Genomic DNA, 223,582 nt, shown 5'->3' on the forward strand with positions numbered 1-223,582 from the left:
TTGGCCATGGTGTGCCCGCCACCATCGACGGGGTCACCCTGGGGGCGGTCCCGCTGCTGCCCGCCGTGGGCGTCGTCGCGCTGGTAGCAACCCGAGTGCGCGCGGCTACCGAGCACCGCGTGAGCGTGCTGGACCTGTGGGCGCTGCTCGGGCTCACGCTCGCCATCCCGCTCGTGTGCTCCGCCATCGCGCTGTTCATGGTCGCGGATGCCTCGAAAGTCTACACCACCAGCGCCCCGCCCGCGTGGCAGGCCCTGAGCTACCCGCTCGCGCTGCACTTCATCGGATTCTGCTTCGGCCTGCGCACCGTGCTGTGGCGCGCGCTGGCGAAAAGAATCAGCGTCCCGCCAATGCTTATCGACGCCGCACTCACCGCCGCACACGCCACCCGCAACCTACTCGCCGCCGGTGGGGCAGTGTTCCTCATCCTGCTGGCGTTTAATTACCAGCGCGTCGGCGAGGCCATCGCGAGCTTCCCCAACCTCGGGGCCGTAGGTGGGATCTGGCTTCTGCTCGTCTGCCTGCTCTACCTGCCGAATGCGGCGATCGCCACACTCGCGGTGCTGCTCGGCGGCGCCTTCGAGTACGCGGGCGTGGCGACCTCCCTGTTCGCCACCGGCAATGTAGCGCTGCCGCCGCTGCCCGTGCTCGCCGCGGTGCCCGCGAGCGTGCCTGCCTGGGCGCCGGTGGCGATGGTGATTCCGGCGGCCGTGATCCTCGCGTCGCTGTGGAAGGTGCGCCCGAGTGCGGCCACCGCCGGCGCAATCGGGGCGTGGGCCGGCGTCTACGGGCTCGTCCTCGGCGCACTCGCCTCCGGTGTGGCGGGCGCGTACGGCATGGTTGGGCCGACCTACTGGATGCTCGGCGGGCTCATGTTCGCGTGGGTGGCCGTGATCGCGCTGTTGGTGTGGTGTGTGGCGTGGGTGCGGGAGCGTGGCGTCGAGAAGCATCCGGCCCCTGAAGCCACAAAGCCTGAGGGCGACTAAGCTATGGGCCGTGAGTAGCCAACCTTTGTCCGTCGTGGTGCTGGTTTCCGGCACCGGCAGCCTGCTCAAGGCGATTTTGGACGATACAGCAAGTCCCTACCGCGTCGACCTCGTCGTCGCGGATCAACTTTGCGCCGGTATCGAGCGCGCGAAAAACGCCGGGGTCAGCACCGCGGTTGTCCCGGTGGAAGCAGACCGCGCCGCCTGGGACGCGGAGCTTGCCCAGACGGTGGCGAAAACACGGCCGGATGTGGTGGTTTCCGCAGGCTTCATGCGGATTCTTGGGCCGGAGTTCCTCGCCAAGTTTGAGGGACACACCATCAACACTCACCCCTCCCTGCTGCCGGCGTTCCCGGGAGCGCACGCCGTGGATGATGCGCTGGATTACGGCGTAAAGGTCACCGGCTGCACGGTCCACTACGTGGACGCCGGAATGGATACCGGTGAAATCATCGCGCAGCGCGCGGTGCGCGTTGAGGAGGGCGACACGAAATCCACTCTGCACGAAAGAATCAAACAGGCCGAGCGCGAGCAGATTGTGGATCTGCTGCGTCGCGCCTCCATTTCCAACGGGAAGGTAGTCTTCAATGGGAATTCAGATTAAGCGCGCGCTGATCAGCGTCTACGACAAGACGGGCGTGGAGGACCTCGCCCGCGCGCTGGGTGAGGCCGGCGTGGAAATCGTCTCCACTGGCTCCACCGCAAAGCGCATCGCGGACGCCGGTGTGGCCGTGACCGAGGTCGCCGAGCTGACCGGCTTCCCCGAGGTGCTTGAGGGCCGCGTGAAGACCCTGCACCCGCGCGTGCACTCCGGCATCCTGGCGGACCTGCGCAAGGAAAGCCACGCGGAGCAGCTCAAGGAGCTGGGAATTGAGCCCTTCCAGCTGGTCGTGGTGAACCTGTACCCGTTTGAGGAGACCGTGGCCTCCGGCGCGGATTTCGACGCCTGCGTGGAGCAGATCGACATCGGCGGGCCGTCCATGGTGCGCGCCGCCGCGAAGAACCACCCGTCGGTGGCCGTAGTGACCAACCCCGCGCGCTACGCCGAGGTCATCGAGGCCGTCAAGGGCGACGGCTTCGAGCTGGAAGACCGCAAGCGCCTCGCCCTGGAGGCGTTTACCCACACCGCGCAGTACGACGCGGCGGTGTCCGGTTGGCTGGCTGAGCAGCTCGACGCAGATGGCGCTGCTGAGTCCACTGAAGGCGACGAGCTGCGCTACGGCGAGAACCCGCACCAGTCCGCCCGCCTGGTCAACGAGGGCTGGGGCATTGCGAATGCCACCCAGTTCGGCGGCAAGGAAATGAGCTACAACAACTACCAGGACGCCGACGCCGCTTGGCGCGCGGCCTGGGACCACGAGCGTGCCTGCGTGGCCATTATCAAGCACGCGAATCCGTGCGGCGTAGCTGTTTCCGATACCTCCATTGCTGATGCGCACGCGAAGGCGCACGCCTGCGACCCGGTCTCCGCCTACGGTGGCGTGGTCGCGGCCAACCGTGAGGTGACCGTAGCGATGGCCAAGCAGGTCCAGCCGATCTTCACCGAGGTCATCCTGGCCCCGTCGTATGAGGACGGCGCGATCGAGGTGCTCAAGGAGAAGAAGAACCTGCGCATCCTGCAGGTCGAGCCGAAGCAGCCGGGCGAGGAGCGTCGCCAGATCTCCGGCGGCTGGCTCGTTCAGGAGCGCGACTCCTACCAGGCTGAGGGCGACGCCGCTGCAAGCTGGAAGCTGGTCGCCGGCGAGGCCGCCGACGAGCAGACCCTGGCAGATCTGGAGTTCGCGTGGCGCAGCGTGCGTTGCGTGAAGTCGAATGCGATCCTGATTGCGGACAACGGGGCGTCGGTAGGCATCGGCATGGGCCAGGTCAACCGCGTCGACTCGGCCAAGTTGGCCGTCGACCGCGCGAACACCCTGGACGAGGGCAAGAACCGCACCAACGGTGCCGTGGCCGCTTCCGATGCGTTCTTCCCGTTCGCCGACGGCTTCCAGCTGCTCGCGGATTCCGGCGTGAAGGCCGTGGTGCAGCCGGGCGGCTCCATCCGTGATGAGGAGGTCATCGCCGCCGCGGAGGCAGCTGGCGTGACCATGTACCTCACCGGCACCCGCCACTTCGCGCACTAAATCGCCGCTTTTCGACGCCGCGTAGCCTGTTTCAAGGTCACGCGGCGTTTGCATAGGCGGCATGTGCTTTTCCTGCTACCATGCACGTGTCTTTGCAGTTTGTACTAAAGGAGCACGCCCGTGTCTTCCCAGCTCTCTTCCCAGCCCTGGGCCAAGCAGATCATCGCTGCGCTGACGGCCATGGGCATCGCCCTGCCTGTCGTCCCGCGCGTGGAGGAACTCCCCGTCATCGGGGATGCGTACGTGCAGGCGTACAACAACCTGCCCGCGAACGTGAAGCAGCAGGTGCCGCCGCAGCTGCGCCCCAAGCAGCCGGGGCAGGAGAAGAAGGCCCCGGCGAAACCGGCACCGGTCGCTCCGGATGCCCAGGCGAAGCTGCACCAGCTGGTCCAGGACGTGGTGGGCCGACACGGCGGGCGCGCGGCCATCTCCGTGGCGGGCGCGGGTAGGCAGATCACGGTGGGGGACAACCGGGCGGAGCCCGCCTTCTCCACGATGAAGGTGCCGCTGTCCATCGCGGCGCTGCGGCAGAACCCGGCCTTTGCTGGTGACGCGCGCCTGGCGATCACCGTCTCGGACAACCCGGCGGCGCACCGCATGTTCGCGCAGGTCCCGGCGTCTGCTTACGGCGGCGTGATCGCCGAGGCTGGCTCGAAGACGACCACGCCCGCGGGCTACGAGATGGGCACGCTGTGGACGACCGCGGACCAGGCACAGTTCGCCTCCGGCCTGCGCTGCGTGCGCGGCCACGAGCCCGTACTGGATTTGATGGGGCAGATCACCCGCGACCAGCGCTGGGGGCTGGGCCAGATCGGCGGTGCCCGCTTCAAGGGCGGCTGGAACGTTCACCAAGGCGGGTACCTCACGCGCCAGTTTGGTCTGATCCCGGGACCGAACGGCGACATTGCCGTTGCAATTACCACGTTCAGCAACGGTGGCTACGCCGAGAGTACGCAGATGCTCAACGAACTCGCACGCGGCATTGAGGGAATGCGCGGCGGTCTGCCAACCTCGCGCTGCTAACCTCTTCCGAGATCCGGACGAGGACAAGCGCGCTGACGAAGAGCGCGGAGGAAGGCGGTAGCGCGTGGTCGACCCCGAGGAACACCAGGGCGACGACCCGCCGACCGCTGAGCTTCCCGCACTCTCCCCTGAGAGCACCCTCGAGCAGGATGTGCTGTGGGACGACGATTCGGACGAGGAACGCCCTGCTCCAAGTGTTGGCGTCTGGGTCGTCGGAGGGATAGTTGCTCTCGCGGCCCTTGTGGTTGGCGTACTTCTCGCCGCCTCCGCCACGAGCCTTGCCAAAGGCGGGAAGACACCCGACCCCGTGACGAACACTGTCGTGGTGACGTCTACGCGGCTGACTGAAGTTACCACGACGCGAGTCGTGACAACGCAGCCACCAACCTCTTCAAACCCTGCGACAAAGAAGGCAGCGACGAAGACCACCACGAAGGGCGGATCGGTTTCGGCTAAAGCGACGACAACAAGCCCGAAAAAGACCCCGAAAAGGACCCCGAAAAGGACCCCGAAAAGGACCCCGAAAAGGACCACGACACCGACGACGGCGCGATAGCGTGCGCACAGCATTGCCGGAAAGTTTTTCGGTAATTGTCATGATGTGTCCAGGGTTTGGCTATGATCTACTCGTATCCATTTGCAGACATACCCCGAGGCAGTAGCTGACATCGAGGGGAAAGGCCGATAGTGAGTAGACAATACGGACAGGGTGCCCCCAACCCAGACACTGAGCAGTGGGCAGTCCCCGAAGCCGGAGGACAGCAGTTTCCTTCCCAGGGCTATCCGCCCCAGCAGCCCGTCTACGGACAGCCGGTCTACGCCCAGCCCTACCCGCAGCAGAGCGGTAACAAGGCATTGCCGTGGATCATTGGTGTGCTCGGCATTCTGCTCGCCACGGTCGTCGGCGTGGTGGCCTACCTGGGCGGCACGGGTGCCTTCCAGCGCTCGAGCGCACAGCAGGACCCCGTCGTGGTCACCGAGGTAGAGACCCAGACGCTCAAGCAGGAACCGGCTCAGCAGCAGGCCCCGGCACCCGCGGCGGAGCCAGTGTCGGCCCCGGCTGCGTCGCGCCAGGCGTATGGCCACTATGCGGCGGCGTCCAGCAATACTTCGGGTCCGTTCGCGGCGAACGTGTACAGCGCCTTCGTGGACGCCTACAACAGCACGGGTAGCCCGAACGTCACGGTCAACGTCTACAGTCCGGTCACCGGCTCCACCTACACCATGTCGTGCAGCGGCGGGGCCACGGTGTACTGCTACGGCGGCGACAACGCGCGTGTGAAGATTTGGTAGCGCATCGCACGCTCGGCGCGGTTGCTGCGGCGGCCCTGTGCCTGAGCGCCTGCGGGCCGAGCGAAGCACCTCCGACGGTGGTGGTGACCTCCACCGAGTTCGTCTCGCCGCCCGCCCAATCCGTTGAGCCCGCCCCAGCACCCGCGGATGTGCGCCCGCTTGTCGACGCCGCCGTGCAGGCCGCCTCACACCTCGGCACCGCCGGCGCAGCCGTCGGTGGGCCGGAAGGGATCGTGGTTGCAGGATTCACTGAACCCACCCCGGCCTGGTCGACGATCAAGGTGCCGATCGCGATCGCTGCCCTGCGCGCCGACCCGTCGCTGAGCCCGGACGCCGCAGCCGCGATCACCGCCTCGGACAACGACGCCGCCCAGCGCCTCTACACGGTCGCGGGCGAAGCCGGGACAAACGCGGTGCTAGCTGAACTCGGACTTGGAACCGGGGTGAATACGGCCCCGCTTCGCCCCGAGTTTTCCACCTACGGCCAAACGCCTCTGAGCGTGGCGGATGAGGCGACCATGGCTAACACCTTGGCATGCGTGTCCGGGGCAGGCGAGGTCCTCGGGCTGATGGGACAGGTCGACCCCGGGCAGTCCTACGGGCTCGGCACCCAGGGCGCGCTGTTCAAAGGCGGATGGGGCCCGGACGAGTCCGGGATGTACCAGGTACGCCAGTTCGGTCTGCTGCCGCGTGGCAACGGCACGTACGTCCCCGTGGCACTCACCGCGCTGCCTGCCGACGGAACCTACGAGACGGGCCAGCAGATGCTCTCCGCGATGGCACAAAACCTGGGGGAGCAGGCGGACGCCTTTGCGCCCGCCGCCTGCCAGCACTCCGGCGGCTAGGCCTGCTCCCCGGAGACTTTGGCCACCAGCTCGAGAGTGCGCTCACCGCGGCAGGAGGGCAGCTCCGCGTGCAGGACATCGAGCACGGCATCGGCGATCATGACGGAGGGGGCGGGTAACGCATCGTCGACAAGCGGGTAGGGCGCGGTGCCCGTGTTATCGCGCATCTCGATCGCGGCGAGCGTCATGTGGAAGGGCAAGTCAATGCGCGGGTCGTCATCGCCGACGATCTGCGCGGCTAAATCGCGGTAGATGCCCTCCAGCTTCGCGCGGTCCTCGTGGTACTCCTTGAATTCCTCCGAGTCCAGGGTGGGCAGCTGGTAGAGGCGACCAATGTTCCAATTCGAGGACAGAAGGATGCGTGTCTCCGCCGCGCACAGCGCCCACAGCTTCAGCGCGGGCGAAGCATCTGACTCCGCGAGGTCCGAGGCCAAGTCCAGCGCGGGCTGAATCGTGCCCTTGAGCAGCGTGAGGAAGATGTCGTTCTTCGAGGGGAAGTGGTAGTAGAGCGACGCCTGGCGGATGCCCACGGCCTCCGCGATCTGGTGGGTGGAGGTGGTGGAGAACCCGCGGCGGGTGAACAGCTCCGAGGAAGCGTCGAGAATCTCCTCGCGGGCGGTCTTCCCGCGGCGGCGGGGCCGGTTCTTGCGGGGGCGCCCTACGGTTCGCGTCATGCGCTGCTCCTCTCCATGTGCCTTACGTGCCTGACCAGTCTACTGCATGCTCAGCTTTCAATCGGTTGAAAGGTAGTTTTGCCTGTAGATGCGTTGGTGTACGGACGAAAAGCGCCCGCCCCGTACTCATCGTGAGCACGGGGCGGGCGCTTTTTAAGTCGAAAGACTCTACGCTGCTGTCAACCGTTGCTTAGCGAGTGGTGAACGGCAGGAGAGCCATCTCGCGCGCGTTCTTGACTGCGGTAGCAACCTGACGCTGCTGCTGCGGGGTCAAGCCGGTGACGCGGCGGGAACGGATCTTGTGACGATCCGAGATGAACAGACGCAGGGTCTCTACATCCTTGTAATCGACCGACTCAATGCCCTTGGCCTTGAGCGGGTTCTTCTTCGGGCGGCGGGACTGCTCCATGCGCGCCTTGCGGTGATTATTGCGCTTCATTGGTCAAATCCTCCTTACCACGAAGACTTACGAACGCCAGGCAGCTCACCACGGTGAGCCATCTCGCGCATACGGACACGGGACAGACCGAACTTGCGGAGGTAACCGCGCGGACGGCCGTCGTGGGAATCGCGGTTGCGCACGCGCGCGGGCGAAGCGTCACGCGGCTGACGGTTCAGCTCGAACTGTGCTTCCAGGCGATCCTCGTCCGAGGTCTCGGGGTTGCGGATGATTGCCTTGAGCTCGTTGCGACGCTCAGCGTAGCGAGCAACGATTTCCTTGCGCTTCTCGTTCTTAGCGATCTTGGACTTCTTCGCCATTGTTTATCGCTCCTCGCGGAATTCAACGTGCTTACGCACAACCGGGTCGTACTTCTTCAGCGTGATGCGATCCGGGTTGTTGCGCTTGTTCTTGCGGGTGACGTAGGTAAAACCGGTGCCCGCGGTGCTCTTCAGCTTGATGATCGGGCGAATATCGTTACGTGCCATTAGATCTTCTCACCTCGTGCGCGGATCTTTGCCACGACGGACTCGATGCCGTCACGGTCGATGATCTTCAGACCCTTGGTAGAAACGGTCAGAGTAATGGTACGGCCCTCGGAGGGCAGGTAGAACCGGCGCTTCTGCACGTTGGGGTTCCAACGGCGCGAGTGGCGGCGGTGCGAGTGCGAGACGGTCTTGCCGAACTGCGGCTTCCGTCCCGTGACCTGGCAATGTGCCGACATGGGTTGACTTCTTTCTCTTCTGCCGCCCACGCACTGATCACTTGTGAGGATGACGCCACTAACAAAGCGGTGTGAGGGTCCGCGAAAAGCGTCGAGTGCAATCGGTTGACGTAGGCGTAAACGTGTACTTCGACAACAGCGAGAGTCAACAATACATGTTTCGTGCCAAATCTCCTAATCTCAGGCGACCGCGCTTCCCAGCCACACGGCCAGCGGCACCAGCACGCACCCGAAGGCGATAAACACCCGCCACGGGATCTGTATCCCCGCGCGCTCCAGTTGGCTGTGCCACAGGAGTGTAGCCAGGGAAGCCCAGGGCGTAATCAGCGGCCCGAAGTTCACGCCGACGAGCAGCTGCATCGGCTCGTCGCCTTCCAAAAGCAAGTACGCAGGGAGGTTGTTCACCAGGTTGGCGGCAACCGTGCCCGAAAGTGCAGCGGGGGCGTTGATGTGCAGCGGAGGCAGCAGCGCTACGGCAGAAGAAATAGCGACGACGAGCGCCAGCGACTGCCACGGCACAAGCTCGCCCCGGTTCTCGACGCCCACCGCCAACGCCATCGCCACAGCCCCGACCACGCTGGTCGCCCAAAAGGGGATTGGCGTGAGTAGTGCGACGACAGTCAGCCCGAGAATCCACAGTGCAGCTCCTGGGCTGGGCGGGGCGCTCGGGGAGTGCTGCTGCTTTTCCGCACCAAAGATGAAGCGCGCAACGTAGGAAGCCGCGACCGCGACTGCGATGCCGACGAGTGCTGACCTCCAGGATGCAGCGACAAAGTCGTATGTGCCCGAGTAGTGCTTCAGCGCCAAAAGATTGGTCAGGTTGGAGACCGGGAGCAGCATTGAGCCAAGATTGGCGATCCACACCACCGACAGTGATAAGGCCACGACGCTCAGCCCGTTACGTCGCGCCACCGCTACGGCCAGGGGCGTGAGCATGATCGCTGTGGTGTCTAGGGAGAGGAAGATGGTGACGAAGACACACAGCACGAGAAAGGCGGGCCACACGAAGTGCGTGCGCTCGATCCACGCGGCGAGCGCCTCGAACACTCCCGCCTGTGCGGCGAGGTTGACCATGGCAGACATCGCAGCGGCAAAAACCAAAACGGGCAGCAGCCGCCCGGCCACTGACGTGGCGGCAGCGGTATCCGTCAGTGCCAGGGCGACAAACAGTACGACGGCCGCCGCGGGCCAAAATATAGAGGTAAGGCGCACGAGCAAAGAGTCTAGATCCCCAAAGCCTTGGCTAACCTCAAGGCGAGTACCGTGCGGTCGCGCGCTTCGAGTTTTCGGAGCAAGGCAGAAACGTGGTTTTTCACGGTGCCTTCAGCCAGGAAGAGTGCACCGGCGATCTCCTGGTTGCTCATTCCTCGAGCGACCTTCTCGGCGACGGAGCGCTCAGTCGGGGTCAAGATCGCCAGCTGTGGGTTCCCCGCAGCGTAGCGGGCGATACGAGGGTCGAGGACGAGGCCGCCCTGGGCGGTGGCGACGATGGCGTTTGCCAATTCTTCCGGGGACACATCTTTCAGGATGTAGCCGGACGCGTCAGCGTCGAGCAGGCTTGTTACCAAGTTTGCGTCGTCGAAAGTGGTGAGTACAAGGACGGGAACGTGTGGGCTGCAGGCGCGCACGACCCCGAGCCCGTCGGTTCCCGGCATTGCTGCGTCGGTGACCACCACGTCGACGTTATGGCGGCGGGCAAGCTCCAGCGCTTCCGCTCCGTCGGTAGTTGTGGCGGCAACTTCAACACGGTCGTCGGTGTCCAAGATGAGCCTGAGGCCGCGCAGGAGCATCTCGTGGTCGTCGATAAGTAGCGCGCGTGTGGTCATGATTTCTCCTTGAGGTGCAATTCGATGCGGAAACCTCCGTCAATGCCGCCGTGGGCGAGCGTATTGATTTCACCACCGAGGCCTGCAGCGCGTTCGCGAAGCGACGTGATGCCGAAAGCTTCCGGCCCAGTCGTGCCTATGCCGTTGTCCGTTACGGCCAGTGTTCGGTCATCAAGGACGATCTGTGCCTTCGTTGCGTGCGAATGGCGCAGCACATTGGTCAGTGCCTCTTGGCAAAAGTGCAGCATGAGCATTCGTTCTTCGGTGGAGTACTTCGCCTGTGGTGTGTGAACAGCGTGAGAAAACTCAACGTCCAAAGAAGTGGTGGCGAAAGACTCCGCCAGATGGGACAGTGCGGACTCGATGTCCTCATCAGGATGCGCGGCAGGTTTCATCGCGCGGACCGTCGCGCGCATCTCTTGTAGAGCCTCCGAGACGCTTGCGCGTGCATGCGCGATCTCACTATCACGCTTTTCCGCGTCGGGGATCCGGAGCGCGTAGTCGAGGCTCAGCCCGATGGTGGTGAGGCGGTGCCCGAGGGCGTCGTGAAGCGTGGCCGCGATCCTTTCACGCTCCTTCGCCACCGCCATGTCCTGCTGGTGCGCCTCGTACCAGCGCTGGCGGGAGACCGTGGAGGCAAGATTCAGGGCTGCCGCAGCTGCGGCAGCGCCGGCGAGCGTTTCAAGCGCGATCTTGCTTACCGGAGCTTGGACCTTGAGCTGCGCGAGAAAAGCAGCCGCGACGATCGCACCTGCGTAGACATACGCCGCCCGCTTGCCCAGACTCATGTGCACTGCCACGACTGCGCACCACAGCACAAGGATGCTGATCGGGTTATTCGCCGTGGCGAAGACGGCGAACGCGCACAGGGAAAAAGCCACCGCGGCAACTCTGTGCTCCGTCCTGCGCCACGCCACCCACGCCGCGACGGTGAGTAAGGCGACCGCCAGGAGAATTCCCTTACGCGCGAGCGCCGCTGACGTGAAGTTGATATACAGCAAGATGGCGAACACCAAGATGCTGTCCAAAAGGTAGAGGTGGACGCGGTTCATGGGGCCTAACCTACCGGCTGACACCCGTGACTCGGGTCATGGTTTTTGGTGACCGCATCCACTATTCACGCCCGCGTGCGCTCCATAAAGTCGTGCACCATGAACCCAAGAATTCCTGTTAACGCATTCGGTCTCTTGCTGCGCGCCCTTATCGCTATGGGCGTGCTCCTGGGCGCAAACTTCGCTCGGGTCCCGCTCGCCCCATACGTAGATGAGACACTCCTGTTCTGCCTCACACCCGTCCTGGTGGTCGCGTTCGTCGTCGTGTGGGTGCGCTACGTTGAGCGCTCCAGCATCAATTGGCGCGGGGCCTGGGGTCTTGTCGGCGGCACGCTCGTGGTGGCCGTGCCGATGCTCGTGGGGTGGGCAGTGCTCGCAGCGATCCTCGGACCCGGGCAAGTGGTGCAGGAGGCAGCCGAGGCCGGCGACTACCCGCTGGTCGCAATCATCGCTTGGATCCTTGTGCGCGCATACTTGCTGCAAGGTATCCCCGAGGAGCTGCTCTACCGCGGCTGGCTGTTCGATCTCACGCGGCACCGAGAAACTCTCACCATTGTCTGGACGACTGCCGCCTTCACGTTGATTCACCTGACTTCTTCCGGCGGGCAACAAAGCGCGCTGGACCACCTCGTCTACCTGGCGATGCCCTTCGGGATGTCCATCCTGGGCGCGGCGCTGGTCTACCGCTTTGGCAGCTTCTGGTGGGCTGCAGGCTCGCACGGCGGGATGCACCTCATGCTTGCGGTACTGAGCTTGGCCTATCCGATTGAGCTGGGCAACGTTGCGTGGGTCGTGCTCGGCCTGGCGCAGGCGTTGGCCGGGGTGCTGGTGCTCTGGCGTCGAAAAGCAAAAGCACGCGATTAGGAAAAAGAGCCTCGGGGAAGTATAATTCTGCAGGTTGTTCAGCAATCGCTGTGCACTTGACCATTTTCGCACCCAACTCAGGCACGATCCCTTGAGAAAAGGGAACCGACCTGAAGTTCAATCCTGAGGGAGACGAAGCATATGAAGAAGGATATTCACCCGGATTACCACCCGGTGATTTTCCAGGACGCGAACACGGGCCACAAGTTCCTGACGCGCTCCACCAAGACCTCCGACCGCACCGATACCTGGGAAGACGGCAACGAGTACCCGCTCATCGTCGTCGATGTGACCGCCGAGTCCCACCCGTTCTGGACCGGCGCACAGCGTCTCATGGACACCGCTGGCCGCGTTGAGAAGTTCAACCAGCGCTTCGGTGGCATGGCTCGCCGCAAGAAGAAGACCGCTAAGTAAGGCGTAGAAGGAGGAATTGAGAAATGGCTACACCGAAGTTTAAGAAGTCCCGCGCCAACACCCGTATGCGCCGTTCGCAGTGGAAGGCTGACAATGCCCAGCTGCAGGTTGTCAAGATCGACGGCCAGGAAGTGCGCATCCCGCGTCGTCTGGTCAAGGCTGCTCAGGCTGGCCTGATCGACGTCGAGCAGTTCTAGTGAGTGTTCGCGTTGTTGCTTAAGTAAGCACGCGAAAAGGCCGGATTCCGCTCTCGGGATCCGGCCTTTTGTGATGTTGTGTACGAGAAGATAACTGATAGGCCATAATAGATACATGAAAATTTTAGTGGCTGACGACGAGCAGGCCGTCCGCGATTCGCTCAAGCGCTCTCTCCGCTTCAACGGGTACGAGGTGTGCCTGGCCCAAGATGGGGAAGAGGCCTTGGACATGATCCGCACCGAGGAGCCGGATCTGACCATCCTCGACGTGATGATGCCCAAGCTCGACGGTCTCGGCGTGTGCCGTACGCTGCGCTCTTCCGGGTACGACCGGCCGGTGCTCATGCTCACCGCGCGCGACGGCGTCTCTGACAGGGTCGCCGGCCTAGACGCGGGCGCGGACGATTACCTGCCTAAGCCTTTTGCGCTCGAGGAGTTGCTCGCGCGAGTGCGCTCGCTGCTGCGTCGCGCCCGGGCGGACTCGATTGACGAGAATTCGCATGAGTCTTCGTCGTTGAAGTTCGAGGACCTCACGTTGAACCCGGAAACGCGCGATGTGACTCGCGGGACCCGGACGATTTCGCTCACCCGCACCGAGTTCGCGCTGCTGCACCTGCTGATGCAGAACCCGCGCCGCGTGCTGTCGCGTCAGACCATTCTGGAGGAGGTGTGGGGCTACGATTTCCCCACCTCGGGCAATGCGCTTGAGGTCTACATCGGCTACCTGCGCCGCAAGACCGAGGCTGCAGGCGAGGCCCGTCTGATCCACACCGTGCGTGGCGTCGGCTACGTGCTGCGGGAGACTGCCCCGTGATCCTGCGGCAATCCGCCGAGACCTTTCAGCGCGACCAGGACGCCTGGCAGCTTACTCCTGAGGAGATGCAGCCGACGCAGTTTAAGAATTCGCGCTTTCTAGGTCTCGGCCTTTCGTTGCGCCAACAGCTGGTGGTGCTCACCGGCGTGATGGTGGCTTTTGCGGTGCTGGTCACCGCGATGGTCAGTTATTGGGCTGCCACGACTGCGATTACTAACTCCATGGACAATGACTTGAGCTCGAAGGCTTATGCCATTGCCCGGGAGGCGGAGAAGAGTTCAGAGGCTGACCTCGAAGCGGAGATCGCGCAGTTCAAGAAGTACAACCCGGGGATCAAGGCCGCCGTCTCTCCGGCGGGCTCCAACAAGTACTTCGGCGACGCCGTCCCGGTCGGTGGTACCTTCCACTCGCAGAAGGAAGGCGAGCAGATTTCCACCCGCACCGCGGGCGGGGAGCGCATCTTGGTGCTGCGTTCGGAACGTGGAGCATCCGTTGCACTTGCCGAGCAGGTCGACCCCTCGAGGCGTCTGCAGGGCAGCTCCGGTGCGGCCCTGCTCGTGATCCTGGCCTTGGGGGCCGCGATGGCGTGGGCGGTGTCCACGATTGTGGCTGCGGCAGCACTCTACCCGCTGCGGCGGCTGCACCGCGCGGTGGATGAGGTCACTCGGACCGAGGAGCTGAAGCCACTGCCGGTGGAGGGCGATGACGAGCTGGCAAAGATCAGCCGTTCCTTCAACGAGATGATGCGTACCCTGCAGGATTCACGCACGCGTCAGACGCAGCTCGTTGCCGATGCGGGCCATGAGCTGAAGACTCCGCTGACGTCGATGCGCACGAACATCGAGCTGTTCATGATGATGTACAAATCCGGGCACCAGGACATGATCTCCCAGGAGGAGCGCGACAACCTCGAGCACGACGTGCTCGCGCAGATGGAGGAGATGTCCACGCTCATCGGCGACCTGGTTGACCTGGCGCGCGAGGACTCCCCGAACACCGAGTTTGTGGACCTGCGCTTGGACGCCATCTTGGAGGAAGCCCTGGACCGAGTGCGCCGCCGTCGTCCCGATGTGACCTTCCAGTTCCATGCGGACCCGTGGATCATGAAGGGCGACCACTTTGCCATGGGGCGCGCGCCGATCAACCTGATCGATAATGCCGCGAAGTGGTCACCGCAGGGCGGCACCGTGCGTATCTCCCTGAAGGCCGCGACCACCAAGGCTGTGCTGATCGTGGACGACTCCGGCCCGGGCATTGCCCCGCGTGAGCGCGACCGCGTCTTCGAGCGCTTCTACCGTGCCCCGGAGTCGCGCGCGATGCCGGGCTCCGGCCTGGGACTCGCGATTGTGAAGCAGGTGCTTGATCGCCACGGCGCGCAGATCTTCGTGGAAGAGTCCGACGACGGCGGCACGCGTATGCGCGTGGTCTTCCCGGGCCGCCGCCCTGAAGAGGGCGAGTAGGGCACTTCCCCCAGTGCATCGCACACAGGAAGTGCTCAGGAAGCGGTACGTTGGGTAGTGCCGTGCCTCAAGTCGGCGCGCAGAGCGGTCCCGCATAATGGAGCACATGACTTTTCCGGAGGAACCGCGCAACCCAGAAGGCGCGAACCACACCCAGCAGGCCGTTTACCACGTTGCGAACCCGCCGCACCAGGCGTCATCCGGGAAGCGCTTCGGCCCGGGTGCGATGATCGCCACGGCCCTGGTTGCGTCGCTGATCGCCGGCGGTGGGGCGGGGTATGTCGCCGGGAGCCGTGGGGCGGAGCAGTCGGGTGAGACCTACAATGCGCTCGAGGCACAGCCACCAGAGTCGGCAGAGTCGGCAAGCGAGCCTGAGGGCGAGAAACCGCAGGCACCGAAAGGCTCGGTGGAGGACGTGGCCGCACAGGTGCTTCCCGGGGTCGTCTCGATCATGGTGCAGACCCCGCGCGGGGGTGCGGAGGGCTCCGGTTCGATCATCTCCTCGGACGGCTATGTGCTGACGAACCACCACGTCATCGGGGACGCGCAGAGCCCGCAGGCGCGCATCCAGGTCACGCTGAATGACGGCACGCGGCACGACGCGACCTACGTGGCCAGCGACGTGAACACGGACGTCGGAGTGCTCAAGATTGAAAACGTGAGCAACCTGCCCACGATGAAGTTTGGCAACTCCGACCAGCTCGCCGTGGGCCAGGAGGTCGTCGCCGTCGGCTCGCCGCTTGGCCTGTCCGCGACGGTGACCAGCGGTATCGTCTCCGCCCTGAACCGCCCGGTGCGCGCGAGCCAGGGCGGCGGCGAAAGCTCGCTCATGGACGGCATCCAAACCGACGCGGCGATCAACCCGGGCAACTCCGGCGGTCCGCTGGTGGACATGCAGGGCAACCTCATCGGCATGAACTCGGTGATCGCCTCGCTGTCGGCGGGCTCCTACGGCGGGCAGCAGGGGGGTTCGATCGGCTTGGGCTTTGCCATTCCCTCGAATTTTGCCAAGCGCGTCGCCCAGCAGCTTATCGACGACGGCGTGGCCACCCAGCCCATGCTCGGGGTCAGAGTCAGCGCGCTTGACGACGGCACCGAGGGCGCCCGGGTCGCCGCCGTCGAACCCGGCAGCCCTGCGGAGCAGGCCGGACTGCACGCCGGTGACGTGATTGTGAAGCTCAACGACCGGCTCATCGACTCGGCAGATGCGCTGATCGCCGCGACGCGCTCGCACGACTTCGGCGAGACCGTCACCCTGCAGGTGGAGCGCCCGGGGGAGGAGGATCCCGTTTCCGTAGATGTGACGCTCAGTTCCGAGTAAGTTAAGGGCTACATCATGGGCAAAAATTCCGGCGCTTGCCGGTAAGGGACGTCGAGGAAGAAGGTTATGGCAGAGACAATGGGGACGACGGGGACCACGAAGACACTGGATGCGTTTGACGGCGCGGAACCGGACGAGACGTTCCTGCGCGCCGTGGAGCTCGAGCAGTCCACTCCGGCGCAGACCCGTGCGATCGTAGTGCTCGTGGGGGATCACCGCTACGAGTCGCCGGGGGACAATACCGACAAGATGGTCGCCGAGCTGCTGGGGGAGTACGGCTACCACGTTGATGGCGTCGTGCGGACCAAATCGAAGAAGTCGGAGATCCGCAAGGTGATCGAGACCGGCGTGGTCGGCGGCGTCGACCTGGTGCTCACGCTCGGCGGCACCGGCGTGGGCCCGCGCGATAAGACGCCGGAGGCCACCCGCACCGTGATTGACAAGATGGTGCCGGGCGTAGCGCAGGCCATCCGCTCCTCGGGGCAGTCCTGCGGCGCGGTGGATGCGGCGACCTCGCGCGGCATTTGCGGCGTCTCCGGCTCGACCGTGGTGGTGAACCTCGCACCGAGCCGCCAGGCCATCCGGGACGGCGTTGCCACGGTTGCCCCGCTGGTGGAGCACCTCATCGGCGAGCTCAACAGCTACACGGTGCAATAGGTATGGCACGGCAGCGCCGCAGGGTACGCCGCGTCGCGGACGTGGACTACGACCGCACCGCAGACGCGCCGACGGGCACCTTCGTGGGAGAGAGCAACGACTCGGACGGTCTGCGCGAGGTTGCGTTGGAAGAAGACGCGGAGCCGGAGCTGACCGGCCGGGCCTTCTACGAAAACGAACGCCCGCCGCACCACGGTGAGTAGGTGCGAGCGGGCGTTACGAGCAGCTGGAAAAGCTACTTGGTTTCTGGGCTCTCGCCGGTTGCCGGCGGGGTGGAGCTGCCAGCCTGCTGCGGGGTCTGGCCCGCGAGCATGTCGCGGATCTCGGTGAGCAGCTCGGTCTCGGTCGGTGCCGGGGTGTCCTCGGAGATACCGCGGTGACGCTTCTGCATCTCGTCGAGCTTGTTCATCGGAGCGACGATGAAGAAGTAGACCACTGCCGCGATGAGCAGGAAGTTGATGATCGCGGAGACCAGCATGCCCAGGTCGAGCGCGGTCTCGGGGCGGCCCGGGATAACCGGGATCTTCCAGCCTTCGCCGACTTCGGCGTCGCCGAAGATGTTCAGCAGCGGGGTGATGATCGCGTCAGAGAACGCGGTGACCACAGCGGTGAACGCGGCACCGATGACCACACCGACAGCCAGGTCGATGACGTTGCCGCGCAGAATAAAGTCGCGGAAGCCCTTGAGCATGGAAAACACTCCTTGTTTGAGTCATGGGGGAAAGTCACCATGGTGGCGAAGTTGCGCGATCATCCATGGCAAATGTCAAGAGTACGGAGTCTATGCCGAAGTTGCATCCGGAGTCAAAACCACCGCGAGCGGCTCGGTCAACGACGACGCCGCCACGGCCGCCGCCTGGGACTGGCGCAACAGCACCAGCACCGTATCTTTCCCGCCCGAATCCTCGTCGCTGACCGTGACTATGCGTCCGCCGGTGGCCACGGTGCGAGGCCCCTCGGTCACGATGTCTACCCGGGCACCGTGGTGCAGCATTGGCAGGATATCGGGCTCTGCCAAGGAGATCGGCACCATCGTAAAAGGCTCCCCGGTAGGAGCGTCGGCGACGAGGTCGCTGACCAGGTCGGGGCCGACCAGGCGCGTGGTGGTGACTACCTCACCGGCCGCGGCCGAGGCGGCCAAAATGTGGGAGTGTGCGAGTGCCTCCTCACTTAAGGCGTGGTCCGGAAGCACCTCTTCGGGCACGCGTCGCAGCGTGACGTCCTCCGGGCTTAAGCGAGTGCCGGCGGCCACATCGCGCGCAAAGACTACGGCGACCGGGTCGGTGTGTGTGGCGCGCACCAGTGCGCTGACGCAGGCGGCGGCAATAAGTAGGGCGGCGAGCACCCGCCGCAGCAGTACGGTGCGGCGATAGCCTGGGGTGCGCAGGCGCGTTGCAAGATCCATGCCTATTAGACGCAGCCGCCGCCCCCGCGGTTCCCATTGCCTGGCTACTTTCTTTCTGCCCACCACCAGCCAGACGGGGTGATCACCGCCTGAACGGCCACATCGTGTGCGTCGTGCGGCACGGCATCGACCACGTTGTCGTCGTAGACCACCGCGGCGGTGGGGGCGTCGGTGGCTGAAAGTGCCCGGTCGTAGTATCCGGCTCCCTTGCCCAGCCGCATGCCGCTGGCGTCCACACCCAAGGCAGGCACGATGAGTGCGCCGCAGGAGTCGAGTACGCGCGAGGTGTAGCGCGGCCCGGCAGGCTCGCTGATACCGAGCGCACCCGGTGCTGCGGGTGCGCCGTCCTGTACCGCCCACGCGAGTACGCCGTCGGGAAGCGAGAGTGGCACGAAGACCCGGCGGGCATGCGCGCGCAACATGTCCGCGAAGTTGGCCGCGCCGGGCTCGGTAGGCAGCGGGTTGTAGGCCGCGATGTTGGAATCCTCGGCGCCTATGTCGCGTAAAAACGACATGGTGTGTTCCGTGAGCGCGGCGTCGAGAAGTGCCTTGCGCTGCGGGTCATCGCGCAGTGCGCGGCGGGCCTGGGTGAGCTGCGCGCGCAGTGCCTGCTTTGCAGAGGAAGATCGCGGGGACATCGAGCGGGATCCTTTCGTGCTGGTGGTGTCTGTGAATGTCTGTGAAACGCCCGGGAAGTTTCGCGCGGGAGGGAGTCGGAACAAAATAGCAGTTTTGCGCGATGTAGGCTGGGTATTTATGCGGAATTCTAGCGAAACGACCGCCGCGTCGACCTCTGGCGCGGTCAAGACAGTTGTGGTGCCGGCGGCAGGTATGGGGACCCGCTTTTTGCCTGCGACGAAGACTGTGCCGAAGGAGCTTCTGCCCGTGGTGGACACTCCGGGCATTGAGCTGATTGCGGAGGAGGCCGCACAGCTGGGTGCGCAGCGCCTGGCCATTGTGGTTGCCCCGCAAAAAGAGGAGATCATGGCGCACTTCGGCGAGTTTTCCACCCTGCGCGAAACGCTTGCCGCCCGCGGTAAGGACGAGCAGGTGGAAAAGGTGGCGCGCGCCGCTGATCTGATCGACGCGATCTCGGTGACGCAGGACAAGCCGCTCGGCTTGGGGCATGCGGTTGGCTGCGCGGAGGTCGCTCTCGACGAGGACGAGGACGTCGTGGCCGTCATGCTGCCGGACGACCTGGTGCTGCCGGCCGGTGTGATGGAGAAGATGGTCAAGGTGCGCGAGCAGCTTGGCGGCTCGGTGTTGTGCGCTTTCAACGTCACTCCCGAAGAGGTCTTTAACTACGGTGTGTTCGACGTGGCCGAGGCAGATGCTGAGGTCGAGGGCATCGAGGTCAAGCGCGTGCTTGGCATGGTGGAAAAGCCCGCGGTGGAAGACGCCCCGTCGACGCTTGTTGCCACGGGCCGCTACTTGCTGGACCGGGCGATTTTCGACGCCCTGCGCAGGATCACACCGGGCAAGGGCGGCGAGCTGCAGCTGACCGATGCCATCGAGCTGATGATTACCGAGGGCCACCCGGTGCACGTGGTGGTCCACGACGGCAAGCGCCACGACCTGGGTAACCCGGGCGGCTACATTCCGGCGAACGTGGACTTCGGTCTGCGCAGCGAGAAGTACGGCCCGGCGCTCTACACCGCGCTGAAGCAGATTATCAGCGACTTTGAAGCAGAGAACCCCGATGTTGTCCGTTAACTCTTACTAGGATTGGTCGAATGCGCAGCGTTGAAGACCAGCGAGCAATGGTGGTTGACGCGGCGGTGACGCCTGAGCCGATCCGCGTCGGAATTCTAGATGCCCTTGGCCTGATGTGCGCCGAGGAGATCACCGCCACCGCACCGCTTCCCGGCTTTGCCCAGGCCGCCGTCGACGGCTATGCCGTCCGCGCGGTTGACGTGGGCGGTGCCGCTGGGCTGCGCGCTTCCCGCGACGCCAAAGACGAGGAAGTCCCCGCAGGCCGCGACCGCACTTTGCCCGTGGTTGGCGAGGTCGCGGCGGGCTCGCAGAAGCCGCTGCGCCTCCAGCCGCGCCAGGCAGTCCGTGTAGCTACCGGTGCGCCGTTGCCCACGCTTGCCGACGCCGTCCTGCCCCTCGAGTGGACCGACCGCGGCCGCAAGCGACTGACCCCAACCCGCACGGTGCACACCGGCGATTTCGTGCGGAAACCGGGCGCGGACATCCAGCCCGGCGACGTCGCCGTGCGCCAGGGCGCAGTACTCGGGCCCGCCCAGATCGGCCTGGTTGCCGCTGCGGGCCGCGAAAAAGTGCTGGTCTACCCCCGCCCGCGTGTGACCGTGATCAGCTTTGGTCTGGAACTCGTCGACGTGGACCGCACGCCCGGGCTGGGACAGGTCTATGACGTGGCCTCCTACGCCGTGGCCGCCGCCGCCGAAGAGGCCGGGGCGGACGTGGTGCGCGCCGGGCTGATCCAGGCGGAGCCGCGTCGGCTGCGCGAGACGATCGCCGGGCACGTCACCCGCTCAGAGATGGTCATCATCACCGGTGCCGTGGGCGGCTCCGGCGCGAACGTGGTGCAGGACGTGCTGCGCGAGATGGGCGAGATCGACACCCAGCGCGTGGCCATGCACCCGGGCTCGGTCCAGGGCTTCGGGCTGTTGGGCGAGGAGCGCACGCCGGTGTTCCTCCTGCCCGCGAATCCGGTCAGCGCGCTGGTGATCACGGAGACGATCGTCCGTCCCGCGGTCCGCCAGGCGCTCGGCAAGACGCAGGTGCAGCGCCGACTCATACAGGCGCGCTCGGTGCGCGCGATCGAGTCCATCCCGGGCCGCCGCGCCTTCATCCGCGCCCGCCTGATGCGCGATATTGAAACCGGCGAGTACCTGGTGGAATCGCTCGGCACGGCCGAGGGAGGAGCGGCCCACCTGCTGGCGGGCTTTGCAGAGGCCAACGCCATGATCTGCCTGCCGGAGGACGTCACCGACGTGCGCCCGGGCGACGTGGTGGACGTCGAGTTTTTGCAACAGCGCAGCTAACCAATGTCGCTGCTGTCCCTGTTCCGCGAGCCCACACCGGGCTGGCCCGAAGACACCCCCACGCTGCAGCTTGCCGACGGCACCACGCTCAAACTCCGCCCCCTGAAATCCAGCGACGGACGCGCCTGGCGCGAGACCCGCATCCTGGATGAGCAGTGGCTCAAACCAGTCGAGCCGACCGTCCCCGGGACGTGGGAGGAGGCGCACTCGGCCCAGGCCTGGCGCGCCAATTGGCTGAACCTGCGCAAGCTGGCGCTCGGCGGCGTGGTGATCCCGCTAGTCATCGAGGCCGACGGCCACTTCGCCGGACAAGTGACCCTGGGCAACATCCAGCACGGCGCGGTGGGGGAGTGCTGGATCGGTTACTGGGTCCACTCGCCGTTTATGGGGCGCGGGATCGCGACGGCGGCCTGTGCTTTGGGGACGGACCATGCGCTCGGCAGGGTGGGGCTGCACCGGGTGACGGCGACCTTTCTGCCGGACAACCCGGCGTCGAGAAGCGTGCTCGCGGCGAACGGCTACCGCGAGGAAGGCTACTTCCGCAAGAACCTGCACATCGACGGGCAATGGCGCGATCATCACTTCGTGGCGCTCAATGCCGAGGACTTTCCGCAGAGCGCGGTTGCGCGGCTGCGGGAGCAAGGACGCGTACGCTAAATTCTTCCGTCGGCACACGGCGTGCCTGGCGGTTGTGCGGGGCGGGCGCGGTTAGCGTTAGTGCAGTTTCTTATCTCCATCGCCGTCGTCTGTCGCGTTGAAAGGTGGCTTTGCCCATGGGCAGCCTGAGCTTGATCATCGTCCTCATCCTCGTCGTGTGGATCATCGTGCTTGCCCCGATGCTCTCGGGCAGCGTGAAAAAGATCCGCCGTTCCGGCGAAGGCTACGAGGAGACGCGCGTGCTGCACGAGGGCGGCACCGAACCCATGGTGTCGCGCCGTCGCCCGAAGCTCACCGCCGCCGATGTGCACCAGCACGCCGAGGCCGATGAGGACGTCGAGCTCGTCGAGGCCGAGGATGAGCAGGTGCTTATCGACGACGCGCCACCCCTGCGCACCATCTTCCGCAAAGATGTCGAGCCCGCCGAGGAGACCCCCATGGTGATCGACGCCGAGCCGGTTGAGGAGACTGAAGCGGCAGAGGATGCTGAAACGGCTGAAGACGCTGAGACTCAAGAGACGGCAGAGGGTGGCTCGACCCGCGTGGAGCTGGATGGTGAGGCTGATGAATCTGCTGAGTCTGTTGAAGACGATGCAGACTGGGAGGACCCTGAGGACGCTGACGATCAGCACTACGAGCTGCGTGAGGCCTACGAGTCCCCGGCCGATTTCGGCTACGTCGACGAGGATGCACCAAAGGTCGAGCGCGCGCAGGAGGATACACCCGAGCCGGCACCCGTAGGTGCGGACTCGCTCGAGCCGGACGACAGCGACATCGCCTTCGCCAAGACGCGCCGCGGCCGCGGTGGCTACGACCCGGAGCGCGAGCGCGCCGCGCGCGCGGAGCGTTTCCGTCGCCGTCAGCGCACCTTCCTTGGCCTGATCATCTTCTTCGTGGTCACCTTCGTCATCGCATTCGTCGCGGGTGGGTGGACCTGGATCCTGCCTGCGATCGCGGTCGGGCTCAATGCGTGGTTCTTCATCGCCGCTCGCGGTGCGGTGCGCAAGGAGCGTGCCCTGCACCAGCGCCGCGTACGTCAGCTGCGACGCGCACGCATGGGCGTGGACCTTGCCCAGCGCCCGCAGCCCGCGCCTGGCGAGCGTCGCCGCGTTGGCTCCGTCATCCTGGACATGGACGAAGAACACCCCGACTTCGAGACGCTCCCGGTCTACCGCCGCGAACAGGAACGCGACGAGTACTACGGCGATCCACGCGATTACACGCCGCGCGCGAGCTAACGTTGCAGGCCTCTCACCAGCGGATTTCACCAGCTGGTGAGGGAGGAGTAACGTTGCTTCCCAGCACGGGGCTATAGCTCAGTTGGTAGAGCGTCGCGTTCGCAATGCGAAGGTCAGGGGTTCGATTCCCCTTAGCTCCACTGGATACAAACCCCCAGGTCTCACGGCCTGGGGGTTTCTTCGTGTTCGTGCAGGTAGTGGGGGAACTGGTCTAAATGGAGCTAGCTCCGTTTAAGGAATCTGGTTTTGCGCGACCTGGTGTTTTGGCGGTGGCGTTGGGCCAAATGGAGCTAGCTCCGCTTAGAGCAACCGGGCTGTCGCTTTGTGGCTTCACTCGTAGACCACGTTTAGACCACGAGATCGTCTCGGGGGAAGGTTTATGACCAGCGATTCTGGAAATAATGACGCAGGTACGCGGTACGCTAAGTCGATGGCTGACATGACGCGTCATGGGAGCGAATCCGCCGTTAAGCAACGGTTACGCAACACGACGGGGCGACGAGGGGAAGTCCACTAATTGCAAAATAGCTTTCACCGGCGGCACCATTCGTCAAAGACGACGTGGTCAGCGGGTGCGTAATCCGATCGTGGACTGTTAAGCGGTAGTCTGGCTATCGGAGTTGGAGAAAAGTTGGCTGGAAGTCTAAGGGAGGTGCATCATGGCGGGGAATGGAAAACATGTTGCCGCGATGGTGCGCAGCCATGCCGCTGGCGATGACGAGAGTTTCTATTCAGTAGCACTTCAAGTAGCTGCGCGCGAGGCTAAAGCTGGCCATCACGTGCTTGCTCGCGATATCAAGAAGGCCGTCGACGCTTCCCGGGAACGCGCGCCGATTGGGAACGTCACGCCGCTTGCGCAGCCACGTGGGGAACTTGCTGAAATTGTGGAAGTGACCTATCCCGAAGTGCGACTTCGAGAGCTTGTGGCGCCTGCAGAACTTGATGCACAAATCAAACAAGTTCTTGCAGAGCAACGTCAGCGAAGGATACTGCTCGACCACGGTTTTGCTCCAGCCCACAGGTTGCTTCTGGAAGGCCCTCCCGGTACCGGAAAGACGATGACTGCAGCGGTACTCGCATCCGAACTCGCCGTCCCAATGTTTACAGTTAGGCTGGACAGCCTGCTGAGCAAGTTCATGGGGGAGACTGCTAGCAAGCTCCGTCTTGTGTTTGATGCTGTCGCGCAGCGACGTGCCGTGTACCTGTTTGACGAGTTCGATGCCCTCGGGGGCGATCGTTCTGGGAACGATGTTGGTGAAGCTCGCCGGATCCTTAACTCGTTTCTCGTTTTTCTAGAGGAAGCAAGTGCTGAATCCCTCGTACTTGCTGCTACAAACCACCGAGCGATCCTGGACAAAGCTCTCTTTCGGCGCTTCGATGCGGTTCTGACATATTCATTACCTGATGCGCGTCAGTCCATCGCAGTGATGAAAGCGCGACTTGGGACACTCGCGAGCGGCACCAGCATGGCGGGACTGGGCAACTACACAGCCGGTCTGAGCCATGCCGAGCTCGTCAAAGCTGCAGAGAGTGCTGCAAAGACGGTATTGATGCGCGGAGAAAAGACGGTCCAGCGAGAAGATCTCATCGCTGCTCTGGCGGCCCGCCGAAAGGCAAGCCTTGGCTGATATGAACCGCGGACTTGATCACCTCTATGTGCAGGGGCATGCGGTAGACGCAAACCTGAGTCGAAAGGGCGGGCCACAGAAATCCCGGGTTCGCGACGTTGACCGCCGCGCGCATGGTACCAGGTTGAGAGACGAAGCGGCTCGTGCGCTTGACAGGGCTGGCGAACATGAAGCGGGAACTCTGCCTAGTGATGAGGAACTGCGGGCAACTGGCACCGTCATCGTGCTTGAAGGAGAAGGATCTGCATACCCGCTGCAGAAAGATTCACTTAACGTCTATGTGGGAGGCAGAAAACGGAAACCAAAGTGGCTCTTGTTATCCGTGCGCGGCGGACAAGACGGGCAACCGGAAAAAGCGACTGTGTGGGTTTCGGACTCCTACCGTGCCCAGTTCTTGACGATATTTGAGGACTACCTCAATGATGAAAAGAACTCTCCGAAGGGCCTGCCGAAGCGTCAGACCCTCGTCGCGAATATCTCGCGTATCCGTGAGGCAGTCCTCGAGGATCTGTGGACTTCGGAGTCACAGCCGCAGAAGTCGGACTTTCAATGGTGGGAACTTTGGCTTGATGCCAGCAGTGAGCACCTCGCAGCCTGGGAACGATTCATTAGCGTGAGCGAGCTCGAAGTTCGCCAAGGCGGATTTCGTCTAGGCGACCGTCTCGTGGTTTGGGTCAAAGCCAAGTGGGAGCAACTGCAAGTACTCCCGTTTATGTCAGTTCCACTGGCTGAGATTCGTGAGCCACAATTCATCGATACGGTAGAGGATCTGAGCATTGATGAGCAGACTGAGTACGTTCAGGATCTTGCCTACCGCAACATCCGACCCCATAAAGTTGCACCATCGGTTTGTGTCCTCGACACAGGGGTTTTGCGTACCCACGTGCTTCTGAAGGATGCTTTAGACCCGACTGACCACCACTCAATTTTCGGCGGCTCGGGTACAGATGTTCACCCGAACGGTCACGGCACGGCGATGGCTGGTCTAGCACTGTTCGGGAACATCGATCCGTTGCTCATTGGGAAGAACACTGTTTCGCTTCGACACCGGTTGGAATCAGTTCGGATGTACTCCGGAAAAGGGGAGCGGCAGATCGGCCCCATCGACTACGGCACTGCCACGACTGATGCAGTCAATATCCCAGAGATCACCAACCCAGACGGTAAGAGGGCGTTTTGCCTGGCGCTGAGCACTAAGCCTGACTCTCCTGGGGAGCCAACACTTTGGTCTGCATCAGTCGACGCATTGGCAGCAGGTGTCGAAATTGGTCGTGAGGGGGATGAACTCCAGCTGTTGTCGACTCCAGAACATGACTCTTCTCGACTTTTCGTAGTTGCGGCAGGAAATGTGAGCAGTTGGGCAACTGACTACCGCACGAATTCCCAGAATTCTCCGATCCAGGACCCTGCGCAAGCGTGGAATGCCCTTACCGTTGGTGCGTACACCGAACTCACCCACGGCCCATCCCACCCGCAGTACGCGGGATGGAAGACCGTGGCTGCGTCAGGAGATATTTCACCGCATACGACAACCTCACTCCATTTTGATACGCACCGCTGGCCGGTTAAGCCGGATATCTGTATGGAAGGGGGCAACGTGCTGACAGATGGTGACAGAATGTTCGAGCCCAAGATACCGTCGCTTTCGCTGCGTACAACGGGACACCGCACCAACGTAGCATTGGTCTCAGCCAACGCCACGAGTGCTGCGACCGCACAAGCATCGCGTCTAGCAGCCCTAGCGATGGAGCGCTACCCCTCGTACTGGCCAGAAACAGTCCGTGGTCTCTTGCCTCATGTCGCAGAGTGGACGGATTCGATGCGGCAACAGCTCGATGCAGAAACCACGAAGAATGGCCGTCAGATGCTTCTTCGCCAGTTTGGGTGGGGCGTGCCATCGGAGGAGGCTGTGCTGAACTCGGCGCGCAGTGCCGTCACACTTGTCACCCAAGACACCTTCGTGCCGTTCAGCGGGAGCAAATATGCCATGCGGCAGTTTCGGCTCCACGAGTTGCCATGGCCGACCGACGTGCTCCAAAGCCTTGGGGAGGCAGAGGTGCGGCTGCGCATCACCTTGTCCTACTTCATTGAGCCCTCTGCTTCACGGCGAGGATGGAAAAGCAAGTATCAGTACGCATCCCACGGCCTGCGGTTTGACCTCCAGGGGAGGATGGAAAACCAAGCTGAGTTTATTCAGCGAGTGAATAGGAATGCGGGAAACGAAGAATCCGGCGCAAAGAGTAACGAGTCAGGCCGTTGGTTCCTAGGGGAGCGGGGACGGCACCGTGGTTCTCTGCACCAAGACGAGTGGATCGGCACGGGCGCTGAGCTCGCTCACTGTAACAACGTTGCGGTTTACCCCGTGGGTGGTTGGTGGAAAAGAACAGCCGCAAAGATCGCCGGGAACTACCCGTCCGGTATGCGCTTCTGATTTCGCTGAAAACTCAGGAACAAGAAGTGGATCTCTATACTCCGATCGCAGCCCAGCTCCAGATACCGGTTCCAACGACGATTACTACGTAGCCCCGCAGGCTCCCACGTTTGCCGCAAAGCGATACGTCGCCGTATCCTTGCACCGCTATTACCGGCCTGACAGGAGGACCCCGTGACCACTGATAAGCTTCGCCGCGCAGTCCTTGTCGTTGCGCTGCTGAACCTCGCCTACTTCTTCGTGGAGTTTATCGCCGCGCTGGCGATTGGGTCGGCGTCGCTTGCCGCGGATTCCGCCGACTTCCTCGAGGACACAGCGATTAATCTGCTCGTCTTCTTCGCGGTGGCGTGGCCTGCGCACCGCCGCCGGGTGGCCGGCAGCGTGCTTGCTGGGCTGATCCTCATTCCGACGGTCGCGGCGATCGTCATGGTGGTGACCAAGATCCTCAACCCTGTCCCGCCTTCGCCGGAGGGGCTGACCGGCGTGGCGCTGGGCGCGTTGGCAGTCAACCTCATTTGCGCGGTGATCCTGCTCAAGCTGCGTGACCAGGGATCCTCGCTGGCGAAGGGAGCGTGGCTGGCTGCGCGCAACGACGCGCTGGCGAACGTGCTCATCATCGTCGCGGGCCTGCTCACCTTCGTATGGCCGACTGCCTGGTTCGACATCGTGGTCGGGGCGATCATCGCCGCGATCAACCTTTCGGCGGCTAAGGAAGTGTGGGAGGAGTCCCGCGAGGAGCACGCCTCGGTGGAGGAGGCCTTCGAGGATATGGGCGAGTGCTAGTCGCCCCACACTCCGGATGCGCCGCGTCGCCAGGTGCCGACGAGGTTGGTATCCACGATGCCGACGGACTCCATGAGCGCGTACATGGTCACCGGGCCGACGAAGGTAAAGCCCCGCTTCTTCAGATCTCGTGCCAGTGCCTTCGATTCGGGCGAGAAAGTGGGCACTTCTTCTGCCGTGCGTGGACGCGGGGTGGCCTCGGGCTTGTATGACCAGATGAGTTCGCCGAGGTGCGTGCCCTCGTCGCGAAGCGCAACGGTCGCTTTCGCGTTCGTGATGGCGGCGTTGAGTTTTTGCCGGTTGCGGATCAGCGACGCGTTGTCCATCAGGTGATCAATCGATTCCATCGCGGCGACCTTGTCCGGATCGAACCCGAAGAAGGCCTCGCGGAAGGCCTCGCGCTTGGACAGAATGAGACGCCAGGACAGTCCGACTTGGAATCCTTCGAGGCAGAGGCGCTCGAAGAGCGACGCTTCGTCGAAAAGCGGCATGCCCCACTCGGTGTCATAGTAGGTGCGCAGCAGCGGGTCGGTGGCGGCCCAGGGTGGGCGCACCAGGCCGTCGTCGCAGGTGATGGGCAGGGACTTGGGTTCTTCGTAGAAATTGTTCATATATATTTGACTCAATTTATGGCGCTTCGGTTCCATCGGTAGGGTAATTGGCATGAACAGGCCCGCCGTTCGAGACTTCGCCCTCCTGCTGATGCGCCTGGTCGTTGGGGCAGTTTTCATCGCCCACGGCTACCAGCATTGGTTCGCCTCCGGTATGAGCGCAACCGCCCAGGAATTCGCCCGCTTTGGCGTGCCGCAGCCTACCTTAAGCGCCTACGTCGCTGGGACCGTGGAGCTTATCGGCGGCACTTTCCTGGTGATCGGCCTGCTCACTACGATCGCTGCGTCGTTGCTGCTCTTGCTCACTGTCGCAGCCACCTACTTTGTGCACCTGGGCAACGGTTTCTTCGTCGCCGACGGGGGCATGGAGTACACCTTGGTGCTTGCCGCGGCGCTGTTCTCGCTCGTGGTCTTCGGTACCGGCCGCGCGAGCTTGGATGGGGTGTTGACCCGTGATTAGCCACGAACAAGTCCAGGCCGCGCTCTCGGCGCGCATCGACGGCGAGGCACCGGGCCTCGAGGACTCGCTTATCGACGCCCACCTGGCCTCCTGCGCCGAGTGCACCGCTTTCTGGGAACGCTCGCTCGCGCTCTCGGAAAAGGTGCGATTCGCTGAGGTCGACGGCGGGATGGCCCCGCCGGGCGACCTGTCCAAAGTGATCCTGGCCGGGGTGGATGAGAAGTGGCGCAAGCTGGCGCAGCGTCGTCTGGTGACCCTGGCGATTGGGCGAATTATCCTCGTCATCGCCGCGCTCGTGTGGGCCTGGTGGGCGGTGCAACCACTGCTGGGCACTGATGCGTCGGATGGGCTGATGACCTCGACCGCGGCGGTGCGCTTCGGCGTGGCGCTCGCGCTTGGAGTCAGTGCGTGGCGGCCGCGGCAGATCCCCGGCGTGCTCCTCATCGTGGGCACGATGTTCACCTTTACCGCGGGCTTCGCGGTGCGCGACTGGGTCCTCTCCATCGGCGAGTTCGTCCCCAGCATCGTGTTTATCCCCCTGTTTACGCTGCTGGGACTGGTGTGGACCTGGGTGGCGGACCGCGGCATTGAGATCCGCCGCGCCTGGCACCTGCTCGACGCTAACCCGAGCTAGTGCGCTACTTCCAGCTGGGCAGCCACATCAGCGACTGGAAGTAGCCTTCCGGGATCATGTAGCCGTAGAAGATGGGCGAGAAGTAGAGGAAGTTGGCCACGACCAGCGCGAGGTAGGCAAGCACCGCCAGTTGGCCCGAGCGCAAGTCAGCCCCCGCTACTCGACGCACGAACGCGTTGCCGGTGGGCGCGCCCTTCTTCGCAATGTTGCCAAGCGCAAGTCCGAGCAGCACTGCGGTAAACGGCACCAGGGCGGTGGCGTAGAAGAAGTACATCTGGCGGTCAAAGGCAGCCAGCCAGGGCAGGAAACCGGCCATGAACGCCACGAGTGGCAGGATGACGCGGTAGTCGCGGCGGGTGACCCACACCCACGCAGCCCACAGCAGGACCGGGATGGTCAGCCACCAGATCGCGGGCGTGCCGAAGAGGTAGATCATCTCCCGGCACGTGTTGCCATTACCACAGCTCAAGTCGGTGTTGGAGTAGTAGAGGATCGGACGCGAGGCGACCAGCCAGGCCCAGGGCTTGGAATCCCACGGGTGGGAGTGGCCGGAAGACGAGGTCAGCGAGCCGTGGAACTCGAGAACCGAGAAGTGGTAGTAGAGCCATTCCGCTGCCGGCGAGGGCAGGGAGGTCAGCCACGGCCAATCAGAGTTCGCCACGGTGCCGTCTGCGACCGAGTGGCGGTACACCGAGGTCTCGGAGGCGAACCAGGCGCGCCAGGACCAGATGTACAGCAGCGCTGGAACCAGCACGATCGAAGCAAGCGCGGAGGGCACATCGCGCAGCAGTGCACCCGCCAGCGGCTTTTCCACGCCGTAGCGCTTGCGCAGCCACAGGTCCCAAAATGCCGAAAGCAGCCCATAAAACGCGATGTAGTACAGGCCCGACCACTTCACCCCAAGCGCCAGGCCGAGCAGCACGCCTGTGGCGAAGCGCCACCAGCGGAAACCGAGGCGTGGGCCGAGCGGGCCCGCGTCATCTAACTTGCCCGTGAGGTAGGCGTCGTGCCACCGCCTATGCACCTGCTGCATGTCGCCGGCCAGCGTCCAGGCCGCGGCCACGACGAAGAAGACCTGGAACATGTCGAGCATGCCGAATTTGGCGGCGACCAGCAGCACCCCGTCGAAAAGCGCAATGGTGCCCGCGAAGATACCGATGGTGGTGGACTGGCTCAGTCGGCGCGCAATGAGGAAGACAAGCACGATGGTCGCCGCCCCGAAAAGCGCGGTAAACAGGCGCCAGCCTAGTGGTGTGTAGCCGAAGAACTGCTCGCCCCACGCCAGCAGTTGTTTGCCCAGCGGCGGGTGCACGACCAGGCCGTAGCCTGGGTTGGACTCGATACCGCCGAGTACCGGGTTGATGTAATCGCGGACCATGTCCCAGGCCTGCGGCACGTAGTGCTTCTCATCAAAGACCGGCGTGCCCTCAGAGGTGGGCTGCGTCAGGCCGAGGAAGCGGGTAAAGAGCGCCAAGACCCCGATCACGCTCGCAGCGATCGTGTCGCGCCGGGCCCACGGCACCGTGTTTGGCGCGGCGGGTTCGGGGCGCTTTGGCCGCCAACGCTTCGCGGCAGGGGCTGGGGCAGCGGGGGACACTTGGGTACTCACGGACAAGGATCTTACTGTGTCGTGCGTATGCTTGAGGTTTATGGTTGCCTCGACAGATCTGCCCAAAGACGCGCTCCCCACTTCGGGCGTGGTGCTCGCCGCAACCCCGCTGGGCAACATCGGTGATGCCAGCCAGCGCCTGCGCGAGATGTTAGAGCGCGCCGAGGTGATCGCCGCGGAAGATACGCGGCGGACCCGGGCGCTGGCCACAGCCTTAGGGGTGAACCCGCGCGGAAAGTTCGTCTCCAATTTTGACCACAACGAGGCCGCGCGCACCGACTCGCTGCTGCGCGCGGCGCGCTCCGGGGTGGTGCTGGTGGTCACGGACGCTGGCATGCCGATCGTGTCCGATCCGGGCCTGAACCTGGTCGCCGCGGCGCACGACGCGGGCGTCCCCGTGGCTTGCCTGCCCGGACCGAGCGCGGTGACGACGGCGCTCGCCCTGTCAGGACTCAATGTCGGGCATTTTCTTTTCGACGGCTTCGCGCCCCGCAAACCTGGTGCCAAGGACACCTGGCTGCGCTCGCTGGTGGGACAAGAGCGCGCCATCTGTTTCTTCGAGTCGCCGCACCGCACGGCGGACACTCTGGCGCGGGCAGCAGAGATCCTGGGAGCGGATCGCCGGGCCGCCGTGTGCCGCGAACTGACCAAAACCTTTGAAGAGGTCAAGCGTGGCACGCTCTCCGAGCTGGCGCAGTGGGCCGAAGAAGGCGTGCGCGGTGAAGTCACCGTGGTGATTGAGGGGGGCCGCGCCGCGGTGGAGGAACCCGCTGACCTCGTCGGGGAAGTGCTTGCTCGGGTGGAGCAAGGCGAGCGGATGAAGGATGCGTGCAAGGCCGTCGCCAAGGCGCACGGAGTGAAAACCGGCGAGTTGTACGATGAGGTGCTTGCCTCTAGGAAGTAGGCCGCGCGCAGCCTGAATATATGCACACGCGCTGGGGAAATAGCGGGGGCCACCACACTTTTCCCAGAACACGGGGCTCGCCGCCGGTTCGTACTTGGACTTCATTTACGTTACCCTGCAAAAGTCATATGATTTTACCGCTAAAATTCAAGGAGTGATCAATGTCTCAGCGTGAGACTGGTCTGGATCCGCACGATCCAGACGCAGAGCCGCGGAGCGAAGATCCGCAGATTGGAAACGATTCCACAGCCCCCACGCCTTCGGCAGCTGGTGAGCTCGCCTCGCTGCTGGACGCTGATAGCTCGGGCGCGCGCGGCAACTACCTCGATCCGGAAGAACAGGTCGAGCGCAAGGCCGACGCGGCAGATGCTCCGGTGGACTGGGGCATCATTGCTCCCATCGCTGTGTTGGTCGTGGCCATGGTGGCCTGGGGCCTATTGGCCCCGGAGAACTTTTCCAATTTTGCTGACGTGGCCTTCGGCTGGGTCATTGACAACTTGGGCTGGGCCTTCGTGCTCGGCGGCACCATGTTTGTGCTCTTCGTCATCGTGATCGCCTGCTCCAAGTTCGGTGCCATCCGCCTGGGGACGGCCGATGAGCGGCCGGAGTTTAAGACAAGCTCTTGGATCGCCATGATGTTTGCCGCTGGTATGGGCATCGGTCTGATGTTCTACGGTGCCTCCGAGCCGCTGTCGATGTACCTTGACGGGGTTCCAGGTCACCAGCCACACGAGGTGGGTACCGGCATGGCGCAGACGATGTTCCACTGGACGCTCCACCCCTGGGCGGTCTACGCCATCATCGGCCTCGCAATCGCGTACTCCACGTTCCGGCTCGGCCGCAAGCAGCTGCTGTCGAGCGCGTTTATTCCGCTGATCGGCCAGAAGGCCGCAGACGGTGTACTGGGTAAGTTCATCGACGGTTTCGCTATCTTCGCCACCATCTTCGGCACGGCCTGCTCCCTGGGCCTTGGCGCACTGCAGATTAGTGCTGGCCTGGAAGCCTCCGGCTTTGTGGACAACCCCTCTGACACGCTGATCATCGGCATCGTCTCAGTACTGCTGCTCGCATTCCTTCTGTCGGCGATGTCTGGCGTGTCCAAGGGAATCCAGTGGCTGTCCAACTCCAACATGGTCGTGGCTGCGCTGCTGGCAATCTTCGTGTTCGTCTTCGGGCCGACCGTCGCTCAGCTCAACATGCTGCCGACGGCAGTGGGCACCTACCTGCAGAACTTCTTTGAGATGGCAGCCCGCACCGCCGAAAGCGCTGACGGCGAGGCAGGCGAGTTCCTGTCTGGCTGGACCATCTTCTACTGGGCCTGGTGGATCTCCTGGTCTCCGTTCGTGGGTACCTTCCTGGCGCGCATTTCCCGCGGCCGCACGATCCGCGAGTTCTGCCTCGGCGTCATGCTCGTCCCGGCTGGCCTGTCCACCGTGTGGTTCGCCATCTTCGGCGGCACCGCGATCAAGATGGAGCAGGAGGGCAACTCCATCTACGGCGAGGGCTCCTCGGAGGAGCAGCTGTTTAACCTGCTGCACAACCTGCCCGGTGGCGTCATCATGGGCGTGTTCGCTCTGATCCTGCTGGCCACCTTCTTCATCACCTCGGCGGACTCTGCCTCCACGGTGATGGCGTCGATGTCGCAGAACGGCAAGTCGGACGCGAAGCCGTGGCTCGCCGCGATGTGGGGCGTTGCCACCGCTGGTGTCGGCCTGACCCTGCTGATCTCGGGTGGCTCGGACGCGCTGAACTCGCTGCAGTCGGTGACCATTGTCGCCGCCACCCCGTTCTTGCTCATCCTGATCCTGCTGATGTTTGCGATCGTGAAGGATCTGTCCAACGACACGATCTACCTGGATCACAAGGAACAGGAGCGCTTCGCGCGCCAGCTGGCTATCGAGCGTCGTATGCACCGCGACCAGCGCGAGCTGGAGCAGAAGAAGGAGCAGGTCAAGCGAGTCCTTGGCGGTAAGCTGAACTAGCCTCTGCCCCCGAATACGAATCTCCCCAGCACCCTCGTGAAGAGGGGCTGGGGATTTTCTATGCCCGGATTCGCCGCCAGCTTGGGGTTGATTATGCTTAATTACCATGACTGCATCTGAGAACGTTCTTGTCTGCGTTGCCTGGCCTTACGCCAACGGTCCGCGCCACATTGGCCACGTCGCTGGCTTCGGTGTGCCCTCCGACGTGTTTGCCCGCTACCAGCGAATGTGCGGCAAGAACGTGCTCATGGTCTCCGGCACCGACGAGCACGGCACGCCGCTGCTGGTGCAGGCGGACAAGGAAGGCGTGAGCGTCAAGGAGCTCGCGGACCGCTACAACGCGCAGATCGTCGAGGACCTCGCCGGCCTGGGCCTGTCTTACGACCTCTTTACTCGCACCACCACCCGCAACCACTACGCGGTGGTCCAAGAGCTGTTCAAGGGGCTCTACGCCAACGGCTACATGCTCAAGGAGACCACGAAGGGCGCGATCTCCCCGTCGACGGGGCGTACCCTGCCGGACCGCTACATCGAGGGCACCTGCCCGATCTGTGGGGCCGACGGCGCGCGAGGCGACCAGTGCGACGACTGCGGCAACCAGCTTGACCCGGCAGACCTGATCAACCCGGTGTCCAAGATCAACGGCGAGACCCCGGAGTTTGTGGAGACCGAGCACTTCATGCTGGATCTGCCCGCGATGCACGACGCACTCGCGCAGTGGCTGGAAACCCGCAAGGAGTGGCGCCCCAACGTGTTGAAGTTCTCCCTGAACCTGCTGGAGGACATGCGTCCGCGCGCGATGACGCGCGACATCGACTGGGGTATTCCGATCCCGGTGGAGGATTGGCAGGACAACCCGTCGAAGAAGCTCTACGTCTGGTTCGACGCCGTCGTGGGCTATCTCTCTGCCTCCATCGAGTGGGCCGCGCACACCGGTGACCCGGATGCGTGGAAGACCTTCTGGCAGGACCCAGCCACCGAGGGCTACTACTTCATGGGCAAGGACAACATCACCTTCCACTCCCAGATCTGGCCGGCCGAGCTGCTCGGCTACGCGGGCAAGGGGACGAAGGGCGGCGAGACGCACGAGCTCGGTGAGCTGAACCTGCCCACCGAGGTGGTCTCCTCCGAGTTCCTCACGATGTCCGGTTCCAAGTTCTCCTCCTCTAAGGGCGTGGTCATCTACGTCAAGGACTTCCTCAAGGAGTTCGGCCCGGACCCGCTGCGCTACTTCATCGCGGTGGCCGGTCCTGAAAACAACGACACGGACTTCACCTGGGATGAGTTCGTCCGCCGCGTGAACAACGAGCTTGCGAACGGCTGGGGCAACCTGGTCAACCGCACCGTCTCGATGGCGCACAAGAACTTCGGTTCCGTGCCGACCCCAGGCGATCTCACTGATTCGGACCACCGCATCTTGGATCTGGCGGAGCAGACATTCGCCACCGCAGGCGAGGACCTGTCCAAGGCTCACTTCAAGGCTGCGATTACCAAGATCATGCACGTCGTCGGCGAGGCGAACGCGTACATCGCCGAGCAGGAGCCGTGGAAGCTGGCTAAGGATGACAGCCAGCGCGAGCGCCTGGCCACCGTGCTGTGGACCGCGCTGCAGGTGGTCTCCGACTGCAACGCGATGCTCACCCCGTTCCTCCCGCACATCGCGCAGCAGGTCCACGAGACCTTAGGGCGCACCGGCGTGTGGGCTGCCGCCCCGCGCATCGAGGAGGTCACGGACGACGCAGACTACGAGCTCGTCGGCACAGGCCTGCCGGAGAAGGGGCAGAAGTACCTGACCATTACCGGCGACTACACCGACCAGCAGGCTGTGTGGGGCCGCGTGGACATCGAGGCCGGCACCGAGCTTGCCAAGCCGAAGCCGCTGGTGGCCAAGCTCGACCCGGAGCTGGGCGAGACCGGCCCCGAGTGGGCACCTGTGCAGTAATCAATGCCTGAACAGCAATCGCTGGAATTTGGCGGACGCACACGCACGTGGGTCGAGGTCCCTGGCGAAGACACCGGCACGCTGATCCTGTTCCTGCACGGCTCTCGCCAATCCGGCAACGTCGCGCGCAATTTCACGGATCGCTCCTTCGAGTCGCTCGGCCACACCGTCCTCTACCCGGACGGAGTAGGTCGGCACTTCAACGACGCGCGCCGCGGTTTCCAGGAGTCGGCGCGCACACTCGACATCGATGACGTCGGCTTCCTCACCGAATTAGTTGCGCGGTACCCGCACGAGCGCGTCATCGGGTGTGGCTTCTCTAACGGCGGCCAGATGCTCATCCGCATGCTTCTCGACGCCCCGCGCACCCTGTCCGCCGCCGCACTCTTCGGTGCCTCCATGCCTACCGAGGACAACACCTTGCCGCCAAAGGGATCGTGGCACCCGACTCCGATTCTCTCCGTGCAGGGCACCGCCGACCCGCTCGTTCCGTACGAGGGCGGCATGGCCGGCATCGGTGGCAACAATCGTGGCATGACCCGCTCGGCGCACGACTCCGCCGAGTATTTCGCGAAACGTAATGGAGCACAGCTGCACAGCGAGACCCATCTGAGCGAGCACGTCACCCTAGACACCTGGGAGGGCGCCGCCCCGGTCCACCTGGTCACCATCGAGGGGTTTGGCCACATGGTGCCGTGCTCCAAGGAACTCGACCCGCGCTTGGGCCCGGGGACCCGCGAGGTGACGGGGGCGGGGCTCGTCGAGAAGCTCTTGCTCTAGCGCTTCAGGAACTGCTTGATGAAGGTGGTGAGCTTGCCCGGCTCCTCGTCCTCGAAGCGGGTGTCCACGATCACCAGGGGTGCAGCGTATTTCGGCTCGGCGTCGTCTACATTGCGGGCGACGACGAGGTCGGTGCCGTAGTCGTCGATAAGCAAGCGCCACGCAAAGCCGTGGTCGCGCACGAGCGCCGCACCGAGCGCGGTGCCGAAGATGCGGGCGGTCTCGCCGCGCGGGTAGCCGCGGCGCACGTCGGCGGGAAGCCCGAGGTAGTAGGCGAGGGTGTCCTCGAAGCTTTTTACTACCGCGTCGACGTCGCCGTTAATACCGCGGCCCGCGGCCTCGGCCAGGTCGCGGTCGAGCTGGGCGCGGGTCTGCGAGTCCAATTCTTTAAATGCCATAGGCTCTACTGTATGAGCAAAAAGAAGCCACGCCCCACACCAGTTCCTGCCGAGCGCATCGCCAAGCTTATCGACGCCCACACGCACCTCGCCTCCACCGGGGCCCGCACCCAAGCGGAAGTGGATGCGATCGTGAGCCGGGCACTCGATGCCGGCGTCGAGAGGATGTGCACCGTCGGCGATGGGCTGGAGGAAGCCGAGCTGGCACTGTCTGCTGCGCATATGAACGAGCGAGTTTTCGCCGCGTGCGCGATCCACCCGACCCGCGCACACGAGCTTGATGACGCCGCGCGAAAACGACTCACGCAGATGGCGGCAGATGAGCACTGTGTAGCGGTAGGGGAGACCGGCATTGATACCTACTGGCTGAAGCACGATGCAGAAAGAACCGCCCCACTTGAGGTGCAGGAGGAGGCGCTGCGCTTCCATATCGAGCTGGCGGTGGAAAGCGGCAAGACGCTGATGATCCACAACCGCGAGGGCGACGCGGAGCTGATGCGGATCCTGGCGGACGCGCCCGCCCCGCGCGAGGTGATCCTGCACTGCTTTTCGTCGCCAGTGGAGGTGGCGCGCGAGGCGATTGAGCGCGGCTACGTGTTGAGCTTCGCGGGCAATGTGACATTTAAGCGCAACGATGGGCTGCGCGAAGCCGCGAAGCTCGCCCCGGCCGGCCAGCTGCTCATTGAGACCGACGCGCCGTACATGACACCGGAGCCCTTCCGTGGCACAAGGAACGAACCAGCCCTGATCGGGCACACGGCGAAGGTCGTTGCAGAAGCGCGCGACATGCCGGTCGAGGCGCTCGCCGAGGAGGTCTCGGCGACCTTCGATCGCGTGTTTAATCTGTGACCAAAGTTGTGCCTGAGGTGCGGGAAGAGTCCTGTGGGCGCTCAAATGTGTGATGCGACACGCGCAATGGTCACAGTCTTGTAAACGCCGCGTTGTTACCGTATTGTTACCGCATTAGTACACGGTTGTATCTCGCAGAAAGAATCCTTTTTCGCTTATGTCCCGCAGCTCTTCCCGCACTCCCGCCGTCAAGCGCGTCGTCGCCAGCACCGTCGCCGGTGCGGCCATTGTTGGTAGCGCCACCGCCGCCGTCGCCGCCCAGAAAGACATCACCGTCGATGTCAACGGTGAAGCGAAAACCGTCTCCACCTTCTCCGGTGATGTGGACAAGGCGCTTCAAGCCGCGGGCGTTGAGGTCACGGACGCTGACCTGGTTTACCCGGCACCTGGCCAGAAGTTGGCCAACGGCGACACACTCACCGTGCGCACGGCCAAGCCGGTCGCTGTCGTCGTTGATGGCGTGGCGCAGGAGCTGACCTCTACCGCCGCCACCGTGGGCGACCTGCTGGACGAGGCCGGGATGGCAGCCAACGCCGCCACGGACATCGACCGCGACCAGCCTGTCACTGAAGGCCTCAACGTGGACGTGACGACCCCGAAGATCGTTTCCATCAACGACGGCGGCGCGGTGACTTACACCTCCGCAGCAGCGAAGACGGTGGGCGACCTGCTCACCGAGCGCGGGATCACCTTCGACTCCAATGATCGCCTCAACGTCCCGCTGGACGCGCAGGTGACCCCGAACATGCAGATCAACCTGGACCGCGTGGAGATCGTCAAGGACCGCGAGATCGTCGACGTGAAGGCCCCGGCCAAGTACATCGACGACCCGGAGATGGAAGAGGGCACCGAGGAGGTCCGCGAGGAGGGCGTGCTGGGCGAGAAGCAGGTCATCCGCCACACCGTGCTGGTCAACGGGCAGCCGGAGGACACTTTCGTCGCCTCCGCGCACGAGACGCGCGAGGCGAAGCCCGCTGTGATCGTCCGCGGTACGAAGAAGGCTGAAGGCAACACCGGTGCCGCGGCCCCGGCCGTGGCGAACGGCTCCGTGTGGGATTCGATCGCGCAGTGCGAGTCCGGCGGCGACTGGTCCATCAACACTGGCAACGGCTACCACGGCGGCCTGCAGTTCAACCCGGGCACCTGGGCTGCCTACGGCGGCACCGCCTACGCCCCGACCGCCGACCAGGCGACCCGCGAGCAGCAGATCGCCATCGCGGAGAAGACCCAGGCGGCGCAGGGCTGGGGCGCATGGCCTGCCTGCACTGCGAAGCTCGGCCTGCGCTAAGCGCTTATGGCTTCCTCCCAGCTGCTGGGCCCCGTCGAGATCCGCGCGCTCGCCGAGGAGCTCGATATCACGCCGACAAAGAAGCTCGGCCAGAACTTTGTGCACGACCCCAATACCGTCCGGCGGATCGTCGCCGCGGCCGAGCTCTCGCCCGAGGACACGGTGGTGGAGGTCGGCCCTGGTTTGGGCTCGCTGACCCTTGGGCTGCTCGAAGTAGCCTCCCAGGTCACCGCGCTGGAAATCGATCCGCGCTTGGCCCAGCGGCTGCCGCAAACTGTGCGCACGTACGCGCCCGAACATGTTTCCAAGCTCACCGTCACCAATATTGACGCGCTGACGGTGACGCCAGAAGACGTGGCGGTCGCGCCGACTGCGCTGGTAGCAAACCTGCCCTACAACGTCTCCGTGCCGGTGTTGCTCCACCTGCTCGAGCAGTTTCCCTCCATCCGCCGCGTGCTGGTTATGGTGCAAAAAGAGGTCGCCGACCGCCTGGCGGCCACACCCGGGTCAAAGATCTACGGCGTCCCGAGCGTCAAGGCCGCCTTCTACGGCGAGGTCTCGCGCGCGGGCACGATCGGCAAGCACGTCTTCTGGCCGGCCCCGAACATCGCCTCGGGCCTGGTGCGCATCGATGTCACCGCCGATGCCGCCCGCCGCGCCCAACGCGAGGCGGTCTTCCCGCTTATCGACGCCGCGTTTTCCCAGCGCCGCAAAACCTTAAGATCCACACTCGCCCAGGTCTACGGCACCCCACAGGCCGCCGAAGAAGCCTTGCGGGCAGTCGGCATCGACCCGGGCCTGCGCGGCGAAAAGCTCGCCGTTGACGATTTCCTCCGCCTGGGGGAACACGATGTCTGAGGTGCCTGAGCTGCCTGAGCCGCCCAAGAGCTTCCGTGCCTCCGCCCCCGGCAAGGTGAACCTGCACCTGGGAGTGGGCGAGGCCCGCGCGGACGGCTATCACGAGCTGGTGACCGTCTTCCAGGCCGTCGACCGGCGCGAGTATGTCACCCTGCACGTCGAAGACGGCCCGGCGGTGACCACCGGCAGCGTGGTGCGCGAGATGCACACCGAGTTCCTCGTCCAGCGCCCGGCCGAGGACATCGACACCCCGGCGAACCTCGCCTGGCGCGCGGTGGACGCGGTCGTCGATGAGTGCAGGCAGGTTGCACAAGCACTGCCTCCGGTGCGGATCGAGGTGGAAAAGCACGTCTTCGTCGCCGGCGGCATGGCGGGCGGTTCCGGTGATGCCGCGGCCGCCCTCGTTGCGGCGGCGCGCTACGTGGCCGCCTACGCGGGCGTGGAGCTGGACCGCGCACAACTCCACCGCCTCGGGGCCCAGCTCGGGGCCGACGTGCCTTTCTGCCTCCGTGGGGGCACCGCTCTCGGCACTGGCCGCGGCGACGAGCTGGTGGACATGCTCACCCGCGGCACCACGCACTGGGTATTTATCAACCCCAAGGTCGGTATTTCCACTGGAAAAGCCTTCGGGCTGTTGGACGACATGCGCCACAACGATCCGGCGCTCGTCCCGCACTTGAGCACCAACTCGCTGAGCCAGCAGCTCACCCGCGGAGACCAGGATGCCCTAGCCAAGAGTCTCCACAACGACCTGCAGGCAGCGGCGCTGCGGATGCAACCTCGTCTGCAGCAGGTGATAGGTGCAGCGGAAGAAACTCCTGGCGTGCTCCGCGCCATCATTTCGGGCTCGGGCCCAACAATCGCCGCGCTGTGTGCGGATGCAGACGCTGCCAATTCAGCAAGGGCCAGCTTGCGGGAGCGTTTCCCCGACTACGAGGTGGTGACCGCCGCCGGACCGTCGCCGGGCGCACAGTAGACTTGAGCCCCTATGGTGAACCTGATCAATCTGGAAAATGTGTCCAAAACCTGGGGCTTAAAAACGCTGCTGGACGGCGTCTCGCTCGGCGTCCAGTCGCACGACCGCATCGGCATCGTTGGCATCAACGGCGGTGGCAAAACCACGCTGCTCGAGGTGCTCACCGGCCTGGAGGAACCGGACGCGGGCCGTGTCTCCCACAATTCGGACCTGCGCATGGCGGTGGTCACCCAGCGCTTTGATCTGGATGAGACGCTGACGGTGGGCCAGGCGGTGGTGGAGCCGCTAGGGCTGCAGACGTACGAGTGGGCATCGAATGCCAAGGTGCGCGAGGTGCTGCAGGGCACCGGCGTTGCAGACCTCGGCCTGGACACCCAGGTGGGCAACCTCTCCGGTGGCGAGCGGCGCCGGGTCAATATCGCTGCGGCGCTGGTGCAAGATCTGGACCTGGTGGTGCTGGACGAGCCGACGAACCACCTGGACGTCGAGGGCGTCCAGTGGCTTGCCGAGCACCTGCTGGCGCGCAAGGTAGCAGTGGTGGTGGTCACCCACGACCGCTGGTTCTTGGACACAGTCGCCACGCTGACCTGGGAGGTTCACGACGGTACGGTGGACGTCTACGAGGGCGGCTACAACGACTGGACCTTCGCACGCGCCGAGCGTGCCCGCCAGGCGGATGCGATCGAGCAGCGCCGCCAGAACTTGGCGCGCAAGGAGCTCGCGTGGCTGCGTCGTGGCGCACCAGCCCGTACCTCCAAGCCGCGCTACCGCATCGAGGCCGCCGAGGCGCTGATCGCGGACGTGCCTGCCCCGCGCGACAAGGTCGAGCTCATGGCCTTTTCCAAGCAGCGCCAGGGCAAGGTCGTCGTGGAGCTGGAGGACGCCCGCATCGACGCGCCCGACGGCCGCACCCTGGTTGACCACCTCACCTGGCGACTGGCTCCAGGCGAGCGCATCGGTCTGGTGGGTGTGAACGGCTCCGGCAAGACCACGCTGCTGCGCGCGCTGGCCGGGGAGTACCCCTTGGCAGCAGGCAAGCGGATCGAGGGGCAGACCACGCGCATTGGCTGGTTGCGCCAGGAGCTCGACGACTTGGACCCCTCCCGCCGCGTGCTCGACGCGGTCGAGGACGTGGCCAACTACGTCCACATCGGCAACAAAGAAATCTCCGCCTCGCAGCTGGCCGAGCGCCTGGGCTTCAGCCCCAAGCGTCAGCGCACGCCCGTGAAGGATCTCTCCGGCGGGGAGCGTCGTCGCCTGCAGCTGACTCGCGTGCTGATGAGCGAGCCGAACGTGCTGCTTCTCGACGAGCCGACGAACGACCTCGACATTGACACCCTCCAGGAGCTGGAGAACCTGCTGGACACGTGGCCGGGCACCCTCGTGGTGATCTCGCACGATCGCTACCTCATCGAGCGCATCGCCGATACCACCTACGCCCTGTTCGGCGATGGGCAGCTGACTAACCTGCCGGGCGGCATCACCCAGTACCTTGAGCGTCGCGCCGCGACTGCCGAAGATACGGGCCCACTCGACTTGGGGGAAAAACCTGCCCAGCAAGCACCCACCGGCCTGAGCTCCCAGGAGGAGCGGGAGCTGCGCAAGAAGATGAAGGCGTTGGAGCGCAAGATCGGCAAGGCAGACGAGGAAATCGAGGCGGCGGAAGCTGAAATTGCCACCATGTCTTCCGCAGATTCACCAGACTTCGCTGCCATTGGAGAAAAGACGCAGGCGCTTGGCGCGCTGAAAGAGGAGCGCGACGAGCTGGAGATGCAGTGGCTGGAGCTCGGCGAGGAGCTCGAAGGCTAGTTAGATGGGCTCGCCATCGTTGATCTTGGCGATGAGCTCGTTGACGATCCGGCCCTGCTCTTCCAGGGAGGCCTGAAGGTAGTCGGAGGCCTCCTGGCGGCGATCGTCCAAGAGGAGCTCGACGAGGTGTTCATTCACGGAGATGAACTGGCGATTAAACGTCGGTGTGCGCTGCACGATCGGCAGGGTGGCGAGGCGGAGGAAGGCGTCGAGCTGGTCCATCGTGTCGCCGAGGGTCTTCGAGCCCATCGCGGAGAGTACGACGTGGTGGAAGGCCTGGTTGATCGCGGCGACGAGGTCGTCGTCGTCCTGGGCGATCGCCTCGCGGGCCTCTTCGTTGAGCTCGACCAGGCGATCCACGTCGAGGTGCTCACCCCAAAGCAGCGCCGCCGGTTCGATCGCGGCCCGAGCCCGGTACGTATCGGTGACGAATTCGGGGGAGGGGGTGGCGAGGAAGACACCGCGGTTGGGGATGCGCTCACACAGACCCTCGGAGGTGAGCATCGCGAATGCCTCGCGCAGGGTATTGCGAGAAACGCCAAAGCGCTCGGCCAGAGCTACTTCATTGAGCTTCTGGCCGGGCGAAAACTCGCCGCGCGAGATGGCGCGGCGGATTTCAGCAGCGACGTTTTGAGCAAGCATGGCATCCGTGTGTAGTGGGGAAACAAGGACAATATTGAGTTAGTGCTCTGGTGAACAAAAGGACGAGCAAAACTGTAAAGCACCATTCTAACGGCACTCGCGCCGCAGTCTTCACTTGCGCCCTGTCCGCCTCCCCAGCCTATCCCAGAATTGTTCAACAATTGGAATTGTGCCAACGTTTCCCGTGCTTCTCCTGCCGCTTTTGGGGAAAGTGTGACAGAATATAATTTATGAGAATGAACGGACATAATTTTCGCAAGGGTCGCGGGGTGCTTGCCGCGGCCACCGCACTGATGCTCGCGGGCACCGGCGTCGCGAGCGCGCAAGAGGGCTCCAGCGAACCAGCGCCGCTGGTCTCGCTCCAACTCGACACCTTGTCGTCCTCCAACACCTTTAAGGTGCCAACGGTGCCGCCGATCGAGGTGCCGAAGGAGGTGCGCGACGCGGCCGGGCGCGCTGGTATCGAGGTGCCAGAGCGCATCGTTGTCGATCCACGCACCAAGGACCAAGAGGCTTCGCGCGCCAAGGTTGATGCGCAGCTGGTGGCGGACTCCGAGGCGCAGCTGGCTCGGGAGGGGCACCACAAGGACGCGCGGGCCGAGAAGATTGCCGCCGAGTGGGCACAGCAGGCTGTCGACGGCAAGGCGAAGTTCAACGGTGACGTCGGCCGCGGCGTCACCCACACGGAAGAGGGGACCGGCCAGATCTACCGTTTGGACGATGCGGCCGCGCAGCAGCGCCTCGACTTCCTCAACCGCAAAAACTTGAGCACGACTCCGCACCCGAACCCGACCGGCTTCGGCGTAGCCATCGCACGCAGCGCGGACGGTAACACTGCATACCTGGTGGAGTACTTCCTGCGCTAGGGTGGGGCACATGATTCTCATTAACGTCCGTTTTGCACCCCTGCCCGAGTACGTCGAGAACTTCCGCGAGGTGGTCGCCGAGTTCACCGAGGCGAGCCGGGCGGAAGATGGCTGCCTCTTCTTCGACTGGTACCGCTCCACCGATAACCCGGACGAGTACCTGCTCATCGAGGCGTTCAAGGACGATGCTGCGGAGGCGCACGTGAACTCCCAGCACTTCAAGGACGCCCAGGAGCTCTTCCCCAAGGTGCTGAAAGAAACCCCGACGATCATCAACACGCTCATCGAGGGCAAGACCGAGTGGGACACGATGGCGGAGTTTCAGGTGCCCACCCAGGATTAACCTGTGTACACGCTTTGCTTACACGCATAAAGCCTGAGTACGGTGTAGTGTATGAGCGAAGAATTTACGGGGAAGAAGCCGCCGAAGCTTTCTAAGAAGGCCTACGAGAAGGAGCTTCTGCGGCTCCAGGCAGAGCTCGTCCAGATGCAGCAGTGGGTGGTGCGCACTGGCGCGCGCCTGGTGATCGTGATGGAGGGGCGCGACGCTGCCGGGAAGGGCTCCGCGATTAAGCGGATCACTCAGTACCTCAACCCGCGTACCTGCCGCATTGAGGCGCTGCCGAAGCCCACGGAGCGCGAGTCCGGTCAGTGGTACTTCCAGCGCTACGTTGAGCGCCTGCCCGCGGCCGGCGAGATCGTCATCTTCGACCGCTCCTGGTACAACCGCGCGGGCGTGGAGCGCGTGATGGGCTTCTGTACCTCGCAGGAGTACCGCCGTTTCCTCCACCAGGCGCCGATCTTCGAGCGCCTGCTCGTCGAGGATGGCATCATGCTGCGCAAGTACTGGTTCTCCGTCTCGGACGAGGAGCAGTACAAGCGCTTCCAGTCCCGCAAGGAAGACCCGCTGCGCCAGTGGAAGCTCTCGCCGATGGATCTGGAGTCCATCACCCGCTGGGAGGACTACTCGCGCGCGAAGGATGAGATGTTTGTCCACACGGACATCCCGTCGGCTCCCTGGTACACGGTCGAGAGCGAGGACAAGAAGCGCTCCCGCATCAACGTGATTTCCCACCTGCTGTCCACCGTGCCTTATGAGCACGTGGAGGTGGAGCTGCCGGAGATCCCGGAGCGCCCGGAGATCACGGATTACTCCCGCCCGCCGCGCGAGGAGTTCCGCTACGTTCCCGATGCCGCAGCTCAGCTGGAGGAGCGCCGCGTCGGGAAGAAAGCGAAGAAAAAGAAGAACAAGTAAGCTACGTGCGTGGGCGCCCGCGCGGGGTGGAGACCGTGGGCGCGTTGGGGATCCAAAATCTTAGCGGCGCGTCCGCGTTCTTACTGATACCGATGCGCGGACCCGCCACCCATTCGGGTTCAGCATCTCGCATCGTCAGCTCAACCGGCGTGCCGTTATCATCCAGGCCCAGCCCCAGGGCTTGCCCCAGGTTGCCGGGTCCGCGCGCCAAGTTTTCAAAGGGGATGGGCTTCCTCTCTGGGCGCTGCCGACGTTTTCGCGCGAGCGCCTCGCCCTCGATAATCTCGCCGCCGCGCATGAGGCAACCCTGCCCTTGGCCTTCCGGCGCGCACACTATGTTGCCGTTGAGGTGGATCCCGTAGGACAGGTAGACATACAGCGTGCCCCCAGGCCCAAACATCGCGGCGTTCCGCGCGGTTTTCCCCCGGTGCGTGTGCGCCGCCGGGTCGTTGTCGCCGGTGTAGGCCTCGACCTCGGTCAGCCGCACGGTTACCCCGCTATGCGTGATCAGGCAGCCCAAAAGCTGCGGCGCGACGATGTCAGCAGGCTGCGAGAAGTCAATCATTTGCCCGCCCACTGCGCTAGCTTTGCGACGGCCGCGTGCTCCCCATTCGTACCAATTACCTCATCCGCCACCTCTTTCAGGTCCGGGTGCGCGTTGCCCATCGCGACGGCATACCCTGCTGCCTCCAGCATGGAGTAGTCGTTGAGGTAGTCGCCGATCGCGGCGGTGTCTTCATGCGCGATCCCAAGCGTGTCGGCGAGCGCGAGCAGCGCCGCACCCTTCGACGCGGCGGGCGGCATGATGTCGAGCCAGTGCGTCGAGCTGACCAGCGCGTGCAGCTCGGGGGCAAGTTTTTCTACCCACGGCAGGCCGAGCGTCTCTGCGTCTCCGTCGACGAAGAGGGCGATTTTGACGATCGCGTTCAGCGGGGCGTCGAGAAGCGAGCGCACCTGAGTATTGGCCAGGTAGTACTTGTCCACCTCGCGCTGCACCTCGGGCGGGGTGCTTGCGCGCGTGTACGAGGTCTCGGGCGCGCACAGCACCGGGTGGGCAGAAAAGGGCGTGCGCTCGAGCGCTTCGACGATGCGGCGGGCGGTGGCCTCGGGGATCGTGGCGGTGGCGAGGACCTGGCCCTCGTGTTGTACGACTGCCCCGTTTTCCGCGATGAAGGTATCCGGTGCGTTGCGTGCGAACATGTCGCGCAGCGTGGCCAGCTGGCGGCCCGAGGCGGGCGCGACGGTGATGCCGGCCGCCTGAGCTGCTTCCAGCGTGGGCCAGAAGGAATCTGGGATCGCCCCCTCGGGGTTTAGTAGGGTGCCATCCATATCCAGGGCTACAAGACGTGGAGTACTCATTGGGCCAAGCCTACCCGTGAAAAATACTCGACCCCACCGATGTGATGTGCAACACTGGGGGACATGACTGCATTCTTGAACACATCTGTCCGCGGCACCACCGGTGTCATTACGCTCGACCGGCCAAAGGCCCTGAACTCGCTGAATGACGAGATGATTCACGGCATCTACACCACGCTCAAAGCCTGGGAACACGACGATGCGGTGACTCAGGTGGTAGTGCATTCGAGCGGGAAGCACTTTTGTTCCGGGGGCGACGTAAAGCTTGCGCGCGAAGGTGTACTTGCGGGTAAGGGGGAGGAGGTCAGCGCCTTCTTCGCCGAGGAGTACGAGATGAACAACTACATCGCGAACTACCCGAAGCCCTATATCGCGCTCGTTTCTGGAGTGAATATGGGCGGCGGGATGGGGATCTCGGCGTTGGGATCGCACATGTTTGTGCAGGAAGATGCGTTCGCCTCCATGCCGGAGATGAACATCGGCTACGTCACCGACGTGGGTCAGTCCTGGAAACTGCAGAATCTGCCCGGGAAGCCTTCCTTGGCGCTCGGCAAGTTCCTAGGTCTGACCGGCTACCGTCTGAATGCTGACGAGATGCTCGCGCTGGGGCTCGCCTCGCACAAGGTGGCAACGCTCGAGGGCCTGCTCGACCGGATCGTTGAGGAGGGCATTGGCGTGCTCGACGAGGTTGCGCTGCCCGCCGGGGAAAACAGCCTGGAGCAGTGGTACGAGCAGATCGAAGAAGTCTTTATCGGCTCGTGGGCCGACATTCAAGCGCGACTCGACGAGGCGGGGGAGTTTGGTGAGAAGGTGAAAGAGCTCACCGCCCAGGCTTCTCCCTCGGCGCTGGTGGCTGCAACCGAGCTCTTTGAGGCAAACGCTGCCCTCGACCTCGCCGGTTCGCTGGATAACGAGCGTGTGCTCGGCGAGCTCATGCGCCACGAGCCCGACTTCGCCGAGGGGGTGCGCGCCGTGCTGGTGGACAAGGACCAGAAGCCGAAGTTCGCGCCGCAACCTGACCCGGAGAAGTACCGTGCGGTGCTCCGCTAGAACAGGAACATCTCGACTGCGCGCACGATGGAGTCCCACAAGCCAATCACCGAGTAGCTGAGCTGATCGAGCGAAGCCTGCCAGGAGGTAGGGAGAAAAGCTGTGTTCGGGGTAAATAGGGCGTCGCGCAGATCCTGCGCCCCGGAGTGCATGTTGGCGTTCAATTGCGAGCTTAAATCCATGCCCGCCATGCTACGCCGACGTAACGGGGCCGGGGCGGGGGCGCGCGGGTGTAATTTCGGGTGCACGCGCGGCCTGAATGTTTGGGAAACGCGCTAAGCTAGGGTGCATATGGGCCCTCGGAATGCCCCCGAAAGGCACATTGCTTGTACACCCACGACCGTATTTGAGGACTACAGTGACACAATCGACTACCCCCGCCGCCGACTGGAACCACAAGCTCACCCTCGCGCAGGAGATGCTGCCGCTGATCAGCCAGCTGCACCGCGAGCACAACGCCGTGACCTCCATCTACGGTCGCCTGCTGCTGGGCGCGACCGACATCGACATTATTAAGGCGCACCGCTACGCGCGCCGCATCGTCGAGCGTGAGCTGCCGCTGGACGACACGCTGCCCATCCTCCAGGAACTGGTGAAGATGGACCTGGGCACCGCGTCCATCGACCTGGGCCGCCTGGCCAAGAACTACTCCCGTACCGAGGGCAAGGACCTGCGCGAGTTCCTCGAGGAGGAGCTGTCCGAGGTCGTCGGCACTTCCTCTGAGCTGCAGGCTCGCGACGTGGTGCTCTACGGTTTCGGCCGCATCGGTCGCCTCCTGGCCCGTATCCTCATCGCGCGCGAGGCGGCGTACGGCGGCGTGCGCCTGCGCGCGGTGGTCGTGCGCAAGAAGGGCGAGGACGACATCATCAAGCGTGCCTCGCTGCTGCGCCGCGACTCCGTCCACGGTCCTTTCGACGGCACCATCACCGTGGACAAGGAGAACGAAATCATCTGGGCCAACGGCACCCCGATCCAGATGATCTACGCCAACAGCCCGGCTGAGGTGGACTACACCTCCTACGGCATCAACGACGCCATTGTGGTGGACAACACCGGTGCCTGGCGCGACCGCGAAGGACTGTCCCAGCACCTCGAGTCCAAGGGCGTCGATCGCGTGCTGCTGACCGCGCCGGGTAAGGGAGACATCCCCAACATCGTCTACGGCATCAACGAGGACATGATCGGTGACGACAAGGTGCTGTCCGCAGCGTCCTGCACCACAAACGGCATCACCCCGGTGCTTAAGGTGATCAACGACCGCTACGGCGTGAAGCACGGTCACGTGGAGACCGTCCACGCCTACACCAACGACCAGAACCTGGCCGATAACTTCCACAAGGGCGACCGTCGCGGTCGCGCAGCCGGCCTGAACATGGTGCTCACCGAGACCGGTGCCGCAAAGGCCGTCTCCAAGGCGCTACCGGAATTCGAGGGCAAGCTGACCGGCAACGCGATCCGCGTGCCTACGCCGGACGTGTCCATGGCGGTGCTCAACCTGGATCTGGAGAAGGACGTGGAGAAGGAAGAGGTCAACAACTTCCTGCGCCGCGTGTCCACCGACTCCAACCTGCGCCAGCAGATTGATTACATCCAGTCGCCAGAGGTGGTCTCCACCGACCTGCTTGGCACCACCCACGCTTCCGTGGTGGACGGTCTGGCCACGATTGCGTCTGGCAACCACCTCGTGCTCTACGTCTGGTACGACAATGAGTACGGCTACTCCCACCAGGTGGTCCGCGTCGTCGAAGAGATCGCGGGCGTGCGCCCGACAATCTACCCGGAGCGCAAGGCACCGGAGAGCATCAAGTAGATCATGGTCCGCACTCGAGTTCTTGCCATCGCCGGCGTCTTCGCCCTTGCAGGCTGCGCCGCGCATGGCACGGATCTGGGTTTTCAGGCCGCCGTGGAGTCAGGCGAGGACTTCACCATCTCTGAGGTTGTTGGCCCGGACGTCGAGCGCGCCTACGTGTTCTGCCCGTACTCCAGCAAGGAGGAGGCAGAACAGCTTGGCTTCAACCCCGACGATGTGCCGGGGATCGACGATGACTACCAGGCCTGGGAGACAGCCTCGGGCATCGGCGTCATCTCCGCCAACAGGGCCGAGATCGAGTGGTTCGATCCGAGCGAAGTGGATGCGTGTGAACCCGGCTCGGGCCCTATCGAGGAAGTTGACCCGACCGCCACGGTGCACATTGACCGCGGCGACGTCACCGTGTTGCGCTTCGAATGACCTCGTCGTAGTAGGCAACCACCTGTTCTGAGGAAGCGCGCCACGTCCAGCGCTGGGCCTCGGCTCGGGCAGCCGAGGCCAGTTGGTCGCGGGCAGCCTCATCCCGCAGGAGGCGCACGATCTGGTCGGCCCAGGCTGCATCCGGAGCCGCGGGGTCGACGAGGATGCCGGTTTTGCCGTCGTCGATCACAAAGGGCAGGCCGCCCGCGTTAGCAGCCACGACAGGAACACCGGAGGCGAAGGACTCTAGTGCGGCGAAGCCGAGCGTTTCGGTCGTGGAGGGAAAGAGCAATACATCTCCGGAGGCATAGGCTGCGGCAAGCTCTGCGCCGGAAAGGTAGCCGGTAAACGTGGCCCAGTCGGGCGCCGCTTTCCGAAGAGCCTGGTACTGCGGGCCCTCGCCGACAAACGCGATGCGCGCGTCGGGGATGCGGGCGCGCACCTCCTCCATGATGGGGATGCAGCGCTCGACGGATTTTTCCGCAGAGATGCGGCCCACGAAGAGTACGAGCGGGTCGCCGCCGAGGCGCTCGCGCATCGAGTCCGATCGCGCCGCTGGGGTAAAACGTTCCGTGTCCACGGCTTTGGGCCAAAGTTTGACGTTGGGAATCTGGTACTCGGCCGCCTTATCCATCATGGGCCCGGAAGTGACCAGGTTGACCGCCGCGCGTCCGTGGAAGGTGCGCACCCCCCACTTCGCGATGGGTTTGACACAAGGGATGCCCAGCTTGACGCAGTATTCGGGCACGTCGGTGTGGAAGGACGCGATCACCGGATAGTGCCGCGCGACGACGAGCGTGGACCAGCCGGCGGTCCAAATGGGATTCACTGCGTGCACGATATCCGGGTCGAACTCGCGCAAGCAGCGCAACGTCTTCGGGCCCATCATGCCGTGCTTGACCTCGGGGTAGACCTTGAGATCCCGCGATGGGATGGACACGACCTCAAAGCCCGCGTACTCCGCTGGGGGATTGCCCGGGGCAAAGATGAGGACTTCGTGCCCCATCTTTGCCAGCTGGTCGAGGTGGCGAGTCACGCGCGTGACCACCCCGTCGATTTTAGGGAGAAAGACCTCGGTGAGGATGGCGATGCGCATTAGCGTTCGCCCGTGGGCACGCCTGCGGCCTGGTTCCGGGTCCACAGTGAGCGCGCCGGGATCTTGGTGCGGTCCGCGCGGTCGGCGTACTTGCGCGCAACGTCTTCGACCTCCGCAAGCAGGCCCTCGGCCAGCTTCGTCGGCTGCAGGCCCAGGCCGATGAAGGTGTCGTTCTTCACGTGGAGCTCGTTTTCGGCCGACTCCTTGCGCGGGTTGGGCACCATCTGCACCTCTGCACCGGAAATCTCACCAATGAGATGAGCCAGGTCGCGGACACGGTGTGTTTCGGTCATCTGGTTGAAGATCTTCACCCGGTCGCCCTTTGTCGGCGGGTTCTCCAGCGCGATCTGAATGCACTTGCACATGTCCTGGATGTGGATGAACGCGCGGGTCTGCCCGCCCGTGCCGTGCACGGTGAGCGGGTAGCCCACGGCCGCCTGCATGAGGAAGCGGTTGAGCACCGTGCCGTAGTCCCCGTCGTAGTCGAAGCGGTTGATCAGGCGCTCGTCGCGCTGCGTCTGCTCGGTGTGGGTGCCCCAGATGATGCCCTGGTGCAGGTCCGTGATGCGCAGCTCGTCGTTCTTTGCGTAGTAGGCGAACAGGTTCTGGTCGAGCACCTTCGTCATGTGGTACACGGAGCCCGGGTTGGTGGGGTAGAGGATCTCCTGCTCCACGGTGGTGCCCTCATCCGTGTGCACCGTGATGTCCAGGTAGCCCTCCGGGATCTTCATCCCGGCGGTGCCGTAGCCGTACACGCCCATGGTGCCGAGGTGGACGACGTGAACATCTAAGCCGGACCCCACGATTGCCACGAGCAGGTTGTGGGTGGCGTTGACATTGTTGTCCACCGTGTAGCGCTTCGTGCGAGGCGTCTTCATCGAGTACGGCGCGGCCCGCTGCTCGGCGAAGTGAATCACCGCATCGGGCTGATACGTGGTGATGAACTCGAGCAGACCTTCGTAGTCTTTGGCCACATCGATGTTGTGGAAGTCGATGGTTCGGCCGGTGACTTCTTTCCACGCGGCGATGCGCTCTTCGATTGAGACGATGGGCGTGAGGGGGGAAACGCCCAACTCCTCATCGATAGCGCGGCGGGAAAGGTTGTCTACTACCGCCACCTCGTGTCCGAGGTCGGACAGGTGCAGCGTTGCTGGCCAACCACAAAACCCATCTCCGCCGAGTACCGCAATCTTCACGTCGAGTAAACCTTTCCACGTTGGTGTTCTTGTGCGCTACGCGCTTTTGTTCACGATACCTAGCAATTGCCCGTTGTGCTGGCTATCTGCGCCTGAGGAAAAATACAGCGAGAAAGGAGAGACATTTTAGGGGTAAATATGCACGTGAATGCTTTGTGACGTGCGTTTTTTGCGCAGATGTAGTTCAATGGTGTGGTTAGTATTATTAAAAGAATATGAGAGTCTGGGAGTTTGCATGGTGCGTGGTTTCTGGAGCCGTTCTATCGCTATTGCCGCGATCGCAGTCTGTGCTGCTTCCGGGGTCACTGCGGTGCCCGCCGTACCGCTGACTGTCGCCCATGCTGCCGAGAAGTTTGACGTGAACGACGGCGACTTCAGCCTCACCGTATCCACGGGGAATTATCCGGCGACGGCGAAGGACTGGCGCGCTATCTTCCGGCTTTACGACGGCGACTACGAGCCGAAGACTTTCCGCTCCGTGCGACTTTATTTCTACGTTATTGGTGGTGACGGGAAGAATTTCCCGGCAGAGGATACCTATGCGGTCAAGCTCACCCACGGCACAACTGAGATCGAGGATTTCGGGGAAGTGACAGGCTACGGTCATATCGACGATACGGGCACTCGCTGGATGGATCTCACCTTCGATAAGGATGTGACGCTCAAAGACGGCCAAACGCTGATCGTGGACAAGAAGGGTGGGGCGGGCCGGCTCCCGGTGCGTGGATTTGGTTCGTCGCAAGGCGCAGGCGGCAAAGGCTTCATCGACCCGATCAATCCCAAATCTGTAAGCTTTAGCGGCAACGTCGCCGTCGATCGAGAAAACGGGAACTTCCCGGAGGGGCTTGAGGTTTCGCTTCTCGACGGTGCCGGTACCGTCACCGACACCACCACGACCAACAAGGACGGCACCTACACTTTCAGCAAGGTCGAGCCAGGTACGTACTCGCTCAAACTCGGCACTGTGCCGGGCTACCTTGCGCCCGAGCCCTTTACTGTTGAAGCCAAAGCGGGGGTTGCGGTCCCAGACAAGGACCTGATCCCGATTACTGTGACGGGCCGCGTGATTGGACCCGGCAATTCGCTGCTCGAAGGCGTCAAAGTTTCCATCGGAGAGGACATCGGAGAGGACACGGTAACCACAGACAGCGAGGGAAGGTACACCTTCACCGGGGTGCCGGCGGGCAGCGCAACGCTGAAGATTGCGGCGTCGGGAAAACACGACACCCGCAGCAAGACAAAGACCGTTGAGATCCACGAGCAGGAAGTCAACGATCTGGGGGATGCCAATGTGCACGCCCAGTTCGGCTCCATCACCGGCCAGGTGCTCGACAAGGCAGGTAACCCTGTCGCTGATGTCCCCGTCACCGTGACGATCGATGGCGGAAAAACCGACTCGACCACGACCGATAAGGATGGCCGTTACACGCTGGGCAACCTGCAGCCCGGTATCGCCGAAATCACCGTTAAAGAGACCGACCTGATGGAGGGCGAGGTGCGGCTGGGCGTCGACGTCCGCTCCGGCAAGGAGACCGTTGAGGATTTTTACCTCGACGCAAAGGAGCGCAAGGGCAGCGTGCGATTCCACGTTGTGGGGGAGGGCGATGAGTCCCTGCCCCACGCGGAGGCGCGCATCACCCCGGGAGAGAGCCTTGTTGCGGACGCCAACGGCGACTTCCCCGTCCAGGAACTGCTGGAGGGGGAGTACACGGTGCGTTTTAAAGCCAAGGGCTATGAGCCGAAAGAGACCAAGTTTTCGATCCGCATGGACGAGCTCACTGAGGTGAAGGAGACACTCGCTCCCATCCCTGTGCTCACCTTGGAGCCAAAGCCAACACCCACACCAACTGCCACACAGCCGACCTCGTCAACGCCAACCCCTACTCCAACACCAACGTCGGAACCAGCACCGACGCCAACGCCTAAAACAACTCCTCAACCGACCCCCAAATCAACGCCCAAGCCAACCCCTAAACCTGCCCCCAAGCCGGTGGTGAACTTCACGTGGGACGCCGTAACTGTGGCTCCGGGTGATGTCGTAAAAACACGACCGAAGGAAAACGTGGCTGCGGGGATCACTTTCGGTGAGCCGGTGGTGCAGCGATCCGGGTTGACCATCAAGGGAGCCGACTGGGTCACCGTTGATGCCGCTGGCACGGTGGTGATCGCGCCGCCCGAGGTCGTGACCCCGGGCGAGTACGTCGTTGAGGTGCCTAACTCCACTGCGGGGTCGGGCACGGTCGCGGTGACGGTGACGGAGCCTGCCTCCTTGGCTTCGTTGTACAAGGTGTCCTACGCGCCGCGTATCGTGCGGGCGGGTGGAAGCGCCGTGAGTGTGGCACCGATTGCGCGTCGTGGTGCCTACGATTGGCAGCCGCTTCCCGCAGGCACGAAGTTCAAGGTTAAAGGTACCTCCAATGCCACTGTTGACGTGGATGGCCGGGTGACGTTCAATGCGCCGCGCGGATCGAAGGTGGGGAAAATCCATACGGTCGATGTCCTCGTGACCTTTCCGGATGATTCCACGCAGACGGTGCGGGTTCCTTTCGAGGTCGCTGCGGCGTCCATGTCGCAGGTCACCGCGCCGCGTTACGAGACCGGGGTGCTCGTCGGGCCGGGGCAGAGTGCTGAAGTACAGATTGCCAACCCTGACTCTCTACCAGCGCACACGGAGTTCGCGCTTGCGCCGGGAGACCTCCAGGCCTGGTCCGCGTCTGTGGACGCAACAACAGGCACCCTGCGGATGACCGCGCCGACGGGGACAGCAAAGCCCGTGGTGGTAAAGGTCGAAGCGCGCTATCCCGACGGCTCTACGCGCACCATCGAGGCGTACGTGGGGGTCGCCGCAGCGAAGGCTCCGACGAAACGCGATGCGCCGGAGTTCCCGGTCTCCGTAGTCAACGTGGACACTACAGCAACGTCCGCCCCGACTGGCAGGGTGCCGGCGGGCACCGAATTTACGCTGGCTGATGATGCTGGTTTGCAGGTGAGCGTCGATAAGCGCACAGGCGAAGTGCGTGCGGAAATTCCCGACAATGCGCCGGTCGATGCTTCGTACACGGTGCAGGTCCGGGTGCACTACCCGGATGGGTCGGAAACGTTGATGCCCGTCACCGTGCTGACGAACTCGCAAGCGCGTGAGCAGGAGTCGGCCACCGCACCAACGGCACCGAAGGGGACGACCTACGGGCTCGCCGCGGACTTCTCCGCCCCGGGCTGGAAGATCGACATCAACCCGGCCACCGGTGAAATCACCGCGCGCGTGGATTCGCGCGTCGCTGAGCACGCCTCAATTGAGGTGCCGCGTGTGGTGACGTACCCGGACGGTTCGCAGCGCACGCAGCCGGTAACCCTCCATGCGAAGGACGCGGTCAAACCTGCACCCGCGCCGAAGACTTCCTCAACCGCGACGTGGCTGCCCATTGTGCTTGGGCTGCTCGCTGCACTCGGCGGCGCAGGCTATGCCGCCTTTGTTAACCAAGACCACATCCGCCAGCTGCTGTCTAAGTACGGCATCCGGATCTAAAAGGTAGAAGAAGATGCATTTCTCACTGAAAACCATTGCCATTGCCACCTGTGCGTCGCTCGCATTCGGCGCTGTGGTTGCCCCGCCAGCTGGCGCTTCTACCACGCAGTCTGAAATCACGGTGAGCGTGACCGGCGAGACTTCGCAGCCGACAGGGGAGCGGATCGACGCGGAGTTGCGCAAGGACTCTCGTTCCCGCTTCGCGTTCGTCCACCCGGCAGCGGCCGTGGGGCTGCACGAGTTCAATTTGCACACGGTAATCCGCACCGGTGGGTACCGCCTGCCGCCGTTCTGGGGTGCCAAGACAAAGACGCACACCGAAAGCGGCGCAGACGTGGTGGAGTTCAAGTTCACCGACCCGCGTACCGAGCTGGAGGTCACGCGCACGTTCCGTATCAAGGATGGCACCGTGCGCGCCACCGTGCAGGTGCGAAACGTGAGCAACGCCCCGGCCGACATCACGATTGACCTGGCAAACGAGTTCGTCCACCCCCGCGGGCTGCATGCAAAGGTCAATGCAAGCGGTGCCTTCGAGGTGGCTGCAGAATCCGAGGGCTACGAAACGACGGTTGCCTTTGCTGATCCCGCGAGCTCTGCCTCCATGGAGGACATGCGCGGGGAGATCGAGGTGGGCAAGACCGGGGTGCTGAGTGGCGATACCCCGCGCTTCCAGATGGCGCGTTGGGAAAACACCCTTGCCCCGGGCGAAGTGCTTGAAGGCGGAGTAGATATCGCCGCGACCGCGCAAGATTCCGCGATTGATACCGACGGCGACGGGCTGCGCGACGCGTGGGAAGTCAAGGGAGTGCGCCTGCCGGACGGAACGGAGCTGCCCATTCACCGCTGGGGAGCCGACCCTAAGCGCCCGGACCTGTTCTTGCAGTTGAACTGGATGGAGGCCGAGTGGGAGACGATGCAGTGCTCTCGCCAGCACACTTTCGCGCCAACGGCGCCGGAGTTTGCTCAGTTCGCTGGCTGCGCCACTGCGAATGTGAACTCGTACCGCCCCACGACCGCCACGCTGCGGGAGTTGGAGAAAGTGTTTGAAAAGAGGGGCATTTCGCTGCATATCGACGCCGGCGACTCGTACCAGTCCGAGTCGCTCGTGGGGCTTGATACGCCGCGTGGCGGCAAGACCGAGCCTTTTGAGAAGTACTACTTCGACAAAAAGACTCAGGGTGAACGGCTGCTCGAGGAGCGCGACCGCCTCCTCGGCGACCGCAAATCCGTCTTCCGCCTCGGCATCATCGGTGACCGCATGGCGGCGAACAACCGCTCTTCCGGCGTGGCGCTGGTGAGCGATTCGGCCTTCTATGTGTCGAACCACAAGGACATGACGACGCAGGAGCAGCTGCGCAACACGATCTTCCACGAGTTCGGCCACACCCTCGGGCTGGGGCACTCCGGCCCAATGGTCCCGGAGAACCCCCTGCGCGGGGATCTCTCGCTCCCGGACTACAAGTCGGTGATGAACTACCAGTACCAGTTCAGCCACTTCGACTACGCGGACGAGGACACCAAAACCAGGGTAAATGGCTGCCTGCAGTCCGGCGAGTGCGGTGTGCACGACGTGGTCATTCCCGCCGACTGGGCGAACCTCGATCTGCCCGGCTTCAACGTGGGCAAGGGCGACCTGACCACCGGCAGCGGCGAGATTGACGCAGACGAGCACCACGAAAAGGACCCGCGGCGGCTGGCAGCCAACGCGGCTGCGGAAAACTCGGGCCGCGCAGGGTTCTACATGGACACCACCCGCGACGGTGTCAACGGCATCGTGACTTCGCGTAACGACAATGCGTTGCAGGGCACGATCAGCAACCTGGGCGCGGACGTGGGGCGCTTTACCATCGAGGCAACCTACCCCGGTGGGCAGCGCCACAGCCAGGTCGTTGAGTTGCCGGCAATCGGGAAAGCGGGCGATGAGCAGGAGATCCGCATCCCAATCAAGAACGCGGCGAGCCTGACCGGCCCCGTCATGCCGGTGCACATCCAGATCACTAACCACAATGGCGAGCGCGTCTTCGCGGAGCGCTACGAGGTCTCCGTGCTGGACTACACCGCAGAAGAAGCGCGCCGGGTGCTCGACGAAGTGCTTGCCTCCGACGCGAGCCTTGAGGTCAAGCGTCTTGCCAAGTCGAAGCTCGACGGGATCGAGGACCCGTCAGCGGCGAAACCCGCAAACCAGCACACCAAACAGGGCGCGGACGGCACGCAGAAGGAGAAGCCTGCTGAGGGGGCCTCCACTGTGGCAATTGTGATTGCTGTGCTGCTTGCGCTTGGTGGTGTCGGCGCTGCTGGCCTGGGGTGGGCAATGAGCCAGGGCCTTATCTAGAGTGTGAGTAAAATCACAAAAAGGCGTATTTTCCGTGCGGCCCGTGAGGCGTACTTGTGTCCCGCTTAAGTGTGTGCCACATTACTTCGGCGGGCTGCATAGAGTTGCCGCGAGGAACCTGAGTGCGTGTTTGGCCTTGCCTGGCTGGTAGGGAAAGGTTTGCTCGGGATTCCTGAGAGGGTTGCGCCAAAATATATGAGGCGTCAACGTCTCTTCGGGCGGATAATGCCGTACTCGATGAATACTATGCGCTGAAGATGCAAAATAATCACCGTGACCAGTTGGTATACCACTGTCGACGACCAGTCTATATATTGTTCAACACCTTGTTTATCGTGGCATTTCCTGTACCTTTAAGTTTCAGTGAGCGCGGCCCCTCCCAGCATCAGAAGTGCATAAAACTTGAGGTGCGAGGTAAGCGGGCCGTGCATGATTTTTGACAGAAGAGAGGATGTGCCGCATGAAGAGGCTGGCAAGGGCGTGCACCGCGGCTGCGATGGGGGTTGCGTTGGTGCTCGGTGGGCAGCCAGTTGTTGCACATGCGGCAGCCCAGACTTCCAAGGTTGAGCTGGACGCTTCCCGTCAGGCTCAGTTGACCTACAAGGATGAGGATTCGGTTGCTGGGAAGTTTTCCAGCACGCTGTATACCGACATCATGGTTGAGGGGGCCCGCAGCATGGCTCCGGCAAACACAGTCGCCGAAGACACTGCCGTCGAGTACGACGATCCCGAGCGGCAGGTGCGTGTGAAGCGGGAGATCCGCACACGCGGCAACGTCGTGGACGTCGAAGTCACCGTCACAAACACGGGCGCGCAGGAGCGCTACCTTCAGGTCGACCTGACCAACTCCATCAATACGGACCGCGCGTTGACCGGTGCTTTTGCCGACGGTCGTTTTACCGTCGGCCCCGAGTTCGGCGGCTACGACACGGTGCTGGAGTTCCCCGGCGCACGCTACTCGGGCGTCGGCCCCTCGTTCAACGACACGACCGCTGCCCGCGAGCTCGGCAGCGTGGATAAGAACGGTGCCCAGTTCCAGCGCGGCCGCTGGTTCGATCAGGTCGGCCCGGGCGACTCGCTGCGCGCCCACGCAACCTTGACGTTTGAGACCCAGGAGTCCGCTAAGGACAGCGACCGCGACGGCCTCCCGGATCTGTGGGAAGAGCAGGGCGTCACGCTTGACGACGGCACGCGGTTGCCACTCAACGAGTGGGGTGCAGATCCGCACCGCCCCGACATCTTCCTGCAGATGAACTGGATGCGCTCCGAGTACGAGACCCTCGGCTGCTTCGAGAACCCAGGCAAGACCGAGTGCGCGGACGCAAAAACCACCAGCTACCGCCCCTCCCGCACAAGCTTCGATGAGCTCGTTGAGCGTTTCGCCGCACGCGATATCGCGCTGCACATCGACGCGGGCGAGTACTACTCCAACATCCCCAACTACGGCACGCGCCACGGCGGTGAAACCGAAAACTACGAGGAGTACTACTTCCGCTCCACCATCCCGGGCCTGCGCATGGTGAGCAACGTGAACCGCCTGCTGGGGCAGCGTTCCGCAGTGTTCCACTCGGGCGTGGTGGGCGACATGATGAACCCCAGCAACTACTCGGTCGGCGTCTCCCTGGTGGGCGACAACGGCTTTTACGTGGCCAAGCACGAGCGCATGACGAAGGAGAGCCAGCTCCGCAACACGATCATGCACGAACTCGGCCACAACCTGGGTCTGAACCACAACGGTGCGACGAAGTTCAAGGACCAGGTGCCGAAGTCGGACTACTTGCCGAACTACAAGTCGGTCATGAACTACCTGTACCAGTTCAGCTACTTCGACTACTCGGATGAGGAGGCCGTCTCCGGCGGCCCGCTGCCGCAGGAGTGCAACCGCGCTGGCGTGGACTGCTACACGGGCGACTACCGCATCCCCGCGGACTGGGACAACCTCACCATCAACTCGGCGCGCCTCGGCCGTCCCGTCGGCACCGCTGGCGCAGAGGCTGAGAAGGTGGACGTCCGCGCTTTGGAGAAGCTCGACCGGGAGATCGCGCAGGCGGAAAGCGAGAACGGCAACATCGACGTGGAGATCGTCGATGAAGGTGACCTCACCGCTGGAAAAGAAGGCACTGTCACCCTCGAGCTGCACAACCCGGGCCTGGATCTCGGCCGCTTCGACGTGATCGTCGGCGAGACCAAAACGCAGGTCGTGCTCGGCGGGGTGCGTACCGGCCACAACACCGCGACGGTGCGTGTCCCGGTCTCCCCGGAGACCCAGGGCAGCATGCCGCTGGACGTGATGGTCAGGAGCGAACGCGGGGTCACGGCTTTCGAGGACCGCCTCGCTGTCCCGGTGCGCGCTGGTGAGGCACCGGCGTCGACGGCGATGCAGGGCGCGGATCGTCGAAAAGCAACTCCCACGCCCCCGACGACAGCTGTGCAAGCGCCATCGGAGAAGCACCCGCAGCCAGAAAAGACAAGCTCAGCCGCTGCGATCGCCGTGCCGATCGTGCTGCTGCTCGCGCTCATCGGCGGAGCCGCCTTCGCCTGGGCCAACAACCTCATATAACCCACTCCTACCCACAAAAGGGGCCCTGAACATGCATTGGATGCCAAACCCTCTCGCGGCGGTGACGGTCGCCGCTGCCGTCGCTGTCGCCCCGGTCGCCGTGGCGCAAGAAACCGTGCAGCTCACGGTGAAGGTGCAACACCATGACGACCCCGTTGAGGCCGCGGAGGTCAAGATTGAAAAAATTGGTGACCCGACTGTGCAGTTCAGCGGCGTCACGGATTATGAAGGACTGGTTAAGTTCCAGGTTCCACCCGGCACGTACAGCTACCGGGTGGATGTGAAGGGGACGGGCAGCCAGCTCACCACCGTCGAGCTGACTCGGCCGAAGGATGTTGTTGCAAGGTTTACCAACGGTACAAAGCGCAACGTCGACTTTTCTTGGGCGGACATGAGCGTTGCGGCGGGGAGCCGCGCCGCGGTCAACCCGCAGATTACGGGTGACGGGCGAGAGGTGACCGTCGAGAAGATGGACGGCCCGGCCTGGGCCGAGGTGTTTGCCGACGGCACCATTGAGGTGATGCCGCCATTACGCACGGTGCCGGGGGACTATGAGATCGACGTCCGTACCTCCGCTGGCCAGGTGGAGAAGGTAAAGGTCCACGTCACCGGCCCGGAAACGCTCAAGGCGCTGCAGTACCCAGTGACCTCAGTGGAGCAGGGGCGGTCGGCGACGAGCGCCGTACCGATGGCGACTATCTCGCACCAGGGCAGGGACTTTTCCAGCCAGCCGGTGCCGGAGGGCGTGAAGTTCTCCACCGACGCGCCGAACGCGCAGGTAGATGCAGAGACAGGCCGCGTCACGTTGGACACCGCTGACCTGCAGCAGGAAGCGGGCGAGACCGTTCAGGTCCCGGTCGTTGCCACCATGCCGGGTGGGAAGAAGATCACTGCCCAGGCGGATTTCCACATCAACGCGCTGCCTTCCGCGAAGCGTTTCACCCCCGGCTGGGCACCGATTGAGGTAGCCCCGGGCGAGCACGCGGCGGTCAAGCAGACTGGCGAGCGCAACATGCCCAAGGACGCCGAGTACTGGTGGCTGCGCGCCGACAATACGAAGCTTGCCGGCTGGCGCGTCTCTATCGACCAGGTCGACGGTACGATTTCCGCGTCCCCGGATGAGGGCGCGCAGGAAACGGTGCTGTATGTTCGCGTGAGCTATTCGGATGGCTCCCAGGAGCAGGTGGCCGTGCCACTGAAGCTCACCGAGCCGACCGCACAGTCCGGCGAGACTCCTGGGGAAACACCACGAGCGCTGCCGCCGGGCAAGAAGACGGAAATCCTCGACGCACAGGCTTCTGAGGTCGAGATCATTGACAACGGCGGCGTGCGCCTTGACGTAGACAAAGCTACCGGCAAGGTAACTGCGACCGTTCCGGAGGACGCGATGCGCGGCGCGAGCTACGAGGTGGACCTGCGCGTCGATGGCAAGGACCAGAAGATCCGGCTGACGGCGGATGAAAAGCCGCAGCCGCCCGCCCCGCAACCCGCCTCGAGTGTGAAGGACGCCTGGTGGATTCCGCTGGTCATGGTAGTGATGGCCGCTGTCGGCGCAGGCGCACAGTGGATGTGGAGCCAGTTTGGAGGCTTAAAGTGAAGCGCGTGAGCGTAGTTGCCGCCCTCACCGCGGCGATGCTGATGGTGCCCGTGCCCGCTGTGGCGACGGTGAAAGACATGCCCTTCGGCGTGCACATGACGCCGGCCGCGGACGAGGAGGGCTTCGCCGTTGTCGACGTGTCGAAGGGGCGCACCACCACGTTTACCTTTGAGCACCCGTCCTCTGTCGCTGGGCTGATGTCCGGCAGCTTTGATGTGGCGATGCAGGTAGACGGCGCAAAGGTGCGGTACCTGCCCAGCGATACCTCTGTGAGCAAGAGTAAGCGCGGCGGCGCGGACGTGATCACCCTGGTGCACGAGGACAATACTCGGAAGGTAAAAGTCACCCGCGTGTTCACGGTGGAGAAGACCAAACTCACGGTCGACGTCACGCTGGAGAACTTGGCGGATGAGAAGCGCGAATTCGCCGTTGACTTCAACTCGCGCCTGATGAACTACGAGGCACACAAGGCTCGCTTTGCCGACGGCGCGTTTTTCCTCGCGCCTTCCGAGGGCGGCTACGAGACGACGCTGCTCTACCGCAACGCCACTGCCTCCGGGGCGGACACGGACCAGGACGAGACCACTGCTGCGGGCAAGGTTGGCCACGTGGGGGAGGGGTCCTCCTTCCAGCGCGGATCCTGGCAAAAGCAGGTCCCCGCGCAGGGTGCGCTTACCGCGTCGATGGAGATGGAGGTTGCCACCCAGGAATCTGCCGTGGACTCTGACCGCGACGGGCTGCCGGATGCGTGGGAGCGCGAAGGCTTCACCACTGCCGACGGCGAGCAGTTCCCCCTCCACCTGTGGGGTGCGGACCCGCAGCGCCCTGACCTGTTTTTGCAGTTGAACTGGTCGAAGTCGCAATGGGAGACGCTGGGTTGCGACCGCGACCAGCGCTACGGCGCGGATGCCGACGGCTTCAACGAATTCGCCGAGTGCGCCGTCGCTAACGCGAACGTGTACCGTCCCTCCCGCGGCGCGCTGATTCAGCTGGTCGAGCTCTTTGACAAGCGTGGCATCAACCTGCACATCGACGCCGGCGAGATGTACACCAACATCCCCAACTACGTTGATCGTTACGGCGGCGCGACCGAGGACTTCCAGGAGTTCTACTTCAAAAACGGCGACCACAACGCCCAGCTTGCCGCTGACCGTGATCGTCTCCTGGGCTCGCGCCAGCCCGTGTTTCGTGTGGGCATGATCGGTGACCGACTGGAGGCCAACGACTACTCCACGGGCATGGGCCTGGTCAGCGACTCGGTCTTCTACGTGGCGAAGCACGATTACCTCACCGGCCAGGACCAGCTCCGCAACACGATCTTGCACGAGTTCGGCCACAACCTGGGCCTGACCCATACTGGCGCGGCGCTGTCACCCACGCGCGTGGACACCGAGGACCTGCTGAAGAACTACGCCTCGGTGATGAATTACCTCTACCAGTTCTCCAAGTTCGACTACAGTACGGAGATCTCAAAGAGTGGCGGCGATGCGAAGCAGTGCGGCGAGTACACCTGCTACACCGGCCCGTACGCCGTGGCCCCAGACTGGGACAACCTCGACCTGGGCGGCAAGTTTATTGGCAAAGTTAAGGCAACCGCGGGCGCAGACGATAAGGTAGCCAGCCACAAGGACGTCACCGCCCGCGAGCTCGAGCTCGCGGCAGCGGAGGACAATGATGGTCAGGCGGGCTTCCGGCTTATCGACGCCGAAACCAACTCCATCATCACCTCCCGCACCGACAACACCGTCACGGCCGAGCTGCGCAACCTGGGCCTGGACCTGCACGACTACGACCTTTCCGTCACCTACCCGGGTGGCCAGTATTCCGAGCGGATCCGCGTGCCCGGCCAGCTGGCCTCCGATCCGTCGGTAAAGTTCGACATCCCGATCACGGGCGTCGCCGACTTGACGGGCGCAACCATGCCGCTGGAGGTCCGGATACACAACGTCCGCGGCGACGAAGTGTTCGCGGAGCGCTATGAGCTGTCCCTGCTGGACTACTCCAAGGACGAAGCAAGGCGCGTACGCGAGGAGATCCTGAACAACCCGAACGCCTCGCAGGAAGTGAAAGACCTCGCCGAGACCAAGTTGGGTGCGGAGCTTGGGCCAAAAGAAGAAACACCCCCGGCACCGCAGCAGGGCTCTTCCAATCTGAACATCATCTTGGCCGTCCTCGGCGCGATCGGCGGGATCGCGGCGTTGCTCGGCGGCGCCGCGTGGGCGTCGGGAATGTTCTAGCTAGAGCGAAATGTGCTGCCGACGTTAAGCTTGGTGGTAACACCAATTTGAGGAAAGGGAGAAGATCGTGACAACGGCAGCCACAGCACACGAGGAGAAGGAGGCGTCGAGAAGCAAGGTCAAGATCATCTCGTTCTTCCTTGCCTTTGTGGCGCTGGCGGCGGTGCTGCTCGTCCCAATTGAGGGGATCGAGTGGCAGGGGCAGATCGCGCTGGGGATGCTCGCGTTCGCCGTCATTATGTGGGTGACCGAGGCGGTGAGCTATCCGGTCAGCTCGGTGCTGATCATCTCGCTGATTTCCCTGCTGGTCGGCCTTTCACCTGATCCAGAGACCCCCGGGGAGGTCTTCGGTACCGGACCGGCGCTGAGCATGGCGCTTTCCGGTTTCTCCAGCGGCGCGGTGGCGCTCGTGGCCGCAGCGCTCGCGCTCGCGACCGCGATGCAGGCGACGGGTCTGCACCGACGCATCGCGCTTTACGTGCTCAAAATCGCAGGTGAAAAGACCTCGCGTATTGTCGCCGGCGCGATCATCATCTCCATCATCCTCGCCTTCTTCGTGCCCTCGGCGACCGCCCGCGCAGGTGCCGTCGTGCCGATTCTGTTGGGCATGGTCGCGGCCTTTGGTCTGGCCGTCGACTCGAAGCTATCTGCGCTGCTGGTGATTACTGCCGTGCAGGCCGTCTCCATCTGGAACGTCGGCATCAAAACCGCCGCGGCGCAGAACCTGGTGGCCATCGGGTTCATCGAAGACCAGATGGGGCAGACCGTGTCCTGGGGCCAGTGGTTTTTGTGGGCCGCGCCCTGGTCGGTGTTGATGTCGATTGCGTTGTACTTCATCATGCGCGCGGCGATTAAGCCTGAGGTGGATCACATTGAGGGTGGGCGCGCGCTCGTCGAGAAGCAGCTGGCAGAAATGGGGCCGATGACGGGCGCAGAAAAGCGACTGACCGCCATCGCCGTGGTGCTGCTTGGCTTCTGGGCGACCGAAGGCTTCCTGCATCCGATCAACTCCTCGACGATCACGGTTGCCGCGATCGCGCTGATGCTCCTGCCGGGCATTGGCGTCATGGACTTCAAATATGCGCAGGACAACATCAACTGGGGCACGCTCATCGTGTTTGCGGTGGGCATCTCCCTGGGCTCTTTCCTCCTGGAGACCGGGGCGGCAACCTGGCTTTCCGAGCAGACCTTCGGCGCGCTGGGGATCGCCTCCATGCCGATCTTGGCGACGATCGCGATCGTGTCGCTGTTCAACATCATCATCCACCTGGGATTTGCGTCGGCGACCTCGCTGGCTTCCGCGCTGATCCCGGTGTTCATCGCGCTCGCGGCAACGTTGGATGTGCCAAACGGCGGAATCGGGTTTGTGGTAATCCAGCAGTTTGTCATCTGCTTCGGGTTCCTGCTGCCAATCTCCGCGCCGCAGAACATGCTGGCTTACGGTACTGGCGCGTTCACGACTCGCCAGTTCCTGAAGACGGGCATCCCGCTGACCATCGCGGGTTACCTGCTGGTCTTGCTCCTTTCTGCCACATACTGGCAGTGGATCGGGCTACTCTAAATCACTCCAACACCAGCCCGAGGTGCAGCGAGGAAAACTCGTGCGCCCCGGGCCCATCGGGGGTTGTCGCAATTTCACGACGAGTCGCCTCCGTCACCGGGATCAACCACCCAAGGTTTGGGTCGAGCAGTGGGTCCGCTCGCTTCTCGACGGGCACGAACGTCACCGGCCGCGCACCCTCACACACCGCCTGCACGGGGCCGGGAGTCTCTTTGAGCACGCCAAGTAGCGCCGGGGTGGTGGTGAGGATGACCAGGACTTCGTCGGTATCCGGCGACAAGTTCGCAGTATGTACCTCGAGGCGGGGGACTTCCACGCGCTCGAACTGATCGGGGTACTCCACGAGCGGGGCGGTGTCGTCTCCAGTGAAGAGGGCACGGATGCGTTCTAAGAAAGCCATGGTGGAAGTCTATCCGGCCGTCGGTAGTGGCAGGTTCGCCTCGTCGATGCAGTAGTTGTCGGGGTTGTTCTCAAACTCGTAGTCCGGGAACGGGGGCTCCTCCTCGTCCGGTGCTTGCTGCGGCACCATCGTTTCGGGGTCGGGGTGGAACTGGAAGCGCATGCCGAACGCGTCTTCCAGTTCTGCAAGGGCGAGCTCACAGCTGACGACGTCACCGTCGCGGTCGTATTGATCCATGATCGCGTGCCCGCGGGCGTTGAATTCCGCCATCTTGGCCCGATTCTGTTTCACCGCCTCGAGGGAGGAAACCCAGCGGGGGTGCGGGGTGCCGAGTTGCTGGTCGAGGATGCCCTCGGACTCAGCGATCTCGTAGTGGCCGTCCTCGTAGAGCCAGATGATGTCACCGGTGGCCGGGTCGGGCACGTAGAATGCCTGCTTATCTGTCTTCACGTTGTGGTGTTTTTGGCAGAGGCAGTAGAGGTTGTCCACGCACGTTTCGCCGCCCTCGCCGAAGGGAATCCGGTGATCCAGCTGGCAGGTGTGCGCGGGCCGACTGCAGCCGGGATAGCAGCAAGTGCCGTCGCGGGCCTCCGCGAGTGCGCGCATCGCGGCGGTGGGGGTGTAGCTGTCGGTTTTCGCAGACGCTGCCGCCTCCAGGTCGACGGTGTGGGGCTGGACCTGCTCACACATCTCGTCGAAGGCGACCGTGGCTTCCGGATCCGTCCACCCGAAGCCGGGGATGAAGACGGGCTCGCCGGCGTTGCGGCCTTTGGGCGCGTAGACCTGGATGTTGGCCTTTGCGGCTGGGGAATATGTTCCGCTGAGCAGCCCAATGACCGCGTCGTGCAGGCTTAAGCTGTGCTCGCGTGCTGTTTCCTCCACGAACGCGCGCACCGCGGACAGCGTCGTCGTGTCGGTGGTGAGGAAGAGGACGCCCTTGCGCCGGCCTCCGAAGGATTCGTGCGTAAACTCCGCGCTGTTTTCGCGCTGCGCTTCGCGTTGTCGACGCCTGCGCGGCAGGTAGCTCAAGCCCGGATCGATACGGCGGATCTCCTCGCGCAGCTTGCGCGTAACTGCTGCGGGGTCCGGGAAAGGCTGGTTCGGTTTGGTCGGGGTAAAGAGGTCGGCAAGGTAGGCGTCGATGTCGGCGAGGAGCTCTTCGTCCGCCTCGGGACCGAGCTCGTCGATCTTGCGGTGGATCGCGCGCAGGTGGCCGAGCGAAAGCCGCGTGTGCTCGTCCTGCATCGCGCGGAGCTGGGGCAGATCTACGAGCCGGTTGTATGCCAAGATTCCGCCGCGGATGACGGTCTTTGCGTGCCCGGTTTGCTGGGCTAAGCGGTCGACGGCGAGGTCGAAGTCCTCGATGCAAGTGTCATCTTTACTAAACGGGCTAAACAGCGCATGCTCGGCTTTGCGCAGGGCGCGCCCGAGCATGCAATTGGCGTCGCCTGGTCTGTCGATTCGAAAGAAGGGTGTACAAGGGCGTTCGTTGTCTAAAGTGTTCATGCACCGCACTCTATAGACCCACCCGAACATGGGAACGAAAATTTCTCGAAAATTAGAACAGCATTTCGAATGTGGCCAGCAGAGCAGGTACTTTCCCCAATCCTCTGTTCGAATCACCCCAACACCTGCACGGGTTTTACCCAGGGGGCGATACCCTAGAAACTATGGAAGATGCCGAAAAGGGCCCCGAGATTGTCTCGCGCCGCATCGATTTCGTGCTGCCCTACGGCATTGGCGAGCTCGATGTCCCGCCTCCGCCGGACACCAAGCCGAATCCGCTCGACAAAAGTAATCGGCTCACTAAGGCGGGGTGGGTGCTGGTGGCCAAGCGTCTGGTCGCCGATTTTTCCAACGACGCGATGGTAGACCGCGGCGCGACCCTGACCTATTACACGGTGCTTTCGCTCGCACCGATGGTGGTCTCGACGTACGCGATCGCCACGCTGCTGCTGTCGCGTGACCCGGGCGCGGTCGACCAGCTCCTGGCCCAGCTGGTGCAGAACTACGTGCCGGAGGCATTGCGTGGTGAGGCGATGAATTTGCTGGAAGTGATTGTGGGTACGCCGTCGCAAAGCACTGTGGCCCTGACCGTGTCCCTGGTGCTTTCGCTGCTTGCGGCGTCGGCGTACGTGCGCAGTTTTTCGCGCAACGCCAACCTGGTTTATGGGCGCACTGAGGGGCGGCCGATGGTGGTGACGTGGGTGACGATGTGGCTGATCACACTGATGCTGGTCGTTGGTGCGGTGGGGATCCTACTGGGTACGCTTTTGACCGAGTCGATCGTGGAGACGGTGCTCGGGCCAATCGCGCGGCCGCTCGGGCTCGAAGGGGTGCTGGATTATCTGACCGGGAAGTTCCTGCCGGTGTGGGCCTACCTGCGCACGCCGGTGATTGCGCTGACCGCGATGATTCTGCTCTCACTGATGTACTACTTCAGTCCCAATGTGCGGCCGGGCAGGTTCCGGCTGCTCACCCTGGGATCCGCGGCCGCGCTGCTCGTCGGCTTCCTGCTCTGGTGGGGCTTTGGCGTCTACCTTTCCACGATCGGTGTGCGTAGTGCCTATGGAGCCTTCGGGACCGTGCTGGCAGTGCTCGCGCTGGTCTGGGTGATGAACATCGTGCTGCTCGAAGGGGTGAAGATTGACGCGGAAGTGCTCCGCGCGAAAGAGCTGCAGGTTGGCTACGACTCCGAGCGCACGATTCAGGCGCGCCCGCGTTCTAGTGAGGGGACGAAGTGGCGCCTGAAGGTGCAGCGTTGGATTGCGCGGAGTGAGCGGGAAGTCAAGAACGCTCGGCTCGATCTTCTAGGATAGGCCCATGCCAATCGAGCCAGTGCTTATCGACGCCCGCGATACCGCCCTCATCTTCGAAGGTGGGGGCACACGTAATTCCTATACCGCGCCAGTCGTGGAAAAACTCATCGCCAACAATGTGCAATTTGGCTGGGTGGGCGGCGTTTCCGCGGGGGCGAGCCACGCGTTGAACTTCGCCTCGCGGGATGCAGAGCGCTCGCACGCATCTTTCACCGATTTTGTCGGCAATCGCGAGTTCGGTGGGTGGCGCACCGTCGTGCGCGGCAAAGGGCTGCTCAACGGCGAGTTTATTTACGAGGGCTACGAGCAGAAGCTGCCCTTTGACCTCGAGACCTTTCTGCACACCGAGGAGCAGATCCACATCGAGGCGGTGCGCGCCGACACGGGCGAGACCGTCGCCTACAACCGCGAAGATCTGCGCACGATCGAGCAGATCAATATCGCCGCGCGGACCTCGTCCACCCTGCCGCTAGTGATGAAGATGCGCGAGGTCGACGGCGTGCCCTACGTCGACGGCGCGCTGGGGACCTCTGGCGGCATCCTCATCCAGGCGGCAAAAGACGCGGGCTTTCAAAGGTTTTTGGTGGTGCTCACCCGCCCGCGCGACTACGTCAAGCCGCCGGAGAAGCGGGAGCGTGCTTTGCGACGCATCCTGCGCCGCACCCCACGCGTGGTAGATGCCATGCTCGCGCGACCCGGCATCTACAACGAGGCGCTCGCCGAGGTGAAGCGGCAAGAGGCCGAGGGTAATGCCTATGTCTTCTACCCGGAGCAGATGGGCGTGGAATCCACGGAGATGCACGTGGCAAAGCTCAAGGCCAACTATGCTTCTGGCCAAGCGCAGGTCGAGCGCGAGTGGGAAGCAATCCGGGAATTCCTTAACGAGCGGCCTTAATCGCGCGGCCGAGTGCGGTGACGAAGAGCGCGAGCGCGATGGTGATGAAGATGTGGCCGAGGCCCGCGATGCCGGAGATCATGGCAGTGGGTTCCTCGCCCTTGACGGTGAGAATACCGTGCCAGACCATCATCGCGGTGGTGAGGATGACGCCGAGGTTGTAGAGCCAGAAGAAAGAAGTGAACAGCTTCTGGTTGCGTGAGATTTCAAAGACCTTCTCCAGTGCCAGGAAGATGAGGAACATGATGAATCCCAGCGTGAGCAGGTGGGTGTGGGTGACCCCGAGCTGGGTGAACTGGCCCTCGGGGAAGTCGTTGATCTTGGTGAACTCGCGGTAGAAAAGCCCGGCACCGAGGCCGAGGACGAGGTAGGCGATTGCTGCCCTGTAGAGGGAGGTCATGGTTGGCTCCTGATGTTGGCGACAGAGTGTTGCTAAGTGCACCTCCATTTGTACCAGAGAACGGTGCACTCAGCAGGAAGGGGAGTTTGGCCCTAGACTTTGGCGCATGATCGATGCGCGGGATGTGGCCCTGATTATCGAGGGCGGCGGGATGCGCAATTCCTACACCGCCCCCGCAATCGTCCACCTCATCGAACAAGTCAGGTTTGGCTGGGTCGGCGGGGTTTCTGCCGGGGCGGTCCACGCGCTGAACTACGCGTCGGCCGATCCGAATCGAGCGCGCGCCGCCTTCACCGAGCTGGCGGCGCATCCCCACTTCGGTGGCGTGCTCAAGTTCGCCAAAGGCAAGGGCTACTTCAACTCGGACTTCATCTACGGGCACGCCGAGAAGCTCCTGCCTTTCGATTTTGCCTCCTTCGCCGCCTCGCCCGCGCAGGTCCACGTCGAGGCGATGCGCGCGGACACCGGCGCCACGGTGAGCTGGGGGAGGGGCGATTTCCTGCAAGACCCGTCGCTGGTCAACAGCGCGGCGCGCGCCTCATCCACCGTGCCCAAAGTTATGCCGATCACGCTGATCGAGGGGGTGCCCTACGTCGACGGTGCCCTCGGGGCCTCAGGTGGCTTGCTTATCGACGCCGCGCGCCAGGCAGGCTTCACCCGCTTCCTCGTTTTAGCCACCCGCCCCCGCGACTACTGGAAGAAACCCTTGGTGCAGCCGACAGCCGTGCGCGGCATGTTCCGCCGCTACCCGGAAATCGGCGCGGCGCTGCACGAGCGTCCGGCGCGCTACAACTCCTCAAAGCGAGACATCCTCGCCGCGGAAAGTGCAGGTGATGCGCTCGTCTTCTTCCCGGACAACATGCAGGCCGAGTCCATTGAACGGCGCACGAGCCGACTCAGGCGCAACTACGTGGCGGGTAAGGAACAGTTCGAGCGCGAGTGGCCCGCGTGGGAGGAATTCCTCAGTTAATCCGCGATGAGCGGCTCGATTGTCAGGTCCGGGTTTTCCTTCTCCACGAAGGCGAGCTTCCACTTATCGCCGAACAGGGCGATGAGTTCGCCGTCGCTGCGGGTGAAGATCTCCACACCGCGCTGGCGGCCGAGCGCCTCAGCAGACTCCGCATCGGTACGACGCGCCACGGAGTAGGGGACGGGCTCGGTGACCGTCTCCACGTTGTATTCCACCTCCATACGGGCCTGCATGACCTCGAACTGCATGGGACCGACTGCGGCCATGATGGGGGCGGCGTCGCCGCGCAGGTCGTTGCGCAGGATCTGCACCACGCCCTCGGCGTCCAGCTGGTCGAGGGCTTTGCGGAACTGCTTGTACTTGCCCAGGGACTTGGCGCGGAGCGTGCGGAAGTGCTCGGGCGCGAACTGCGGCATCGGCGGGTACTGGATGGCCTTGCCGGTGTAAATCGTGTCGCCGGGGGCGAGCGAGCCGGCGTTGACCAGGCCGATGATGTCGCCCGGGTAGGCGGTTTCCACCGTGTCGCGGTTGCGGCCGAAGACCGTCAGTGCATACTTGGTGGAGAAGGTCCGGCCCGACTGGGCGTGGGTGACCTGCATGCCGCGGTCGAACTCGCCGGAGACCACGCGCATAAATGCGAGGGTGTCGCGGTGGTTGCGGTCCATGCCCGCTTGCACCTTGAACACCACGCCGGAAAACTCGCCGTCGATCTCGCGGTCCTGTTTTGGCTGGGGAGCGGGGGCGATTGCACACAGCGTGTCGAGGATCTGGTGGACGCCGAAGTTCAGCATCGCGGAGGCGAAGATGATCGGGGAGGTCACGCACTGCTCGAAGAGTTCCTGGTTGTGCAGCGCGCCGTCGGCAGCCAGCAGCTCGACCTCCTCGACGGCCGTGTCCCAGGCTTCGCCTTCCTTGCTCGAGGCATCGTCGGGTGAGTAATGCTCCTCCGGGGCGATAGTGGAGCCGCCAGCGGTGCGGATGAAGTGGACGTAGGTATCGGCCTCGCCCTCGTCGCTGATGTGGGCCAGCCCGCGGAAGTCGCCTGCCTCGCCGACGGGCCAGTACAGGGGAGTGGGCTGGAGGTCGATCTCGTTGACGATCTCGTCGACAAGCTCGAGGGGCTCACGGCCGACGCGGTCCCACTTGTTCACCACGGTGACAATCGGCAGCCCGCGGGCCTTGCAGACGCGGAAGAGTTTGAGGGTTTGGGGCTCGAGGCCCTTCGCGGCGTCGATAAGCATGACCGCTGCGTCCACGGCGGACAAGACGCGGTACGTATCTTCCGAGAAGTCGGCGTGGCCCGGGGTATCCACCAGGTTGATCACGTAGGGCTCGCCCTCGTGGCCGACGGGCGCGTACTCGAACTGCAGGGCAGAGGAGGCGATCGAAATGCCGCGGTCCTTTTCCATGTCCATCCAGTCGGAGACCGTGGACTTGCGGTTGCCCTTGCCGTGGACAGCGCCGGCCTCCGAGATGACGTGTGCGTGCAGCGCCAGCGCCTCGGTAAGCGTGGACTTACCGGCGTCGGGGTGGGCGATGACAGCGAAGGTGCGGCGGCGTGTGGCCTCGGAAGCGACAGAACTCATGCCGAAGAGTCTACGCGGTGGGAAAAAGGGGTCTATAGTTCGAGAGCGTGAAGCAGTTGCTTTGGCTCACTGCCTTCGGTTTTTCCTCATCATGGTCGGTACTGCCCTGTTCACCGCGACCTCGCGGAGTTCAACGTGCCGACGGCCGAGATCGAGCGGATGGTAATGCCCTAGGCATGTGCTGCGATGAAAGAGGTATGAAGCTTTTCAAGATTGCCATTGCCACGACAACTGCCGGTGCCATCACGATGGGTGCGCTGGCTCCGGCCGCGCCTGCGGACCCCGCAGCCCCGGCCGCCCCGGCCAACACTGACCGCGCGTACAGCGGCAGCGCCTGGGGGCTCTACAACTTCCTTGTCACCAACATCATCAACGGCGCCGACCAACTCAACGGCGGTGCCAACAAGAGCGGGACGGAAAAGGCTCCCGGTGTGATGCTGAGCTCCGCACCGTTCATCCTCCTGCTGTTCCCGCTGCAGCTCATCGCAGAGGCAGAAGTTCGCCTGCTGGACCAGCTCGGCTTCTAACCCCCGCGCGGTGCCGGCGCGGCCTCGGAAGCGACAGAACTCATGCCGAAGAGTCTACGCGGTGGGAAAAAGGGGTCTATAGTTCGAGAGCGTGAAGCAGTTGCTTTCGAGCCCAGCACGGCTCACTGCCTTCGGGTTTTTCTTCCTCATCATGGTGGGCACTGCCCTGCTGATGATGCCTTTTGCAGGCGGAGCCTCGCTGCTCTCGGCGCTGTTTACAGCTACCTCGGCAGTGTCGTTGACTGGTTTGGTCGTGGAAGATACGGCCACGTTCTATAGTCCCGCGGGCCAGGTCATCATCCTGGTGCTGATCCAGCTCGGTGGGCTGGGCATTATGTCGCTGGCCTCGCTGTCCGGTTACGTTCTGACCGGGCGTATCAGCTTTAAGGCGCGCAAGACCGGGGCGTACGAGGGGCGGCCGATTACGTCCGGGGGTATCAGGCGGACCCTCATCTTTACCTTCGCGTTTACCGCGGTGGTCGAGGCCACGATTGCGGTGCTCGTGGGCGCGCGGCTGATGCTGGGCTATGGGTATTCCTTCCCGCGTGCGGCGTGGGAGGGCATCTTCCACGCGATCTCCGCCTTCAACAACGCGGGATTTTCCACGCACAGCGATAACCTCGTTTCCTTTGCCGCAGACGCGTGGATCCTGCTGCCGCTGGCCGCCGCGCTGATTGGCGGTGGCCTTGGGTTTCCTGTCTGGGCGGAGCTGGTGCGCCGCAAAATCTCTATCACCGGGCGCATGACGCTGTGGGCGACGGGTCTTCTCTTACTCTTTGGCATGGTGTTCTTCGCCTGCGCGGAGTGGCGCGGGGTGCTGGGGCCGATGCCACTGGGGCAGAAGCTGCTTAACGCCTTCTTCGCATCTGCCTCGCCGCGCACGGCGGGGTTTAACGCCGTGGACTATGGGCAGGCCCACCCGATCACGCTCATGGGCACGGACATGCTCATGTTCCTGGGCGGAGGATCCGCGGGTACCGCAGGCGGGATCAAGGTGACCACGTTTTGTGTGCTGCTTGCGGCGATGGCGGCCGAGTTCCGTGGTCGTAAAAACACGACAATTGGGCACCGCAGCGTCCCGCACACGGTGACCCGCCAGGCACTCGCGTTGAGCGTCGCGGGCGTGGCCGTGGTTGTTGTCGGGGTGGCTACACTTCGAATTTTCGACCCACAGTTCACAGCGGACCAGGTCACCTTCGAGGTGATTTCTGCATTTGCCACCTCCGGATTATCCACAGGAATTACGGCGGACCTTTCAACAACGTCGAAGCTTGTGCTGTGCATGATCATGTACCTGGGCCGAGTTGGCCCAACCACTTTGGTGGCGGCGCTGGCGGCGCGGACCGTCGACAGGCGCTTCAGCTACCCCGAAGAAAGGCCCTTCATTGGCTAAGTTTTTCCGTTCTCGCGCAACGATTGATATCCCGCCAGTCGTGGTGATCGGCCTGGGCAGGTTTGGTACCGCGCTGTCGCACGAGCTGATGGACAACGGCGTCGAGGTGCTTGGCATCGACGTCGGCGACAAGGCGGTGCGCGAGCAGGTCGCTTACCTGACCGAAGCGCTGATTGCCGACGGCACCGACCCGGAGGCTTTGAAGCAGCTCGGGATCGAGGAGGTCGAGCGCGTCGTCGTGGCGATCGGCTCGCACCTGGAGGCCTCCATCCTGACCGCCTCCAACCTGGTGGAAATGGGGGTCAAAGACATCTGGGCGAAGGCGGACTCGGAGGCCCACGCGCGCATCCTCTCCCAGATCGGTGTGCACCACGTGGTGCGCCCGGAGCGCGACACTGGCCGGCGCGTGGCGCACCTGCTCAGCGGCGACTTCCAGGACTTCGCCGAGATCGCAGAGGGCTACGGCGTGACCAAGCTGAGCGCACCAGCCGCAGTGGTTGGAAAGCCTCTCGACCCTGCGGACGTGTGGAAAAACTACCGTGTGCAACTTGTTTCTGTACGGCAGGGACAGGGGCAGTGGGTGCCGCTTGAGGCGGGGGCTGAGCTGCGTCGCTCCGACCTCATCGTCGCGGCGGGAAGCCCGGCGGATTTGGAAAAGTTCTCGAGATGTTAGGATACGCTGTATACCCAATGTAGACACGTCAACAATGTCGGCGAGAAGGAGAAACTTATGAAAATCGGTGTCATCCTCGGCTCCATCCGCAAGGGCCGCGCAGGCGAGTCCGTGGCCAAGTGGGTCATGGACAACGCAGCAGGGCGTGAGGGCTACGAGTACGAGCTGCTCGACCTGGCGGACTTCCGCGTTCCGCTGCTGGAAGCGGAAATGATCCCCGGTGCCGCCAACAAGCAGTACGCGGACGAGGCCACCACCGCGTGGTCGGCCGCAGTGGACGCCTGCGACGGTTTCATATTCATCACCCCCGAGTACAACCACTCCGTGCCGGGTCCGATGAAGAACGCCTTTGATTCCTTGGGCAGCGAGTGGGCCGCAAAGCCGGTGGCCTTCGTTGGCTACGGTGCCGACGGTGCAGTCCGCGCGGTCGAGCACTGGCGCCAGATCGTGGCGAACTTCTCCATGTTCGGCGTGCGTAACCAGGTCGCGCTGTCGCTTTTCGACGACATCCCACAGCCGCGCGAGCAGAAGCACAAGGACCTCACCACGGTGCTCGGCGACATCGAGCAGGCGCTGGCCTAGCTCTTCGCGTGGATTTCGTTTTGCGCGGCAGCTAGACCGTCTGAGCAAACAAGCCGCGCGGCCTCGGCGGCTGTCTCGATCGCCTCATTTCCATCTAGGGGGCCGAGCACCCAGTCGGGGACAGCGAGTCCTTTCGGCGGGCGGCCGATGCCGACGCGCACGCGCACGTAGTCGCGCGTGCCCAGGTGCTCGGTGAGGGATTTGAGCCCGTTGTGGCCGTTCTCATTCCCGCCGAGCTTGATGCGCACCTTGCCCGCAGGCAGGTCGAGCTCGTCGTGAATGACCACGATGCGCTCGGGAGGTACGCCGAGCTGCTTTGCGAGAGGGGCCACGGCCTCGCCGGAGAGATTCATGAAGGTGGTGGGGCGGGCCCACGCGACGTCGCCAATGTGCTCCACCGTTGCTTTGATCCCGCGCACGGGGGCCAGGTTTTTGGCAGACTGGTCGACAGCGAGCGTGCCCACGTTGTGCTTCGTGGTCTCGTACTTGGGGCCGGGGTTGCCCAGTCCCACCACGAGCCACTCGGTAGCAGGGGGCGTGGGCCGGAAGCGCTTGAGAAAATCGAACACGAGGACAAGCATAACCATGGACCTTCCACGCATCGTCGCCGCACCAATGGCAGGCGGCCCGACCACACCAGAGCTCGTGAACGCAGTCAGCTTCGGCTTTTTGGCGCTGGGCACCTGCACCGTTGAGCAGGCCAGCACTTGGCTTAAAGCATGTGAGCCGCCCTTCGGTGTCAATCTCTTTATGCCGCAGCCAGAGCCATCGCTTATCGACGTCGAGATGGTCGCCGCCGAGCTCGGCGCTGAGGTCCCACAGGCCGATGTCACCAGCGGTTTTGAGGAAAAGTTTGAGCTGGTGGTTGAAGCGGCACCACCGATCGTGAGCACGACTTTCGGGCCGCTTCACCCCGAGCATGTGGAGCGGCTGCACTCGGTGGGCTCGGAGGTGTGGGTGACGGTCACCCGCATCGAGGACGCGCGGGAGGCAATAGGGGACCTCTGGAACGCCGACGGCCTGATCGTGCAGGGGCCCGAGGCGGGCGGACACCGCAGCACCTGGTCGCCGGCAGAGGTGCCGGACACGCTCTACCTGGACACCATCGTTGAGGAGGTCGCTGAGTTGGGCGTGCCCTTCATGGCTGCGGGCGGGGTTCGCGGGCCGGAGGACGTGGAGCGGCTTCTTGGCTTGGGCGCTGATGCTGTTGCTTGTGGCACTGCGTTCCTCTTAGCTGACGAGGCGGGCACGAGCCCGCAGAACCGTGAATTGCTGCGCACTGATCGGCGCACTGTGGTGAGCAGGGCTTTTTCTGGCAGGCCTGCGCGCGGGATCGAGAGTGAGTTGACCAAGCGCTACCGCGACATGCCGCCGATCTACCCCTATCTGCGCCCGATGACGCCGGACGCGGACTACTGCCTGGTGGGCAAAGACCGCGGCGAACTCATGGAGGCACCGGCCAAGGAAATTGAGGCCTACTTGGCCGGGTAGACGCGAGTCGTGTTCTCGATGGCGCCGAGGCCCTCAATCTCCACGCGCACCGTGTCGCCGTCGGCGAGGTAACGCTGGGGGTTCCTTGCGTGCCCCACGCCGTCGGGAGTGCCGGTGGCAATCACGTCGCCGGGCTCGAGCGGGTAGAGGTGCGAGATGAACTCGATGAGCTTCGCGGGCGAGAACACCAAGTCGTCCGTGGGGGCCTGCTGCATGACCTCGCCGCCCACGGTGGTGATGAGCACGGGGCCGGGCTGCCACTCGGTGTCCAACCAGGGGCCGAACCCGGCTGTCTTTTCGAGTGATTTCCCCTGGTGCCACTGCTTGGTGCGCTTTTGGATATGGCGCTGGGTGTAGTCGTTGATCACGGCGTATCCGGCGATGTGTTCATTTGCATCAACCTCGTTGACGTGGCGGGTGTACTTCCCAATCACCACGGCAAGCTCGCCCTCGAAATCGAGGGTGTCGGCGTTGAAGTCGGGGATCTCCGCGTCGTCGTAGGGGCCGATGAGTGCCTCGGGGAACTTGATGAACAGGGTGGGCACGTCGGGACGCTCGTGGCCCATCTCGTCGATGTGCTTGGCGTAGTTCAGGCCGACGCAGATAATCTTGCCCGGGCGGGGGATGACAGGGGCGAGCTGCTCGGGAGTGAACTCGACTTTTTCTCCCTCCTGCCACGCAGTACTGTCGCCTGCTTTAAGGAGGGCACCGACGTCCGGGTAGCCCGGGAAGGTGACGGCGGTGGTGTCGGATTCGAGGCGGGCGGCGACGGTGAGGTCGTGGCCGGGGACTCGCAGTGTGACTAAGCGCATGCCCTTAAACTTATACGGATTTCAACCAGAGATCCGCCGCGTCGGCGGCCGCGATTGTCAGATCAACCTGCTGACTGGCAGAAAAGGGCTTGAGCACGTAGTCGGCGGGAGCCATTCTTCCAGGCGGACGCCCGATCCCAATAGCGAGCTTGTGGTAGGGCTTGCCGCCCAAAGACTTGGTTACAGATTTTAGGCCGTTGTGGCCGTGGTCGCCGCCGCCCTTGCGGAGTTTGACCTGCCCCAAGTCAAGGTCGAGCTCGTCGTAGGCGACGAACACGTCCTCTGTTTGCACGCGGAAGTAGTCGGCGAGTGCCTTGACGGGGCCGCCGGAGACGTTCATAAAGGCGCGGGTGCGGGCAAGGATCACCTGGCGGTCGGGGAGGAGCCTGCCTGCGGCAAGCTCGGCGACCTCGGTATTCGTGCGCTTGTGCGCCGCGAGTTGGGCGGGCATGGGGGTGGCGCGGGAGCACAGCTCGTCGATAAGCGCGATGCCCGCATTGTGGCGGGTGCCTGCATACTTGGGGCCCGGGTTGCCCAGGCCGACAACTAGAACTGGAGAAGAAGACACGCCCTTAAGCATAAAGAAACGCCCACTGCGCGCGGCAGTGGGCGAGACTTTAAAGAAGGAATTACTCCTCGGAAGACTCCTCGGCGGACTCGGCACCGGCCTCGGCGCCGCCCTCCTCGGCCTCCTCGGCAGCCTCCTCGAGGTCCTCGTCAACCTGCTCGTAGGTGAAGTTGACCAGCAGGTCCTCCGGGTCGGAGAGCAGCTCTGCGCCCTCCGGCAGGGCAACGTCGCCAGCCAGGATCTGGTCGCCGATCTCCTTGCCCTCGATGGAGACCTCGAGCTCGTCCGGGATGCTCAGTGCGTCGATCTCGATCTCGATGAGGTCGTTCTCCACCAGGACCACAGCGTCCGGGTGAGCCTCGCCGGTGGTGACAACCGGAACCTCAACGTTGACCTTCTCGCCGCGCTTAATGCCCAGGACGTCGATGTGGTCGATGTCCAGGGTCAGGACGTTCTGATCGACGTGCTTGACCATGCACAGCAGCTTCTCGCCCTCGTACTCGAGCTCGAGAATGGCGTTGACACCCTCGTTGCGCACGATCGCGGAGATCTCGATGCGGTCGACGGAGAAGTGCACGTTGTCAATGCCAGCCTCGTAGAGGACGCCGGGGATACGGCCCTCGCGACGCAGGCGGCGAGAGGCACCCTTGCCAAACTCTTCGCGCTTCTCAACCGGGACCAGGATCGGGGTAACAGCCATGTGTGACTCCTTGTACTTGAATGGTTGGGCCACAGGAAAAGCCTGCGACCACTTGATCGGAACAGGTGCTCGTCGAGTGATCGCAGGCTTGAAAAGTCTGGATACATATCGCGTCGATAACGGCTTCTACAGCCCTCGCCGAGACCAGGTGAGTATATCCAATTCGGGGCATCTCATCCAAACCGCCGCCTGTGTTGCGCCGCGCTGGTAGACCAGAAGGTGATTACCTACGAAAAGGAGAAGGGACACGTTTTATGGATATCCAAGCAATCCTGGACCAGGTGGAGACCCGCCTGTACATCAACGGCGAGTGGCGCGATGGCGCAGAAGGGGAGACCTACGAGGTGCTCAACCCCGCCACGGAGGAGGTCATCGCTACGATGGCCTCCGGGACCCGCCAAGATTCCCTGGACGCGCTCGCCGCAGCCGACGAGGCGCAGAAGGTGTGGGCGCACACCGCGCCGCGCGAGCGCGCAGAGATCCTACGCAAGGGCTACGACCTGGTCAAGGAACGCAAGGAAGCGTTCGCAGCCATCATGACCACGGAGATGGGCAAGTCCTACACCGAGGCACTCGGCGAGGTGGACTACGGCGCCGACTACCTGCTGTGGTTCTCCGAGGAAGCCAACCACTTCTTCGGCCACACCAACCGCTACCCGGCCAAGGGCAACCGCATGGTCACCGTGCGCAAGCCGGTCGGGCCCTGCCTGCTGATCACGCCCTGGAACTTCCCGCTGTCCATGGCGACAAGGAAGATCGCACCGGCCCTGGCCGCGGGCAACACCGTGGTGATCAAGCCGGCGAAGCTGACCCCGCTGACCATGCAGTACTTCGTGCAGACCATGGAAGAGGCGGGCGTGCCAGCGGGCGTGATTAACCTCGTCTCTTCCAAGTCGGCCTCCGATGTCTCGGAGCCGATTTTGCAGGACCCGCGCTGCCGCAAGCTCTCCTTTACCGGGTCCACCCCGGTCGGCTCAGCGCTCATGAAGCTGGCCGCGGACAACGTGGTCAAGGTCTCGCTCGAGCTGGGCGGCAACGCACCCGCGATTGTCTTTGCGGACGCCGATATTGACGGTGCCGTCGAGGGCGTCAAGGCCGCGAAGATGCGCAACATCGGCGAGGCCTGCACCGCTGCCAACCGCATCCTCGTCCACGAGTCGATCGCGGAGGAATTTGCCACCAAGCTGGCCAAGGCGGTGAGCGAATTGAAGGTGGGCAACGGCATGGACGAAGGTATTGAGGTAGGCCCGCTCGTGGAGAAGAAGGCGCAGGAGCACATGCAGGCGCTTGTCGACGACGCGGTGTCCCACGGCGGCACCATCCTCACCGGCGGCAAGGCCGTCGAGGGCACAGGCTTCTTCTTCGAACCGACCGTGATCACCGGTGCCTCGAAGGACGCGAAGGTGTTCCGTGAGGAGATCTTCGGCCCCATCGCCCCGATCTTCACCTTCAGCACCGAGCAGGAGGCGTGGGCGCTGGCAAACGACACCGAGTATGGCCTGGCGTCGTATGTCTTTTCCGAGGACCCGGATGTGATGTGGCGCGCCTCCGACCACCTGGAGTTTGGTCTGGTGGGCTACAACACCGGCGTCGTCTCCGATGCCTCCATCCCCTTCGGCGGGGTCAAGGCCTCCGGCCTGGGCCGCGAGGGCTCGCTCGAGGGCATGCTGGAGTACACGGAGGTGCAGATGATCGGCGTGCGCGACCCCTACGCGCGCTTCTAATCCAGCACTGTATCTAGGGCAGAAAGGAGCGCGTCCGTTTCTTCCTCGTTGGTCACCGTGATGCGGGTGCCCTCGGGGAAGGAACGCACCAGCACGTCGTGGTCTGCGAGGTCCGCGGCAAAATCCTTTGGAGTATTTGGCAGCCACACGAAGTTGGTCTGTGACGGCGGGGTGCCATAGGCCTTGAGCGTCTCCGTGAGACGCTCACGCTGGGCGCAGGTCTCTTCAACGCGTGCTGCAAGCTCTTCAGATGCCTCCAATGAGGCAAGTGCTCCGGCCTGTGCCACCGAACTGACGGAGAAGGGCACGGCGACCTTGTTAATGCCCTCGATCAGCTCGGCAGGGCCGAAGGCGTAGCCCACGCGCACGCCCGCGAGCCCGTAGGCCTTAGAAAAGGTGCGCAGGCCCACCACGTTGGGATACTTCGTGATCTCCTCAGTAACCACCGGGGTATCGGCCGCGCGGTTGTACTCAAAATATGCCTCGTCCAGCGCAACCGTGACATGCGCGGGCACCTTTGCCATAAACGCATCCCACTCGGCGGTGGTGATGGTGGTCCCGGTCGGGTTATTCGGGTTGCACACGAAGATCAGCCGGGTCGAATCAGTAATTGCGCGCGCCATTGCCTCCAGGTCGACGCGGTGCTGTGCATCGAGGGGGATCGGGCGAGCGGTAGCGCCCGCGATCTGCACGAAGATCGGGTAGGCCTCAAAGGAACGCCAGGGGAAAATCACCTCATCACCCGGTTGCGCGGTCGCGCACACCAGCTGCTGGCACAGCGCCGAGGACCCAGTGCCTACCGCGACTTCGTCAAAGGTGACGCCGAGGTGCGAGGCGAGCGCCTCGCGCAGTTCGACCGCGCCCATGTCCGGGTAGCGGTTCGCCCCGGCGAGTGCTTCGCGCATTGCCTCCTGCACCGACGGCAGCGGGCCGACGGCCGACTCATTGGAGGAAAGCTTGATGGTGTCGGCTGATTGTTCGCGCGCACCGGGGACGTAGACAGGCAGGGAAGCGAGGTCTTTGCGGATCATGCCTGCCTATCTTAGGCCGACTGTTTCCGCGTCGCCCCAATAATGCTCAGACCAACGACCCACGCGATGAGCGCACCGAGGCCGACCCGGTAGTCAGGTAGAAACGCCATGAGCACGAGCACCAGGACATAAAAACCGGCGCAGAGCCAGTTGGCATAAGGGTAGAACGGTGCCATGAAGCTCGAGCGGCCGCCATTCGCCCGGAAGCGCAGGTGCGCAAAGCTTATCGACGCCCACGTGATCAGCTCAGAGCCCACGATGATCGCCAGGAGAATCGCGAAGACCTTCCCCTCAAAGAAATAATTGAGGATGACGACGGTGCCCATGAGCGCGGCGTCGAAAAGCAGCGCGCGAAGTGGGAGCCCCTTCTTTGTGGTTGCTCCGAAGAACTCCGGGGCCTGGCCGTTGCGCGCCAAGTCGCGCAGCATGCGGCTGCCCGAATACGTCATGGTGTTGCACACCGATGCCACCGCGACCAGGATGACCAGGTTGAGCACATGCGCCGCGCCGTCAACGCCCACGGCGGTGAGCACGCGGACGAACGGGCTAGCGGAATCGCCCTGCTCATCCCACGGCGCGAGCAGCAGAATCACGCTCATGCCGCCCAGGTAGAACAGCAGGATGCGCCAGATGACGGAGTTGACCGCGCGCGGGATGGTGGTTGATGGGTTTTCAGCCTCGCCAGCGGCGGTGCCGATCGACATGATGCCGCCGAACGTAAAGGTCACGGCGACGAGCGAGAAGAGCACACCCGTTGCACCGTTGGGGAAGAAGCCGCCGTGGATAAACAAGTTTTCCGTACCCACCGCAGGCTCGGGGCCGAGACCGAGCACGAGCACAATCCCTAAGATGATCATCAGGCTCAGTGCGACAACTTTGATCAGGGAAAGCCAATACTCGGCCTCGGCGAACACGCTGACGCGGGCGGCGTTGATGAGCACCACAATGGCCAAAGTAACGAGCGCGGTGAGCCAGTGGGGAATCTCCGGAAACCAAAAGTCCAGGAAAGTCCCCATCGCAGTGAGCTCGATCATACCCACCACGATGGTGGTAAACCACCAGTTCCAGCCCACGATAAAGCCGGCCCGCGGGCCAATGAAATCGCGCGCGTAGGCGGCAAAGGAGCCGGAGACCGGGTGGGCCACGGCCATCTCGCCCAGCATCCGCATGAGCAGATAGACGATCGCGCCGACGATGACAAAGCCGAGCAGTACCGCGGGGCCGGCATAGTTGATCGATTCCGCGGAGCCAAGGAACAGCCCGGTGCCGATGGATGAGCCCATGGCGATCATGAGCATGTGGCGTGTCTTCACGCCACGTTTGAGACCACCATCATCGACTGACGGGTCGACTGGTTCACTCAAGCTAGGCCTGACCCTCGAAGAGGGTGGTCACCGAGCCGTTTTCGAAGATCTCGCGGATCGTCTTCGCCAACAGCGGGGCGATGGAAAGCACCGTGAGGTTCTTCCAACCCTCCGTGGACTGCGGCAGGGTATCGGTGGTGATGACTTCCTCCGCGCCGCACTCGCTCAGGCGCTCGCGCGCCGGGTCGGAGAACACACCGTGGGTACAAGCGATGACGACGGACTTTGCGCCCGCCTCCTTCAGCACGCCGACCGCGCCGGCGATGGTGCCGCCGGTATCAATCATGTCGTCCATCAGCACGCAGTCCTTGCCCGCCACGTCGCCGACGACGCGGTTGGAGACCACCTTGTTGGCAGCGTCGATGTCGCGGGTCTTGTGCACGAACGCCATCGGGGCGTCGCCCATCGCGTTGGCCCACTTCTCCGCAGTCTTCACGCGGCCTGCGTCGGGGGAGACCACGACCAGGTTGTCCAGCGAGTACTTGGACGTGATGTAGTCCACCAGGATCGGCTGAGCGTGCATGTGGTCGACCGGGCCGTCGAAGAAGCCCTGGATCTGGTCGGTGTGCAGATCCACCGAGACAATGCGGTCCGCGCCGGCTGCAGTGAGCAGGTCCGCGATGAGGCGGGCCGAAATCGGCTCGCGGCCGCGGTGCTTCTTGTCCTGGCGAGCGTAGGGGTAGAAAGGCAGGATCGCGGTAATACGCTTCGCAGAGCCACGCTTGAGCGCGTCAATCATGATGAGCTGCTCCATGAGCCACTTGTTCAGCGGCTGCGCGTGCGACTGCATGACAAAGCAGTCGGCACCGCGGACAGACTCCTCGAAGCGGATGAAGATCTCGCCGTTGGCGAAATCACGGGCGGTGGTGGGCACCAGCTCGATACCGAGCTCCTCGGCAACCTGCTCAGCAAGTGCCGTGTGTGCGCGACCAGAAAAGACCTTGAGGTCCTTGTGGCTTTCAGTAGAGTATCCAGTCATTGCGATCCTTTAGTTCTCGCGTGCGTTTTTCGCCGCTTCCGCAGCGTCGGTTCCGGGGCGGCGCTTTTCCACCCAACCCTCGATGTTGCGCTGGCGGCCCTCCTTGATGGCGAGCGCGCCAGACGGGACATCTTCAGTCACTACTGTACCCGCGGCGGTATAGGCGCCATCACCGATGGTGACCGGAGCGACGAACATGGTGTCAGAGCCGGTACGGCAGTAGTCGCCGATCGTGGTGTGGTGCTTGTTCACTCCGTCGTAGTTGGCAAAAACGGAGGAGGCGCCGATGTTGGACTCGCGGCCCACGGTTGCGTCGCCAATGTAGGTCAGGTGCGGGACCTTGGAGCCCTCGCCGATCTTGGCGTTCTTGGACTCGACGAAGCCGCCGAGCTTGCCGCGCGCACCCAGTTCGGTGCCCGGGCGGATGTAGGTGAAGGGGCCGACGGTGGCGTCCTCGCCGATGACGCCGAGTTCGCCCTGGGTACGCACGACCTTCGCACCCGCGTGTACTTCCATGTCGGTCAGGGTGGTGTCCGGGCCGATCTCGGCGCGATCCCCGATAACGGTGGAACCCCACAGTTGGGTGTTGGGGTAGATGGTCACGTCCTGGCCGATCTCCACGTCCACCCCGATCCACGTGGTGTCCGGGTCGATGACGGTGGCGCCGCCGCGCATCGCCTTCTCCACAAGTCGGCGGTTGAGCTCCTTGCCGGCCGCGGCCAGCTGCACGCGGTCGTTGACCCCGGCGAGCTCGCGGGCGTCGGGAGCGATGAAGGCGGCGACCTTCTTGCCGTCGCCGCGGGCGATGCCGAGCACATCGGTGATGTAGAGCTCGCCCTGTGCGTTATCGGAGTTGATGCGGGTCAGCGCGTCGCGCAGGACTGCGCCGTCGAAGGCGAAGACGCCGGAGTTGACTTCTTTGACGCGCTTCTGCTCATCGTTAGCGTCCTTTTCCTCCACGATCTCGCGGACGTTGCCCGCCTCGTCGCGGATGATGCGGCCATAGCCGGTTGGGTTGGCAAACTCGAGAGACAGCACGGTCACGGCGGCGTGCGCCTGCTCGTGCTCGGCAATCAGCGCATCGATAGTTTCTGGCTGCAGTAGAGGGACGTCGCCGTTGGTCACCACCACGGTGCCGTCGAAGTCGGGGATTGCGCTCAAGCCGCACTGCACCGCGTGGCCGGTGCCGTTTTGCTCCTCCTGCACTGCCTGCAGGATCTGGATGTTCATCTCTTCAGCGATCGCATCAACTGCGGGACCGACCTGGTCGCGCTGGTGGCCCACCACGGCCACGACGTGCGCAGGCTCGACGGAAGCGGCCGCGTGCAGCGAGTGCGACAGCAGGCTGCGCCCGCCGATCTCGTGCAGCGTCTTCTGCTTCGTCGACTTCATCCGGGTACCAGCGCCGGCCGCGAGAACGACGACGGCGCGCTGAGAGTGGTTGGCCACGCTTAGCTCCTTTGATTCACTACAGGGGGGCAGATGTCTTCTTACGTTAACGTATCGGCCGCTATGCGGTGCCGCGGGAGACGTCTTTGAGGCTTGCGGCAGAGGCGACGCCGATGAAACCGACAATAGCCAAGAAGATAAGCGTGATCTGCGGTCCGAACACGGAGATGGCCGAAGAGAGCGCGCCGACAAGCAGCAGCACGACACCCATCACGGTGTTCGCGGCGCCCGTAATGAGGGTGCGGCGGTCGCCATCAGCCATATCCACCAGGTAGGTCTTGCGGCTCACGCGCACCGCGGTGTGCGCGAGGTTGACCACGAAGAAGCCGATCGGCATGATCCACGCGTTGGCCGCGGCAGGCAGGAAGTTGGCACTCGCCACGAGCAGGAGCAAGCTTGTCGACGCCACCCCGGCCGCCCACGCCATCGTCGATTTTGAAGAACGATCCGAGAAGACACCGGAGATGCGCCCGCCGACCAGCGCAGCGCCGCCGGAGGCGATGATGAACGCGCCCAGGCTGGATAAGTCCGCGCCTTCTTCCTGCGCGAGCACCACGATAAACGGGGTGGACAGCGCGGTGACCAGCATGAGTGAGCGCACCACGAGGAACTTCTGCAGCTGCCTGTCGCCCTTGACCAGGTCGTAGGTCTGCTTGGCCCAATTCTCTTTGTTCTTCGGGGAGGGTTCCTCAGCCGGTTCCTTGATGGTGCTAAAGACGAGGGAGGCAAAGGCCCACGTGGAAGCGCCCACGGCGAGCAGTACCACGATCGCCCAACGCGGCAGGTCGTTCGGCAAAAAGGACAACAGCAGGCCAATCGCCAGTGTGAATGCTCCCGAGAGTGCCGTGGCTCGGCCCGTGATCAGCCCGCGGGTGCCCTTCGCGATGGTGCGTCCCTGGACATCCTTGCCTGCGATGGAGCACAGGGCGCGGAAAACCGAGAGCGCGGCGAGGAGGGCAAGGACGAGGACGCCGAGAAGTGGACCGTCGAAAAGCATGGCACTGAGCGCGATGAGGGCGGCCGAGATTGCTTGGCCCCAGGAGCCGATGAGCCAGGCGCGCTTGCGTTCCGCCTGCGCGGTAACCCAGGGGGTGAGCGCGGCTTGTGGGAGCATCGAGCCGGATTCGCGGATCGGGACGAGCAGCGAGGTGAAAGCCGCCGGGACGCCTGCGGCGGTAAAGAGCCAGGGCAGGACTGTTTTGGCGGCGACGATCTGATCGCCGATGCCCTGCAGGCCGTTCGACCAGATGAAGCGGCGGGCGTTGTGCTCCTGGTGCGGCATAGCGGAATCTGGGGAGGTGCTCATAGCCCCAAATAGTAGGGTTGGGGTGACATGGCTGCGCGTATTAGGCGCACCAAACCCGCAGGCAAGCAGGAGGTAACGCATGGCACGCGGATTGTCCCGACGCACATTTTTTAAAGGAGTAGTGCTGAGCGCGGGGGCGGTGCTCGCGGCCTGCGCAACGAGTAACCAGCCAAAGCCGCGCGGCGCTGATGAAGAGGCACGGCCGCTGCCCATCCCGCCGTTATATGAGGGCGAGCTGGACGGCTCCACGCGCACCTTCGAGCTGACGGCGCAGGAGGGCACCCACGAGATTCTGCCTGGTGTCCAAAGCACAACCTGGGGCTTCAACGGCGACTTCCTCGGCCCGACGCTGTACATGCGCAAGGGCGAGACCATCAACATGACGGTGCGCAACAAGGTGAGCGAGCCGACGGTGGTGCACTGGCACGGCATGCACCTGGCGGCGGACGCGGACGGCGGCCCCGCGCTTGTTTTCCCGCCGGGGAAGGAGTGGTCGCCGACGTGGAAGGTGGACCAAGACGCGGCAACACTGTGGTACCACCCCCACCCGCACGGGGTATCCGGGCTGCACGCCTACCGGGGGTTGGCGGGCGGGATTGTCGTGGCGGATGATGAGACGGATGCGCTTGGGCTGCCGAATACCTATGGGATCGATGACATTCCGGTCGTGCTCACGGACGCAAAGTTCACCGATGACGGACAACTCGATGAAACGATCGACCCCACTTACGGCTTGCTCGGGGATACCCCCGTGGTCAACGGGATCACCAAACCGCGGTTCGAGGCACCGGCGGGCAAGCTGCGGTTGCGCCTGGTCAACGGCGCAACCATGCGCTTCCACAACCTGAGCCTTGGTGTGCCTTTCCACGTGATTGCCACCGACCAGGGGCTTGTGGAACACCCGGTTGAGGTCGATGCCATTCTGCTCAGCCCGGGGGAGCGCGCCGAGGTGATCGTGGACGTGGAACCCGACAGCGAGCTGATGCTGCGCAGCATCGGCGTGGACGACCGTGGCGGACTCCCGGATGAAGAGGTGGCCAACGGCTTCGGATTGAGCGACGTCTTCGACCTGCTGGAGATTGTGGGCAGCGCGCCGGAGAGTGACGGCGCGCTACCGGAGCGGCTGGTAAGCGCGGAGGATAAGGGCACCGACTGGGTAGCCGAGCGCGAGTTCCGGCTCAACGGCTTCCAAATCAACGAGCAGTCCATGGACATGGAGCGCATCGATTTTGAAAAGACGCAGGCCGGCCCCGAGCTGTGGACGGTGACGAACGAAAATGCGGATTGGCCGCACAACTTCCACATCCACAACGCCCGCTTCCGCGTGCTCGACGTCGAGAACGGCGAGGTGAAGTTCCGCGAGGGCTGGCACGACACTATCTACGTGCCGCCCTTGTCAACGGTGCGTTTAGGAGTGGATATCCCGATGCACCGCAACGACGACTACGCGTTCATGTACCACTGCCACATGCTCTTCCACGAAGATGAAGGCATGATGGGGCAGTTCAGAATCCCTACTTCGGCCCCTCAGAGCTAACCTCGGCTTCCTTCGGGATGTCCGCGGTCTCGACGCCGGCGGGGAAGGCGTGGGCAAGGGCAGCGGCGAAGCGGATACCGCGCACGTCGTTGCCCTCGGCGTTGTAGTGCACCTCGTCACCCGCGAGGAACCAGCCCAAGTTGGCACGCGCCTCCGCGGCCCAGTCGTAGACAACGACGTCGTGGCGCTCCTTGGCTACCTTGCGCAGCGCCTCGTTGAACTCCTCCATGTTCTCGTTGGCGTAGTAGGAGTTCGATGGGCTGCCGGTGGCGGCGGTGGGCCACATGACGCGGTAGCCGTCGAGAAGCTCGAGCATCTTGCGGATGTTCTCCTCGAGCTCGCCTGTCGGGTCGTAACCGTAGGAGCGCGCCGCGTCCGCGTTCGCCGCATCGTTGACGCCGGTGGCGATGACCCAGCAGGTGCCTTCGTCAGCCGCACCCATGTTCAAAAGCTCCTGGACCGACTCGATGGCGGAAGGGTAGTTTTCGCCGTTGCCGTTGAAGCCCTGGTTCGTGGCGCGGGCACCGAAAACGCTGGTTTCCACGCTGTCTGCCCCGGCATCTAGATAGCGGTCGATGGCCGTTTCTGCGCCCTCGGGCAGCTGGCCCGGATCAAACATGCCGATCGAGGTGGAATCGCCGACGTGAATGACCTGTTTGCACGCCATGGTGGTGTCTGCGTCCTGGTTCTCCCAGGACGCGGCAGGTGCCTCCTCGGCGGTCGTTTCTTCTTCCTGCGTGCGTTCGCGGCTGCCGCCGCTTTGGGCCTCGGCGGGCAGTGCCATCGCGGGCTGTTGTGGGGTGCTGCCTTGTTGGGCAAACAGGGCGGTGATCCCGATGGAAATCACGCTGATCAGGGTGACCATCGAACCGAGCGAGGCCGGACGCAGCGCCTGGAGCGGCTGCTTCTTGTAGTGCTTCAGTGGGCCGAACACGCCGTGGCGGCGGATCGGGTTTTCAAAAAGCGTCCAGCTCAACGCGGCGAGCACCACCGACAGACCGATGGCCAGCACCGAGGCCCAGAAGAGGTGCTCAGTGAGCCAGGTCTGCGGCATGAAGTAGATCACCGGCATGTGCCACAGGTAGATGCCGTAGGAGCGCTCGCCGATCCAGCGCAGTGGCTCCCAGCTCAAGATGGCGGTCCACGGCCCGCGCGCGCCCAACACGGAGTAGATCGCCAGGACGGTGGCCACATTCAGCAGCAGGATCCCGCCCTTGTACAGGAACATGTTCTCCTGCGCGACGAGCATGCTCAGCGCGAAGATGCCGCCGAAGCCCACCGCGCCGACCAGCGTGCCGGCGATGGGGGAGGTGGCGACCTTCTTGTTCTCGTGGCGTCGAGAAGCGACGATGATGGCCAGCACCGCGCCGAGCAGCAGGCCGCCGGCGCGCGTATCGGTGCCCTCGTACACGCGGGTCGGGTCTACCTCGGGCTGGGCGAGCACCCACATCCAGACAAAAGAGGCCCCGGCGAGCACCGTCGTCGCGGCTGCTACGAGCCACGGGCGGCGGAAGATCTTGAGCAGCGCCCAGAACACCAGCGGCCAGAGGAGATAGAACTGCTCCTCAATGGACAAAGACCACATGTGGTCCAAAGGGCCGGGCCCGTTGAAGCGGTCGAAGTAGGAGGTGCCCGTGGTGATGTTGTGCCAGTTGTTCAGGTAGACGACCGAGCTGAGGGCCTCGAAGGCGCGGGTGCGTAGGTTGGTGGCGTCGAAAGCCACGCTCAGGATGAGCACCGCAAGCACGGTGGTGAGCATGGCGGGCGCAAGCCGGCGGAAGCGGCGAACCCAAAAGGTGCGTAGCTTTAAGGTGCCGTGGCGCAGGTGCGAGTTCATCAAATTCAGGGTGATGAGGTATCCGGAAAGCGTGAAGAACACGCCGACGCCGAGCAGCCCGCCGCCAAAGCCAGGAAGGTTGAGGTGGTACGCGATCACTAGCAGCACCGCGATAGAGCGGATGCCGTCCAGTGCGGGAACGTACTTGGTTGAGCTGTGAATAGGGCGGGGCATATACAGCGAACCTTCCTGGCAGGTGACAAACCGGTGACAGTTTAGTCCCACCCTGAAATATGAACGAAACCCGGCCTGCATAAACGCGGGCCGGGCAGTTGCTTCCCCACCAGGACTCGAACCTAGAATGACGGTACCAAAAACCGTAGTGTTGCCGATTACACCATGGGGAACAGCAGGCACCGATTCTAGCGCATGGTTGCCAAAACCTTAAATACCAGGCCGTGGCTCGCGGTACGTAAGCTTGAAGGCATGGCTCGTCAGCGAATGACCGGCGCGCAGCGTCGGGACCAACTCATCCACGTCGGTTGCGCCGCGTTTGCGGAGCGTGGCCTCGATGGTATTTCAGTCGAGGAGCTCGCCGCACGCGCGGAGGTATCCAAGCCCGCCATCTACGAGCACTTCGGTGGGAAGGAAGGCCTGTATCGGGCGGTCATTGAGCAAGAGATGGCCAAGCTGGAGGATCGTATTTTCACGGTGATCCAGCACGGCCGTTGGCGCGAGCGGATTGAGAAGGGCGTGGTCGCCGTCTTGACCTACGTCGAAGAGGAAACCGACGGGTTTATCATTATCGCGCGTGGGCAGCCGCCGGGGGAGAAGCCTTCGTACGCCACGCTACTCAACCGCGTGACCTCGCAGGTCTCCGCGCTGTTGGAGCAGGCGTTTACGCAGCGTGGATTAGATGCGTCGGTGGCCATGTTGTACGGGCAGGCACTCGTTGGCACGGTGTCCAATACCGCCCTGTGGTGGCTGGATAAGCGGCAGCCCGATAAGTACGAAACGGCCGCGCACATTGCCAACATGTGTTGGAACGGGCTGCGCGGCCTGGAAGCACAGCCGCACATCGTGCCTTTTGAACTCGAGGCGAATACGGGAAGTAAGGACGACTAAGTACATGCCAAATACTGTCTCTTCGGCACCTGCCCTCGGCGGGCTGCTCACTATGGCGCTGACCGATCCCAAGCTCAAGGGACTGGTGGCCAACATCGGGATGGACACGCTGCACGTGACCGGGATCGACCAGGTTCGCGCCTGGGCCGCCGGTGCGCTCGCGCGCGAGGTACCGCTGTTGGTGGTCACCGCCACCGGCCACGAGGCGGAGGACCTTTCCGCCGAGCTCGCTGCCCTGTTGGGCCCGGACAAGGTCGCGCAGTTCCCGGCCTACGAGACGCTGCCGCACGAGCGTCTGTCGCCCGCGCCCGATGTGGTGGGCCGCCGCGCCAAGGTGCTGTGGGAGATGCCGCAGGTGATCGTCGCCGCCGCCCGCGCCGCCTGCCAGCCGGTGCTGCCGAAGATCGCACCGATCCGCATCGAGCGCGACCACGAGTACGACTTCGGTAAGCTCACCGAGCAGATTTCCCACTACGCCTACGAGCACGTCGACATGGTGTCCAAGCGCGGGGACTTCGCCACCCGCGGCGGCATCATCGATGTCTTCCCAACCACCGCCGAGCACCCGGTGCGCATCGAGTTTTGGGGCGATGAGGTCACCGATATCCGCAGCTTCGCGGTCGCGGACCAGCGCACCATCGAAGAGACCGAGCTCGTCGAAATCTTCCCCGCCAGGCAGTTGCTTATCGACGCCACCGTGTCCGAAAAAGCCGACGCCCTCGCCCGGAAATTCCCCTCCAACCCCACCCTGGTGCAGCTGCTCACCCGCGTGTCCGAGGGCATGCACGCCGACGGGATGGAAGCGCTCATCCCCGCGCTGACCGACAAGCCGTATTCGGTCTTGCCGGAGCTGATGCCCTCCGGCTCCATCTGCCTGGTGACCTCGCCGGAGAAGGTACGCTCCCGCATCGCCGACCTGGAAGCTACCGACCGGGAATTCCTCGAAGCTGGCTGGGAGGCCGCCGCCATGGGAGCCGAGGGCCCGCTCGCCGTCGAGGGCCTTGATGTTTCTGCGTCGTCGTTCCGTTCTTATGAGTCGCTCGAAGTTTCAGCGCGAAACGCAGGTAACGCCTGGTGGACCTTCGCCCCGCCCGGCATGTTCACCGCTGACGACGCGGAGACGTTGCCCCTGGAGTTCGAACCCGCGCCTGCGCCGAAAGGCGACCCGCAGGCGATTGAGCAGCTCTACGCCACGTTGAAGCTGCACGTGCAGGCAAACCACGGCAAAGTCGCTTTTGTCGCACCCGCCAAGGGCACGATCGAGCGCACCGCAGAGCGGCTGCGCGAGCACGGGGTCTCTGCCCGGATCGCCACCGACGGGCTCGAACCCGTCGAGGGCGCGGTCACCCTCTACCAGGCGCTCAGCCACGCCGGTGTGGTCTTTCCCGGCCCCAACCTCGTGGTGGTCACGGAGACCGACGTCACCGGTAACCGCGTCGGCGACATTGCCGGTGCGAAGCGACGCGCCCCGCGCAGGCGCAACCGCGTCGATCCGTTGGCATTGACCCCGGGCGACTTCGTGGTGCACGACACCCACGGCATCGGCAAGTTTGTGAAGATGGCCGAGCGCACCATCAAAACCGGCGACGAGGACTCGCGCCGCGAGTACATCGTCCTGGAATACCAGGCGGCCAAACGCGGCCAGCCCGGCGACCAGCTCTGGGTACCCATGGAATCGCTCGACCTGTTGAGCAAATACACCGGCGGAGAAAAGCCGCACCTGAGCAAAATGGGCGGCTCGGACTGGAAGAACACCAAGCGCAAGGCCCGCGCCGCCGTGCGCGAGATCGCCGGCGAGCTCATCGAGCTCTACGCCAAGCGCCAAGCCGCGCCGGGCCATGCCTTTTCGCCTGATACTCCCTGGCAGCAGGAGATGGAAGACGCCTTCCCGTTTGTGGAAACCGAGGACCAGCTTGCCGCCATCGAGGCAGTCAAGGACGACATGGAAAAGCCGACGCCGATGGACCGCGTCATCGTCGGCGACGTCGGCTTCGGCAAGACGGAGGTAGCAGTCCGCGCCGCATTCAAGGCAGTACAAGGCGGCAAACAGGTCGCCGTGCTCGTGCCGACCACCCTCCTGGCACAGCAGCACTACACCACCTTCGCCGAGCGGATGGAAAACTTCGGTGTGACGGTGCGCGAGCTGTCCCGCTTCACCTCCGCCAAGGAGGCCAAGGAGATTACCGACGGGCTGGCGGACGGCTCCGTCGACGTGGTGATTGGCACGCACCGCCTGCTTGCCACCGGAGTGCACTGGAAAGACCTCGGCCTGATCATCGTGGACGAGGAGCAGCGCTTCGGCGTGGAGCATAAGGAGCACATCAAGGCGCTCAAGAGCCACGTGGACGTGCTCACCATGACCGCGACCCCGATCCCGCGCACCCTGGAGATGAGCCTGACCGGGATCCGCGAGATGACCTCGATCACGACTCCGCCCGAGGACCGTCACCCGGTGCTGACGTATGTGGGGCCGCAGGAGGACAAGCAGGTGGCTGCGGCGATCCGTCGTGAGCTGTTGCGGGATGGGCAGGTCTTCTACATTCACAACAAGGTCTCCGACATCGAGAAGACGGCGCGGAACTTGCGCGAGCTCGTTCCCGAGGCCCGCGTGGTGGTCGCACACGGGCAGATGAGCGAGCAGGTGCTCGAGCAGACGGTGCAGGGCTTCTGGGACCGAGAATACGACGTGCTCGTGTGTACCACGATCGTGGAAACCGGCCTGGACATCGCGAACGCGAACACCCTGATTGTGGAAAATGCCCAGAACATGGGACTGAGCCAGCTGCACCAGCTGCGCGGGCGCGTCGGCCGCTCCCGCGAGCGCGGCTACGCCTACTTCCTCTACCCGAAGGAAAAGACGCTCACCGAGACCTCCTACGACCGGCTGTCCACAATCGCCCAGAACAACGACTTGGGCGCGGGCATCGCCGTCGCGCAGAAGGACCTGGAGATGCGCGGCGCCGGTAACGTGCTGGGCGCTGAGCAGTCCGGCCACATCGCCGGGGTGGGCTTTGACATGTACGTCCGCCTGGTCGGCGAGGCCGTCGAGACCTTCAAGACCATGCTGGACGGCGGGCCCGTCGACGGCACCGACCAGGGGCCGAAGGAGATCCGGGTGGATCTGCCTGTCGACGCCCACATCCCCGACACTTACGTCAACGCGGAACGCCTCCGTCTGGAGATCTACCGCAAGCTCGCCGAAGCGCGCGAGGAGGAAGACCTGCGCCGCGTGGCGGAAGAAATGGTGGACCGTTTCGGGCCCATGCCGGTGGAGGTCGACCGCCTCATGGCCGTGGCGCGGCTGCGCCACCAGGCACGCAAGGCTGGCGTCTCCGACATCATGGTGCAGGGCACGCGCATCAAGTTCCACCCCGTGGAGCTGCCGGACTCGAAGCAGGTGCGCCTCAAGCGCCTGTACTCCGGCGCGAACTACCGTGCCGCGGCAAAGACGCTGCAAGTGCCCATGCCGCGCGAGTCGAAGGCGATCAACAGCCCGAACCTGCGCGACATCGAACTCGTGCAGTGGGTCGCGGACTTCCTCTCCAGCATGTTCGACATCGACACCATCGACGTCAACGGGACTGCGCAGACAGAGAAGCAGAAAAAGAAGAAAGTGATCTCTGTTAGCGAGTAAGCAGCAGCGGTAGCACCAGGGCCATGGAGGTACTCCAGGTCAGGTGCGCTGCGATTGGGGCAAGGCACCTGCCGGTGCGTGCGGCGAGCACGAACGCGAGCGCACCGAGCAGGAAAGCACCGACGAGCAAAAGCGGCACGCCCATCGCCACGGTGATCAGCGTGTAGAGCAAGGTGGAAAACCAGGCTTGGGCGTTCATGCTCATGCCTAAGAGGCGGAGTTGGCGGGGCACCATGTCGCGGTAGACCAGCTCCTCGCCGACCCCGTTGAGCACGAGTACGGCGAGGGTGGGAGCGAGCCCGCCTTTCTCTGGAGTAGCGAGCAGCTCCGTCGCGGGTTCGGCCAAAAACGGGATGCGGGCGACGACGAGCGCACCGAGGAAGAACACTAGGGCTAAAGCGAGGCCGGATAGAATCCCGAGCGCGACGTCGTTAAGCTTGCGCGGCCCGGCAAACGCCGAAGGATTTCCCCACACCCACCAGGCGAGGCCGTAGAGTGCGGCGGTAGCGAGCGTGGCGGCGAAGAAACCGGGCGAGCCGTCGCCCGCGCGGCGGGCGAGGAAGAGCCCGAGTGCGCCGAGGGCGCAGGGCATCAGGAAGAGCCATTGGCGGGGCATTGGGCTAAATCGAGAGATCAAGTGGAAGATCGGCGATGTCTCGGAGACGGTCCCCTGTAACCAAAGTGTGCATCAGTTCTTTGGCATCGTCGCTGCCTTTTTCGTCAATCGCTGCCATTAGCTCTTTTAACGCAACATGGTAAACCATGTCCACGTCACCGGTGCCCAGCGCGAGACTAGCTATTCTGCTCATCGTCGGTTCGTTCGTTACCGCGACGATGTGAGGGGAGCGGCCTTTTCGGTTCCTGATGAGGTTCAACGCCTCGGCGCGGGTGTTTTGAGATCGATCGCTGCGCATCGTCCATTTGCAGGAAATGACAGCGTGGACATGTGTGGCTGGAGATTCACGGTTCGCGGCGCGGACTGGGGATAGAGAACCAGCTTGCCCATCAACGATGATGCGATCCCGATTTAGGACTTCGTCCGAAATAGCGTCGCGGAGCACCAAGATGTCTGGGGAAATGACGTAATTGTTACCTAAAGAAGCACCTAAGTCTGGGTTGAGCCATATGGCCTCGGCCAAGCTGGCGAGATGCGTATATGGCTCATGTGCTGCAAGGTGATCCTTTCGGCGTGCGCTACCTACGTTCAGGATAGACCAGTCACCGGGCCGGACAGATTGCATTTGTGGAAACGTTGCTTGAAGGAATTTGGCAACGATCCGTTCGAAATCAGCTCCAAGTTTCTGCGCGGGCTTTTTCTTTGCGGTGCCTGCGTGAAGTTGCTCGGCGACGTGGAGGGCAAGCACACAGGAGGCTTTCTGTTTTTTGTCGGCGTTCGATGCAATGCGCCCGTCAGAGTTTTCCGCGATGGAGAGAGTCTTTGTGTCAACAAGCTCCTGGTGCAAAGCGCGACGAGCTGACGTTATTAGAGCAGGATGTTCTATCATTTATGAAATCTCTTCCAGGAGCGGCAGGTCGGGGATGATCGGAGTCGCGGGTGCGAGCTGGGATAGCGGTTCTTTCTGCAAAGCAGCGGCGATGCGAGTACCAATAGCCTGTGCGACCGGCGGCGGGAAGGCATTGCCCACTTGCTTCCAGGCGGCGGTTTTGCCGCCTTCCCACTTCCACTCTGCAGGGAAGCCCTGGATTACTGCGCCCATCTTTACAGTCAGGCGAGGAAGCTCCTCCTGGAGATCTGTTGGGAAATCTGCGGCGGGAGGTTCCTCCGCGATACTGGTGCCCCGCACACCGAGTTTCTTCCAGGCTTCCCGTGCCCGCGACGGGCCAACGTCAGGGCCACCGTGCTTCTTCGAACCGCCAACGAGGGTGGGGCCTATAGCGTTGGCCTGCATCGCCCAGGCTTTTGCGCCAGGCCAGCCATTCTCGGCCATGAGCGGCTCAAGCGCCTCACCCACAGTTGTTCTGGTGCCTACAGGTTCGGGCCAGGCGAAGTATTCCGCGTACTCGTCTTTGAGTGCGACGAGAATAAAACGAGGCCGAAGCTGAGGCACCTGATAGTCGGCCGCGGTGATGAGTTCCCAATGTGATTGGTAGCCCAGATCCGCGAGTTGGTTGACGAGCTGACTTCGATAAGCCGCAAAGCGGGGCTGCGCCAAGCCCCTGACGTTTTCAAGCATGACAGCTTTAGGGTGAGCCTCGGCGATCAGCTCAATTGCGCGTGGGAAAAGATCGCGTTCGTCGTCCTGACCGAGCTGCTTACCGGCAATGGAAAAAGGAGGGCAGGGGACACCTCCAGCAAACAAATCAAGATCTTTGATGTAGGGGGAGATGTCGAACTCTAAGACGTCCTGGTGGATAACATTCCACTCCGGACGATTGGCGCGAAGCGTTGCAACCGCGTGGTCATCAATTTCTACAACAGCGCTGTGGTCGAATCCCGCCTGTTCCAGGCCTAACGCCTGACCACCGGCACCTGCGCAAATCTCGACTGACGTCAGCTTTTTCTTCATCGTGCAACCTACCTTGTATTAACCCATTTGTTTTAAGGCATGAGTGTAATGCCGGGGCAAACATCGGAAGCACTTTAGTCGAACATTCATTCGTCTGTTCTTCCGTTGGGCGCGTTACTACCTTACCCAGAGGGCTACACGGTGCCGATTCGGGATGAAGCGGTGCGGGCAGGTACGATATTTGGCTGTTGCCCCCATAGCCCAATCGGCAGAGGCAGTCGACTTAAAATCGATTCAGTGTGGGTTCGAGTCCCACTGGGGGCACCAAATCTGCCCGTTTTCCCTTAATTCAGGGCCGCAACGGTGTCCTCGAGTGCCTGGCGGGCCTCTTCCGGGTTCTGGCCAGAAGTGGAAATGGTCACCACGGTGCTGCCGAAGCGAGCAAAGAGCATGCCGCCGCTCTGGCTGAGCGCGCGATCCATGGTCACGTTGTTGGAGAAGGAATCGTCCGCGCCGTCGAGGGACAGGTCGGTCTTCTCGAAGGTCTGGTGGGCCTCAAACGCGCCCTCGCCTTCGCCGTTGGTGACGGTGATCTCGGAGCACTTGCCGCCGTACAGGTCGCTGCCCTCGAGGTAGGTCTTGGCGTCCTTCTCGTTGGCGAAGTCGTGGACGACTAGGTCGATAGAGGTAGCATCCATCGGGGGAATCCCCATGTCATCCTCGGTGGGCTCCGAACCGCCCACGGTTGTGGAAACAAGAGTGCCGAAGGAGCGTTCGGTGGCCAGTGTATCCAGCTCATCAGTCTCATCGGAGAAGTCGCACTCCGGCGGATCCACCTTCACGTCTGCCTCGTCGGGCATGTCTTCATTGGCCTGTTCCATCTGCGCGTACAGCTCGTTGAGATCCGTCTCTTCAGCGTCCGGGTAGTGCTCCTTGAACGCGGCGATGAGCTCCTGGGCTTTCTCACTGTGCTCGGTGGGGGCCTCGCCGGTGCCTCCATCTTCTGCTGCGGAGGTTTCTGCCGACTCAGCAGCCTCCGACCCTGCAGTCTCCGCAGACTCGGATGTTTCTGCGACGGTGGCGTCGTCCTCGGCGCAGCCGGCCAGGGTCAGGCCGATGGTGGTCACGATCGATGCGGTAATTGCAATGTGTCGTTTCATGCGTCCGACGATACTTAAAAATCAGTCCGCAGTGGGCCGGAGCTTGTATCACCGCGCAGTCGCTTGAGCACATTTTCCGCGCTGATCAGGCACATTGGCACACCGACACCGGGCACAGTCGTCGCGCCGGCGTAGTAGAGGTTCTCCAACTTGCGCGAGGCGTTGCGCCCGCGCAGGAATGCCGATTGCCGCAGCGTGTGCGCCGGGCCGATCGCCCCGCCGGACCACGCGTGGTAGCGTGCCGCAAAGTCGGCTGGCCCCACCGTTTTCTGCACCACGATGCGCTCGCGCAGGTCCGGGATGTCGCACCACTCGGCGAGCTGGTCCAGCGCCGCCTCCGCAATGCGCTGCACGCTTATCGACGCCTCCGTGCCATACGCGTCGCCTGTCCCCAGCGCTTCCGAGGCGGGGGCAGGCACCAGCACGAACAGGTTCTCATCGCCTTCCGGGGCAGTACTTGGGTCGGTGGCAGACGGTTTCGACACGTAAATCGACTGCGAAGCACCCAACGGACGCTCGGCGATCGGGCCCGCGAACACCGCGTCGAAGTCCGTGTCCCAGTTGCGGCTGAACAACAGATTGTGGTGGTCCAGCTGAGGCAGCTTCCCGCGCACCCCGCACAGCACCAGCACGGCGCTCACCCCAGGATCGCGTTTGCCGAAATAGGGTTCGTCGTAGGTGCGCTTCTGCGGCGGCAGAAGGTGCGTTTCGGTGTGGTGGAGGTCTGCGGCGGACACGACGACGTCGAAAAGCAACTGCTCTGAGCCCACCCGCACACCGGTGGCGCGCGAACCTGAGTAGGTAATCGCGCTGACCTCGGTGCCGAGGCGGAAACGCACGCCCTGCTCGCGGGCGAGTTGGTAAACGGCGTCAACCACGGCGGCAAAACCGCCGAGTGGGTAGCGCACGCCCTGGGTGAGATCCGTGTGGCTCATCAGGTGGTACAGGGCAGGAGTCTTCGACGGGTGCGAGGACAAAAAGACCGCGGGGTAGGTGAGCATCTGGCGCAGGCGCGTGTCGCGGAAGCGGCGGGCGACGAAACGGTCGAGCGGGGTGGTGAGGAACCTGGCTAGGTCACCGTAGCCCGCGCGCACCTCGGGGGTGAGAAACGCCTTAGGGGAAGAAAAGGTGGTGTAGAGGAAGTGCCGCAACGCGAGGTCATAGGTCCGCTGCGCAGAATCCAGGTACTCGGTGAGCTCATTCCCAGACCCTGGCTCGATCGACTCGAAAAGCTGGACGGTTTGCGCCGGGTCTTTCGGCACATCGATCGGGTTCTGGCCTTCCGGGAACAGGCGGTAGGCCGGGTCGAGCGGCACCAGATCTAAAAGCTCTTCGGTGCGGTAGCCAAAGAGCGCGAAGAAGTGGTCGAAGGCGTCCGGCATGAGATACCACGAGGGACCCATGTCAAAGTGGAACCCCTCGTAGGTTTCCTCGCCGGCGCGCCCGCCCACGGTCTCAAGCTTTTCGATGACGGTGACGTCGTAGCCCTCGCGGGCGAGCAGCGCCGCGGTGGCCAGGCCTGCGAAACCGGCACCGATGACAGCAGCGCGTTGAGGTGAAGTAGTGGACACAGGAATGCTTTCTAGATGGAGGTGTAGCCGCCGTCGACGAGGTGGTAGGAGCCGTTGATGAAGGACGCCTCATCGCTGAGCAGAAAGCGCACCAGCGCGGCGACCTCTTCTGGCTTGCCCAGGCGATCCTGCGGGTGGCGGTGCCGAAGCTCCTGGCGCTTCTCTTCTCCCAGGCGCTCCAGCAGCGGGGTATCAATGTAGCCCGGCCCGACGCTCGTGCAACGGATGCCCTTGTCCGCGTAGTCAGCGGCGATGGACTTGGTCAGCCCGATTACACCGTGCTTGGCCGCGGCGTAGGCGGCGATTCCGCCCCGGCGGGCCACCGAGCCGTGGATCGACGACATGTTCACGATCGCGCACGGGACCTCGTCGTCTTGGGCGAGCATCTGAATGAGCTGGTAGTGGCAACCGTAGGCCACGCCGTTGAGGTTGAGGTTGATCAGGCGGTCCCAGTCCTCGAGCTTCTTCTCCGCGAGCGGCACCTGGTCGCCGATACCCGCGTTGTTGACCGCCAGGTGCAGCGCACCGAAGTGCTCTACCGCGAAGGCGACCGCCGCAGCGTTGTCCTCCTTGCTCGAGGCATCCTGGGTGAAGGCCTTGGCGGTGCCGCCGTGGTTTTCGATTTCAGCGACGACTGCCTCCACAGCCTCCAGATTGATGTCGCTGGCCACAACCTTGGCACCGTGGGCGGCCAAGTCCTGGGCGATTGCCTTGCCGATACCGGAACCCGCGCCTGTGACCAGCGCGACGCGATTGTCAAAGATACCCATGGGGAGTCCTTTCCTTCTGCGTGTACCTTGCTTTCCCCACTGTAAAACTTCCGGGCCTTAAGTGCTGGTGTCCACAACGTGCAGCGTCAGGGGTGCGCTGACGAAGCTGTACTTGCCCGGCTTCGCGTCCAGGGTGGCCAGGATTTCGTTGCGCAGGTTCGCTGGAGTGTGAATAAGCAACCCCTGGTCCTGTGGCAGTAGTTCCGCAGTTGTGTCGGGCTCGAACAGCAGCCATGCGTTGCCGGTGTCCTCGACGAGTGCGAAGCTGCGGTCGAAGGGGAGACGGTGGCGCATCGCGCGCAGGATTGCCCGCGCGCCGGCGATGTCGACGTCGACGCGCCCACCCGGCTCCGCGTCGAGCAGGCGTACGCCCGCCGCGCCAATGCTCGAGCCCTCGGCTGCGGTCGCTGCTGCGATCCGGGCCGCAGCCTGGGGATCTGCGGCGAGATCCGCGCGGTCGGGGTCGCTGAGTCCGAGCGGGAAGACGTCGCCAAGCACGCCCGTGAGCTTCAGCGGATCCCACGCGAGCGCCGCCTCAAGGTCAGCTGTGGTGAGCCCGACCGCGTAGGTGAACTGGGCGAGCGCCAGAGGGCCGTCAACCAGCCCGAGGATCGGGTCGGTGACGAAGCTCAGCCCGGTCAGGCGGGCGTCGGGGCGCACTGGGTGGCGCAAGTCCATGTAGTGGCCCGGTTCGATGCTTAACCCGCGGTTTCGGATGTGGCGCACCAAGTGCGCGAGTAACGCGGCGGGCCACACCGGGGGCAGCGGGTCTGTGCCGACCGGCACCCGGAACGTCAGCTCCGTATGAGTACCGGCCAGAGGCTGCGAGGAACGCACCGGCGCGAGCCCAAAGGTGGAATACAGCCAATGGGGCAGTGGCGCATCGACCCGGAAGGCGAGGATGTCCACGCCGCGGTAGGACGTGGCAAAAGGATCCGGGTCGCCGGTGCACGAAATGAGGCGTTCGCGCAAACAATCGCCCACCAACGCGGGGCGAAACCTTTGAGGATGGGCGCGGGCAAACAGCTCTGGCGCGCCCCAACTGGGCAGCTGCATAGCTCAACCATAAGCACCTCGGGCGCAAACGGGAACTATCTGTAAGCGTGACGCGTTATACACAGTGAACTTGCGCATAAAGCAACGCGTGAAAATCTTCCCAAAAGGAAAGGACTGAACTCAGTGCGAAGTAACAACCCAGTACTGAAGAACCTGCCGCAGCCAGAGCCGCTGGGCTACGCGCCTGGTGCCCCCGATTCGCGGGCTGCCGACCGCCCGATGACCATCGATGATGTGGTGAGCAAGACGGGCATCACCCTTGCCGTCATCGTCGTCTTCGCGGTCGCGAATTTCATGTTGAGCCTGTCGAATCCTGGTCTCGGCATGATGCTGACCTTCGGCGGTGCCATCGCCGCCTTCATTACCGTGCTCGTGCACGCGTTCTCGAAGAACTTCGGCTCGAAGACCCTCACGCTGCTCTACGCCGTCTTCGAGGGCGTGTTCGTCGGCGGTTTCTCCTTCCTGTTCGCAGGCATGCAGGTCGGTGACTCGAACGGCAGCATGATCGTCTTTCAAGCGATCGTCGGCACCATTGGCGTCTTTATCGGCATGCTCGTGGTCTACCGCACCGGTGCCATTCGCGTGACGCCGCGCTTCAACCGCATCATCACTGGCCTGATCTTCGGCGTGGCCATCATGGCGCTGGGTAACTTCCTGCTCGCCATCTTCACCGGGATCAACCCGCTGCGCGGCGGCGGCACGCTCGCCATCATCTTCGGCCTGGTCTGCGTCGTGCTGGCCGCCCTGTCCTTCCTGCAGGACTTCGACGTGGCTGACAAGCTGGTGCGCACCGGCGCGCCTGAGAAGGCTGCGTGGGGCGTGGCACTCGGCCTCGCCGTGACCCTGGTGTGGCTCTACACCGAGATCCTGCGCCTGCTCTACCTCTTCCAAGACCGCTAGGCGCGCATAACAAAAGCCCGGCCCCGCAAACTTTTGCGGGGCCGGGCTTTTTGTGCTGTGGTCTAGTTGCCTTCGGGGTAGATCGCGGTGCCGTCCACCGTGATGTCGGTGTAGGCCAGCACGCCGTTGACCACCTGCGGGTTGCTCAGCGAGATGGCAACCTCCGGCTGCTGCGCATCCGGGTTCTCGGTGACGCGGGTACCGGTGCCGGTGGCCATGTCAGCCTCCCAGGAATCCCAGGTGATGTTGCGCAGGAAGTCGTCCTGGCCCTGGCAATCCAGCGTCATCTCGGTCGGGCGCTCGAGCTCGACAGCGCCGCAGTTGGCAATCGTCGGCGTCTCATCCGCCATCGCCGTGGAGGTGGCCGTAGCGTTGGAGGCGGAGGTGGTAGCGCCGTAGGACGCCAGCGACTCAGCCTTCTGGCTGGTAGCGGTGTCGATCTTCTGCTCGGAATCGACCTCGTGCGGCGGGTGGCAGGCGGCGAGGGAAACAGCTGCCACGGCGACAAGGCCGGCCGCAGCGGTGCGGGAAACGGAAATCACAGGATCAGTCCTTCTTGAGATTGAACTTTAGAATCTAGCGTGTTAAGCGCGCGGCGTGGACGCCTTAACAGAATCATACGGCTCCGCGGTGAGAATCGTCACCGAAATCTCGCGGCCGTTCGGGGCAGTGTAGGTGCGGGTTTCGCCCTCGGAGGCACCAACCACGGCGGCACCCAGCGGGGAGTTCTCGGAGTAGGTCTCCAAGTCCTTGTTGTCGGTGGAGGCCGCGCGGGTACCGATCAGGAAAGTCTCCTTATCGTTCTCGTCACCGTCGTAGTAGACGTGCACGACAGAACCCACGTGCGCGACGCCCTCGACCACACCGGTGCGCTCGGTGGTGGAGTTGGCCAGCAGCTCAGAGATCTGCTTGATGCGGGCCTCTTCCTGGTCCTGCTGCTCACGCGCCGCGTCGTAGCCCGCGTTCTCCTTCAGGTCGCCTTCCTCGCGGCGCTCGTTAATCTCGGCTGCGACGACCGGGCGGTTATCAATCAGCGCCTGCAGCTCTGCCTCGAGCTTGGCCTTCATCTCCGGGGTGATGTACTGCTTCTGCGTATCAGCCATGCGGTTTACCCTTCCCTCATACGTCAAACGAGCCCGCCTGGTATACAGGTCGGGCCCAGTCCGACGGAACACTCTTCTTGCTCGTACAAATATACAGCCGGGATTTTATCACACCGGCGAGGTGCTACCTGGCAGCGTAGAAGGCACTCTGCGCATCCATGTAGGCCGGGATCTGTTCAGAGCAGCCGTAGACGCGGCCCGAGGCGAGGTCCCCGCTGACCGGCATGTCTACCGGGATGCGCTGCATCGCCTCGCCCCCGGCTGGGAGCACCACTTCACGACGCCCGATCTCAGCGTGGTCGTAGTCCACCGCGATCACGATGCAATAGGCGGGAACCTCCGGGTCGTCGCGGGTCACATCGATCCACAGGCGAGAGGTTGCATCGTCGACGCGCTCCTGGGAGATGAAATCTGCGCTGATCGGCTGCGCGGAGCGGTCGCTCACCACGCGGGCGACAGCGAAGATCATGAACCCGACGAGCAGCACAGCGGCAATAGCCACGATGCGCCCGGGGAGGTTCGAGCTCTTCTCCGCGTCAGCACCATAACGCTGGCGGGTGGGAGTGGAAGAGGAGTGCGACCTCGAGCTAGACACTACGGTGACCTCACAAACTGCTGCGGGAGTGAAAGATGACTTTGACCCTGATCGTACTAAGATGGGCCGAAGCTAACGCACTACCCCCTACAAAAGTTGGAGTTTCTCAGTGACTGGCTTGCGGTTAATGGCAATCCACGCCCACCCCGACGACGAGTCGTCTAAGGGTGCGGCAACGATGGCGCGCTACGCCGCCGAAGGGCACCGCGTGAAGGTAGTGACCTGTACCGACGGTCGGCGCGGCGACATTCTGAACCCGGCGATGGACCGCCCCGGGGTGCTGGAGAACATCATCGCCGTGCGCGAGGAAGAAATGGCGCGTGCGGTGTCTGCGCTTGGCGTCGAGCACGAATGGCTTGGCTACCAGGACTCCGGCCTGCCGGAGGGCGACCCGCGGCCGCCGCTTCCGGAGGGTTCCTTTGCGGTGCAGGACCCGGTGGAGGTGACGAAGAAGCTCGTGGCGTCGATACGCGAGTTCCGCCCGCACGTGATCATCACTTACGACGAAAATGGCGGCTACCCGCACCCGGACCACCTCATGGTGCACGCTATTTCCATGCTCGCCTGGGAGAAGTCCGGTGACTCGGAGTTCGCGCCCGAAGCGGGGGAGCCGTGGACGCCGCTAAAGATGTACTACAGCCACGGTTTCATCCTGCAGCGCATGAAGCTGCTCCAGGAGCGTCTCTTTGCCCAGGGCAAGCCCAGCCCCTACGAGCTGATGATTGCCCGGTGGGAGCAAAACAAGGCGGACGTGATGAGCCGAGTGACCACGCGGGTGGAGTGCAGCGAGTACTTTTCCAACCGCGCCGAGGCCCTAAGGGCACACGCCACGCAGATCGACCCGGCCGGTGCGTTTCTGGCCAGCCCGGTCGAAGACCAACAGGAAGTTTGGCCAACTGAGGAGTTTGAGCTCGCGCGCAGCCGCGTTGAGACGACACTGCCCGAAGGCGACCTGTTCGCGGGGATACCCACCGCAGAGAAGTAGAGAAGTGAAGGACACTTAAGACCCAATGAGCTCGATGTTTTCCACGCTGGCCGCCTCCGCCACCAACGCCACCAGTTTTGTGCTTGCTCAGGCACCGGCGGAAACGCCGGTCGGGCCGGACTTTGGCAAGGCCTCGCCGGTGGGGCTATTGATCATCGTCGTGCTGGCTGCGGCGATCCTCACGCTCGGATACGCTTTTCACCGGCGCTTTTCCCGCTTCCGTCGCCGCCAGCAGTTCGCGCAAGCGCACGGCATTGATCCCTTCGATACGCAGGCGGTGGATAAGGCCATGGAGGAAGCTGGTGTCCTTGACCGGAGCAAGAAGCGCATCTTCTAGCAGCGCCAAAAGGTAAGGTGAGGGGCGTGACTGTGCTGGAAAAAATCCTGTACCCGCTGTACGAGTACCGCCTGCGGCGCGAGCTGCGCGGCAAGAAGCGGCCGAAGCACATCGCCGTGATGGCCGACGGCAACCGCCGCTGGGCCCGCGAGGCCGGGCTGAGCGACATCTCGCAGGGGCACCGCGCGGGCGGGGCGAAAATTGGTGAGCTCGTGCGCTGGTGTGCCGAGATGGATGTGGACGTCGTCACGCTCTACCTGCTGTCCACGGAGAACCTCCAGCGCACTTCCGAAGAGGTCGAGCTGCTTTTCGACATCATCTCGGACGTCATCGACGGCCTCGCCACCGAGCACTACACGTGCCGAGTGCGCCTGGTTGGTCACCTTGACCTGTTGCCGGAGGACGTGGTGGCGCGCATGCAGCGCTCTGCGGCGTCGACTACGGGCAAGGCCGGGCTGACCGTCAACATCGCGGTGGGCTACGGCGGCCGCCAGGAGATTGTCGACGCGGTACGCGAGCTCATCCAGGACGAGGCGGGCAAGGGGGCCAGCGCCGCCGAAATCGCCGAGGCGGTCACGGTGGATTCCATCTCTGAGCACCTCTACACCTCTGGCCAGCCGGACCCGGATCTGGTCATCCGCACCTCGGGCGAGCAGCGCCTCTCCGGGTTTCTGCTGTGGCAGGCCGCGTACTCGGAGATCTGGTTCACCGACACCTACTGGCCGGCGTTCCGCAAGATCGATTTCTTGCGCGCATTGCGCGAGTACTCGCAGCGCTCGCGCCGCTTTGGTAAGTAGCGCCTACATCTTGCGCATGCGCACCCGCTGCACGGTGTGGTCGAAGCCCTTGCGCAGCACCAGCGAGGCCCGCACCTTCGTCGGCAGGATGTTTTCCACCAGGTTAGGCAGGTTGATCGACTGCCACAGCTCGCGGGCTTCGCGCGAGGCGGCGGTGTCGTCAAGTCCCGCGTAGTTGGCAAAGTGCGCGCCCGGCTTCGTAAACGCGGTGTTGCGCAGCTTGAGGAAGCGCGAAATGTACCAGTGCTCGATGTGCTCGGTCGCGGCATCCACGTAGATGGAAAAGTCGAACAGGTCCGACACCATCAGCGTCGGCCCTGTCTGAAGCACGTTCAGGCCCTCCAGGATCAGGATGTCGGGCTGGCGGACCTCGATGAACTCGCCGGGCAAGATGTCGTAGGCGTTGTGCGAATAGATCGGAGCCTTGACCACGGGCTTGCCCGATTTCACCTCGGTGACAAAACGCATGAGGTTACGACGGTCGTAGGACTCCGGGAACCCTTTCCTTGCCATCAAGTTGCGCTCTTCCAGCACCGCGGTGGGGTAGAGGAAGCCGTCGGTGGTGATCAGATCTACCCGCGGGTGCGAATCCCACCTCTGCAGCAGCACCTGCAGCACGCGCGCGGTGGTCGATTTGCCCACCGCCACCGAGCCAGCCAGCCCGATAATGAAGGGCACATGCCCCGGGTCGCCGCCGATGAAGGTCTCGGTGGCGTTGGTGAGCTTCTGGCGCGCCCGCACCTGCAGGTGGATCAGGCGAGAGAGGGGGAGGTAGATGTCCGCGACTTCCTGGAGATCCAGGTTCTCGCCGATACCGCTGAGTTTTTCTACCTCGTCTGCGGTGAGCACCTGCGGCATCTTCGCGCGCCGCTTGCGCCAATCATCGCGGTGGAAATCCAGATACGGGCTGGAATCGAAGCCCCGTGCGCCTTGAGCCATGCCAGCTATTCTTCCATCCACCGATGGGAGCAGGTGAATACAGGTGGCCCCGCGCGCAGGGTCGGCCGTTTATACTGCTAGCCAGCGGCCGTGTTTTTGAAGCGGCTGTGCAGAATTGCTACTTAAATACAAGTGAAAGGACCCGGAGCACGTGTCTGATGACTTCCGCTACCAGGATCTCGCCACCTTTGATCCAGAGGTGCACGACGCCATTGTCAACGAGCTGAGCAGGCAGCGCAACACTCTGGAGATGATCGCCTCCGAGAACTTCGTGCCGCGTGCCGTCCTGCAGGCGCAGGGCTCCGTGCTGACCAACAAGTACGCCGAGGGGTACCCGGGCAAGCGCTACTACGGCGGCTGCGAGCACGTCGACGTGGTCGAGGAGCTGGCGATCGAGCGCGCCAAGGAGGTCTTTGGCGCGAAGTTTGCCAACGTGCAGCCGCACTCCGGCGCGCAGGCGAACGCGGCAGTGCTCATGGCGCTCGCGGAGCCGGGGGACACCATCCTCGGCCTGAGCCTGGCGCACGGTGGACACCTCACCCACGGCATGAAGATCAACTTCTCCGGCCGCCTCTACAACGTCGCTGCCTACGAGGTGGAAAAGGATACCCACACCATCGACATGGCGAAGCTGCGCGAGCAGGCGCGCGAGGTCAAGCCGAAGGTGATCATCGCCGGCTGGTCCGCGTACCCGCGCCACGAGGACTTCGCTGAGTTCCGCTCCATTGCCGACGAGGTCGGTGCCTACCTGTGGGTCGACATGGCCCACTTCGCTGGCCTGGTTGCCGCCGGTGTGCACCCCTCCCCGGTGCCGCACGCTCACGTGGTCTCTTCCACCGTGCACAAGACGATCGGCGGCCCGCGCTCCGGTTTCATCCTCACCAACGACGAGGACCTGCACAAGAAGCTCAACTCCGCGGTCTTCCCCGGCCAGCAGGGCGGCCCGCTCATGCACGTCATTGCGGCGAAGGCCACCGCGTTCAAGATCGCGGGCATGCCCGAGTTCAAGGACCGTCAGGAGCGCACCATCGAGGGCGCACGCATCCTTGCCGAGCGCCTGACCCAGCCGGATGCGAAGGAGGCTGGCGTCGACGTCGTCTCCGGCGGCACCGACGTGCACCTGGTGCTCGCGGATCTGCGCAACTCTGAGATGGACGGCCAGCAGGCAGAGGACCTGCTGCACAGCGTGGGTATTACCGTCAACCGCAACGCCGTGCCGTTCGACCCGCGCCCGCCGAAGGTCACCTCCGGCCTGCGCATCGGTACTTCGGCGCTGGCAACCCGCGGCTTCGGCAAGGAAGACTTCATCGAGGTCGCCGAGATCATCGCCGAGACCCTGATCAAGGGCGAGGCTGCCGACGTCGAGGCGCTGCACGCCCGCGTCGACAAGCTGGCGGAGAAGTACCCGCTCTACCCAGAGCTGGAAGACTGGAAGATGCTCTAGGCTTCTTCTTCGTGACCGCGCTGCGCGGCGAGCGCGGCGCGGGCTTCGCGCAGCCAATCAGGCTGATTCTTGAGCAGCTCGCTGATCTCTGCGGTGGTCAGCGGGCGATCCATCTCGTGCTTCTTCAGCGCAGTAATGGAGATGCCGAGCTTGCGCGCCACCTCCGGCCGCGGATGCGGGCCGTTAAGCCGCAGCTCTTTGAGCCACTCCGGCGGGTTGTGCTGAAGTTCGCGCAGCTCAGCGTGGGTGACCGCCCCTTCCTGAAACTCCTGCGGAGTGGCGGGCAGGTACACGCCCAGCTTCTTGGCGGCGGTTTCCGGCTTCATGGCCGTGCTCGACGGCGTCTTCTGAGTCATGCTGCACACGGTAGCATTCTGTGCATGCTCTCATTCGCCTTCGTCACCGGTGCCGCGCCGGGCAAGTGGATCCGCCGCTACCAGCAGGCCACCGGGGATCGCATCGAGGCGGTCGATTCGCCCGACCCCTGGGCTTTGCTTATCGACGCCCCGTCGTCCCCACCCCCCGTCGCCCTCATCCGCCTCCCCGATCCCCGTCTCGACGAGCGAAGCGATGACTTTCACGTGGTGCGCCTCTACGAGGAAGCACCAGGGGTCGCGGTGCCGAAGGACTCCGTGTACGCCGAAGTAGGGGAGAAGGTCGCCGAGCGTGACCTGGAAGGCGAACACGTCAACCTGGCGTTTTCGCAACGCCCAGACGTTGCTGCGGTGCGCGAGGCGCTGCAGGTCGTGGCCGCGAACGTCGGCATCGCTTATGGCCCGCTGCCGCTTTTGAACCACCTCTCGAAAAAACAGGTGGTGCCCCTCGAGGTGACCGGCCCTTCGGTAGCGCCGACGCCAGTAGCCCTCGTGTGGCGGAAAAACGACGACTGTGATGCGATCCAGGATTTCGTCGGCATCACCAAGGGGCGCTCCGTGCGCTCTTCACGCACGACCCAGGCGGCCAAACCGGAGAAGAAGCCTCCCAAGGTGCATAGCAGCGCTGTGCGCAAGGGGAAGCCGAGAAAACACCCCCGTAAGGGTGTGAAGCGGCGGCGTCGATAGCTGGTGTTTGCATAATGGGGGAGTAAGAAAAACGGTACAAAAAGGTATGAAAGAGAGTTTTTGTATGGCTATCTCGCGCAAGCTTATCGCGTCCGCAGCGGCATTGTCCCTGGCAACCGGCTTGGTTGCATGCTCTTCCGATGACGCCGAGAGCACGGACACGACTTCGGTCGTCGAGGAGACGGCGACCGAGGTTGACACCGCAACCGAAACCGCTGGCGCGGACGCAAGTGATGCTGAAGACGCTGAGGGCACCGAGGCTGCTGACGCTGAGGGCGAAGACGGCGACACCACGCAGATCGCCACCGCCGACGGTGAGACTGTGATGGCACCGTCTGCCCTGGCAGCCGCGATGGACAAGTACGCCGACCCGGCCTGGGGTGAGCCGGTAGCGGTGGAGGAGACCGAGAACGGCTGGATCGTCTCCTACGACGGCGAGCACTACGTCACGTGGAACGAGAACACTGGTGGCGCACCGATTTGGGGTGAAATCGCCAACGAGTGGATTAACGGTAACCATGAGTCGACCCTGGGCTTCCCCAAGGAGGCGGAGACTCCGCTGCCGTCTGAGTCCGGCTGGATCCAGGAATTCGAGCACGGCACCATTGAGTGGACCCGCGGCGAAGACGGTGCTTTCGCGCCGATTATCAACGAGGCATAACGCCTGTTTGCACACCTCACCCGGGGTGCGAAGCGGGTGGTGAAAACAAGCCCTCTGCGCAGTTTGCGCGAGGGCTTTTTGCACGTGAGAATGGAGCGCATGACCAAAAACGGTTTCAACATTCGTCCAATGCGCCCAGAGGACTACACGCAGGTCAGGGCGATCTATGAAATGGGCCTGAGCACAGGAAACGCCACCTACGAGACGCGTGGTCAGACGTGGGAGGAATTTTCCCGCGGGAAGATCATCGAGACCGCTTTTGTAGCCGTGGATGCCGAGAACGATGAGAAGATCCTCGGCTGGGTGGCGGCCGCGAAGGCGTCTTCGCGCAGTGTCTTCCACGGCGTGGTCGAGGACTCGATCTACACGCACCCGGATTCGCGCGGGATGGGCGTCTCCGGTGCCCTTTTAGACAAGCTCATCGCCACCTGCATCGAGCTGGACAAATGGTCCATCCACTCGTGGATCTTCCCGGAGAACACGGGTTCTGCCGGGCTACACATCTCGCGCGGTTTTGAAAAGGTTGGCACCTTCCACCACATGGCGAAGATGACCTACGGCGAGAAGGCCGGGGAGTGGCGCGACTCTGACATTTACGAGCTCCTGCTTCCCAAGCCCGATCAGAAGTAAGGTGTAGCCGCAAATCATCCGATCGGTCGATGTTGACAGTGTCTGACCAGGCCTACTGTCGGAATCGTCGAAAGGATGATCGTGAGCACGCTGAATACTCAAACCGCGAATCGGTGGAAAGCCCTTGCCGTCCTTGCCTTCGGGCTGGCGCTGATAGTCATGGACGGGACGATCGTCGGCGTGGCGCTGCCAACGATGATCTCCGCCCTGGATCTCAGCCTGACCAACGCGCAGTGGGTCAACGCGATCTACAACGTGATCTTCGCCGCCCTGCTTTTAGGCTCGGGCAGGCTTGGTGACCGCATCGGCCGACGCACGACTTTCGCCGCGGGCGTGATCCTCTTCGTCGGCGGTTCGCTCCTCGCCGCGGCGGCCAATGGCGCAGGCAGCCTCATCGCTGCCCGCACGGTCCAGGGCGTCGGCGGCGCGCTGGTGCTGCCGGCGACGCTGTCCTCGGTCAACTCGCTGTTCAGCGGCAAGGACCGCGCCGCGGCTTTCGGCGTCTGGGGCGCGGTGATGAGCGGCACGGCTGCGCTCGGCCCACTGCTCGGCGGTGTGCTCACGGAATACGCCTCCTGGCGCTGGATCTTCTGGGTGAACCTCCCGCTGGGCGCGCTCGTGCTCGCGGGCATCTTCGCGTGGGTGCCGCAGACCTACGGCAAACGCGACGCCCGCGGCGTGGACGTCGACGGCCTGCTCACCTCAGCAATCGGCTTCGGGCTGATCGTCTTCGGTCTGATTGAGGCGACCACGCTCGGCTGGTGGACCAAGAAGGAGACCCTCCAAAATGGCAGCTGGTCGTGGCCGGAGCAGTGGTCGATCTCGCCGGTACCCGTAGCTCTTGGCACCGGGATCGTGTTCATCGGGCTCTTTGTCCGCTGGGAGCTGCACCGCGCGCGCAACGGCCGCGACGCGCTACTGGACCTACACCTGTTCAAGGTCGGCACCTTCTCCTGGGGCAACCTCACCGCCGCGACCGTGGCGATCGGGGAGTTCTCCCTGATGTTCGTCCTCCCGCTCTTCCTCATCAATGCGGTCGGCTTATCGACGCTTACCACCGGCCTCGTCCTCGCCGCAATGGCACTCGGCGCCTTCGCCTCCGGGGCCGCCGCCCGCCACCTCGCCGCGCGGCTGACCGCGCCCGGCGTCGTTGTACTGGGCCTGGGCCTCGAGGTCGTCGGCGTGGCGCTGCTGGCCTGGCTGGTCGGCGCGCAGGCGGCGACGTGGTGGCTGGTCGCCGCGCTCGTGCTGTACGGCATCGGACTCGGCCTGGCGTCCGCGCAGCTGACCTCGACGGTGCTGCGCGACATCCCGGAAGAACTCTCCGGCGCCGGCTCCGCCACCCAGTCGACGGTCCGCCAGCTCGGCTCCGCCCTCGGCGCCGCGATCGCCGGCTCCGCGCTGGCGGCGGCGATGGCCCGCACCATCCCCGCGGCGCTCGAGGGCTTGCCCCCGCAGCTTCTCGACGGCCTCTCGCACGCCACCCAAGCCTCCGCCGGCTCCACCATCGCGCAGCTTCGCGACGCCGCGCCCAACGACCCCCTCGTCGCACCGCTCGGCAGCGCACGCGACGCCATCGTGGAGAGCCTCTCCACCGCGTTCGCACACTCTGCGGCCTGGTCCATCGGTTTCTCTGCAGCCTTCCTGGTACTCGGCCTTCTCGGCGCGCTGATGGTGCAGCGCCAATCTGCAAACGCCCAACCATGATTAGACGCGTGTTTTGGCTCGTTGGTTCCGTTTCCGACCAATAGTGGGTGTATTCTCACATTTGCTTGTTTTTGCAGGTGAGCGTGGTTTATCGTCGGAGCCATGACAGATTTGGATGCACTTGCTTTGGTTGACCGCTGCGGTTTCGACTTCGTTGCCGCTGCGGCCGGACTCGAGCTTGCCCAAATCCAGGCACACGGCATCCAATCAGATCGCGCCAAACAACTCCGCGACACCGCCTCGGTGCTGTGCGGGAAAACCTCACACACCAAGTACCAGGCCCGCGCCCAAGAAGGCGCGCGTGTGCATGGCCATAGGTTGGACACGCTGGCCTACATCACCCGCTCTGCCCGCTCGCTGAAGGATGTGACGAAGCGCTGGCACTACATCGAGCGCTTGTGCAACACCGCCGGCGACCTGGCGCGCATCCGGCGTGTGGCCGCAGAACTCAAAGCAGAGCTGCAGGCACCGGAACCGCGCACCCCGAAAGCACGGGTCACCCACCACGGGGATGGGTTTGCCACCCTGCGGCTGACCGGGCCCGCCGCCGACGTCCAGGGCGTCTTTGATGCCGCGAAGAACGACGTCACAGGCTGGCTGAACGGCGGGTGCCCGAAAGCCGACTACCTGGTGCGGGTGACCGCCAACCTTGACCTTGGCGACTACCTGCGCATCATTGCCGGCGAAGGCAACGATGTGCAGGTGCATTTTGATAATGGGGTGATCGTCTCTGGTGAGGAGTTTGTGCGCATGCAGCTCGAAGACATCGGGGCGATCATCCTGATTGGGGTGATGGACGGGCCGGTCAACGCGTATCATGCGCGTTTTGCCACCCCGAAGCACCGAGAAGTCATGCTTGCCGACTCCACCACCTGCACCTGGAAAGGCTGCAACGCTCCCGCCTCTGAGTGCGATGCCCACCACATGGTCGAACACCAACACGGCGGCGAGACCACACCATCCAACCTGGGGTGGTTGTGTAAGTACCACAACTCGCAGGCCGCCCGCGGCACCCGGGGTCACACCGAAAGACTCGACGGACAGATTGTCTACGTCTCACCCTATGGGAATGTCACCGCCACCGGCACCGACCACAAAGCCCGAGCCGACAACCGAAAACCACCCGACTAAACCCCCACCCAAAAAAGCCCGCGCGCCAGCAAAAACCGGCGCGCCACAGGCATGCCTTAATCCACCGTCTCCTTCAGCGGGTCCTCCACGATCGGGACGAGCAGCAGGAAAGCGAGCACCGCTAGCGGCACGATCATGAGGAAGACCGGGGTCAGCCCGTCGTTGTAGCTCGTCAACACAGCCTCTTTCACGGCGTCCGGGAGTTGGGAGACTTGGTGGGGAGTGAGGTTGCTCGAGGAGCCGTCGAAAAGCGGGCCGACGGCCTCCAACTGCTCAGGCGGCAGCTGGGCGAGTGCTCCAGGCATCCGCTCCGCCATGTTGTCGCGCATCTTGTGAATGAACAAGGAACCGACCAGCGAGGCGCCAAGTGCGGAACCGAGCTGGCGGAAGAAGTTGTTTGTTGCAGTTGCGGTGCCGACCATGGAGACAGGGAAGGAGTTCTGCACGATGAGGACCAGCACCTGCATGACCAGGCCGAGGCCGAAACCGAAGACGAACATGTAGAGACCAAGCGTCGTGAGCGAGGTCTCCACGGTGAGGGTGGAAAACAGGAACATGCCCACCGCAGTGAGTGCCATGCCAACGAGCGGGTAGATCTTGTAGCGGCCCGTGCGCGAGATGATGAAGCCGACGGTCATGCCCGTGCCGAGCATGCCGAGCACCATCGGCAGCATCATCAGTCCGGCCTCCGTGGGCGTCATCTCGTGCACCATCTGCAGGTAGGTGGGCAGGTAGGCGAGCGCGCCGACCATCGCCATGCCCAGCACTGTGCCGGCAGCGGTGGTGAGCACCATGTTGCGGCTGGAAAACAGCTGCATTGGAATGAGCGGGTTCTTGGCGCGCAGCTCCACCAGGACGAAGACGATGCCACTAAGGACCGCAATTGCCGCGGTGGTGAGGATGGTGGGACTCGTCCACTCGTATTGGGTGCCGCCCCACGTGGTGGTGAGGATGAGGCTGGACGTGGAGATGATCATGAGCACCATGCCCAGCCAGTCCGCGTTGAGCGGGCCCGGCGTGCCGCGACGCAGCCGGAGGACGGACGCGGACACCGTCATGGCAAGCAAACCGAGCGGGATATTCATCCAGAGACCCCAGCGCCAGCCGGGCCCGTCGGTGAACCAGCCGCCGAGGACCGGGCCGAGAACGGAGGACACGCCGAAGACTGCGCCCATGACGCCCATGTATTTACCGCGCTGGCGGGCGGGGACGACCTCGGCGATAATGGATTGCGAGTTGACCATCATGCCGCCGGCGCCCAGCCCCTGGATAGCGCGCCCGATAATCAAAAGCGTCATCGTGTGGGCGAAACCACCAAGTGTAGAGCCAATGACGAACAAGCCGATCGAACCGATGTAGAGCCACTTGCGTCCGAGGCCGTCGCCGAACTTGCCGTTAATAGGCATGGCGATGGTCATGGTGATGAGGAAGACGGAGATGACCCAGCTCATGTGGTCAACGCCGCCGAGCTCACCAACGATGGTGGGCAAGGCGGTGGAGAAGATCATCTGACCGAGCGAGCTCATCAGCATGGTGAGCAGCAGCGCCGCGAAGATCAGTCCGACGTGCTGCTTTGCGCCCCCTTGGGGTCTTACGCTGTTGTGTTCCATTCGAGCTCCTTTGCAAATGTGGTGAACGTGGCACCTGCGCGAAGCAGGTGCGAGATGGTGGTGCCTTCCTTGGGTTGGGGGAGGTGGAGATAGCGGGAGATAGAGCAGAAGACCACTTCCACGATGGAGTGGATCTCCTCTTCGACGGGGCCTTCAAGCTTTCTGTCCTGTGGGAATTTGGCAAAGTGCTTCTCGACGGCTCGCCACACCGCCCGTAGCGCCTCCCGCCTTCGAATCAGCGCGGCGCTTTCGAGTTCCAGGTTTGCCTGGATGAGCGCGCGCTGGCGGGCGAAGGTGGCCCGGTCGGGGGCTGCGGGGTCCTCCTCGAATGCGGTGAGGATGAGCTGGGGCAGGTTGTCCGACTGGGTGTTGATTATCGCGTCGAGCCCGGCTTCGGTCAGGCGGAGGGGGAACACCCCGAAGACGGCGTGGTCCTTAGAGTCCATGTAGTTAAAAAAGGTACGTCGGGAGATGTCGGCAGCGTTGCAGATGTCTTCGACGGTGGTGTTGTCGAGTCCACGTGCTTCGACGAGGTCCATTGCGGCCTCGTGAATCCTTTGCCTGGTGCGCTGCCGCTTCACTTCCCGCGTGCCTGCGGAACAGTGATCATTTTGCACAGGGTGCAATATTACACCCAGTGCAAAGTTTGGCAACTTGCCCGTTTATGTCTGATTTGTGTCCGGAAGACCGCGGGAAAGGACGCCGCCGGCGACGGCTTCCTCGCCTTCAACATAGGTGAGCTCGACCAGACCGGGTTCGGGCGACGCAACTTCCCAGTGGGCGTCGACAGTGTCGTCGGCCCCGGTGGTCGAGGAGCAGCGTGTGGTGAGGGGCACGTTGCGCAAGGAGTCGTCGATAAGCGCGGTGCATCCCGAGCGGGGGGTAGACCACCATTGCTGTGCCCTCGCCAAAGGTGGCAACAACGGGCCATGCCGCCTTCTGCGGCCGACGCGCGTCATCGCGCAGGTTATTGAACGTGCCGGAATACGTGCCGGCGGGGGCGATGTCTGCGGCAGGGGATAAGGGCTGTGCAGTCACGGTCACTGTCGCCGGTGGGGTATCCGCGCCCGGTTGGCTTGACCAGTACGCGCCTGCGAGCGCGACCCCGATCAGCGCGAGCGCAAGGGCGAAGATGCCGCCGACCACCCAGGGCTTGTTCGAGCCGCCGGCGTGGCGGAGCTCGGAAAAGGAATCAGGCATAGAAAAAGTCCCCAGCTTTCAAGAATTGATGCTGGGGACTTATCCTAGCGGCTTAGTTGCGGTCGGTGTTTGCCATCGACAGCACGTCGAGGCGCTTGTCCAGCTCCTCCTCGGTGAGCTTCTCGCCGTCCACGAAGCCCAAATCGATCACGGCCTGGCGAATGGTGATGCCCTCCTTGATGGCGTGCTTTGCCACCTTCGCTGCGTTCTCGTAGCCGATCGCGGAGTTCAGCGGGGTCACGATCGACGGGGAGGACTCGGCGAGCTCGCGCATGTGCTCGACGTTGGGCTCGATGCCGTCGACAAGCTTGGTGGCGAACTGGCGAGCGGTGTTTGCCAGCAGGCGGGAGGACTCGAGCACGTTGCGCGCCATCATCGGGATGAACACGTTGAGCTCGAACTGGCCCTGGGTCCCGCCGAAGGCGACTGCCGCGTCATTGCCGATGACCTGCGCGGAGACCTGCGTCGCGGTCTCGCACAGCACCGGGTTGACCTTGCCCGGCATGATGGAGGAGCCCGGCTGCAGATCCGGCAGGTGGATCTCGGCGAAGCCGGCGAGTGGGCCGGAGCCCATCAGACGGATGTCGTTGGAGATCTTGTAGAGGGAGACTGCCACGGAACGCATCGCGCCGGAGAACTCGACGAGGGCATCGCGGTTGGCCTGCGCCTCGAAGTGGTTCTTGGCCTCGGACAGCGCATCGACGCCGGTGAGCTTCACCAGCTCCTCGGTGACCTTGGCACCGAACTCGGCCGGGGTGTTGATACCGGTGCCGACGGCCGTGCCGCCGATGGCCAGCTCGCCCAGGCGACCAACGGTGGCCTGCACGCGCTCGATGCCCAGCTCGATCTGGCGGGCGTAGCCGGAGAACTCCTGGCCCAGGGTGACCGGGGTGGCGTCCATCAGGTGGGTGCGGCCGGACTTGACCACCTCGTGCCACTCATCAGCCTTGGCAGCCAGGGACTTCTGCAGTACCTCCAGGCCCGGGATGAGGTCCTGGACTGCAGCCTCGGTCGCGGCGACGTGGGTGGCGGTGGGGAAGGTGTCGTTGGAGGACTGGCCCATGTTCACGTCGTCGTTCGGGTGAACCTCAACGCCGTTTGCCTTCGCGATGGAGGCGATGACCTCGTTGGTGTTCATGTTGGACGAGGTGCCGGAACCGGTCTGGAAAACGTCGATGGGGAACTGGTCGTTGTGCTTGCCGTCGGCGATCTCCTGCGCGGCTGCGATAATCGCATCTGCCTTCTCGGCATCCAGCTTGCCCAGGTCCTTGTTCACCTGCGCACACGCCGCCTTGAGTAGGCCGAGTGCGCGGATCTGCTGGTCCTCCAGGCCGCGGCCGGAGATGGGGAAGTTCTCAACAGCGCGCTGGGTCTGCGCGCGCCACAGTGCGTCAACCGGCACCTTGACTTCGCCCATCGTGTCGTGCTCGATGCGGTACTGCTGTTCAGCCATATCTAACTTCCTTTACATGGTTGCGTAGTCGGTCACAAATATTATGCCTGTTTTGGCGCGGTCTAGTCGGAGGTTGGGTCCGAGTAGTCCACCACCGAGTACTCCTGCAGCTTGGCCAGCTTGTGCTGGGACTCCACGAAGCGCACGGTGCCGGACTTCGAGCGCATGACCAGCGAGCGGGTGGTCGCGCCGTTCTTGCGGTAGGACACGCCGCGGACCATGTCGCCGTTGGTCACGCCGGTGGCGGCGAAGTAGCAGTTGTCGGAGGCAACCAGCTCGTCGATGGTCAGCACGTGGTCCAGATCGTGGCCCGCGGCGAGCACCTTTTCGCGCTCTTCCTCGGACTGCGGGGCGAGCATGCCCTGGATGTCGCCGCCCAGGCACTTCAGGGCGCAGGCGGTGATGACACCCTCAGGGGTGCCGCCGATGCCCATCGCCATGTCGATGGAGTTGGTGTCCTGTGCGGCGGCGATGGCACCTGCCACGTCGCCGTCCATGATGAAGCGCACCTTAGCGCCGGCTTCACGGATCTCGGTGACCAGCTTCTCGTGGCGCGGGCGGTCCAGCACGACGACGGTGACCTCGTCGGGGCGCACGCCCTTCGCCTTAGCGACCGCGTGGACGTTGTACTCAACGGACTTCGTGATATCGATGTGACCGGCAGCCTCGGGGCCGACGGCGATCTTGTTCATGTAGAACGCGTCTTTCGGGTTGTACATCGAACCGCGGTCGGCCGCGGCGATGACGGAAATCGCGTTCGGGCGCCCCTCGGCCATCAGGCGGGTGCCGTCCACCGGGTCGACGGCCAGGTCCACGCGCGCGCCCTCGCCGTTGCCCACGTTTTCGCCGTTGAACAGCATCGGGGCTTCGTCCTTCTCGCCCTCGCCGATGACGATCACGCCGTCCATGTTGACGGAGTTGATCATCTTGCGCATCGCATCGACGGCCGCGCCGTCGCCCTCGTTCTTCTTGCCGCGACCAACCCAGCGGCCCGAGGCCAGCGCTGCGGCCTCTGTGACGCGAACAAGTTCCATCGCCAGATTGCGATCGGGGAAGTACTCTTCAGACTTCGACTCAGTCATCGAAATGTTGCCTCCTGCGGCTAAAAAAATCATGCATCGGTCGCGGCGGGGGTGTACGGGCACCACACCGCCCGGTTCCATTCTCGCACTTTCACGCCCGATTCAGTCGCGGATGCCCACCATTTTGGGGGAAGAGTGAGCCCAGCTGCGGGAACGTCCAAGGAGTGCGACAAATTCGGGGGTGGACGCGCGGGCGTGTCATACTGGCCGGGTGACACCTAACACGAAGATCTTCGAGGACGGCCGCAACATCGCACTCAACATGGTGCTGATTGTGGTCATCATGCTCGTTGCAGTCGGCGCGACCGGGCTGTGCACCTTCAACCCGGGCAAACCCGAGCAGGGGCCGGTGCAAGAGGTCGACGCGGCGACGTTTCTGGACTTAGAGGCCCGCGCCGTCGACTTTCCCGTGGTCTACCCGCAGGCACCGGAGGGCTGGGTGACCAACTCGGCGCGCCGCTCGATGATCGCGCAAGCGCCCGCCCCGGTCGTGGGGTGGGTCACCGCCGATGGCGGTTTCTTGCAGCTCACGCAGACTGGGGCCCCGCTTGCCGACGCCGTGCAGCAGGCAGACAGCCGCCCCCGCGAACTTACCCGTACCGAAACGGTCGACGGCACCGAGGCCCAGGTCTACACCTCGGACGCCGCGGACGTGCGCGATCTGTGGGCGCTCGATGCCGGGGATGCGCGCTTTTTGGTCACCGGCGCGGGCACCGATGAGGAGTTCCGGGCGCTGATCGCCGCGGCGCTGGCGGCTGCGCCGATTACTCCTCAGGATTAACGCTGCGGGTTTCGATGGCGGCCTCGACGCGCTGCGACGCCCCGTCGAGAAGCACTTCGCACCGCTTGGCCAAGGCCTCTCCGCGCTCCCAATACTTCAGCGACTCGTCGAGGCTCATCTGCCCGAGCTCGAGGATCTTGACTGTTTCGATGAGCTCGTCGCGCGCCTGCTCGTAGCTTAATTCCTGCGGGTCCGGGAAGGCGTTCTCGCCGGCCTCGCCCGCGCCGAAAGTGTTTTCTGCCATGGTGTGCTCCTTATTAATCTGCTGGTTGAGTGGCCATTGCGGCCGCGGTGATGGACCCGTCGCCGACGCGGATGCGCAGCTGCGAGCCGGGTGGGGATTGCTCGATGCTGGTGACCACCTCGGGCCCGCTGCCGTCGCGAGGCAAAACCTGCACGACCGCGTAGCCGCGGGCAAGCGTTGCCGACGGCCCCAGCGCTGCGACCTGGGCGCGCAGCGAGGCGACTGCCGCCTGCTCTTTCTGCAGGAGGTAGGTCACGTCGCGGCGGATCAGGCCGCGGGCCCGGTCGACCTCCTCGCGGCGGCGCGTGATGTTAGAGAGCGGGTCGGCCAGTACCGGGCGGGAACGCACCGAGGCCAGCCCGTTGCGCTCGCGCTGCACCCAGCCGCGGAGTGCTGCGACCATGCGCTCGCGCGCCTCGGTGACCAGCGCGCGCTCCTGCGCGACGTCGGGAACCACGCGCTTCGCCGCATCCGTGGGGGTCGCGGCGCGCACGTCGGCGACGTTATCGAGCACCGGGCTGTCCGGCTCGTGCCCGATCGCGGAGACGACCGGGGTAGTGGCTGCCGCCACCGCGCGCTGGAGGGCCTCCTCCGAAAAGGGCAGCAGGTCCTCGACCGAGCCGCCGCCGCGGGCGATGATGATCACGTCCACCTCCGGGTCGCGATCGAGCTGCTCGAGCGCCTTGACCACTGCGGGCACGGCGAGTGCGCCCTGGACCGGGGTGTTGATGATGGAAAACTGCACCGCCGGCCAGCGGCTCTGCGCGACCGAGAGCACGTCGCGCTCCGCGGCCGAAGCCTTGCCGGTGATCAGCCCGATCTTTTGGGGCAGGTAGGGCAGGGGCTTCTTGCGCGCCGGGTCGAACAGCCCCTCGGCGGCGAGCTGCTTGCGTAAGCGCTCGATACGCGCAAGCAGCTCGCCCTCGCCCACGTGCCGGATGTCGGTCACCCACATGGAGAAGGTGCCACGCCCGGCGTAGAAGGCCGGCTTGCCGCGCACGACGACGCGGTCGCCCTCCTTAAGCGGGGTGGGCATACCTTGCAGCAGGGCGCTGTTGACCGTCAGCTGCACGCTGACCTGCTCCTGGGTATCCCGCAGGGTGAGGTAGGACAGTTTCCAGGTCGGCTTGGCGTTGATCTGCGCGAGTTGGCCCTCCACCCAGAGCCACCCGAGCTTTTCGATCCACCCCTTGACCGTCGTGTTGAGTTTGGATACGGACCAGGGTGCTTCCGCAGTGGATGCGGGCCTGCCGCTTTCCGACGTCACATTGTCTCCTTTCTTTAGCCCAGAGGCTGTCACACAAGCTCCCGAAGGCTACTGCCGAACTTACACAGCGTGTGTGCTCGCTGCCTATTCTTTTAGACGTATTTTGGGTACTGTCGGTTCCATGACTGATCAGGGTAAAAATGTTCTTCTCGCTGCGCCCCGCGGCTACTGCGCTGGGGTGGACCGCGCAGTGGTGACCGTGGAAAAGGCGTTGGAAAAGTACGGCGCGCCCATATACGTGCGCAAAGAGATTGTGCACAACAAGTACGTGGTGGAAACGCTCCAAGAGCGGGGCGTGATCTTTGTTGAGGAAACCGACGAGGTGCCGGAAGGCGCGCACCTTGTGTTCTCCGCACACGGCATTTCCCCGGCGGTGCGCGAATCCGCGAAGGCGCGCAACCTGCTTACTCTGGACGCATCCTGCCCGCTGGTGACGAAGGTGCACAACGAGGCGAAGCGTTTCGCCCGTGACGGCTACCAGATCCTGCTCGTCGGCCACGAGGGCCACGAAGAGGTCGAGGGTACCGCGGGGGAGGCACCTGAGGTGACTCACCTGGTTGACGGGGTCGAGGGCGTAGATGCCCTGCCTGAGTCGCTGCAGGACGAGAAGCTGGTCTGGTTGTCGCAGACCACGCTGTCGGTGGACGAGACGCTGGAGATTGTGTCCAAGCTCAAGGAGCGCTTCCCACACCTGCAGGATCCGCCGAGTGATGATATTTGCTACGCCACCCAGAACCGCCAAGCTGCGGTGAAGAAGATCGCGGGCAAGTCGGACCTGGTGATCGTGGTGGGTTCGCAGAACTCCTCGAACTCGAAGCGTCTGGTCGAGGTTGCGCTCGAGGCGGGCGCGAAAGAGTCGTACTTGGTGGACTACGCTTCGCAGATCGATGAGGCGTGGCTGGAAAACGCCACGACGATTGGCGTGACCTCGGGCGCGTCGGTGCCGGAGATCCTGGTTACCGAGGTCGTGAAGTTCCTCGACGAGCGCGGCTACTCGGACGTGGAGGAGGTCACCACCACGGTGGAGACGATTACTTTCGCGCTGCCGCGTGACCTGCGCGCCCCGCGCGCGAAGGCGACGAGCTAGTCGTACAGGTTGTCGCGCAGCCCGCCGCGGTTGCGCGTGGAGCGCTCGCGCTCCTCTTTCGCCCGGTTGAGCAGCTCCTGCACGGAAACGCTGGAGGTGCGCTCCCGGGCCCTTCTGCTTTGCGACGCGGCGCGGCGGTTACTCTCCGCCACCTGGTGCCGCTCGAAAGTCTCGGTGCGGGTCCGTGCCCGGTTTTGCCGCTCGACGAGTTTGTAGCGGGCGACCGCAATGATTACCGCGCCCACCGTGACGGTGAAGAGCACGGGGAAAACCTCGGTGATGGGGTAGAACACGGCCAAAAGCGCCGCCTTGGAAGACACCCCGCCGACGGCGATTTCGCTGCGGGAGATGACGTAGCCGGTGGCCAGCACCGTGAGGAAGAGCAGGATGGGGGCGCTGGCGACGGTGAGGAAGAGACCCTTCGGGTTGACCAGGGTGGTCACCACCAGGGTGGCGATGATGAAACAGGTGAGAAGCGGCCAGCCAATCACGCCGGAATAGATGCTCAGCAGCGCGCCGGTGAACAGCGCGGCGAACAGGATGCCAATGGCAGAACCTGTCGGCAGGCCTTGGAAGGCGGCTGACGGGGCGTTGGTATTCCGGATCACGTGAGACACGTCGAGACAGTTTACCCGGCGCTATGGCGGGGGCGCGAGGTGGCAGGTGTCAGCGGGGCCGCGGCGTGGCGCCCGGTGGGCACCTCCATGTCCTCCAGCTTGCGCGCCGTGACCATCACCCGGGAATCCATGGAGGCGAGCGTGGCGTTATACGCCTCGACCGCCTTGTCCAGGGATGCGCCGACCTTGTTGTAGTGCTCGCCCATTACGCGCAGGCGGGCGTGGAGTTCGGCACCGAGGCGCTGGACCTCCTTTGCCTTCTCGTTGAGCGAGTCTTGACGCCACCCGAGCGCGACGGTGCGCAGCAGCGCGAACAGGGTGGTGGGGGTGGCGATGACGACGTCGCGGGACAGGGCGTAGTCCAAAAGTTCGGGGTCGAGGGCAAGACCTGCGTCTAGGAAGGGGTCGGCGGGCACGAACATCACCACGAACTCCGGGGTGGGCTGGAATGCCGCGATGTAGGACTTGGACGACAGCGTCTCCACGTGCCGGCGCAGCAGGTGCGCGTGCCTGCGCATGTACGCCTGCTTTTCCTCGGGGTCTTCCGTGTTGAGCGCGTCCAGGTAGGAGGAAAAGGGCACCTTGGCATCCACGACGATGTTGCGCCCCTCCGACAGCCGGATGACCATGTCGGGGCGCACGGCGGGCAGATCGCCGGTGCGCATGTGCGCCTGAACGTCGAAGTCCACGTGTTCGACCATGCCGCCGAGCTCGACAACGCGCTGGAGCTGGATCTCGCCCCAGCGGCCGCGAACCTGCGGGCTGCGCAGCGCGCCTAGAAGCTGGTCGGTGCGATCCCCGAGGCGCGCGGAGGTGCGCCCAATGGCCTGAACCTGGCTGGCGAGCGCGTTGCGGGCGACCGCCTGCTCCTTGTCGAGATCGTCGAGCTGGTCCTGCAATTGCGTGAGCGCGCGAGCGACGGGAGCGAGGTCGGTGGGCGGCGCCGGTGCCGGGGTGTTGCGTTTCAGCCAGCTCATGCCGGTGAAAAGGCCCGCGATGAAACCGATGAGGAGGCCGGTGAGCAGGGTAAGGAATGCGGTTGCGGAAGACATGTCGCCGAGTTAAGCACACCCGGCGAACACGCTAGTCCTCGCGAGGGGCGGATTCCTCGTTTTTGCCGAACATTTTGGCGAATGCGGGGTGCTCGCGGGCGTCGATAAGCTTCTTCCAGCTGCTGGAGCTTTCTTCCGTCTCCTCTGGTTCCTCGACTTCCGGCGGGGTGGTCCACTGGCGCTCCTTGCGCCATTCGCGGCGCTCGTGGACGGACTCGCGCTCCTCGATCTCCGCGATGGTGCGGCCCTCTTCGGTGACGAAGTCGAGCTCGGCGGCGCTTTTCTCGCCGGAGTGGATGCGCAGAATGTCCAGGAGATAGCGGTAGCACACGGCGATCATCGCGGCGGCAGGCACGGCGAGGAAGGCACCGATCAGCCCGAAGATGCCGCCGCCGATGGTCACGGAGACCAACACGATGACCGGGTGCAGGTTCATCGCGCGCGACTGCAGCATCGGTGAGAGCACGTTGCCCTCGAGCTGCTGGACAGCGATGACGATGGCGAGCACGATGAGTGCCTCGGTAAAGCCCAGCGAGACGAGCGCGACGAGCACCGCCAGCGCGCCGGCGGTGACCGCGCCGACGATTGGAATGAACCCGGCCATGAACGTGATGACCGCCAGGGTGAAGGCCATGGGGACGCCGACGAGGTAGATGCCGAGGCCGATAAACACGGCGTCGACAAGCGAGACGAGCGCCTGGGCGAGGATGAAACCACTGAGCGTTTCCCACGCGCGGGTGAGCAGCTCGGTGGCGTGCAGGCCGCTGCGGCCGCCGGTGGCCGAGCGGACCCAGGGCAGGAAGCGGTGGCCGTCCTTGAGGAAGAAGAAGGTGAGCACGAGCACCACCATGAGCGAGACCATCAGCCCTGCGGCCGTGCCCAGGCCGGAGAAGACGCCGCCGGCGATCGCCCCGGCTTGGTTCTGCAACCACTGGGCGACCTCGTTGATCGCCTCGCTTAGGTCGTCGGGGTCCATGTTCAGCGGCGGGCCCTGCATCCACAGCTGCATCCGCTGGATGCCTTCGAGGGCCTGCAAGTACAGGATGCGCGAGTGCGCCACGATATCCGGCGCGATCAAAAGCGCAAGTACTGAGATCAGGCCGAAGAATCCGAGTAGCGTGGTCAGCGCCGCGAGCGCGGAGGGGATGCCGTGGTTGCGCATCCAGGAGGCGATTGGCACCAGCACCGTGCAGATGATCAGCGCCAGCACGATTGGTAGGACCCCGGCCCAGAATGCGCCGATGAGGTGGCCTAGCGCGAAGAGGAAGACAGCAATGATGAGCAAACGCAGCGTCAGCATCGAGGCTGCCTTGACCCACGAATTCATCACCACGCCGCGATCCACGCGATCTGAGCGGTGCGGGGCGGTGGGAGACGATTCAGTCGTTGCCTTACTGGTACTCACTTGCACCATTGTGCCCCACTTGAGCCGGAAGCGCTCGCACCCCCTGCGTGTCGGGGTAGGCGCTCATGTGGGCTAGGATTGGCCGACGTGAGCCTTACACTTGGAATCGTCGGACTGCCCAACGTTGGCAAGTCAACCCTCTTCAACGCCCTGACGCGCAACGAGGTGCTTGCTGCCAACTACCCGTTTGCCACCATTGAGCCCAACGTGGGCCTGGTCGAGCTGCCGGACCCGCGCCTGGAGCGGCTGGCTGAGATCTTCAAATCCGAGCGGACCCTGCCCGCCACGGTGTCTTTCGTGGACATCGCCGGCATTGTGAAGGGTGCCTCCGAGGGCGAGGGCATGGGCAACGCCTTTTTGGCCAATATTCGCGAGGCGGATGCGATCTGCCAGGTCGTGCGCGCGTTTAGCGACGACAACGTGATCCACGTCGACGGCCAGATCGACCCCGCCAGCGACATCAGCGTGATCAACACCGAGCTGATCCTCGCTGACCTGCAGACCATCGAAAAGGCCCTGCCGCGCCTGGAGAAGGACGGCCGCAAGGACAAGGACATCGCCGCGCAAGCCGAGGAGGCCAAGAAGGCCCAGGCCGTGCTTGAGGACGACCGTACGCTGTTCGCCGCCTCCAAGACCGGCGACATCGACTTAGACCTGCTGCACCACCTGCACCTGATGACGGCCAAGCCGTTCCTCTACGTGTTCAACTCCGACGAGGACGTGCTTACCGACGACGCCCGCAAGCAGGAACTCCGCGAGCTCGTCGCCCCCGCCGACGCCGTCTTCCTCGACGCGCAGACCGAGACCGAGCTGCTTGAGCTTGACGACGAGGACGCGGCCGAATTGCTCGCCGCCGTCGGCCAGGACGAGCCGGGTCTGCAGACCCTGGCCAAGGCCGGCTTCGACACCCTTGGCCTGCAGACCTACCTCACCGCAGGTCCGAAGGAGGCTCGCGCCTGGACGATCCACAAGGGCGACACCGCCCCACAGGCCGCCGGCGTGATCCACTCCGACTTTGAGAAGGGCTTCATTAAGGCCGAAATCGTCGCCTTCGAGGACCTCGATGAGTTGGGCTCCATGGCCGAGGCACGTGCCCACGGCAAGGTACGCCAGGAGGGCAAGGACTACGTCATGGTTGACGGCGACGTGGTGGAGTTTCGTTTCAATGTAACCTAAATATGTAACCTAAATACGCTATGAATAGCGTATGACTACACGCGCTGCTATTTACCTCCGTATCTCGTTAGATGCTGCCATGGACGGCCTCGCCATCGACCGGCAGCGTCAGGACTGCGAAGCCCTCGCCGAGCAACGCGGCTGGGACGTCGTGCATACCTACGTCGATCAATCGATCTCTGCATCAAAGAAGGACGTGGACCGTCCCGACTACGACGCGATGGTGGCGTCCTTTGAGCGCGGCGAGATCGACGGATTCTGGAACGCTAAGGCGCGTTCTTATTTCACCGTGAATCGGTGCCATACTTCGACTGTGACCGTCAACGGCAGAACGCAACGAAGCATCAACACCCGCGGCGACCAGAAGTCGATCGCCGAGCTTTCGGCAACGAATTTGCCGGGCACTAAGGACAGCTACTACTACAACTTCTGCTAGAACTCATGCGCATTCGACCCCTAGTACTTGGGCTTTTGAGCCTACTTCTTGCTGCAGTCATCGCGACTACTGGGTGGCTGCTGACAGCCCTGGTTGACTCCACCAAGCCCTTGTCCTTAGGGGTCGAATCAACCTTTAGTCTTGACTACGTCGAGCCTAAGACTTCACTCGCGGAGGAACTTGAGTCAGACTACGCACCGACGGTAATCCGTAACTCACTGGTTTCATTGGCCGAGCAGAACGGCTACTCCATCTACCGGCTGACTGGCACCGATGACGCAAGCGGGACTTCCCACGAGGTTTTCATCCCGCTGGAGCAAAATTATCCAGCACCGGAACGCATTCCCCGGCTCAACCGGCCGGATGCCTTGAGCCAAGCGTCCAGTGAGCTTGGGTCGCTGGATTACCACGGTGACTACGTCTTGGTTCCCAAAGCAACGGGTGGCAATGCGAACCACTTCTACGAATCGGCCAGGAATGACGGGCTCAGGCTAAGCGAAAAGACGCAGTTCCTTCACCTCATCCAATCGGTCGTATTCCGCCTGCCCGCGTTGGTGGCGATCCTGTTTCTATTTGTCGTTTCCCTTTTTGCCCTGGTATTTGTTCTTCGGGTTTCCGGTCTTAGATTGGCAGCGCTGCGCACAATAAATGGCGGGCACCGCAGTCAAAAAGGCAATTGGCGGCAATGGGCCTTTGTCATCCTCCCACACCTAGTTCTCATTGGCCTTGCGAGTACATTCCTCGCCCGCCAAGGAAGCTATTCTTTTGCCTTCCTGTTCCTCAGGTTCTACGCCGCCGGGATAGGCTTGGCCCTGGCCACCACCGGTTTGGCCGTAGCCGTCACCGCCCCATTGTTGCGCCGCGCAGTAGCGCTGCTGGGGCAGCGTGCCCCCGCAGAGAAGGCGGCGGGAAAAGCGCTGAAAGTAATTTCGGTCTTTACCTGCGTGACCTTTGTAGCAGCGGGTCTTAGCTCAGCGGCTGCGCTCCGCTCCTACCAGCAGGAATCCGAGGCCCAGCAGACCTGGAAATCTCTCGCGGAGTTTGGAGCCTTGCATTTTTCAGCCAACTTCGACGGCCCTGCTGGCCGCGCGGAAGGAGGCGAGCTCTTGCCGCCCAGTGTGCAGCAGAACTTCCGCGACTTCGCGCTCAGCTGGGAACGGGAGCACGGGGCTGTCCTCAGCCATACTTTGCCGAAAGAAGCTACCGGTGTGCCGGACTCCTGCCCCGTGGCACTTGCTAACCGCCAATGGCACGATCTGCAGGATTATCAGTTCCGTCCCGGAGACGACAACCACTCGGTCGACTATTCCGCAGCCCAAGAGCATTTCGCAGCTTCCGTGGATCTGTGGGCTCAGGAATCCGGCGACCTGCTCCTTAAGTCTGCGCAAATTGGTCCGGTCAGTGCCGATCATGCGGTCGGATTCATTAGTGGAACAATGTCGGGGGAACTGGTTCCCGGCGATTGTTTTTACGTGCTTGAAACGGACGATCTATCCGGCTTCGACGCAGACTTCCTAAGCTCCACAGCTTCGAGTAAAAATTTGCTCTTCGCGGATTTCTCGGAACTGGGTCCAGAACTTACCGCTGCCGGCCTCGAAGGCTACGTCTACCCGGTACGCGCCGCCGATCGCGGTCTGGCCGAACTAGTAGCCAGCACGGCGCTGTTCTGGCTGAGTATCCTGAGCGCCCTCGGAGCTTTGCTCGCCACGCTTGCGGCCTTGATAGTCCAGACGCGCATCCAGCTCCGAGTTCACCGTCGCCTCCTGGTACTCCTCCACAGCGCTGGGCAATCACCGGACAAAACGATGTGGCGACTATTCAAAAGCCAACTGGTCAGCCTGACAGTTGTCGTCATATTGTCCGTCCTGGCTCCGCTACTGCTTCCCAACCCGTTCCTCTACACCTTCACCGCGCTAAGCTGCCTTGTCTTAATCGTCTACCTCGGTTTTGTCCGTCTCAGTATTTCTCAGCACATGTCCGCCTCCCCTAGGAGTCACAATGTCATTGGCTAGCCCCAGTCAGTCCCCCACTCTGCCGCCGGAGATTTCCACCTCTCATCTCTGTCTCGCCGCGGAGTCGACTTTTTCTGTGGGGCGCAGCACGCGGATGGTGAAGAAGTCCCTCGTGGAAAATGCAACGTTTTCCCTACCCGGGCCAGGCTTTGTCGCCATCTGTGGAGCCAGCGGTTCCGGAAAGACTTTGCTGCTCAACACCTTGGCCGGGCTCCTGCCGCCGGCGGACGGCCTCCTCCGGATAGACGGTGAGAATGCCTCCGCGTGGAGGATGAAGCGGAGGCGGAGGTTCTGGCGAGAACGCGCAGCGATAATCCACCAAGACCACGGAATCATTCCCGAACTAAGCTGCGAAGATAACCTCACCCTCGGGCTATCCAGGAAGCAATACTCCAAAGAAGAATTGCTGCACTCCCTCGGCGAAGTCGGTCTTGATGTCCCCTTCGACGGGCCGGCAGCTATTCTCAGCGGAGGCGAGCAGCAGCGGCTGGCGATCGCCCGAGCCCTGCTCCGCGGCGCGGCTTATGTGTTCGCTGACGAGCCGACCGCCTCCCTCGACCCCACTAACCGCGACCAAGTTATCGCGCTCCTGCGGCGAGCTGCGGACGGGGGCGCACTCGTTCTGGCCGCCACGCACGATGCCGCAGTTATTGCTGCTGCTGACAGCACCTTGCGCATCAATGATCGCCAGGTCACAGTCTCCGGCTCTGCGCGGGATTAAATCGCGATGCCCGCGGCCTTGGCCACCTTCCGGTACCCGGCCGCATGGTCCGCGACGCTGGCGTGGGCGTTGAGTCCGCTGGGGTTGTCGAGCACGGGCCTGACCCCCGGAAAGTAGACACGTCGGGGGTTAGCTATGCTGCTTGGGTCAGCGTAGCTGATGTGAGTGCTTCGAAGTCATTGGGGCTAGAACGTTGCACCAGGAGTGCCGTCTGCGGGTGTTGTAGCGCATGCACCACCGGAAGACTTCTTGGCGACTGATGTCGAAGTGGTCGAATTTCGTGCGCGGTGAACCCGCCCGCCAGGAGGTGCTTGAAGTCGCCCTCGACTGGATCGCTCAGCGTGACGGCGTGAGTATCGACAACTACATGGCTAAGCACCGCGATGACGACGACTGCAATGAACTGCAGACGTACTTCACCACCGTCATCGACTGGGCCGCAAGCGTGTTCAAGATGACGGACAGTTCCATGCGTGGAATCGCATGGAACAAGCTCTATGAGCAGTACGGCGACAAGGGCTACGACGCAACAGAGATGACCGCCGAAGCACGCGAGTTGCTTTCCGACTCGCAGGTTCAGTCGAAGAAGGGTATCTACGAGTACCTTCTCGGCGGCAAGAAAGAGACGCGGCTGCTTAGCGTGCGTGTCTTCACTGAGGCCGTCAAAAAGCGCGTGTACAAGCGCCAGACAGACGCCGCCGAGAAGAACGGTGTCTCGAACTGCTCGTATTGCGCCCTCGGTCACGAGGGGGGGCAAGGCGAAGATCTGGCCGCTCAAGGATATGGACGCCGATCACGTCGCCGCCTGGTCGAAGGGCGGCAAGACCGAGGAAAGCAACTGCGAGCTGCTCTGCAAGTCCCACAACCGTGCCAAAGGTAACGCATAGGAGCAGGTGACTAACCATGCTCATCGGTTACGCCCGCGTTTCCACCTCGAAGCAGGGGCAGTCACTCGACACCCAGCGCGACGCCCTGATCGACGCTGGTTGCGACCCTCAGCACATCTACTCAGACACCATCTCCGGCACGAAATGGCAACGGCCTGGCCTCGATGACGCGCTGGCGTACATGCGCCCCGACGACACGCTCGTTGTCACACGCTTGGACAGGCTCGGCCGCAGCCTCGCGGACACCGTGAACACCATCGCTGACCTCGCCGAGCGCGACATCAACGTCAAGGTGTTGGAGCCAGCGCTGGACACGTCGAAGCCCACCGACAAGGTGGTCATCAACGTCATGGCAAGTCTTGCCGAGTGGGAGCGTGACCTGCTTGTCCAGCGCACCCGTGAAGGCGTGGCGCACGCCCGCGCACAGGGCAGGGTCGCCGGCCCGAAGCCGAAGCTCAGCGCTGAGCAGGCCCAGATCGCTAAGGAGCTTATCGAGGGCGGCAAGTCCCTCAGCGCAGTAGGCAGGACATTCAACGTCTCGCGGCCGACGATCTATCGCGCTCTCAAGCGCATCGAAGCCGACGCTTAATCACAGGCTGCGTCGCTAGCGCCCGCACCCGGCAAGCGAAGCATCGGGCTGCGCTAGCGACGCTCGGCGCAGATAGGCACTGCACTGCTGGGATACGCCTGCGACCGGCAGAGCCGGGCCGAATACGGGATTGACCACGTACACCCCGTATTCGTGCAAAGGAGCACTGCAATGTCCACTCATTCCCACACGCTTGCATCCCACGGCGAGATCCTCGCGAACCTCCCCGGCATCCTCGGGTTCTACCCGAACAACTCGCTGATCCTCGCGTTCTTCGTCGACGACGAGGGCGTCGACACCGTTCGCCTCGGCCCGGTCGCACGGTTCGACCTGGACGAGGCCGTGGAGAAGCTCACCGAGAGCCGCGAGCGGTTCGCAGCGTGGGTCGATCACCTGGAACTCGATGCAGTTATCGCGTACATGATCAGCGATGACATTGCGCAACCGGTCTTCGACGAGACGGCCACGTACCTCACCAGCGGGGCAGTGCACCTACCGCCGCTGCTCGGGGTGGTGCAGGTGCCCGAGATCGTCACCGGGGCTGCGTGGTGGTCTGTGTATCAGCATCCGCTCATCGACGAGCCGCGCCACGGCGTTGTCGGCGAGGTCGCCGCATCAGCGGCGCTGCGGCAGATGCTAGAGCACACTGGCGAGCTGCCGGAGCCGAGCAAAGACGACATCGAGGCACGCCTGAACAGCACCGATCACGGCATCGACGCTGCCGAGCACGCCGACATCATCGAAGACGCGCTGGCGTATATCCCGCCCATGTTCTCCGACGTGCTGCAGCGTGAATACGAGCAGGCGGCGGCAGGAATAACCCAGCCGAGCACGCGCGCTGTTCGATCGGCGCTGAAATGTTTCACTACAAAGCGCTTGCGAGACGCGCTGCTCGCGGCGCTGCTCGATGACCCGCAGGCGGGCCTACGGTTCGCGGAGCAGGTTATGCGTGCTGTCCCGACCAGCTGGCCGGGGATGCGCGCGCAGCTCACCACCACTGTTGCCGTGCTTGCGCACGCCACAGGCCAGCCGGGGCTAGCTGGCGTGGCTGCGCAGCGAGCCACCGAGATCGGGCCAGACGAGAACTTCCCGTCGTTGGTCGCGAAGCTGACAGACATCGGCCAAGGCGAGCGGATGGTCGAACTCGTCCGCGAGGGCGCTGAGAAGACTCGCACGATCTTGTTCGCCGAGTAACACCACCTACCCCGTTGCAGCGATGCAACGGGGTTTTCTTTTTCGCTGTATCGCCGTGGCTTGCGACAATAGACACTTCAACGAGGCAGGGGAGTGGCCTTTAGACAGCAGAGCTGTCTCCAACAGACGGATTGGCCATCAATCCGAACAAGGAGGCACGTGATGCGCGACTTCATCCACACCGACCTGGAACTGCTCTACCAGCTCGCCGACGGCATCGACGGCGAGGATGCCGATCCAGGCGCAGCGCAAGAACTGCGCGACCTAGAGGCGGCAGGCACACCGCTGCCTTGGGCAGTGCTGTAACGACAGCGCAACCACCCCGCAGCAGCAAAGCCGCTGCTGAAGTACCCAAATTGCACAGCAAATCACACTCACTCACATAAGGAGAACCATCATGTCCAACCCCTTCAACAACGGCACCATCGTCGGCAACGCAGCTCGCGCACCGAAGCTGTTCGAGCACGCAAACGGCGGGGCGACGGTGAAGCTCAGCGTCTACGCGCGCAACACCTTCAAGAACAAGACCACCGGCAAGGTGGAAAGCGAGATCGTGGAGCTGACCGGCTACGTCCAGGACGCGAAGAACCCCGGCGTGTTCGGCTGCATCGGCTCCGGCGATCGCGTCGCGGTGAGCTACTCGCTGAAAACCGACGTCTACACCGACAAGGACGGTGTGAAGCACTACCCGCTGGTCGCACGCATCGACACCGTGCAGCTGATCGATTCCAAGAAGGAGTCCGCTGCTCGCGCTGCCCGTCGAGGGGGCGAAGCAGCGACTGCTGCCCTGGCTGGCGCTGAGGGCGAAGAAGTACCGTTCTAACAACGACACCCCGCAGGGAAACCTGCGGGGTTATTTTTTCAACCATTTCACGGCCTTACCCAACCGAACGCAAACATTCATGCTTAGATTGACGGGGGTTTTTTCGGTACCGGTAGGGCGGTATCGGGTACCGGGGTGGTGGTGGTTGCCGGTACCCGTTTTTTACCCCCCGGTTACGGCTTTCGGGGTTGACGTAGCCGTGTGGGGGTCGTAGGGGCCATCCTTTCTTGTTTGATGTCGTCGCGGGTTCGCATGTCTTCTCCTGTCAGGGTGAGTTTCGAGCCGTGGTTGGCGAGTAGGCCGGGATAGGCATCGAAGCGCTCGAGTGCGGCGGTTGAGCCAAGGAGTTTCGCTTCACGCAACCTTGTCTGTATGACCTTGTTGTCGCGGGCTATGCAGTTCGTTTTTGCCGGGTTTCGCCGCGGCCGGGGAGCATCATACGCAGGCCGTTGAGGATGATCAGCGCGGCGCTGCCTTCATTCAGCAGCAGTCCCGTGGTGAGGGTCATCCAGCCGGCGAGGGCCGCGATGATCAGAATGGCCACGACGGCCAGGCTGAGCGCGATGTTGATCTTGATGTTGTTCCGGGCCCGTCGGGAGAGGCGGATGGCTGCGGGGAGCCGGTCCAGTTCGTCGGCCATGAGTGCGACGTCAGCGGTTTCGAGTGCGACGTCGGTTCCGGCGGCGCCCATGGCGATGGCCAGGTCCGCGTTGGCCAGTGCGGGGGCGTCGTTGACTCCGTCGCCGACCATGGCGATAACCCCGTACCGTTCGCGCAATTCACGTACGGCGGCTGATTTGTCCTCGGGCAGCAGTTCGGCGCGGTAGTCGTCCAGACCCAGGGCATGGGCGGTGGTTTTAGCGACGGTGGCGTTGTCTCCGGTGAGCATCAGCACCCGTTCGATGCCTAGTTCGCGCAGTTCGGCGATAGTGCTGTGGGCGTCGGGGCGCAACTGGTCCGCGACCGCCAGAACGGCCAGTGGCCGGGTGTCCTCGCGCAGTACGACGGCGGTGCAGCCGTTTGCCTCGGCTCCGGCCACGGCCGCTCCGACTTGCGGGTCGGTGCGGTCCGCGTCCGAGGGCCGGCCGATGTGCATGGCTCGGCCGTCGACGACGGCCTCCATGCCGGCCCCGGGGAGGGCGCGGGCGTCCCTGGCGGTGGGGATGTCGAGGCCCCGGTCCCTGGCCCCGGCGGTGATGGCGTCGGCGATGGGGTGTTCGCTGCCGGCCTCGACGGCGGCGGCCAGTGCGAGGGCTTCCTGTTCGGTGGTGCCGCCGAACGCGGTGACCTGGGCCAGGGCAGGCCGGCCGCGGGTGAGTGTGCCGGTCTTGTCGAAGGCGACGGCCTTGATGTCGGCCAGGCGTTCGAGGTAGATGCCGCCCTTGATCAGGATGCCGTCCCGTGCTCCGCGGGCGATGGCGGTGACGACGCTGACCGGCACGGAGATGACCAGCGCGCAGGAGCAGGAGACAACAAGGATTACAAGGGCTCGATAGATGGCCTCACGCCATTCGAAGCCGAACAACGGCAGAACCAGGGCCACCAGGACCGAAAGGGCGAACATGGCGGGGGTGTAGACGGCGCTGAACCGGTCGGCGAAGCGCTCGGTGCGGCTGCGGTTAGCCTGGGCCTCCTCTACCTGTTCGATCACCCGGGCGAGGATGGTGTCGTAGTGCTCCTTGGTCACCTGGACGCGCAGCACGCCGTTGCCGTTCAGGCTTCCGCCGAAGACCTCGGTCCCGGCGGAAGCCTCCACCGGCTCGGATTCGCCGGTGACCGGGCTGGCATCGACCCACGAAGCACCCTCGGTGACGGTGCCGTCGGTGGGCAGACGCTCACCGGGGCGGACGAGGACGACATCACCGGGGTGCAGCGCCTCCACGGACACGGTTTCGGTGAAGCCCCCGGCTGTGAGCCGGTTCGCGTTCGGGGGTGCCAGCTCCAACAGCGCGCTGATGGAGCCGCGTGCCTTGTCGGTGGCGTAGGCTTCCATGGCCTCGCCCAGGCTAAAGATGACCACGAGCATCGCGGCTTCTTCGATCACCCCCAGCGCGATCGCACCGATGGCGGCCATGATCAGCAGCACGGTGATGGTCAGCTGCCTGTTGCGCACGGCGCGGATGGCGCTGCGCAGCGGGTAGGCGCCGCCGATGACGATCGTGGCCCAGAATAAGGTCAGGGCCACCGGCTCGGAGTGGATGGTCCACTCCACGGCCAGCCCCGCGGCCAGCAGCACCGCGGCTACCGCCAGGGCCACCATCTCGCTGCTCTGCCACCACCGGCGCCGGGACTGAGCGGTGAGCTGTGTTGAGGTGTCAAATTCGGCATTCATTCGGTGATTTCTTCTCTCTGTGAAACGTGAGGACATGACTCGTGAGGGTCAGCCCTCACCAGGTGATCAGGCGCGGACGGGGCGTGCCGGGCCGGCCGGCGCCAGGGACAGGCCGGCCTTCTGTGCCGCTTCAACGATGGCGCTGTCGGCCACGGTGCCGTCGTGCGTGACCAGCACGACGCCGGAGGCCAGGGCGTCGACCTTCTGCACGCCGGGCAGGGCCTCGACGGGGGCAAGGTCTCTGGAGCAGCTTACGCATCCGCCCCCGAGCGCGCGGTACTTGGAACGGACCAGCTGGATGGGTGTGTTCACGGGTGTCTCCTTCACAATGTGCAGTACTTCGACAGACTTCGAAGTCCGGCTTCCACGATACTCACACTTCGATAGTTGTCAAACTATCGAAGTATGCTAGAATGGAGGCATGTCGATCCCATCCTTGGACCCTCCTGCGCCAAGTGCGCTGGGTTACTGTACGCCGTTGTCCGGTGAGCCAATCACGGCGGCCCAGGCCGAGGCCGTCTCCCGGATGCTCAAGGCCCTGGCGGATCCGGTCCGGCTGCGGCTGATGTCCATGGTGCTCTCGCACGAGGGCGGCGAGGCATGCGCAATGTGTGACCTGACCGAGGGCTTCGACCTGGCAGTTTCGACACTCAGCCACCACCTGAAAATCCTGCACGACGCCGGGCTCGTTGACCGTGACAAGCGAGGGGTGTGGGTCTACTACAAGGCCCGCCCCGAGGCCATGGATGCTCTGCGCACCCTCTTCGGTTCCGACCTTTCCACGCCGCCGGCAGAAGCTGGTTGAGCACGCAACCGCGCGGCACCGGGTATGGGCTTGCGATGCGCGAATCAGCTCAGAAGAAAGCCGTTTGCCGCATGCTCCTAAAACGATCCTTAGCGCTACTTTGTCATGTCTAAGGGCTTTTTGGACAAGGAGTCCAACGACTTTTTGGACGGGATGTCTAAGGGCATTTTGGACATTCCCAGTAGCGGAAAGGCTGAATGGTTTTCGCTATAGAAAAACGCCGCGAGCTGGTTGCCCTCGAGTCCCCTAATGTCGACAAAGCCATCACTCCGATGGCGTCGTTCAGAAGCGCGGATGAAAGTCCAAGGCCAACTACGCGGGAGCAGCGGTGCGTGTATAGCCGCCGACGGCAGACCACCCTAAGACTCAAGGAGCACGTGCTTTAAGCCCTGGTCGCCGCCGACAGCCCCGAGATGATCTACACAGCCCCTGGCGGCGAGAGCTCTTCAGTGCGCAGCCTCCGGCAGCGGTACGCCACGGGCCGCACGGCCGGTGAGCCAACCTCACCTTGCCGAGGCAACGAAGCACGATCAAGCACGGCGAAGCACCCCGTAACTGTCCTGCTTGTGACCGCAGCACAGACCACGAGAATGATCCGCTAGAAAGTGTCCAAGAACTCCATGGATTCCGTGTCCAATAAGTCATTAGACTCCGTGTCCAAAAACTCTATAGACATAACATCCTTAGCGCTACTTTTCCGCGGAATGGTCCTCGACCCCCGCCTCGCGCGCACCGCCTGAGCAGCCTCCTACATCCGGTTGAGGATGGTCCTGCGGGACTGGGCGATCGGCCATAAAGAGCCGCAGCCATCGTTCTCTGGAGCACCGTCTACCTCGACCGCACGGTCGCCACCCTGACCAGCGACGGCGGTGACATCGACCCGGACGTCCTGCGGTTCCTCTCATCGCTGGGATGGGAACACATCAACCTCACCGGCGACTTAGATAAGTACGTCATTGCTTCTCACTATCTTCTCTGAAAGGAAGATGTATCGTGCCTGATGCCCGTGAACTGACTCGGATGCTCAAAGATTTCCGAGAATACATCCCAGCCGTAGTTGGAGCCATCGTCGTCATTGCAACCGTGATCGGTCTTCTCGTCCCAAACCTTGAAGGTGGATCCAGAAGCGCCGACGATGCCAATAACAGCGGTGCGACTAACTCGGGCACGACTAACTCGGGCACGACTAACTCGCAGGGTGATTACTCGGATCCGTCTGCTGATTGGTATTGGTACCTAACCGATGATCCTGTTAATGCCCTCCATGAGGGGATTCGGTCGGGGGTAGATTTGTACGTAGACGGGAAGTGGCATGAAAGGTCAATCCTCGCCACTGATCGGGGTTCGGCTCGAGCGTCTTTCAGGCATTATCGAGTACCAGACATCGCGAAAACGCTGCGCCTCAAGGCGACTTGGGTTGACGACATCCCGAACACAGGCGCACCTGGCCAGGTCACGATCCAGCATGAAGGGCAAACCATAGGCGAGTTCACTGTCCCGGTTGGGGAGATCGTCGAACACACTTTCGATATCCAAGGCGGAGGTATTATTAGCGTTTTCATCGCTGCTTACGACCCTTCGACTGAAGAACGAGTGCCTTCAGACGGTCTTGCACTCCTCACCCCGGTGGTTACGAACTACTGACATCAACAACGCACCGGATCAGGCCGTGAAAGAAAGCGCTGGGAGCAACACCCAGCGCTTTCTTTATGCGTGGGTCAAATCAGAGTCACAGTACGGACGCCGTGGGGGAGTAGCGACGGTACAGCTCCAAGTGCGCTGACACTTCACAGCGCATTTCACGCGCCACTTTGCTGCACATCATCCGTGCTGTTTCGTTGTGCGGTGCAGTGGCGCGTTTACTGGCTCTTCTGCTGCGCAATTCATTGCACTGCGTAGTGTCTGTGGCTGTTTATTAACACGCAGGTTGCACTGTGTATTGGGTAGCCATTCCATCGGCACGTTTACTGCGCGATGAAATGCCCCGACACTTCAATGACACGTGAATTGGGCAATAAAGTGGCTCGCCAGTCTATTGACACCTTTACTGCGCAACAGAATGACGCTGTCATTTTGCCGGCCTTTCTGCGGGCGTCTCTTCTGCGCAACACACGCGCTATTGTCCCGGCCGACGTACTGCGCACTATGTCCGCCACTTAACAGACCAATCCGCTGCGCAGCATAGTGACACTCCGCTCAGCGTGGCCCAGATTTCTTCGATTTTCGCTGAATCTCAGCGGTTTTCCCGCCGCCAATGACCGACGACGCCGACGGCACCCTATACGGCCCGCAGAAGGCCGTACAAGGCAGGGGAGAGCAGCGCTACAACCCCATACCGCCATCACGGTCACGCTGTTGTTGCTGCTGGCGGCGCTTCTCGATGCGCTCGCGTACGCGCTGCTTCGCCTCGCCCTGTTTCGTCTTGGTCTGCAGCTCGGTGAACAGCGTGTAGCGCTCAAGCAGCTCCGGGTCGCGTTGCAGTTCTTGCACCAGGAACTTCTTGTCCAGATGCTCCAACTGCTGTCCTGACTTCACCGCTTCTTCGATGATGATGGCGGCTTCATCTTCGGCATCCGCGTGCGCGTTGCGGCGGATCTGATCAGCGTCCTCGCGGGCATCCTCACGCATCGATGTAGCGTCGCGCGTGGCCTCGTCGCGGATGCTTGTGGCCTCGTTTTGTGCTTCACTGCGGATCGTCTCGGAGTCGCGCTCAGCCTGCTTATGGGCCTCGTCGGCCTTGCGAGTTATCGACTCCGCTTCGCTGCGGGCCGTGGCTGTAATCGCGCTCGCCTTGGCCCGTGCAGTCTCTTCGGCTCGTTCGAGCAGCTCGTCTGCTTGCGCTTCGGCAAGGCCCATGGTCTGCTCAGCTTTCTCGCGTGATTCACGAAGTACGCGCTCAGCAACAGCGCGGGTCTGTTCTTCGGCGTGCTGCAGCACACTTTGCGCTTTCTCGTTGGCTTCTTGGGCCTGCTTGAGTTCTTTTGCTGCCTGCTCGCGATCACGCTCGATCGCGTCCATGTCGCGCTGCACGGAGCGCTTCTTGACTTCGACATCATCCTCGCGCTTGGCGAGGTCGCGCTCCCGGTCCTGCTGCTCGGTGTAGCGGTCGAGGTTCAGCGACTCGTCGTGTCGTTCAGAGACTTCCAGCTCGACCGGATAACCCAACGAGTGCATGTGTTCACGAAGCCCTCGCTGTGCATCGATGAACTTCTGTTGGCCCGATATCTGCTTGCCCTTCTTCGGGCCGGATGTGTACCGCACCGTGGGGTCTGTGTTGTACGCGATGCCAGGGCGGCAACGCAGCGTACCGGGCTTGTCCGGATGAGGGGAGAGGGTGTCCGCCTGAAACTGGATGTGTGGCGTCGATTCGTCGAAGTTCATGTCCCCGCCGGCGACTGCGTCGATACCGCCGGGAATGAAGTTCTCGGCGAGCCAACGCATTGACTCTTCGGGGTACTTCTTTGCTTCTTCGTAGTCGCGGGCGACATAGCGCGGACGTTTCACTTCGCGCCCGTCCACCTCACTGGTGTAGTAGTCGGGGATCTCCTTGCACATCGACTTCGGCAGATACACGACGAACAGCGACGTCTCGAAACTGTTCTTCTGCACGCGCACTCCGTCCATCCGAGGCGTGTACAGCCGCCACAGGGCCGCACAGCCGCTGCCACAGGGCAGCCTTATCGAGTCGCGGCGCTACACATTTGCATCAACAGCTGCCGCTGGATCTGCTGCAGCGCTCACGCTCTGCGAAACACACGTCGCTGGTGGTGTCCGTTACATGCGCTTGCGCGCATATGGTCGCCGCGAACGTGATACGTCTGCACCGATAGTGTGCTTGTGGCACGGGCCGATATGGAGTGTGTTACTCAGGCCCGTTTCTCAACTACCCGCAGCAGCATCAACACCGCCTGGCGGCGGATGGCTCGCTGCGGGATTTGAACCCCCTGCAATGACCGCCTGACGGCGGTGCCAAAGTGCAGGGTGTGGCTGTGCGCACCACGTAGGCGATGTCGGTCTTGCCGTGCGGTTAGACACCTTGCGCTCGCAGGCTCGCTGCAGGTGTCTCGATGACGCGGGAAGACGCCGCAAGCGGCGTTTCCACCCGTCATCGGCCCTTACTTTAAGACCGACATACAACGGCTGACGCCGTATGTGGTGCGCACAGCGTGGCGACCTGCAGGTTTTGCGTAGGCACCATGTGCGCTTCGCGCATCAACGGGCCGTTTCGGGTAAGGGTCGAAGACCGCATTAAGACCCGAAACACGCAGGTCGCAGCCCCCTTCTGTGTCAAAACCCCTATATGTTTGTCGTTATAGGGGTAGAAGGGGGAAAAGGGCATAAGGGGGTGCGACGCCTCCGCTGCGCTCCGGCGCTCGGCATAGCCGAGGCACTGCACCGGGTATTACTGCTCGCTGGCGCTCGCATAACCCGGTGCCCGGCGCTGGCGCGCCGCCCCCTACAGCCCCAGTCTCAGACCTCGCTCGCTCGGTCTGGCTGGTGCTGTCTTGCCCTCCGCTTGCGCTCCGGCCAAGATGCCCAATAGTGCAGCTGGCGCTGCACCTTGTGTGATGACCCATGCTCCGCATCACGACACTGCCGGCAATCCGATATATCCCGTCGATATGTATTCGGATATGCCAGCATCGATGTGTCGTGTTTGGGTCATCACGAAACGCTCCATCACGGCAAGCCTGCCGAGATGGATATTGGCGTATCTCACGACGCGGCATTATGCGGCATGCGCCGCATATCACTTACCGTCGCGGTCACAACTTCAGCAGCACAGCTGCTGAAATCTGCTTTGTCCGCGCTGCTGCACACCCTCAACCCACGGCCACAGCTACCGGCATATCTCGTCGCGCACGACACCATGCCTGCTGCGGCCGCGCATCACAGCAGCGCGACATACCGCCAGCCATGTGGCGGATGATCCAGGCGACGGGGCAGACGTGTATATGCCCCGTCGCCGATACCGGCGCAAGCATCGTGACAGTGTCACGTGTAGCGGTGCCGCAGCCACCCGCACACACGCGAAAACCCCGCCCTTGCGAGCGGGGTGTGTGGCGACATCAAACGTGACGGCTGTACGTCGTCACGCCGCGTGGCCGTACACACATGAGGTGATTGCGTGTACGGCTAAAGGGTTAGTCGGGTACAACTTCTAGATGCCGCTTCGGCTTACTGCCCTCGGTGCTCTCAGGCGTGTCGCCGTCACCGTTCTCAGGTGTATCGCTGTCCCCTTCGGTGCTGGCGGACTTGTCACCGTCCCCTTCGGTGCTGGCGGACTTGTCACCGTCGAGATTCACCTCGAACTCTTCGGCATACTTGCGCAACTGCGCAAGGCGCTCCTTTGTCGCTTTGTGTGCACGGCGCGCCTCGTTCACGGTATCTTTTGCTTGCTGCTCATCGCGCAGCGCTGCTGCGTAATCGTCTCTGAAAGACATGGTTTGTTCTCTTTGGTTGAATGAACTGTTTATTTGGACTCGGGGCACGACGGTGGAGCGCGCGTGTGTAGTAGCACGGCCATCACCCATCAGCCCTCGCACTCAGTTCAAGACCCAGCCTGACTAGCTGAGCTAAGCGGCGGGATCTCGTCGTAGGCGGGTTTGTCCGCATTAGTGCTTCACACCGCCCAGCACCGTGACGAGCTGCTGGCGCTGCTCATCTGTCAGTTGGGGCGCTGCATTCACGACGGCATCGACGAAGCCGTCGAATAGCTGCGGGGCAGGGCGGCGTGCGGCCGCGAGGTAGGCGTCGAGATCGTCTTGGCGAATCCGATAGGCGGTGCCGAAACGGTGGAATGAAAGACGGCCCTCTTTAATAGCTTTTCGCAACGTGGACTCGGAGCCGACGCCGAGATCGGCGAGTTCCTGCAGCGTGTAAAAGCGTGGCGCGACGGCGGTAGTCGTGTCCTTTTCGGACATAGAAAAACGCTCCTGGGCAGATTGATCTGTCCCGGAGCGGGGTGCTTTACCGGCTTGCTATTCAGGCGGCTTGGAGTGCCGTGCTCGACTCGCTAGAACGGTGGTCTGCCGTCCCATCGCTTTACGGGAGCGCTTACTCCCTACCTGACCGCTTTTGTGGTCGGCAATGCCGTTGCCAACCGGTCTATCTCGTCGGAGGAACCGCGCCTATCACGGTCGAGAGGCTATCTCTTTATGAATTATCCTCGGGGTTATCCCCCGTATGCGGCTGGCTATACCAAAAACGAAATAACACGCCACATACGGTCTAGAGGCCATCGTACGGAACTTATGCGTCGCGCACAATAGCCTGCGACCTAATCTTTACGAATCGAACCGAGCACGTTTCTACACGCCACGTGGCACGGCTGGGGTGTTGTGGTGGGGCAGCTGTTGTGTGGCGGCATGGTGACACGCAAGGGGCGCGCCTTTTTGTGACCTGTGACACGTCTATAGTGTGCTCGTTTCGTAGTTTTGACCTCGTTTCGTAATTTGCCGATCAAAATACGAAAAAATTACGAAACGCTCTACCTGTGGTTTCGTGATTTCCACAAACGAAAAGAACAAAACTACGAAACACGCAATAACGCTGTGACCTGCATAGACACTTGACATTTCGGGGGTGTTTCGTAATTTTGCGGTATTTCGACCCAAACCTTTTAAGAGAGAGACACAGACACACATTGCAGGCACATGTCTACGACATAGAGCGTCCTCGTTGAGGGCACGCTGCAGGGATTGTAGCTAGGTGACACGGCCGGGACGCTGCAGCACGGTGACACGCAAGGTGCGCGCCTTTTTGTGACCTGTGACACGTCTGTAGTGTGCTCGCTTCGTAGTTTTGACCTCGTTTCGTAATTTGCCGATCAAAATACGAAAAAATTACGAAACGCTCTACCTGCGGTTTCGTAGAACTACGAAAATCGGAAAACCAAATTACGAAACACGCGATAACGCTGTGACCTGCACAGACACGTCACATTTCGGGGATGTTTCGTAATTTTGCGGCATTTCGACCCAAACCTTTTAAGGGAGAGACACAGACACACATTACGGGCACATGTCTACGACATAGACCGTCCTCATTGAGGGCACGCTGCAGGGGTTGTAGCTATGTGACACGGCCGGGATGCTGCGTCACGGTGACACGCAAGGGGCGCGCCTTTTTATGACCTGTGACACGTCTGTAGCGCGCTCGTTTCGTAGTTTTGACCTCGTTTCGTAATTTGCCGATCAAAATACGAAAAAATTACGAAACGCTCTACCTGCGGTTTCGTGATTTCCGCAAACGAAAAGAACAAAACTACGAAACACGCGATAACGCTGTGACCTGCATAGACACGTCACATTTCGGCGGTGTTTCGTAATTTTGCGGTATTTCGACCCAAACCTTTTAAGAGAGAGACACAGACACGCATTGCAGGCACATGTCTACGACACAGAGCGTCCTCGTTGAGGGCACGCTGCAGGGGTTGCAGCTATGTGACACGGCCGGGATACTGCCACGCTGCAACACGTCCGTGGCGCGCCGTTGTGTGACACGCAACACAGGTGTTGTGTGTTCGTTTCGTAGTTTTGACCTCGTTTCGTAATTTGCCGATCAAAATACGAAAAAATTACAAAACGCTCTACCTGCGGTTTCGTGATTTCCGCAAACGAAAAGAACAAAACTACGAAACACGCGATAACGCTGTGACCTGCATAGACACGTCACATTTCGGCGGTGTTTCGTAATTTTGCGGTATTTCGACCCAAACCTTTTAAGAGAGAGACACAGACACGCATTGCAGGCACATGTCTACGGCACAGAGCGTCCTCGTTGAGGGCACGCTGCAGGGGTTGCAGCTATGTGGCACGGGACACAATCGCAATCAAGGTGTCTCTTCTTATTTAGATTTTCTTCAAAAAGTGGAAAAATTACGAAACGAAAACCATTTACGCTGCTCAACGTATGTTTTTGTGTTTCGTAGTTTTGTTCTTTTCGTTTACGAGATTACGAAATGACCCGCAAATACCTACCGTGACCTGCGGTGATGTGTTTCGTATTTTTCTGCGTAATTTCACGTCGCCCGAAGCAGACACCCTGCCGTGTGCTTGCTGCAGGGCTGCGGCCGTCCCTCCATGTGGAGCGTCAGTGTCGATGCTGTAACTTAAACGTACATACATTTGTGGCGCTCTCGTTACGTGTCTGTGCATTGCCGAGCTCTTTACTGTTGTGTGTGGGCGCGCAGCCGTAGTGTCCGTGCCACTCCGAGTAGGGCGCGTCGTACCCCAAACCCATGTTCAATTAAATTCCAATCCAGAGAGGTCTTGCACTGTTGCGGTGCGGTTGTCTTCTTTCTCACCGTATTGGACCCTGCGAAATTAATTGGATACGATAGGCCCATGTTGATTTCAGGTTCCGTTTTCATGCGGCCGCTCACCAGCCGCTAAGGCGGTTTTCTCCCTCCCGCAGGTTAGAAACCGCTCCGGTCCTTTAGCCGGGCGGCCATTTGCCATGCCCGGCTCCGTTTCAACTCCACGGAGCACACCTGATGTCTACATACGGATACGGCCGTCACGAACATGGCCAAAATTTTCTCACAGACCACAAGATCATCAACTCCATCGTCGATCTTGTAAAACAAACCTCCGGCCCCATCATTGAGATCGGGCCAGGAAGCGGTGCCCTCACTCACCCGATATCCCACTTGGGGAGGGCAATAACGGCAGTTGAGGTAGACGCAAAACTAGCTGCCAAACTCACAAAAAAGACCGCCTCGGCGTCGGTCGAAGTGGTCCATGATGATTTCCTCAACTTCCCGTTACCCGCCACTCCCTGCGTCATTGTGGGAAACATTCCCTTTCACCTCACCACTGCCATTCTTCGAAAGTTGTTGCATGCGCCGGCATGGACTGCCGCTGTACTCCTCATGCAGTGGGAAGTCGCTCGCCGCCGGGCCGGGGTAGGTGCAAGCACGATGATGACAGCTCAGTGGTCCCCATGGTTCACGTTTCACCTTGGTTCCCGAGTACCAAGGTCTGCTTTCCGGCCACAGCCAAACGTTGACGGGGGGATCTTAGTGATCCGCCGGGTGGGTGACCCGAAGATCCCGATAGAGCAACGCAAAGCCTTTCAGGCGATGGTGCACACCGTTTTCACCGCCCGGGGACGCGGGATAGGGGAAATTCTCCGAAGGGCAGGGTTGTTTTCATCACGTTCAGAGACACAATCATGGTTGCGCTCGCGAGGAATCGACCCCGCAACCCTACCTCCCAGATTGCACACCAGCGACTGGATCGATCTCTTCCAGGTGACTGGTTCCTCTTCACCGCGCCATCGGCCCATTTCACAATCGGGAAGTAGTCAACGCCCTCCTCAACGGAAAAATCGAGGCCGGCGGCGGTAATCCCCCCACCACCAAAACCGAAATCCACCAGTAGTAGTGAACGACCCATGTTCGTCTACCGTGAGCCGCGTTATGGCAGTGACGTGTTCTCGTCGGGCACAGTCATAGTTCCCGGCGTTGCCAGCGACAGGGTTCTACACCCAGCAGCGGGACCGATCAAAATCACCCGCACGGGGAACGACCCTGCTGGTGGTTTCGATTTTGATGAAAGCGAGGAGACATAGCCCCTCGCCAACTCCCCGTAGCTGGCGAACAGTAGCTCCTGGCGCTGGCGCTCGTTGGTGAGTTTGCGTGCCACATCGAAAGCCTTATCGACTTCCCGGTCCAAGTTGTTGTGAGCCTTGAGCAGAATTGGGTCCATCGATAACGGGTTGTAGTGCTCCGCGAGTGACCGCTGGGGGTGCCGCTCGCGTGCCCGCAGCACCAACTGTCCAGCGTCGATGATTCTCTGCTGCGCCTTCTCATCTAGTTCACACAGAGCTGGTCCGCAGTTGTAGCTCCCGATGTACTCCGAAAAACGGAAAAATAAATAGTGGGGATACATCAACCTTCCACTTTCCATTCTTCCGGCTCAGAGTATTGAGGGGTCTGGGACCGGGTCCGTAAACCCTTTATGTTTTTCGCGCACAGCGGTTTTTAGCGACGCACCCTATAGGTTTTCCGCAGAACCTATATGTGTTTCTGTGCACCCCCATATGTTGTCTGTTTCTAGCGGTATTTCGTTGTACTTTGCGCATCGAATAGTTATTTATCGACGACACTCCGTCGAGTTCAAATTTAACGTGTAGTGCTTAACCTCTGCGATGAACTCTTTGATCCCGGGACGTGATGAGGACTGGGGCTATTGTGCTCCCCCGAACGCTACGGCCCGGGGACACGAGGCTGTGTCGCAGGTGCAAGCGAGAGGACCAGGAGCGAAACACAGACCGCTGAGTCGACGCAGTCACGGTAAAGACGGAGCCGTCTAGGCGGTGCTCGAGGTTGCGCGAGATACGGTGACGCTGGGCGTCGGTAAGCGATGCGCATTCCGCGACATCGATGGAAAGCTGGACTTTGCCGTCCGTCGTGTTGACGCCCTGGCCGCCCGGAGTCGACGATTTCGCGAAACGCTCCGCGAGATCGGCGGCGATGACCGCACCGTCGGGGATCCCCGGGCCGGGCGCTATGGTCATGTCGTTCATGCCGCCCAGCCTAGGTGCCCACAACCCTTTCTCGTCTCGGCGGAAGCGGAGACCGCGTCGCGACGGCCGGGATCCAGCCTCAGTATTATCCTCGTCACCGGTTGATTCGAACGCTTTTGGCTCCTCCTTCTCCCGTCGGGCTTCGATTTCAGCGGCCTCCGCAGGTGGCAGTGATCGCTGGATCCGCTCGAATTACCGGTTCCGATCAGCGGTCGAAAGATTTTCGCAGCAGCCGGACCTGCGGCGCCGGTGCCGCCGCCGTAGCCTGACGAGCATCCCCGCCATGACGGCCATCACGACGGCGGTCCCGGCACCGATGATCCAGGGATTACCGAGGAGCCCACCGACGCCTGCGAGTGCTCCGCCCGCCGCGATGAACGGCAGGCCGCAGCAGAGCAGCGACGGAAGCGCGCAGCATGCCAGCAAGAGCAGCCCGGTCACTGCAGCGACGACGGGACCGGCGCGCCATTCGTCGCGGTCCTGATCGGCGCTCATCGTCTGCTTCAGGATGAGATCTCCCCGATTGCCTGCGTTGCCGTTCATGCGCAGCACGACAGCAGCGACGGGTCGGTGGTGAAGGCCTTCGCGGCGATCCGGATGCCCTCGGCCATGGTCAGGTAGGGGGCCCAGGCGTTGGCGACCTCGGCGACGGTCCTGCCGAGCACGTGGACGCCTGCGGCGGCGAGCTCCCCGGCGTCCTTGGCGACGGCGGTCAGGCCGAGGATCTCGTTCGTCTCGGCGTTCACGACGATCTTGATGAACCCGCGGGTGTCGCGGTTCACCAAGGCGCGGGGCACGTGGTGCAGGGGCAGGACGCGGCAGTCGCAGCGGATCCCCGCGGCGAGGACGTCCTTCTCGGTCATCCCGACCGCGCCGATCGCGGGCCCGGTGAACGTCACCCGCGGCAGGCGGGCGTAGTCGACGGACCGGTCGGCGTCGGCGAACGCGTTCTCGGCGACGAGGGTGCCGTGGTGGGCGGCGACGTAGACGAACTCGGGGTGCCCGGTCACGTCGCCCGCGGCCCAGACCCGCGAGTTCGAGGACTGCAGCCGGTCGGAGACGACCACCTCGCCGGAGTCTCCGGTATTCACCCCGACCGCATCGAGGTTCAGGCCATCGGTGACGGGACGGCGTCCGAGGGCGACCAGGACCTGGTCGGCGCGGAACTCCTGCGAGCCGCCGGACAAGGCGGCGGTCACGACGGCCTCGCCTCCCGTGCCGCGGGAGACCCGGGTGGGCACTGCGCGGCTGACGACGCGGATGCCCCCGTCGGCGAACACCTCCTGGAGCGCCTTCGACACCTCCGGCTCCTCCTTCGAGGCGAGCCGGGACCGCACGAGCAGCGTGACCTGCGAGCCGAGGCGGGCGAACAGCTGCGCCTGCTCCAGGGCGACGTAGCCGCCGCCGAGCACCAGCAGCGACTCGGGGACCTCCGTCAGCTCCATCGCCGTGGTCGAGGTCAGGTATCCGGTCTCCTTCAGGCCGTCGATCGGCGGTGCCCACGGGCGAGAACCAGTCGCGACCAGGTAGTGGTGGGCCTCGATGGTCTCGACGCTTCCGTCGGATCCGGCAACATCGAGAACCGGCGCATCAGGGGTGCCCACGAACGAGGCGTCGCCGCGGAGGACCTGCCAGCCGTAGGAGTCGGCGACGTCGGCGTACTTCTCGCCGCGCAGCGACTCCACCAACGCTTGCTTCCCAGCGATCAGCGCGGGCATGTCGACGGGATCCGCCGTCGTCGCGATCCCGGGGAACCGGGTTGCGGCGTCGACCGCGACGTGCCGCGCGCCGGCCGCGGCAATGAGCGCCTTCGACGGGACGCAGCCCGTGTTCACGCAGGTGCCGCCGAGCGTCCCGCGCTCGATCATCACCACCGACTTCCCGAGCGTGCTGGCGCGGATCGCAGCGGCGAACGCGCCGCCTCCCGATCCGATGATGGCGAGATCGTACTTCGTAGGCATCGCTACTCCTGTCAACTCTTGGCTTTCTGCTCTGTCTCAGCCATACTGGACCTTCCAGTGCAGGGGAAGGTCAAGCGCGGCCACGGAGGGAGACAGCAATGTGGATCGGAGAACTCGCCGAGAGGGCGGGCACTACCGCGAAGACCCTTCGCTTCTACGAGGAACAGGGCCTTCTGCCCCCGACCGAGCGCACGCCGTCCGGATACCGCGACTACGCGCCCGAGACGGTCGCTCGGATCGACTTCATCCACCGCGGCCAGGCCGCGGGTCTCACTCTCGCCCAGATCCGCCAGATCCTCGACATCCGCGACGGCGGCCATGCGCCCTGCGAGCACGTGCGCGACCTGCTTGACGTGCGCCTCGCTGAGATCGAGCAGCAGATCGCGCAGCTCTCCGTGCTGCGCGACACTATCGCGGACCTTAGCCAGGACGCCGCGCACCCGGATCCTGAAACGTGCAGCACCGATCAAGTGTGTAGGTACTTGTAGACGGCGGGAGTCAATGACTCAAACGCTACAACCCCGATATGCGCTAGCGCATGTCGATGCCGCCGGTGCCCACCTCGATGATTTTGGTGGTGGCCGCGATAGCACACAGCAGCGGCATCGGGGCGGAGGCCTGCAGCGCGAAGTGGTGGACTCGGAAGGACGCGTTGTTCACGCCGATTTCGTCCGCAGCCTGGGTGATCTCCAGACGAGTCTTGGCGATCTTTTCCGCAGATGGCCCGCACTAGCTGCCGAAGGCGTAATGCCCGAAGCTTAAGAAGCCGAACGCTTTCATTGGATAACACTCCTTTTGATGGTGTTAACGAGAGGGGGTAACTTTGCAACGACATACCGTCGAGTTCAAGTTCAACGTGTAGTTACGTGTAGTCAGGGGGGCACCGCGTCGCGCTCGACTTCCCACGCGAAGCTAGCCCCAGCGATGCGTCCCTGGAACCCGGACATGAACTGGCCGGGCCGGATCTGGGCCCACGCATTCACACCGGGCAGATGACCGGCACGCCGTCGTCGTCGAGGATGCGGGCGCTAATGCCGTAGACCTCGTTGAGGAGCTCAGGGTTGAGCACCGCGGCCGGGGTATCCAGCGCCACGACACGGCCCGCTTTGACCACGAGCAGCTCGTCGCAGAAACGTGCGGCGAGGTTGAGGTCGTGGATTGCAACCAGGGCAAGCCTGTCGGTTCCCGCCACTTCATCGCGGATGATTTCAAGCAGGTGCACCTGGTGGCGCAGATCGAGGGCGGACGTGGGTTCGTCGAGAAGTAAGACGCTCGGGGTGCGCACGAGCATCTGCGCGACGCCGACCAACTGGCGCTGGCCGCCAGACATGTCGGAGACCATGCGGTCGGCGAGGTGCGTGATGTTGAGCCGCTCCATGATGTCCGCCGTTGCCGCGACTGGATCAGCATCGACCGCGCCGCGGCGCTTCGCGGAAACCATGATGGACTCGAACGCGGTGAGTGACGCGGTAGTCAGCATGTCTTGGGGCACGTAGCCGATGGCGGTGGTGCGAGACTTGCCGGTGACTTCGCACCCATCGACGACGATGGAGCAGGTGCCTTGCGACGGCTTCTTAATCCCCGCGATGGTTTTCACCAGCGTGGACTTGCCGGCGGCGTTTGGGCCGATGAGCCCTACGACTTTGCCTTCTTCCAGCGGGCCGAAGGTCATGTCGTCGATGATCGTGGTACGGCCGTAGCCGACGGTGAGGTGCTTAGCGAAAATTGCCACGGTTAGCCCCTCTTTCGTGCGCGGGTGAAGATGAGGAAGACGAAGAACGGCACGCCGACCAGCGAGGTGATGATGCCGATGGGGATCGCTAGCCCTGGGATGATGGAGAGCGATACTGCGTAAGCCACGCTGAGCAGCATCGAGCCCGCGGCTGCCGCGCCGGGAAGGAAGAACTTCTGGTCCTCGCCCACCAGCATGCGGGCGACGTGGGGGCCGACAAGGCCGATGAAGCCGATGATGCCGGTGAACGCGACCGCCGAGGCGGCCAGGAAGGATGCCACAAGCAGGGTAGTGAGGCGCAGGCGTTTGACGTCGATGCCGAGGGCAGCAGCGCGATCGTCGCCAAGTCGTAGCGCCGTGAGGCGCCAGGAGTTGACTACGCAGAAGGGGATCGCTGCGGCGACCACCACAGCGAGGATGGCGTTCGCGGTCCAGTTCGCGCGCTGCATCGAACCCATGGTCCAGAACACGATCTGCTGGAGCGCTTCGATGTTGGCGCTGTACTGCAGCAGCGAGAGCAGGGCCTGGAAGAAGAAGCTCAGCGCGATGCCGAGGAGGATCATCGATTCGGCGGTGGTGCCGCGCCACACGGACGCCGCTGCCACGATAGCGACGGCGAGAAGTGCTGCGATCGCCGCAGTGAGCGCCAGGTTGAACTGCGGGTTCGGGATGAGCGTCCAGCCCATCACAATGGCGATCGCCGCACCGAACGCGGCTGCCGCCGAGATACCGAGGGTGAAGGGCTCGGCAAGGGGGTTGTCCAAGATGGTCTGCATCTGCCCGCCAGCGAGGCCGAGCGCGGCGCCGCACAGCAGTGCCATCACCGCAGCGGGCAAGCGCAGGGTGCGAATGACCACACGGGTCTGATACTCCACCGACTCGGGGTGGAAAACGGCGTTGTAGACGTCGGCAAGTGCGATGTCGATGGGGCCGACGATGACGGCGACGAGGAAGCTCACGAAAGCCGCAATGACCAGCCCCACGATGGCGAACGCTTTGTTGCGCCCGCGCTTGTGGTAGCTCGTAATCGCGGCCTGGCGAGCATCCACGTTTGCGGCGGGCTGCGCGGATACTCGAGTTGTCATGGGTTAGCTCTCGTCCGGGTTCGCAGGATCGTAGAAGAACACGCCGCTGTACTCGAACGGCATCCACTCCTTGTGGAACTCGATGAAGTCCTTGGTGGGGTGGTAGTCAGCGAACTCCTCCGGGTGGATCCACTTGGCGAAGGCTTCAAGCGCGAAGACGTTGAACGGGTTGTCGTAGAACTGGTGGTACACGGCGAAGTAGTTGCCGGTCTTCGGCGCTTCGAGCAGCTCGAAGCCGGGCAGTTGCAGCGGGCCGCTGCTAGTTTCTTTCGCCAGCTCGGCATTAGACTGGTAGCCCATCTCGACGTGACGGAAGAGGTCGGTCTTGTTCGGGTCGCGCGCCCACTCGCCGCCGGTGACAATGATTTTCTCTGGGTTGAGCTCAATCATCTTCTCAGGGGTGATGGTCTTAGTTTCCGGGCCGAGGACTTCTGGGCCGAGGTTGTGGCCGCCGGCTGCGGTGACCAAGGTGCCCAGGTGCACGTTGCCTGCGACGGCGCAGCACTCGTTGTAGCCGGCCGCGGTCCACAGCAGTACGTCAGGCTTCTCGGCAATCTTTGCTGTACGCTCGGAGATTTCCTTGACCTTTGCGTCGTAGAACTCGTTGTACTTCGCGGCGCGTTCGCTCTGGCCGAGCAGGTCACCCAGAAGCTGCATGGATACGGTTGTGTTTTCCAGCGGCTTCTGGCGGAAGTCGATGTAGGCGTAGGTAATGTCGGCGGCATCCATGTCCGCGATCATGCCGGACTCTTCGGCGGCCTTCTTCTGGTCGAGCGTCATAATGACCACGTCTGGGTCCTGCGCGAGCAGGTTCTCAACGGTGACGTCGCCCTTCTGGATCATGCCGATCGTCGGCAGATCCTTCGCTTCCGGCTGCAGTTCGAGGAGCTTATCGCGGAACGCGCCCGCGTTCTTCACTAGGTCCTGGCCGTACGCAACGATGTTGTCCAGCGGGTTTTCCTGCAGCAGGGCGGTGGCGTAGGCTGCGCGGCCCTCAGCCAGCACGATGCGGTCCGGCATCTCCGCGAACTCGATGGTGCGGCCCGCCGCATCCTTCACCGTCAGCGCTGCGTCCGCAGTGCGTGCTGACGTCTGCTTCTCCGCCGCTGCGGCCGAGGTGGCAACCTCAGAGGATGCCGTGCTGGCGGTGGTGCTGCCGGAGTCGGAGCAGGCAGCCAGGCCGATCGTGGTGGCGAGTGCAACCACGGTTGCACCGATCTTTTGTGAAAGCTTCAAAACTTCCCCTTTTGGTAAGTAAGCCTAAGCTTAGTTGTAGGAACGCTGGAAAGACTAAGGTAAGGCTAAGCAAATGTCAACGGTCTGAGTCGTGCATCATGCCACTTACCCCATAAACATCCCCATATACCCCATATTTTCGCAGTTCTGCTGCCTACACAAAAACTTGTTGCGTTCTGGATCCTGCATAACGGTCCAAACAAGTCCAGGTGCCTCATGGCTGCCGAGTTCAGTGGCACCCAACATCCTGACGCGCTCCACTAGGGCTTCGCGTTCAGTGGCGCCGCCGTCGATGTGCATGCGGTTTTACCGGGGGTGGGGTCGGCAACGCGCTGAAAACTTAGCGCCGGGGCTTACGCCTCGTCGACTTCAACTCCGAGCGCCGCTTCTTCGCTTCGAGACGGCGTCGCACCGAGCCGCGCGTCGGCTTCGTTTTGCGCCGCGGGGGAGGTGGTGGGGCGGGTGCCTCGCGCAACAAGGTGGCCATGCGTTCCCGCGCTTCGGCACGGTTGCGGATCTGCCAGCGCTGCGTCGACGCGCTCACGGTGAGCACCGTGCCGTCCAGGCGGTGTTCGAGGTTGTGGAGGGCGCGGCGGCGTTGGGTGTCGGAAAGCGATGCGCATTCCGCGATGTCGATGGAGAGCTGCACCTTACTGTCGGTGGTGTTGACGCCCTGGCCGCCCGGGCCCGATGCCTTCGCGAACCGCTCCGACAAGTCCGCAGCGGCGACGACGAGGCCGTCGGGGATACCCTGGCCGGGTGCGATGGTCAGGTCCTGCATGCCAAACACCCTACGTTCACCCTGGGGCGGCGGGCTGTTGCGTCCGGTCCCACAGCATTGATTCCAGTAGCGGAGGCCTGGAGCGTCCATTATCCTGCTCGTAGGGGCTTTCCTGTTGATGAATCACGAATCCGTGCTGCTGAGGATGCCTTGGGACGTACCTTCCCAGACGTCTTGCGGCAGCGCTTGATGTCGGAGAACGGCGGCCAAATCGACGATGACGCACTGGGCGATCTAGCTGGTCATGGCCCCACCGTCCTGTCGGGAGTGCGGTTGTTTAAAGGGGGGTAATTTAGCACTTCAATGCCCACTTCGGCGTTGTCGTCGAGCATGAGCTGGCTGCCGAAGGGCAGGCTTGCGTCGGACGAGTACGAGAAATGGTTAGGTGAAACCCGCAGCCACACCCGCTTTCCTACGTACTCGTCCCAGCCATTGGTGTTGTCCGAGGTTCCGAAATCCCAGTGCTGCACGGATCCGAGGCGAGCGAAGGGGCTTTCCTGGGCGACCTGGCTTCCCGCCTTATTTGCCGTGATGTTGACGGGGGAGTCGAAGACCAGCACGTAGTACACGTTGTTCGGGTCTTCGTCGCTCGGAGTGGGGCGGCCCTTCCGGGCCTGTTCGGTCGACCATGCCTCCACGTTGCCGGTGACGAGCAGGTCACCGTTCGAGTCGACGACTACCGGCAGGTTTTCCGCAGTATCCGCCGGTGCCTCCGCATCCGCCGGTGCCTCCGTATCCCCGCCAGGCTCTGCAACCTCCGCAGACTCCACAACCTCACTCGAATCCGGGTCCACCCACTGGGTGGACGTGACCACCACGATCTCGGGCGCGCCACCTCCGGCGCAACCCGAAACCACCCCGACAGAACTAGCTACAACAAGCGCGAACGCACGACGCAAATGCATGCGCCCACTCTAACCGGTGGGCGCAGGAAACTCTCGGCTATTTCCCAAGCTCCTTGCGTCGCTCGGCGGCGAGTTTCTCATCCAGCTCGAGCTTGGACGGCGTCCGCTTCTTCAGTGAGACCGGTTCGGCCGGGAGGGCGTCGAAAAGCATGGAAAGCTCCCCGCGCGTGCGCGCAACTACGGCCTGATCTGTGCGTTCTTCGAACTCCCCAACGTCCAGGTGACCGTCTGCGAACAGTGTGCCCAGCTGGTCCAGAGCTTTCGAACGCTCGGCGTCGCCGACGCGGATTTCGTCCATTAATGCTTCCAACTTGCACTTGCCCCTGCGGCAAGCTGTTCAATCGTAACCATGGTAGATGGTATCGAATACACGATCGGCGAGGCCGCGGAAGCCCTCGGCGTTTCCACCAAGGCGCTGCGCCACTGGGAGGCGCTCGGCCTCATCACACCCGCGCGCACGTGGGGCCGACCACCGCGTTTACAGCGATGCGGACCTCGAGCGCGGCGCGGCCATCGCCCTCTACCGTGGAGTCGGCGTGCCGCTTGCGCAGATCGCGCAGCTTCTCGACGCCTCCGGAGCCGCTCTCACCCGCGCCCTCAAGCACCACCAAGAAGCACTCGCTTCTCGACGGCGCACGCTCGACGCCCAACTCACATCTGTCCAGCACCTCATTGACAACGCAACGAAAGGATCGACCGACATGGACGCAATGAAGAAGTACCTCGGCGAAGATATGCCCGCCTACCAGGAGGAGGAGGCGGAGCAGCGCTGGGGTGATACCCCGGAGTGGGCGCAGTCCCAGAAAAAGCTCGCTCAAATGGGCGAAGGTGACTTCAAACGTCTGCAGGAAGAACAAGACGCGCTCGCCGCGGATCTGATCGCCGCACGCGATTCCGGCGTGGACCCCGGCTCCGAGGAAGCCGAAGCACTGGTGGAGCGCCACCGTGCAAGCATCGCCCAGTGGTACGAGGTGACCCCGGCTCGCCAGCTCATCCTCGCGCGCATGTACGTTGACGACGCGCGCTTCCACGAAGCCTACGGCGGCGCGCAGGACTACCTGCTCGAGCTGGTCACCGCCCACGCGGCGGCCGAAGGTGTGGACGTGGGCAACCCGCAGTGGGATTAGAAACCGCGCAGCAGGTGCCCCACCGTGCCCTGTTGTTTCTCTGGATTTACTTACTGTCTTTCGCGAAAGGTTTCTTTGAAACTATGCGTGACTAGTCGAGCAGGGCGCGGTACTGTTTGCGTGCCTTCATGGAGTGAATGACCGTTTCGGTGCTGTCGTCCCAGATGAGTACGACAATCTCGAGCAGCCTCATTGAGCTGTCGAACCCGAGGCGCAGTTCCCGTTGAGGGTGATCTTCGTCGAGCGGGGCCTTAAAAACACAACCTGATGTCGCGGCGGTAACTGTGTCTTCTGGCTTGATGCCGTGTTTCGTGGCGCTTCGGCGTACGTCCATTTCTAAATAGCATTCTTTAGCGCTTCGCGGATTGCCTGAGAGCGTGACCATCCGTTTGCAGCCGCATACTTGTCGAGGTCCGATATCTCCCCGGGGGAAAGCCGAATGGAGATAACCTTCGCAGCATCTTCGTTTCGAGGTTTCCTTCCACGTCGACGAAGTGTCTCTACGTCGTAGCCTTTCTCGGCTTCGGTTACCCACGCATCGATTTGCTCTTCGCTGACTAGCTTCCCGTTGATAGTTTTCATGCAGATAATCGTAATACGGAAAAGGACTTGGTGGCTAGGGAGAGGTTAGATTCTTCCGACAATTCGTCGATTTCAAATTCAACGTGGAACGCAGGGCGGAGCGTGGTTCACGCGTGGCCTTCACTGACGCTTTTCTCCGCCGCAGCACCCGGGGTACCCGCCGACACGCCATGTTATCGACCGACGGTCAATTCACGGTGGAGCACGTGGTCGCGGCCACAGGCACGTGGTCCGCGCCCTTCGTGCCCCACCATCCCGGTACCTTCCGCAGACGCCAATGGCCTCGTCGACCTACCCCGGTCCCGAACCATTCCGCGGCGCGAAGGTCGCGGTGGTCGGTGGTGATTCCGGCCAGCTCACCGCTACCCCCATCGTCGATAGCTTGAACGATCTCGACCACGATCATCTGATCTGGTGCACTGGTTTCCGTCCGGCCCTCGGCCCATTCCGCCACCTCATGCGCGGCCGCGAAACCGCGTCGAAGAAATTACATCTAGTGGGTTACGGCAACTGGACCGGCGACGGCTCGGCTACCCTGATGGGTGTCGGGCCCTTTGCCAAACACACTGCCCAGGTAGTCGCGGGCCGTGCCGATGAAACTCGGCATCAAAAGTTTTGAGGCGACGCTTGGTCCCTGAGCAGCTCGATCCTTCTAAGATCCGCGCTGGAGAGCCAGCGCGCTGGGCGAAGGTGTGTCTCAGCGCTTCGCTCGTGCGGCCCGCAGGCCGTTCAAGATTACGATCACTTCGGCGACCTCGTGAACCAACACGACGGCAGCCAGGCCCAGCACGCCGCTGATCGCCAGTGGCATCAGCACGATGATGATGGCCAGAGACAGCACGATGTTCTGGTTGATGATCCTGCTGCCTCGCCGGGCGTGCTGCAGCGCCTGCGGGATCAACCGGAGGTCGTGGCCGGTGAAGGCGACGTCAGCGGACTCGATTGCGGCGTCAGAGCCGGTTGCTCCCATCGCTATGCCCACCGTCGCGCCCGCCAGCGCAGGAGCGTCGTTGATGCCGTCTCCAATCATCGCCGTCGGTGTTTTGGAGGAGAGCTCGGCGACGATGCTTGCCTTGTCCTCTGGGTGAAGCTCAGCGCGCACGTCGTCGATTCCGGCGATTTCAGCCAGCGCCCGGGCGGTGCGAGCGTTGTCGCCGGTGAGCATGCTCACTTCCACGCCGTTGGCGTGCAGGGTCTGCACGGCTTCGGGCACCTCGGGCCGCAGCTCGTCGCGGACCCCGATCGCCCCGGAGAGGGCGTCATCGACGGTGACAAGGACGCAGGTTTGGCCCTCGGACTCCATGCGCTCAACGTCTGCCTTTAGTGGCCCGGCGTCGATCCACCGGGGGCTGCCCACTAGCACCCGTCGACCTTCGACGGTGCCGCCGATGCCATGTCCGGCTTCCTCGCTGATGTCCTGGGCGACGGGCGCTTCGGGCACCGCTGCCGCGATCGCCGCAGCGAGGGGGTGCGTCGATTGCTGCTCAACTGCCGCCGCGAAGGCAAGCACCTGCGCCCGATCGAATCCGTCTGCCGGGACCACGTCGGTAACCTCGGGCTGGTTGCGGGTAAGGGTTCCGGTCTTGTCCACCGCCAGGTGACGGATGCCGCCGAGCCGCTCGAACGCAGCGCCGGACTTGATGACCACGCCGAACTGGCTGGCCGCGCCAATCGCGGCCACGACCGTCAGCGGCACGGAGATTGCCAGCGCGCACGGCGACGCTGCGACCAGGACCACCAACGCGCGGGTGATCCACGTCTCGGGGTCGCCCAGCAGCGAGCCAATCACGCCGACCAGCACCGCCAGGATCATCACCCCGGGCACTAGGGGTTGGGCAATCCGGTCGGCGATCCGGGCGCGGTCGCCCTTTTCCGCCTGCGCCTGCTCGACCAGGTCCACGAGTGTGGTCAGCGAGTTGTCCGTTCCAGCTGCGGTCGTCTCAATCTCCAGCACGCCGGCGGAGTTGATCGCTCCCGCGGGCACCTCGTCGCCGGGCGCGACCTCCTCCGGAATGGATTCTCCGGTGATCGCTGAGGTGTCAAGGCTGGAGCGCCCAGACCGAATGATGCCGTCCGTGGCGATCCGCTCTCCGGGGCGCACGAGCATCAGCTCGCCGGTCACGAGGTCCTTCGCTGCGACTTCGACCGCCGTGCCGTCGCGCAGCACCGTCGCGGTCTGCGGTACCAGCTTCAACAGTGCCCGCAGTCCGCCCTGGGCCCGGTCCATCGCCTTGTCTTCAAGCGCTTCGGCGATCGAGTACAGGAACGCCAGCGCCGCGGCCTCTCCGACGTAACCAAGGATCACCGCGCCGACCGCGCTGATTGTCATAAGCAAGCCAATGCCGAGCTTGCGCTTCGTGACAAGGTTTCGTACTGCGCCGGGCGCGAACGTATACGCTCCTAGCAGCAGGCTGACCCAGAACAGTACTGTCGCGGGTGCCTCTAGCCCGGACCAGCCCAGCGCCAGGCCTATGCAGAGGGCTACACCGGAGAAGATCGGCAGTAGCAACTCGGGGTCCTTCCACCATGGTCGATCGAGATCTTCGATCTCCGTGGCTGGTTCGTGTTCGCATCCACATGCTGAACTCATGCGTCCGCTCCTTTCCCGTCGCAGCCGGGCACCGAGCACTCGGGGTCGATGCACGGGGCGTTTTCGTCGACAGCCAACGTCGCGTTCACTAGCGCGTTGAGCGCTGTCGCAAGGTGCGGATCGGCGATTTCGTAGCGTGTCTTGCGGCCCTCCGGCTCGGCGACGATGATGCCGCAGTCACGCAAGCAGGTCAGGTGGTTCGAAACGTTCGAGCGGGTCAGGTCCAGGTCGCGCGAAAGCACAGCCGGGTAGCTCGGGCCGTCGAGTAGGGTCATCAGGATTCTGGAGCGCGTCGGATCCGCCATGGCCCGGCCGAGCCGGTTCATGACGTCGAGGCGTGAAGCAATAGTCAGCATGTGCTGAACTATACAGTAATTACTGAACTATTCAACACGCACTGAACTGACGTTGAAGCAAAGAGCTTGCGACCTGCAGGAATTAGTCGATGGGGTAGCCGGTAACTGGGCCTTCGCGATTCGGCTGCCAACCCAACGCGGGGGCGACATGCGTGGCGAAGTTGTCCAAGATCTTTACGTTGACGTCGACACCCATCCCGGTGGGGATGGTGATGAGTAGGGTGTCGGCGGACATGACTGCGGCGTCGGCATTGAGCTGCTCAATGAGTTTGTCCGGCTCGGCGGCGTAGGTGCGGCCGAAGGTGGAGGCGCCGACGTCGGGAAGCATGCCCACCTGATCGGAGCCGGAGGCCTGCATGCCGAACAACTGCATGTCCGCGCCGTCGACGATGGGGAAGACGGAGCGGGACACCGACACGCGCGGCGTCCAATCGTGGCCCGCCTTCTTCCACGCGGCGCGGTAGCGGCTGATCTGATCCGCCTGGATTTCGCCCAGGGTTTGAGCGGTGGTCTCGGAGACCAGGGTGGAGGACATCAGGTTGAGCCCGTCCTTGGCGGTTTGCTCGGCAGAAGCGTGGGTGCCGGAGCCGTAGAAAATGTGCTTACGCAGCTCGGGCACCATGGGGAAGACCGGCAGGGCGGAGCCTGGCTGGAACATGTTGGGGTACTGCCGGTCCAGCGGTGCGGCGGTGGCGAATCCTCCATGGGTACAAGTCGTAGGTCAGGCCGAGGAGGATGCCGTGGCTGACTGAGTCGTAGTCCGAGTTTCCGCACCCCTGGCCTCTGGTGTACGCGCTAGCCCCGCTCGGGGTAGCGCACGAGGAGATCGTTGCCGATGACTGCGCCGTCGTTGAGCGTTGCCTCGTTCACCTTCGCCCCGGCTGCACCCAGGCCCATAATGTGGCCAACCTCGTCACCGTGGGCGATGAGGTGGTCGGCGATGATACGCCGGTGGCAGCGCCACCACACCGCCTCGGCGCACATGATCGCGGTGGGGGTTTCGGCGGCATTCGCCCGTAACTGCGAGATCGCGTCGGAGAACTCCTCACCCAGCGCATGGTCGGCGTAATTGTGGAAGCTGCGGTTACGCCAGTTGCCGTTAACCTCAAACGGCACCGAGTGGGACACGTTGCGTCGTCCGGTTAGGCCTTCGCTTCTGCTGTAAGTGATGCCACATGTGGGAAGGTGTTCGGCCAGGTGGTCGCCGTTGAACCACGGGTACTTCCTGGACCCGGGCAGCTTGCGCACATCCACGATGGATGTCACACCGGCAGCCTTGATCATTTCAGCGAAGTCCTCGAACTCGAGGTTGGAGTGGCCCACGGTGAAAATGCGCATGTCACCAATGCTACGCGCCAAGCGATTACACTCACATCGGCGTCCAGGTATCGTGCATCGGCAGGTGGTCGGACCGGTAGAACGCGGGGGGTAGCAGGCAGGACGTTTAATGCATTCGCGCCCGCCTTTGCGTGGCATAAATCCTATTGCTGAATGCGCGCCTGATGCAGCCGGGCGTGGGCGAACGCGTCGAGGGTGTTGTCGAAGGCATGATTCTCGTGCACAAGTTGGTCAAACACGCCGAGCTCGCGCAATACCGGAACATGTTCTGGCTTCGTGGCTGCGCGTAAGACGGTGGTGCTGCGGCGTTCGAGGCACCCGATCGTCGCGCGGGACCAGTCCGAGCGGTGCCGTGCGAAACGTCGGGCGTCAATGACACCCAAAGGGTACACAGGTTCCATCCAGTGACAGTGGCATTCCCGGCTCTGGCCGCTACACAGCACCAGCGAAGGAGGAACTAGGGAATCTGCGGTCGTCGCCTCGTGGACTTGAGCTCCGAGCGCCGCTTCTTCGCCTCGAGACGACGCCGCACCGAGGCCCGCGTCGGCTTCGTCTTCCGCCGCAGTGGAGGAGGCGGGGCGAGCGCTTCGCGCAGGAGGGCGGCCATGCGGCGTCGTGCTTCCGCGCGGTTGCGGATCTGCGACCGCCGAGTCGAAGCGCTCACGGTGAGCACAGTGCCGTCCAGGCGGTGCTCGAGGTTGGTTAAGAGGTGTTGACGTTGGGCGTCGGAAAGCGATGCGCACGCTTCGACATCGAGAGAGAGCTGGACCTTGCTGTCTGTGGTGTTGACGCCCTGGCCGCCGGGCCCCGATGATCTTGCGAACCGCTCCGTCAGGTCCGCGGCAGCGATGACCACACCGCAGGGGATCCCTGGCCCGGGCGCGATGGTGAGGTCGTTCATACCGCCCACTTTACGTTCGTGATGGAGGGAGGCGTAGGTGCAGCCGTTCAAGTTGTCCTTGATCCACGTGGCGATGAGGCAGGCATCAAAGCGGTCCATCGTTTTTAGCTGCTGTCGTGCACGGGCCGTGAATTCGACCTTGTAATGGACCGGCTGTTTTGTCATTGGAGTTGTTACTGGTCGAGGTCGGCTGATGCGTAATGGTTGAACTAAGGTGGTCGCCGCGCGCCTACATCTCGCGTTCCTAAGGGGGACTCGGGCAACCACTCACAACTACACGAAGACGCGAGGGAGGAACATAAATGAACGAAGAAGCAAAGCTTGAGCGGGTTTTCGCTTACCCTTTCGGCGACATTTACTCCAACTACGTGGCCAAGGTCGAGAGGAAAGGGCACACGCGCGAGGAGCTCGATGACATCCTCGGCTGGTTCACTCAGCTGAGTCCCGCGGAGCTCCAGGATGCGGCTGAGTCGGAGAAAACGCTGCGGGAGTTTTTCGCCGACCTCGCGCTTACCCCGAACGCGGAGTTGATTACCGGCAAAGTGTGCGGAGTGCGTGTGGAGGACGTCGAAAATGACCTCATGCGCCGCATCCGCATGATGGACTTGCTTGTCGACGAGCTCGCCCGCGGCAAGAAAATGGAAAACATCAAGCGCAGCTAGTTCAACATCGAGACAGGCGAGGACTCCCGGATGCGCTGCTACATCCGGGGGCTCTGTCCCTTTAGGACACCGCGAAAGCGGAGTCGGGTGCCTCGCAGCTCGGCCAGATCCTCGCGGCTGAAATTCATCTTGCTCTTCAACAGCTTTTGGTTCTTGCGTGCAGGGGGGCGTGTTCGTGGTCATGGCTTATCCCTTCTAGGAGAGATGGTGCAGATCTACTGCCTGCATGCTACCAAAAATAGCCTCTGACCAGGCGCGATATTGTTTCTTTAGTTCAGGATTTCCGGTTGGTAGTCGGAGTTGTGGATCATGACGGCCAGCGGCGGGAGCGAGATGTCGGTGCCGTAGGTCATTTGGTCGGGCCGCACGATTACGCGCAGGCGGTGGCCCTCGTACTGCGTCCAGTCCATGCTTCCTGCGCGCGAACTCACTCCCACGATCGCCCACTCGGGGTGCTGCTCGATCATGCCGGCCCCGCCCTTCGCTGTCACCGGCACCTGCGGGTCGAGATCGATGGCGTAATAGGTCGACTCGTTATCCACATCACCTTTGACCTGCTCGTAAACGTCGGCCGGGGTCATGTCGCTAAAGTGCACGGCCTTGAGCGTGCCCGTCAGCGCAATCTCGTCGGGCGCGAGTTCTACAGTCGCAGGAGCTTGGCTTTCGACGCCCGCCTCCTTGGTCTCCGCACTGACTTCCGTCGACGTGACTGTCGTCGTGATCGCGGGCGGTTCGGGCATACCCTCGCCCGCACATGCGGCAAGCGGGAGTGCGCTGAGCACTAGCAGGGTTTTTCGCATGGAACCGAAGACTAAGCCGCGACGAGGGCTTTCGCCATCTCGTGCAGGGTTGCGGTCGCGTGTGCGAGCTCGGTTGGTTGGTCTGCCATCTCCGAGGCGCGGGTGACCGCGGCGTTGAGCAGGGCGATGTCGGTAGGGGAGACGCCGGGGCAGAAGCTTTTGACGATGTCTTCGAAGCCTGCGTGCGCTGCCTGTACTTCCTCGTTCGCAAACGCTTCAGGGAACTGGTGTGCCGCGGTCATGAGCGCCCCGTGCGAGCCGTGGATGAACAGGTCAAGCATCGCATCCACGTAGGCGCAGATACGCGCTTCCGCTTCCGGGGGCGCGCTTTCCACGGCTGCGGCGAGCTGCTCGTTCCAGGTCTCGGTGGCATGGACGAGGAGCTGAACCATGAGGTCGTGCTGGGAGGAGGCGTAGCGGTAGACGCTGGAGCGCGCCAGGCCGACTTCGGATGCGACTTCGGCCAGGGTAGGGACCTTTCCGGCACCGGCAATGATTAAGCGCTGTGCGGCTTCGAGCACCGCGCGGTGTTGCATCGCGCGGTGCTCGGCCACGGTTGATTCCGTGATTTTCGGCATGTACCCAGTTTAGCGCTGCGAAAAGGTACTACTTCGCTGCGCTGAGTTTTCCGTCGACCATCTCTAGGACTCGGTCGCAGTGTCCCAGCACTTCGTAGTCGTGGGTGACCATGACGCCGGCGACGTTGAACTCGTGGCACTCGCGGGCAAGCAGCTCGACGATTTCCTGGGAGCGGGTGCGGTCGAGGGCGGCGGTGGGCTCGTCGATAAGCAGCACCTGCGGATTGGCCACGAGCGCACGCGCGATGCCGACGCGCTGGCGCTCGCCGCCGGACAAGCTGCCGGGGCGGTGGTGAGCGCGGCTGGTCATGTCGACCTTTTCGAGCAGCTCGGCATTCGAGTAGCGGCCGCGGGTGCCTGCGACGCGGGCGGCGAGTTCGAGCTGTTCCTCGGCGGTCAGCGCGGAGGGCAGGCTGCCGGAGGACTGGAAGACGAAGCCGATGTGCTTACGGCGAATTTCGGCGAGTCCGGCGTCGTCGAAGCCGGTGATCTCCTGGCCCGCGACGGTGACCTGCCCGGAATCCGGGGAGGTCAGCGCGCCCGCGACCGCGAGGAGCGTGGACTTGCCGGAGCCGGAGGGGCCGACGATGGCAACGAACTCGCCGGGGTTGACGCTTAAGTTGACGCGGTCGAGGGCGGTGACTTGTGCATCGCCGTCGCTGTAGGTGATGGTGACGTCGATAAGTTCAAGTGCGGGGCTCATCGGTTCTCTCCTAGGGCTGCGAGCGGGTTGGTGCGGGTGACGCGGTAGACGGCGACGAGCGCGCCAATCAGGCCTGCGACGAACAGGATGACGCTGCCGCCGATAACGGAGCCGAACTCGGTGGCGTACGGCATGGCGGTTTGCTCCAGTAGGCTGCCGAGGCCAACGGCGATGAGCGCGCCGGTAACAATCGAGATGGCGAGGATGGTCACGGCCTGGCCGATGCTGTCGCGCAGCAGGAAGCCCTTGGTGGCACCCATGGCGCGCAGCGTGGCGATGCTGCCTGCGCGCTGGATGGTCCACACGAGGAAGAACGCGCCGGTGACGAGCGCGGCGATGACGAAGAGGAACCACTTGATCATGGTCAGCGTCATCATCTCGGCGGTGTAGCCGGGGGAGGAGTCGAAGCTTTCCTTTAATGTGCGGACGTCGAGGCCAGAGGCGTCGCTCAGCGCTGCTGCGTCGGGGGTGTCGGTGGTTTTGGCCACGATGACGGAGGTCTCGTCGTAGGCCTCCGGGTTGACCGGCTCGCTGTGGCGGGCACCGGCGTGGATTTCCTGCCAGACGTCGAGAGGCAGGTAGGCGACGTCGACGTGGCCGAAGGTGCGCTGACCGTCCGCGAAACCGACGACGTTGAGCGGGGTGTCTAGGCGGTCGATGGTGATGGTGTCACCCACGGCGATGCCCTCGTCCTGGAGCGTGGCGGAAACGATGACGTCGTGCGGGGTTGCGCTCTGGCTGGCGGCCTTAATCTGCGCGGCCATCTCGGGAAGGCCCTCTGGGGCGATGAAGGAGTCGGGCTCGACACCCAGCAGGGTGAGGTCGACGGCAGTGCCGTTCTGGTTGTGGGCGTTGACGATGGTCAGGCCCAGCGGGACTGCGTCTTCGACCTGGTCAAGCGCGGCGAAGGCCGCTGATTTTTCGGTCTCGACGATCGAGCGTGTAAAAGCCGAGTCGGTCTGGGTGCCGTCCTCAAAGGCGATGACGTCGGCGTCCAAGGCCTTAAGCCCGGAGACACCGTCGTTCACCAGCCCTGCGGTAAGTCCAGAAATGATGACGACGAGTAGGGACATCAGCCCCAGCACGGCGCCCATTAAGAGGAAGCGGGTGCGCGCGAACAGCATTTCGCGCCAAGCAAGATACATGGTGAAACGTCCTGAATTTCCTGGTGGGTACGCGACCGGGCGGCCGCGCACCACATGTTAGCAACACGGTGTCGCCAACATGTAAACAAGGTGTCGCTAAGGCTTCGGGGCGCTTCTGCTTTGCTAGCGCTGCACTCCGAATGCCGCGCCGATTGACCTGCGGGTGCGCTGGATCTGCCATGCAAGGACAAGGCTTGTTACGCCGCAGACGATGCCCCAGATACCGGCAGTCCACACCAGCGCGGTGACGGACTCGGCTGGATTGGAGACGATGAGCCAGATCATCAGCACTGCGAAGATGACGTAGATAATGCCAATGCCCACGCCCCAACCCTGGCTCGTGCGCAGCAGGGTGACGGCGCGGAACACCACGCTTAATGCGATGCACCACAGTACGAGCATTGCGGCGAAGAAGCCCGTGCCGACTGGGACAAACAGGAGGATGACGCCGGCGATGATCGTCGCTACCGCGAAGAAAGTGTCCCAGCCCCAGCCGGGCAGGTCGCGGTGCAGGCGGAGGACAACTGCAAGCTCGCTTGCCCCCGTCGCAAGAAGCCAGAAGGCGATCACGTAGCCGACAAACGGGGTGAGCACCGCAGTGGCGCGAGCGGGTGAAGCGAGGACGAGCGCGCCGAAGATGAGGCCGATCGCCCCGTGCGCGCAGAGTAATCCGATGCTCCAGTTCAGTGCGGAGCTGAGCCGGCTGCTTCGCGGGCGCGGTGTGTAGGAGGTGGTCATGGTCTGCTCCCTTGGGGTGAATGTGTGTAGACGGGCCAGTAGCGGCCCCTAATGTGTATTCTGCGCCGCGCGTGGAGGAATGCAACACATTGTTGTATTGGTTGCCCACGTTTGGGGGCGCGGAAACGTGAACGCCTCGCACTAAGGCTCCGCGGTGCCGTGAGAAACCGCCGTGCCGTACCCTTGAGCACCATGGCCACGAAGTACAAGTTTTCCCTTCCGAACGAGCACTGGGTGCAGGTATCGACGCCCGCGAACATGGATTTTCTGCTCACCCGCCCCGCGGACGCCGAGCAGTCCGTGTTTATGCCGCCGACGATTAGCGGGCTGACCGCCACGCTCGCCGAGGACGCCGACATGCAGGCGGTGATGAAGGACAACCTCGCGCGCCTGGAGCAGGCTGGGCAGAACCCGCGCGTGGAGCAGGGCGAGGTCAGCCCGGATGGGAATGCGGGCTTGCAGCAGGTCACGCTGAGTGCGTCTGCCGCAGACGGTGCCCGGGGCGAGGTCGCCCAGCTGCAGAACTACCTCATCCTGCGTGAGCAGGGCGGGGACACGCGCTGGGTGGTGATGGTGGTGCTCACCGCGGATGTGGGGCGCATCCAGGAGCTGGCACCGGAGTTCCAGCAGCTGCTTGATTCGATCGAGTTCGTCTAACAGATACGTATGTCAGCGCGCTCTCCGGAAAATATCCTCCTTCGCCTGAGCGAACGCGAGGAGGAGGAAGTGCGTTCGATCTACGCGGCGCTGCACCAGCAGGGCTTTCCGCAGCAGCACCAGCGCCCGCACATTTCGGTGACGTTTGCGCAGCACATGGAGCAACGCGTCGTGGAGGAGGCCGCGGCCCTGCTCCCGCCGCTGTTGCCCGCGCGGCTGGACCGGGTTGGCGTGGTGGTCTTCGGCACGAAGTCGAAGCAGACCGTCGCCTGGCTGCTTGAAGCGCCGGAGGAGCTCGACGCGGCGGCTCGGGCGCTGAGCGCGTTGAACCCGCATGGTCGCGGGGCCCGCTGGGTACCACACCTGACCATGGGCTTGCGCATCCCGAAGGCGATGGTGCCGGACTACATCAGCGCGCTCGCCGAGGTCACCAGCCCGCACTTTAAGACGCTGCACGCCGAGCGTGCCGTGTATTTCCGCCCCGCTACTGGCGAGGAGATTGCGCTTTAGCCCCGCGGGAGGGCCGCACCACCGAGGGGTATGTGCGCACGTAGCCAACCGCGATGATGGTCAGCGCGGCCAACGCGCCGAGCGCGGTTTCGGCCGTTCGCGCCAGCAGCATGGGGCCGACCGGGGCGGCCTGCACCGTCTGGATCATCAGCAGCGCGGTCGGGGTGATAAAGCTTGCGGCGATGGTGTAGTTGCGCGTCACGTACATCTCGGTGAGGTATTGCAACACGACGATCCACACCACGATCTGCCATCCCTGCAGCGAGTGCGAGAGCAAGAAGCCAGTAATCGCAATGCCGCTCAGCGTGCCCAGGACGCGCTCGATAGCGCGGTAGTACTGCACCTTGAACCGCGAGTTGACCAGGGGTGCCACGGCGGCGACCATCGCCCAGTAAAAGTGGGAAAGCGGATCGATCAATGTCACTGAGATCAGCCCGATGGTGCCGGCGAGCAGCGGCGAGAAGAAGAAGCGGCTGGCCTCCACCCGGAGTCGCCGCCGCGGCACGGGGCCTGCGTCCGGCGCGCGGTTGGGTCGCTCGGGCGCGTGCACATCGCCACCCGGACCTTCGCCGATGAGGTGGGACAGCTGGCCGAGCAGCAAACACACCAGCGCGGCCCCGCCAGCGATGGCGAAGGCGAGCAGCGGATGCACCGGGTCGTCGAGGGAGCCGACCGCGGCGACCGAGAAAATCACAAATACTGACCCGGTCGGCTTCATGTCGGTGGCCAGCGCGATCGTCGCCCACACCGAGGACGTCACCGAGCTGACCAGCAGCAGAATCCACGGGCTGAGGCTGAACCACGCAATCGTCGCGCCGAGCGTGACCGACAGCGTCAGCGCGATGCCGGCCAAGATGTGGTGCTCCAGCCGCATCGCGCGTGTGGCGTGCCTGCCGTACACACCGGTAAACGCGCCGAAGCTCGCGTAAATAGCAAGGTCAAGTCGCCCAAGCGCCAGCAGCGTAAACATAGGGATCGCCACACCCAGCGCGGTGCGAAACGCCGGAATGTGGTCGCGCTTGGCGGGCCCCATGTGAAACAGCGGGCTGAAATGGTGCAACGTTGGCCTCCTTCGTGCATAGCTTTGATGGACGCCGATTGACTTTAATCAGTCGCGGCGCGGGGCGTGCTCGTGGGCGTCGATAAGCAAAGCACCGGGCACGCTGAGCTCGCTTGTCGACGCCCCAACCACCACATTCCCGTACCCATTGCCCTCAGCGAGCACGACCGTGTGCCCGAACACTTCGCGGAGGCCGGCGAGTTCGGCGCGGGTCGTGGGCAGCGCGGCGGTGTCGCCGATGTTGGCGAGGAACAGCCCGCCGGGGCGCAGTGCGCGCCGTGCGGCGGTGTAGAACTCTACGGTGGTCAGCGCGCGTGGGGTGGTGGGGCCAGCGAAGACGTCCCGGACGATCACGTCCTGGGAGCCGGGCGCGAGCGCGTGGGTAAAGGCGCGGGCCTCGGCGACTTTCAGCTCCACCGGTGGGTCAAAAGCCCAGCGCACAAGCTTGGTGAGTTCGCGGTCCAACTCGACCGCGACGTTGGAGGAGCGCGGGTAGCGGTGCTGCACATAAGAGGCAAAAGAGCACGCGCCCGCGCCCAAGTGCACGGCGGAGAAGCTTTCGGGGAGGGTGCGGGTGGCGAGGATCTCGGCGAACCAGCGCATGTAGTCGTAGTGGAGGACCTCTGGTGCCCCGAGCACCACATAGGAGGAGGGGACGCGATTGACCTCCAGCGTGAAGCCGCCATCGCGCGCCGGGTCGGCGACGATGGCGGCGGTGCCAGTGGCGATCGGGTAGTCGCCCTCGATGCGCTGCTTCGGCGCGCGGGGCTTGCCGCGGCTCACGGGTGCTAGCCCAAAAACGCCTTGTCGGACAAGGTTGCGCCCTTGATCTTGGCGAACTGGGCGAGCAGATCGTGGACGGTGAGCTTACTCTTGTCCTCGCCTGCGGCCTGCCAGACGATCTTGCCCTCGTGCATCATGATCAAGCGGTTACCCACCCGCAGTGCCTGCTCCATGTTGTGGGTGACCATGAGCGTGGTCAGCCCGCCCTCCTCCACGATGCTGTGCGTCAGCGTGGTCACCAGGTCTGCGCGCTGGGGGTCGAGGGCGGCGGTGTGCTCGTCGAGAAGCATCACCTTTGGTTGGGTGAACCCGGCCATGAGCAGGGAGAGCGCCTGGCGCTGACCGCCGGAGAGCAAGCCCACCTTGTGCCCCATGCGGTCCTCTAGGCCCAGCTCCAGGGTGGAAAGTTGCTCGCGGAAGAACTCGCGTCGTGTGCTGCTCAGGGAGCGGCCGAGCCCGCGGCGCTTGCCACGCAGGTAGGCAAGGGAGAGGTTTTCCTCGATCGTGAGGTTCGGGGCGGTGCCGGCGAGCGGGTCCTGGAACACGCGGCCGATCAGGGTGGCGCGCTGGTGCTCCTTCATCCGCGTGATGTCGGTGCCGTCGATGTGCACGCTGCCCGTGTCCGGGCGCAGGCGGCCGGCGACGGTGTTGAGCAGGGTCGACTTCCCCGCGCCGTTGGAGCCGATGATGGTGCAGAAGTCGCCCTCGGCCAGGTCCAGGTCAACGCCGGCGAGCGCGGTGCGTTCGTTGGCGGTGCCGGGGAAGAAGGTCTTGTGCACGTTCGAGATAGTCAGCATTATGCGTCCGCCTTTGCACTTGCGGCTGGTGTGGTGCGCTTACGCCCGGTGCTGGGGAGCACCTTTGGCAGCAGCAGCGCGGCGATGACCAGGACTGCGGAGACGAGCTTCATGTCGTTCGGGTTCAAGCCGAGCTGCAGCGCGAAGAAGATGATCATGCGGTAGGCCACGGCACCGATGAGTACAGCCACGATTGCCTGCAGGAGCGCGAGCTGGCCGACGATAGCCTGCCCCACGATCACGGAGGCCAAGCCGACGACGATCAGACCAATGCCCATGGAGATGTCGGCAAACCCCTGGAATTGTGCGACGAGCGCGCCAGACATGCCGACCAGCCCGTTCGACAGCGCGAGCGTGAGGATCTTCGTCGCGTCGGTGGACACGCCGAAGGAAGTGATCATCTGTCCGTTGTCGCCGGTCGCGCGGATAGCAAGGCCCAGGTCGGTGGTGAGGAACCAGTAGACCAGCAAGGCGAGCAGCAGCACGGAGACCGCGAGCAAACCAACGCCGCCCCAGGAGTGCAGCAGCCCGGCGTCCTTCAGCGGGCTGAAGGCGGTGTTGCTGCGCAAGAGCGGCAGGTTTGCCCCGCCCATGATGCGCAGGTTGATCGACCACAGCCCGATCTGGGTGAGGATGCCGGCCAACAGCCCGTCGATTCCGCCCTTGGTGTGCAAAAGTCCGGTGACGACGCCCGCGGCAAAGCCGGCGCAAAAGCCAGCAGCCGTCGCGAGAAACGGGTTGACGCCGCCGAGGATGAGTACCGCGGCGGTGCCCGCGCCGGTAGTAAATGAGCCGTCTACTGTCAGGTCCGCGAAGTTGAGGACGCGGAAGGTGAGGTAGACCCCCAGCGCCATGACCCCGTAGATCAGGCCGAGTTCAAGCGCCGGGATCATACAGTCTCAGCCTGCTTCAGGATCTCCTCGGGAATCTCCACACCCTGCGCCTTCGCGGCGTCTTCGTTGACCACGTAGGAGAACTCGGTGGCCGTTTCCACCGGCATCTCAGCCGGATCCTCGCCGTCACGCAGGATGCGCAGCGCCATCTCGCCCGTCTGGCGGCCGAGCTCCTTGTAATCAATACCGATAGTGGCCGCTGCACCACCCTCGACGGTGCCGGCCTCAGCGCCGATTACGGGGATCTGGTGCTGCTCGGCAACCTGAACCAGCGAGGAAATGCCGGAGACCACCATGTTGTCGGTGGGCACGTAGAAAACGTCAACGCCGCTGAGGGTTTCTGCCGCCTGTGGGATCTCGCCCACGCTGGTCACGGTCTGCGTCTCGACGGTCCAGCCGCGCTCTGCGGCCTCCTTCTCCGCGTCCTTGACCTGGATCTGCGAGTTGACCTCGCCGGAAGCGTAGACAATACCGATCGTCTTGGTTTCCGGGGAAAGCTGCTCAATCAGGTCAAACTGGTCTTTCAACGGGGTCTTGTCCGAGGTGCCGGTGATGTTGGCGCCCGGCGCGTCCCAATCGTTGACCAGCTCTGCCTCGACCGGGTCGGTCACGGAGGTGAACAGGATCGGGGTGTCGGCGACGTTCTGGGCCATTGCCTGGGCCGCCGGGGTGGCGTTGGCCAAGATCAGGTCCAGGTTCTGCCCAGCGAACTGCTGCGCAATGGTCAGTGCGGTGGCCTGTTCGCCGTTGGCGTTCTGCTCGGTGAACTCGACGTCCACGCCGGCGTCGGCAAAGGCTTCCTTGAAGCCCTCGGTTGCGGCGTCGAGCGCGGGGTGCTGCACGAGCTGGCTGATACCGATGGAGTAGCTTTCACCACCGGCGGTATCGCCGTCTGCGCCACCCTCACTGTCGGAGGAGCAGGCGGCGAGCGCGGGGAAAATCAGCGCGGCAGTTGTGAGCAGGGCCAGGGCGGGGCGAGAAGTGTGCATGATTCGTCCTTTGGTCCGGGAAACGTGATGAACGTTAGGTTAATAGATTCTCGCCTATGTCGAGGGATAAATTTCAAAGTAATTGTGACCCACCATGCAGCAGGCCCCAAGGTTTGCGCTACTTGCCGAGCTCTTTGCGACGCTCATACGCGATCCGGAGCCGTTCCGCGCGCTCCTTATTGTCCTTCTCCTCAAGCTCTTCCAAGACGTCGTATTCCTCTTCGGAAATATCTGCGAAGGAATAAATGCCCAGGCACACCACGCCCACGATCGGCCAGGCAACCCAGGCCATCGAGGCGTCAAAGACGAATTGCAGGAGGAAAAAGACCGCCGCGCCGAAGCCGACGACCAGCCCGGCTGCCCGATCGCAGTTCCGCTTTACACGAAGCTTGCGCTCCAGCTCGGCCTCACGGGCAGTATTTGCCGGGGCGGCGTCGCTGTGAGAAGGCTCCGGCAGGTCGCGGAAAAGCGCCTCGAGTTCACCGCGCGTGGTGGCCGAGGCGGCTTGCGCGGTGCGAGCATCAAACTCAGCGACGTCGAGGTAGCCGTCGGCAAAATGCGTGCCTAGACGGTCAAGGGCTGCAGAACGGTCGGCGTCGCCCACGCGCATCTCGGGAGTGTCGGCCACGGTGGCATCCTTTCGTGCAGGGGGTAGTGCGTGCCAACTATAAAATACGCGCCGAGCGCCCCCTAGTCGTTCCAACTCTTCGTACGCGCGAAGCCGCACGCCAACGCCGCGCCAAGCAGCGTGATGGCGGCGGGAAGGAAGAGCGAGTGGGACATCGCCAGCGCGAACGGGGCGTGGAGCGCCTCGGGCATCACGCCAGTCGTGCTTGGGCTGACGGCGGCGTCGCCGGCACCGTCGCCAAGCTGCGCGTCGAGCTGGGCCGACATGAGCGCGGCGATCGCGGCGGAGCCGATGACGGCACCGACCTGGCGCAGCGTGTTGTACACGCTCGATCCCGCGCCGGCGAGAGCGCCGGGGAGGTTGCGGGTGGCGATCATGGATAGCGGGCCCCACACCATCGAGTTGGCCACGCCGTTGAGGACGGAGATGGCGACCAGCCAGTAGGGGCTGATCAACGGATCGGTGATCCATGCGGTCAGCGCGATGGAAAGGCCGAGCAGAGACAGGCCCGCGATGGCGAAGGGTTTGGGCTGATGCGTGTTCGTCAGCTTGCCGATCCACGGCGAGAGCGTGCCCGAGACCAGCCCGGCCGGCACAAGCAGCAGGGCCGCACTAGTGGGGGAGAAGCCCTGGACGGACTGGATGTAGATCATCCACGGGATCATGTAGGTGGACATGGCAAAACCGACGGTGGCGATGGTGACGGCGGCGAGCGAGAAGTTGCGATCGTTGAAAAGCTCGAGCGGTACGAGGGCGTCCTGGCGAATCCGTGACTGCCAGACGACGAAGACCACAAGCAGCACGAGGCCACCGAAAATCAAGGCGAGCGCCCGCCAGTCCCAGTTGAGCGCGTTGGCTTCCTGGATGCCAAAGATCAGGCAGAACATACCCACGGCGCTGAAGCCCACGCCGACCCAATCGAAAGTGCGCGCGGTGCGCTCGAGGCGGGGGACGAAGATCCAACCGAGGATGAGTCCGAGGACGCCGACGGGGATGTTGACGTAGAAGATCCAGGGCCACCCGGAGGCGTCGACAAGCAGCCCGCCCAGAAGCGGGCCGGTGATGGTGGCCACTCCCGCGGTCGCGCCCCACACGCCCATCGCGCCGCCGCGCTCGGTGGGCGCGAAGGTACGGATCATCACTGCCATCGTCTGCGGGGTCACCATCGCCCCGCCCAGGCCCTGGAAGGCGCGCGCGATGATGAGTGCCTCGATCGTGCTCGCCAGCCCGCAGGCCAGCGAGGATACGGTAAAGAGCGCAAGGCCGATCAGGTAGATCGTGCGTGGCCCAAAGCGATCGCCGAGGCGCCCAGTAATCAGCAGCGGCACCGCGTACGCGAGCAGGTAGGCGCTGTTGACCCAGATCACCGAGCCGTAGCTCGCACCCAGATCCGCGGTGATCGCGGGAATCGCCACGGAAACGATGGTCGAGTCGACCAGGATCATGAAAAACCCGAGCATCATGCTCCACAGAGCCGCCCAAGGGGATCGTTGCTGCGTCACGCGGGTCACTCTACCTCTAAGCTCTTGCGCGTGGAACAGTACTATTTCGGCATCGACCTTGCCGCCGACCCCGCCAAGACCGGCACTGCGTTGATCCAGGTCACGCCCGCTGGGCCATTGCTTATCGACGCCACGTGCACCGCCACCGACGACCACCTCACCACCCACGTTGCCCGCGCCGAACTCACCGGCGTAGACATCCCGCTCGGGTGGCCGCGGGCGTTTCGGTTCTTCCTTAACGCCCACGCAGCGGGGGAGGACTGCTTGCCCACTGGAGCGGACCGCGAGGTGCGGCGCGAGCTGGTCAACCGCTTCACCGATTTGGAAGTGCGCCGCTTGGTGGGCGTGGCCCCACTGCCGGTGGCTGCCGAGCGCATCGCGCACCCCGCCCTGCGCTGGGCCGGAATCGAGCAGCGCCTGCGGGAAGCGGGCGTAAATACTCACCGCGCCGGAAATGGCAAAGTCGCCGAGGTGTACCCGGCTGCAGCGCTTAAGCAGTGGGGCCTTCGTCATCGCGGCTACAAGGGCGCGGACGGTGCGGGGCGAGCTGCCCGCGAGGAGATCGCGGCGGGGCTCAGCGTGCGCTTCGGGCTCGACTGGGGCGATTGGCGTCCACTTGCAGTGAGCAGCGCTGACTGCCTCGACGCGGTGATCGCCGCCCTCATCGCCCGCGAGGTGCGCGCCGGGCGCTGCATCGCCCCGCCCGCTGAACAGGCGGAGCTAGTGGCGGAGGAGGGGTGGATCTGGGTCCCGCGCCCTCGAGTTTGACCTTGCCCCTACGGCAACCTGTTCACTGCTACCTATGACCGCTTACACGATTGGCGAGGCCGCCGACATCCTCGGCGTGACCTCGAAGGCACTGCGCCACTGGGAGTCGCTTGAACTACTCCAACCGGAACGCACGAACACCGGTTACCGCGTCTACGACGACTTCGATCTCGAACGCGGCGCGGCGATCGCCCTCTACCAGGGCATCGGCATCCCCCTTGCGCGAATTGCTGCGCTTCTCGACGCCTCCCCGTCCCACCTCGCACGCGCACTGACTGCCCATCATGCGGCTCTACGCACGCGCCGGGACGCGCTCGACGCCCAGCTGCAAGCGGTCGAGGAGATGATACACAATCACAGGAAAGGCACACTGACTATGGAAGACATGAAACAATACTTTGGCGAAGAATTCCCGGCATACCAAGAAGAGGCGGAAATGCGCTGGGGGCACACGCCCGAGTGGGAGCAATCCCAGGAAGCGCTGTCAAAGGTCGACGCGTCCAAGGCACAACAGCTCATGCGCGAGCAGGAGGAGCTCGCCTCCGAACTTGTAACGGCACGCGAGAAAGGCGTCGAACCAGGCTCACAGGAAGCGGAGCGGCTCGTAGAAAAGCACCGCGCTTCGATTGCGCAGTGGTACGAGGTCACACCGGCCCGCCAGCTAATTCTGGCGCGCATGTACGTCGGCGACGAGCGCTTCCACGAAGCTTACGCCGGTGCGCAGGACTACCTCTTAGAGCTGGTCACCGCCCACGCTGCAGCAGCAGGTGTGGATGTGGACTCGCCCCAGTGGTAGGTAGGCTGGGGCCCATGACCGAAAAGTACTCAGCTGACGTTTCGCAAACTGTCATTCTGCCCCAGTCCAAAGACGCCATCTTTTTGACTATTGCGTTGAAGGAGGGTGCCGAGAAGCAGGCGCTCGAGGCGATCACAGGCCTGCAGGGCCTGGTCAACGGCGTTGGCTTCCGCTGGCCTTCGGCGCAGCTCAGTGCCGTCGTTGGCATCGGTGCCGAGCTCTGGGACCGCATGTTTGGCACCCCGAAGCCGGAAGGCCTTCACCCCTTCCGCGAGCTGCAGGGCGCGAAGCACCACGCGCCGTCGACGCCGGGCGACCTCTTCTTCCACATCCGTGCCGACGAGTACGACGTGGCCTTCGAGCTGGCCCGCCGCATCAACGTCTCACTCGACGGTGCCGTCGCCGAATACGACGAGGTACACGCTTTCCAGTATCAGGACTTCCGCGACCCGCTCGGCTTTGTCGATGGCACGGAATCCCCGCGCGGCCAGGCCGGCATTGAGACCGCGCTGATCCGCGAGGGGGAGTGGGCCGGGGGCTCCTACATCGTGGCCCAGAAGTACATCCATAACCTCAAAGACTGGGACGCCCTGCCGGTAGAGGAACAGGAGAAGGTCATTGGCCGCACCAAGCACGATGACATCGAGTTCGACGAGGATGTGAAGCCCGCCAACTCCCACGTGGCCGTGAACTCGATCAAAGACGAGGATGGCGAGTCGCTTGAGATCGTGCGCAACAACCTCACCTTCGGCGACGCGCTGGGCAACCAGGGCACCTACTTCATGAGCTACGCCAAGGACGTGGAGATCACCGAGCGCATGCTGCGCCGCATGTTCATCGGCGAGCCCGAAGGCAACTATGACCGCATCCTCGACTTCTCCGAGGCGCTGACCGGCGTGAACTTTTTCGCCCCGCCGGCCGACTTCTTGGAAAACGCAGAGGAGCACGCCAAGCCGGGCCTCGTGTCTGAGTAAGGCGTACAGCGAAGCGCCCCCGGCCACCTTCCGCGGTGGTGCCGGGGGCGCTTTTGCGTGTTGGCTTTAGATGTGGAGCATCTGGCGCAGCTGCGGCGGCAGCATGTCGCGCCAGAACGGGAAGGACATGGCGGCGATCGCGGCGATGCCGCCGAGCACGCCGACGATGGTGACGATCTTCTCGGTGGTCTCGTCCATGCCGGAGCTTAGCGAGCTGTTGCTGGCGCTCCTTCCATCTGCGCCCGGGATGTCGTTGGCCACGGGAGGCTCCGGCAGGGCGGGCAGGGATGCAGCGTCGATGCCGTAGATCTCGTCCAGGCCGCGGACGTTGAACTGAGTGGCCATGTAGCGCTTGTGGGTGCCAGTGTTCCACTGCGAGATCACCACGTCCAGATTGTCGATGGTCGAGCCTGGGACGATGTAGCCGCCGTAGGGCTGCGACCAGTTGCGCGGGGACTGCGGGTTTGCCCAGCTGCCGTTCTTAGCAATCGTGGTCACCGGCACGTCGTTCCAATTGCGGGCGATCTCATCGGAAATGCGGACCTCGATCGCCTCGGTCTCGTTGTTGAAGATCACGAGCACCCAGTAACCCTGGATGTAGCGCAGGTTCATCTCGCCGGCCTGCATCCGGTGATCGATGATGGGCGCGTAGTAATCGCCCCATTCGCCGGAGCCCGGGTTGAACAGTTCCCACTTGTCGCGATCGCCGATGTCCTCGATCTTGAAGCGGGAGAGGTACACGTTGTCCTTACGCTCGAAAGAAGACATCACTACGTAGATGTAGCCGTCCGGGCCCTGCTCCCAGCTGATCATGTCGCCCAGGCCGTTGAGGTAGTTGTGGCTGGTGTAGCCCACCGAAGTCCAGCGCTTGCCGCGCGAATCAGACTTCCAAATCTGGGTGTTGCTGACGTTGTGCAGACCACGGTTCCACATGCCCTGCATGTACAGGGTGCCGTCGATGTTGATGATGTCGGAGGGGAGGAGCGTGAAGTCTTTCTCCGGCGCATAGCTGATCAGCGGGCGCACCCGGTTGCCATCGTTGAGCGGGCTGGAGACTTGCACGAAGCCGTCCTCGTCCAAGTGGCCGACAAGGCCCGTCGGGCTCATCCAGTCCCCGTCGAAAACCGTGCCGCCGGTGAAGGAATCGCCGAAGATCATGGCGAACTTGCCCTCACCCAGCGGTGCCATCACACCAAGGTCGGTCGCGCCCATGCCGACGCCCTGCGACCAGGTGCCGAGGATGTCGCCCATCACACGCACGGTTGCGCCGCCCGGCATCTTCACCGCGTCCTGGGTGCCAACCTGGTTTTGCTGGTAGTGGAACTCGACACCGTGTTCCGCAGCGTACTGTTCGGAGAACTCGGCCGAGGCGTCCGGGCCCGAACCGAAGACTTCTCCATTCGTGTCTTCGTCGGCACCGGCACCTGGTGCAGCGACGGTGAGGGAGAGCGCAAGAGCGCTGGCGACGGTGGTGCTACGCAGTGCGCGGCGGCGGGAAGAAGTGTGCATGCTCACTCGGTTCAGGCTTGAAAGATAAGAATGTGTTCGGGGCTGCTTGGGGTTAGCACACTGAATGTATCAAAAGTCGTCCATATATGTAGCGCGAGATGTGTGCGAGAGTGAAAACAGCTGGCGGCGCGCTGGAAAAACTCGTGGTTGAGGGCGATCTCGGCTAGGGTAAGGGGCATGTCTCGTTTTAGTCCCCTGAACTGGCCAGTTGTGCGCCAGATGCGAGACGGTGACCTTTTCGCCCGTGGTGAGAACACCGAATCGCACAAGAGTAAGACGATGCAGGGCCGGATTGAAGATGCGGACCGCGTCGTCAAAAGCGTCTGCCCGTACTGCGCCGTCGGCTGTGGCCAGCGCGTGTACGTCAAGGACGAGAAAGTCATCCAGATCGAGGGCGACCCGGATTCGCCCCACTCGCGCGGTCGCCTGTGTCCGAAGGGCGCGGCCTCCGAGCAGCTGGTCAACGCGCCCGGTCGCTTGACTGAGATCCTCTACCGCGCACCGGGTGCCACTGAGTGGCAGACTCTGGACCGCGACACCGCACTGGACATGGTGACCGACCGTTTCCTGGAGGCGCGTAAGAACGGCTGGCAGGACTTTGACGAAGAGGGGCGCGCGCTGCGCCGCACCATGGGCATTGCTGGCCTGGGCGGTGCCGCGATGGACAACGAGGAAAACTACCTGATTAAGAAGCTGTGGACCGCTTCTGGCGCGGTGCAGATCGAGAATCAGGCCCGTATATGACACTCCTCCACGGTTCCCAGTTTGGGATCCTCGTTTGGACGCGGTGGCGCAACCCAGCCGCTGCAGGACATGGCCAATGCGGACTGCATTGTCATTCAAGGCTCGAACATGGCCGAGGCACACCCGGTCGGGTTCCAGTGGGTCATTGAAGCCAAGGCACGTGGTGCCCGGATCATCCACGTCGACCCGCGGTTTACGCGAACGTCGGCAGTGGCGCACAAGCACGTGCCGATCCGCGGCGGCAGCGATGTTGTGCTGCTGGGCGCAGTGATCAACTACGTGCTGCAGAATGACCTGTACTTCGAGGAGTACGTCAAGGCGTTCACCAACGCTTCGACGCTGATCAGCGAAGAATTCCAGGACACCGAGGACCTCGACGGGCTGTTCTCCGGCTACGACCCGGAGACCGGCGCTTACGACAACTCGACCTGGCAGCCGCAGAAGAACTGGGACGCGCAGGTCTCGTGGGACCACAAGACGGATCCCACGCTGCAGGACCCGAACACGGTCTTCCAGATCCTCAAGCGTCACTACTCGCGCTACACCCCTGAGGTGGTGGAGCAAGCCTGCGGTATTTCGCAGGAGGACTTCTACTACCTGGCGGACTCCATCGTGGAAAACTCCGGGCGCGAGCGCACGACCTGCTTCGCCTACGCGCTGGGCTGGACGCAGCACACCATGGGTGCGCAGTTCATCCGCACGTGTGCGATCCTGCAGCTGCTCATGGGCAACGTGGGGCGACCGGGCTCCGGTATTATGGCGCTGCGTGGTCACGCCTCGATCCAGGGATCGACGGACGTGCCGACGCTGTTCCACCTGCTGCCCGGCTACCTGCCGATGCCGCAGGCAACCGCGCAGACCTGGGACGAGTACCTGGCCGCGGTGTCCAAGCGCGACCAGAAGGGCTTCTGGCAGAAGGGTGACACCTACGCGGTCTCCCTGATGAAGACCTACTGGGGCGACGCTGCCACCGAGGAAAACAACTGGGGCATGGACCTTATGCCGCGCCTGACCGGCGCGCACTCGACGTACCACACGCTGCAGTTGATGGATCAGGGCCTGGTTGACGGCTACTTCGTCTTCGGCCAGAACCCCGCGGTGGCGCAGTCCAACGGACGCATGCAACGTATGGCGCTGTCCAAGCTGAAGTGGATGGTGGTGCGCGACTTCCAGGAGATCGAGACCGCGACGTTCTGGAAGGACTCCCCGGAGATCAAGTCCGGTGACCTGGTCACAGAGGAGATCGATACGGAGGTCTTCCTCTTCCCGGCCGCAAACCACGTGGAGAAGGCGGGCACGTTCACGCAGACGCAGCGCATGCTGCAGTGGCGCTTCAAGGCGAAGGACGCCCCGGGCGATGCTGATAGTGATCTGCAGTTCTTCTACGAGCTCGGCAAGCGCATCAAGGAGCGCGTGAAGGACTCGACCGACCCACGCGACTTGCCGCTGCAGAAGATCACCTGGGACTACGACACCGACGAGCACGGCGAGATCGACCCCGAGTCGGTGCTGCGCGAGATCAACGGCTACTACCTGGAGGGCCCGCGCAAGGGCCAGCTGGTGGACAAGTTCGCTGATCTCAAGGCCGACGGTTCCACCTCCTCCGGCTGCTGGATCTACTGCGGAGTGTTCGCAGGCGATGTGAACCGTTCCGCCAACAAGCGCCCGAGCTCCGAGCAGGACGAGATGGCGCTGGACTGGGGCTGGGCGTGGCCGATGAACCGCCGCGTGCTGTACAACCGCGCCTCGGCCGACGAGGACGGCAAGCCGTGGTCGGAGCGCAAGAAGCTCGTCTGGTGGGACGAGGACGCGGAGAAGTGGCAGTCCAACGACGTCGTCGACTTCCCCGTGGACCGAGCGCCCGGCTTCAAGCCGGACCGCGACGCGGTCGGACCTGCGGCCCTGGCCGGCAACGATGCCTTCATCATGCAAAACGACGGCCGCGCGTGGCTGTTCGCGCCGACCGGCATGGTCGACGGCCCGATGCCGACACATTACGAGCCGCAGGAGTCGCCGTACCCGAACGTGTTGTACGCGCAGCAGCAGTCGCCGTCGCGCATCGTGATGCGTGGGGAAGACAACCTCTCGGCACCGAACTTCGGCGAGCCGGGTACGGAGGTCTACCCGTACATGCTCAACACCTACCGGTTGACTGAGATGTACACCTCGGGCGCGATGACGCGCACGCTGCCGTTCCTCGCGGAGCTGCAGCCGGAGCTATTCTGCGAGGTCTCGCCGGAGCTGGCGCGCCGCGTCGGGCTGGAAAACGGCGAATGGGCGACGATCATTTCGCCGCGCAACGCCATCGAGGCCCGCGTGCTGGTCACCGAGCGCATCAAGACGCTCACGATCGGCGATGCCACCTTCGAGCAGATCGGTATGCCTTTCCACTACGGCCGCGGCGATTACGCCGAGGTCTCCGGTGATGGGCCGAACGACCTGCTGGGCATCATGCTCGACCCGAACGTGAACATCCAGGCCTCTAAGGTCTCGGCGGTGGACATCCGCCCGGGCCGTCGCCCGCGTGGCGCGGATCGCGTCGCGCTGGTGCGCGAGTACCAGAAGCGCGCAGGTTTGGATCAGGACACAGGGACAGTGCTTCACGACGGGGCGTCGTCCGAAGCCATCCGCCAAGGCCAAGGCGAAACCTCGGCCGCGAAGGACGATCCCACCAAGGACAACATGTCGGACCAGGAAGGGTAGGGCCAGTTGCAGACAACAAACCGGATTACTGAATCGCCCGCCAACGTGGGCTATGACAGGGACAACCGCAAGGCGTTTTTCACCGATACTTCCATCTGTATCGGCTGCAAAGCCTGCGAGGTGGCCTGCAAAGAGTGGAACCGCAACCCGCAGGACGGTGAGTACGCCCTGTCCGGCATGTCCTACGACAACACCGGTGCGCTGGGCGCGGACACCTGGCGCCACGTTGCGTTTATCGAGCAGAGCGAGGAGCAGATCGCGCAGGCGCGCGAGGAGGGCAAAAAGCTCGTCTCCCTCGGTATGCCGAACATGCCGGGGGCGGAGGCGGAGGCACCTGAAGAATCGCAGACCAAGCTGCCGGACACCCCGGATTTCCGCTGGCTGATGTCCTCGGACGTGTGCAAGCACTGCACCAATGCCGGCTGCCTCGATGTGTGCCCGACCGGTGCGCTGTTCCGTACCGAGCACGGCACCGTCGTGGTGCAGGATGATGTGTGCAACGGCTGCGGGACGTGCGTAGCAGGCTGCCCCTTCGGCGTGATCGAGCGCCGCTCCGACGGCGGGGTGCAAAAGCGCAACGAGCGCTTTAAGCAGGGCGAAGATTTCACCGTCGGCGAGGTCGCGCCGATCAAGAACGTCGGCGTGGCGCAGAAGTGCACCATGTGCTTTGACCGGCAGCAAGTCGGGGAGGGGCCGGCGTGTGCGAAGACATGCCCGACCAACTCGATCCAGTACGGCACCTACACGGAGATGCTGGCTAGGGCGAAGGCGCGCGTGGCCGAACTCCACGCCCAGGGACTGACCGAGGCTCGCCTCTACGGCGCGAACAGCGAGGACGGCGTCGGCGGCACCGGTTCGATCTTCCTGCTTCTCGACGCCCCCGAGGTCTACGGCCTCCCGCCAGACCCCGAGGTGCCCACCGCGAACCTGCCCGAGATGGCCAAGCGCGCCGTCGTCGCAGCAGCGGGCCTGGTTGGTGCCGCGGCAGCAGCATTCGTGATTGGAGGCGGAAAGTAAATGGCAGACTTCGACGCATTCCGACCGCCGGAAGCCCCCCGCGGCCCGCGCCGCAAGGACAGGAAGGGCCCGCGCGGTAAGAAGCAGCGCCGCGGCGAGGAGCTGATGGTGCCGCGCGCGGAGTTCGCGCAGTACGACTCCTACTACGGCCGCCCGATCGTGAAGTTCCCGCCCTGGGAGTGGCCGATTGGCGTGTACCTTTTCCTCGGCGGCGTCGCGGGTGGTTCCTCGCTGCTCGCCGTCGGAGCGGGCGCGACCGGCAACCGCGAGTTGCAGCGCAACACCCGGCTCACGGCAGCCGTTGCCGCGGCTGTCGGCTCCGGCTGCCTCGTGTTGGACCTGGGCCGACCGGAGCGCCTTTTGAACATGTTCCGCGTGTTCAAGCTCTCCTCGCCGATGTCTGTTGGGTCCTGGATCCTCGGCTCCTTCTCCAGCGCGGCGGTGACTGCCGCAGCTGCGGAGGCAGACACCTTAACCGGTGAGCGCATCCCGCTGCCGGCACCCGCGCGCAAGGCACTGCACGCGCTGGCCACCCCGATGGGCGTGTTCTCCGGGCTCATGGGTGCGCCGCTGGCCGTTTACACCGCGGTGCTGCTCGGCAATACCTCGGTGCCGATGTGGCAAGGCGCGCACAAGCAGCTGCCCAGCTTGTTTGTGTCTTCGGCTGCGTGCGCGTCCGCGGGCGTGGCGCTGGTGACCACCTCGACCGCCAACAACGGCCCGGCCCGGGTGTTGGCGGGGGCGGGCGCGGTGGCGGACGTCGTGGCGTCGAAAAGCGTGGAGCGCGCTCTCGACGATCCGCTGCCGGAAACGATGCAGGAGGGCAAGGCTGGCCGCATGCTCAAGGCAGCCGAGGCGCTCGTCGTCGCCGGTGGTATCGGCGCTGTTTTGGGCGGCAAGAACCGCGTCATCGCGGGGCTAAGCGGTGCGGCGCTGGCCACCGCTTCCTGCCTGACGCGCTTCGGCATCATCGCTGCGGGCAAGCGCTCCACCGAGGACCCGAAGTACGTGGTCGAGCCGCAGCGCAACCGCTTGCGCGCCCGCCAGGAGGCCGGCCAGGTCGGCGACTCGATCACGACCGCGCGCTAGCGCACCCGCACCCGCCCGGTGCCCTCGGTGGTCTCGCCGATGACGGGGTAGCCGGGCACCTCGCCGATGACCAGCAGGCCGCCGGAGGTCTGCGCGTCGGCGAGCAGCAGGAGGTCGTCGTCTCCCACACCGTCCGCGTCGACGTGCGGGCGCACCCAGTCGAGGTTGCGCTGCGAGCCGCCGGGGATGAAGCCTTTGTCGAGGGTGTCGCGCGCGCCGTCGATAAGCGGGACCTTCGTGTGGTCAATCACCGCGTCGATGCCGGAGGCGCGCGCCATCTTGAACAGGTGGCCGAGCAGCCCGAAGCCGGTGACGTCGGTCGCCGCGCGCACGCCCGCCTCGACAGCGGCCCGCGAGGCGTCGCGGTTGAGCGTGGTCATCACCTCGACTGCCTGCTCGAACCACTCGCCGGTGGCCTTGTGGCGGTTGTTCAAAAGACCCGAGCCGATCGGCTTGGTCAGCGTGATTGGCAGGCCGGGGGCGGCCGCATCGTTGCGCATCAGGCGGGCCGGGTCAATCGTGCCGGTGGCCGCCATGCCGTAGATCGGTTCGGGCGCGGAAATGGAGTGGCCGCCGGTCACCGAGATGCCGGCCGCGCTCGCGCCGTCGAGCCCGCCGTGCAGCACCTCGCGGATGAGTTCCTGCGGCAGCACATCGCGTGGCCACCCGAGCAGGTTGATGGCGGTAATCGGGGTGCCGCCCATCGCGTAGACGTCCGAAAGCGCGTTGACGGCGGCGATCTTGCCCCACGTGTACGCGTCGTCCACCACCGGGGTGAAGAAGTCGGCGGTGGAAATCACAGCGAGGTCCTCGCGCACGCGGATGGCGGAGGCATCATCGCCGTCGTCCAGGCCGACGATCACGTTTGGGTCGTTCACACCGACCAGGCCCTTAACGGCGTCCTCGAGTTCGCCGGGCGGGATCTTGCAGGCGCAGCCCCCGCCGACAGCAAACTGGGTGAGACGGATTTCTGGGTTCGTAGTGCTCATGGGGCCTATGGTAGCGTTTTGCGCGGAGGCGTACGCGTCCTGGTGGGCGCCCCAGTCTTCAAAACTGGTGAGGCCGAGTAGCTCGGTCTGGCAGGTTCGATTCCTGTCCGTCTCCGCCACGCGCTTTTTAGGGAGGACACGAGTTTGAGCGATCCGCGCCGCAACATCCCAGGTACCGATACTTTGCTTGCGCTCGTGCCCGCGTCCCCGCTCGCCCCGCACGCGCTGAAGGCTTGTGCACACGAGGTGCAGGCTGCTTGTCGACGCGGCGAGCTCCACCCCGACGATGCCGCCGAACACTTCCTGAGCCTGATCAACGCCGGCGCGACCACGCTCACACCCGTCTTGAACGCCACTGGCGTGGTGGTGCACACCAACGTCGGTCGCGCAGCGCTCGGCGAGCTTGCGGTCGACGCGCTGGTTCATGCTGCGGGCTACGTGGACGTGGAGATGGACCTAGAAAACGGGGTGCGCTCACGCGATAGGGGTGCCGGCGCGCGCGAGGCGCTTTTGGCGGCCTGCCCTGCGGCCGAGGACGCGCTGGTGGTAAACAACGGCGCGAGCGCGTTGCTGCTGGCCACAGCCGCGCTCGCCGAGCACGGTTCGGTGGCTATCTCGCGCGGCGAGCTCATCGAGATCGGCGCCGGTTTCCGGCTGCCCGAGCTCATCGAGTCCGCTCACGTGAAGCTGGTGGAGGTCGGCGCGACCAACCGCACACACCCGCACGACTACGAGCGGGCCGCTAGTGATCCGTCGTTACGCGCGATCCTGAAGGTGCACCCCTCGAACTACCGCGTCCACGGCTTTACCGCCGAGGCGAGCGTCGCGCAGCTGCGCCAGATCGCGGATGCGCACGACCTGTCGCTGATCGTGGACACCGGCTCCGGCCTCCTGCGCCCGGACCCCGCACTGCCGGACGAGCCGGACGCGACAACCGCACTTGCCCACGGCGCCGACATCGTCCTGTTCTCCGGCGACAAGCTGCTCGGCGGGCCGCAGGCGGGCGTCATTTTGGGCCGCGCGGAGGCCGTGGCGAAGTTGCGGCGGCATCCGCTGGCGAGGGCGGTGCGCGTCGATAAGCTGCGCCTGGCCGCGCTCGAGGCGACGGTGCGGGCGGCGGAAACACCGACCTCGGCCGCGCTGCACGCGGACCCCGACACGCTGCGGGCGCGCACACAAGCGCTGGCCGAGCGTGTGGGCGCGCCCGTGGTTGGGCACGACGGGCGCGTCGGCGGCGGGGGAGCGCCCGGCGTGCCGCTGCCTGGGTACGCGGTCGCGCTCGATCCTGTACTTGCTGCCCCCTTGCGCAGGCGACGGCCGGCGGTGCTCGGGCGCGTCCACGACGGGCAGCTCCTGTTGGACCTGCGGTGTGTGCCCCCGCACCGCGACGAGGAAATCGCGCAGGCCGTACTCGAGTGCGCGGAGGGGGAGCGCTAATGCCGTACGTCATCGCCACTGCGGGCCACGTTGACCACGGAAAATCCACCCTGGTCAAGGCACTCACCGGGATGGAGCCTGACCGCTGGGAGGAGGAGCAGCAGCGCGGGCTGACCATCGACCTGGGCTTCGTGTGGGCGAAGCTGGATACGTTGGACGTCGCGTTTGTCGACGTGCCGGGCCACGAGCGCTTCATCGCCAACATGCTCGCCGGCGTCGGCCCAGCGCCCGCCGTCCTTTTTGTTGTCGCGGCCGACGAGGGCTGGATGGCCCAGTCGCGCGACCACGCGGCGGCGATCAACGCCTTCGGCATCTCCAACGTGGTCATCGCGATGACCCGCGCGGACCGCGCCGACGCGCAGCGCAGGGATGAAGTGCGCGCCGAAATCGGCCGGGAGGTCGCGGGCACCACGCTCGCAGGCGCGCCGATCGTCGAGGTTTCCGCGCACACCGGCGAGGGCGTCGATTCACTCGTCGCCGCCTGCGTGGAGATGCTGCGCGCGGCACCTTTACCTGATCCCGCCGCGCGCGTGCGTTTTTGGGTCGACCGCGCTTTCAGCGTCAAGGGCGCGGGCACGGTGGTCACCGGCACGCTGACCGCGGGCACTATCCGCCCCGGCGACACGCTGCGACTCGGCTCACGCGACGTGAAAGTCCGCAGCATCCAATCCGAGGACGCACCCGTCGACGCCGCCCGTCCCGCCATGCGCGCCGCACTCAACCTGCGCGACATCAGCGCCGAGGAGGTGCGCCGCGGCGACGCGCTGTGCACCCCCGAGGCGTGGGAGCACACTTCGCTTCTCGACGCCCACGTCACCACCGGCACACCCGCCACCGCACTCCCACACGAAGTCCACGCCCACCTCGGCACCGCCCAGGTCACGGCGAAGATCCGCCCCTTCGGCGAGGACTACCTGCGCCTTATTTTGGAGCGCCCGCTACCGGTCACGCTCGGCGATACGCTCGCCCTGCGCGCCCCCGGTGCCCAGCACATCCTCGCCGGTGTGCGCGCCGTGGACGTCGACCCGCCCGAACTGCCGCGCCGCGGCGACGGACGCCGCCGCGCTGCAGAATTGCCGACACTTCCCAACCTCTCCCACGAGATCGCCCGCCGCGTCGCGGTCACGCCTGCGCACCTGGCCCGCCTCGGCTTTCTGGTGCCAGGGGAGCCGCCGCAGGGCACCATCGAGTTCGCCGGCTACTGGATCCGCGCCACCCAAGTCATGGAGTGGAAGCGCGCACTTTTGGACGCGGTCGCGCAGCACACGCGCCGCGATCCGCTCTCGGCGGGGCTCACCGCGGGCGCGGCCGTGGACAAGCTCGGCCTGCCGGATCCGAAGCTGCTGCCGCTTGTCGCCGCCGCAGCGAAGCTCACGCTTGCCGACGGCCTGCTCACCACCAGTGCCGCCATCGCCCCCGGCATCGCATCGCTAGAAGCGCACCTGCGCCGCGCTCCCTTCCAGGCGCCCGAGGCGGCTGATCTCGAGCGCTGGGAGCTCGGCGCGAAGGAGCTCGCCGCGGCAGAGCGCGCCGGCCGCATCATCCGGCTCGGCGCGAACCGGGACATCGTGCTGCTTGCCGACGCCCCCACCCACGCCACCGAACGCTTGCGCCCCCTCGACGCGCCGTTTACCGCTTCCCAGGCGCGCAAGGCGTGGGACACGACGCGCCGCGTGGCTATTCCGCTGCTCGAGTATCTCGACGCGGCAGGGGTGACCCGCCGCGTCGACGGCACCGCGCGAGTTTTGCGATAACCCTTATTAGACGCACGTTTTGGGGCTTCGGTTCCCTTTTGGGGCGAAAGTGGAATACTTCTCACAATTGGTTGTTTGTGCTGGTCGTGGGTGTTTATTGTGGGTGGTATGAACCTCGTAGACGCACTGATTGCCCACGACCGCGCCGGCATCGCCATCGTTGCCGACGCGGCTTCGGCGAGCGTCTCCGAGCTGGTCGCCCGCGGCATGGACCGCGACCGTGCCGAACAACTCGCGGTTGCCGCCGAAGTGTTTTACGGGTCGGTGCGCAACGCGAAGGCGCAGGCCGCCTGTGTCGCGGCGGCGCGGGAGAAAGCGCACCGGCTGGACACGCTGGCCTACATTGCGCGGTCCTCGCGCTCGCTGGACTCCGACAAAGACCGGTGGCACTACCGCCAAAAGCTTTGCGAAACCCAAGGCGATCTGCGCACCGTGGTCAAACGCGCGAAAGCCTTGAAGAAGGAACTCAAACCGCCCGCGCCGCGTGCGCCGAAAGCGTCGGTGACCTTCCACGACACAGGCTGGTCGACCGTGCACATCACCGGGCGCACCACGGATATCCTACCCGTCTACCGGGCGGCGAAAGACGACCCGCAGGCGTGGCTCAAGGACACACGCGCGGGTGGCGACGCGTCGATCACCACCGTGCTGAATATGGATATCGGCGACTTCGTCCAGTGGCGCATGCGCGAAGACGGCGAGATCGAAGTCCAGCTGACCAACGGGGAGTGGTTGCGCGGTGCAGAGCTGGTCAACCGGAAGCTGCACACGGCCGGGTACATCGCCCTGATCTCGGCAACCGACGGGCCGGTTAACCTCTATCCGGTCAAGCTTGAGCGCCACGCCACCCGGGAGCTGCGCGCGCTGATGAGCGCGGATGGTGCCACCTGCGCGTGGGCTGGCTGCAACCAGCCGGCGGATTTTTCCGAGGCGCACCACATCCAGGAGTGGTCCAAAGGCGGTGCCACCGAGATCGAGAACCTGTGCTGGTTGTGCACCTACCACAACCGGCAAAACGGCAGACCGGACCGGGGCAGGATGCAGCGGGTTGGCGGGCAGATCATGTGGCAAAGCCCCAAGGGTTATCTCACACCCCGGGGCATACAACACACCGACCCGGCACGAAGACACGCCCGGGCCGCGAACGTCCCAGCAACAGGACCGCCGAGGTAATTACGCGCGGTGGCGTCCGTGGGCCTTGCGCCCGGACGCCTCTTTGGCGCGCTTTTCGCGGCGCAAGCGGACCTTCTCCGTCTCGGTGAGGTAGTCGCCTGCGCCCTTGACATCTTTGGCAGGAATGGCGGTAAGCGGCGCTTCGGCGGGCGCAGGAGTGCTTGCAGGTTCGTCATCGACGACGCCGAACATCTCCGTCGGCGCGGCCAGCTCCTCCGGCCGGGGCCCACCCGCGAGCGAGACGTAGCGCGCCGTGTGCAGCGGTCGCAGCACGTCCTCGTCGTCGACCACGTAGTCGTGCTCGACGGTCACCGCCCAGCTGCCGTCAGGGAAATCCACGAGCGACCACGGCTGCCGCGGCCGCTCATCCGGCACACTCAGCGCCGGGACAAGTACGATGCCCTCCTCGGGATGGCCGACATCCAGCCCAGCCATGCCTTCCAACAACACTGCGCGGGCATACACCTCGGGCGCGCCCATGGACAGCGCTTCGTCGACGGCGGCGGTGATGTCCGCGGCGTCGGTGCCGTTGAAGGAGCCGAGGACGCGGCCGTCGTAAAGCGCGACAACAGTGTCATCGATGCGGTGCAGCGCCACGAGCCACTGGCCGGGGGAGAGCAGCGCGAGCTCCTCGGCGGAAAACTCCCCCGCGGAGGTGTCGACGACGAGCATGTCGCCTGGCGGCAGCACCCAGGCACCTGCCGGGGTGTCGTTGCGCGGGACGGCGAGCAGGGGCGGGGGCAGGATGACGGCGACGTCGAACTGGCCGGTCTCCGCGTTGAAACTTAAGGAAGCGGTCGTGCCGGGGCGCAAAAGCGAGCGGTGGACGCGCTCGACGTCGGGGAAGCGGGCGCGGTCGGCGGCGGGTACGGAGCCGATGACGGCACCGTTGTAGCGCACGCGCCACGTGCCGCTCAAGGGGTTCGCTTCCAGATCGACGTCGATGAAGCGTGTCGCGCGCTGCGGGGAGAAGTCTGTGAACAGGGCCGCCTGCACCACGTGCGTGAGCCGGATTTCCTCGCCCGCGCCCCAGATGGCGGGCGAAAGCGGGTAGCGCTGGAGTCCCACGGCGAATCTGGCCTCCTTGTCTCGTCCAGTGTCCTGTGTAAGTGTAGGCGCACCCCGCAGCAGGACCCTAGGAGCGCTGGGTGAGTGCCTTGACGCCGCGCACGACGGCGAGGATGAGCAGGCCGACTGCGAGTCCGAAGAGCAGCGAGATACCGGTTTCGACGAACCATCCGGCCGCGCCACCGCCGACGAGTTCGGTGCCGCGTTCGATCAGTTCGTGGGGGAGGTGCCAGCCGATGACTTCGTCGAAGCCGCGAACGATCAGGTGGCCGCCGACCCACAGCATGGCGATGGTGCCGATGATGCCGATGGCGTTGAGCACGTACGGCATGCCGTTGACGAGGCCGCGGCCGACGGCAGGGGCGCGGCCTCGGTCGATCATGCCGCGGCCGATGTCGTCGATTTTCACCAGGACCGCGACGGCGCCGTAGACCACAAGCGTGATCAAAATGCCGACGGCGACGAGCACGGCGGCCTCCATCCACACCGGCTGGTCGGCGACTTCGTCGAGGGCGATGATCATGATTTCGGCGCTGAGGATGAGGTCGGTGGTAATTGCCGACTTCACCAGCGAGTCTTCATCTTCGGGGCTCTTGTTCGCGGCGCGTTCGGCCTCTTCGTCGGCATTGCTGGTGAGCTTGTGCACGATCTTCTCGGCACCTTCGAAGCCTAAGTAGCAGCCGCCGAGCATGAGGAGCGGCACGAGCGCCCAGGGCGCGAACGCGTTGAGCAGCAGCGCGATCGGCAGGATGATGAGCAGCTTGTTGCGCAGCGAGCCCTTAGTGATTTTCCAGATCATGGGCAGCTCGCGCGCGGGCGTGACACCGGAGACATATTGCGGGGTCACCGCCGCGTCGTCGATGACCACGCCCGCGGCCTTGGCGGAGGTTTTCGCGGTCAGGGCCGCCACGTCGTCGGTTGAGGCGGCGGCGGTGCGGGCGATGAGTGCGACGTCGTCAAGCAGTGCGAGGAGGCCACCGGCCATGTTGGTTCCTTTCCTTTGGGGGCAGTGCAAGCTTAGCGACGCCACGCTGCCCCAGCCGACAGCCCCGCGCCTTTTTCGCGGCGTGACCTGTGCCTCAATGAAGTGTCTGCCAGTTCGCTGTGTGCTCGGTTAAGGAAAATTATCCGCGAGGTAAAGAAAAACTTTCCAAACGATTCCCTTTCGGCTGACAAGTGTGATGGAATGGGAGACAACCGCCCCTTGTGTGGCTTCTCACAAGCGGGTGTGGTGGATTTGGAAGAGCGACAACTAAGGAGGCGCTGTGTTGAACAAGAAGACCACAGCGATTTTGGCAGCAGGAACCCTTGCCTTTGGGCTCGTTGCGTGCGGCGACTCGTCTGACTCCGGTGCGGACGCAGCATCCGGGTCCGATAGTGCGGAGATCGGCAACGTCATCCTGGCGAACGGCTCGGAGCCGCAGAACCCGCTGATCCCGGGCAATACGAACGAGACCGGCGGCGGCCGCATCGTCGACGAGATCTTTGCTGGCCTGGTGTACTACGACGCTGATGGCGAGGTCCACAACGACCTGGCAGAGTCCATCGAGCTGGAGGGTGACAAGACCTACCGCGTCAAGCTCAAGGACGCGAAGTGGTCCGACGGCTCGGCGGTGACCGCCGAGGACTTCGTCAAGGCGTGGAACTACACCGTGGCGAACTCCCTGCTGGCCTCCTACTTCTTCGAGCCGATCCTGGGCTACGAAGAGGGCGTGGAAGAGATGGAGGGCCTAAAGGTAGAGGACGATAAGACCTTCACCATCGAGCTCGCGCAGCCGGAGGCCGACTTCCCGACGCGCCTGGGCTACTCCGCATACTTCCCGATGCACCCGTCCGCGTACGACGACATCGACGCCTACGGCGAGTCGCCGATCTCCAACGGCCCGTACAAGCTGGTGGAGTGGAACCATAACCAGGACGCAACCGTGGTGCCCAACGAGGAGTACGCGGGCGAGCGCGAGCCGCAGAACGACGGTGTGACCTGGGTCTTCTACGCACAGCAGGATGCCGCCTACGCGGACCTGCTCGCCGGCAACCTGGACGTGCTCGACGCGATCCCGGACTCGGCATTCTCCACCTACGAGGATGAGCTCGGCGACCGCGCTGTCAACCAGCCGGCCGCGATCTTCCAGTCCTTCACCGTCGGCGAGTCCGTGCCGCACTTCTCTGGCGAGGAGGGCAAGCTGCGTCGCAAGGCGATCTCCATGGCGATCAACCGTGAGGAGATCACCAGCACGATCTTCGAGGGCACCCGCACCCCGGCCACCGACTTCACCTCGCCGGTCATCCCGGGCCACACCGACAGCCTGGAGGGTGCAGAGGTGCTGGAGTACAATCCGGAGGAGGCCAAGCGCCTATGGGCCGAGGCTGAGGAGATCGCACCGTTCGAGGGCGAGTTCACCATCTCCTACAACGCCGACGGCGGGCACCAGGCCTGGGTCGACGCGGTGGCTAACTCCATCCGCAACACCCTCGGCATCGAGGCCACCGGCAACGCCTACCCGGACTTCAAGTCCCTGCGCGATGACGTGACCAACCGCACCATCGACGGCGCGTTCCGTACCGGCTGGCAGGCGGACTACCCGTCGCTGGGTAACTTCCTCGGCCCGTTGTACGGCACCGGCGCTGGCTCCAACGACGGCGACTACTCCAACGAGGAGTTCGACAAGCTGCTGTCCGAGGCGGCGAACGCTGGCGACATCGACGCAGCATCGGAGTCCTACAACCAGGCGCAGGAGATCCTGCTGGAGGACCTGCCGGCCATCCCGCTGTGGTACGCCAACGTCAACGGCGGTTCCGCGGACACAGTAGACAACGTCGTCTTCTCCTGGAAGTCGATGCCTGTCTACACGCAGATCACCAAGCAGTAACCCCTAGCTCTCGAGCTGTGCACCCCAACCCCGACCGCCGTGCGGTTCGGGGTTGTGCGCCGTAAACCGGCGTAGCTCGTCCGCTCCAAACGTGAAAGCACCAACATGCAGCGATACATCGTGCGGCGACTGCTCCAAATGATCCCCGTGTTCTTTGGCGCGACGCTGCTGCTCTACGCACTTGTTTTCCTCATGCCCGGCGACCCGGTTGCGGCGCTTGGCGGCGACCGCGGACTGACCGAGGCCGCCCGCGCCCGCATTGAGGCCGAATACAACCTGGACAAGCCGTTCCTCGTCCAATACCTGCTCTACATCAAGGGCATCTTCGTCGGCGACTTCGGAACGACGTTTTCCGGCCAGCCCGTGTCGTCGGTAATGGCGAACGCCTTCCCGGTGACCATCAAGCTCGCGCTCATGGCAATTGCCTTCGAGGCGATCTTCGGCATCATCTTCGGGTTTATCGCCGGTATCCGCCGCGGCGGTATCTTCGACTCCACCATCCTGGTGGCCTCGCTGATCATTATCGCCATTCCGTCCTTCGTCATCGGCTTCGTGCTGCAGTACCTCGTCGGCGTCAAATGGGGGCTGCTTCCGGTCACCGTCGGGCGCAACGAAACCTTTGAGGCGCTACTCATGCCCGCGGTGGTGCTGGGCGCGCTCTCGTGCGCCTACGTCATCCGGCTGACCCGGCAGTCGGTGAGCGAGAACCTGCAGGAAGACTACGTCCGCACCGCGCGCGCCAAGGGCTTAAGCGAGGGGACTGTGCTGCGCCGCCACGTGCTGCGTAATTCCATGATCCCCGTGGTGACCTTCCTCGGTGCGGACCTAGGCGCGCTGATGGGCGGCGCGATCGTCACCGAGGGCATCTTCGGCATCAACGGCGTCGGCGGCACCATCTACCAGGCGATCTTGAAGGGCGAGCCCGCCACCGTCGTCTCCTTTACCACCGTGTTGGTCATTGTCTACATCGTGGCCAACCTGCTTGTCGATCTGCTCTACGCCGTGCTCGACCCAAGGATCCGCTATGCATAACAACGCACACACAGACACCAACGCGAACCGGGCTGTGGCCCGACGCGGCCAGGAATACTTCGTCGCCGAGACAGATGAGACCGGCCTCGGCGCAGTCGACGCGGTTCCCGACGACCGCGCGCCCTCGAACCAGTGGACCGAAGCGTGGCACGTGCTGCGCCGCCGCCCTCTGTTCTGGGTCTCCGCGATCCTGATTCTGCTGGCCGTGGCGATCGCGCTGTTCCCCGGCCTGTTCGCCAGCGTCGACCCGCGCGAGTGCATGCTGTCGCGCTCGCTGAACCCCGCGGAGCCCGGCCACCCCTTTGGCTTTGACCGACAGGGCTGCGATATTTACTCGCGCACGATCTACGGGGCGCGCGCCTCTGTGACCGTTGGCGTGCTTACCACGCTGATCGTGACCCTGCTGGGCACGCTCATCGGCGCGGTCGCCGGTTTCTACGGCGGGATCTGGGACACGCTGCTGTCGCGTCTGACCGACATCTTCTTCGCCGTGCCGCTCGTGCTGGCCGCGATCGTGGTCATGTCCATGATGAAGGGACACCGCTCCATCTGGATGGTGGTCTTCGCCCTGTCGATGTTCGGCTGGACGCAGATCGCGCGTATCACCCGCGGCGCGGTGATGAGCGTGAAGAACGAGGAGTTCGTCACCGCCGCCCGCGCGCTGGGAGCGAGCAACCCGCGGATTATCATCTCCCACATCCTGCCGAATGCGGCGGCCCCGATCATCGTGTACGCCACGGTGGCGCTGGGCACGTTCATCGTGGCGGAGGCGACCCTGTCCTTCCTGGGCATCGGCCTGCCTACCACGGTGGTGTCGTGGGGTGGCGATATTTCGGCGGCGCAGGCGTCGCTACGCACCCAGCCGATGGTGCTGTTCTACCCGGCAATTGCTTTGGCACTGACCGTGCTGAGCTTCATCATGATGGGCGACGCCGTGCGCGACGCCCTTGACCCGAAGGCGAGGAAGCGATGAGCACTGCACTTTCCAACGACACCCAGCCGCTGCTGGAGGTCGAGGACCTCAAAATCACCTTCTCTTCGACCACCGGCGTGGTCGAGGCGGTCCGCGACTTCAACCTGACGATCTACCCCGGCCAGTCAGTCGCGATCGTGGGCGAATCCGGTTCCGGCAAGTCCACCGCCGCGATGTCCCTGCTGGGGCTGCTGCCGGGCACCGGCAAGGTGACCAACGGCGAGATCCGCCTCGAGGGCGAGGACCTGACCAAGCTGGATGCGAAGCAGTGGCGCGAGGTGCGCGGCAACCAGATTGGTCTGGTGCCGCAGGACCCGATGAGTAACTTGAACCCGGTGTGGCGGATCGGCACGCAGGTCGAGGAGGCCCTGCGCGCCAACAATGTGGTGGAGGGCTCCAAGCGGCACGAGCGCGTCGTCAAGCTGCTCGAAGAGGCCGGCCTGACGGACACCGAACGCCGCGCCCGCCAGTACCCGCACGAGTTCTCCGGTGGCATGCGCCAGCGCGCGCTGATCGCGATCGGCCTGGCCGCGCGCCCGAAGCTGCTGATCGCCGACGAGCCGACCTCCGCGCTGGATGTCACGGTGCAGAAGAAGATTCTGGACCACTTGCGCTCGCTTATCGACGAGCTCGGCACCGCCCTGCTGTTCATCACCCACGACCTCGGGCTCGCCGCAGAGCGCGCGGACCACCTCGTGGTGATGCACCGCGGCCGCATCGTGGAGCAGGGCCCGAGCCTGAAGATCCTACGCAACCCGCAGCACCCCTACACGAAGCGCCTGGTCAAGGCGGCACCTTCGCTGGCGTCGGCACGCATCCAGTCCGCGAAGAAGCAGGGCCTGGAGACCTCGGAGAAGCTCACCACCGGCGAGGCGGGTGAGCTCGTTGTTGAGGTGAAGAACTTGGTCAAGGAGTTCGAGGCGCGCGGCCGCAAGTCAAAGGGGCAGATGTTCCGCGCAGTCGATGATGTCTCCTTTGACATCCACCGCGGCACAACGCTTGCGCTGGTTGGCGAGTCCGGCTCCGGCAAGTCGACGGTGGCGAACATGGTGCTCAACCTGCTCGAGCCCACCAGCGGCGAGGTGCGCTTCGAGGGCAAGAACGTCAACACGCTCAAGGGCGCGGAATTGCGCGAGATGCGGCGCAAAATGCAGGTGGTGTTCCAGAACCCCTACGGCTCGCTGGATCCGATGCATTCGATCTATCGCTGCATCGAGGAGCCGCTGACCCTGCACAAGGTGGGCAACCGGAAAGAGCGCGAGGCGCGCGTGGCGGAGCTGCTCGACATGGTGCAGATGCCGCGCTCGGCCATGCGCCGCTACCCGAACGAGCTGTCCGGTGGCCAGCGCCAGCGCATCGCCATTGCGCGCTCGATGGCGCTGAACCCGGAGGTGATCGTGCTCGATGAGGCGGTCTCCGCGCTCGACGTGTTAGTGCAGAACCAGATCCTGAAACTGCTCACGGACCTGCAGGAAGAGCACCAGCTGTCTTACCTGTTCATCACCCACGACCTGGCGGTTGTGCGCCAGACTGCGGACCACATCGTGGTGATGGAGAAAGGCCGCGCGGTGGAGCAGGGCGATGCGGACAGCATCTTCGACAACCCGCAGCACGAGTACACGCAGAACCTCATCGCCTCGGTGCCGGGGCTCAACATTGAGCTTGGTACCGGCGAGGAGCTCGGCATCGACGTCGGGTAGGCTATTCGCGCACTTGAAAAACACGGGAGCTGGGCGCACGCCCGGCTGAGAATCCGCAACACGCGGTAAACCGTCGAACCTGATCCGGGTAATACCGGCGAAAGGAAGGATAATGACAAATCGTGCTGCAACCGGGACCAACTCCTGGCGCGTGATTGATATCGTCACCGCGGCCGTGCTCGGCGTGGCCTGCGGCCTGCTGTTCATGTTGTGGAATGGCGTGGGGTACGCGGGCTACAAGGCTATCGACGCCTTCACGCCCGGCCTCGGCGGCTTGTTCAACGGCATCTGGCTCATCGGTGGTGTGCTGGGCGGGCTGATCATCCGCAAGCCGGGCGCGGCGGTGTTCGTCGAGGTGCTCGCAGCCTCCGTATCGGCGCTGCTGGGCAGCCAGTGGGCGATCGAGACGCTCTACTCGGGCTTGGCACAGGGCCTCGGCGCGGAGCTGATCTTCCTCATCTTCATGTACAAGCGCTTCTCGCTCGACGTCGCCGTGCTCTCCGGCATCGGCGCCGGCGTGGGCGCGTTCGTGCTGGAGCTGTTTACCTCCGGCAACCTGGCGATGAGCCTGAGCTACAACGTGATCTACCTCGTGTGCACCTCGATCTCCGGTGCGGTACTCGCTGGTGTGCTCGGGTACTTTTTGGTCAAGGCGCTGGCCAAGACTGGTGCGCTCGACCGCTTCGGTGCGGGCCGCGAGCGCCTGCGCGCTGCGTCTACGCAGGCTCGCTAGATGGCTGCACCCGCGATTGAGGCCCGGGGCTTAAGCTACCAGTACGCCACCCGCGCCACACCCGCCTTTGAGGGCGTCGACCTGCGCATCGAACGCGGCGAACGGGTCATCCTCACCGGCGATTCCGGCTCCGGCAAGTCCACGCTGCTCGCCGTGCTGGCTGGTTTGGCCGGCGATGAGGAGGACGGACACAGCACCGGCCGCCTCACCGTCAACGGCACGGTCGGCATGGTGATGCAGGACCCGGAGGCGCAGACCATCCTTACCCGCGTCGGCGACGACGTCGCCTTCGGCGCGGAAAACCTCGGCGTGCCACGCGAGGAGATCTGGCGGCGCGTGACCCGTGCCCTCGACGCGGTGGGGCTCGACGTGCCGCTGAACCACAACACCGCGCACCTCTCCGGCGGACAGAAACAAAGGCTCGCGCTGGCGGGCGTGCTCGCCATGGGCGCGGACATCCTCATCCTCGACGAGCCGACCGCTAACCTCGACCCGGCCGGCCGCGACGAGGTCATCGCCGCCGTGGAGCGCGTATGCGCCGCAACTGGTGCCACGCTCGTCGTGGTGGAGCACCGCCCGCGACCGTGGGCCCACCTGGCCACGCGCGCGTATCGGCTGGGGGCGCAAGGGGTGGATGAGGTTGGCGTCGATAAGCTGCCCGGGGCTCCGGAACTGCCGCCTGCGCGCGGGGTGCGAGGCGACGTTTCGGCGCTGACCACGCGCGGAGTGCAAACGCGTGTGGGCCCGCCGCGTGACCTGCGCATCCCGGAGGGCGCGTCCACCGTGATCACGGGCCCGAACGGTGTGGGCAAGACGACGCTCGCGCACGTGCTGGCGGGCCTCGACGCTCCGCGCGCGGGCGAGGTCGTCTACTCCGAGTCGATCCGCCGGGGGCTCGAGACGCCGGCGATCAAGTGGAAATCGGCGCAGCTCGCAGAGCGGATCGGCTTCGTCTTCCAGGAGCCGGAACACCAATTCGTCACCTCGACGGTGCGCGAGGAGATGGCCCTGTCCGGGGCGCCGCAAGCGCGCATCGACGAGCTTCTCGCGCGCCTGAGACTCGACCACCTGGTTGGCGCGAACCCGTTCACCCTTTCCGGCGGGGAGAAGCGGCGACTGTCGGTGGCGACGGCCCTGGTCAACGCGCCGAAGCTTGTGCTTTTCGACGAGCCCACGTTCGGCCAAGACGACCGCACCTTCGTGGAGCTGGCAGGGCTCATCCGTGAGCTGACTGAGCGCGGGGTGACCGTCGTGTCGATTACGCACGACGAGGCGTTTATTGCCTCGCTCGGCGACCACATCATCCACCTGGAGGCGACACAGTGAACCTGCTGGATGGAATTAACCCGGTGACCCGTATTTTGGGGCTGGCGCTGCTGACCACGCCCCTTCTGGTGAGCATTGATTGGGTCTCTGCCACCGTGGCGATCGTGGCGACGCTTGTGGCCGCGCCACTGTGCGGGGTGAGCTTCCGGCGTCTCGCGCGGCGCGGCTGGCCGCTTTTGCTGCTCGCGCCGATCGCGGGCATCCCGATGGCGCTCTACGGGCAGTCGGGCGGTGAGGTCTACTTCGACTACGGGCTGATCCAAGTCTCCGAGCTGTCGGTCTCGCTCGCATGGGCGATCACGCTGCGCGTGCTGGCGGTGGCGCTGCCGGTGGTGGTGCTCTCGGCCGACGTGGATCCGACGGATTTGGGCGACGGGCTCGCGCAGGTGCTGAGGCTACCGGCGCGTTTCGTGCTTGGCTCGGTGGCGGCGCTGCGCATGCTCACGCTTCTGCGCGAGGACGTCGAGGCGATGCGCCGGGCGCGCCGCTCGCGCGGAATCGCGGATGCCAACCGGGTGCGCTACGCCTTTTCGCTGGCCTTCGGGCTGCTCGTGATGTCGCTGCGGCGGGCCGGCAAGCTTGCCACGGCGATGGAGGCGCGCGCTTTCGGGCGCGCGGGCGAGCGCACGTGGGCGCGCGAATCGAAAATGCGCACGCGCGATTGGGTGGTGCTCGCGGTGTGCGTCGTGCTCGCGGCGGTCGCGCTGGGTGCGGCGTGGGCGACAGGCGAGTTCCGCCCGGTGTGGGCGGTGTCCTAAGTGCCCTACACGCTGCTTATCGACGGCCCCTCCGGCGCAGGCAAGACCACGCTGGCCAACCAGATCGGTGCCGCTCTTGGCATCCGGGTGGTCCACCTCGACGACTTCTACCCGGGGTGGTCCGGGCTTGCCGAGGGCGCGGCGATGGTCGCGCGGGACGTGCTCGATCCACACGCGCCTGGCTACTGGCGCTGGGACTGGGAAAACGATAGGCGAGGGGAGTGGGTTGAACTCGACCCGGGCTCGGATGTGATAGTTGAGGGGGTGGGGGCGGTCACGCGGGCGTCGATAGGCAAAGCGCGAAAGCGGGGCGCGGTGGACGCGCTGTGGGTGTACGCGGACGCGGGCTTGCGCAAAAAGCGCGCCCTTGCGCGCGATCCTTACTACGCCGAATTCTGGGACATGTGGGCCGCCCAGGAGACGGCGCTGGAACGAGTGCCGGCGGACGTGACGGTGCGCAGGGTTTAGCCGACGGGGGCGAGCTCGACCTCTTCGGCCCAGGTCAGCTCGATGCCGAGGGCGCGCAGCCACTCCATGGCATCGTCGTCGTGGCGGGTGATGCCCTCGACTGCGCGCAGGGTGACGTCCATGGCCTTTTCGGCCTCCTCGGCGGTGATGAGGCCGGCGGAGCAGGCGGCGGCGAGCTCGTCGATGTCAAGCACGTCGATCGGGTTGCCGGTCAGCGATACCAGGTCGACGTAGAGGTCCCGCGTGCGCCACACGCCGCCGTCAACGTTGATGTCGGCGACGTCGAAGTAAAAGTCCTGGTCCTTTTCCGCGCCCTCACGGAAGTGAAAGATGTTAGCGCGCAGTCCCAGCTCTGGCAGCAGCCAGCTCTCCAGGTAGCCGAACTGCGGGTGGTTCGCGCCGCGGGCCATGTAGAGGCCGAAATCCGTGACCTTGAAGGTGTCGACCTCGCGCAGGAACCCCTTGGGGTCGGTGTTCGTCTTCGACGCGGTGTCGAAGCTCTCCTGCTTCACAGGGTGCAGATCGGCGCTCATGGTGCTTACCTCACGTGGAAACTCGCGGCTGTCGGGGCAAAGGTGCAGGTCTTCTCGGCGGTACGCGCGGCACCGTCGATGACTGCGAGGACGCGGCCGGGTCCTGTCGCGGCGGTGCCGGACAAGGTGGTCGGTCCTGTGGGGTTAATCCCGTGATTGCCAAGCGGCGTTACACCGGTGCGCATCGAATCGAGGTTAATCCAGTACGCGTTCAGCCCACCCTGCTGTTTTGCTGCCGGTGGCGTGCCGAGTGCGGTGAAAACGAAGACGGCCTCGCCGGCGCGTGCGCCGGGGTGCGGCGTCTGCGTTGGTCCCGGCACCGCGATGGCGGAAGCGGTTGAGTGCATGCGGGGCCCGATGCAGTTCGACGACACGGTCGGCCAGGCGAATTGCGTAAACGCCGGGCCGTTCTCCGGCAGCGGCGGGCCGCCGAGTTCGCCTTGACCTGCGAAGAACGCGAGTGCGGTGCGCAGTGCGTTCGCGGCAGGCTCAGGGACGAAGGGCTGGCTGGCAAAGGCTTCGACGCGCGCGATGGTCTCGTCGCTGGGGCGGCCGAGGGTATCGAGCGGGTTTGACGAGGTGGTCGAGCCGACGGTGATCGGCCCGGCCGAGGGCGCAGCGTGGGCGGCGGTCACGGGCGCGAGGCTTGCCGCGAGCGCGAATGCGGCAGCAGCAAAGCGGCCGGCGCGCTTGGTCGTGTCGGGGGTTCGCACGGCGGGGTCGGTGTCCTTCGTCGGGTTGGGGGTAGAAACTGAGGTGGCACAAAGCACCACGCAACTTAAGCCACACTAGTCACTTTTGTCACAGTGTCAAGGTGGATTGCCAGGTTTCTGGGTGCTTTGCTGGGCGTATCGAAGGTGCGATCTAGGCGTTACAGGGGTAAGGTTTAATCGTTCTACTCGCCTATATAAAAGGAGCACCGGATAAGTGTCGCATCCTGAATTTCGTAATGTCGCAATCGTCGCCCACGTTGACCACGGTAAGACCACCCTGGTCAACGGCATGCTGGAACAGTCCGGCGTGTTCGGCGACCACGGCGAACACGGCGACCGAGTCATGGACTCTGGCGAGCTCGAGTCCGAGCGAGGCATCACCATCCTGGCCAAAAACACCGCCGTGCGCCGCAAAGGCAAGGGCAAGGACGGCCGCGACCTGGTGATCAACGTCATTGACACCCCGGGCCACGCCGACTTCGGCGGCGAGGTCGAGCGCGGCCTGTCCATGGTTGACGGTGTCGTGCTGCTGATCGACGCCTCCGAGGGCCCGCTGCCGCAGACCCGCTTCGTGCTGGGCAAGGCGCTTGAGGCGAAAAAGCCCGTGATCATCTGCGTGAACAAGACTGACCGCCCGGACGCGCGCATCGACGAGGTCGTCGAAGAGGCCCAGGACCTGCTCCTCGAGCTGGGCGCCGGCCTGGAGGACCCGGAGGCTGCAGAGGCCGCAGAGAACCTGCTCGAGCTGCCCGTCCTCTACACCTCCGGCCGCGAGGGCCGTGCCTCCCTGGAGAACCCGGGCAACGGCAACGTCCCGGACAACGAGGATCTGCAGCCGCTTTTCGACGTCATCTACGACGTCCTCCCGGAGCCTTCCGCCGAAATCGACGCGCCGCTGCAGGCGCAGGTGACCAACCTGGACTCTTCCTCCTTCCTCGGCCGCATCGCGCTGATCCGCGTGTTCAAGGGCACCGTGAAGAAGGGCGACACCGTCGCCTGGGTCCACTACGACGCTGAGGGCGAGCAGCACGTGAAGAACGTGAAGATCGCCGAGCTGCTGGTCACCGAGGGCCTGGATCGCGTTCCAGCGAAGGACGGCGTGGTCGCGGGCGATATCGCCGCAGTCTCCGGCATCGACGAGATCATGATCGGCGACACGCTGTGCGACCCGGAGCACGTCGATCCGCTGCCGCGCATCAAGATCGATGACCCGGCTATTTCCATGACCATCGGCGTGAACACCTCGCCGATGGCGGGCCGCAATGGCGGAGACAAGCTCACCGCCCGCATGGTCAAGGCGCGCCTGGAGCAGGAGCTCATCGGTAACGTCTCGATCAAGGTGCTGCCGACCGAGCGCCCCGACGCGTGGGAGGTGCAGGGCCGCGGCGAGATGGCGCTGACGGTGCTGATTGAGACGATGCGTCGTGAGGGCTTTGAGTTGACCGTCGGCAAGCCGCAGGTGGTGACCAAGGAGATCGACGGCAAGACCTATGAGCCCTATGACCACATGGTCATCGACACCCCGGCAGAGCACCAGGGTGCGGTCACCCAGCTGATGGCGAGCCGCAAGGGCCAGATGACCACTATGGGCAACGCGGGCAGCGGCGACTGGGTCCGCATGGAGTTCGACGTGCCTTCGCGCGGCCTCATCGGCTTCCGCACGACCTTCCTCACCGAGACGCGCGGCGCGGGTATCGCTAACTCTTACCCCATCGAGCACCGCCCGTGGGCAGGCGAGATCAAGGGTCGCCCGACCGGTTCGCTCGTCGCTGACCGCTCCGGCCAGGTCACCGCGTACGCGCTGCAGCAGCTGGCGGACCGCGGCGACTTCTTCGTCGAGCCGGGCGCGGAAGCCTACGAGGGCATGGTCGTCGGCGCGAACAGCCGCGACGAGGACATGGATGTCAACATCACCAAGGAAAAGAAGCTGACCAACATGCGCTCCGCCACCGCGGACGCGACGGTCACCCTGGCGAAGGCACGCACCCTGTCCCTGGACGAGGCGATCGAGTTCTGTGACGAGGACGAGTGCGTCGAGGTCGCGCCCGAGGCGATGCGCGTGCGCAAGATCATCCTCAACGCGACCGAGCGCGGCCGCGCGCGTTCCCGCGCGAAGGCGAAGAACAAGTAAAGCAGGGCTTCGTGCAGGGCCGATTGACCGCACTGCTCGCCACCTGTGGCGCGCTTATACTGCTCGCGGGCTGCGCGGCAAATCCTGGCCCGCCGCCGCTCGTCGACCCGGCGGAAGCCCCCGAGCACGAGCAACACGAGGACGCCGAGCAGGACCAGCCGCGCCAGCGCAACACCAAGGCGCCTGAGCGCTCCCAGGTCACCGTCGGCACGGACGGGCTGCGAGGCGGGCTCAACCCGCACCTGCAGTCGGACGAGTCGGCGATGGTGCGCAGCATCGCCAACCTCGTGCTGCCCAGCGCCTTCTTAGACGGCGAGCGCAACGACGAGCTGCTGAAAGCGGCAACGCGGCTGCCGTCTTCGCGCTACGCGATGACGGTGCGCTACGTCATCGCCCCCGAGGCCCAGTGGTCCGACGGTACCCCGATCACCGGTGCCGACTTTGTCTACCTGTGGCGCGGCATGACGCAGACCGCGGGCACGATCGACTCCGCGGGCTACGATGCGGTGGTCGGCGTGCGCGTTACCGGTGCGGGTGGCAAGGTCGTCGACGTGGACTTCGCGCAGCCGGTGCGCACCTGGCAGACGTTGTTTTCCCACCTGTTGCCCTCGCACCTGATGAACCCGGACGCGACCGATTTTCGCGCGGCGCTTCGCGACACGATTCCGGCCTCCGCCGGCCGCTACATGGTGCGCGAGGTGGACCGCGGCCGCGGCACGGTTACACTGCACCGCAACGACCGTTTTTGGGGCGCATCCCCGGCGAACATCGACATCGTCACGCTGCAGGCAGTCCGCACCACCACCCAGGTCGCCGACCAGTTGCGCGTCGGCCAGCTCGGCTTCGTGGACAAAGCGCCAGAGGAGACCTCCTCGCGCGTGCTCGCCCTCCTGCCGGCCACGCAAACGCGCCTGGTCACCAGCCCGCGCACCCTGGGCGTGCACATCTCAGCCACCTCGGGGCTGACGCACGCGATGCGCGAAGAGCTGCGCATGCTTATCGACGTCCCCCTGCTCGCCGCCATCGGCACCGGCCGCTCAACCGACCTCGCGCTCGCGCCAGAAACGCCGCACCTTGCAGGCGAGCCGGTGGAGTTGCCGCAGTACGTGGCGGCGCACCGCCCGCTGCGCATCGGGGCGGATGCTTCCGATCCTGCGGCTGCTGCGGCCGCGCGATCGCTCGCGGACATCCTGCAGCAGCGCGGCGTTCGCGCCAACGTGGTGACTACGGATACGGACGCGCTGCTTTCGCGCAGCTTGCCAGAGGGCAACATCGACCTGCTCGTGGGCTGGCGCTTTGACGCGGGTACCGCAACGCAGCTGGCCGGGCGGTTGACCTGTCCGGCGGATGGCGCGCGTGACGAGAACATTGCCGGGCTGTGTACACAGGAGAACCAGGCGCTCGCTGGCCGCATCCTCGCCGGCACGATCGGCATAGGGGAGGCGCGGCAGCGCGTTGCCGACATAGAGTCCCGCGAGGTGCTGTGGGTGCCGATCGTGCGTGAGACGCGCATCCTGGCGTTGGGGACCGCGCTTCAAGGGCCGTCGCCGGATCTGCAACGATGGAACGAAGGGATTTCGGGCGCGGCCTCCTGGCGGCTGGTTGGGCCGCACCCCGCAGACCCGGATGATGCCGAATAGAAGGAGCAGAAGTGTCGAGTACGACCAACCGTGACCTAGTGGGCTACCGCGTGATGGCGGTGCACGCGCACCCGGACGATGAGGCGATCACCATGGGTGGATCCTTGGCCGATCTGGCCGCCCGCGGTGCCGACGTGCTGGTGGTGACCTGCACGCTTGGCGAGGAGGGCGAGGTCATCGGCGAGCCCTACCAGCAGCTGACCGTCGACCACGCCGACCAGCTGGGTGGTTTCCGCATCCGCGAGCTGGCTGACTCGCTCACCGCGATCGGCGCGCGAGGCGTGTTCTTGGGCGGGGCGGGCTGCTACCGCGATAGCGGGATGGCGGGCTCGGCGGCGCATGAGCATCCGCGGGCGTTTGTGCGTGGGGGACAGGGGAGCGTCGATAAGCTTGCGGAGCTCATGGCTGCGCAGCGGCCGCACCTCGTGCTGACCTACGGCCCGGACGGCGGCTACGGGCACCCGGACCACATTCGGGCGCACGAGATTACGCACGCGGCGGCTGAGCGCGTCGGCGTGCCGCGCATCCTGTGGTCGGTGCGCCTGGCGGACGAGACGGCGGCGCTCATGCCGCAGGAGGCTCCGGAGGGCTGGCGGCTGCCGGAGGATGGCGAGCTCGACGGGGTGGCACACTCGGATATCGCGATCCGGCTGTCCGAGCACGCCTACAGCGCCAAGGTCGCGGCGATGCGGGCGCACGCCACGCAGCTGTGGATCGCTGACGGGCGCACAAGTGCCACGAACCCGCACGCGGTGATCGCTTCCGGCCCGGTGGTCTACTACGCGCTGTCGAATCTGATCGTGCAGCCGATCCAGCCCTACGAGCACTTCCAGCTCGGCGCTGGCGTGCCCATCGACGACCCGGCAGCCGGGCTGCTCGGAGGGATCGCGCGGTGAGCGAGCCGGTGGTGCGCGATACCTTCACGCGCGGCGAGGCAGTAGGGGCAATGGTGTGGCTCGGCATCGGCGCGTGTGTGTCCCTGCTGCTGGAGGTGGTCTACCTCGGCGCCTATGTAGGTGGCGTGCCGATGCCGCTGACCATCCTGCTCGCCTTCGGCTTCAACATGGTGCTGACGAAGACGGCGCGGCTGTGGTCGCGCGGCGTGCTTTGGGTGTCCTGTGTGCCGCTTGCGGTGTGGACGCTGGGCTTTTTCGCGCTCATGTTCGTGCTCCCGCTCGCAGGCCCACACCTTGTGCCAGATAATATTCTGACGTTGCTCCTGCTGCTAGCCGGAATAATGGGTGGCGTTTGGCCGATGTTTCGGGCGAAGTGACATACTGGACGACATGACTTACGTGATTGCTCAACCATGCGTGGACGTGCTGGATCGCAGCTGCGTCGAGGAGTGCCCCGTCGACTGCATCTACGAAGGCAAGCGCATGCTCTACATCCACCCGGACGAGTGCGTCGACTGCGGCGCCTGCGAGCCGGCTTGCCCGGTCGAAGCCATCTTCTACGAGGACGACACCCCGGACGAGTGGGCTGAGTACTACGACGCCAACGTCGGCTTCTTTGACAAGCTGGGCTCCCCGGGCGGTGCGACCAAGACGGGCCCGACCGGCTACGACCACCCGTTTGTCGAGGCCCTGCCGCCGCAGAACCAGGACTAGGATCATGCCGGTGAATCCCAAGCGCCAGCCCCTCGGCTCACGCCTGCCGGAGTTCCCATGGGACACGATCGCGGATGTGAAGGCAAATGCGGCAGCGCACCCGGACGGCATCATCGACCTCTCGGTCGGCACACCCGTCGATGAGGTCGCGCCGTCGATCCAGCTCGCTCTCGTCGAGCACGCCGCCGAGCCCGGCTACCCGCAGACCATGGGCACGCCGGAGCTGCGCGAAGCGATCGTGGGCGCGATGGCGCGACGCTTCTCGGTCACCGGTCTCGACGAGCGCTCGGTGCTGCCGGTCATCGGCACGAAAGAGGCCATCGCCTGGCTGCCCACGCTTTTAGGCCTGGCCGGGCAGAAGGTGATCATTCCGGAGCTGGCGTACCCCACCTACGAGGTTGGCGCGCTGCTCGCGGGCGCGGAGCCGGTGCGCTCTGATACTCCGGTTGAGGGGGCGGCGCTGGTTTTCATTAACTCGCCGTCGAACCCCTCGGGCAAGGTCCTAAGCGCCGAGGAGATGCGCGAGTGGGTCGCGTTTTCCCGCGACACCGGAGCGATCATTGCCTCGGACGAGTGCTACTTGGGCCTGCCGTGGTCCGCAGAGCCGGTGAGCATCCTCGACCCGCGCGTGTGCGGCGAGGACATGACCAACCTGCTCGCGCTGCACTCGCTGTCGAAGACCTCGAACCTTGCGTCCTACCGCGCGGGCTGGATCGCCGGCGACACGGACCTGGTCCAGGAGCTGCTGTTCGTGCGCAAGCACTCCGGGCTCATGGTCCCAGGCCCCGTCCAGCACGCGATGCGCGCCGCGCTTATCGACGACGCCCACGAGAAACTCCAGGCAAGCACCTACGCCGCCCGCCGTGCGAAGCTTTTGAAGGCGCTGTTAGACAGCGGGTTCGCCGTCGACCACTCCGAGGCTGGCCTGTACCTGTGGTCGCGCCGCGAGGGGATGGACGCGCGTGAGACGTTGGACTGGCTCGCCGAGCGCGGGATCTTGGCTGCCCCGGGTGACTTTTACGGCCCAGCAGGTGCCGGACACGTGCGCATCGGGCTCACCGCGACCGATGAGCGCATCGACGTCGCTGTCGCGCGCCTTTCGGTGTAAAAGTCCGTTTTCCTTCTACGGCTGACCGCGTACTAGACTAGGCAGGTTAGTTTTTCCAAGAAGGAGGCGTGCGTGCACGACTCGGATCCAGGCCGCGCGGCGCGGCTGGCCACCGGACTGCGCGAATTTCTCAAGTTCGGCGTGGTCGGCGGCTCCGGCGTGGTGGTCAACCTGCTGGTGTTCTACCTGGCCAAGAAGGCGCTGGAGGCGGGCTGGGACCTCCACGAGGCGGATGCGCTCGTGGGCATCCCCGGCACCCGCTTCAACGTGCGTTGGTATCACGTGCTGTCCACGATCGCGTTTGTGGTGGCCAATATCTGGAACTACCAGCTCAACCGCTCCTGGACGTTCCGCAAACTCGAGCAGCGCAACTGGTTCGCGGGTTTCTTCCCGTTCTTGGCCACCGGCGGCATCGCTTTTGCGGTCTCGCTGACGTTTATGACCCTGTTCATGAATCCGAACTCGCCGATCGCCCTGCCGGATCACCTGCTGGACGACTCGACGGGCCTGCGCACCAAGTCCTACTGGGCGCAGGGGCTGTCCACGCTGATCGCCACGCCGGTGAACTTCCTCATCAATAAGGTCTGGGCATTCAGGAAGCCGAAGGAGATCTCACCTGCGTGACCTGCGGTATTGCAGGTGGCGGCCATGTTCGGCCGCGAACGTGTAGCCGTTGCTCTCCGCAACGTGGCGAGAGGCGGAGTTGCCCGGAAGCATCTCGATCTTGAGCGTCTCGGCCCCGCGCGCAAAGGCATGATCAGTCACGAGGCGCACCGCGCGCGTCATGAGGCCACGCCCGCGCGCCCATGGGGCAGTGTTGTACCCGAAGTTCGCCGCGCCGTCCAGCTCGAGCCGTAGTTCGATGTTCCCCGCGTAGCGAGCGTCCACCACCAACGCCCACCGAAACACGCCGTCCGGGGCGCTCCCGAGGAAGTCGTCGAGCATCTCCTCGGTGAACGGGGAGGGCACGGTAGTCCACTCAACCATGCGATCATCAGTGGAGGCAGCGAAGAGGTCCTCGCGCACACCAGGGACAGTGTGGACATGGGACCACGGCAAAAGGGTAAGGCCGCCGTCGACGAGTGCGTCGTCGCGCGGCGGCCACCAGGACGTGCTAGTTGGCATGCAGCGCTTCGTTGAGCTCGATGCCCTTGGCCGCCACGACCTCGATTGCGCCGGAGGTGGAGTTGCGGCGGAACTGCAGGCCGTTCGCGCCGGAGAGCTCGAGCGCCTTGATCTCGGCACCGGCTTCCTTGCCGAGCGCCTCAGCGACCTCAGCGGTGAGTACGACCTTGGCACCGGCGGTGACGTAGAGGCCGGCTTCGACCACGCAGTCGTCGCCAAGCGAGATGCCCACGCCCGCGTTCGCGCCGAGCAGGCAACGCTCGCCCAGGGTGATGGTCTCCTTGCCGCCGCCGGACAGGGTGCCCATGATGGAGGCACCGCCGCCGATGTCAGTGCCGTCGCCCACGGTCACACCCGCGGAGATGCGGCCCTCGACCATGGAAGCGCCCAAGGTGCCCGCGTTGAAGTTCACAAAACCCTCGTGCATCACGGTGGTGCCCTCAGCCAGGTGGGCACCGAGGCGGATGCGGTCCGCGTCGCCGATGCGCACGCCGGAGGGGACGACGTAGTCGACCATGCGGGGGAACTTGTCCACGGAGTAAACAATTACCGGGCCGCGGGCGGCGAGGCGGCCGCGCGTCATCTGGAAGTCGGAGACCTCGCAGGGCCCGTAGTTGGTCCACACGACGTTTGCCAGCAGGCCGAACACGCCGTCCATGTTCGCGCCGTGGGGCTTGACCAGACGGTGGGAGAGCAGGTGGAGGCGCAGGTAGACGTCGTAAGCGTCAACCGCGGGCTCGGAGATATCAGCGATCGCGGTCTCAACCGGGATACGCGCTACACCGCGCTCCTCGTCGGGGCCGACGAGGTGGGCGAAGCGGGCGTCCGCCTCTTCTAAGCGGGTCGTGCCGCTGGCAGAGACTGCCTCGCCCAGCTTCGGGGCGGGGTACCAGACATCGAGGACAGTGCCGTCATGAGTAACCGTGGCAATTCCACGTGCAATCGCTGAAGTCATGCCTGCTAGCTTAGATCATTCTGCGCGCTTACTGGTGCCTTGCCCCGAGTGAACAGGGACGCGACAACAAGCGCTGCGGAAACGATGAGGACGGCGAGGATCTGGCCGCGGGCGGAGGCGTCGATAAGCATGAGCCCCACGAGCGCGAGCAGCGCGACGAGGGTGGCCCACGGCACGAACATGCCGCCTTGGACCTCGACGGCCGAGTGGCCCTCGCCGGCGCGCATTTCCGGGCGCAGGCGGATGTAGCTCAGAGTGATCATGATCCAAGTGACGATCAGGCAGCCGCCGACAGCGTTCATGAGGAAGCTGAGCAGGCCTGGCGGGTTCCACCACTGCAGGCCCACGGCGACAAAGGCGAAGAACATGGAGACGAGCACCGAGTTGGTCGGCACGCCGCTGGCGTTAGTTTTGGCTAGCCACCTCGGCGCGTCGCCCTCGAGCGCTTGCTGGTAGGCCAGGCGAGAGGTGCCGAAGATCTGCGCGTTGAAGGCGGAGAGCAGCGCGAGTACGATGACGACCTCCATGAAGCCGACGACGCCTGGCAGGTTGGCCATCTCGAGCACCTGGGTAAACGGGGAGTCCGCTGCGGAGTCGGCGGCGTCGATCTGTGCGTAGGGCAGCAGCAGGATAATCACGACGACGGAGCCGACGTAGAACAGCGCGATACGCCAGATGATCGAGTTGACCGCGTTCTTGACCGCCTGGGCCGGGTTCTCCGACTCGGCGGCGGCAATGGTGACGACCTCGATGCCGCCGAAGGCGAAGGCGACGGCGAGCAGGCCAGCGGCGATGCCGGGGATGCCGTTGGGGGCGAAGCCGGACTCGCGCACGTGAGTCAGGCCGATGAAGTCGTGGCCGGGCAGCAGCCCCAGGAACAGCGCGGCACCGATGACCAAAAAGCCCATGATCACCACGATCTTGATCATGGCAAACCAGTACTCAAACTCGCCGAAGCCCTTGACCTGCGCCAGGTTGACCACGGCGAAGAAGACGACTGCCGCCAGTGCCGGGATCCACTGCGGGATGTCGAACCAGCCGGCCATGATGGCCGCGGCACCGGTGATCTCCGCGCCGCCGACCATGATGAGCAAGAACCAATAAAGCCAGCCCAACAGGAAGCCCGCCCAGTGGCCGAAGGCCTGGCGGCCGTAGGTGGCGAAGGAGCCGGACGAGGGTCGGGTGGCGGCCATCTCGCCGAGCATGCGCATCACGGCGATGACGATCAGCCCGGCGATGAAGTAGGCCACCAGGATGGCTGGGCCCGCGGCGCGGATGCCTTCGCCCACGCCGAGGAAGAGGCCGGCGCCGACCGCCATGCCCAGCCCCATCAGCGTCAGGTGGCGGGATTTGAGTCCAGTACCGAGTTCGGAGTCTGCGGCAGCAGTAGTCATCGAATGTTCCTTTCTGCGGCTTGTGCGGCGCGAGTGCGGAAGGAGTCGGTGCGCGTCCACAGCACCCCGGCGATCACCGCGATGCCGACGACGACTGCGACGGCGAGAAGCTGGGTGCGCCCATCAGGCGTGGTGAGCATGAGCAGTACGAGTGCTGCAGCAAGCGCGATGGTTGCCCACGGCAGCACGCCCGGCACCCACATGCGCACGTGGGTGAGCTCACCGGAAGCCACCAGGCGCGGGTGCAGACGGATAAACGAGAAGCTAATGGCGAACCAGATAACAATCAGGCAGCCGCCCACGGCGTTGAGCAGGAAGGCGAGCAACCCCGGCGGGTTCCAGTACTGCAGGGCGACGGCGACAAAACCGAAGAAGACCGACACGATCACAGCGCGCATGGGCACGCCGCGGGAATCGGTTTCGGCGAAGGTCTGCGGGGCGTCGCCGCGCAGCGCCAGGTTGTGCAGGAAGCGGGAGGAACCGTAGATCTGTGTGTTGCACGCGGACAGCAGTGCAACCACGATGACGGCCTCCATGATGCCGACCGCGCCGGGGATGTTAGCTAGGTGCAGCACGGCGGTAAAGGGAGACTCGGAGGCGTCGTCCGCGCCGCCGATCTGGCCGAACGGCAGCAGCATGACGATGAGTAAGACGGAACCGATGTAGAAGATGCCGATGCGCCAGATGATCGAGCGGATCGCCGCGTGGACAGCAACTTCGGGGTCTTCGGATTCGGCGGCGGCGATGGTGACAAGCTCAATGCCGCCGAAGGCGAAGGCGACGGCAAGCATCGCGGTGGCCACGCCACCCCAGCCATTCGGCATGAAGCCGACCTCGGCGATGTTGCTCATGCCGACGAAGCTCGTCCCCGGCAGCAGCCCCAACCACAGCGCGACGCCGAGGATGAGGAAGGCGACGATGACGGCGACCTTAATCAGCGCGAACCAGAACTCGAACTCACCGAAGTTCTTCACCGCTGCGAAGTTGATCGCCGTAAAGGCCACGATGGCGATCAGCGCTGGGATCCACGGGGAGATGGCAAACCAGGCGGCGATGATAGCGGAAGCGCCGGTGATCTCCACCGCCATGATCATGATCATCATGAACCAGTAGAGCCAGCCGATGGCAAAGCCCGCCCAAGGACCGAAGGCCTGCTCGGCGTAGGTGGAGAAGGTACCCGAGGAGGGGCGGGCGGCGACCATCTCGGCGAGCATCTGCATGATGCACACGGTGATCGCGCCCGCAATCAGGTAGGCGATGAGCACGGCGGGGCCGGCGGCGGCAATGCCCACGCCGGTGCCGAGGAAGAGTCCGGCACCGATCGCGGAGCCGAGCCCCATCATGGTCAGGTGGCGGGTTTTCAGGCCCCGCTTGAGTGAGACGGAGGCCGAAGTTGGCGCGATGACCGACGCTGCCCCTTGGGAATCCTGTGAAGACATGGTCTTACTGTAAACGGTCGCCTGTCATCGGGATCCAATGAGCCTTGCGCGAAGCCCAGCTCGTCGGCTGAATGTTATTCCGCTGGCTGCTGCTCGCGCACGACGGGGCAGTTCGAGAAGGCCTCGCGCCGAATCGAGAGGTTGCTCTGGCCGGAGATTTCGCGCGCCGGGATCTCGCGGTCACTCCGCGCGTCGTAGACCACGGACTCGCTTTCTAGCATGACGTTGACGCCGACGGTGCAGTTGTCGCCCAGGTCTACGCCGAAAAGCCCGGAGGAGGGGTGCAGGGTGCAGTGCTTACCGACGCGCATCGGTGCCCGGTGCCGATCACCCGAATGGTCGGCCATAAGCACCGCCGAGAGCGAGATGTTTGAGCCCTCGCCGACTACCACGGCTGAGGAGAGTCGCCCCTCGATACGCGCCGGGCCGAGCGTGCCCGCGTTGTAGGAGACGTACCCCTCGCGCAGCACGGAGGTGCCCGGAGCGAGGTACGCGCCCAGGCGCACGCGCTCGGCCTGGGCGATGGACACGCCGGTGGGGACGACGTAGTCCACCATTCGCGGCAGGCGTTCGATGCCCCAAACGTGGATGGTGCCCCGGGAGCGCAGGTTGGTGCGCACGAACTCGAAATTGTCGCTCAAGCACGGCCCCTTGTTCGTCCACACCACGGGCACGAGGTGCTCGAGGCAGTGGTCCATGTTGATCTCCAGTGGCTTGACCAGCCGGTGGGAGAGCAGGTGCAGGCGCAGGTAGACGTCGTGGGCGTCCACCGGCGGCTGGGAAAGGTCGGGGATGTAGGTGTGGATGGGCACCTGCTCGACGAGCCGGTCGCGGTCCAGGCCGACCAGGTTTAAGAAGCGGTCGGAGAGCTTGTGCGCGCCGACGCGCTCGCTGCGGGCGGTGGGGGCGGGGTCGTGCGCGGCGACGTCGATAAGCGCGGGGCTCGGGTACCACGTATCCAAGACCGTGCCGTCCATGGCGATGTTGGCAATTCCGGTTGCTTCGGCTCCTATGGGCATATCGCCCATCTTAAGGGCTTGCAGTCCCCGTAGGATGAACGGTGTGACTACGCTCAACCTTTTCGCAGACCCAGTAGATTTAACCGCCGCGCTGATCGACATCGAGTCGCCCTCGCACCACGAAGGCGAGATTGCCGATGCCGTCGAGGCGGCGCTCAAGGAGCTCGAGGGAGTAGAAGTCCAGCGCTTCGGGCACACCGTAGTGGCGCGCACGCACTTCGGGCGCGAGCAGCGCGTGGTGCTCGCCGGCCACATTGATACTGTGCCGCTGGCGGACAACACCCCGCACCACTTCGAGGGGGACACGCTGTTTGGCTGCGGCGCGGTCGATATGAAAAGCGGCATGGCCTGCTACCTCGGCGCTTTCGCGCGCCTGGCCAGCCAGGGTGCGGACGGCCCGGCCGCTTTCGACCTCACGCTGATCGCATACGAGGGCGAGGAGGTCGCCCAGGAGTACAACGGACTGTTCCACCTCGAGCGCGACCACCCGGAGCTGCTCGCCGGCGATATCGCGCTGCTTGGGGAACCCTCCGGCGGCATCATCGAGGCGGGCTGCCAGGGCACCATCCGCGTGTTTGTCGACGCGCACGGCACGCGCGCGCACTCCGCGCGCTCCTGGCTGGGGCACAACGCCGCCCACGACCTGGCTGGGGTGCTTTCCCGCGTCGCCGCGTACACGCCGCGGGCCGTGACGATCGCGGGCTGCGAGTACCGGGAGGGTCTCAACGTGGTGGGGCTGGAAGGTTTCGTGGCTACCAACACCATCCCGGATGAGGCGCGGCTGGTGATCAACTTCCGCTACGCCCCGGACCGCTCCATGGAAGAGGCCAAGGCGCACTTGGAGGAAACGCTCGCGCTGGAGGAGGGGCTTACGCTGACCTACGACGACGTCGCGCCGGGCGCGCTGCCGGGGCTGGATGACCCGGTGGCGGCCAACCTGGTCAAGGCTGTCGGCGGGAACTTCCGCGCAAAGTTCGGATGGACGGATGTGTCCAGGTTCTCTAACCTGGGTGTTCCGGCCGTGAACTTCGGCCCAGGCGACCCCGGGTACGCGCACAAGAAGGACGAGCAGTGCCCGGTAGGCCAGATCCGCGAGGTAGCCGAGCAGCTGATGGACTACCTCGCTGTCGCCGACTAAGCGTTCCCGTATCCGCAGTACCGAACAAGAAAACACCACTTTTACAACCTTTAAAGACATGGCACCGTTGAATTTCCCCCGTCCCGACCGCGACCGTAAGCTGCGCGGACCAATGATGTTTCGCAGCGACGAAAAGCAGCAGGCCTCCACCCACGACCGGCGACTGCTCGAGTCGCTGGGCTCCACCGACCACGACTGGAAGCACGCCGACCCGTGGCGGGTCATGCGCATCCAGTCCGAGTTCGTCGCAGGTTTTGACGCGCTCAGCGAGCTTCCGAAGGCCGTGACCGTCTTCGGCTCCGCCCGTCTTGGCGAGGGCACCCCGGAGTACCAGCAGTCCTACGACGTGGGCAAGGCGCTGGTGGAGGCCGGTTACGCCGTGATCACCGGCGGCGGTCCCGGCCTGATGGAGGGGCCCAACCGCGGTGCCCACAACGCTGACGGGATCTCGGTGGGCCTGGGCATCGAGCTGCCCTTCGAGCAGGGGCTCAACGACTGGGTCGATCTGGGTCTGAACTTCCGCTATTTCTTTGCCCGCAAGACGATGTTTTTGAAGTACTCGCAGGCCTTTATTGCGCTGCCGGGCGGTTTCGGCACGATGGACGAGGTCTTCGAGGTGCTGTGCATGGTGCAGACCAAGAAGGTGACCAACTTCCCGATCGTGCTCATCGGCACCGAGTTCTGGTCCGGCCTGGTGGACTGGATCGTGGATCAGCAGCTGGGGCGCGGGCTTATTTCGCCTGGCGACGAGAAGCTGTTCCTAGTCACGGACTCGGTGGAGGAGGCGGTGGCGCATATCGTCGAAAAGCACAAAGTTATGACGGACGAGCGCCTCGGCACGCAGCAGGACCTCCATGGCGAAAAATAACGCCGCTGGCCTCGCGCAGGTCATGGCGATTGTCAACCGCACGCCCGACTCCTTCTACGACAAGGGCGCGACCTTTGCCATTGAGAAGGCCGCCGAGCGCGCCGACGCTGTGATCGCCGCCGGCGCGAGCATTGTCGACGTCGGCGGGGTCAAGGCCGGCCCAGGCGACGACGTCGACGCGCGCGAGGAGAGCGACCGCGTTGTCCCGCTCATCGCCGAGGTCCGCGCTCGGCACCCGGAAGTATCGATCAGTGTGGACACCTGGCGCGCGGGCGTGGCCGAGGCCGCCATCGCCGCGGGCGCGGACTTGATTAATGACACGTGGGCGGGATGGGACCCCGAGCTCGTGGAGGTCGCCGGTGCCCACGGCGTGGGGTATGTCTGCTCTCACACCGGCGGGGTCGTGCCGCGCACCCGCCCGCACCGCGTGCATTTTGACGACGTGGTCGCCGACGTGATCCGGGAAACCACCGAGCTCGCCGAGCGCGCCGTGGACTGCGGGGTGCCCGCTGAAAAGGTGTTTGTCGACCCCACCCACGACTTCGGCAAGAACACCTTCCACGGGCTGGAAATCCTGCGCCGCATCGACGAGCTCGTCGCCATTGGCTGGCCCGTGCTCATGGCGCTGTCGAACAAGGACTTCGTCGGCGAGACCGTCGGGCGCGCAGACCCCGCCGAGCGGGTTGCGGGCACACTCGCCGCGACCGCGTGGGCGGCGGCGCGCGGGGTGGCCGCGTTCCGCGTCCACAACGTTGCGGAAACCGTCGATGTGCTGCGCATGACCGCGGCGATCCAGGGCGCGGTGCCGCCGCTTGAGACGGTGCGGGGGCTCGCGTGAGCGAGTGCAAGGTCAGCGTGGTCATCCCCGCGCTCAACGAAGAGGCCACGGTCGGCGACGTCGTGCAGACATGCCTGCGCAGCGAGTGCGTGGCTCAGGCGGGCGAGGTGCTCGTCATCGACTCGGACTCCACCGACGCCACCGCGCAGCGCGCAGCCGCGGCCGGGGCCCGCGTGGTTAACTGGCGAGACGTCGGCCCGTATGAACCCCGCCCGGGCAAGGGCGAGGCCCTGTGGCGCGGGGTGCGCGCCGCGCGCGGCGAGGTCGTGGTCTTTATCGACGCCGACGTCACCTCCGTGCAGCCCGAATGGGTCGATGCGCTCGCCGCCCCCTTCGCCGACAAGAACATCCACCTGGTCAAGGCCGCCTACCGACGTGAACTCAACGGCGGCCCGGGCGGCGGCCGCGTCACGGAGCTGACCGCAAAACCGCTGCTACGCTTGCTCTTTCCACAGCTTGGTCACATCAGCCAGCCGCTCGCCGGCGAGTACGCCATCCGCCGCGACACCGCGCTGCGCGTGCCCTTCGTCGCCGGCTACGGCGTCGAGGTGGGCCTGCTTATCGACGTCGCCGCAATGTTCGGCCCCGCCGCCCTCACCGAAGCCCGCTTAAGCGCTCGCCGCCACCGCAACCGGCCGCTGGCAGAACTCTCGCCGATGGCCGAGGTCGTCGCCGCGACAATCCTTAAGCGCGCCGGGGTGGGGGATACGGCGGTGCCACAGCGACCGGCCTGGATTGAGACGATAGAATAGCGGCCATGCTCTCTTGGATTGTCCTGATTCTCTGCCTGGCCGCCTGTTTCGTCCTGGGGATGTGGCTGTCGGCGAAAATTTTCGGCCGCGGCGAGGCGCTGCCCCCAATGCCCGAGACCGAGGACGTCAAGGAAGCGAACCGCCGGGCGGTAGAGGACGGCAACTTCGGTGAGATTCAGCTCGAGGTCGTCCACCGCGGCTACCGGATGGATCAGGTCGACGCGCTCATCGCGCAGCTGACCGGCCAGGAGGAGACTGCCACGGGCGCGCGCAATCCGCAGCGGGTCGAGGCGCACTCGCTGACTGAGGGCGTGACCTTAGACGGTTTCGATGGCGAGACGCCGACGACCACCGAGGCGGAAAGTTTTGCTGCCAAACCTGAGGATCGCGCATAGTTACCTGCGGATATGCTGCAGGAACACGCTATCGTCGGGTAAAAGCGCGTATCATGTACTTCATACATTGTTGAGTCTGAAGGAGAGAATACGCATGGCAGCAATGAAGCCGCGCACTGGTAGCGGTCCGATGGAAGCTGTAGAAGAGAGCCGCAAGATTGTGATGCGCATTCCATCCGACGGCGGCGGGCGCCTCGTCGTGGAGATGAGCAAGGAAGAGGCAGCCGAGCTCGGCGCCCTTCTCACCGAGGCGGCAGGCGAATAAGCCAGGCTCCACCCTACAACTGCTGGGACGGCCGCCAAGTGCGGTAGGATTTCCACATGCTCAAAGACATTGTGGACGTGCTTGCGGACCCGGTAGACCTTTCCCCGTTACGCGGCGAGGACGACTTTGCGCGCCTCGTCTCGGAAACGGGGCATTCTTATGACGTGGCCAAACAGGGCTACGTCACCCTCGCCAGCGGCAAGGGGCTCAACCACGAAGGCGATTCGCTGGAGATGGTCAACTCCCGCGAAGCCTTCCTGGCGCAGGGCCACTTTGCGCCCTTCGTCGAGTCGGTCACCGAGCACGTCCAGGACGTGCTCGAACACAGCGCCCCGCTTGCGGCTGACCCGACCGTCCTCGAGGTCGGCGCGGGCACCGGCTACTACCTGGCGCACACGCTGGACAGCATCGTCGACGCGCGCGGCGTGGGCCTGGACATTTCGGTCCCGGCCGCGAAGCACCTGGCCAAGTCGCACCCGCGCGTCGGCGCGATCGTCGCGGACGTGTGGGCCGGTCTGCCGGTGCGCGACGAGAGCATCCACGCGATTACCGACGTGTTCGCGCCCCGCAACCCAGCAGAGTTCGCCCGCGTACTCGCCCCGGGTGGGGAAGTGGTGGTGCTGCTGGCGCACCAGGGCCATCTGGACGAGCTGCGCGAGCCGCTCGGCATCCTCGGTGTCGAGGCGGGCAAGCTTGAGCGGATGCTGGAGCAGGCGCAGGGACACCTGGAGCTGGCCGCTGACCCGCAGCTGATCGAGTTCCCGATGCGCTTGGAGCGCGACGCGATCGCCGCACAGGTGGGCATGAGCCCCTCGGCGCGCCACATTGAAGCGGACGTGCTGCAGGAGCGCGTGGCGACGCTGCCTTCGCACCTGGAAGTCTCCGCGCGCGGCCAGTTGGTGCGCCTGCGGAAGGCCTAAACACAGTAGAAAGGGCCAGGCCGGGAAACCCGGTCTGGCCCTTTTACCTTTTATAGCTGCGTCCCTAGCGGGCGCTGGGGAAGCCGCGGCGCCACTCGTTGAAGATCTCCGCATCACCCGTGACGCGCGAGCGGATGCCGGTGTAGCCGCTTTCGGACCAGATGCGCGAGGAGGTCACCACGCTGCCGCCACCGGCGAAGACCTCGAGGGTCGAGCCGTCGACGATGATGGTGATGTTGTCCTCGTCGTCCTCGTTAACCTTCGCCTCGACCGGGTCGCCATCAAGACGATCCACGGTGAGCGTCTCGCCGTTGTGCGTAATCACCGCGACGGGCTCCTCGTTGCCGTCGAGCACGTCCGCGACCACGGTCGAGCCGACCGGGATGTCGCACAGCGCGGTCCACATGAGTGCGTGGCGCGAGGACTGCACCGCCTCCGGCAGGCCGGGGGCGGGCACCTGGTAGAGCACGCCATGCTGGAGCGTGGCGCGGCGCGGCAGGGTAAGAGCCCGCGCCCAGCCCTCGGAAGCCCAGTTCGGCTCCTCGGTGGGGTCGATGTTGCGCCCCGCCTTGGCCATGAACCCGAAGAAGTAGGTGCGTTCGAAGCGGTCCTGCGCGTTGGCAGGCTCCAGCGTGTACGTGGAGTTGCGCGGGCGGGTGAAGTCGTGGCCGTAGTCTAGCGGCGCCGCGGGGCTCGTCACCTTGAACACGTTGCCTTCCAGCTTGCCCACGAGGTAGACGGCGCGATCGCGCTCGGTGCCCTCGACGGTGAGGAAGAGCACGTCGTAGATCTCGTTGTCCACCTCGTCGCGCAGGCGGGTGATGCGCGGAGCGACCAGGCGGCCTGTGGTATCCAGGCCGGACTCGCCCTCAAAGATCAGCGCGCCTTCGACCTTCCAGGCTTGCCCGTCGCCGGAGGTGAGCACCACCGGCTGCGGCGACTCGGTCGGGCCGGTCACCGCGAGCATGATCCAGCCGACGTGGGTGGCTCCGAGGTCCTCGCACTCGCGCCAATCGCGCACCACGCACGGCGAGCGGAAGCTGGTGAACTCCTCGTCATCCTGGACCACGGCACCCAGCCGTTTCACGCCGGCGGCGGGCAGCAGCCTGCCGTCCTCGGCTTCGTCGAGCTCGTCGGAAATTGCTGCCAGGTCATCGGCGTGCGCGCGCTGGATGGTGTTGCCCGCGGCCGTGTTGGAGGTGAAGTAGAGGTCGATCGCCTGGTTGCCATCGCTGTCCACCCCAGAATCCTCCGAGGCGACGACGGAGCCGGCGCGCACGTTGAGCTCGCCGCCGACCGGCACGATCGCGTCGTTGCACTCGAGCCAGCTAAACGGGTCGCCCTCGCTCACCTCGTGGCCCCACGCGCTCGCCGCATCGGGGTCGAGCTTGTACTGGTAGAACATGTGCCACTCGTGGTGCTCGCGGTCGCCGGCGCGGATCACGCCCGCCGGACCTTCGAGGATGCCGCGCTCGGCGGTGACGTGCAGTTCAGGTCTGTAAACGCTCATGCTTAGTTCAAGTTCCTCATACGGATCTAATCGACAATTGACGCAGCTTACGCGAAACCGCTACAGCAAGGTTGTGTACACGTCCACGGTTTCCTGCGCGATGGTAGCCCAGGAGAACTTCTCGCGAGCACGCACAAGGCCGGCCGCGCCCATGCGCTGCGACAGCGCGGAATCGCCCGCGACCTTGTTCACCGCCTCGGCGAGGTCGCGCTCGAAGGTCGTCGGGTCATCCTCGGCGTAGTCGACCAGCACACCGGTCTCGCCATCAACGACTACCTCCGGGATGCCGCCCACGCGGGAGGCCACCACGGCTGTCTCGCACGCCATCGCCTCCAGGTTGACGATGCCAAGCGGCTCGTAGATGGAGGGGCACACAAAGACGTCGGCGGCGGCGTAGACCTCGCGGATCTTTTCCGGCGGCAGCATGTCCTTGACCCAGAACACCCCGTCGCGTTCGGCGCGCAGCTTTTCGACGAGCGCCTCGGTCTCCGCCGCGATCTCCGGGGTGTCCGGCGCCCCGGCGCAGAGGATGAGCTGAATGTCCTCGTCGAAAAGCTGGGCGGCCTTGAGCAGGTGGGGCACACCCTTCTGGCGGGTGATGCGGCCGACGAACGCGGCGATCGGCTTGTTCGGATCTACCCCGAGCTCTTCTGCGATGGTGGTCTCGCCCGGGTACCAGTTGCCCGGGTCGATGCCGTTGAGCACGACGTGGACCTTGTCCGGCTCGATGCGCGGGTAGGCGCGCAGAATCGCGTCCTTCATGCCGGAGGACACGGCGATGACCGCGTCCGCGTACTCCATGGCGTTCTTCTCGCTCCAGGAAGAGACGTTGTAGCCGCCGCCGAGCTGCTCGCGTTTCCACGGGCGGTCCGGCTCGAGCGAGTGCGCGGTGACCACGTGCGGAATCTCGTGCAGCTGCCCGGCGAGGTGACCGCCCAGGCCCGCGTACCAGGTGTGGGAGTGGACGACGTCCAGGCCCGCCGCGGCATTCGCCATCCGCAGACCCGTCGACAACGTCTTGATTGCGCCGTTGGCATTTTCCAGCTCCGGGTCCACCCCGTGGACGAAGACGCCTTCCATGTCGCGGGGCGCACCCATGCAGTGCACGTCAACGTCGACAAGCTTGCGCATAAAGCGCGTTAATTCCGTGACGTGCACGCCGGCACCACCGTAAACCTCCGGTGGATACTCTCTGGTCATCATTCCGACTCTCATAGGCCCCGAGGATAGTGACGAATTCGAATCGCTGCACTGATCGTGCGCCAAGCGTGGGACCACTAGCCCCGAAGTGGTGAAAAAACCCACACGGCGCGGCGATCCACTGCACGATGTGGGTATTTTCAATACGCTTGAGAAGTGTGAGAAGCCAGCCAAGAGTTCTAGCCATTGTCCTTGCGGGCGGCGAAGGGAAGCGACTGTTCCCGCTGACTGCCGACCGCGCGAAACCCGCCGTGCCTTTCGGCGGCAACTACCG

General features: G+C 64.0%; 223 protein-coding genes, 3 tRNA genes and 6 pseudogenes (2 of these 232 cut by a window edge). 125 read left to right on the forward strand and 107 right to left on the reverse strand.

The features are described 5' to 3' along the window. The 7 genes from CIMIT_RS12550 to CIMIT_RS03390 all read left to right on the forward strand — a co-directional run. On the forward strand, positions 1–986 hold the 3' portion of the coding sequence (locus CIMIT_RS12550) for a cell division protein PerM (RefSeq protein ID WP_144311801.1). Its footprint begins 316 nt before the window's first position; the window shows 986 of its 1,302 coding nt (coding positions 317–1,302); the start codon falls outside the window, past its left edge; its stop codon occupies positions 984–986. A 10-nt stretch (positions 987–996) separates the two neighbouring features. Then, on the forward strand, positions 997–1,590 hold the full coding sequence (purN, locus tag CIMIT_RS03365) for a phosphoribosylglycinamide formyltransferase (RefSeq protein ID WP_038589181.1): 594 nt from the start codon (positions 997–999) through the stop codon (positions 1,588–1,590). Next, positions 1,574–3,109: a bifunctional phosphoribosylaminoimidazolecarboxamide formyltransferase/IMP cyclohydrolase gene (purH, locus tag CIMIT_RS03370; RefSeq protein ID WP_038589184.1), complete on the forward strand. Its 1,536-nt coding sequence runs from the start codon at positions 1,574–1,576 to the stop codon at positions 3,107–3,109. The genes purN and purH overlap by 17 nt, the downstream gene beginning before the upstream one ends. A gap of 120 nt (positions 3,110–3,229) precedes the next feature. Next, the gene (locus CIMIT_RS03375) at positions 3,230–4,132 is read left to right on the forward strand and encodes a serine hydrolase (RefSeq protein ID WP_051904765.1); all 903 of its coding nucleotides are present in this window, start codon (positions 3,230–3,232) and stop codon (positions 4,130–4,132) included. 64 nt (positions 4,133–4,196) lie between these two features. Further along, the gene (locus tag CIMIT_RS03380; protein ID WP_038589187.1) at positions 4,197–4,688 is read left to right on the forward strand and encodes a hypothetical protein; all 492 of its coding nucleotides are present in this window, start codon (positions 4,197–4,199) and stop codon (positions 4,686–4,688) included. A 131-nt stretch (positions 4,689–4,819) separates the two neighbouring features. Then, entirely contained in the window at positions 4,820–5,425 is a 606-nt protein-coding gene (locus CIMIT_RS03385; RefSeq protein WP_144311802.1) for a hypothetical protein, read from the forward strand. Next, positions 5,419–6,270: a serine hydrolase gene (locus CIMIT_RS03390; RefSeq protein ID WP_231910332.1), complete on the forward strand. Its 852-nt coding sequence runs from the start codon at positions 5,419–5,421 to the stop codon at positions 6,268–6,270. The genes CIMIT_RS03385 and CIMIT_RS03390 overlap by 7 nt, the downstream gene beginning before the upstream one ends. Here the strand turns inward: CIMIT_RS03390 and CIMIT_RS03395 are convergent. The 8 genes from CIMIT_RS03395 to CIMIT_RS03430 all read right to left on the reverse strand — a co-directional run bounded on the left by CIMIT_RS03395 (position 6,267) and on the right by CIMIT_RS03430 (position 10,985). Beyond that, entirely contained in the window at positions 6,267–6,944 is a 678-nt protein-coding gene (locus CIMIT_RS03395) for a TetR/AcrR family transcriptional regulator (RefSeq protein WP_038589190.1), read from the reverse strand. The two genes, CIMIT_RS03390 and CIMIT_RS03395, sit on opposite strands and share 4 nt — an antisense overlap. A gap of 190 nt (positions 6,945–7,134) precedes the next feature. After that, positions 7,135–7,383 (reverse strand): 30S ribosomal protein S18, encoded by a 249-nt coding sequence (gene rpsR, locus CIMIT_RS03400; RefSeq protein WP_038589193.1) that lies wholly within the window; start codon positions 7,381–7,383, stop codon positions 7,135–7,137. A gap of 14 nt (positions 7,384–7,397) precedes the next feature. Continuing rightward, a complete protein-coding gene (rpsN, locus tag CIMIT_RS03405; protein ID WP_038589196.1) occupies positions 7,398–7,703 on the reverse strand; it encodes a 30S ribosomal protein S14 in 306 nt (101 codons plus the stop codon). A 3-nt stretch (positions 7,704–7,706) separates the two neighbouring features. Continuing rightward, positions 7,707–7,871: a 50S ribosomal protein L33 gene (gene rpmG, locus CIMIT_RS03410; protein WP_006841072.1), complete on the reverse strand. Its 165-nt coding sequence runs from the start codon at positions 7,869–7,871 to the stop codon at positions 7,707–7,709. Beyond that, a complete protein-coding gene (gene rpmB, locus CIMIT_RS03415; protein WP_038589200.1) occupies positions 7,871–8,107 on the reverse strand; it encodes a 50S ribosomal protein L28 in 237 nt (78 codons plus the stop codon). The genes rpmG and rpmB overlap by 1 nt, the downstream gene beginning before the upstream one ends. Positions 8,108–8,287: 180 nt before the next feature. Continuing rightward, positions 8,288–9,319, reverse strand: a complete 1,032-nt coding sequence (locus CIMIT_RS03420; protein ID WP_231910333.1) for an SLC13 family permease — start codon at positions 9,317–9,319, stop codon at positions 8,288–8,290. Positions 9,320–9,330: 11 nt separating this feature from the next. Further along, positions 9,331–9,933, reverse strand: coding sequence for a response regulator (locus CIMIT_RS03425; protein WP_038589203.1), 603 nt, complete (start codon positions 9,931–9,933; stop codon positions 9,331–9,333). Further along, positions 9,930–10,985: a sensor histidine kinase gene (locus CIMIT_RS03430; RefSeq protein WP_038589206.1), complete on the reverse strand. Its 1,056-nt coding sequence runs from the start codon at positions 10,983–10,985 to the stop codon at positions 9,930–9,932. Before CIMIT_RS03430 ends, CIMIT_RS03425 begins: the two co-directional genes overlap by 4 nt. A gap of 99 nt (positions 10,986–11,084) precedes the next feature. On the opposite strand from CIMIT_RS03430, the gene CIMIT_RS12065 reads away from it, so the two are divergent. The 8 genes from CIMIT_RS12065 (at position 11,085) to CIMIT_RS03470 (ending at position 16,915) form a co-directional block, all read left to right on the forward strand. Further along, entirely contained in the window at positions 11,085–11,849 is a 765-nt protein-coding gene (locus CIMIT_RS12065) for a CPBP family intramembrane glutamic endopeptidase (RefSeq protein WP_084674252.1), read from the forward strand. 141 nt (positions 11,850–11,990) lie between these two features. Beyond that, positions 11,991–12,263, forward strand: coding sequence for a type B 50S ribosomal protein L31 (locus CIMIT_RS03440; RefSeq protein ID WP_038589209.1), 273 nt, complete (start codon positions 11,991–11,993; stop codon positions 12,261–12,263). Between the two features lie 23 nt (positions 12,264–12,286). Next, the gene (gene rpmF, locus CIMIT_RS03445; RefSeq protein ID WP_038589212.1) at positions 12,287–12,460 is read left to right on the forward strand and encodes a 50S ribosomal protein L32; all 174 of its coding nucleotides are present in this window, start codon (positions 12,287–12,289) and stop codon (positions 12,458–12,460) included. A 115-nt stretch (positions 12,461–12,575) separates the two neighbouring features. Beyond that, positions 12,576–13,274, forward strand: coding sequence for a response regulator transcription factor (locus tag CIMIT_RS03450; protein ID WP_038589215.1), 699 nt, complete (start codon positions 12,576–12,578; stop codon positions 13,272–13,274). Beyond that, a complete protein-coding gene (locus CIMIT_RS03455) occupies positions 13,271–14,734 on the forward strand; it encodes a sensor histidine kinase (RefSeq protein ID WP_231910334.1) in 1,464 nt (487 codons plus the stop codon). Before CIMIT_RS03450 ends, CIMIT_RS03455 begins: the two co-directional genes overlap by 4 nt. Before the next feature lie 106 nt (positions 14,735–14,840). After that, positions 14,841–16,055, forward strand: coding sequence for a S1C family serine protease (locus CIMIT_RS03460; RefSeq protein ID WP_407919539.1), 1,215 nt, complete (start codon positions 14,841–14,843; stop codon positions 16,053–16,055). A gap of 66 nt (positions 16,056–16,121) precedes the next feature. Next, on the forward strand, positions 16,122–16,712 hold the full coding sequence (locus CIMIT_RS03465; protein ID WP_038589218.1) for a MogA/MoaB family molybdenum cofactor biosynthesis protein: 591 nt from the start codon (positions 16,122–16,124) through the stop codon (positions 16,710–16,712). 2 nt (positions 16,713–16,714) lie between these two features. Beyond that, positions 16,715–16,915, forward strand: a complete 201-nt coding sequence (locus tag CIMIT_RS03470; protein ID WP_038589221.1) for a hypothetical protein — start codon at positions 16,715–16,717, stop codon at positions 16,913–16,915. Between the two features lie 32 nt (positions 16,916–16,947). On the opposite strand, the gene mscL is transcribed toward CIMIT_RS03470, so the two are convergent. The 3 genes from mscL to CIMIT_RS03485 all read right to left on the reverse strand — a co-directional run bounded on the left by mscL (position 16,948) and on the right by CIMIT_RS03485 (position 18,755). Further along, positions 16,948–17,403 carry a large conductance mechanosensitive channel protein MscL gene (gene mscL, locus CIMIT_RS03475; protein WP_038589225.1) on the reverse strand — a complete coding sequence of 152 codons (456 nt, stop codon included), beginning with the start codon at positions 17,401–17,403 and terminating at the stop codon, positions 16,948–16,950. A 90-nt stretch (positions 17,404–17,493) separates the two neighbouring features. Then, entirely contained in the window at positions 17,494–18,117 is a 624-nt protein-coding gene (locus CIMIT_RS03480) for an SAF domain-containing protein (RefSeq protein WP_038589227.1), read from the reverse strand. Between the two features lie 44 nt (positions 18,118–18,161). Beyond that, positions 18,162–18,755, reverse strand: a complete 594-nt coding sequence (locus tag CIMIT_RS03485; protein WP_038589230.1) for a 5-formyltetrahydrofolate cyclo-ligase — start codon at positions 18,753–18,755, stop codon at positions 18,162–18,164. Positions 18,756–18,873: 118 nt separating this feature from the next. Between CIMIT_RS03485 and CIMIT_RS03490 the strand changes: the two genes are divergently transcribed. From CIMIT_RS03490 to CIMIT_RS03525, 8 genes are all read left to right on the forward strand, one after another. Then, the gene (locus CIMIT_RS03490) at positions 18,874–19,830 is read left to right on the forward strand and encodes a UTP--glucose-1-phosphate uridylyltransferase (RefSeq protein WP_038589233.1); all 957 of its coding nucleotides are present in this window, start codon (positions 18,874–18,876) and stop codon (positions 19,828–19,830) included. Positions 19,831–19,850: 20 nt separating this feature from the next. Beyond that, positions 19,851–21,128, forward strand: a complete 1,278-nt coding sequence (gene glp / locus CIMIT_RS03495) for a molybdotransferase-like divisome protein Glp (RefSeq protein ID WP_038589236.1) — start codon at positions 19,851–19,853, stop codon at positions 21,126–21,128. A 3-nt stretch (positions 21,129–21,131) separates the two neighbouring features. Further along, complete coding sequence (locus CIMIT_RS03500; protein ID WP_038589239.1) at positions 21,132–21,785, forward strand: GNAT family N-acetyltransferase; 654 nt, start codon at positions 21,132–21,134, stop codon at positions 21,783–21,785. A gap of 116 nt (positions 21,786–21,901) precedes the next feature. Further along, the gene (gene sepX, locus CIMIT_RS03505) at positions 21,902–23,023 is read left to right on the forward strand and encodes a divisome protein SepX/GlpR (RefSeq protein ID WP_038589242.1); all 1,122 of its coding nucleotides are present in this window, start codon (positions 21,902–21,904) and stop codon (positions 23,021–23,023) included. Positions 23,024–23,090: 67 nt separating this feature from the next. Continuing rightward, a tRNA-Ala gene (locus tag CIMIT_RS03510) sits at positions 23,091–23,163 on the forward strand. 519 nt (positions 23,164–23,682) lie between these two features. After that, positions 23,683–24,651, forward strand: a complete 969-nt coding sequence (locus tag CIMIT_RS03515; protein ID WP_038589245.1) for an AAA family ATPase — start codon at positions 23,683–23,685, stop codon at positions 24,649–24,651. 1 nt (position 24,652) lies between these two features. Further along, positions 24,653–27,082: a S8 family peptidase gene (locus CIMIT_RS03520; protein ID WP_231910335.1), complete on the forward strand. Its 2,430-nt coding sequence runs from the start codon at positions 24,653–24,655 to the stop codon at positions 27,080–27,082. 174 nt (positions 27,083–27,256) lie between these two features. Further along, the gene (locus CIMIT_RS03525; RefSeq protein ID WP_038589248.1) at positions 27,257–27,865 is read left to right on the forward strand and encodes a cation transporter; all 609 of its coding nucleotides are present in this window, start codon (positions 27,257–27,259) and stop codon (positions 27,863–27,865) included. On the opposite strand, the gene CIMIT_RS03530 is transcribed toward CIMIT_RS03525, so the two are convergent. Beyond that, complete coding sequence (locus CIMIT_RS03530) at positions 27,862–28,476, reverse strand: DNA-3-methyladenine glycosylase I (protein WP_038589251.1); 615 nt, start codon at positions 28,474–28,476, stop codon at positions 27,862–27,864. The two genes, CIMIT_RS03525 and CIMIT_RS03530, sit on opposite strands and share 4 nt — an antisense overlap. Before the next feature lie 52 nt (positions 28,477–28,528). Here CIMIT_RS03530 and CIMIT_RS03535 point away from each other — a divergent pair, with 52 nt between their 5' ends. Next, positions 28,529–28,936 carry a DoxX family protein gene (locus tag CIMIT_RS03535; protein WP_038589254.1) on the forward strand — a complete coding sequence of 136 codons (408 nt, stop codon included), beginning with the start codon at positions 28,529–28,531 and terminating at the stop codon, positions 28,934–28,936. After that, the gene (locus CIMIT_RS03540) at positions 28,929–29,570 is read left to right on the forward strand and encodes a zf-HC2 domain-containing protein (RefSeq protein ID WP_038589257.1); all 642 of its coding nucleotides are present in this window, start codon (positions 28,929–28,931) and stop codon (positions 29,568–29,570) included. Before CIMIT_RS03535 ends, CIMIT_RS03540 begins: the two co-directional genes overlap by 8 nt. Before the next feature lie 4 nt (positions 29,571–29,574). Here CIMIT_RS03540 and CIMIT_RS03545 read toward each other — a convergent pair whose 3' ends face one another. After that, complete coding sequence (locus tag CIMIT_RS03545; protein WP_084674254.1) at positions 29,575–31,299, reverse strand: dolichyl-phosphate-mannose--protein mannosyltransferase; 1,725 nt, start codon at positions 31,297–31,299, stop codon at positions 29,575–29,577. Between CIMIT_RS03545 and rsmI the strand changes: the two genes are divergently transcribed. The 4 genes from rsmI to CIMIT_RS03565 all read left to right on the forward strand — a co-directional run bounded on the left by rsmI (position 31,220) and on the right by CIMIT_RS03565 (position 36,787). Then, entirely contained in the window at positions 31,220–32,083 is an 864-nt protein-coding gene (gene rsmI, locus CIMIT_RS03550) for a 16S rRNA (cytidine(1402)-2'-O)-methyltransferase (RefSeq protein ID WP_038589263.1), read from the forward strand. The two genes, CIMIT_RS03545 and rsmI, sit on opposite strands and share 80 nt — an antisense overlap. Positions 32,084–32,244: 161 nt before the next feature. Next, entirely contained in the window at positions 32,245–34,065 is a 1,821-nt protein-coding gene (locus tag CIMIT_RS03555) for a BCCT family transporter (RefSeq protein WP_084674255.1), read from the forward strand. Positions 34,066–34,171: 106 nt separating this feature from the next. After that, positions 34,172–36,007, forward strand: a complete 1,836-nt coding sequence (metG, locus tag CIMIT_RS03560) for a methionine--tRNA ligase (RefSeq protein WP_038589266.1) — start codon at positions 34,172–34,174, stop codon at positions 36,005–36,007. Between the two features lie 3 nt (positions 36,008–36,010). Further along, complete coding sequence (locus CIMIT_RS03565; protein ID WP_038589269.1) at positions 36,011–36,787, forward strand: CE1 family esterase; 777 nt, start codon at positions 36,011–36,013, stop codon at positions 36,785–36,787. Here CIMIT_RS03565 and CIMIT_RS03570 read toward each other — a convergent pair. Beyond that, complete coding sequence (locus CIMIT_RS03570; protein WP_038589272.1) at positions 36,784–37,185, reverse strand: DUF3806 domain-containing protein; 402 nt, start codon at positions 37,183–37,185, stop codon at positions 36,784–36,786. The two genes, CIMIT_RS03565 and CIMIT_RS03570, sit on opposite strands and share 4 nt — an antisense overlap. Positions 37,186–37,197: 12 nt before the next feature. On the opposite strand from CIMIT_RS03570, the gene CIMIT_RS03575 reads away from it, so the two are divergent. The 5 genes from CIMIT_RS03575 (at position 37,198) to CIMIT_RS03595 (ending at position 42,965) form a co-directional block, all read left to right on the forward strand. Next, positions 37,198–38,034 (forward strand): TatD family hydrolase, encoded by an 837-nt coding sequence (locus CIMIT_RS03575; protein WP_038589275.1) that lies wholly within the window; start codon positions 37,198–37,200, stop codon positions 38,032–38,034. 157 nt (positions 38,035–38,191) lie between these two features. Next, positions 38,192–39,322 carry a resuscitation-promoting factor gene (locus CIMIT_RS03580; RefSeq protein WP_038589278.1) on the forward strand — a complete coding sequence of 377 codons (1,131 nt, stop codon included), beginning with the start codon at positions 38,192–38,194 and terminating at the stop codon, positions 39,320–39,322. A 6-nt stretch (positions 39,323–39,328) separates the two neighbouring features. Then, complete coding sequence (gene rsmA, locus CIMIT_RS03585; protein ID WP_038589281.1) at positions 39,329–40,180, forward strand: 16S rRNA (adenine(1518)-N(6)/adenine(1519)-N(6))-dimethyltransferase RsmA; 852 nt, start codon at positions 39,329–39,331, stop codon at positions 40,178–40,180. Further along, positions 40,173–41,156: a 4-(cytidine 5'-diphospho)-2-C-methyl-D-erythritol kinase gene (locus CIMIT_RS03590; protein ID WP_051904769.1), complete on the forward strand. Its 984-nt coding sequence runs from the start codon at positions 40,173–40,175 to the stop codon at positions 41,154–41,156. The genes rsmA and CIMIT_RS03590 overlap by 8 nt, the downstream gene beginning before the upstream one ends. Before the next feature lie 12 nt (positions 41,157–41,168). Continuing rightward, complete coding sequence (locus CIMIT_RS03595) at positions 41,169–42,965, forward strand: ABC-F family ATP-binding cassette domain-containing protein (protein WP_038589284.1); 1,797 nt, start codon at positions 41,169–41,171, stop codon at positions 42,963–42,965. On the opposite strand, the gene CIMIT_RS03600 is transcribed toward CIMIT_RS03595, so the two are convergent. Next, positions 42,966–43,607, reverse strand: coding sequence for a GntR family transcriptional regulator (locus CIMIT_RS03600; RefSeq protein ID WP_051904770.1), 642 nt, complete (start codon positions 43,605–43,607; stop codon positions 42,966–42,968). A 236-nt stretch (positions 43,608–43,843) separates the two neighbouring features. On the opposite strand from CIMIT_RS03600, the gene CIMIT_RS12070 reads away from it, so the two are divergent. Genes CIMIT_RS12070 through ppk2 form a run of 3 tightly spaced genes read left to right on the forward strand, consistent with a single transcriptional unit; the run spans position 43,844 to position 45,728 of the window. After that, positions 43,844–44,473 carry a hypothetical protein gene (locus CIMIT_RS12070; RefSeq protein ID WP_144311803.1) on the forward strand — a complete coding sequence of 210 codons (630 nt, stop codon included), beginning with the start codon at positions 43,844–43,846 and terminating at the stop codon, positions 44,471–44,473. Positions 44,474–44,483: 10 nt separating this feature from the next. Further along, complete coding sequence (locus CIMIT_RS03610) at positions 44,484–44,816, forward strand: putative quinol monooxygenase (protein WP_038589287.1); 333 nt, start codon at positions 44,484–44,486, stop codon at positions 44,814–44,816. Positions 44,817–44,867: 51 nt separating this feature from the next. Continuing rightward, positions 44,868–45,728 (forward strand): polyphosphate kinase 2, encoded by an 861-nt coding sequence (ppk2, locus tag CIMIT_RS03615; protein WP_038589290.1) that lies wholly within the window; start codon positions 44,868–44,870, stop codon positions 45,726–45,728. A gap of 1 nt (position 45,729) precedes the next feature. Here the strand turns inward: ppk2 and CIMIT_RS03620 are convergent, their stop codons facing one another. After that, on the reverse strand, positions 45,730–46,293 hold the full coding sequence (locus CIMIT_RS03620; RefSeq protein ID WP_038593934.1) for a DNA-3-methyladenine glycosylase: 564 nt from the start codon (positions 46,291–46,293) through the stop codon (positions 45,730–45,732). Further along, positions 46,290–47,087, reverse strand: a complete 798-nt coding sequence (locus CIMIT_RS03625; RefSeq protein WP_038589293.1) for an HAD family hydrolase — start codon at positions 47,085–47,087, stop codon at positions 46,290–46,292. The genes CIMIT_RS03620 and CIMIT_RS03625 overlap by 4 nt, the downstream gene beginning before the upstream one ends. 63 nt (positions 47,088–47,150) lie before the next feature. On the opposite strand from CIMIT_RS03625, the gene CIMIT_RS03630 reads away from it, so the two are divergent. Further along, positions 47,151–48,137: a 3-hydroxyisobutyryl-CoA hydrolase gene (locus tag CIMIT_RS03630; protein WP_038589296.1), complete on the forward strand. Its 987-nt coding sequence runs from the start codon at positions 47,151–47,153 to the stop codon at positions 48,135–48,137. On the opposite strand, the gene CIMIT_RS12555 is transcribed toward CIMIT_RS03630, so the two are convergent. Continuing rightward, positions 48,134–48,319 carry a hypothetical protein gene (locus tag CIMIT_RS12555; RefSeq protein WP_141757909.1) on the reverse strand — a complete coding sequence of 62 codons (186 nt, stop codon included), beginning with the start codon at positions 48,317–48,319 and terminating at the stop codon, positions 48,134–48,136. The two genes, CIMIT_RS03630 and CIMIT_RS12555, sit on opposite strands and share 4 nt — an antisense overlap. Positions 48,320–48,495: 176 nt before the next feature. Between CIMIT_RS12555 and CIMIT_RS03635 the strand changes: the two genes are divergently transcribed. Next, the gene (locus tag CIMIT_RS03635; protein WP_038589308.1) at positions 48,496–49,947 is read left to right on the forward strand and encodes a glyceraldehyde-3-phosphate dehydrogenase; all 1,452 of its coding nucleotides are present in this window, start codon (positions 48,496–48,498) and stop codon (positions 49,945–49,947) included. A 3-nt stretch (positions 49,948–49,950) separates the two neighbouring features. Continuing rightward, positions 49,951–50,367 (forward strand): hypothetical protein, encoded by a 417-nt coding sequence (locus tag CIMIT_RS03640; RefSeq protein ID WP_038589311.1) that lies wholly within the window; start codon positions 49,951–49,953, stop codon positions 50,365–50,367. Here CIMIT_RS03640 and CIMIT_RS03645 read toward each other — a convergent pair. Together CIMIT_RS03645 and CIMIT_RS03650 are read right to left on the reverse strand one after the other, a co-directional pair. Then, positions 50,345–51,463: a glycosyltransferase family 4 protein gene (locus CIMIT_RS03645; RefSeq protein WP_038589314.1), complete on the reverse strand. Its 1,119-nt coding sequence runs from the start codon at positions 51,461–51,463 to the stop codon at positions 50,345–50,347. The genes CIMIT_RS03640 and CIMIT_RS03645 overlap by 23 nt on opposite strands. Further along, the gene (locus tag CIMIT_RS03650) at positions 51,463–52,659 is read right to left on the reverse strand and encodes an NAD-dependent epimerase/dehydratase family protein (protein ID WP_038589317.1); all 1,197 of its coding nucleotides are present in this window, start codon (positions 52,657–52,659) and stop codon (positions 51,463–51,465) included. Before CIMIT_RS03650 ends, CIMIT_RS03645 begins: the two co-directional genes overlap by 1 nt. 235 nt (positions 52,660–52,894) lie before the next feature. Here CIMIT_RS03650 and CIMIT_RS03655 point away from each other — a divergent pair, with 235 nt between their 5' ends. The 6 genes from CIMIT_RS03655 (at position 52,895) to CIMIT_RS03680 (ending at position 66,472) form a co-directional block, all read left to right on the forward strand. After that, positions 52,895–56,185, forward strand: coding sequence for a Rib/alpha-like domain-containing protein (locus CIMIT_RS03655; protein ID WP_038589320.1), 3,291 nt, complete (start codon positions 52,895–52,897; stop codon positions 56,183–56,185). Between the two features lie 13 nt (positions 56,186–56,198). Continuing rightward, positions 56,199–58,517, forward strand: coding sequence for a zinc metalloprotease (locus tag CIMIT_RS03660; RefSeq protein WP_038589323.1), 2,319 nt, complete (start codon positions 56,199–56,201; stop codon positions 58,515–58,517). A 460-nt stretch (positions 58,518–58,977) separates the two neighbouring features. Next, the gene (locus CIMIT_RS03665; protein WP_144311804.1) at positions 58,978–61,077 is read left to right on the forward strand and encodes a hypothetical protein; all 2,100 of its coding nucleotides are present in this window, start codon (positions 58,978–58,980) and stop codon (positions 61,075–61,077) included. A 31-nt stretch (positions 61,078–61,108) separates the two neighbouring features. Beyond that, positions 61,109–62,674, forward strand: coding sequence for a Rib/alpha-like domain-containing protein (locus CIMIT_RS03670; RefSeq protein WP_144311805.1), 1,566 nt, complete (start codon positions 61,109–61,111; stop codon positions 62,672–62,674). A gap of 5 nt (positions 62,675–62,679) precedes the next feature. Then, on the forward strand, positions 62,680–64,911 hold the full coding sequence (locus CIMIT_RS03675; RefSeq protein WP_144311806.1) for a zinc metalloprotease: 2,232 nt from the start codon (positions 62,680–62,682) through the stop codon (positions 64,909–64,911). 67 nt (positions 64,912–64,978) lie between these two features. Then, positions 64,979–66,472, forward strand: coding sequence for a DASS family sodium-coupled anion symporter (locus CIMIT_RS03680; RefSeq protein WP_231910336.1), 1,494 nt, complete (start codon positions 64,979–64,981; stop codon positions 66,470–66,472). A gap of 1 nt (position 66,473) precedes the next feature. Here the strand turns inward: CIMIT_RS03680 and CIMIT_RS03685 are convergent, their stop codons facing one another. Together CIMIT_RS03685 and CIMIT_RS03690 are read right to left on the reverse strand one after the other, a co-directional pair. Continuing rightward, positions 66,474–66,872, reverse strand: coding sequence for a hypothetical protein (locus tag CIMIT_RS03685; RefSeq protein ID WP_038589335.1), 399 nt, complete (start codon positions 66,870–66,872; stop codon positions 66,474–66,476). Between the two features lie 9 nt (positions 66,873–66,881). Beyond that, positions 66,882–68,378 (reverse strand): HNH endonuclease signature motif containing protein, encoded by a 1,497-nt coding sequence (locus CIMIT_RS03690; protein ID WP_144311807.1) that lies wholly within the window; start codon positions 68,376–68,378, stop codon positions 66,882–66,884. Positions 68,379–68,542: 164 nt separating this feature from the next. Between CIMIT_RS03690 and CIMIT_RS03695 the strand changes: the two genes are divergently transcribed. Together CIMIT_RS03695 and CIMIT_RS03700 are read left to right on the forward strand one after the other, a co-directional pair. After that, a complete protein-coding gene (locus CIMIT_RS03695) occupies positions 68,543–69,691 on the forward strand; it encodes a YihY/virulence factor BrkB family protein (protein WP_038589341.1) in 1,149 nt (382 codons plus the stop codon). Positions 69,692–69,695: 4 nt separating this feature from the next. Further along, positions 69,696–70,586 carry a patatin-like phospholipase family protein gene (locus CIMIT_RS03700; protein WP_038589344.1) on the forward strand — a complete coding sequence of 297 codons (891 nt, stop codon included), beginning with the start codon at positions 69,696–69,698 and terminating at the stop codon, positions 70,584–70,586. Here the strand turns inward: CIMIT_RS03700 and CIMIT_RS03705 are convergent. Continuing rightward, positions 70,570–70,986: a DUF2871 domain-containing protein gene (locus CIMIT_RS03705; RefSeq protein WP_038589348.1), complete on the reverse strand. Its 417-nt coding sequence runs from the start codon at positions 70,984–70,986 to the stop codon at positions 70,570–70,572. The genes CIMIT_RS03700 and CIMIT_RS03705 overlap by 17 nt on opposite strands. A gap of 106 nt (positions 70,987–71,092) precedes the next feature. On the opposite strand from CIMIT_RS03705, the gene CIMIT_RS03710 reads away from it, so the two are divergent. Further along, positions 71,093–71,956, forward strand: a complete 864-nt coding sequence (locus CIMIT_RS03710) for a patatin-like phospholipase family protein (protein WP_038589351.1) — start codon at positions 71,093–71,095, stop codon at positions 71,954–71,956. Here the strand turns inward: CIMIT_RS03710 and CIMIT_RS03715 are convergent. Further along, positions 71,953–73,542 (reverse strand): peptide chain release factor 3, encoded by a 1,590-nt coding sequence (locus tag CIMIT_RS03715; protein WP_038589354.1) that lies wholly within the window; start codon positions 73,540–73,542, stop codon positions 71,953–71,955. The genes CIMIT_RS03710 and CIMIT_RS03715 overlap by 4 nt on opposite strands. A 197-nt stretch (positions 73,543–73,739) precedes the next feature. On the opposite strand from CIMIT_RS03715, the gene CIMIT_RS03720 reads away from it, so the two are divergent. The 4 genes from CIMIT_RS03720 to CIMIT_RS03735 all read left to right on the forward strand — a co-directional run bounded on the left by CIMIT_RS03720 (position 73,740) and on the right by CIMIT_RS03735 (position 76,717). After that, positions 73,740–74,069 (forward strand): hypothetical protein, encoded by a 330-nt coding sequence (locus tag CIMIT_RS03720; RefSeq protein ID WP_038589356.1) that lies wholly within the window; start codon positions 73,740–73,742, stop codon positions 74,067–74,069. A gap of 91 nt (positions 74,070–74,160) precedes the next feature. Further along, a complete protein-coding gene (locus tag CIMIT_RS03725) occupies positions 74,161–75,462 on the forward strand; it encodes a TrkH family potassium uptake protein (protein ID WP_038589359.1) in 1,302 nt (433 codons plus the stop codon). Beyond that, positions 75,455–76,135 carry a potassium channel family protein gene (locus CIMIT_RS03730; RefSeq protein WP_038589362.1) on the forward strand — a complete coding sequence of 227 codons (681 nt, stop codon included), beginning with the start codon at positions 75,455–75,457 and terminating at the stop codon, positions 76,133–76,135. Before CIMIT_RS03725 ends, CIMIT_RS03730 begins: the two co-directional genes overlap by 8 nt. Before the next feature lie 57 nt (positions 76,136–76,192). After that, positions 76,193–76,717, forward strand: a complete 525-nt coding sequence (locus tag CIMIT_RS03735; RefSeq protein WP_038589363.1) for an NADPH-dependent FMN reductase — start codon at positions 76,193–76,195, stop codon at positions 76,715–76,717. Here CIMIT_RS03735 and pth (CIMIT_RS03740) read toward each other — a convergent pair. Then, on the reverse strand, positions 76,714–77,298 hold the full coding sequence (gene pth, locus CIMIT_RS03740; RefSeq protein ID WP_038593941.1) for an aminoacyl-tRNA hydrolase: 585 nt from the start codon (positions 77,296–77,298) through the stop codon (positions 76,714–76,716). The genes CIMIT_RS03735 and pth (CIMIT_RS03740) overlap by 4 nt on opposite strands. Before the next feature lie 4 nt (positions 77,299–77,302). On the opposite strand from pth (CIMIT_RS03740), the gene CIMIT_RS03745 reads away from it, so the two are divergent. Next, entirely contained in the window at positions 77,303–78,208 is a 906-nt protein-coding gene (locus CIMIT_RS03745; RefSeq protein WP_038589366.1) for a nitronate monooxygenase, read from the forward strand. Here CIMIT_RS03745 and CIMIT_RS03750 read toward each other — a convergent pair. From CIMIT_RS03750 to CIMIT_RS03760, 3 genes are all read right to left on the reverse strand, one after another. Further along, a complete protein-coding gene (locus CIMIT_RS03750) occupies positions 78,193–79,020 on the reverse strand; it encodes a fumarylacetoacetate hydrolase family protein (protein ID WP_038589369.1) in 828 nt (275 codons plus the stop codon). The genes CIMIT_RS03745 and CIMIT_RS03750 overlap by 16 nt on opposite strands. A 10-nt stretch (positions 79,021–79,030) precedes the next feature. Further along, positions 79,031–79,588: an aminoacyl-tRNA hydrolase gene (gene pth / locus CIMIT_RS03755; RefSeq protein WP_038593944.1), complete on the reverse strand. Its 558-nt coding sequence runs from the start codon at positions 79,586–79,588 to the stop codon at positions 79,031–79,033. Between the two features lie 61 nt (positions 79,589–79,649). Next, positions 79,650–80,288 carry a 50S ribosomal protein L25/general stress protein Ctc gene (locus CIMIT_RS03760; protein ID WP_038589372.1) on the reverse strand — a complete coding sequence of 213 codons (639 nt, stop codon included), beginning with the start codon at positions 80,286–80,288 and terminating at the stop codon, positions 79,650–79,652. A gap of 254 nt (positions 80,289–80,542) precedes the next feature. On the opposite strand from CIMIT_RS03760, the gene CIMIT_RS03765 reads away from it, so the two are divergent. Next, positions 80,543–82,012, forward strand: coding sequence for an NAD-dependent succinate-semialdehyde dehydrogenase (locus CIMIT_RS03765; RefSeq protein ID WP_038589374.1), 1,470 nt, complete (start codon positions 80,543–80,545; stop codon positions 82,010–82,012). Here CIMIT_RS03765 and hisC read toward each other — a convergent pair. The 5 genes from hisC to CIMIT_RS03790 form a co-directional block, all read right to left on the reverse strand. Continuing rightward, positions 82,009–83,043, reverse strand: coding sequence for a histidinol-phosphate transaminase (gene hisC, locus CIMIT_RS03770; RefSeq protein WP_038589377.1), 1,035 nt, complete (start codon positions 83,041–83,043; stop codon positions 82,009–82,011). The two genes, CIMIT_RS03765 and hisC, sit on opposite strands and share 4 nt — an antisense overlap. A gap of 11 nt (positions 83,044–83,054) precedes the next feature. Continuing rightward, positions 83,055–84,407, reverse strand: a complete 1,353-nt coding sequence (locus CIMIT_RS03775) for an amino acid permease (protein WP_051904773.1) — start codon at positions 84,405–84,407, stop codon at positions 83,055–83,057. Between the two features lies 1 nt (position 84,408). Continuing rightward, positions 84,409–85,386 carry a ribose-phosphate diphosphokinase gene (locus CIMIT_RS03780; RefSeq protein WP_038589383.1) on the reverse strand — a complete coding sequence of 326 codons (978 nt, stop codon included), beginning with the start codon at positions 85,384–85,386 and terminating at the stop codon, positions 84,409–84,411. Positions 85,387–85,395: 9 nt separating this feature from the next. Further along, positions 85,396–86,835, reverse strand: coding sequence for a bifunctional UDP-N-acetylglucosamine diphosphorylase/glucosamine-1-phosphate N-acetyltransferase GlmU (gene glmU, locus CIMIT_RS03785; RefSeq protein WP_038589386.1), 1,440 nt, complete (start codon positions 86,833–86,835; stop codon positions 85,396–85,398). A 61-nt stretch (positions 86,836–86,896) separates the two neighbouring features. Next, on the reverse strand, positions 86,897–88,141 hold the full coding sequence (locus CIMIT_RS03790) for an MFS transporter (protein ID WP_038589388.1): 1,245 nt from the start codon (positions 88,139–88,141) through the stop codon (positions 86,897–86,899). Positions 88,142–88,262: 121 nt separating this feature from the next. On the opposite strand from CIMIT_RS03790, the gene CIMIT_RS03795 reads away from it, so the two are divergent. After that, entirely contained in the window at positions 88,263–89,678 is a 1,416-nt protein-coding gene (locus CIMIT_RS03795; RefSeq protein WP_231910338.1) for a multicopper oxidase family protein, read from the forward strand. On the opposite strand, the gene CIMIT_RS03800 is transcribed toward CIMIT_RS03795, so the two are convergent. Further along, on the reverse strand, positions 89,656–91,689 hold the full coding sequence (locus tag CIMIT_RS03800) for an acyltransferase family protein (RefSeq protein WP_051904774.1): 2,034 nt from the start codon (positions 91,687–91,689) through the stop codon (positions 89,656–89,658). The two genes, CIMIT_RS03795 and CIMIT_RS03800, sit on opposite strands and share 23 nt — an antisense overlap. Positions 91,690–91,941: 252 nt before the next feature. Here CIMIT_RS03800 and CIMIT_RS03810 point away from each other — a divergent pair, with 252 nt between their 5' ends. Continuing rightward, positions 91,942–92,580 carry a TetR/AcrR family transcriptional regulator gene (locus CIMIT_RS03810; protein ID WP_038593950.1) on the forward strand — a complete coding sequence of 213 codons (639 nt, stop codon included), beginning with the start codon at positions 91,942–91,944 and terminating at the stop codon, positions 92,578–92,580. Positions 92,581–92,584: 4 nt separating this feature from the next. Next, positions 92,585–96,214, forward strand: coding sequence for a transcription-repair coupling factor (gene mfd / locus CIMIT_RS03815; RefSeq protein ID WP_038589394.1), 3,630 nt, complete (start codon positions 92,585–92,587; stop codon positions 96,212–96,214). On the opposite strand, the gene CIMIT_RS03820 is transcribed toward mfd, so the two are convergent. From CIMIT_RS03820 to CIMIT_RS03830, 3 genes are read right to left on the reverse strand one after another with little or no spacing between them, the layout of a single operon-like run. Beyond that, on the reverse strand, positions 96,204–96,830 hold the full coding sequence (locus CIMIT_RS03820) for a CPBP family intramembrane glutamic endopeptidase (RefSeq protein WP_038589397.1): 627 nt from the start codon (positions 96,828–96,830) through the stop codon (positions 96,204–96,206). The two genes, mfd and CIMIT_RS03820, sit on opposite strands and share 11 nt — an antisense overlap. Before the next feature lie 4 nt (positions 96,831–96,834). Continuing rightward, a complete protein-coding gene (locus tag CIMIT_RS03825) occupies positions 96,835–97,677 on the reverse strand; it encodes an NgoMIV family type II restriction endonuclease (RefSeq protein WP_236620832.1) in 843 nt (280 codons plus the stop codon). A gap of 42 nt (positions 97,678–97,719) precedes the next feature. Continuing rightward, positions 97,720–98,742 (reverse strand): DNA cytosine methyltransferase, encoded by a 1,023-nt coding sequence (locus CIMIT_RS03830; protein ID WP_038589404.1) that lies wholly within the window; start codon positions 98,740–98,742, stop codon positions 97,720–97,722. 190 nt (positions 98,743–98,932) lie between these two features. On the opposite strand from CIMIT_RS03830, the gene CIMIT_RS03835 reads away from it, so the two are divergent. Continuing rightward, positions 98,933–99,009: transfer RNA gene (locus CIMIT_RS03835), tRNA-Leu, on the forward strand. A 17-nt stretch (positions 99,010–99,026) separates the two neighbouring features. Here CIMIT_RS03835 and CIMIT_RS03840 read toward each other — a convergent pair. From CIMIT_RS03840 to CIMIT_RS03855, 4 genes are read right to left on the reverse strand one after another with little or no spacing between them, the layout of a single operon-like run. Then, the gene (locus CIMIT_RS03840; RefSeq protein WP_038589407.1) at positions 99,027–99,842 is read right to left on the reverse strand and encodes a hypothetical protein; all 816 of its coding nucleotides are present in this window, start codon (positions 99,840–99,842) and stop codon (positions 99,027–99,029) included. Between the two features lie 14 nt (positions 99,843–99,856). After that, on the reverse strand, positions 99,857–101,413 hold the full coding sequence (gene crtI, locus CIMIT_RS03845) for a phytoene desaturase family protein (protein ID WP_038589410.1): 1,557 nt from the start codon (positions 101,411–101,413) through the stop codon (positions 99,857–99,859). Between the two features lie 11 nt (positions 101,414–101,424). Next, positions 101,425–102,183 carry an SDR family NAD(P)-dependent oxidoreductase gene (locus CIMIT_RS03850; RefSeq protein ID WP_038589420.1) on the reverse strand — a complete coding sequence of 253 codons (759 nt, stop codon included), beginning with the start codon at positions 102,181–102,183 and terminating at the stop codon, positions 101,425–101,427. A gap of 57 nt (positions 102,184–102,240) precedes the next feature. Then, positions 102,241–103,155 (reverse strand): suppressor of fused domain protein, encoded by a 915-nt coding sequence (locus CIMIT_RS03855; RefSeq protein ID WP_051904775.1) that lies wholly within the window; start codon positions 103,153–103,155, stop codon positions 102,241–102,243. Between the two features lie 207 nt (positions 103,156–103,362). Here CIMIT_RS03855 and CIMIT_RS03860 point away from each other — a divergent pair, with 207 nt between their 5' ends. After that, positions 103,363–104,139 carry a Bax inhibitor-1/YccA family protein gene (locus CIMIT_RS03860; protein ID WP_038589423.1) on the forward strand — a complete coding sequence of 259 codons (777 nt, stop codon included), beginning with the start codon at positions 103,363–103,365 and terminating at the stop codon, positions 104,137–104,139. Positions 104,140–104,201: 62 nt separating this feature from the next. Here the strand turns inward: CIMIT_RS03860 and CIMIT_RS03865 are convergent, their stop codons facing one another. The 3 genes from CIMIT_RS03865 to CIMIT_RS03875 all read right to left on the reverse strand — a co-directional run bounded on the left by CIMIT_RS03865 (position 104,202) and on the right by CIMIT_RS03875 (position 105,837). Continuing rightward, positions 104,202–104,681, reverse strand: coding sequence for a hypothetical protein (locus CIMIT_RS03865; RefSeq protein WP_038589427.1), 480 nt, complete (start codon positions 104,679–104,681; stop codon positions 104,202–104,204). 42 nt (positions 104,682–104,723) lie between these two features. Then, positions 104,724–105,242, reverse strand: a complete 519-nt coding sequence (gene greA / locus CIMIT_RS03870; protein WP_038589431.1) for a transcription elongation factor GreA — start codon at positions 105,240–105,242, stop codon at positions 104,724–104,726. Positions 105,243–105,366: 124 nt separating this feature from the next. Then, positions 105,367–105,837 (reverse strand): DUF4307 domain-containing protein, encoded by a 471-nt coding sequence (locus tag CIMIT_RS03875; RefSeq protein WP_038589435.1) that lies wholly within the window; start codon positions 105,835–105,837, stop codon positions 105,367–105,369. Positions 105,838–105,946: 109 nt separating this feature from the next. Between CIMIT_RS03875 and mca the strand changes: the two genes are divergently transcribed. The 3 genes from mca to CIMIT_RS03890 are packed head-to-tail and all read left to right on the forward strand — an operon-like array spanning position 105,947 to position 107,956. Continuing rightward, positions 105,947–106,822, forward strand: a complete 876-nt coding sequence (gene mca, locus CIMIT_RS03880) for a mycothiol conjugate amidase Mca (RefSeq protein WP_038589438.1) — start codon at positions 105,947–105,949, stop codon at positions 106,820–106,822. A gap of 25 nt (positions 106,823–106,847) precedes the next feature. Next, on the forward strand, positions 106,848–107,159 hold the full coding sequence (locus CIMIT_RS03885; RefSeq protein ID WP_051904776.1) for a hypothetical protein: 312 nt from the start codon (positions 106,848–106,850) through the stop codon (positions 107,157–107,159). A 26-nt stretch (positions 107,160–107,185) separates the two neighbouring features. Continuing rightward, positions 107,186–107,956 (forward strand): isoprenyl transferase, encoded by a 771-nt coding sequence (locus CIMIT_RS03890; protein ID WP_038589441.1) that lies wholly within the window; start codon positions 107,186–107,188, stop codon positions 107,954–107,956. A 3-nt stretch (positions 107,957–107,959) separates the two neighbouring features. On the opposite strand, the gene coaA is transcribed toward CIMIT_RS03890, so the two are convergent. Continuing rightward, complete coding sequence (coaA, locus tag CIMIT_RS03895) at positions 107,960–108,895, reverse strand: type I pantothenate kinase (RefSeq protein WP_038589452.1); 936 nt, start codon at positions 108,893–108,895, stop codon at positions 107,960–107,962. A 151-nt stretch (positions 108,896–109,046) separates the two neighbouring features. On the opposite strand from coaA, the gene glyA reads away from it, so the two are divergent. Then, complete coding sequence (gene glyA, locus CIMIT_RS03900; RefSeq protein WP_038589455.1) at positions 109,047–110,339, forward strand: serine hydroxymethyltransferase; 1,293 nt, start codon at positions 109,047–109,049, stop codon at positions 110,337–110,339. Here the strand turns inward: glyA and CIMIT_RS03905 are convergent. Beyond that, positions 110,336–110,695 carry a DUF5997 family protein gene (locus tag CIMIT_RS03905; RefSeq protein ID WP_038589457.1) on the reverse strand — a complete coding sequence of 120 codons (360 nt, stop codon included), beginning with the start codon at positions 110,693–110,695 and terminating at the stop codon, positions 110,336–110,338. The genes glyA and CIMIT_RS03905 overlap by 4 nt on opposite strands. A 24-nt stretch (positions 110,696–110,719) precedes the next feature. Between CIMIT_RS03905 and CIMIT_RS03910 the strand changes: the two genes are divergently transcribed. From CIMIT_RS03910 to CIMIT_RS03930, 5 genes are all read left to right on the forward strand, one after another. Continuing rightward, positions 110,720–111,400 (forward strand): type 2 periplasmic-binding domain-containing protein, encoded by a 681-nt coding sequence (locus CIMIT_RS03910; RefSeq protein WP_038589460.1) that lies wholly within the window; start codon positions 110,720–110,722, stop codon positions 111,398–111,400. Positions 111,401–111,464: 64 nt separating this feature from the next. Further along, positions 111,465–112,061: an LGFP repeat-containing protein gene (locus tag CIMIT_RS03915; protein WP_038589463.1), complete on the forward strand. Its 597-nt coding sequence runs from the start codon at positions 111,465–111,467 to the stop codon at positions 112,059–112,061. 99 nt (positions 112,062–112,160) lie between these two features. After that, a complete protein-coding gene (locus CIMIT_RS03920; RefSeq protein ID WP_038589466.1) occupies positions 112,161–112,691 on the forward strand; it encodes a GNAT family N-acetyltransferase in 531 nt (176 codons plus the stop codon). A gap of 81 nt (positions 112,692–112,772) precedes the next feature. After that, a complete protein-coding gene (locus CIMIT_RS03925) occupies positions 112,773–114,398 on the forward strand; it encodes an MFS transporter (protein WP_038589469.1) in 1,626 nt (541 codons plus the stop codon). Positions 114,399–114,500: 102 nt separating this feature from the next. Then, positions 114,501–115,529 (forward strand): HNH endonuclease signature motif containing protein, encoded by a 1,029-nt coding sequence (locus tag CIMIT_RS03930; protein ID WP_038589472.1) that lies wholly within the window; start codon positions 114,501–114,503, stop codon positions 115,527–115,529. 56 nt (positions 115,530–115,585) lie between these two features. Here CIMIT_RS03930 and CIMIT_RS03935 read toward each other — a convergent pair whose 3' ends face one another. The 5 genes from CIMIT_RS03935 to glpX form a co-directional block, all read right to left on the reverse strand. Further along, positions 115,586–117,139: an MDR family MFS transporter gene (locus CIMIT_RS03935; RefSeq protein ID WP_051904778.1), complete on the reverse strand. Its 1,554-nt coding sequence runs from the start codon at positions 117,137–117,139 to the stop codon at positions 115,586–115,588. Next, positions 117,121–117,678 (reverse strand): TetR/AcrR family transcriptional regulator, encoded by a 558-nt coding sequence (locus CIMIT_RS03940; protein WP_051904779.1) that lies wholly within the window; start codon positions 117,676–117,678, stop codon positions 117,121–117,123. Before CIMIT_RS03940 ends, CIMIT_RS03935 begins: the two co-directional genes overlap by 19 nt. Positions 117,679–117,865: 187 nt before the next feature. After that, a complete protein-coding gene (locus CIMIT_RS12560) occupies positions 117,866–118,339 on the reverse strand; it encodes a hypothetical protein (RefSeq protein WP_144311808.1) in 474 nt (157 codons plus the stop codon). Between the two features lie 52 nt (positions 118,340–118,391). Then, the gene (locus CIMIT_RS03950; RefSeq protein WP_038589478.1) at positions 118,392–119,792 is read right to left on the reverse strand and encodes a class II fumarate hydratase; all 1,401 of its coding nucleotides are present in this window, start codon (positions 119,790–119,792) and stop codon (positions 118,392–118,394) included. 62 nt (positions 119,793–119,854) lie between these two features. Beyond that, a complete protein-coding gene (glpX, locus tag CIMIT_RS03955; RefSeq protein ID WP_038589481.1) occupies positions 119,855–120,874 on the reverse strand; it encodes a class II fructose-bisphosphatase in 1,020 nt (339 codons plus the stop codon). A gap of 211 nt (positions 120,875–121,085) precedes the next feature. Here glpX and CIMIT_RS03960 point away from each other — a divergent pair, with 211 nt between their 5' ends. After that, complete coding sequence (locus tag CIMIT_RS03960) at positions 121,086–121,655, forward strand: DUF4245 domain-containing protein (protein WP_038589484.1); 570 nt, start codon at positions 121,086–121,088, stop codon at positions 121,653–121,655. Here the strand turns inward: CIMIT_RS03960 and CIMIT_RS03965 are convergent. Both CIMIT_RS03965 and xseA read right to left on the reverse strand, forming a co-directional pair. Continuing rightward, a complete protein-coding gene (locus CIMIT_RS03965; protein ID WP_038589487.1) occupies positions 121,639–121,899 on the reverse strand; it encodes an exodeoxyribonuclease VII small subunit in 261 nt (86 codons plus the stop codon). The genes CIMIT_RS03960 and CIMIT_RS03965 overlap by 17 nt on opposite strands. A 13-nt stretch (positions 121,900–121,912) precedes the next feature. Then, a complete protein-coding gene (xseA, locus tag CIMIT_RS03970) occupies positions 121,913–123,166 on the reverse strand; it encodes an exodeoxyribonuclease VII large subunit (protein ID WP_038589492.1) in 1,254 nt (417 codons plus the stop codon). Positions 123,167–123,287: 121 nt separating this feature from the next. On the opposite strand from xseA, the gene CIMIT_RS03975 reads away from it, so the two are divergent. Further along, positions 123,288–124,253: a 4-hydroxy-3-methylbut-2-enyl diphosphate reductase gene (locus CIMIT_RS03975; RefSeq protein ID WP_038589497.1), complete on the forward strand. Its 966-nt coding sequence runs from the start codon at positions 123,288–123,290 to the stop codon at positions 124,251–124,253. On the opposite strand, the gene CIMIT_RS03980 is transcribed toward CIMIT_RS03975, so the two are convergent. Genes CIMIT_RS03980 through CIMIT_RS03990 form a run of 3 tightly spaced genes read right to left on the reverse strand, consistent with a single transcriptional unit; the run spans position 124,250 to position 127,327 of the window. Next, positions 124,250–124,870, reverse strand: coding sequence for a DUF6542 domain-containing protein (locus tag CIMIT_RS03980; RefSeq protein WP_084674262.1), 621 nt, complete (start codon positions 124,868–124,870; stop codon positions 124,250–124,252). The genes CIMIT_RS03975 and CIMIT_RS03980 overlap by 4 nt on opposite strands. An 11-nt stretch (positions 124,871–124,881) precedes the next feature. Continuing rightward, entirely contained in the window at positions 124,882–125,922 is a 1,041-nt protein-coding gene (locus CIMIT_RS03985) for a DNA recombination protein RmuC (protein WP_038589501.1), read from the reverse strand. Positions 125,923–125,953: 31 nt separating this feature from the next. Continuing rightward, positions 125,954–127,327, reverse strand: a complete 1,374-nt coding sequence (locus CIMIT_RS03990; protein ID WP_407919540.1) for an AI-2E family transporter — start codon at positions 127,325–127,327, stop codon at positions 125,954–125,956. Between the two features lie 87 nt (positions 127,328–127,414). On the opposite strand from CIMIT_RS03990, the gene ychF reads away from it, so the two are divergent. The 4 genes from ychF to CIMIT_RS04010 all read left to right on the forward strand — a co-directional run bounded on the left by ychF (position 127,415) and on the right by CIMIT_RS04010 (position 131,672). Continuing rightward, positions 127,415–128,503 (forward strand): redox-regulated ATPase YchF, encoded by a 1,089-nt coding sequence (ychF, locus tag CIMIT_RS03995; protein ID WP_038589506.1) that lies wholly within the window; start codon positions 127,415–127,417, stop codon positions 128,501–128,503. Between the two features lie 31 nt (positions 128,504–128,534). Next, a complete protein-coding gene (locus CIMIT_RS12920) occupies positions 128,535–128,939 on the forward strand; it encodes a recombinase family protein (RefSeq protein WP_084674263.1) in 405 nt (134 codons plus the stop codon). A 227-nt stretch (positions 128,940–129,166) separates the two neighbouring features. Next, positions 129,167–130,951 carry a hypothetical protein gene (locus tag CIMIT_RS04005; protein ID WP_231910339.1) on the forward strand — a complete coding sequence of 595 codons (1,785 nt, stop codon included), beginning with the start codon at positions 129,167–129,169 and terminating at the stop codon, positions 130,949–130,951. A 94-nt stretch (positions 130,952–131,045) separates the two neighbouring features. Continuing rightward, on the forward strand, positions 131,046–131,672 hold the full coding sequence (locus CIMIT_RS04010) for an ATP-binding cassette domain-containing protein (RefSeq protein WP_005530794.1): 627 nt from the start codon (positions 131,046–131,048) through the stop codon (positions 131,670–131,672). Between the two features lie 133 nt (positions 131,673–131,805). Here the strand turns inward: CIMIT_RS04010 and CIMIT_RS13105 are convergent. Then, positions 131,806–131,927, reverse strand: a pseudogene (locus tag CIMIT_RS13105) (IS3-like element IS1206 family transposase); the annotation flags it as partial. Between the two features lie 527 nt (positions 131,928–132,454). On the opposite strand from CIMIT_RS13105, the gene CIMIT_RS13110 reads away from it, so the two are divergent. The 5 genes from CIMIT_RS13110 (at position 132,455) to CIMIT_RS04030 (ending at position 135,165) form a co-directional block, all read left to right on the forward strand. Further along, positions 132,455–132,559 (forward strand): HNH endonuclease, encoded by a 105-nt coding sequence (locus CIMIT_RS13110; RefSeq protein ID WP_197697018.1) that lies wholly within the window; start codon positions 132,455–132,457, stop codon positions 132,557–132,559. Between the two features lie 16 nt (positions 132,560–132,575). Next, complete coding sequence (locus tag CIMIT_RS04020) at positions 132,576–133,148, forward strand: recombinase family protein (protein WP_038589516.1); 573 nt, start codon at positions 132,576–132,578, stop codon at positions 133,146–133,148. A 171-nt stretch (positions 133,149–133,319) separates the two neighbouring features. Next, on the forward strand, positions 133,320–134,342 hold the full coding sequence (locus CIMIT_RS04025; RefSeq protein WP_038589523.1) for a DUF4192 domain-containing protein: 1,023 nt from the start codon (positions 133,320–133,322) through the stop codon (positions 134,340–134,342). Positions 134,343–134,504: 162 nt separating this feature from the next. Next, entirely contained in the window at positions 134,505–134,648 is a 144-nt protein-coding gene (locus CIMIT_RS12795; RefSeq protein ID WP_005291046.1) for a hypothetical protein, read from the forward strand. 91 nt (positions 134,649–134,739) lie between these two features. Then, positions 134,740–135,165 (forward strand): single-stranded DNA-binding protein, encoded by a 426-nt coding sequence (locus CIMIT_RS04030; RefSeq protein WP_038589530.1) that lies wholly within the window; start codon positions 134,740–134,742, stop codon positions 135,163–135,165. Between the two features lie 391 nt (positions 135,166–135,556). Here the strand turns inward: CIMIT_RS04030 and CIMIT_RS04035 are convergent, their stop codons facing one another. Further along, positions 135,557–137,497 (reverse strand): heavy metal translocating P-type ATPase, encoded by a 1,941-nt coding sequence (locus tag CIMIT_RS04035; protein ID WP_051904783.1) that lies wholly within the window; start codon positions 137,495–137,497, stop codon positions 135,557–135,559. A 66-nt stretch (positions 137,498–137,563) separates the two neighbouring features. Further along, positions 137,564–137,809: a hypothetical protein gene (locus tag CIMIT_RS04040; protein ID WP_038589537.1), complete on the reverse strand. Its 246-nt coding sequence runs from the start codon at positions 137,807–137,809 to the stop codon at positions 137,564–137,566. A gap of 109 nt (positions 137,810–137,918) precedes the next feature. Between CIMIT_RS04040 and CIMIT_RS04045 the strand changes: the two genes are divergently transcribed. From CIMIT_RS04045 to CIMIT_RS04050, 3 genes and pseudogenes are all read left to right on the forward strand, one after another. Then, complete coding sequence (locus tag CIMIT_RS04045; protein WP_051904784.1) at positions 137,919–138,302, forward strand: ArsR/SmtB family transcription factor; 384 nt, start codon at positions 137,919–137,921, stop codon at positions 138,300–138,302. Positions 138,303–139,104: 802 nt separating this feature from the next. Further along, positions 139,105–139,242, forward strand: a pseudogene (locus CIMIT_RS13115) (Tn3 family transposase); the annotation flags it as partial. Positions 139,243–139,295: 53 nt separating this feature from the next. After that, positions 139,296–139,946, forward strand: a complete 651-nt coding sequence (locus tag CIMIT_RS04050) for a hypothetical protein (RefSeq protein ID WP_038589543.1) — start codon at positions 139,296–139,298, stop codon at positions 139,944–139,946. Between the two features lie 678 nt (positions 139,947–140,624). On the opposite strand, the gene CIMIT_RS04055 is transcribed toward CIMIT_RS04050, so the two are convergent. The 3 genes from CIMIT_RS04055 to CIMIT_RS04065 all read right to left on the reverse strand — a co-directional run bounded on the left by CIMIT_RS04055 (position 140,625) and on the right by CIMIT_RS04065 (position 144,226). Further along, a complete protein-coding gene (locus CIMIT_RS04055; RefSeq protein WP_231910341.1) occupies positions 140,625–141,911 on the reverse strand; it encodes a coiled-coil domain-containing protein in 1,287 nt (428 codons plus the stop codon). 1,535 nt (positions 141,912–143,446) lie between these two features. Further along, entirely contained in the window at positions 143,447–143,746 is a 300-nt protein-coding gene (locus CIMIT_RS04060) for a hypothetical protein (protein ID WP_024058949.1), read from the reverse strand. A 171-nt stretch (positions 143,747–143,917) separates the two neighbouring features. Continuing rightward, positions 143,918–144,226, reverse strand: coding sequence for a helix-turn-helix domain-containing protein (locus CIMIT_RS04065; protein WP_024058948.1), 309 nt, complete (start codon positions 144,224–144,226; stop codon positions 143,918–143,920). Positions 144,227–146,799: 2,573 nt separating this feature from the next. Between CIMIT_RS04065 and erm the strand changes: the two genes are divergently transcribed. Further along, positions 146,800–147,654, forward strand: a complete 855-nt coding sequence (gene erm / locus CIMIT_RS12325) for a 23S ribosomal RNA methyltransferase Erm (protein ID WP_016456425.1) — start codon at positions 146,800–146,802, stop codon at positions 147,652–147,654. Positions 147,655–147,724: 70 nt separating this feature from the next. Here the strand turns inward: erm and CIMIT_RS12930 are convergent, their stop codons facing one another. From CIMIT_RS12930 to merA, 4 genes are all read right to left on the reverse strand, one after another. Beyond that, a complete protein-coding gene (locus CIMIT_RS12930) occupies positions 147,725–148,198 on the reverse strand; it encodes a type IIL restriction-modification enzyme MmeI (RefSeq protein ID WP_231910342.1) in 474 nt (157 codons plus the stop codon). A 247-nt stretch (positions 148,199–148,445) separates the two neighbouring features. Then, entirely contained in the window at positions 148,446–148,835 is a 390-nt protein-coding gene (locus tag CIMIT_RS13065; RefSeq protein ID WP_038589558.1) for a peptide chain release factor I, read from the reverse strand. Positions 148,836–149,027: 192 nt separating this feature from the next. Beyond that, positions 149,028–149,378, reverse strand: coding sequence for a hypothetical protein (locus CIMIT_RS04080; RefSeq protein WP_038593990.1), 351 nt, complete (start codon positions 149,376–149,378; stop codon positions 149,028–149,030). After that, positions 149,375–150,796, reverse strand: coding sequence for a mercury(II) reductase (merA, locus tag CIMIT_RS04085; RefSeq protein ID WP_038589561.1), 1,422 nt, complete (start codon positions 150,794–150,796; stop codon positions 149,375–149,377). The genes CIMIT_RS04080 and merA overlap by 4 nt, the downstream gene beginning before the upstream one ends. Before the next feature lie 98 nt (positions 150,797–150,894). Between merA and CIMIT_RS04090 the strand changes: the two genes are divergently transcribed. Beyond that, entirely contained in the window at positions 150,895–151,284 is a 390-nt protein-coding gene (locus tag CIMIT_RS04090) for a heavy metal-responsive transcriptional regulator (protein WP_005290994.1), read from the forward strand. Positions 151,285–151,330: 46 nt separating this feature from the next. Here the strand turns inward: CIMIT_RS04090 and CIMIT_RS13070 are convergent. The 8 genes and pseudogenes from CIMIT_RS13070 to CIMIT_RS04130 all read right to left on the reverse strand — a co-directional run. Beyond that, positions 151,331–151,576, reverse strand: a pseudogene (locus CIMIT_RS13070) (LLM class flavin-dependent oxidoreductase); the annotation flags it as partial. Between the two features lie 199 nt (positions 151,577–151,775). Beyond that, positions 151,776–152,528 carry an ABC transporter ATP-binding protein gene (locus tag CIMIT_RS04100; RefSeq protein ID WP_038589569.1) on the reverse strand — a complete coding sequence of 251 codons (753 nt, stop codon included), beginning with the start codon at positions 152,526–152,528 and terminating at the stop codon, positions 151,776–151,778. A gap of 2 nt (positions 152,529–152,530) precedes the next feature. After that, the gene (locus tag CIMIT_RS04105; protein ID WP_051904785.1) at positions 152,531–153,613 is read right to left on the reverse strand and encodes a FecCD family ABC transporter permease; all 1,083 of its coding nucleotides are present in this window, start codon (positions 153,611–153,613) and stop codon (positions 152,531–152,533) included. Between the two features lie 3 nt (positions 153,614–153,616). Next, positions 153,617–154,849 carry an ABC transporter substrate-binding protein gene (locus CIMIT_RS04110; protein WP_038589572.1) on the reverse strand — a complete coding sequence of 411 codons (1,233 nt, stop codon included), beginning with the start codon at positions 154,847–154,849 and terminating at the stop codon, positions 153,617–153,619. A 105-nt stretch (positions 154,850–154,954) separates the two neighbouring features. Continuing rightward, the gene (locus CIMIT_RS13120; RefSeq protein WP_197697019.1) at positions 154,955–155,149 is read right to left on the reverse strand and encodes a VOC family protein; all 195 of its coding nucleotides are present in this window, start codon (positions 155,147–155,149) and stop codon (positions 154,955–154,957) included. A gap of 40 nt (positions 155,150–155,189) precedes the next feature. Then, complete coding sequence (gene arfB / locus CIMIT_RS04120; protein ID WP_038589575.1) at positions 155,190–155,630, reverse strand: alternative ribosome rescue aminoacyl-tRNA hydrolase ArfB; 441 nt, start codon at positions 155,628–155,630, stop codon at positions 155,190–155,192. Between the two features lie 242 nt (positions 155,631–155,872). Beyond that, positions 155,873–156,535, reverse strand: a complete 663-nt coding sequence (locus CIMIT_RS04125; RefSeq protein WP_141760598.1) for a hypothetical protein — start codon at positions 156,533–156,535, stop codon at positions 155,873–155,875. A gap of 37 nt (positions 156,536–156,572) precedes the next feature. Further along, on the reverse strand, positions 156,573–156,833 hold the full coding sequence (locus CIMIT_RS04130) for a DUF1707 SHOCT-like domain-containing protein (protein WP_051904786.1): 261 nt from the start codon (positions 156,831–156,833) through the stop codon (positions 156,573–156,575). 51 nt (positions 156,834–156,884) lie between these two features. Between CIMIT_RS04130 and CIMIT_RS12935 the strand changes: the two are divergent. Beyond that, positions 156,885–156,956: pseudogene (locus CIMIT_RS12935) on the forward strand (MerR family transcriptional regulator); the annotation flags it as partial. A 22-nt stretch (positions 156,957–156,978) separates the two neighbouring features. Here the strand turns inward: CIMIT_RS12935 and CIMIT_RS12940 are convergent. Then, the gene (locus tag CIMIT_RS12940; protein ID WP_236620834.1) at positions 156,979–157,203 is read right to left on the reverse strand and encodes a hypothetical protein; all 225 of its coding nucleotides are present in this window, start codon (positions 157,201–157,203) and stop codon (positions 156,979–156,981) included. 33 nt (positions 157,204–157,236) lie between these two features. Between CIMIT_RS12940 and CIMIT_RS12945 the strand changes: the two genes are divergently transcribed. After that, complete coding sequence (locus tag CIMIT_RS12945) at positions 157,237–157,662, forward strand: TipAS antibiotic-recognition domain-containing protein (protein WP_231910343.1); 426 nt, start codon at positions 157,237–157,239, stop codon at positions 157,660–157,662. Positions 157,663–157,753: 91 nt separating this feature from the next. On the opposite strand, the gene CIMIT_RS04140 is transcribed toward CIMIT_RS12945, so the two are convergent. Together CIMIT_RS04140 and CIMIT_RS12330 are read right to left on the reverse strand one after the other, a co-directional pair. Next, positions 157,754–157,996 carry a hypothetical protein gene (locus tag CIMIT_RS04140; RefSeq protein WP_038589581.1) on the reverse strand — a complete coding sequence of 81 codons (243 nt, stop codon included), beginning with the start codon at positions 157,994–157,996 and terminating at the stop codon, positions 157,754–157,756. 2 nt (positions 157,997–157,998) lie between these two features. Further along, complete coding sequence (locus CIMIT_RS12330) at positions 157,999–158,244, reverse strand: ribbon-helix-helix domain-containing protein (protein ID WP_083317030.1); 246 nt, start codon at positions 158,242–158,244, stop codon at positions 157,999–158,001. A 134-nt stretch (positions 158,245–158,378) separates the two neighbouring features. Here CIMIT_RS12330 and CIMIT_RS04145 point away from each other — a divergent pair. Then, positions 158,379–158,863, forward strand: a pseudogene (locus CIMIT_RS04145) (pyridine nucleotide-disulfide oxidoreductase); the annotation flags it as partial. 78 nt (positions 158,864–158,941) lie between these two features. On the opposite strand, the gene CIMIT_RS04150 reads toward CIMIT_RS04145, so the two are convergent. The 4 genes and pseudogenes from CIMIT_RS04150 to CIMIT_RS04165 form a co-directional block, all read right to left on the reverse strand. Next, positions 158,942–160,834, reverse strand: coding sequence for a heavy metal translocating P-type ATPase (locus CIMIT_RS04150; protein WP_038589584.1), 1,893 nt, complete (start codon positions 160,832–160,834; stop codon positions 158,942–158,944). Beyond that, complete coding sequence (gene cmtR, locus CIMIT_RS04155) at positions 160,831–161,190, reverse strand: Cd(II)/Pb(II)-sensing metalloregulatory transcriptional regulator CmtR (RefSeq protein WP_038589587.1); 360 nt, start codon at positions 161,188–161,190, stop codon at positions 160,831–160,833. Before cmtR ends, CIMIT_RS04150 begins: the two co-directional genes overlap by 4 nt. Before the next feature lie 82 nt (positions 161,191–161,272). After that, positions 161,273–161,890 (reverse strand): annotated as a pseudogene (locus tag CIMIT_RS04160) (LLM class flavin-dependent oxidoreductase); the annotation flags it as partial. Positions 161,891–161,985: 95 nt separating this feature from the next. Next, entirely contained in the window at positions 161,986–162,528 is a 543-nt protein-coding gene (locus CIMIT_RS04165; protein WP_038589590.1) for a DUF488 domain-containing protein, read from the reverse strand. A 146-nt stretch (positions 162,529–162,674) separates the two neighbouring features. On the opposite strand from CIMIT_RS04165, the gene CIMIT_RS12950 reads away from it, so the two are divergent. Further along, the gene (locus CIMIT_RS12950) at positions 162,675–162,818 is read left to right on the forward strand and encodes a hypothetical protein (protein WP_236620833.1); all 144 of its coding nucleotides are present in this window, start codon (positions 162,675–162,677) and stop codon (positions 162,816–162,818) included. A gap of 167 nt (positions 162,819–162,985) precedes the next feature. Here CIMIT_RS12950 and arfB (CIMIT_RS04170) read toward each other — a convergent pair whose 3' ends face one another. After that, complete coding sequence (gene arfB, locus CIMIT_RS04170) at positions 162,986–163,429, reverse strand: alternative ribosome rescue aminoacyl-tRNA hydrolase ArfB (RefSeq protein ID WP_038594003.1); 444 nt, start codon at positions 163,427–163,429, stop codon at positions 162,986–162,988. 302 nt (positions 163,430–163,731) lie between these two features. Between arfB (CIMIT_RS04170) and CIMIT_RS04175 the strand changes: the two genes are divergently transcribed. After that, positions 163,732–164,091 carry a DUF2200 family protein gene (locus CIMIT_RS04175; RefSeq protein WP_038589593.1) on the forward strand — a complete coding sequence of 120 codons (360 nt, stop codon included), beginning with the start codon at positions 163,732–163,734 and terminating at the stop codon, positions 164,089–164,091. 269 nt (positions 164,092–164,360) lie between these two features. Here CIMIT_RS04175 and CIMIT_RS04180 read toward each other — a convergent pair whose 3' ends face one another. The 5 genes from CIMIT_RS04180 to CIMIT_RS04200 form a co-directional block, all read right to left on the reverse strand. Then, positions 164,361–164,891, reverse strand: a complete 531-nt coding sequence (locus tag CIMIT_RS04180) for a hypothetical protein (protein WP_051904788.1) — start codon at positions 164,889–164,891, stop codon at positions 164,361–164,363. Positions 164,892–164,902: 11 nt separating this feature from the next. Further along, the gene (locus CIMIT_RS04185) at positions 164,903–165,469 is read right to left on the reverse strand and encodes a TetR/AcrR family transcriptional regulator (protein WP_038589596.1); all 567 of its coding nucleotides are present in this window, start codon (positions 165,467–165,469) and stop codon (positions 164,903–164,905) included. 28 nt (positions 165,470–165,497) lie between these two features. Next, positions 165,498–166,172, reverse strand: a complete 675-nt coding sequence (locus CIMIT_RS04190; protein ID WP_038589599.1) for an ABC transporter ATP-binding protein — start codon at positions 166,170–166,172, stop codon at positions 165,498–165,500. Further along, positions 166,169–167,317, reverse strand: a complete 1,149-nt coding sequence (locus CIMIT_RS04195) for an ABC transporter permease (RefSeq protein ID WP_038589603.1) — start codon at positions 167,315–167,317, stop codon at positions 166,169–166,171. The genes CIMIT_RS04190 and CIMIT_RS04195 overlap by 4 nt, the downstream gene beginning before the upstream one ends. A 123-nt stretch (positions 167,318–167,440) precedes the next feature. Then, on the reverse strand, positions 167,441–168,055 hold the full coding sequence (locus CIMIT_RS04200; RefSeq protein WP_038589606.1) for an HdeD family acid-resistance protein: 615 nt from the start codon (positions 168,053–168,055) through the stop codon (positions 167,441–167,443). 192 nt (positions 168,056–168,247) lie between these two features. On the opposite strand from CIMIT_RS04200, the gene CIMIT_RS04205 reads away from it, so the two are divergent. Both CIMIT_RS04205 and CIMIT_RS04210 read left to right on the forward strand, forming a co-directional pair. Further along, positions 168,248–168,712: a hypothetical protein gene (locus CIMIT_RS04205; protein WP_038589609.1), complete on the forward strand. Its 465-nt coding sequence runs from the start codon at positions 168,248–168,250 to the stop codon at positions 168,710–168,712. Between the two features lie 9 nt (positions 168,713–168,721). Beyond that, positions 168,722–169,222, forward strand: a complete 501-nt coding sequence (locus CIMIT_RS04210; protein WP_038589612.1) for a hypothetical protein — start codon at positions 168,722–168,724, stop codon at positions 169,220–169,222. Here CIMIT_RS04210 and CIMIT_RS04215 read toward each other — a convergent pair. The 7 genes from CIMIT_RS04215 to CIMIT_RS04245 form a co-directional block, all read right to left on the reverse strand. After that, entirely contained in the window at positions 169,197–170,282 is a 1,086-nt protein-coding gene (locus CIMIT_RS04215; protein WP_141757811.1) for an FUSC family protein, read from the reverse strand. The two genes, CIMIT_RS04210 and CIMIT_RS04215, sit on opposite strands and share 26 nt — an antisense overlap. A 48-nt stretch (positions 170,283–170,330) precedes the next feature. After that, entirely contained in the window at positions 170,331–171,065 is a 735-nt protein-coding gene (locus tag CIMIT_RS04220) for a spermidine synthase (protein WP_051904790.1), read from the reverse strand. Positions 171,066–171,070: 5 nt separating this feature from the next. After that, a complete protein-coding gene (locus tag CIMIT_RS04225; RefSeq protein ID WP_038589615.1) occupies positions 171,071–171,862 on the reverse strand; it encodes an ABC transporter ATP-binding protein in 792 nt (263 codons plus the stop codon). Further along, entirely contained in the window at positions 171,862–172,755 is an 894-nt protein-coding gene (locus tag CIMIT_RS04230; RefSeq protein ID WP_038589618.1) for an ABC transporter permease, read from the reverse strand. Before CIMIT_RS04230 ends, CIMIT_RS04225 begins: the two co-directional genes overlap by 1 nt. Beyond that, positions 172,752–173,744 (reverse strand): ABC transporter substrate-binding protein, encoded by a 993-nt coding sequence (locus tag CIMIT_RS04235; protein WP_038589621.1) that lies wholly within the window; start codon positions 173,742–173,744, stop codon positions 172,752–172,754. Before CIMIT_RS04235 ends, CIMIT_RS04230 begins: the two co-directional genes overlap by 4 nt. 118 nt (positions 173,745–173,862) lie before the next feature. After that, a complete protein-coding gene (locus tag CIMIT_RS04240; protein ID WP_231910345.1) occupies positions 173,863–174,372 on the reverse strand; it encodes a DUF1707 SHOCT-like domain-containing protein in 510 nt (169 codons plus the stop codon). Between the two features lie 62 nt (positions 174,373–174,434). Beyond that, complete coding sequence (locus tag CIMIT_RS04245) at positions 174,435–175,874, reverse strand: DHA2 family efflux MFS transporter permease subunit (protein ID WP_038594018.1); 1,440 nt, start codon at positions 175,872–175,874, stop codon at positions 174,435–174,437. A gap of 30 nt (positions 175,875–175,904) precedes the next feature. On the opposite strand from CIMIT_RS04245, the gene CIMIT_RS04250 reads away from it, so the two are divergent. From CIMIT_RS04250 to CIMIT_RS04260, 3 genes are read left to right on the forward strand one after another with little or no spacing between them, the layout of a single operon-like run. Further along, complete coding sequence (locus CIMIT_RS04250) at positions 175,905–176,642, forward strand: DUF429 domain-containing protein (protein WP_051904791.1); 738 nt, start codon at positions 175,905–175,907, stop codon at positions 176,640–176,642. Positions 176,643–176,676: 34 nt separating this feature from the next. Further along, complete coding sequence (locus tag CIMIT_RS04255; protein WP_038589627.1) at positions 176,677–177,438, forward strand: MerR family transcriptional regulator; 762 nt, start codon at positions 176,677–176,679, stop codon at positions 177,436–177,438. 14 nt (positions 177,439–177,452) lie between these two features. Beyond that, entirely contained in the window at positions 177,453–178,412 is a 960-nt protein-coding gene (locus tag CIMIT_RS04260) for a Dyp-type peroxidase (RefSeq protein ID WP_051904792.1), read from the forward strand. Positions 178,413–178,478: 66 nt separating this feature from the next. Here the strand turns inward: CIMIT_RS04260 and CIMIT_RS04265 are convergent, their stop codons facing one another. Next, positions 178,479–179,921, reverse strand: coding sequence for a DUF4185 domain-containing protein (locus CIMIT_RS04265; RefSeq protein ID WP_051904793.1), 1,443 nt, complete (start codon positions 179,919–179,921; stop codon positions 178,479–178,481). Between the two features lie 177 nt (positions 179,922–180,098). Here CIMIT_RS04265 and fdnG point away from each other — a divergent pair, with 177 nt between their 5' ends. Genes fdnG through nrfD form a run of 3 tightly spaced genes read left to right on the forward strand, consistent with a single transcriptional unit; the run spans position 180,099 to position 185,474 of the window. Continuing rightward, positions 180,099–183,368, forward strand: a complete 3,270-nt coding sequence (fdnG, locus tag CIMIT_RS04275) for a formate dehydrogenase-N subunit alpha (protein WP_231910346.1) — start codon at positions 180,099–180,101, stop codon at positions 183,366–183,368. Between the two features lie 6 nt (positions 183,369–183,374). Further along, the gene (locus tag CIMIT_RS04280) at positions 183,375–184,385 is read left to right on the forward strand and encodes a 4Fe-4S dicluster domain-containing protein (protein WP_038589632.1); all 1,011 of its coding nucleotides are present in this window, start codon (positions 183,375–183,377) and stop codon (positions 184,383–184,385) included. Continuing rightward, a complete protein-coding gene (gene nrfD, locus CIMIT_RS04285) occupies positions 184,386–185,474 on the forward strand; it encodes an NrfD/PsrC family molybdoenzyme membrane anchor subunit (protein WP_038589635.1) in 1,089 nt (362 codons plus the stop codon). On the opposite strand, the gene selD is transcribed toward nrfD, so the two are convergent. Continuing rightward, positions 185,471–186,463 (reverse strand): selenide, water dikinase SelD, encoded by a 993-nt coding sequence (gene selD / locus CIMIT_RS04290; protein ID WP_038589637.1) that lies wholly within the window; start codon positions 186,461–186,463, stop codon positions 185,471–185,473. The genes nrfD and selD overlap by 4 nt on opposite strands. Before the next feature lie 24 nt (positions 186,464–186,487). Here selD and CIMIT_RS04295 point away from each other — a divergent pair. From CIMIT_RS04295 to CIMIT_RS04310, 4 genes are all read left to right on the forward strand, one after another. Continuing rightward, a tRNA-Sec gene (locus CIMIT_RS04295) sits at positions 186,488–186,582 on the forward strand. Positions 186,583–186,607: 25 nt separating this feature from the next. Next, entirely contained in the window at positions 186,608–187,900 is a 1,293-nt protein-coding gene (gene selA / locus CIMIT_RS04300; protein WP_038594030.1) for an L-seryl-tRNA(Sec) selenium transferase, read from the forward strand. After that, positions 187,900–189,654, forward strand: a complete 1,755-nt coding sequence (selB, locus tag CIMIT_RS04305; RefSeq protein WP_038589640.1) for a selenocysteine-specific translation elongation factor — start codon at positions 187,900–187,902, stop codon at positions 189,652–189,654. The genes selA and selB overlap by 1 nt, the downstream gene beginning before the upstream one ends. Positions 189,655–189,762: 108 nt before the next feature. After that, positions 189,763–190,827, forward strand: coding sequence for an HNH endonuclease (locus tag CIMIT_RS04310; protein ID WP_038589644.1), 1,065 nt, complete (start codon positions 189,763–189,765; stop codon positions 190,825–190,827). Here CIMIT_RS04310 and CIMIT_RS04315 read toward each other — a convergent pair whose 3' ends face one another. Then, positions 190,828–191,895 carry a hypothetical protein gene (locus tag CIMIT_RS04315; RefSeq protein ID WP_038589647.1) on the reverse strand — a complete coding sequence of 356 codons (1,068 nt, stop codon included), beginning with the start codon at positions 191,893–191,895 and terminating at the stop codon, positions 190,828–190,830. 67 nt (positions 191,896–191,962) lie between these two features. Continuing rightward, entirely contained in the window at positions 191,963–192,880 is a 918-nt protein-coding gene (locus tag CIMIT_RS04320; RefSeq protein ID WP_038589650.1) for a DUF808 domain-containing protein, read from the reverse strand. A 280-nt stretch (positions 192,881–193,160) separates the two neighbouring features. Here CIMIT_RS04320 and CIMIT_RS04325 point away from each other — a divergent pair, with 280 nt between their 5' ends. The 8 genes from CIMIT_RS04325 (at position 193,161) to CIMIT_RS04360 (ending at position 201,755) form a co-directional block, all read left to right on the forward strand. After that, positions 193,161–194,765 (forward strand): peptide ABC transporter substrate-binding protein, encoded by a 1,605-nt coding sequence (locus CIMIT_RS04325; RefSeq protein WP_038589653.1) that lies wholly within the window; start codon positions 193,161–193,163, stop codon positions 194,763–194,765. Between the two features lie 105 nt (positions 194,766–194,870). Next, positions 194,871–195,797, forward strand: a complete 927-nt coding sequence (locus CIMIT_RS04330) for an ABC transporter permease (RefSeq protein WP_038589656.1) — start codon at positions 194,871–194,873, stop codon at positions 195,795–195,797. Continuing rightward, positions 195,790–196,770: an ABC transporter permease gene (locus CIMIT_RS04335; protein WP_038589659.1), complete on the forward strand. Its 981-nt coding sequence runs from the start codon at positions 195,790–195,792 to the stop codon at positions 196,768–196,770. The genes CIMIT_RS04330 and CIMIT_RS04335 overlap by 8 nt, the downstream gene beginning before the upstream one ends. Continuing rightward, the gene (locus tag CIMIT_RS04340; protein WP_038589662.1) at positions 196,767–198,470 is read left to right on the forward strand and encodes an ABC transporter ATP-binding protein; all 1,704 of its coding nucleotides are present in this window, start codon (positions 196,767–196,769) and stop codon (positions 198,468–198,470) included. Before CIMIT_RS04335 ends, CIMIT_RS04340 begins: the two co-directional genes overlap by 4 nt. 112 nt (positions 198,471–198,582) lie before the next feature. Beyond that, positions 198,583–199,203, forward strand: a complete 621-nt coding sequence (locus CIMIT_RS04345) for an ECF transporter S component (RefSeq protein ID WP_095066757.1) — start codon at positions 198,583–198,585, stop codon at positions 199,201–199,203. After that, a complete protein-coding gene (locus CIMIT_RS04350) occupies positions 199,204–200,529 on the forward strand; it encodes an ABC transporter ATP-binding protein (protein ID WP_038589668.1) in 1,326 nt (441 codons plus the stop codon). It abuts the gene before it with no gap. Further along, positions 200,526–201,287 (forward strand): energy-coupling factor transporter transmembrane component T family protein, encoded by a 762-nt coding sequence (locus CIMIT_RS04355; RefSeq protein WP_038589671.1) that lies wholly within the window; start codon positions 200,526–200,528, stop codon positions 201,285–201,287. The genes CIMIT_RS04350 and CIMIT_RS04355 overlap by 4 nt, the downstream gene beginning before the upstream one ends. Beyond that, positions 201,288–201,755 (forward strand): nucleoside/nucleotide kinase family protein, encoded by a 468-nt coding sequence (locus CIMIT_RS04360; RefSeq protein WP_051904794.1) that lies wholly within the window; start codon positions 201,288–201,290, stop codon positions 201,753–201,755. On the opposite strand, the gene CIMIT_RS04365 is transcribed toward CIMIT_RS04360, so the two are convergent. Both CIMIT_RS04365 and CIMIT_RS04370 read right to left on the reverse strand, forming a co-directional pair. Further along, complete coding sequence (locus tag CIMIT_RS04365) at positions 201,752–202,288, reverse strand: ribonuclease FAU-1 family protein (RefSeq protein WP_038589675.1); 537 nt, start codon at positions 202,286–202,288, stop codon at positions 201,752–201,754. The genes CIMIT_RS04360 and CIMIT_RS04365 overlap by 4 nt on opposite strands. A gap of 5 nt (positions 202,289–202,293) precedes the next feature. Beyond that, positions 202,294–203,001: an Rv1157c family protein gene (locus tag CIMIT_RS04370; protein WP_038594036.1), complete on the reverse strand. Its 708-nt coding sequence runs from the start codon at positions 202,999–203,001 to the stop codon at positions 202,294–202,296. 214 nt (positions 203,002–203,215) lie between these two features. Between CIMIT_RS04370 and typA the strand changes: the two genes are divergently transcribed. From typA to CIMIT_RS04405, 7 genes are all read left to right on the forward strand, one after another. Further along, the gene (gene typA / locus CIMIT_RS04375; protein ID WP_038589678.1) at positions 203,216–205,132 is read left to right on the forward strand and encodes a translational GTPase TypA; all 1,917 of its coding nucleotides are present in this window, start codon (positions 203,216–203,218) and stop codon (positions 205,130–205,132) included. 11 nt (positions 205,133–205,143) lie between these two features. Further along, entirely contained in the window at positions 205,144–206,772 is a 1,629-nt protein-coding gene (locus CIMIT_RS04380; protein WP_038589681.1) for an ABC transporter family substrate-binding protein, read from the forward strand. Positions 206,773–206,825: 53 nt separating this feature from the next. Further along, positions 206,826–207,668: an N-acetyl-1-D-myo-inositol-2-amino-2-deoxy-alpha-D-glucopyranoside deacetylase gene (gene mshB / locus CIMIT_RS04385; protein WP_038594039.1), complete on the forward strand. Its 843-nt coding sequence runs from the start codon at positions 206,826–206,828 to the stop codon at positions 207,666–207,668. Next, positions 207,665–208,045, forward strand: coding sequence for a hypothetical protein (locus CIMIT_RS04390; protein WP_038589685.1), 381 nt, complete (start codon positions 207,665–207,667; stop codon positions 208,043–208,045). Before mshB ends, CIMIT_RS04390 begins: the two co-directional genes overlap by 4 nt. 13 nt (positions 208,046–208,058) lie before the next feature. Beyond that, complete coding sequence (fdxA, locus tag CIMIT_RS04395) at positions 208,059–208,382, forward strand: ferredoxin (RefSeq protein ID WP_038589688.1); 324 nt, start codon at positions 208,059–208,061, stop codon at positions 208,380–208,382. Between the two features lie 4 nt (positions 208,383–208,386). Continuing rightward, entirely contained in the window at positions 208,387–209,490 is a 1,104-nt protein-coding gene (dapC, locus tag CIMIT_RS04400) for a succinyldiaminopimelate transaminase (RefSeq protein WP_038589691.1), read from the forward strand. 72 nt (positions 209,491–209,562) lie between these two features. Continuing rightward, positions 209,563–210,114 (forward strand): GtrA family protein, encoded by a 552-nt coding sequence (locus CIMIT_RS04405; protein ID WP_051904795.1) that lies wholly within the window; start codon positions 209,563–209,565, stop codon positions 210,112–210,114. Here the strand turns inward: CIMIT_RS04405 and CIMIT_RS12085 are convergent. The 5 genes from CIMIT_RS12085 to CIMIT_RS04430 all read right to left on the reverse strand — a co-directional run bounded on the left by CIMIT_RS12085 (position 210,103) and on the right by CIMIT_RS04430 (position 215,422). After that, the gene (locus CIMIT_RS12085; protein ID WP_051904796.1) at positions 210,103–210,615 is read right to left on the reverse strand and encodes a GNAT family N-acetyltransferase; all 513 of its coding nucleotides are present in this window, start codon (positions 210,613–210,615) and stop codon (positions 210,103–210,105) included. The genes CIMIT_RS04405 and CIMIT_RS12085 overlap by 12 nt on opposite strands. Continuing rightward, entirely contained in the window at positions 210,605–211,570 is a 966-nt protein-coding gene (dapD, locus tag CIMIT_RS04415) for a 2,3,4,5-tetrahydropyridine-2,6-dicarboxylate N-succinyltransferase (protein ID WP_038589693.1), read from the reverse strand. Before dapD ends, CIMIT_RS12085 begins: the two co-directional genes overlap by 11 nt. 5 nt (positions 211,571–211,575) lie before the next feature. Beyond that, entirely contained in the window at positions 211,576–212,964 is a 1,389-nt protein-coding gene (locus CIMIT_RS04420) for an amino acid permease (protein ID WP_038589696.1), read from the reverse strand. Further along, complete coding sequence (locus tag CIMIT_RS04425; RefSeq protein ID WP_038594047.1) at positions 212,961–214,367, reverse strand: amino acid permease; 1,407 nt, start codon at positions 214,365–214,367, stop codon at positions 212,961–212,963. Before CIMIT_RS04425 ends, CIMIT_RS04420 begins: the two co-directional genes overlap by 4 nt. Positions 214,368–214,477: 110 nt before the next feature. After that, a complete protein-coding gene (locus CIMIT_RS04430) occupies positions 214,478–215,422 on the reverse strand; it encodes a 2,3,4,5-tetrahydropyridine-2,6-dicarboxylate N-succinyltransferase (protein WP_095066758.1) in 945 nt (314 codons plus the stop codon). A gap of 34 nt (positions 215,423–215,456) precedes the next feature. Between CIMIT_RS04430 and dapE the strand changes: the two genes are divergently transcribed. The 7 genes from dapE to CIMIT_RS04460 all read left to right on the forward strand — a co-directional run bounded on the left by dapE (position 215,457) and on the right by CIMIT_RS04460 (position 220,598). Further along, positions 215,457–216,560 (forward strand): succinyl-diaminopimelate desuccinylase, encoded by a 1,104-nt coding sequence (gene dapE / locus CIMIT_RS04435; RefSeq protein WP_038589722.1) that lies wholly within the window; start codon positions 215,457–215,459, stop codon positions 216,558–216,560. Between the two features lie 58 nt (positions 216,561–216,618). Then, entirely contained in the window at positions 216,619–217,428 is an 810-nt protein-coding gene (locus tag CIMIT_RS04440; RefSeq protein ID WP_038589733.1) for an LOG family protein, read from the forward strand. Next, on the forward strand, positions 217,415–218,266 hold the full coding sequence (gene folP, locus CIMIT_RS04445; RefSeq protein WP_231910348.1) for a dihydropteroate synthase: 852 nt from the start codon (positions 217,415–217,417) through the stop codon (positions 218,264–218,266). The genes CIMIT_RS04440 and folP overlap by 14 nt, the downstream gene beginning before the upstream one ends. Continuing rightward, positions 218,263–219,018 carry a glucosyl-3-phosphoglycerate synthase gene (locus CIMIT_RS04450; protein ID WP_038589744.1) on the forward strand — a complete coding sequence of 252 codons (756 nt, stop codon included), beginning with the start codon at positions 218,263–218,265 and terminating at the stop codon, positions 219,016–219,018. The genes folP and CIMIT_RS04450 overlap by 4 nt, the downstream gene beginning before the upstream one ends. A 5-nt stretch (positions 219,019–219,023) precedes the next feature. Then, positions 219,024–219,413, forward strand: a complete 390-nt coding sequence (locus tag CIMIT_RS12880) for a hypothetical protein (RefSeq protein ID WP_070791050.1) — start codon at positions 219,024–219,026, stop codon at positions 219,411–219,413. Between the two features lie 94 nt (positions 219,414–219,507). Continuing rightward, positions 219,508–219,678 carry a DUF3117 domain-containing protein gene (locus tag CIMIT_RS12340; RefSeq protein ID WP_070763036.1) on the forward strand — a complete coding sequence of 57 codons (171 nt, stop codon included), beginning with the start codon at positions 219,508–219,510 and terminating at the stop codon, positions 219,676–219,678. Positions 219,679–219,734: 56 nt separating this feature from the next. After that, on the forward strand, positions 219,735–220,598 hold the full coding sequence (locus tag CIMIT_RS04460; protein WP_038589749.1) for a methyltransferase domain-containing protein: 864 nt from the start codon (positions 219,735–219,737) through the stop codon (positions 220,596–220,598). 64 nt (positions 220,599–220,662) lie between these two features. Here CIMIT_RS04460 and CIMIT_RS04465 read toward each other — a convergent pair whose 3' ends face one another. Then, complete coding sequence (locus CIMIT_RS04465; RefSeq protein ID WP_038589752.1) at positions 220,663–222,108, reverse strand: GH32 C-terminal domain-containing protein; 1,446 nt, start codon at positions 222,106–222,108, stop codon at positions 220,663–220,665. A gap of 60 nt (positions 222,109–222,168) precedes the next feature. Next, on the reverse strand, positions 222,169–223,323 hold the full coding sequence (gene glgA, locus CIMIT_RS04470) for a glycogen synthase (protein WP_038589755.1): 1,155 nt from the start codon (positions 223,321–223,323) through the stop codon (positions 222,169–222,171). Between the two features lie 134 nt (positions 223,324–223,457). Here glgA and glgC point away from each other — a divergent pair, with 134 nt between their 5' ends. Then, on the forward strand, positions 223,458–223,582 hold the beginning of the coding sequence (gene glgC, locus CIMIT_RS04475) for a glucose-1-phosphate adenylyltransferase (protein WP_095066759.1). The gene runs 1,102 nt beyond the window's last position; only the first 125 of its 1,227 coding nucleotides appear in the window; its start codon is at positions 223,458–223,460; its stop codon lies off the right edge, out of view.

The organism is Corynebacterium imitans (assembly GCF_000739455.1).
GTDB classification, from domain to species: Bacteria; Actinomycetota; Actinomycetes; order Mycobacteriales; family Mycobacteriaceae; genus Corynebacterium; species Corynebacterium imitans.

What these genes read in the sequence shown, in the direction of transcription:
- CIMIT_RS04205 (WP_038589609.1), top strand. Translation starts at nt 168,248, where the DNA reads ATGGCCACGAAGTACAAGTTTTCCCTTCCGAACGAGCACTGGGTGCAG.
- pth (WP_038593941.1), bottom strand. Translation starts at nt 77,298, where the DNA reads ATGCTTGTCCTCGTGTTCGATTTTCTCAAGCGCTTCCGGCCCACGCCC.
- CIMIT_RS12555 (WP_141757909.1), bottom strand. Translation starts at nt 48,319, where the DNA reads ATGGATTTAAGCTCGCAATTGAACGCCAACATGCACTCCGGGGCGCAG.
- rpmG (WP_006841072.1), bottom strand. Translation starts at nt 7,871, where the DNA reads ATGGCACGTAACGATATTCGCCCGATCATCAAGCTGAAGAGCACCGCG.
- CIMIT_RS04200 (WP_038589606.1), bottom strand. Translation starts at nt 168,055, where the DNA reads ATGACCACCTCCTACACACCGCGCCCGCGAAGCAGCCGGCTCAGCTCC.
- CIMIT_RS04025 (WP_038589523.1), top strand. Translation starts at nt 133,320, where the DNA reads ATGTCCACTCATTCCCACACGCTTGCATCCCACGGCGAGATCCTCGCG.
- CIMIT_RS04430 (WP_095066758.1), bottom strand. Translation starts at nt 215,422, where the DNA reads ATGCCCATAGGAGCCGAAGCAACCGGAATTGCCAACATCGCCATGGAC.
- CIMIT_RS03695 (WP_038589341.1), top strand. Translation starts at nt 68,543, where the DNA reads ATGGAAGATGCCGAAAAGGGCCCCGAGATTGTCTCGCGCCGCATCGAT.
- CIMIT_RS13120 (WP_197697019.1), bottom strand. Translation starts at nt 155,149, where the DNA reads ATGCACATCGACGGCGGCGCCACTGAACGCGAAGCCCTAGTGGAGCGC.
- CIMIT_RS03910 (WP_038589460.1), top strand. Translation starts at nt 110,720, where the DNA reads ATGCTCTCATTCGCCTTCGTCACCGGTGCCGCGCCGGGCAAGTGGATC.
- CIMIT_RS04320 (WP_038589650.1), bottom strand. Translation starts at nt 192,880, where the DNA reads ATGGCCGGTGGCCTCCTCGCACTGCTTGACGACGTCGCACTCATCGCC.
- CIMIT_RS04035 (WP_051904783.1), bottom strand. Translation starts at nt 137,497, where the DNA reads ATGAATGCCGAATTTGACACCTCAACACAGCTCACCGCTCAGTCCCGG.
- rsmI (WP_038589263.1), top strand. Translation starts at nt 31,220, where the DNA reads ATGGTTGCCTCGACAGATCTGCCCAAAGACGCGCTCCCCACTTCGGGC.
- CIMIT_RS03975 (WP_038589497.1), top strand. Translation starts at nt 123,288, where the DNA reads ATGACTGATCAGGGTAAAAATGTTCTTCTCGCTGCGCCCCGCGGCTAC.
- CIMIT_RS04090 (WP_005290994.1), top strand. Translation starts at nt 150,895, where the DNA reads ATGTGGATCGGAGAACTCGCCGAGAGGGCGGGCACTACCGCGAAGACC.
- CIMIT_RS12330 (WP_083317030.1), bottom strand. Translation starts at nt 158,244, where the DNA reads ATGAAAACTATCAACGGGAAGCTAGTCAGCGAAGAGCAAATCGATGCG.
- CIMIT_RS13065 (WP_038589558.1), bottom strand. Translation starts at nt 148,835, where the DNA reads ATGAACGACATGACCATAGCGCCCGGCCCGGGGATCCCCGACGGTGCG.
- CIMIT_RS03565 (WP_038589269.1), top strand. Translation starts at nt 36,011, where the DNA reads ATGCCTGAACAGCAATCGCTGGAATTTGGCGGACGCACACGCACGTGG.
- CIMIT_RS03935 (WP_051904778.1), bottom strand. Translation starts at nt 117,139, where the DNA reads ATGGAACACAACAGCGTAAGACCCCAAGGGGGCGCAAAGCAGCACGTC.
- CIMIT_RS03665 (WP_144311804.1), top strand. Translation starts at nt 58,978, where the DNA reads ATGAAGAGGCTGGCAAGGGCGTGCACCGCGGCTGCGATGGGGGTTGCG.
- coaA (WP_038589452.1), bottom strand. Translation starts at nt 108,895, where the DNA reads ATGGCTCAAGGCGCACGGGGCTTCGATTCCAGCCCGTATCTGGATTTC.
- CIMIT_RS12085 (WP_051904796.1), bottom strand. Translation starts at nt 210,615, where the DNA reads ATGCCAACTAGCACGTCCTGGTGGCCGCCGCGCGACGACGCACTCGTC.
- CIMIT_RS03690 (WP_144311807.1), bottom strand. Translation starts at nt 68,378, where the DNA reads ATGAACACTTTAGACAACGAACGCCCTTGTACACCCTTCTTTCGAATC.
- CIMIT_RS03735 (WP_038589363.1), top strand. Translation starts at nt 76,193, where the DNA reads ATGAAAATCGGTGTCATCCTCGGCTCCATCCGCAAGGGCCGCGCAGGC.
- CIMIT_RS04255 (WP_038589627.1), top strand. Translation starts at nt 176,677, where the DNA reads ATGACCGCTTACACGATTGGCGAGGCCGCCGACATCCTCGGCGTGACC.
- mshB (WP_038594039.1), top strand. Translation starts at nt 206,826, where the DNA reads ATGGCGGTGCACGCGCACCCGGACGATGAGGCGATCACCATGGGTGGA.
- CIMIT_RS03465 (WP_038589218.1), top strand. Translation starts at nt 16,122, where the DNA reads ATGGCAGAGACAATGGGGACGACGGGGACCACGAAGACACTGGATGCG.
- selB (WP_038589640.1), top strand. Translation starts at nt 187,900, where the DNA reads ATGCCGTACGTCATCGCCACTGCGGGCCACGTTGACCACGGAAAATCC.
- CIMIT_RS03720 (WP_038589356.1), top strand. Translation starts at nt 73,740, where the DNA reads ATGAAGCTTTTCAAGATTGCCATTGCCACGACAACTGCCGGTGCCATC.
- fdxA (WP_038589688.1), top strand. Translation starts at nt 208,059, where the DNA reads ATGACTTACGTGATTGCTCAACCATGCGTGGACGTGCTGGATCGCAGC.
- CIMIT_RS03450 (WP_038589215.1), top strand. Translation starts at nt 12,576, where the DNA reads ATGAAAATTTTAGTGGCTGACGACGAGCAGGCCGTCCGCGATTCGCTC.
- CIMIT_RS03645 (WP_038589314.1), bottom strand. Translation starts at nt 51,463, where the DNA reads ATGCGCATCGCCATCCTCACCGAGGTCTTTCTCCCTAAAATCGACGGG.
- CIMIT_RS04020 (WP_038589516.1), top strand. Translation starts at nt 132,576, where the DNA reads ATGCTCATCGGTTACGCCCGCGTTTCCACCTCGAAGCAGGGGCAGTCA.
- CIMIT_RS03745 (WP_038589366.1), top strand. Translation starts at nt 77,303, where the DNA reads ATGGACCTTCCACGCATCGTCGCCGCACCAATGGCAGGCGGCCCGACC.
- CIMIT_RS03915 (WP_038589463.1), top strand. Translation starts at nt 111,465, where the DNA reads ATGGCTATCTCGCGCAAGCTTATCGCGTCCGCAGCGGCATTGTCCCTG.
- CIMIT_RS03535 (WP_038589254.1), top strand. Translation starts at nt 28,529, where the DNA reads ATGAACAGGCCCGCCGTTCGAGACTTCGCCCTCCTGCTGATGCGCCTG.
- CIMIT_RS04130 (WP_051904786.1), bottom strand. Translation starts at nt 156,833, where the DNA reads ATGGACGAAATCCGCGTCGGCGACGCCGAGCGTTCGAAAGCTCTGGAC.
- CIMIT_RS04185 (WP_038589596.1), bottom strand. Translation starts at nt 165,469, where the DNA reads ATGCCGAAAATCACGGAATCAACCGTGGCCGAGCACCGCGCGATGCAA.
- CIMIT_RS03780 (WP_038589383.1), bottom strand. Translation starts at nt 85,386, where the DNA reads ATGACTGGATACTCTACTGAAAGCCACAAGGACCTCAAGGTCTTTTCT.
- CIMIT_RS03790 (WP_038589388.1), bottom strand. Translation starts at nt 88,141, where the DNA reads ATGAGCACCTCCCCAGATTCCGCTATGCCGCACCAGGAGCACAACGCC.
- CIMIT_RS03840 (WP_038589407.1), bottom strand. Translation starts at nt 99,842, where the DNA reads ATGAAACGACACATTGCAATTACCGCATCGATCGTGACCACCATCGGC.
- CIMIT_RS04460 (WP_038589749.1), top strand. Translation starts at nt 219,735, where the DNA reads ATGCTCAAAGACATTGTGGACGTGCTTGCGGACCCGGTAGACCTTTCC.
- CIMIT_RS03715 (WP_038589354.1), bottom strand. Translation starts at nt 73,542, where the DNA reads ATGAGTTCTGTCGCTTCCGAGGCCACACGCCGCCGCACCTTCGCTGTC.
- rpsR (WP_038589193.1), bottom strand. Translation starts at nt 7,383, where the DNA reads ATGAAGCGCAATAATCACCGCAAGGCGCGCATGGAGCAGTCCCGCCGC.
- rpsN (WP_038589196.1), bottom strand. Translation starts at nt 7,703, where the DNA reads ATGGCGAAGAAGTCCAAGATCGCTAAGAACGAGAAGCGCAAGGAAATC.
- CIMIT_RS03705 (WP_038589348.1), bottom strand. Translation starts at nt 70,986, where the DNA reads ATGACCTCCCTCTACAGGGCAGCAATCGCCTACCTCGTCCTCGGCCTC.
- CIMIT_RS03700 (WP_038589344.1), top strand. Translation starts at nt 69,696, where the DNA reads ATGCCAATCGAGCCAGTGCTTATCGACGCCCGCGATACCGCCCTCATC.
- CIMIT_RS04260 (WP_051904792.1), top strand. Translation starts at nt 177,453, where the DNA reads ATGACCGAAAAGTACTCAGCTGACGTTTCGCAAACTGTCATTCTGCCC.
- sepX (WP_038589242.1), top strand. Translation starts at nt 21,902, where the DNA reads ATGGGCAGCCTGAGCTTGATCATCGTCCTCATCCTCGTCGTGTGGATC.
- CIMIT_RS03965 (WP_038589487.1), bottom strand. Translation starts at nt 121,899, where the DNA reads ATGGCAGAAAACACTTTCGGCGCGGGCGAGGCCGGCGAGAACGCCTTC.
- erm (WP_016456425.1), top strand. Translation starts at nt 146,800, where the DNA reads ATGTCTACATACGGATACGGCCGTCACGAACATGGCCAAAATTTTCTC.
- CIMIT_RS03640 (WP_038589311.1), top strand. Translation starts at nt 49,951, where the DNA reads ATGGTCCGCACTCGAGTTCTTGCCATCGCCGGCGTCTTCGCCCTTGCA.
- CIMIT_RS03765 (WP_038589374.1), top strand. Translation starts at nt 80,543, where the DNA reads ATGGATATCCAAGCAATCCTGGACCAGGTGGAGACCCGCCTGTACATC.
- CIMIT_RS03630 (WP_038589296.1), top strand. Translation starts at nt 47,151, where the DNA reads ATGACTGCATTCTTGAACACATCTGTCCGCGGCACCACCGGTGTCATT.
- CIMIT_RS03500 (WP_038589239.1), top strand. Translation starts at nt 21,132, where the DNA reads ATGTCGCTGCTGTCCCTGTTCCGCGAGCCCACACCGGGCTGGCCCGAA.
- CIMIT_RS03460 (WP_407919539.1), top strand. Translation starts at nt 14,841, where the DNA reads ATGACTTTTCCGGAGGAACCGCGCAACCCAGAAGGCGCGAACCACACC.
- arfB (WP_038589575.1), bottom strand. Translation starts at nt 155,630, where the DNA reads ATGCAGGACCTGACCATCGCACCCGGCCAGGGTATCCCCGACGGCCTC.
- dapC (WP_038589691.1), top strand. Translation starts at nt 208,387, where the DNA reads ATGCCGGTGAATCCCAAGCGCCAGCCCCTCGGCTCACGCCTGCCGGAG.
- CIMIT_RS03600 (WP_051904770.1), bottom strand. Translation starts at nt 43,607, where the DNA reads ATGCTTGCTCAAAACGTCGCTGCTGAAATCCGCCGCGCCATCTCGCGC.
- arfB (WP_038594003.1), bottom strand. Translation starts at nt 163,429, where the DNA reads ATGAACGACCTCACCATCGCGCCCGGGCCAGGGATCCCCTGCGGTGTG.
- CIMIT_RS04225 (WP_038589615.1), bottom strand. Translation starts at nt 171,862, where the DNA reads ATGCTGACTATCTCGAACGTGCACAAGACCTTCTTCCCCGGCACCGCC.
- CIMIT_RS12340 (WP_070763036.1), top strand. Translation starts at nt 219,508, where the DNA reads ATGGCAGCAATGAAGCCGCGCACTGGTAGCGGTCCGATGGAAGCTGTA.
- hisC (WP_038589377.1), bottom strand. Translation starts at nt 83,043, where the DNA reads ATGATCCGCAAAGACCTCGCTTCCCTGCCTGTCTACGTCCCCGGTGCG.
- CIMIT_RS04065 (WP_024058948.1), bottom strand. Translation starts at nt 144,226, where the DNA reads ATGTCCGAAAAGGACACGACTACCGCCGTCGCGCCACGCTTTTACACG.
- CIMIT_RS04080 (WP_038593990.1), bottom strand. Translation starts at nt 149,378, where the DNA reads ATGAACGGCAACGCAGGCAATCGGGGAGATCTCATCCTGAAGCAGACG.
- CIMIT_RS03940 (WP_051904779.1), bottom strand. Translation starts at nt 117,678, where the DNA reads ATGGACCTCGTCGAAGCACGTGGACTCGACAACACCACCGTCGAAGAC.
- glgA (WP_038589755.1), bottom strand. Translation starts at nt 223,323, where the DNA reads ATGAGAGTCGGAATGATGACCAGAGAGTATCCACCGGAGGTTTACGGT.
- CIMIT_RS03710 (WP_038589351.1), top strand. Translation starts at nt 71,093, where the DNA reads ATGATCGATGCGCGGGATGTGGCCCTGATTATCGAGGGCGGCGGGATG.
- rpmB (WP_038589200.1), bottom strand. Translation starts at nt 8,107, where the DNA reads ATGTCGGCACATTGCCAGGTCACGGGACGGAAGCCGCAGTTCGGCAAG.
- CIMIT_RS04140 (WP_038589581.1), bottom strand. Translation starts at nt 157,996, where the DNA reads ATGGACGTACGCCGAAGCGCCACGAAACACGGCATCAAGCCAGAAGAC.
- CIMIT_RS03395 (WP_038589190.1), bottom strand. Translation starts at nt 6,944, where the DNA reads ATGACGCGAACCGTAGGGCGCCCCCGCAAGAACCGGCCCCGCCGCCGC.
- CIMIT_RS03625 (WP_038589293.1), bottom strand. Translation starts at nt 47,087, where the DNA reads ATGAGTACTCCACGTCTTGTAGCCCTGGATATGGATGGCACCCTACTA.
- CIMIT_RS03610 (WP_038589287.1), top strand. Translation starts at nt 44,484, where the DNA reads ATGATTCTCATTAACGTCCGTTTTGCACCCCTGCCCGAGTACGTCGAG.
- CIMIT_RS04045 (WP_051904784.1), top strand. Translation starts at nt 137,919, where the DNA reads ATGTCGATCCCATCCTTGGACCCTCCTGCGCCAAGTGCGCTGGGTTAC.
- CIMIT_RS03905 (WP_038589457.1), bottom strand. Translation starts at nt 110,695, where the DNA reads ATGACTCAGAAGACGCCGTCGAGCACGGCCATGAAGCCGGAAACCGCC.
- CIMIT_RS04420 (WP_038589696.1), bottom strand. Translation starts at nt 212,964, where the DNA reads ATGACTACTGCTGCCGCAGACTCCGAACTCGGTACTGGACTCAAATCC.
- CIMIT_RS04150 (WP_038589584.1), bottom strand. Translation starts at nt 160,834, where the DNA reads ATGAGTTCAGCATGTGGATGCGAACACGAACCAGCCACGGAGATCGAA.
- CIMIT_RS03810 (WP_038593950.1), top strand. Translation starts at nt 91,942, where the DNA reads ATGGCTCGTCAGCGAATGACCGGCGCGCAGCGTCGGGACCAACTCATC.
- mscL (WP_038589225.1), bottom strand. Translation starts at nt 17,403, where the DNA reads ATGCTCAAGGGCTTCCGCGACTTTATTCTGCGCGGCAACGTCATCGAC.
- dapE (WP_038589722.1), top strand. Translation starts at nt 215,457, where the DNA reads ATGAACGGTGTGACTACGCTCAACCTTTTCGCAGACCCAGTAGATTTA.
- dapD (WP_038589693.1), bottom strand. Translation starts at nt 211,570, where the DNA reads ATGACTTCAGCGATTGCACGTGGAATTGCCACGGTTACTCATGACGGC.
- CIMIT_RS04230 (WP_038589618.1), bottom strand. Translation starts at nt 172,755, where the DNA reads ATGATCCCGGCGCTTGAACTCGGCCTGATCTACGGGGTCATGGCGCTG.
- merA (WP_038589561.1), bottom strand. Translation starts at nt 150,796, where the DNA reads ATGCCTACGAAGTACGATCTCGCCATCATCGGATCGGGAGGCGGCGCG.
- CIMIT_RS13110 (WP_197697018.1), top strand. Translation starts at nt 132,455, where the DNA reads ATGGACGCCGATCACGTCGCCGCCTGGTCGAAGGGCGGCAAGACCGAG.
- CIMIT_RS03485 (WP_038589230.1), bottom strand. Translation starts at nt 18,755, where the DNA reads ATGTCCCCGCGATCTTCCTCTGCAAAGCAGGCACTGCGCGCGCAGCTC.
- rsmA (WP_038589281.1), top strand. Translation starts at nt 39,329, where the DNA reads ATGGCTTCCTCCCAGCTGCTGGGCCCCGTCGAGATCCGCGCGCTCGCC.
- CIMIT_RS03440 (WP_038589209.1), top strand. Translation starts at nt 11,991, where the DNA reads ATGAAGAAGGATATTCACCCGGATTACCACCCGGTGATTTTCCAGGAC.
- CIMIT_RS03800 (WP_051904774.1), bottom strand. Translation starts at nt 91,689, where the DNA reads ATGCCCCGCCCTATTCACAGCTCAACCAAGTACGTTCCCGCACTGGAC.
- purH (WP_038589184.1), top strand. Translation starts at nt 1,574, where the DNA reads ATGGGAATTCAGATTAAGCGCGCGCTGATCAGCGTCTACGACAAGACG.
- CIMIT_RS03520 (WP_231910335.1), top strand. Translation starts at nt 24,653, where the DNA reads ATGAACCGCGGACTTGATCACCTCTATGTGCAGGGGCATGCGGTAGAC.
- CIMIT_RS04105 (WP_051904785.1), bottom strand. Translation starts at nt 153,613, where the DNA reads ATGACAACTCGAGTATCCGCGCAGCCCGCCGCAAACGTGGATGCTCGC.
- CIMIT_RS03490 (WP_038589233.1), top strand. Translation starts at nt 18,874, where the DNA reads ATGCGGAATTCTAGCGAAACGACCGCCGCGTCGACCTCTGGCGCGGTC.
- CIMIT_RS04465 (WP_038589752.1), bottom strand. Translation starts at nt 222,108, where the DNA reads ATGAGCGTTTACAGACCTGAACTGCACGTCACCGCCGAGCGCGGCATC.
- CIMIT_RS03570 (WP_038589272.1), bottom strand. Translation starts at nt 37,185, where the DNA reads ATGGCATTTAAAGAATTGGACTCGCAGACCCGCGCCCAGCTCGACCGC.
- CIMIT_RS04190 (WP_038589599.1), bottom strand. Translation starts at nt 166,172, where the DNA reads ATGAGCCCCGCACTTGAACTTATCGACGTCACCATCACCTACAGCGAC.
- CIMIT_RS03470 (WP_038589221.1), top strand. Translation starts at nt 16,715, where the DNA reads ATGGCACGGCAGCGCCGCAGGGTACGCCGCGTCGCGGACGTGGACTAC.
- CIMIT_RS04125 (WP_141760598.1), bottom strand. Translation starts at nt 156,535, where the DNA reads ATGCATTTGCGTCGTGCGTTCGCGCTTGTTGTAGCTAGTTCTGTCGGG.
- CIMIT_RS03655 (WP_038589320.1), top strand. Translation starts at nt 52,895, where the DNA reads ATGGTGCGTGGTTTCTGGAGCCGTTCTATCGCTATTGCCGCGATCGCA.
- CIMIT_RS04265 (WP_051904793.1), bottom strand. Translation starts at nt 179,921, where the DNA reads ATGCACACTTCTTCCCGCCGCCGCGCACTGCGTAGCACCACCGTCGCC.
- CIMIT_RS12560 (WP_144311808.1), bottom strand. Translation starts at nt 118,339, where the DNA reads ATGCCTGATTCCTTTTCCGAGCTCCGCCACGCCGGCGGCTCGAACAAG.
- CIMIT_RS03920 (WP_038589466.1), top strand. Translation starts at nt 112,161, where the DNA reads ATGACCAAAAACGGTTTCAACATTCGTCCAATGCGCCCAGAGGACTAC.
- CIMIT_RS04365 (WP_038589675.1), bottom strand. Translation starts at nt 202,288, where the DNA reads ATGAGCGCCGATCTGCACCCTGTGAAGCAGGAGAGCTTCGACACCGCG.
- CIMIT_RS03930 (WP_038589472.1), top strand. Translation starts at nt 114,501, where the DNA reads ATGACAGATTTGGATGCACTTGCTTTGGTTGACCGCTGCGGTTTCGAC.
- CIMIT_RS12070 (WP_144311803.1), top strand. Translation starts at nt 43,844, where the DNA reads ATGAACGGACATAATTTTCGCAAGGGTCGCGGGGTGCTTGCCGCGGCC.
- CIMIT_RS03820 (WP_038589397.1), bottom strand. Translation starts at nt 96,830, where the DNA reads ATGCCCCGCCAATGGCTCTTCCTGATGCCCTGCGCCCTCGGCGCACTC.
- CIMIT_RS03985 (WP_038589501.1), bottom strand. Translation starts at nt 125,922, where the DNA reads ATGTCTTCCGCAACCGCATTCCTTACCCTGCTCACCGGCCTCCTCATC.
- CIMIT_RS03760 (WP_038589372.1), bottom strand. Translation starts at nt 80,288, where the DNA reads ATGGCTGTTACCCCGATCCTGGTCCCGGTTGAGAAGCGCGAAGAGTTT.
- CIMIT_RS04310 (WP_038589644.1), top strand. Translation starts at nt 189,763, where the DNA reads ATGAACCTCGTAGACGCACTGATTGCCCACGACCGCGCCGGCATCGCC.
- CIMIT_RS04340 (WP_038589662.1), top strand. Translation starts at nt 196,767, where the DNA reads ATGAGCACTGCACTTTCCAACGACACCCAGCCGCTGCTGGAGGTCGAG.
- nrfD (WP_038589635.1), top strand. Translation starts at nt 184,386, where the DNA reads ATGGCAGACTTCGACGCATTCCGACCGCCGGAAGCCCCCCGCGGCCCG.
- CIMIT_RS04350 (WP_038589668.1), top strand. Translation starts at nt 199,204, where the DNA reads ATGGCTGCACCCGCGATTGAGGCCCGGGGCTTAAGCTACCAGTACGCC.
- CIMIT_RS03530 (WP_038589251.1), bottom strand. Translation starts at nt 28,476, where the DNA reads ATGAACAATTTCTACGAAGAACCCAAGTCCCTGCCCATCACCTGCGAC.
- CIMIT_RS12945 (WP_231910343.1), top strand. Translation starts at nt 157,237, where the DNA reads ATGGACGCAATGAAGAAGTACCTCGGCGAAGATATGCCCGCCTACCAG.
- rpmF (WP_038589212.1), top strand. Translation starts at nt 12,287, where the DNA reads ATGGCTACACCGAAGTTTAAGAAGTCCCGCGCCAACACCCGTATGCGC.
- ppk2 (WP_038589290.1), top strand. Translation starts at nt 44,868, where the DNA reads ATGAGCGAAGAATTTACGGGGAAGAAGCCGCCGAAGCTTTCTAAGAAG.
- CIMIT_RS12920 (WP_084674263.1), top strand. Translation starts at nt 128,535, where the DNA reads ATGACTACACGCGCTGCTATTTACCTCCGTATCTCGTTAGATGCTGCC.
- CIMIT_RS03555 (WP_084674255.1), top strand. Translation starts at nt 32,245, where the DNA reads ATGTCTCAGCGTGAGACTGGTCTGGATCCGCACGATCCAGACGCAGAG.
- CIMIT_RS04330 (WP_038589656.1), top strand. Translation starts at nt 194,871, where the DNA reads ATGCAGCGATACATCGTGCGGCGACTGCTCCAAATGATCCCCGTGTTC.
- CIMIT_RS03950 (WP_038589478.1), bottom strand. Translation starts at nt 119,792, where the DNA reads ATGGCTGAACAGCAGTACCGCATCGAGCACGACACGATGGGCGAAGTC.
- mfd (WP_038589394.1), top strand. Translation starts at nt 92,585, where the DNA reads ATGCCAAATACTGTCTCTTCGGCACCTGCCCTCGGCGGGCTGCTCACT.
- CIMIT_RS03575 (WP_038589275.1), top strand. Translation starts at nt 37,198, where the DNA reads ATGAGCAAAAAGAAGCCACGCCCCACACCAGTTCCTGCCGAGCGCATC.
- CIMIT_RS12795 (WP_005291046.1), top strand. Translation starts at nt 134,505, where the DNA reads ATGCGCGACTTCATCCACACCGACCTGGAACTGCTCTACCAGCTCGCC.
- glp (WP_038589236.1), top strand. Translation starts at nt 19,851, where the DNA reads ATGCGCAGCGTTGAAGACCAGCGAGCAATGGTGGTTGACGCGGCGGTG.
- CIMIT_RS04440 (WP_038589733.1), top strand. Translation starts at nt 216,619, where the DNA reads ATGGCACCGTTGAATTTCCCCCGTCCCGACCGCGACCGTAAGCTGCGC.
- CIMIT_RS03480 (WP_038589227.1), bottom strand. Translation starts at nt 18,117, where the DNA reads ATGGATCTTGCAACGCGCCTGCGCACCCCAGGCTATCGCCGCACCGTA.
- folP (WP_231910348.1), top strand. Translation starts at nt 217,415, where the DNA reads ATGGCGAAAAATAACGCCGCTGGCCTCGCGCAGGTCATGGCGATTGTC.
- CIMIT_RS12880 (WP_070791050.1), top strand. Translation starts at nt 219,024, where the DNA reads ATGCTCTCTTGGATTGTCCTGATTCTCTGCCTGGCCGCCTGTTTCGTC.
- CIMIT_RS04060 (WP_024058949.1), bottom strand. Translation starts at nt 143,746, where the DNA reads ATGTCTTTCAGAGACGATTACGCAGCAGCGCTGCGCGATGAGCAGCAA.
- CIMIT_RS03580 (WP_038589278.1), top strand. Translation starts at nt 38,192, where the DNA reads ATGTCCCGCAGCTCTTCCCGCACTCCCGCCGTCAAGCGCGTCGTCGCC.
- CIMIT_RS04345 (WP_095066757.1), top strand. Translation starts at nt 198,583, where the DNA reads ATGACAAATCGTGCTGCAACCGGGACCAACTCCTGGCGCGTGATTGAT.
- greA (WP_038589431.1), bottom strand. Translation starts at nt 105,242, where the DNA reads ATGGCTGATACGCAGAAGCAGTACATCACCCCGGAGATGAAGGCCAAG.
- CIMIT_RS03595 (WP_038589284.1), top strand. Translation starts at nt 41,169, where the DNA reads ATGGTGAACCTGATCAATCTGGAAAATGTGTCCAAAACCTGGGGCTTA.
- CIMIT_RS03425 (WP_038589203.1), bottom strand. Translation starts at nt 9,933, where the DNA reads ATGACCACACGCGCGCTACTTATCGACGACCACGAGATGCTCCTGCGC.
- CIMIT_RS04335 (WP_038589659.1), top strand. Translation starts at nt 195,790, where the DNA reads ATGCATAACAACGCACACACAGACACCAACGCGAACCGGGCTGTGGCC.
- CIMIT_RS04030 (WP_038589530.1), top strand. Translation starts at nt 134,740, where the DNA reads ATGTCCAACCCCTTCAACAACGGCACCATCGTCGGCAACGCAGCTCGC.
- CIMIT_RS04210 (WP_038589612.1), top strand. Translation starts at nt 168,722, where the DNA reads ATGTCAGCGCGCTCTCCGGAAAATATCCTCCTTCGCCTGAGCGAACGC.
- CIMIT_RS04165 (WP_038589590.1), bottom strand. Translation starts at nt 162,528, where the DNA reads ATGCGCATTTTCACCGTGGGCCACTCCAACCTCGAGTTCGAGGACTTC.
- CIMIT_RS03515 (WP_038589245.1), top strand. Translation starts at nt 23,683, where the DNA reads ATGGCGGGGAATGGAAAACATGTTGCCGCGATGGTGCGCAGCCATGCC.
- CIMIT_RS04235 (WP_038589621.1), bottom strand. Translation starts at nt 173,744, where the DNA reads ATGCACACTTCTCGCCCCGCCCTGGCCCTGCTCACAACTGCCGCGCTG.
- cmtR (WP_038589587.1), bottom strand. Translation starts at nt 161,190, where the DNA reads ATGCTGACTATTGCTTCACGCCTCGACGTCATGAACCGGCTCGGCCGG.
- CIMIT_RS03850 (WP_038589420.1), bottom strand. Translation starts at nt 102,183, where the DNA reads ATGGGTATCTTTGACAATCGCGTCGCGCTGGTCACAGGCGCGGGTTCC.
- selD (WP_038589637.1), bottom strand. Translation starts at nt 186,463, where the DNA reads ATGAGCACTACGAACCCAGAAATCCGTCTCACCCAGTTTGCTGTCGGC.
- CIMIT_RS03670 (WP_144311805.1), top strand. Translation starts at nt 61,109, where the DNA reads ATGCATTGGATGCCAAACCCTCTCGCGGCGGTGACGGTCGCCGCTGCC.
- CIMIT_RS03590 (WP_051904769.1), top strand. Translation starts at nt 40,173, where the DNA reads ATGTCTGAGGTGCCTGAGCTGCCTGAGCCGCCCAAGAGCTTCCGTGCC.
- CIMIT_RS03545 (WP_084674254.1), bottom strand. Translation starts at nt 31,299, where the DNA reads ATGTTGCCCAGCGGGGTTGCGGCGAGCACCACGCCCGAAGTGGGGAGC.
- CIMIT_RS12065 (WP_084674252.1), top strand. Translation starts at nt 11,085, where the DNA reads ATGAACCCAAGAATTCCTGTTAACGCATTCGGTCTCTTGCTGCGCGCC.
- CIMIT_RS03885 (WP_051904776.1), top strand. Translation starts at nt 106,848, where the DNA reads ATGAGCTCGATGTTTTCCACGCTGGCCGCCTCCGCCACCAACGCCACC.
- metG (WP_038589266.1), top strand. Translation starts at nt 34,172, where the DNA reads ATGACTGCATCTGAGAACGTTCTTGTCTGCGTTGCCTGGCCTTACGCC.
- CIMIT_RS04175 (WP_038589593.1), top strand. Translation starts at nt 163,732, where the DNA reads ATGAACGAAGAAGCAAAGCTTGAGCGGGTTTTCGCTTACCCTTTCGGC.
- CIMIT_RS03430 (WP_038589206.1), bottom strand. Translation starts at nt 10,985, where the DNA reads ATGAACCGCGTCCACCTCTACCTTTTGGACAGCATCTTGGTGTTCGCC.
- CIMIT_RS03660 (WP_038589323.1), top strand. Translation starts at nt 56,199, where the DNA reads ATGCATTTCTCACTGAAAACCATTGCCATTGCCACCTGTGCGTCGCTC.
- CIMIT_RS12930 (WP_231910342.1), bottom strand. Translation starts at nt 148,198, where the DNA reads ATGTATCCCCACTATTTATTTTTCCGTTTTTCGGAGTACATCGGGAGC.
- CIMIT_RS03620 (WP_038593934.1), bottom strand. Translation starts at nt 46,293, where the DNA reads ATGATTGACTTCTCGCAGCCTGCTGACATCGTCGCGCCGCAGCTTTTG.
- glpX (WP_038589481.1), bottom strand. Translation starts at nt 120,874, where the DNA reads ATGACTGAGTCGAAGTCTGAAGAGTACTTCCCCGATCGCAATCTGGCG.
- CIMIT_RS03830 (WP_038589404.1), bottom strand. Translation starts at nt 98,742, where the DNA reads ATGAAGAAAAAGCTGACGTCAGTCGAGATTTGCGCAGGTGCCGGTGGT.
- CIMIT_RS04010 (WP_005530794.1), top strand. Translation starts at nt 131,046, where the DNA reads ATGGTGAAGAAGTCCCTCGTGGAAAATGCAACGTTTTCCCTACCCGGG.
- CIMIT_RS03750 (WP_038589369.1), bottom strand. Translation starts at nt 79,020, where the DNA reads ATGCGCTTAGTCACACTGCGAGTCCCCGGCCACGACCTCACCGTCGCC.
- CIMIT_RS04195 (WP_038589603.1), bottom strand. Translation starts at nt 167,317, where the DNA reads ATGTATCTTGCTTGGCGCGAAATGCTGTTCGCGCGCACCCGCTTCCTC.
- CIMIT_RS04180 (WP_051904788.1), bottom strand. Translation starts at nt 164,891, where the DNA reads ATGCGAAAAACCCTGCTAGTGCTCAGCGCACTCCCGCTTGCCGCATGT.
- CIMIT_RS03685 (WP_038589335.1), bottom strand. Translation starts at nt 66,872, where the DNA reads ATGGCTTTCTTAGAACGCATCCGTGCCCTCTTCACTGGAGACGACACC.